Annotated in this window: 203 protein-coding genes, 6 tRNA genes and 2 pseudogenes (2 of these 211 only partly in view); 121 read left to right on the top strand and 90 right to left on the bottom strand. The window is 51.8% G+C overall.

Annotated elements, in window-relative coordinates; genetic code table 11:
- Both K1Y77_RS13580 and K1Y77_RS13575 read right to left on the bottom strand, forming a co-directional pair.
- A protein-coding gene (locus K1Y77_RS13580) for a sodium:solute symporter family protein (RefSeq protein ID WP_030074037.1) crosses the window boundary here: on the bottom strand, positions 1-1,534 show its 5' portion. The gene continues 248 nt to the left of window position 1, outside the view; the window shows 1,534 of its 1,782 coding nt (coding positions 1-1,534); its start codon is at positions 1,532-1,534; its stop codon lies off the left edge, out of view.
- A gap of 6 nt (positions 1,535-1,540) precedes the next feature.
- Positions 1,541-1,801: a DUF4212 domain-containing protein gene (locus tag K1Y77_RS13575; protein WP_030074036.1), complete on the bottom strand. Its 261-nt coding sequence runs from the start codon at positions 1,799-1,801 to the stop codon at positions 1,541-1,543.
- Between the two features lie 616 nt (positions 1,802-2,417).
- On the opposite strand from K1Y77_RS13575, the gene K1Y77_RS13570 reads away from it, so the two are divergent.
- The 3 genes from K1Y77_RS13570 to ttcA all read left to right on the top strand — a co-directional run bounded on the left by K1Y77_RS13570 (position 2,418) and on the right by ttcA (position 5,923).
- The gene (locus K1Y77_RS13570) at positions 2,418-4,235 is read left to right on the top strand and encodes a putative nucleotidyltransferase substrate binding domain-containing protein (RefSeq protein ID WP_030074035.1); all 1,818 of its coding nucleotides are present in this window, start codon (positions 2,418-2,420) and stop codon (positions 4,233-4,235) included.
- Positions 4,236-4,240: 5 nt separating this feature from the next.
- The gene (locus K1Y77_RS13565; protein ID WP_264431484.1) at positions 4,241-4,888 is read left to right on the top strand and encodes a 3'-5' exonuclease family protein; all 648 of its coding nucleotides are present in this window, start codon (positions 4,241-4,243) and stop codon (positions 4,886-4,888) included.
- 66 nt (positions 4,889-4,954) lie between these two features.
- The gene (gene ttcA / locus K1Y77_RS13560) at positions 4,955-5,923 is read left to right on the top strand and encodes a tRNA 2-thiocytidine(32) synthetase TtcA (protein WP_264429010.1); all 969 of its coding nucleotides are present in this window, start codon (positions 4,955-4,957) and stop codon (positions 5,921-5,923) included.
- On the opposite strand, the gene fnr is transcribed toward ttcA, so the two are convergent.
- The 11 genes from fnr to ccoN all read right to left on the bottom strand — a co-directional run bounded on the left by fnr (position 5,920) and on the right by ccoN (position 17,074).
- Complete coding sequence (gene fnr / locus K1Y77_RS13555) at positions 5,920-6,672, bottom strand: fumarate/nitrate reduction transcriptional regulator Fnr (RefSeq protein ID WP_030074029.1); 753 nt, start codon at positions 6,670-6,672, stop codon at positions 5,920-5,922. The two genes, ttcA and fnr, sit on opposite strands and share 4 nt — an antisense overlap.
- A gap of 58 nt (positions 6,673-6,730) precedes the next feature.
- Complete coding sequence (gene hemN, locus K1Y77_RS13550) at positions 6,731-8,173, bottom strand: oxygen-independent coproporphyrinogen III oxidase (RefSeq protein ID WP_264429008.1); 1,443 nt, start codon at positions 8,171-8,173, stop codon at positions 6,731-6,733.
- Between the two features lie 126 nt (positions 8,174-8,299).
- Entirely contained in the window at positions 8,300-8,995 is a 696-nt protein-coding gene (locus tag K1Y77_RS13545) for a sulfite exporter TauE/SafE family protein (protein ID WP_030074025.1), read from the bottom strand.
- A complete protein-coding gene (ccoS, locus tag K1Y77_RS13540) occupies positions 8,992-9,213 on the bottom strand; it encodes a cbb3-type cytochrome oxidase assembly protein CcoS (protein ID WP_030074024.1) in 222 nt (73 codons plus the stop codon). Before ccoS ends, K1Y77_RS13545 begins: the two co-directional genes overlap by 4 nt.
- The gene (locus K1Y77_RS13535) at positions 9,210-11,687 is read right to left on the bottom strand and encodes a heavy metal translocating P-type ATPase (protein WP_264429004.1); all 2,478 of its coding nucleotides are present in this window, start codon (positions 11,685-11,687) and stop codon (positions 9,210-9,212) included. Before K1Y77_RS13535 ends, ccoS begins: the two co-directional genes overlap by 4 nt.
- Positions 11,684-12,208, bottom strand: a complete 525-nt coding sequence (locus tag K1Y77_RS13530) for a FixH family protein (RefSeq protein WP_030074020.1) — start codon at positions 12,206-12,208, stop codon at positions 11,684-11,686. The genes K1Y77_RS13535 and K1Y77_RS13530 overlap by 4 nt, the downstream gene beginning before the upstream one ends.
- Before the next feature lie 7 nt (positions 12,209-12,215).
- Positions 12,216-13,649, bottom strand: a complete 1,434-nt coding sequence (gene ccoG, locus K1Y77_RS13525) for a cytochrome c oxidase accessory protein CcoG (protein WP_030074018.1) — start codon at positions 13,647-13,649, stop codon at positions 12,216-12,218.
- A 215-nt stretch (positions 13,650-13,864) separates the two neighbouring features.
- Positions 13,865-14,794: a cytochrome-c oxidase, cbb3-type subunit III gene (ccoP, locus tag K1Y77_RS13520; RefSeq protein WP_030074016.1), complete on the bottom strand. Its 930-nt coding sequence runs from the start codon at positions 14,792-14,794 to the stop codon at positions 13,865-13,867.
- Positions 14,791-15,015, bottom strand: coding sequence for a CcoQ/FixQ family Cbb3-type cytochrome c oxidase assembly chaperone (locus K1Y77_RS13515; protein WP_030074015.1), 225 nt, complete (start codon positions 15,013-15,015; stop codon positions 14,791-14,793). The genes ccoP and K1Y77_RS13515 overlap by 4 nt, the downstream gene beginning before the upstream one ends.
- 3 nt (positions 15,016-15,018) lie before the next feature.
- Complete coding sequence (gene ccoO, locus K1Y77_RS13510) at positions 15,019-15,627, bottom strand: cytochrome-c oxidase, cbb3-type subunit II (RefSeq protein WP_030074012.1); 609 nt, start codon at positions 15,625-15,627, stop codon at positions 15,019-15,021.
- Positions 15,628-15,646: 19 nt separating this feature from the next.
- Entirely contained in the window at positions 15,647-17,074 is a 1,428-nt protein-coding gene (ccoN, locus tag K1Y77_RS13505; protein WP_030074010.1) for a cytochrome-c oxidase, cbb3-type subunit I, read from the bottom strand.
- Between the two features lie 177 nt (positions 17,075-17,251).
- On the opposite strand from ccoN, the gene K1Y77_RS13500 reads away from it, so the two are divergent.
- From K1Y77_RS13500 to K1Y77_RS13475, 6 genes are all read left to right on the top strand, one after another.
- Positions 17,252-18,010, top strand: coding sequence for an alpha/beta fold hydrolase (locus K1Y77_RS13500; RefSeq protein WP_264429001.1), 759 nt, complete (start codon positions 17,252-17,254; stop codon positions 18,008-18,010).
- A 92-nt stretch (positions 18,011-18,102) separates the two neighbouring features.
- Positions 18,103-18,178 (top strand) — tRNA-Val (locus tag K1Y77_RS13495).
- A 50-nt stretch (positions 18,179-18,228) separates the two neighbouring features.
- Positions 18,229-18,305, top strand: a tRNA-Asp gene (locus tag K1Y77_RS13490).
- A gap of 36 nt (positions 18,306-18,341) precedes the next feature.
- Positions 18,342-18,418 (top strand) — tRNA-Asp (locus K1Y77_RS13485).
- A gap of 52 nt (positions 18,419-18,470) precedes the next feature.
- Positions 18,471-18,546, top strand: a tRNA-Val gene (locus K1Y77_RS13480).
- 77 nt (positions 18,547-18,623) lie between these two features.
- A tRNA-Asp gene (locus tag K1Y77_RS13475) sits at positions 18,624-18,700 on the top strand.
- A gap of 191 nt (positions 18,701-18,891) precedes the next feature.
- Here K1Y77_RS13475 and K1Y77_RS13470 read toward each other — a convergent pair.
- From K1Y77_RS13470 to K1Y77_RS13450, 5 genes are all read right to left on the bottom strand, one after another.
- Positions 18,892-19,293 carry a heme-binding protein gene (locus tag K1Y77_RS13470; RefSeq protein ID WP_264017657.1) on the bottom strand — a complete coding sequence of 134 codons (402 nt, stop codon included), beginning with the start codon at positions 19,291-19,293 and terminating at the stop codon, positions 18,892-18,894.
- An 86-nt stretch (positions 19,294-19,379) separates the two neighbouring features.
- Complete coding sequence (gene glcF / locus K1Y77_RS13465) at positions 19,380-20,612, bottom strand: glycolate oxidase subunit GlcF (protein ID WP_030074006.1); 1,233 nt, start codon at positions 20,610-20,612, stop codon at positions 19,380-19,382.
- 14 nt (positions 20,613-20,626) lie between these two features.
- Positions 20,627-21,727 carry a glycolate oxidase subunit GlcE gene (glcE, locus tag K1Y77_RS13460; protein ID WP_264428998.1) on the bottom strand — a complete coding sequence of 367 codons (1,101 nt, stop codon included), beginning with the start codon at positions 21,725-21,727 and terminating at the stop codon, positions 20,627-20,629.
- Positions 21,728-21,778: 51 nt separating this feature from the next.
- Complete coding sequence (gene glcD, locus K1Y77_RS13455; RefSeq protein WP_030074001.1) at positions 21,779-23,278, bottom strand: glycolate oxidase subunit GlcD; 1,500 nt, start codon at positions 23,276-23,278, stop codon at positions 21,779-21,781.
- Positions 23,279-23,500: 222 nt separating this feature from the next.
- The gene (locus K1Y77_RS13450) at positions 23,501-25,192 is read right to left on the bottom strand and encodes an L-lactate permease (protein WP_030073999.1); all 1,692 of its coding nucleotides are present in this window, start codon (positions 25,190-25,192) and stop codon (positions 23,501-23,503) included.
- Positions 25,193-25,669: 477 nt separating this feature from the next.
- On the opposite strand from K1Y77_RS13450, the gene K1Y77_RS13445 reads away from it, so the two are divergent.
- From K1Y77_RS13445 to K1Y77_RS13435, 3 genes are all read left to right on the top strand, one after another.
- Positions 25,670-26,362: a glutathione S-transferase family protein gene (locus K1Y77_RS13445; protein WP_264017661.1), complete on the top strand. Its 693-nt coding sequence runs from the start codon at positions 25,670-25,672 to the stop codon at positions 26,360-26,362.
- A gap of 93 nt (positions 26,363-26,455) precedes the next feature.
- Entirely contained in the window at positions 26,456-27,145 is a 690-nt protein-coding gene (locus K1Y77_RS13440; RefSeq protein WP_030073997.1) for a glutathione binding-like protein, read from the top strand.
- Between the two features lie 258 nt (positions 27,146-27,403).
- A complete protein-coding gene (locus K1Y77_RS13435; protein ID WP_030073995.1) occupies positions 27,404-27,760 on the top strand; it encodes a phasin family protein in 357 nt (118 codons plus the stop codon).
- 116 nt (positions 27,761-27,876) lie between these two features.
- Here K1Y77_RS13435 and uraD read toward each other — a convergent pair whose 3' ends face one another.
- The gene (gene uraD, locus K1Y77_RS13430) at positions 27,877-28,422 is read right to left on the bottom strand and encodes a 2-oxo-4-hydroxy-4-carboxy-5-ureidoimidazoline decarboxylase (RefSeq protein WP_030073993.1); all 546 of its coding nucleotides are present in this window, start codon (positions 28,420-28,422) and stop codon (positions 27,877-27,879) included.
- 125 nt (positions 28,423-28,547) lie between these two features.
- Here uraD and uraH point away from each other — a divergent pair, with 125 nt between their 5' ends.
- From uraH to K1Y77_RS13415, 3 genes are read left to right on the top strand one after another with little or no spacing between them, the layout of a single operon-like run.
- Positions 28,548-28,901, top strand: a complete 354-nt coding sequence (gene uraH, locus K1Y77_RS13425; RefSeq protein ID WP_030073991.1) for a hydroxyisourate hydrolase — start codon at positions 28,548-28,550, stop codon at positions 28,899-28,901.
- Positions 28,902-28,912: 11 nt separating this feature from the next.
- Entirely contained in the window at positions 28,913-30,112 is a 1,200-nt protein-coding gene (locus K1Y77_RS13420; protein WP_264428993.1) for a urate hydroxylase PuuD, read from the top strand.
- 24 nt (positions 30,113-30,136) lie between these two features.
- On the top strand, positions 30,137-30,853 hold the full coding sequence (locus tag K1Y77_RS13415) for a GntR family transcriptional regulator (protein WP_030073988.1): 717 nt from the start codon (positions 30,137-30,139) through the stop codon (positions 30,851-30,853).
- A 97-nt stretch (positions 30,854-30,950) separates the two neighbouring features.
- Here the strand turns inward: K1Y77_RS13415 and K1Y77_RS13410 are convergent, their stop codons facing one another.
- Both K1Y77_RS13410 and K1Y77_RS13405 read right to left on the bottom strand, forming a co-directional pair.
- Complete coding sequence (locus K1Y77_RS13410) at positions 30,951-32,321, bottom strand: NCS1 family transporter (RefSeq protein WP_030073986.1); 1,371 nt, start codon at positions 32,319-32,321, stop codon at positions 30,951-30,953.
- Between the two features lie 163 nt (positions 32,322-32,484).
- The gene (locus K1Y77_RS13405) at positions 32,485-33,240 is read right to left on the bottom strand and encodes an aspartate/glutamate racemase family protein (RefSeq protein WP_030073985.1); all 756 of its coding nucleotides are present in this window, start codon (positions 33,238-33,240) and stop codon (positions 32,485-32,487) included.
- 294 nt (positions 33,241-33,534) lie between these two features.
- On the opposite strand from K1Y77_RS13405, the gene puuE reads away from it, so the two are divergent.
- The 8 genes from puuE to K1Y77_RS13365 all read left to right on the top strand — a co-directional run bounded on the left by puuE (position 33,535) and on the right by K1Y77_RS13365 (position 40,724).
- Positions 33,535-34,482, top strand: a complete 948-nt coding sequence (gene puuE, locus K1Y77_RS13400) for an allantoinase PuuE (RefSeq protein ID WP_264428991.1) — start codon at positions 33,535-33,537, stop codon at positions 34,480-34,482.
- 11 nt (positions 34,483-34,493) lie between these two features.
- Entirely contained in the window at positions 34,494-35,318 is an 825-nt protein-coding gene (locus tag K1Y77_RS13395; protein WP_264017666.1) for a bifunctional allantoicase/(S)-ureidoglycine aminohydrolase, read from the top strand.
- Positions 35,319-35,430: 112 nt separating this feature from the next.
- Positions 35,431-35,919, top strand: a complete 489-nt coding sequence (locus K1Y77_RS13390; protein WP_264428989.1) for an ureidoglycolate lyase — start codon at positions 35,431-35,433, stop codon at positions 35,917-35,919.
- A 90-nt stretch (positions 35,920-36,009) separates the two neighbouring features.
- On the top strand, positions 36,010-37,494 hold the full coding sequence (pyk, locus tag K1Y77_RS13385) for a pyruvate kinase (protein ID WP_264428988.1): 1,485 nt from the start codon (positions 36,010-36,012) through the stop codon (positions 37,492-37,494).
- On the top strand, positions 37,495-38,265 hold the full coding sequence (modA, locus tag K1Y77_RS13380) for a molybdate ABC transporter substrate-binding protein (RefSeq protein WP_232222393.1): 771 nt from the start codon (positions 37,495-37,497) through the stop codon (positions 38,263-38,265).
- Positions 38,265-38,933: a molybdate ABC transporter permease subunit gene (gene modB, locus K1Y77_RS13375; protein ID WP_030073975.1), complete on the top strand. Its 669-nt coding sequence runs from the start codon at positions 38,265-38,267 to the stop codon at positions 38,931-38,933. The genes modA and modB overlap by 1 nt, the downstream gene beginning before the upstream one ends.
- Positions 38,926-40,086: an ABC transporter ATP-binding protein gene (locus K1Y77_RS13370; protein WP_156963072.1), complete on the top strand. Its 1,161-nt coding sequence runs from the start codon at positions 38,926-38,928 to the stop codon at positions 40,084-40,086. The genes modB and K1Y77_RS13370 overlap by 8 nt, the downstream gene beginning before the upstream one ends.
- Before the next feature lie 113 nt (positions 40,087-40,199).
- Positions 40,200-40,724, top strand: coding sequence for a DUF192 domain-containing protein (locus tag K1Y77_RS13365; RefSeq protein ID WP_264428983.1), 525 nt, complete (start codon positions 40,200-40,202; stop codon positions 40,722-40,724).
- Positions 40,725-40,768: 44 nt separating this feature from the next.
- Here K1Y77_RS13365 and K1Y77_RS13360 read toward each other — a convergent pair whose 3' ends face one another.
- On the bottom strand, positions 40,769-41,635 hold the full coding sequence (locus tag K1Y77_RS13360; protein WP_264428981.1) for a DMT family transporter: 867 nt from the start codon (positions 41,633-41,635) through the stop codon (positions 40,769-40,771).
- A 255-nt stretch (positions 41,636-41,890) separates the two neighbouring features.
- Here K1Y77_RS13360 and K1Y77_RS13355 point away from each other — a divergent pair, with 255 nt between their 5' ends.
- From K1Y77_RS13355 to K1Y77_RS13305, 11 genes are all read left to right on the top strand, one after another.
- Entirely contained in the window at positions 41,891-42,901 is a 1,011-nt protein-coding gene (locus K1Y77_RS13355) for a DctP family TRAP transporter solute-binding subunit (RefSeq protein ID WP_264017670.1), read from the top strand.
- Between the two features lie 72 nt (positions 42,902-42,973).
- Complete coding sequence (locus tag K1Y77_RS13350; RefSeq protein ID WP_030073965.1) at positions 42,974-43,453, top strand: TRAP transporter small permease; 480 nt, start codon at positions 42,974-42,976, stop codon at positions 43,451-43,453.
- Positions 43,443-44,744: a TRAP transporter large permease gene (locus K1Y77_RS13345; RefSeq protein ID WP_030073964.1), complete on the top strand. Its 1,302-nt coding sequence runs from the start codon at positions 43,443-43,445 to the stop codon at positions 44,742-44,744. Before K1Y77_RS13350 ends, K1Y77_RS13345 begins: the two co-directional genes overlap by 11 nt.
- Positions 44,745-45,170: 426 nt before the next feature.
- Entirely contained in the window at positions 45,171-46,151 is a 981-nt protein-coding gene (locus K1Y77_RS13340; protein WP_030073961.1) for a TAXI family TRAP transporter solute-binding subunit, read from the top strand.
- Positions 46,152-46,283: 132 nt separating this feature from the next.
- The gene (locus K1Y77_RS13335) at positions 46,284-48,887 is read left to right on the top strand and encodes a TRAP transporter permease (protein WP_030073959.1); all 2,604 of its coding nucleotides are present in this window, start codon (positions 46,284-46,286) and stop codon (positions 48,885-48,887) included.
- A gap of 11 nt (positions 48,888-48,898) precedes the next feature.
- Positions 48,899-49,327: a universal stress protein gene (locus K1Y77_RS13330; RefSeq protein ID WP_030073958.1), complete on the top strand. Its 429-nt coding sequence runs from the start codon at positions 48,899-48,901 to the stop codon at positions 49,325-49,327.
- Between the two features lie 323 nt (positions 49,328-49,650).
- Positions 49,651-50,469 carry a DUF2189 domain-containing protein gene (locus tag K1Y77_RS13325; protein WP_030073956.1) on the top strand — a complete coding sequence of 273 codons (819 nt, stop codon included), beginning with the start codon at positions 49,651-49,653 and terminating at the stop codon, positions 50,467-50,469.
- 246 nt (positions 50,470-50,715) lie between these two features.
- The gene (locus K1Y77_RS13320) at positions 50,716-51,216 is read left to right on the top strand and encodes a molybdopterin-dependent oxidoreductase (protein WP_035536788.1); all 501 of its coding nucleotides are present in this window, start codon (positions 50,716-50,718) and stop codon (positions 51,214-51,216) included.
- Positions 51,206-53,458 carry an ATP-binding protein gene (locus tag K1Y77_RS13315; RefSeq protein ID WP_264428977.1) on the top strand — a complete coding sequence of 751 codons (2,253 nt, stop codon included), beginning with the start codon at positions 51,206-51,208 and terminating at the stop codon, positions 53,456-53,458. The genes K1Y77_RS13320 and K1Y77_RS13315 overlap by 11 nt, the downstream gene beginning before the upstream one ends.
- The gene (gene nosP, locus K1Y77_RS13310) at positions 53,439-54,599 is read left to right on the top strand and encodes a nitric oxide-sensing protein NosP (protein ID WP_030073950.1); all 1,161 of its coding nucleotides are present in this window, start codon (positions 53,439-53,441) and stop codon (positions 54,597-54,599) included. Before K1Y77_RS13315 ends, nosP begins: the two co-directional genes overlap by 20 nt.
- Positions 54,571-55,983 (top strand): hybrid sensor histidine kinase/response regulator, encoded by a 1,413-nt coding sequence (locus K1Y77_RS13305; RefSeq protein ID WP_030073948.1) that lies wholly within the window; start codon positions 54,571-54,573, stop codon positions 55,981-55,983. Before nosP ends, K1Y77_RS13305 begins: the two co-directional genes overlap by 29 nt.
- Positions 55,984-55,997: 14 nt before the next feature.
- Here K1Y77_RS13305 and K1Y77_RS13300 read toward each other — a convergent pair whose 3' ends face one another.
- Complete coding sequence (locus K1Y77_RS13300; RefSeq protein ID WP_264428975.1) at positions 55,998-56,684, bottom strand: response regulator transcription factor; 687 nt, start codon at positions 56,682-56,684, stop codon at positions 55,998-56,000.
- Between the two features lie 119 nt (positions 56,685-56,803).
- Here K1Y77_RS13300 and exaC point away from each other — a divergent pair, with 119 nt between their 5' ends.
- Both exaC and adhP read left to right on the top strand, forming a co-directional pair.
- The gene (gene exaC / locus K1Y77_RS13295; protein ID WP_030073945.1) at positions 56,804-58,324 is read left to right on the top strand and encodes an acetaldehyde dehydrogenase ExaC; all 1,521 of its coding nucleotides are present in this window, start codon (positions 56,804-56,806) and stop codon (positions 58,322-58,324) included.
- 121 nt (positions 58,325-58,445) lie between these two features.
- Positions 58,446-59,474, top strand: a complete 1,029-nt coding sequence (gene adhP, locus K1Y77_RS13290) for an alcohol dehydrogenase AdhP (RefSeq protein WP_264017672.1) — start codon at positions 58,446-58,448, stop codon at positions 59,472-59,474.
- 81 nt (positions 59,475-59,555) lie between these two features.
- Here the strand turns inward: adhP and betT are convergent, their stop codons facing one another.
- A complete protein-coding gene (gene betT / locus K1Y77_RS13285; protein WP_030073944.1) occupies positions 59,556-61,607 on the bottom strand; it encodes a choline BCCT transporter BetT in 2,052 nt (683 codons plus the stop codon).
- A gap of 204 nt (positions 61,608-61,811) precedes the next feature.
- Positions 61,812-62,240 carry a hypothetical protein gene (locus tag K1Y77_RS13280; RefSeq protein ID WP_264428974.1) on the bottom strand — a complete coding sequence of 143 codons (429 nt, stop codon included), beginning with the start codon at positions 62,238-62,240 and terminating at the stop codon, positions 61,812-61,814.
- A gap of 254 nt (positions 62,241-62,494) precedes the next feature.
- Between K1Y77_RS13280 and K1Y77_RS13275 the strand changes: the two genes are divergently transcribed.
- On the top strand, positions 62,495-63,427 hold the full coding sequence (locus K1Y77_RS13275; RefSeq protein ID WP_030073940.1) for an alpha/beta hydrolase: 933 nt from the start codon (positions 62,495-62,497) through the stop codon (positions 63,425-63,427).
- Between the two features lie 5 nt (positions 63,428-63,432).
- On the opposite strand, the gene K1Y77_RS13270 is transcribed toward K1Y77_RS13275, so the two are convergent.
- From K1Y77_RS13270 to K1Y77_RS13255, 4 genes are read right to left on the bottom strand one after another with little or no spacing between them, the layout of a single operon-like run.
- Entirely contained in the window at positions 63,433-64,152 is a 720-nt protein-coding gene (locus K1Y77_RS13270) for a response regulator (protein ID WP_264017673.1), read from the bottom strand.
- Positions 64,153-64,168: 16 nt separating this feature from the next.
- Positions 64,169-65,593 carry an ATP-binding protein gene (locus K1Y77_RS13265; protein ID WP_264017674.1) on the bottom strand — a complete coding sequence of 475 codons (1,425 nt, stop codon included), beginning with the start codon at positions 65,591-65,593 and terminating at the stop codon, positions 64,169-64,171.
- Positions 65,593-68,691 (bottom strand): efflux RND transporter permease subunit, encoded by a 3,099-nt coding sequence (locus K1Y77_RS13260; RefSeq protein WP_264428973.1) that lies wholly within the window; start codon positions 68,689-68,691, stop codon positions 65,593-65,595. The genes K1Y77_RS13265 and K1Y77_RS13260 overlap by 1 nt, the downstream gene beginning before the upstream one ends.
- The gene (locus K1Y77_RS13255; RefSeq protein WP_264017675.1) at positions 68,688-69,890 is read right to left on the bottom strand and encodes an efflux RND transporter periplasmic adaptor subunit; all 1,203 of its coding nucleotides are present in this window, start codon (positions 69,888-69,890) and stop codon (positions 68,688-68,690) included. The genes K1Y77_RS13260 and K1Y77_RS13255 overlap by 4 nt, the downstream gene beginning before the upstream one ends.
- Positions 69,891-70,108: 218 nt before the next feature.
- Here K1Y77_RS13255 and K1Y77_RS13250 point away from each other — a divergent pair, with 218 nt between their 5' ends.
- The gene (locus K1Y77_RS13250) at positions 70,109-70,717 is read left to right on the top strand and encodes a TetR/AcrR family transcriptional regulator (RefSeq protein ID WP_030073931.1); all 609 of its coding nucleotides are present in this window, start codon (positions 70,109-70,111) and stop codon (positions 70,715-70,717) included.
- On the opposite strand, the gene K1Y77_RS13245 is transcribed toward K1Y77_RS13250, so the two are convergent.
- Complete coding sequence (locus tag K1Y77_RS13245) at positions 70,714-71,517, bottom strand: helix-turn-helix domain-containing protein (protein WP_264017676.1); 804 nt, start codon at positions 71,515-71,517, stop codon at positions 70,714-70,716. The two genes, K1Y77_RS13250 and K1Y77_RS13245, sit on opposite strands and share 4 nt — an antisense overlap.
- 176 nt (positions 71,518-71,693) lie before the next feature.
- Between K1Y77_RS13245 and K1Y77_RS13240 the strand changes: the two genes are divergently transcribed.
- The 3 genes from K1Y77_RS13240 (at position 71,694) to K1Y77_RS13230 (ending at position 76,656) form a co-directional block, all read left to right on the top strand.
- Complete coding sequence (locus tag K1Y77_RS13240; protein WP_264428970.1) at positions 71,694-73,877, top strand: OsmC domain/YcaO domain-containing protein; 2,184 nt, start codon at positions 71,694-71,696, stop codon at positions 73,875-73,877.
- Between the two features lie 259 nt (positions 73,878-74,136).
- Complete coding sequence (locus K1Y77_RS13235; protein ID WP_264428969.1) at positions 74,137-75,600, top strand: alanine/glycine:cation symporter family protein; 1,464 nt, start codon at positions 74,137-74,139, stop codon at positions 75,598-75,600.
- 39 nt (positions 75,601-75,639) lie between these two features.
- On the top strand, positions 75,640-76,656 hold the full coding sequence (locus tag K1Y77_RS13230; protein WP_264428967.1) for an asparaginase domain-containing protein: 1,017 nt from the start codon (positions 75,640-75,642) through the stop codon (positions 76,654-76,656).
- On the opposite strand, the gene K1Y77_RS13225 is transcribed toward K1Y77_RS13230, so the two are convergent.
- The 6 genes from K1Y77_RS13225 to K1Y77_RS13200 all read right to left on the bottom strand — a co-directional run bounded on the left by K1Y77_RS13225 (position 76,653) and on the right by K1Y77_RS13200 (position 83,114).
- Positions 76,653-77,525 carry a DMT family transporter gene (locus K1Y77_RS13225; protein WP_264428966.1) on the bottom strand — a complete coding sequence of 291 codons (873 nt, stop codon included), beginning with the start codon at positions 77,523-77,525 and terminating at the stop codon, positions 76,653-76,655. The genes K1Y77_RS13230 and K1Y77_RS13225 overlap by 4 nt on opposite strands.
- A 282-nt stretch (positions 77,526-77,807) precedes the next feature.
- Positions 77,808-79,040 carry a DUF3422 domain-containing protein gene (locus K1Y77_RS13220; protein ID WP_264428965.1) on the bottom strand — a complete coding sequence of 411 codons (1,233 nt, stop codon included), beginning with the start codon at positions 79,038-79,040 and terminating at the stop codon, positions 77,808-77,810.
- Positions 79,041-79,111: 71 nt separating this feature from the next.
- Positions 79,112-80,341, bottom strand: coding sequence for a nucleoside recognition domain-containing protein (locus tag K1Y77_RS13215; protein WP_264428963.1), 1,230 nt, complete (start codon positions 80,339-80,341; stop codon positions 79,112-79,114).
- Positions 80,342-80,425: 84 nt separating this feature from the next.
- A complete protein-coding gene (locus tag K1Y77_RS13210) occupies positions 80,426-81,358 on the bottom strand; it encodes a lysine exporter LysO family protein (RefSeq protein WP_030073919.1) in 933 nt (310 codons plus the stop codon).
- Positions 81,359-82,090 carry a hypothetical protein gene (locus K1Y77_RS13205; protein WP_264428962.1) on the bottom strand — a complete coding sequence of 244 codons (732 nt, stop codon included), beginning with the start codon at positions 82,088-82,090 and terminating at the stop codon, positions 81,359-81,361. It lies immediately after the preceding gene.
- Between the two features lie 88 nt (positions 82,091-82,178).
- Positions 82,179-83,114 (bottom strand): 2-hydroxyacid dehydrogenase, encoded by a 936-nt coding sequence (locus tag K1Y77_RS13200; protein WP_264428961.1) that lies wholly within the window; start codon positions 83,112-83,114, stop codon positions 82,179-82,181.
- A gap of 225 nt (positions 83,115-83,339) precedes the next feature.
- Here K1Y77_RS13200 and doeA point away from each other — a divergent pair, with 225 nt between their 5' ends.
- The 10 genes from doeA (at position 83,340) to K1Y77_RS13150 (ending at position 93,766) form a co-directional block, all read left to right on the top strand.
- Positions 83,340-84,539, top strand: a complete 1,200-nt coding sequence (gene doeA, locus K1Y77_RS13195; protein ID WP_030073913.1) for an ectoine hydrolase DoeA — start codon at positions 83,340-83,342, stop codon at positions 84,537-84,539.
- Positions 84,540-84,566: 27 nt separating this feature from the next.
- A complete protein-coding gene (doeB, locus tag K1Y77_RS13190; protein WP_264428959.1) occupies positions 84,567-85,598 on the top strand; it encodes a N(2)-acetyl-L-2,4-diaminobutanoate deacetylase DoeB in 1,032 nt (343 codons plus the stop codon).
- 8 nt (positions 85,599-85,606) lie between these two features.
- Complete coding sequence (locus K1Y77_RS13185; protein ID WP_030073909.1) at positions 85,607-86,083, top strand: Lrp/AsnC family transcriptional regulator; 477 nt, start codon at positions 85,607-85,609, stop codon at positions 86,081-86,083.
- Between the two features lie 260 nt (positions 86,084-86,343).
- Positions 86,344-87,840 carry an NAD-dependent succinate-semialdehyde dehydrogenase gene (locus K1Y77_RS13180; protein WP_264017684.1) on the top strand — a complete coding sequence of 499 codons (1,497 nt, stop codon included), beginning with the start codon at positions 86,344-86,346 and terminating at the stop codon, positions 87,838-87,840.
- Positions 87,841-88,010: 170 nt separating this feature from the next.
- Positions 88,011-89,444, top strand: coding sequence for an aspartate aminotransferase family protein (locus K1Y77_RS13175; RefSeq protein WP_264428956.1), 1,434 nt, complete (start codon positions 88,011-88,013; stop codon positions 89,442-89,444).
- A 131-nt stretch (positions 89,445-89,575) separates the two neighbouring features.
- Entirely contained in the window at positions 89,576-90,253 is a 678-nt protein-coding gene (locus tag K1Y77_RS13170) for a haloacid dehalogenase type II (protein WP_030073903.1), read from the top strand.
- A 61-nt stretch (positions 90,254-90,314) separates the two neighbouring features.
- Entirely contained in the window at positions 90,315-90,662 is a 348-nt protein-coding gene (locus tag K1Y77_RS13165) for a putative quinol monooxygenase (RefSeq protein ID WP_030073901.1), read from the top strand.
- Between the two features lie 57 nt (positions 90,663-90,719).
- Entirely contained in the window at positions 90,720-91,187 is a 468-nt protein-coding gene (locus K1Y77_RS13160; RefSeq protein ID WP_030073899.1) for an S-ribosylhomocysteine lyase, read from the top strand.
- Between the two features lie 145 nt (positions 91,188-91,332).
- Positions 91,333-91,944 carry a LysE family translocator gene (locus tag K1Y77_RS13155; protein WP_030073898.1) on the top strand — a complete coding sequence of 204 codons (612 nt, stop codon included), beginning with the start codon at positions 91,333-91,335 and terminating at the stop codon, positions 91,942-91,944.
- A 178-nt stretch (positions 91,945-92,122) separates the two neighbouring features.
- Complete coding sequence (locus K1Y77_RS13150) at positions 92,123-93,766, top strand: class I SAM-dependent methyltransferase (protein WP_264428951.1); 1,644 nt, start codon at positions 92,123-92,125, stop codon at positions 93,764-93,766.
- Between the two features lie 79 nt (positions 93,767-93,845).
- On the opposite strand, the gene K1Y77_RS13145 is transcribed toward K1Y77_RS13150, so the two are convergent.
- Both K1Y77_RS13145 and K1Y77_RS13140 read right to left on the bottom strand, forming a co-directional pair.
- Positions 93,846-94,553: an inorganic diphosphatase gene (locus tag K1Y77_RS13145; protein ID WP_264428949.1), complete on the bottom strand. Its 708-nt coding sequence runs from the start codon at positions 94,551-94,553 to the stop codon at positions 93,846-93,848.
- 75 nt (positions 94,554-94,628) lie between these two features.
- Entirely contained in the window at positions 94,629-95,288 is a 660-nt protein-coding gene (locus K1Y77_RS13140; RefSeq protein WP_264428947.1) for a DUF1826 domain-containing protein, read from the bottom strand.
- A gap of 218 nt (positions 95,289-95,506) precedes the next feature.
- Here K1Y77_RS13140 and dksA point away from each other — a divergent pair, with 218 nt between their 5' ends.
- The 5 genes from dksA (at position 95,507) to K1Y77_RS13115 (ending at position 99,776) form a co-directional block, all read left to right on the top strand.
- Positions 95,507-95,878, top strand: a complete 372-nt coding sequence (gene dksA, locus K1Y77_RS13135) for an RNA polymerase-binding protein DksA (RefSeq protein ID WP_264431482.1) — start codon at positions 95,507-95,509, stop codon at positions 95,876-95,878.
- Complete coding sequence (locus K1Y77_RS13130) at positions 95,878-96,987, top strand: CobW family GTP-binding protein (protein ID WP_264428945.1); 1,110 nt, start codon at positions 95,878-95,880, stop codon at positions 96,985-96,987. Before dksA ends, K1Y77_RS13130 begins: the two co-directional genes overlap by 1 nt.
- Positions 96,984-97,868, top strand: a complete 885-nt coding sequence (gene folE2 / locus K1Y77_RS13125) for a GTP cyclohydrolase FolE2 (protein ID WP_030073886.1) — start codon at positions 96,984-96,986, stop codon at positions 97,866-97,868. The genes K1Y77_RS13130 and folE2 overlap by 4 nt, the downstream gene beginning before the upstream one ends.
- A 117-nt stretch (positions 97,869-97,985) precedes the next feature.
- Positions 97,986-99,023: a CNNM domain-containing protein gene (locus K1Y77_RS13120; protein WP_030073885.1), complete on the top strand. Its 1,038-nt coding sequence runs from the start codon at positions 97,986-97,988 to the stop codon at positions 99,021-99,023.
- Positions 99,024-99,125: 102 nt separating this feature from the next.
- On the top strand, positions 99,126-99,776 hold the full coding sequence (locus tag K1Y77_RS13115) for a peroxiredoxin (RefSeq protein ID WP_120386430.1): 651 nt from the start codon (positions 99,126-99,128) through the stop codon (positions 99,774-99,776).
- A gap of 80 nt (positions 99,777-99,856) precedes the next feature.
- On the opposite strand, the gene K1Y77_RS13110 is transcribed toward K1Y77_RS13115, so the two are convergent.
- Both K1Y77_RS13110 and K1Y77_RS13105 read right to left on the bottom strand, forming a co-directional pair.
- Complete coding sequence (locus K1Y77_RS13110) at positions 99,857-101,125, bottom strand: methyl-accepting chemotaxis protein (protein ID WP_264428941.1); 1,269 nt, start codon at positions 101,123-101,125, stop codon at positions 99,857-99,859.
- Between the two features lie 243 nt (positions 101,126-101,368).
- A complete protein-coding gene (locus K1Y77_RS13105) occupies positions 101,369-102,382 on the bottom strand; it encodes an isocitrate dehydrogenase (protein ID WP_030073879.1) in 1,014 nt (337 codons plus the stop codon).
- A 544-nt stretch (positions 102,383-102,926) separates the two neighbouring features.
- Here K1Y77_RS13105 and K1Y77_RS13100 point away from each other — a divergent pair.
- Both K1Y77_RS13100 and K1Y77_RS13095 read left to right on the top strand, forming a co-directional pair.
- On the top strand, positions 102,927-104,417 hold the full coding sequence (locus tag K1Y77_RS13100) for a SulP family inorganic anion transporter (RefSeq protein WP_030073877.1): 1,491 nt from the start codon (positions 102,927-102,929) through the stop codon (positions 104,415-104,417).
- 19 nt (positions 104,418-104,436) lie between these two features.
- Positions 104,437-105,294, top strand: coding sequence for a universal stress protein (locus tag K1Y77_RS13095; RefSeq protein ID WP_264428938.1), 858 nt, complete (start codon positions 104,437-104,439; stop codon positions 105,292-105,294).
- A gap of 50 nt (positions 105,295-105,344) precedes the next feature.
- Here K1Y77_RS13095 and K1Y77_RS13090 read toward each other — a convergent pair whose 3' ends face one another.
- From K1Y77_RS13090 to crcB (K1Y77_RS13080), 3 genes are read right to left on the bottom strand one after another with little or no spacing between them, the layout of a single operon-like run.
- Positions 105,345-106,319: an arsenic resistance protein gene (locus K1Y77_RS13090; RefSeq protein ID WP_264428936.1), complete on the bottom strand. Its 975-nt coding sequence runs from the start codon at positions 106,317-106,319 to the stop codon at positions 105,345-105,347.
- Between the two features lie 13 nt (positions 106,320-106,332).
- Complete coding sequence (gene crcB, locus K1Y77_RS13085) at positions 106,333-106,719, bottom strand: fluoride efflux transporter CrcB (protein ID WP_030073872.1); 387 nt, start codon at positions 106,717-106,719, stop codon at positions 106,333-106,335.
- On the bottom strand, positions 106,716-107,099 hold the full coding sequence (gene crcB, locus K1Y77_RS13080) for a fluoride efflux transporter CrcB (RefSeq protein ID WP_030073870.1): 384 nt from the start codon (positions 107,097-107,099) through the stop codon (positions 106,716-106,718). Before crcB (K1Y77_RS13080) ends, crcB (K1Y77_RS13085) begins: the two co-directional genes overlap by 4 nt.
- A gap of 169 nt (positions 107,100-107,268) precedes the next feature.
- Between crcB (K1Y77_RS13080) and K1Y77_RS13075 the strand changes: the two genes are divergently transcribed.
- Positions 107,269-108,123, top strand: a complete 855-nt coding sequence (locus K1Y77_RS13075; protein ID WP_030073864.1) for a universal stress protein — start codon at positions 107,269-107,271, stop codon at positions 108,121-108,123.
- A gap of 18 nt (positions 108,124-108,141) precedes the next feature.
- Entirely contained in the window at positions 108,142-108,483 is a 342-nt protein-coding gene (locus K1Y77_RS13070; RefSeq protein WP_030073863.1) for a TraR/DksA family transcriptional regulator, read from the top strand.
- A 4-nt stretch (positions 108,484-108,487) separates the two neighbouring features.
- On the opposite strand, the gene K1Y77_RS13065 is transcribed toward K1Y77_RS13070, so the two are convergent.
- Positions 108,488-110,173: a 2-isopropylmalate synthase gene (locus K1Y77_RS13065; protein WP_030073862.1), complete on the bottom strand. Its 1,686-nt coding sequence runs from the start codon at positions 110,171-110,173 to the stop codon at positions 108,488-108,490.
- 217 nt (positions 110,174-110,390) lie between these two features.
- On the opposite strand from K1Y77_RS13065, the gene K1Y77_RS13060 reads away from it, so the two are divergent.
- Positions 110,391-110,876 carry an Lrp/AsnC family transcriptional regulator gene (locus tag K1Y77_RS13060; RefSeq protein ID WP_264017693.1) on the top strand — a complete coding sequence of 162 codons (486 nt, stop codon included), beginning with the start codon at positions 110,391-110,393 and terminating at the stop codon, positions 110,874-110,876.
- A 71-nt stretch (positions 110,877-110,947) separates the two neighbouring features.
- Positions 110,948-111,307 carry a RidA family protein gene (locus K1Y77_RS13055; protein WP_030073858.1) on the top strand — a complete coding sequence of 120 codons (360 nt, stop codon included), beginning with the start codon at positions 110,948-110,950 and terminating at the stop codon, positions 111,305-111,307.
- Positions 111,308-111,339: 32 nt separating this feature from the next.
- Here the strand turns inward: K1Y77_RS13055 and K1Y77_RS13050 are convergent, their stop codons facing one another.
- The 4 genes from K1Y77_RS13050 to K1Y77_RS13035 all read right to left on the bottom strand — a co-directional run bounded on the left by K1Y77_RS13050 (position 111,340) and on the right by K1Y77_RS13035 (position 118,025).
- On the bottom strand, positions 111,340-112,203 hold the full coding sequence (locus K1Y77_RS13050; protein ID WP_030073856.1) for a MurR/RpiR family transcriptional regulator: 864 nt from the start codon (positions 112,201-112,203) through the stop codon (positions 111,340-111,342).
- Positions 112,193-113,962, bottom strand: a complete 1,770-nt coding sequence (locus K1Y77_RS13045; protein WP_264428931.1) for an EAL domain-containing response regulator — start codon at positions 113,960-113,962, stop codon at positions 112,193-112,195. Before K1Y77_RS13045 ends, K1Y77_RS13050 begins: the two co-directional genes overlap by 11 nt.
- Positions 113,959-116,577, bottom strand: a complete 2,619-nt coding sequence (locus K1Y77_RS13040) for an ATP-binding protein (protein WP_264428929.1) — start codon at positions 116,575-116,577, stop codon at positions 113,959-113,961. Before K1Y77_RS13040 ends, K1Y77_RS13045 begins: the two co-directional genes overlap by 4 nt.
- A 95-nt stretch (positions 116,578-116,672) precedes the next feature.
- Entirely contained in the window at positions 116,673-118,025 is a 1,353-nt protein-coding gene (locus tag K1Y77_RS13035) for an aldehyde dehydrogenase family protein (RefSeq protein WP_030073849.1), read from the bottom strand.
- 161 nt (positions 118,026-118,186) lie between these two features.
- Between K1Y77_RS13035 and K1Y77_RS13030 the strand changes: the two genes are divergently transcribed.
- The 12 genes from K1Y77_RS13030 (at position 118,187) to lpxL (ending at position 128,882) form a co-directional block, all read left to right on the top strand.
- Positions 118,187-119,335: a GNAT family N-acetyltransferase gene (locus K1Y77_RS13030; protein WP_030073847.1), complete on the top strand. Its 1,149-nt coding sequence runs from the start codon at positions 118,187-118,189 to the stop codon at positions 119,333-119,335.
- A gap of 103 nt (positions 119,336-119,438) precedes the next feature.
- Positions 119,439-119,792 carry a cell division protein FtsB gene (gene ftsB, locus K1Y77_RS13025; RefSeq protein ID WP_030073845.1) on the top strand — a complete coding sequence of 118 codons (354 nt, stop codon included), beginning with the start codon at positions 119,439-119,441 and terminating at the stop codon, positions 119,790-119,792.
- Positions 119,789-120,541 carry a 2-C-methyl-D-erythritol 4-phosphate cytidylyltransferase gene (ispD, locus tag K1Y77_RS13020; RefSeq protein WP_264017697.1) on the top strand — a complete coding sequence of 251 codons (753 nt, stop codon included), beginning with the start codon at positions 119,789-119,791 and terminating at the stop codon, positions 120,539-120,541. Before ftsB ends, ispD begins: the two co-directional genes overlap by 4 nt.
- A complete protein-coding gene (gene ispF, locus K1Y77_RS13015) occupies positions 120,541-121,029 on the top strand; it encodes a 2-C-methyl-D-erythritol 2,4-cyclodiphosphate synthase (protein WP_030073841.1) in 489 nt (162 codons plus the stop codon). The genes ispD and ispF overlap by 1 nt, the downstream gene beginning before the upstream one ends.
- Positions 121,022-122,062 carry a tRNA pseudouridine(13) synthase TruD gene (gene truD / locus K1Y77_RS13010; protein WP_264428925.1) on the top strand — a complete coding sequence of 347 codons (1,041 nt, stop codon included), beginning with the start codon at positions 121,022-121,024 and terminating at the stop codon, positions 122,060-122,062. The genes ispF and truD overlap by 8 nt, the downstream gene beginning before the upstream one ends.
- Before the next feature lie 50 nt (positions 122,063-122,112).
- Positions 122,113-122,859: a 5'/3'-nucleotidase SurE gene (gene surE / locus K1Y77_RS13005; RefSeq protein ID WP_030073837.1), complete on the top strand. Its 747-nt coding sequence runs from the start codon at positions 122,113-122,115 to the stop codon at positions 122,857-122,859.
- A complete protein-coding gene (locus K1Y77_RS13000; RefSeq protein WP_030073835.1) occupies positions 122,846-123,523 on the top strand; it encodes a protein-L-isoaspartate(D-aspartate) O-methyltransferase in 678 nt (225 codons plus the stop codon). The genes surE and K1Y77_RS13000 overlap by 14 nt, the downstream gene beginning before the upstream one ends.
- Positions 123,520-124,491: a DUF368 domain-containing protein gene (locus K1Y77_RS12995; protein ID WP_264428922.1), complete on the top strand. Its 972-nt coding sequence runs from the start codon at positions 123,520-123,522 to the stop codon at positions 124,489-124,491. Before K1Y77_RS13000 ends, K1Y77_RS12995 begins: the two co-directional genes overlap by 4 nt.
- A 7-nt stretch (positions 124,492-124,498) precedes the next feature.
- Entirely contained in the window at positions 124,499-125,605 is a 1,107-nt protein-coding gene (locus tag K1Y77_RS12990; RefSeq protein ID WP_030073832.1) for a peptidoglycan DD-metalloendopeptidase family protein, read from the top strand.
- A gap of 154 nt (positions 125,606-125,759) precedes the next feature.
- The gene (gene rpoS, locus K1Y77_RS12985; RefSeq protein WP_030073830.1) at positions 125,760-126,734 is read left to right on the top strand and encodes an RNA polymerase sigma factor RpoS; all 975 of its coding nucleotides are present in this window, start codon (positions 125,760-125,762) and stop codon (positions 126,732-126,734) included.
- Positions 126,735-126,854: 120 nt separating this feature from the next.
- The gene (gene alr, locus K1Y77_RS12980) at positions 126,855-127,955 is read left to right on the top strand and encodes an alanine racemase (RefSeq protein ID WP_030073829.1); all 1,101 of its coding nucleotides are present in this window, start codon (positions 126,855-126,857) and stop codon (positions 127,953-127,955) included.
- A 12-nt stretch (positions 127,956-127,967) separates the two neighbouring features.
- Positions 127,968-128,882 (top strand): LpxL/LpxP family Kdo(2)-lipid IV(A) lauroyl/palmitoleoyl acyltransferase, encoded by a 915-nt coding sequence (gene lpxL, locus K1Y77_RS12975; protein ID WP_264428919.1) that lies wholly within the window; start codon positions 127,968-127,970, stop codon positions 128,880-128,882.
- A 73-nt stretch (positions 128,883-128,955) separates the two neighbouring features.
- Here the strand turns inward: lpxL and speD are convergent, their stop codons facing one another.
- From speD to K1Y77_RS12955, 4 genes are all read right to left on the bottom strand, one after another.
- The gene (gene speD / locus K1Y77_RS12970; protein WP_030073826.1) at positions 128,956-129,750 is read right to left on the bottom strand and encodes an adenosylmethionine decarboxylase; all 795 of its coding nucleotides are present in this window, start codon (positions 129,748-129,750) and stop codon (positions 128,956-128,958) included.
- 234 nt (positions 129,751-129,984) lie between these two features.
- On the bottom strand, positions 129,985-130,404 hold the full coding sequence (locus tag K1Y77_RS12965) for an OsmC family protein (RefSeq protein ID WP_030073824.1): 420 nt from the start codon (positions 130,402-130,404) through the stop codon (positions 129,985-129,987).
- Positions 130,405-130,486: 82 nt separating this feature from the next.
- Entirely contained in the window at positions 130,487-131,152 is a 666-nt protein-coding gene (gene murU / locus K1Y77_RS12960; RefSeq protein WP_264428916.1) for an N-acetylmuramate alpha-1-phosphate uridylyltransferase MurU, read from the bottom strand.
- Entirely contained in the window at positions 131,149-132,159 is a 1,011-nt protein-coding gene (locus tag K1Y77_RS12955) for an aminoglycoside phosphotransferase family protein (RefSeq protein WP_264017703.1), read from the bottom strand. Before K1Y77_RS12955 ends, murU begins: the two co-directional genes overlap by 4 nt.
- 70 nt (positions 132,160-132,229) lie before the next feature.
- On the opposite strand from K1Y77_RS12955, the gene K1Y77_RS12950 reads away from it, so the two are divergent.
- Genes K1Y77_RS12950 through K1Y77_RS12920 form a run of 7 tightly spaced genes read left to right on the top strand, consistent with a single transcriptional unit; the run spans position 132,230 to position 140,094 of the window.
- Positions 132,230-134,677 (top strand): LPS-assembly protein LptD, encoded by a 2,448-nt coding sequence (locus K1Y77_RS12950; RefSeq protein ID WP_264428914.1) that lies wholly within the window; start codon positions 132,230-132,232, stop codon positions 134,675-134,677.
- A 39-nt stretch (positions 134,678-134,716) separates the two neighbouring features.
- Positions 134,717-135,754 carry a peptidylprolyl isomerase gene (locus tag K1Y77_RS12945; protein WP_264428912.1) on the top strand — a complete coding sequence of 346 codons (1,038 nt, stop codon included), beginning with the start codon at positions 134,717-134,719 and terminating at the stop codon, positions 135,752-135,754.
- Positions 135,755-135,779: 25 nt separating this feature from the next.
- Positions 135,780-136,832, top strand: coding sequence for a 4-hydroxythreonine-4-phosphate dehydrogenase PdxA (pdxA, locus tag K1Y77_RS12940; protein ID WP_264428910.1), 1,053 nt, complete (start codon positions 135,780-135,782; stop codon positions 136,830-136,832).
- A 26-nt stretch (positions 136,833-136,858) separates the two neighbouring features.
- Complete coding sequence (rsmA, locus tag K1Y77_RS12935; protein WP_264017707.1) at positions 136,859-137,689, top strand: 16S rRNA (adenine(1518)-N(6)/adenine(1519)-N(6))-dimethyltransferase RsmA; 831 nt, start codon at positions 136,859-136,861, stop codon at positions 137,687-137,689.
- Positions 137,686-138,063, top strand: a complete 378-nt coding sequence (gene apaG / locus K1Y77_RS12930) for a Co2+/Mg2+ efflux protein ApaG (protein WP_030073811.1) — start codon at positions 137,686-137,688, stop codon at positions 138,061-138,063. The genes rsmA and apaG overlap by 4 nt, the downstream gene beginning before the upstream one ends.
- Positions 138,064-138,085: 22 nt before the next feature.
- Positions 138,086-138,901, top strand: a complete 816-nt coding sequence (locus tag K1Y77_RS12925; protein WP_264428907.1) for a symmetrical bis(5'-nucleosyl)-tetraphosphatase — start codon at positions 138,086-138,088, stop codon at positions 138,899-138,901.
- Between the two features lie 47 nt (positions 138,902-138,948).
- A complete protein-coding gene (locus tag K1Y77_RS12920) occupies positions 138,949-140,094 on the top strand; it encodes a polynucleotide adenylyltransferase (protein WP_264428906.1) in 1,146 nt (381 codons plus the stop codon).
- A 20-nt stretch (positions 140,095-140,114) separates the two neighbouring features.
- Here K1Y77_RS12920 and folK read toward each other — a convergent pair whose 3' ends face one another.
- Together folK and folB are read right to left on the bottom strand one after the other, a co-directional pair.
- Entirely contained in the window at positions 140,115-140,660 is a 546-nt protein-coding gene (gene folK, locus K1Y77_RS12915; RefSeq protein WP_264017710.1) for a 2-amino-4-hydroxy-6-hydroxymethyldihydropteridine diphosphokinase, read from the bottom strand.
- Positions 140,657-141,013 (bottom strand): dihydroneopterin aldolase, encoded by a 357-nt coding sequence (gene folB, locus K1Y77_RS12910; protein WP_030073800.1) that lies wholly within the window; start codon positions 141,011-141,013, stop codon positions 140,657-140,659. Before folB ends, folK begins: the two co-directional genes overlap by 4 nt.
- A gap of 105 nt (positions 141,014-141,118) precedes the next feature.
- On the opposite strand from folB, the gene plsY reads away from it, so the two are divergent.
- Positions 141,119-141,688: a glycerol-3-phosphate 1-O-acyltransferase PlsY gene (gene plsY / locus K1Y77_RS12905; RefSeq protein WP_264019227.1), complete on the top strand. Its 570-nt coding sequence runs from the start codon at positions 141,119-141,121 to the stop codon at positions 141,686-141,688.
- An 18-nt stretch (positions 141,689-141,706) separates the two neighbouring features.
- Here the strand turns inward: plsY and tsaD are convergent, their stop codons facing one another.
- A complete protein-coding gene (gene tsaD / locus K1Y77_RS12900) occupies positions 141,707-142,747 on the bottom strand; it encodes a tRNA (adenosine(37)-N6)-threonylcarbamoyltransferase complex transferase subunit TsaD (RefSeq protein ID WP_264428905.1) in 1,041 nt (346 codons plus the stop codon).
- A 218-nt stretch (positions 142,748-142,965) separates the two neighbouring features.
- Between tsaD and rpsU the strand changes: the two genes are divergently transcribed.
- From rpsU to rpoD, 3 genes are all read left to right on the top strand, one after another.
- Entirely contained in the window at positions 142,966-143,181 is a 216-nt protein-coding gene (gene rpsU / locus K1Y77_RS12895; RefSeq protein ID WP_007113641.1) for a 30S ribosomal protein S21, read from the top strand.
- A 177-nt stretch (positions 143,182-143,358) separates the two neighbouring features.
- Complete coding sequence (gene dnaG / locus K1Y77_RS12890) at positions 143,359-145,278, top strand: DNA primase (RefSeq protein ID WP_030073791.1); 1,920 nt, start codon at positions 143,359-143,361, stop codon at positions 145,276-145,278.
- Between the two features lie 280 nt (positions 145,279-145,558).
- Complete coding sequence (gene rpoD, locus K1Y77_RS12885; RefSeq protein ID WP_030073790.1) at positions 145,559-147,415, top strand: RNA polymerase sigma factor RpoD; 1,857 nt, start codon at positions 145,559-145,561, stop codon at positions 147,413-147,415.
- Positions 147,416-147,522: 107 nt separating this feature from the next.
- Here rpoD and K1Y77_RS12880 read toward each other — a convergent pair whose 3' ends face one another.
- Entirely contained in the window at positions 147,523-149,094 is a 1,572-nt protein-coding gene (locus K1Y77_RS12880) for an AbgT family transporter (RefSeq protein WP_264428897.1), read from the bottom strand.
- 188 nt (positions 149,095-149,282) lie between these two features.
- On the bottom strand, positions 149,283-149,933 hold the full coding sequence (locus K1Y77_RS12875; protein WP_030073788.1) for a hypothetical protein: 651 nt from the start codon (positions 149,931-149,933) through the stop codon (positions 149,283-149,285).
- Between the two features lie 198 nt (positions 149,934-150,131).
- Between K1Y77_RS12875 and K1Y77_RS12870 the strand changes: the two genes are divergently transcribed.
- A complete protein-coding gene (locus K1Y77_RS12870; RefSeq protein ID WP_030073786.1) occupies positions 150,132-151,499 on the top strand; it encodes an L-serine ammonia-lyase in 1,368 nt (455 codons plus the stop codon).
- Here the strand turns inward: K1Y77_RS12870 and K1Y77_RS12865 are convergent.
- Positions 151,496-152,392: a LysR family transcriptional regulator gene (locus K1Y77_RS12865; protein WP_030073783.1), complete on the bottom strand. Its 897-nt coding sequence runs from the start codon at positions 152,390-152,392 to the stop codon at positions 151,496-151,498. The two genes, K1Y77_RS12870 and K1Y77_RS12865, sit on opposite strands and share 4 nt — an antisense overlap.
- Before the next feature lie 129 nt (positions 152,393-152,521).
- On the opposite strand from K1Y77_RS12865, the gene K1Y77_RS12860 reads away from it, so the two are divergent.
- The 4 genes from K1Y77_RS12860 (at position 152,522) to mtgA (ending at position 156,337) form a co-directional block, all read left to right on the top strand.
- Entirely contained in the window at positions 152,522-153,505 is a 984-nt protein-coding gene (locus K1Y77_RS12860; protein ID WP_264428893.1) for an MBL fold metallo-hydrolase, read from the top strand.
- Between the two features lie 65 nt (positions 153,506-153,570).
- Positions 153,571-154,680 carry an S-(hydroxymethyl)glutathione dehydrogenase/class III alcohol dehydrogenase gene (locus K1Y77_RS12855; RefSeq protein WP_030073780.1) on the top strand — a complete coding sequence of 370 codons (1,110 nt, stop codon included), beginning with the start codon at positions 153,571-153,573 and terminating at the stop codon, positions 154,678-154,680.
- Positions 154,681-154,755: 75 nt separating this feature from the next.
- Positions 154,756-155,610 (top strand): S-formylglutathione hydrolase, encoded by an 855-nt coding sequence (gene fghA, locus K1Y77_RS12850; RefSeq protein ID WP_030073778.1) that lies wholly within the window; start codon positions 154,756-154,758, stop codon positions 155,608-155,610.
- A 10-nt stretch (positions 155,611-155,620) separates the two neighbouring features.
- On the top strand, positions 155,621-156,337 hold the full coding sequence (gene mtgA, locus K1Y77_RS12845; protein ID WP_030073777.1) for a monofunctional biosynthetic peptidoglycan transglycosylase: 717 nt from the start codon (positions 155,621-155,623) through the stop codon (positions 156,335-156,337).
- Positions 156,338-156,341: 4 nt separating this feature from the next.
- Here mtgA and K1Y77_RS12840 read toward each other — a convergent pair whose 3' ends face one another.
- A complete protein-coding gene (locus tag K1Y77_RS12840; RefSeq protein WP_264017717.1) occupies positions 156,342-157,286 on the bottom strand; it encodes a DMT family transporter in 945 nt (314 codons plus the stop codon).
- Positions 157,287-157,431: 145 nt separating this feature from the next.
- On the opposite strand from K1Y77_RS12840, the gene K1Y77_RS12835 reads away from it, so the two are divergent.
- From K1Y77_RS12835 to K1Y77_RS12825, 3 genes are all read left to right on the top strand, one after another.
- Entirely contained in the window at positions 157,432-157,821 is a 390-nt protein-coding gene (locus K1Y77_RS12835) for a DUF4168 domain-containing protein (protein WP_030073772.1), read from the top strand.
- Positions 157,822-158,042: 221 nt separating this feature from the next.
- Positions 158,043-159,953, top strand: coding sequence for a DUF294 nucleotidyltransferase-like domain-containing protein (locus tag K1Y77_RS12830; protein WP_030073770.1), 1,911 nt, complete (start codon positions 158,043-158,045; stop codon positions 159,951-159,953).
- Between the two features lies 1 nt (position 159,954).
- Positions 159,955-160,680 carry a 3'-5' exonuclease gene (locus K1Y77_RS12825; protein WP_030073767.1) on the top strand — a complete coding sequence of 242 codons (726 nt, stop codon included), beginning with the start codon at positions 159,955-159,957 and terminating at the stop codon, positions 160,678-160,680.
- 99 nt (positions 160,681-160,779) lie between these two features.
- Here K1Y77_RS12825 and K1Y77_RS12820 read toward each other — a convergent pair whose 3' ends face one another.
- From K1Y77_RS12820 to K1Y77_RS12800, 5 genes are all read right to left on the bottom strand, one after another.
- Positions 160,780-162,420: a BCCT family transporter gene (locus tag K1Y77_RS12820; protein WP_030073765.1), complete on the bottom strand. Its 1,641-nt coding sequence runs from the start codon at positions 162,418-162,420 to the stop codon at positions 160,780-160,782.
- 51 nt (positions 162,421-162,471) lie between these two features.
- Complete coding sequence (locus K1Y77_RS12815; protein WP_030073764.1) at positions 162,472-162,894, bottom strand: universal stress protein; 423 nt, start codon at positions 162,892-162,894, stop codon at positions 162,472-162,474.
- Between the two features lie 181 nt (positions 162,895-163,075).
- Complete coding sequence (locus K1Y77_RS12810; protein ID WP_030073763.1) at positions 163,076-163,948, bottom strand: glycine betaine ABC transporter substrate-binding protein; 873 nt, start codon at positions 163,946-163,948, stop codon at positions 163,076-163,078.
- A gap of 237 nt (positions 163,949-164,185) precedes the next feature.
- The gene (locus tag K1Y77_RS12805; RefSeq protein WP_030073762.1) at positions 164,186-165,022 is read right to left on the bottom strand and encodes an ABC transporter permease; all 837 of its coding nucleotides are present in this window, start codon (positions 165,020-165,022) and stop codon (positions 164,186-164,188) included.
- Positions 165,022-166,224, bottom strand: coding sequence for a quaternary amine ABC transporter ATP-binding protein (locus K1Y77_RS12800; RefSeq protein WP_264428887.1), 1,203 nt, complete (start codon positions 166,222-166,224; stop codon positions 165,022-165,024). Before K1Y77_RS12800 ends, K1Y77_RS12805 begins: the two co-directional genes overlap by 1 nt.
- Positions 166,225-166,683: 459 nt before the next feature.
- Between K1Y77_RS12800 and K1Y77_RS12795 the strand changes: the two genes are divergently transcribed.
- On the top strand, positions 166,684-167,133 hold the full coding sequence (locus K1Y77_RS12795; RefSeq protein WP_264017722.1) for a hypothetical protein: 450 nt from the start codon (positions 166,684-166,686) through the stop codon (positions 167,131-167,133).
- A 270-nt stretch (positions 167,134-167,403) separates the two neighbouring features.
- A complete protein-coding gene (locus tag K1Y77_RS12790) occupies positions 167,404-167,607 on the top strand; it encodes a hypothetical protein (protein WP_035536739.1) in 204 nt (67 codons plus the stop codon).
- A 62-nt stretch (positions 167,608-167,669) separates the two neighbouring features.
- Here the strand turns inward: K1Y77_RS12790 and K1Y77_RS12785 are convergent, their stop codons facing one another.
- From K1Y77_RS12785 to K1Y77_RS12765, 5 genes are all read right to left on the bottom strand, one after another.
- Positions 167,670-169,070 (bottom strand): sigma-54-dependent transcriptional regulator, encoded by a 1,401-nt coding sequence (locus K1Y77_RS12785; protein ID WP_264017723.1) that lies wholly within the window; start codon positions 169,068-169,070, stop codon positions 167,670-167,672.
- Positions 169,071-169,081: 11 nt separating this feature from the next.
- Complete coding sequence (locus K1Y77_RS12780; protein WP_030073755.1) at positions 169,082-170,527, bottom strand: sensor histidine kinase; 1,446 nt, start codon at positions 170,525-170,527, stop codon at positions 169,082-169,084.
- Between the two features lie 98 nt (positions 170,528-170,625).
- Entirely contained in the window at positions 170,626-171,810 is a 1,185-nt protein-coding gene (locus K1Y77_RS12775; RefSeq protein ID WP_264428883.1) for a PQQ-dependent sugar dehydrogenase, read from the bottom strand.
- A 117-nt stretch (positions 171,811-171,927) separates the two neighbouring features.
- Positions 171,928-172,803 (bottom strand): AEC family transporter, encoded by an 876-nt coding sequence (locus K1Y77_RS12770; RefSeq protein WP_264428881.1) that lies wholly within the window; start codon positions 172,801-172,803, stop codon positions 171,928-171,930.
- Positions 172,804-172,872: 69 nt separating this feature from the next.
- Positions 172,873-173,796 (bottom strand): LysR family transcriptional regulator, encoded by a 924-nt coding sequence (locus tag K1Y77_RS12765; RefSeq protein ID WP_264428880.1) that lies wholly within the window; start codon positions 173,794-173,796, stop codon positions 172,873-172,875.
- A 190-nt stretch (positions 173,797-173,986) separates the two neighbouring features.
- On the opposite strand from K1Y77_RS12765, the gene K1Y77_RS12760 reads away from it, so the two are divergent.
- Complete coding sequence (locus K1Y77_RS12760) at positions 173,987-175,945, top strand: ligand-gated channel protein (protein WP_030073747.1); 1,959 nt, start codon at positions 173,987-173,989, stop codon at positions 175,943-175,945.
- 77 nt (positions 175,946-176,022) lie between these two features.
- Here K1Y77_RS12760 and K1Y77_RS12755 read toward each other — a convergent pair whose 3' ends face one another.
- The 3 genes from K1Y77_RS12755 to K1Y77_RS12745 form a co-directional block, all read right to left on the bottom strand.
- Positions 176,023-179,178 (bottom strand): efflux RND transporter permease subunit, encoded by a 3,156-nt coding sequence (locus tag K1Y77_RS12755; protein WP_264428876.1) that lies wholly within the window; start codon positions 179,176-179,178, stop codon positions 176,023-176,025.
- Positions 179,178-180,278 carry an efflux RND transporter periplasmic adaptor subunit gene (locus K1Y77_RS12750; protein ID WP_030073739.1) on the bottom strand — a complete coding sequence of 367 codons (1,101 nt, stop codon included), beginning with the start codon at positions 180,276-180,278 and terminating at the stop codon, positions 179,178-179,180. The genes K1Y77_RS12755 and K1Y77_RS12750 overlap by 1 nt, the downstream gene beginning before the upstream one ends.
- A 218-nt stretch (positions 180,279-180,496) precedes the next feature.
- Positions 180,497-182,629, bottom strand: coding sequence for a TonB-dependent receptor domain-containing protein (locus K1Y77_RS12745; RefSeq protein ID WP_264428874.1), 2,133 nt, complete (start codon positions 182,627-182,629; stop codon positions 180,497-180,499).
- Positions 182,630-182,913: 284 nt separating this feature from the next.
- On the opposite strand from K1Y77_RS12745, the gene K1Y77_RS12740 reads away from it, so the two are divergent.
- From K1Y77_RS12740 to K1Y77_RS12720, 6 genes and pseudogenes are all read left to right on the top strand, one after another.
- A complete protein-coding gene (locus tag K1Y77_RS12740) occupies positions 182,914-183,870 on the top strand; it encodes an ABC transporter substrate-binding protein (protein ID WP_264428872.1) in 957 nt (318 codons plus the stop codon).
- A gap of 68 nt (positions 183,871-183,938) precedes the next feature.
- Positions 183,939-184,907 (top strand): FecCD family ABC transporter permease, encoded by a 969-nt coding sequence (locus K1Y77_RS12735; protein ID WP_030073734.1) that lies wholly within the window; start codon positions 183,939-183,941, stop codon positions 184,905-184,907.
- Positions 184,908-184,966: 59 nt separating this feature from the next.
- Positions 184,967-186,118 carry a FecCD family ABC transporter permease gene (locus tag K1Y77_RS12730; RefSeq protein ID WP_264428870.1) on the top strand — a complete coding sequence of 384 codons (1,152 nt, stop codon included), beginning with the start codon at positions 184,967-184,969 and terminating at the stop codon, positions 186,116-186,118.
- 49 nt (positions 186,119-186,167) lie between these two features.
- Positions 186,168-186,266, top strand: a pseudogene (locus K1Y77_RS17405) (hypothetical protein); the annotation flags it as partial.
- Positions 186,238-186,999, top strand: coding sequence for an ABC transporter ATP-binding protein (locus K1Y77_RS12725; RefSeq protein ID WP_232222399.1), 762 nt, complete (start codon positions 186,238-186,240; stop codon positions 186,997-186,999). The pseudogene K1Y77_RS17405 and the gene K1Y77_RS12725, both read left to right, overlap by 29 nt.
- A 74-nt stretch (positions 187,000-187,073) precedes the next feature.
- A complete protein-coding gene (locus K1Y77_RS12720; protein WP_264428868.1) occupies positions 187,074-188,909 on the top strand; it encodes an ABC transporter ATP-binding protein in 1,836 nt (611 codons plus the stop codon).
- A 22-nt stretch (positions 188,910-188,931) separates the two neighbouring features.
- On the opposite strand, the gene K1Y77_RS12715 is transcribed toward K1Y77_RS12720, so the two are convergent.
- On the bottom strand, positions 188,932-189,507 hold the full coding sequence (locus tag K1Y77_RS12715; RefSeq protein ID WP_264428866.1) for a hypothetical protein: 576 nt from the start codon (positions 189,505-189,507) through the stop codon (positions 188,932-188,934).
- Between the two features lie 142 nt (positions 189,508-189,649).
- Here K1Y77_RS12715 and K1Y77_RS12710 point away from each other — a divergent pair.
- Positions 189,650-189,726 (top strand) — tRNA-Ile (locus tag K1Y77_RS12710).
- Between the two features lie 78 nt (positions 189,727-189,804).
- Here K1Y77_RS12710 and K1Y77_RS12705 read toward each other — a convergent pair.
- The 3 genes and pseudogenes from K1Y77_RS12705 to K1Y77_RS12700 form a co-directional block, all read right to left on the bottom strand.
- Complete coding sequence (locus tag K1Y77_RS12705; protein WP_432613059.1) at positions 189,805-190,329, bottom strand: tyrosine-type recombinase/integrase; 525 nt, start codon at positions 190,327-190,329, stop codon at positions 189,805-189,807.
- Between the two features lie 6 nt (positions 190,330-190,335).
- Positions 190,336-190,536: pseudogene (locus K1Y77_RS17430) on the bottom strand (phage integrase); the annotation flags it as partial.
- Positions 190,537-190,611: 75 nt separating this feature from the next.
- Complete coding sequence (locus tag K1Y77_RS12700; protein ID WP_232222390.1) at positions 190,612-190,962, bottom strand: DUF411 domain-containing protein; 351 nt, start codon at positions 190,960-190,962, stop codon at positions 190,612-190,614.
- 105 nt (positions 190,963-191,067) lie between these two features.
- Between K1Y77_RS12700 and K1Y77_RS12695 the strand changes: the two genes are divergently transcribed.
- Both K1Y77_RS12695 and K1Y77_RS12690 read left to right on the top strand, forming a co-directional pair.
- A complete protein-coding gene (locus tag K1Y77_RS12695; protein WP_264428861.1) occupies positions 191,068-191,310 on the top strand; it encodes a hypothetical protein in 243 nt (80 codons plus the stop codon).
- Between the two features lie 60 nt (positions 191,311-191,370).
- Positions 191,371-191,685 (top strand): hypothetical protein, encoded by a 315-nt coding sequence (locus K1Y77_RS12690; RefSeq protein ID WP_030073662.1) that lies wholly within the window; start codon positions 191,371-191,373, stop codon positions 191,683-191,685.
- Between the two features lie 193 nt (positions 191,686-191,878).
- Here the strand turns inward: K1Y77_RS12690 and K1Y77_RS12685 are convergent, their stop codons facing one another.
- On the bottom strand, positions 191,879-192,178 hold the full coding sequence (locus tag K1Y77_RS12685; protein ID WP_264431479.1) for a hypothetical protein: 300 nt from the start codon (positions 192,176-192,178) through the stop codon (positions 191,879-191,881).
- A 58-nt stretch (positions 192,179-192,236) separates the two neighbouring features.
- Between K1Y77_RS12685 and K1Y77_RS12680 the strand changes: the two genes are divergently transcribed.
- Positions 192,237-192,386: a hypothetical protein gene (locus K1Y77_RS12680; protein WP_156963068.1), complete on the top strand. Its 150-nt coding sequence runs from the start codon at positions 192,237-192,239 to the stop codon at positions 192,384-192,386.
- A gap of 345 nt (positions 192,387-192,731) precedes the next feature.
- Here the strand turns inward: K1Y77_RS12680 and K1Y77_RS12675 are convergent, their stop codons facing one another.
- Positions 192,732-193,235: an opioid growth factor receptor-related protein gene (locus K1Y77_RS12675; RefSeq protein WP_264428858.1), complete on the bottom strand. Its 504-nt coding sequence runs from the start codon at positions 193,233-193,235 to the stop codon at positions 192,732-192,734.
- Positions 193,228-193,749, bottom strand: coding sequence for a gamma-glutamylcyclotransferase family protein (locus K1Y77_RS12670; RefSeq protein WP_035536730.1), 522 nt, complete (start codon positions 193,747-193,749; stop codon positions 193,228-193,230). The genes K1Y77_RS12675 and K1Y77_RS12670 overlap by 8 nt, the downstream gene beginning before the upstream one ends.
- Positions 193,750-194,810: 1,061 nt before the next feature.
- On the opposite strand from K1Y77_RS12670, the gene K1Y77_RS12665 reads away from it, so the two are divergent.
- Positions 194,811-195,317, top strand: a complete 507-nt coding sequence (locus tag K1Y77_RS12665) for a peptidase associated/transthyretin-like domain-containing protein (RefSeq protein WP_264428856.1) — start codon at positions 194,811-194,813, stop codon at positions 195,315-195,317.
- Between the two features lie 159 nt (positions 195,318-195,476).
- Here K1Y77_RS12665 and K1Y77_RS12660 read toward each other — a convergent pair whose 3' ends face one another.
- Positions 195,477-196,187, bottom strand: coding sequence for a Crp/Fnr family transcriptional regulator (locus K1Y77_RS12660; protein ID WP_030073649.1), 711 nt, complete (start codon positions 196,185-196,187; stop codon positions 195,477-195,479).
- A gap of 199 nt (positions 196,188-196,386) precedes the next feature.
- Positions 196,387-197,106, bottom strand: coding sequence for a Crp/Fnr family transcriptional regulator (locus tag K1Y77_RS12655; protein ID WP_030073648.1), 720 nt, complete (start codon positions 197,104-197,106; stop codon positions 196,387-196,389).
- A gap of 455 nt (positions 197,107-197,561) precedes the next feature.
- Between K1Y77_RS12655 and K1Y77_RS12650 the strand changes: the two genes are divergently transcribed.
- Positions 197,562-198,911, top strand: a complete 1,350-nt coding sequence (locus K1Y77_RS12650; protein WP_264428853.1) for a serine hydrolase domain-containing protein — start codon at positions 197,562-197,564, stop codon at positions 198,909-198,911.
- Here K1Y77_RS12650 and K1Y77_RS12645 read toward each other — a convergent pair.
- From K1Y77_RS12645 to K1Y77_RS12635, 3 genes are read right to left on the bottom strand one after another with little or no spacing between them, the layout of a single operon-like run.
- Positions 198,908-199,240 carry an AzlD domain-containing protein gene (locus K1Y77_RS12645; protein WP_264428852.1) on the bottom strand — a complete coding sequence of 111 codons (333 nt, stop codon included), beginning with the start codon at positions 199,238-199,240 and terminating at the stop codon, positions 198,908-198,910. The two genes, K1Y77_RS12650 and K1Y77_RS12645, sit on opposite strands and share 4 nt — an antisense overlap.
- Positions 199,237-199,956 (bottom strand): AzlC family ABC transporter permease, encoded by a 720-nt coding sequence (locus tag K1Y77_RS12640; RefSeq protein WP_264428850.1) that lies wholly within the window; start codon positions 199,954-199,956, stop codon positions 199,237-199,239. Before K1Y77_RS12640 ends, K1Y77_RS12645 begins: the two co-directional genes overlap by 4 nt.
- Positions 199,953-200,483, bottom strand: a complete 531-nt coding sequence (locus K1Y77_RS12635) for an XRE family transcriptional regulator (RefSeq protein WP_264428848.1) — start codon at positions 200,481-200,483, stop codon at positions 199,953-199,955. The genes K1Y77_RS12640 and K1Y77_RS12635 overlap by 4 nt, the downstream gene beginning before the upstream one ends.
- A gap of 278 nt (positions 200,484-200,761) precedes the next feature.
- On the opposite strand from K1Y77_RS12635, the gene K1Y77_RS12630 reads away from it, so the two are divergent.
- On the top strand, positions 200,762-201,091 hold the full coding sequence (locus K1Y77_RS12630; RefSeq protein WP_264428846.1) for a hypothetical protein: 330 nt from the start codon (positions 200,762-200,764) through the stop codon (positions 201,089-201,091).
- A 93-nt stretch (positions 201,092-201,184) separates the two neighbouring features.
- Here the strand turns inward: K1Y77_RS12630 and K1Y77_RS12625 are convergent, their stop codons facing one another.
- The 3 genes from K1Y77_RS12625 to K1Y77_RS12615 form a co-directional block, all read right to left on the bottom strand.
- Positions 201,185-201,511, bottom strand: coding sequence for a hypothetical protein (locus tag K1Y77_RS12625; protein WP_264428845.1), 327 nt, complete (start codon positions 201,509-201,511; stop codon positions 201,185-201,187).
- Positions 201,512-201,809: 298 nt separating this feature from the next.
- Positions 201,810-210,719: a GH36-type glycosyl hydrolase domain-containing protein gene (locus K1Y77_RS12620; protein WP_264428842.1), complete on the bottom strand. Its 8,910-nt coding sequence runs from the start codon at positions 210,717-210,719 to the stop codon at positions 201,810-201,812.
- A gap of 137 nt (positions 210,720-210,856) precedes the next feature.
- Positions 210,857-211,465, bottom strand: coding sequence for a CDP-alcohol phosphatidyltransferase family protein (locus tag K1Y77_RS12615; protein WP_030073636.1), 609 nt, complete (start codon positions 211,463-211,465; stop codon positions 210,857-210,859).
- A 267-nt stretch (positions 211,466-211,732) separates the two neighbouring features.
- On the opposite strand from K1Y77_RS12615, the gene K1Y77_RS12610 reads away from it, so the two are divergent.
- The 5 genes from K1Y77_RS12610 to K1Y77_RS12590 all read left to right on the top strand — a co-directional run bounded on the left by K1Y77_RS12610 (position 211,733) and on the right by K1Y77_RS12590 (position 219,067).
- The gene (locus K1Y77_RS12610; protein WP_406567286.1) at positions 211,733-213,373 is read left to right on the top strand and encodes a DASS family sodium-coupled anion symporter; all 1,641 of its coding nucleotides are present in this window, start codon (positions 211,733-211,735) and stop codon (positions 213,371-213,373) included.
- A 118-nt stretch (positions 213,374-213,491) separates the two neighbouring features.
- Positions 213,492-214,637, top strand: coding sequence for an exonuclease SbcCD subunit D (locus tag K1Y77_RS12605; protein ID WP_264428837.1), 1,146 nt, complete (start codon positions 213,492-213,494; stop codon positions 214,635-214,637).
- Positions 214,634-217,699, top strand: coding sequence for an AAA family ATPase (locus tag K1Y77_RS12600; RefSeq protein ID WP_264428836.1), 3,066 nt, complete (start codon positions 214,634-214,636; stop codon positions 217,697-217,699). The genes K1Y77_RS12605 and K1Y77_RS12600 overlap by 4 nt, the downstream gene beginning before the upstream one ends.
- Positions 217,700-217,805: 106 nt before the next feature.
- Positions 217,806-218,579 (top strand): tellurite resistance TerB family protein, encoded by a 774-nt coding sequence (locus K1Y77_RS12595; RefSeq protein ID WP_264428834.1) that lies wholly within the window; start codon positions 217,806-217,808, stop codon positions 218,577-218,579.
- Entirely contained in the window at positions 218,579-219,067 is a 489-nt protein-coding gene (locus K1Y77_RS12590) for a phosphatidylglycerophosphatase A family protein (RefSeq protein WP_030073627.1), read from the top strand. The genes K1Y77_RS12595 and K1Y77_RS12590 overlap by 1 nt, the downstream gene beginning before the upstream one ends.
- 124 nt (positions 219,068-219,191) lie before the next feature.
- Here the strand turns inward: K1Y77_RS12590 and K1Y77_RS12585 are convergent, their stop codons facing one another.
- The 3 genes from K1Y77_RS12585 to K1Y77_RS12575 all read right to left on the bottom strand — a co-directional run bounded on the left by K1Y77_RS12585 (position 219,192) and on the right by K1Y77_RS12575 (position 222,461).
- A complete protein-coding gene (locus K1Y77_RS12585; RefSeq protein ID WP_264428831.1) occupies positions 219,192-220,574 on the bottom strand; it encodes an NAD-dependent succinate-semialdehyde dehydrogenase in 1,383 nt (460 codons plus the stop codon).
- Between the two features lie 198 nt (positions 220,575-220,772).
- Complete coding sequence (msrA, locus tag K1Y77_RS12580; RefSeq protein ID WP_198023736.1) at positions 220,773-221,357, bottom strand: peptide-methionine (S)-S-oxide reductase MsrA; 585 nt, start codon at positions 221,355-221,357, stop codon at positions 220,773-220,775.
- A gap of 201 nt (positions 221,358-221,558) precedes the next feature.
- Positions 221,559-222,461: a LysR family transcriptional regulator gene (locus K1Y77_RS12575; RefSeq protein ID WP_264428829.1), complete on the bottom strand. Its 903-nt coding sequence runs from the start codon at positions 222,459-222,461 to the stop codon at positions 221,559-221,561.
- A gap of 137 nt (positions 222,462-222,598) precedes the next feature.
- On the opposite strand from K1Y77_RS12575, the gene K1Y77_RS12570 reads away from it, so the two are divergent.
- The 7 genes from K1Y77_RS12570 to K1Y77_RS12540 all read left to right on the top strand — a co-directional run.
- Positions 222,599-224,110: a CoA-acylating methylmalonate-semialdehyde dehydrogenase gene (locus K1Y77_RS12570; protein ID WP_264428827.1), complete on the top strand. Its 1,512-nt coding sequence runs from the start codon at positions 222,599-222,601 to the stop codon at positions 224,108-224,110.
- A 26-nt stretch (positions 224,111-224,136) separates the two neighbouring features.
- On the top strand, positions 224,137-225,804 hold the full coding sequence (locus K1Y77_RS12565; protein WP_264428825.1) for a GMC family oxidoreductase: 1,668 nt from the start codon (positions 224,137-224,139) through the stop codon (positions 225,802-225,804).
- A gap of 190 nt (positions 225,805-225,994) precedes the next feature.
- Complete coding sequence (locus K1Y77_RS12560) at positions 225,995-226,198, top strand: cold-shock protein (protein WP_009101184.1); 204 nt, start codon at positions 225,995-225,997, stop codon at positions 226,196-226,198.
- Between the two features lie 271 nt (positions 226,199-226,469).
- Positions 226,470-228,239 carry an SLC13 family permease gene (locus K1Y77_RS12555; RefSeq protein WP_264428814.1) on the top strand — a complete coding sequence of 590 codons (1,770 nt, stop codon included), beginning with the start codon at positions 226,470-226,472 and terminating at the stop codon, positions 228,237-228,239.
- Positions 228,240-228,312: 73 nt separating this feature from the next.
- Positions 228,313-228,978: an alpha/beta hydrolase gene (locus K1Y77_RS12550; RefSeq protein WP_030073614.1), complete on the top strand. Its 666-nt coding sequence runs from the start codon at positions 228,313-228,315 to the stop codon at positions 228,976-228,978.
- A 46-nt stretch (positions 228,979-229,024) separates the two neighbouring features.
- Complete coding sequence (locus K1Y77_RS12545; RefSeq protein WP_030073612.1) at positions 229,025-229,705, top strand: hydrogenase subunit MbhD domain-containing protein; 681 nt, start codon at positions 229,025-229,027, stop codon at positions 229,703-229,705.
- Positions 229,702-230,686, top strand: partial view of a complex I subunit 5 family protein gene (locus tag K1Y77_RS12540; protein ID WP_030073610.1) — the 5' portion only. The gene runs 506 nt beyond the window's last position; the window shows 985 of its 1,491 coding nt (coding positions 1-985); the start codon lies at positions 229,702-229,704; its stop codon lies off the right edge, out of view. Before K1Y77_RS12545 ends, K1Y77_RS12540 begins: the two co-directional genes overlap by 4 nt.

Raw genomic sequence — 230,686 nt, 5'->3', positions numbered from 1 at the left:
AGATTAAGCCTGCCAGCATGCCGGCAATTGCGCCTTTGCTGTTCATGCGCTTAGAGAAGATACCCATCATTAGCGCTGGGAACAGCGATGCACCGGCGATACCAAAGGCAAGAGCTACGGTCTGTGCTGCGAACCCTGGCGGATTAAGCCCAAGATAGGTAGCCAGAAGAATGGCGCCACCCATAGAGATACGTGCTGCCAGCATTTCCCCTTTCTCAGAGATCTTCGGATTGATCATTGTTTTGATCAAGTCATGGCTAATAGCCGATGAAATTGCCAAGAGCAGACCCGCAGCGGTTGAGAGTGCCGCTGCGATACCACCGGCAGCGATAAGACCAATAACCCAGCCTGGCAAATTAGCGATTTCAGGGTTAGCCAGAACGAGAATGTCATTGTTTACCGTTAGCTCGTTACCTTCCCAGCCACGATCAGAGAAATCGACAGCATCGTTGTACATCTGGATGCGGCCATCGTTATTGAGGTCGTTGAAGGTGATAAGCCCGGTTTCTTCCCACGTGCGCACCCACTCCGGACGATCTTCATAGAGAATCGGATTGTTGGCTGCTTCTTCGTAGTTTTCCACCTGCCCCGCCATTTCTGGAAACACCGTGGTCGCCAAGTTCAGGCGTGCCATGGAACCAACCGCAGGCGCGGTAAGGTAAAGCAGTGCAATGAACACCAGTGCCCAGCCAGCGGACCAACGTGCATCAGCAACTTTAGGTACGGTGAAGAAACGAATAATAACGTGTGGCAGACCTGCTGTACCCACCATCAGCGAGAGTGTGAACAACACCATATTGAGCTTATTGTCGACGTCAGCGGTATAGTCGCGGAAGCCAAGCGCATTAACTACTTCGTCTAGCTTCGTCAGTAGCGGAATGCCGGATTCAGTATGCGTACTGAACATACCAAACATCGGAATCGGGTTGCCAGTAAGCTGCATGGCAATAAACACCGCCGGAATGGTGTAAGCAATGATAAGTACTACGTACTGGGCAACCTGTGTATAGGTGATGCCCTTCATACCACCGAAAACGGCGTATAGGAAAACAATCAATGCTGCGATCCAGATGCCCCAGGTGTTGCTCACTTCCAAGAAGCGTGAGAAAGCAACGCCTGCACCGGTCATTTGACCGATAACGTAGGTCACAGAAGCAACAATCAAGCACACAATCGCGACGAAGCGCGCTGTGTTGCTGTAAAAGCGGTCACCGATAAAGTCAGGCACCGTAAACTTGCCAAACTTGCGTAGGTAAGGCGCTAGCAACATTGCCAAGATAACATAGCCGCCGGTCCAACCCATTAGGAAAGAAGAGTTAGCATATCCACCGGATGCTAGCAGGCCCGCCATGGAAATAAACGATGCAGCTGACATCCAGTCGGCGGCCGTTGCCATACCGTTCGTGATAGGGTGAACGCCGCCACCAGCGACATAGAAATCTTTGGTCGATCCCGCTCGCGCCCATATCGCAATCCCGATATAGAGCGCAAATGAAGCGCCAACAAATAGTAAGTTAATTGCAAACTGGCTCATGCTGACTTACTCCCCAAGACCGAATTTTTCGTCAAGCTTGTTCATTTTCCAGGCATAGAAAAAGATCAGCACGATAAAAGTGAGGATGGAGCCCTGCTGAGCAAACCAGAAGCCCAAGTCAGTCCCGCCAACGGGAATACCAGCTAGCAGGGGGCGGAAAAGAATAGCGCATCCGTAGGAAACAAATGCCCAAACGGCTAGACATCCGAATATTAGTCGAACGTTGGCTTTCCAGTATTCAGCAGCATTAGCTTTGTCATCTGCCATTGTGTTGCTCTCCAGTTGTGATTTTTAGGGTTGGAAAGTGAACTCAGGATAGCGTGTGATCCATCAGGGTAATCCGTCATAGAAAAACGCTTTTTTAGTTATCTGTGATGAATTAGCACGGTTAAGCGCATTACCTTGTTGATTAAGCGGTAGTGCCTATTATGGCATTGATTACGGTTGTGTAGTGAATCGGTAAGCATCGTGCGAATAACGCATGATTACCCTGTGTGGCTCGTTGTTAATAGTGGGCAATAATTGCAAAAAATAAATCCCAGACTTTGGTATCAATGAGCTTCTTTGAAACATTATGACGTTTGATGTGGTAAATAACGACTTGTTTTTGAAGTTTTTTTATATTTTTTTAGCGTTTTTTGTCTTGTGATAGGACGATGGTCTATGGGTTAGTCAAAAGCAATGTTTGCTACTTTTAATAAACGTCAGAGTTAATTGGCCAAGCTTAATTAAGAGAGTCACTACTTTGGTCGATAAGCTAACGTCGTTTCGACGTTAGCTCTATAGCTAAAAGTATAATGTGAAAGGGTCAAATGAAACTTTCAAGCAAATAACCGTATTTTAAAACATCTTTATTCTTCATCACGATTAAGTGGGGTCATTTATGATTGACGTTGATCTTTCCCAGCTCCCTTTTACATTAATCGATGATGAAGGGCGTGACCACGTTCGTCGAGGTATGGACATCGCCTATTTTGACCGCAATGAAATTATCATTGAGATGGGGCAAACGGGTGAGTCAGTGTTTTTAATTCATAAAGGTGAAGTTGCTGAAATTGATCCCACCCTGCCTGCATCTAGTGCACGGATTGGGCATTACACGTCAGGTGATTTGTTCGGTGCCATTAGTATTCTGAATGGCAAGAGTCGGTACCGTTTCCAAGCTGAGCAGGAGTGCTTGTGTTATGTGATGCCAAAAGCGCTGTTTATAAAGCTTTGCCGTCATCATCCTGACTTTGAAAGCTTCTTTAAACAGTCATTATCACACAAGGCGCGGCTGTTGACCGAGAAGCGAGCGGAAGGCGGTGTGACGATGGCGGGCTTCATGCTGGCAAAAGTTAGTGAATGCATGCGTGAGCCACTGATTATGGATGCTTCTACCGATATTGCTAGCGCAGTGGGGCAACTCAACGATAGCCATGCCGACAGTCTACTGGTCAATACTCAAGGTAAGTTTGGCATCGTTACAAAAACTGATTTGCTCAATGGTATTGTGCTCGACAATTATGATCACACTTCTTCCGTCGAAAAGGTGGCCCATTTTTCACTGGTAACTGTTACGCCGAACCAGTACCTATTTGAAGCACTTGTATTGATGACACGTCATAAGGTGACGCGTGTAGTAGTCATGGAACAGGATGCCTTAAAAGGGGTGGTGGAACTGACAGATGTACTTAGTTATTTTTCTAGCCGTAGCTATGTGGTTAGTCTACAGGTGGAGCAGGCTAATAGTTTGGAAGCATTGGCAGCTGCTAGCCAACGCACGCCTGAACTGGTCAATGCACTGATGGCTCAGGGGGTCAAGCTGCGTTTTGCCATGGATCTATTGGCTGCATTGAACGGCCGAATCATGAGCAAAGCATGGTCATTTATCATTCCTGAGCAGTACCACGCCCAAAGCTGTTTGATGGTCATGGGAAGTGAGGGCCGCGGTGAGCAGATCCTCAAAACAGATCAAGATAATGGCCTTATTTTAGCTGATGATAGTCACTGGCCTTCGCTTGCCGAAGATATGAATGCGCTGACTCAAACGTTAATTCAGCTCGGTTATCCTCCATGCCCCGGTAATATTATGGTGTCTAATCCTGAGTGGGTTGGCACGGTGTCGCAGTGGAAAAGCAACATTGCCAAATGGGTGAGTGCAAGAGATGGCGATAGTCTAATGAAGTTAGCAATTTTGTTGGACGCTCATGGTGTTGCAGGAGATCCGAAATTGCTAAACAGTGTGCGTACAGCGTTATTTGAACGCTGCTCGCGTGATGAGTTATTGCTGTCATATTTTGCTCGTGCAGCTCTGCGTTTTTCTACGCCGCTTACCTTATTCGGTTCCTTAAAGAAGCCCCAGCATGGCATTGATATCAAAAAAGGCGGCATCTTCCCGATTGTCCACGGGGTGCGCACAATGGCCCTTGAGCGACGAATTAACGCTACGTCCACCCTAGACCGCTTGGACGCTCTAGCAGAAGATGGTCGTCTTGATCGCCGTTTTGCTGATGACCTGGGCGAAGCGTTGGCACTGTTCACTGAATTACGTTTAAAGCAGCAGTTGCAAACAGCAGAAGCGTCGAATCAGCAGCGTAGTAACCGTGTAGTGGTGCAAGAACTTTCATCCCTTGAACGTGACCTATTGCGTGAGGCGCTGCATATCGTGAAAGATTTTAAACAGCGGCTTTCCCATCGTTATCATTTGGAGTATTCGTGAGCGGAATGCGCTTGTTAGACCGGCATATGTCACTATTTAGTGGCTCGCTACGTACATTAATGCAGCGTGAAAGCGACCGTAGACGCTGGGCAGACTCTTCCTACGCTTGGCTTTTTCAGCCCTACATGGGGGAGGAGATGGTAGCGCTTGCTTGTCAGGTTAGCCCAGGCCAATCGCCCGTGGTTAGTGTAGCTGCGGTTATCTTTAGCCCGGGTAGAGTGCATACCAGCCAAGCTTGGGTGGCAACCTTGGCAGATGAGCGAAGCAACAGCGCTACGCTGCGGCGACACCAGCAGCTGTATGCGACTGACAAAGTGCTCATGCCTAACGCCGAGCATCTTGGGGCGTTGGCTGAATTTATTGGTAATCGGCCGCTAATTGGTTGGCAGTTAGAGCACTCGTTGGAACATCTAAACCATCTGTTCAAAGTAGGGATAGGATTTGGTTTGCCTAACGCCCAGGTCGATGTTGGAAAGCTGCACTATCGCCAGTTACGCCGGCTACATCCTCAGAGTGAGATGCGTAGTCAGATTGCAGAAGCATTAGCTTGCTGGCAAATGCCAGTTTTCCAATGGATCGGCGTATTGGGGGATGCAACGGCGAGTGCTCTTTTGTATCTACGTTTGCAACGTGAGGCAGCTCGGCACGTTTAGCGTATTATTCCTATTAACGTTGAATTAGCCCGTTTATGTTGGGTGCAGGGAACGAGTATTGTTAGAATGCCCGCTGCTTCTTCTACCATCGGCAGTGCCCACATTATGCTATCACCTGATTATTTTGATCCCGCAGCGTCTGAAAATACTTCTGCAGACAAGTGTTCTGTTGATCACCTTCAGGCGCAGTCCGACCATCACGATGCTAAGCAGAAGCGTGAATTCAATAAGCTGCAAAAGCGCTTACGGCGAGAAGTCGGCAATGCCATTATTGACTATCAGATGATTGGTGAAGGTGACAAGGTGATGGTGTGCCTGTCTGGTGGCAAAGATAGCTATACGATGCTGGAAATACTGCTCAACCTACAGCGAAATGCACCGGTTAACTTCTCTTTGGTCGCTGTCAATATGGATCAAAAGCAGCCAGATTTTCCAGAGCATGTGCTGCCCCAGTATTTGGATAAATTGGGTGTTGAGTACCACATTCTAGAGCGTGATACGTATTCAGTGGTGAAAGAGAAAACCCCAGAGGGCAAAACGACCTGTGCGCTTTGTTCTCGATTAAGGCGTGGTTCACTTTATGGTTTTGCTGAAGAGATTGGTGCGACAAAAATTGCGTTAGGGCATCATCGTGAAGACATTTTGGAAACACTGTTTCTAAATATGTTCTTTGGAGGCACTTTAAAAGCAATGCCACCTAAGCTTTTGTCAGATGATGGCAAAAATATTGTCATTCGACCCCTTGCCTACTGCAAAGAGGCTGATATTGTGGAATTTTCCAGGCTAATGGAATTCCCCATTATTCCTTGTAACTTGTGTGGCTCTCAGCCCAATCTTCAGCGACAAATTGTAAAAGATATGTTGGCCGAATGGGATAAAAAGCACCCAGGGCGTCTAGAAAGCATGTTCAAAGCGGTGACCAATGTGGCGCCTTCACAGCTAGCAGATCGCCAGCTGTTTGACTTTACAGGGCTAGAAGCCAAGCAGGCGGCGCTGATGGAGCGCCGTATTCAAACGCTTAGCGTTGAGTCTTAGCGTAGAGCAGTCGGCTGCTCTTCTTCTTCAGCCAGTGTAATAAGACGCTGCATATCTAAAATATTAACCTCGCGCCCCGAAACTGCGACCACTTCTTGCTGTTGAAAGCGACTAAGAATTCGGCTGACCGTTTCTACCGCTAAGCCTAAGTAATTACCAATGTCTGCGCGGGACATAGAAAGCCTGAAGCTGTAAGGCGAGTACCCGCGCCGGCGAAAACGGTCTGAAAGCGTGACTAAAAAGCTGGCCAAGCGCTGATCGGCAGTTTTGCGTGATAACAAGCGCATCATGCGCCGATCGTCTCGCAGCTCTTTACTCATACTGCGATATAGCTGTCCACGCAGTTCCGGAAGTTCTTCAGAAAGTAGATCCAAACGATCAAACGGAATTTCGCACACTGTGGTAGTTTCCAGGGCAATCACGCTACCGGGGTAGTGCTCTTCATCGATGCCGTCCAATCCGACCAGTTCACTGGGCAGGTAGAAATTTGTCAGTTGATCGTTGCCATTACCTTCGCTGGTCACCTGTTTTAGACTGCCTGAGCGAACGGCATACACACTGGTAAAACGGTCGCCCTGACGAAACAGTGGCTCGCCTTTTTTGAGTGGTGCACGGCGACGGATGATCGCATCAAACTGGCTCATGTCTTCAAGTTCTAATGCGAGCGGTAGACACAGTGAGCTTAAGCTACAAGTTTGGCAGCGTGCTTCTTGCAACAGTGAGCGTCGTTGGCTGACGGGGTGTGGCATATCATTCTCCCTTTCTCGTTAGCCATGATAGGCCCTGGGGCAAGACGTCTCAAGAAGCTTACACAATCTTTGAGTAGCGTTGGGTCGACTGATCCGCGAGGCGAGCATCAAAGGCCATTGCTAGATGGCGAATCAACAGCCGACCAATAGGGGTGGCGCTAATCATTTGCTGATGAAAAGTGACTAATCCATCTTGTTCAGCGTTACGCAGCTGTTCAAGAGCAGTGGAAAAATAGTCGCTAGCATCAATGTTCCAACGCTTTCCTATGGCTGCTAAATCAATGCACATATCGCACATTAGCCGCTCAATGACGTCTCTGCGTATTAGGTCGTCCTTATTTAACCTTAATCCTTTGACGGTTGCCAGCCTACCTTGATCTAAAGATGTTTCGTATTGATCAAGCTGAGTCGGATTTTGTGCGTAAACATCGTCAATCCGTGAAATGGCGGAGACGCCTAATCCAACTAAATCGCACTGTGCATGGCTAGAGTAACCCTGAAAATTGCGCTGCAAGGTTCCGTTGCGCTGAGCAATTGCAAGACTATCATCTGGGCGCGCAAAGTGATCCATCCCGATATGCACATAGCCTGCGTTAGTTAGCATCTCAATGGTGGTATGCAATATTGCCAGCTTCTCGTCAGCGTTGGGGAGGTCTGCTTCATTGATACGTCGCTGAGGGGCAAAACGGGTGGGCATATGGGCATAGTTAAATACTGACAGGCGGGCAGGATTTAATTCGATAATCTGGCCCAGTGTTTCAGCAAAGCTTTTTTCCGTTTGAAAGGGCAGCCCATAGATTAAATCAAGATTGAGCGAGCGAAAGCCAAGGCGGTGCGCTTCTTCCATGAGTGTTTCAGTAAGCACCCGGGGCTGCACACGGTTAATCGCTTTTTGTACCTGCGGGTTTAAATCCTGTACGCCCAGGCTTAAGCGGTTAAAGCCAAGCGACTGCAAATGGCGCAGGGTAAAGACGTCTGCTTCGCGGGGATCAATTTCAATCGCGTAATCGCGGTCCGCTGAACCAGATAAACCAAAACGGGCGTCGAGGCGATCAATCAGGTCTCCCATTTGTGCTAAAGAAAGAAACGTGGGAGTACCACCGCCCCAATGCAACTGCTGAACTGGGCGCGATGTGTCTAAATGGCGTGCAGTCAGCACCATCTCTCGATCTAGCCGGGATAGGTAAGGCTCGGCAAGAGCGGTATTCTTCGTTGCAATCTTATTGCATGCACAGTAGAAGCAAATTTTTCGACAAAACGGTACATGTACATACAGGGAAAGCGGTCGGCGGCTTGCATTACTGCGTTCTAACGCCTGGGTAAAGTCAGCGGTGCCAAACTGCTCATGAAACGCAAGCGCCGTCGGGTAGGAGGTGTAACGCGGGCCACTTTTGTCGTAACGCCACAGTAGCGCTTCATTCCAGGCAGTTGCGCTAGGTACTTCAGTGGGTGTTGATGAGAACGATGTTGATGAGAAGGCAGCAGTAGCATGGGCTGACATGATGAACGCTCCAAAGTGAAAAGTAAGCGATGTAATCAAATTGAGCGATGTCGCTCAGCTGTTGATCCTTATGCTAGTGCAGTGGCACTTTGAAAGCGTTGAGCTATATCAAGCTATGGGGGCTGCTTAATGCGCAGTGTAAGGTGCTAGAGACCACAGCTGCCAAAGTGCAAAGCCAATGATTGACAGTGCGGCAATGCTGCGAGTGGCAGGGTGACGAATTAAATGGCTCAGCTGCTGTGCTGCTAGGCCGGTTGCCAGCAAGGCAGGTAGGGTGCCGAGGCCAAAAGCCCCCATTAGAAGAGCACCGTCGATTGGGTCTGCAATGGCTAGGCTCCAAGCTAGCATTGAATAAACTAAACCGCAGGGTAACCAGCCCCAAAGTGCGCCAAGGGCGAAGGCTTGAGGAAGATGCACAACCGGCATCAGGCGTCTTCCCACCGGTTCTATATAACGCCAAAGATATCGTCCGACTGCCTCTACTTTTAGTAGTCCTTTCCACCAGTTAGCGATATAGAGCGCCATTAAGATCAGCATTACTGCGGCGAATGCCTGGAGCGCAATACGTGCGTTTGGTGAAAGAGAGATCAGTGTGCCAAGTGCCGCTACACTAGCGCCTGCCACCATATAGCTGAGAATGCGTCCCGCGTTATAGCTAATCAGTAGCCCACCCATGCGGGCTGGGTGCCGCATGCTAGGTGGTACGGCAAACGTGAGTGCGCTCATAATGCCGCCGCACATGCCGATACAGTGAGCGCCACCCATTAAGCCAAAGACAAACGCAGCGAGTAGTGGCGGTAAATCAAACCCCGTGGGATTCATACGGGTGGCTCTTGATTGTCTTGAGAAGAAGACACGTTTTTTTTACGCTCGGCGCGTTGTTCGGGGGGCAGGTCATTCTCATCATCGTCAAACAGGATACGGTGGGCGGGACCTTCGAGGTCGTCAAACTGGTCATGCTTAACGGCCCAGAAAAACGCCCACACCGCGAGGCCCAGCAAAATCAGTGAAAGTGGAATCAATAAATATAAGATTGTCATACACTCACCGGTGTGGATAGGCCAGCCTGAGTAACAGAAGGTGTGCGCCAGCGCGTGAGACGTAATGCGTTACCTACCACCACCAAGGAACTTAGTGACATGCCAATTGCGGCCAGCCAAGGGGGAATTAACCCCATCGCTGCCAAGGGCAAAGCCGAAAAATTGTAGCAAACCGACCACATCATGTTTTGACGCATAATGCGACGCGTGGCGCAGGCAATATCAATGGCTTCAAAAATACGTATTAGACGTGGACTCAGTAATATCGCGTCGGCTCGTGTGCGGGCAAGGTCTGTGGCGCCGTTCATAGCAATGGCGACGTCAGCGCCAGCCAATACCGGTACATCATTGATACCGTCACCGATCATCACGACCCGTTCACCATTGGCTTGCAGCTCACGTAACCGTTCAAGCTTGCCTTCAGGCGATTTACCAGCGTGCCAAGTGGTGATGTTGAGCTGCTCTGCCAAACTCTCTACCGCTTCTTGCGTGTCGCCGGAGAGCAGCTCCACTTCAAGCCCGCGGGCTTGAAGGGCAGCAACGGTTTGGGCCGCATCTTCTCGAATGCCATCGTGCAGTTTAAACCAAGCGCGTGGCGTATTATCTTCACTGAGTAGCAACCACTGACCAAATCCTGGTGGAGCCAGGGCGGCTGTCGTGGCAAAGTCTGGTTTGCCTAAGCGCCATGTTGCGCCGTTCAACGTGCCTTCAAGGCCGCTTCCGGTCACGCTTTTAACGTTGCGTGCTTGCAGGGTGGCATCCCGAAACGGTCGAAACGCCCTGGCAATGGGGTGCTCTGAATGCGCCTCTAGCGCCGCGGCAATAGCCTGCGCATGCTCCTCACTGAGTGGGGTATGGTGGTGGGTGAGAGGCTGTTGGGTAATAGGTTGAGTTTGAGTCAGTTGCATTTCGCCGCGAGTCAATGTGCCGGTCTTATCAAAAATAACCCGCGTGACGTTGGAGAGTGATTCAATCGCGTCGGCACGGGTAATCAGTACGCCTCGCTGGCGCAGCTGGCCATGTCCTGCTGTTAGTGCCGTGGGGGTTGCCAGTGCAAGTGCGCAAGGACAAGTCACTACCAATACGGAAAGCAGTACCCATAACATACGGGAGGGGTCGATAAACCACCACGCGACGGTGACACAGGCGGTAACGATCAGTAGTCGTAGTACAAACAGGTGAGCCATCCGCGCCGCCATTTGGGCAAGGCGTGGGCGGCTGGCAAAGGCGCGATCCGTTAAGTCAACGATGTTAGCAACCCTGGCGCTGTTGCCTGCATGGGTAACCCGCATGACGAGTGGGTTTTCCATGTTTTGGCTCCCACCCACCACGCATTCGCCTACTCGACGGGTCACTGGTAAGTACTCGCCAGTGAGCATCGACTCGTCGAGGCTGGACTCGCCATCTTCGATAATGCCATCAGCCGGCACGCCGTGGCCGGGTTTAATTAGCACTCGGTCGCCTTCCGTGAGTTCGCTGGCAGGCAGGATGCGTTCGCTACCATCCTGCTCTAAGCGAATGGCAGACACAGGTAAAACACCGCTCAACGCATTACCGCTATGGCCGCTGCGCCGTCTGGCCCGGCCTTCCACGTAGCGGCCAAACAGCAAGAAAAAGGTAAACATGGCCACTGAGTCAAAATAGACCTCGCCAACGTTAAACAGTACCGCGTAACTACTTGCCAAATAAGCACCGCCAATGGCTAATGAAACGGGCACATCCATGCCAAGCACACCTGTTTTCAGGTCGCGTAATGCGTTACGGAAAAAAGGCTGCGCTGAGAAAAATACCACGGGCGTTGCGAGAGCAAATGATAGCCAGTGAAACAGAGCGTAAAAGTCTTCGCTAAGCTCACCTGGCCCCGATACATAAATGGGAATAGAGAACATCATGACTTGCATCATGCCTACGGCGGCAACAATTAGGCGACGCACATTCATGCGTTCTTCATGTTGCAAGCGCATTTGGGCTTGGTCAGGCTCGTAGGGCTGCGCATCGTAACCAATGGCCGCTAGTTCAGCGAATAATTGAGAAAGGTTAATAACCTCTGGGTCCCAGCTAACGCGAAGGCGGTGATGGGTTAGGTTAACGGCGCTTGATGTGACCCCTTCTAGTGCGTTCAATCGGTGTTCGATGAGCCAAGCGCAGGCTGCACAGGTGATACCGTCTATCGCCAGTGTGGCCCTTACTTCTCCTTCATCTCCTTCGGGGTGAACAAACTGCGCTTGTAAACCAGGGTCGTCAAATACTGACCAAGTTTCTGCCTTGGCAGCTTGGCGCTCATCAGGGCGCTCGGGCATTTCGGTGCGATAGCGATAGTAGCTTTCCAAACCACCATCGACGATGGCATGAGCGACGGCTTCGCAACCGGGGCAGCACAGTGGTTGGGGGGTGTCGTCAATATTAATACGCCACGGTGCCCCATCGGGCACCGTGTTACCGCAGTGATAGCAGCTAAGGGGGGTCTTGATCATTCGTTCTCCGAGCGTCCACCCGGTAGTAGTGCAATAGTATTTTCATCAGGGAAGCGTGCTTCGCCGATTAGTCGCCAGTCAGCGTCGCCGCCTTGCTCTGGCTGTAGCTGTAGATACCAGCGATAGCGTAGATTGTCTGGGCCTTGGGTGATATAGCGCCCGTCGCGGACATGCTCTAGAACAAACGACTGATCGCGGTCATCTTCAGTGGGAAAGATCAGATCGAGGTAGAGCTTGTCTGGACGAGCATCGCCAGCAAGATCAACAACGATATCACTGGTCAGCGGATCAATGCGTAGCTCGGCGCTTAAATTTAATGCCCGTGCTTGCTCTTGTTTTGCGAGCACCACGTTAATTGCTTTGCCGTGTTCGTAATAATCTTCTTGTACCACCATACCGTCGTAGCTTTTGATCGACAAAACTGCAAAGGTCGTGCTGACAACAATGGATGAAAACAGTAGGCCTAATAAAAACCATGGCCAAAACTGCTTATACCAGGGTGTAATCGGTGAATCTGACATAACGCATTTATCTCCTGGCATTACCTAAGAAGCGAGCTTCACGCTCCTGACGGATTTGCTCATCTTGCACTGCTTGAAGCGCAAAAGTAATGGGGTGGCTAGGCTGGTTTAAGTCTTGAGGGTTCGCAAGTACGGTCACAACCTGAATGCGCGACTCGCCTGCAGGCACGCTAATCGACGTATGATCCAGGGTTAAGCTAGGCAGACCTGACACGCTGATCTGATAGGTATGCGGTTCGTTATCCAGGTTACGTACTGTGATGCTATAAACATTGCTGATCTGGCCTTCGCGAGTCATTTGATACAGCTGAGTGCGCTCGCGTTCGGCATCGAAGCTAAGCGGAATGCGGTCATTAACTGCCCATGCAAATGCTGCCACCATGATAATCAGCGCGACAAAGTAGCCCAATAGCCGAGGGCGCAAAATATGGCTTTTTTTACCTTCTAGCGCATTCTCTGTTGTGTAACGAATAAGGCCCTTAGGATAGCCCATTTTATCCATGACGCTATCGCAGGCATCAATGCAAGCCGCACAGGTAATGCACTCATATTGCAGCCCGTCGCGAATATCGATACCCGTTGGGCAGACTTGAACACATAGTTCGCAGTCAATGCAGTCGCCAAAGCCAGCTTCTCTTGCCTGGGTGTGGCTAAGCGATTTTTTACGTCGGCCTCTTGGTTCACCGCGTGCCTCGTCATACGACACAATTAATGTATCGCGATCAAACATGACGGATTGGAAGCGAGCGTAGGGGCACATATAAATGCACACCTGTTCGCGTAGCCAGCCAGCATTTAAGTAGGTGAATACTAAAAAGAAGCCAACCCAAAAATAGGACCAGCCATGGGCTTCTAGCGTCGGTAATTCCATTACTAGCGTTCGAATGGGGGTGAAATAGCCCACAAAAGTGACGCCAGTGGCCAGGGCTATCAATAACCAAGCGGTATGTTTGGCCCCTTTTCGCCATATTTTATCAGCAGTCATGGGCTGCTTATCGAGCTTAATACGTTGGTTTCTAGAGCCTTCTATACGATGCTCAAGCCAAATAAACAAAAAGGTCCAGACGCTTTGAGGGCAGGTGTAGCCGCACCAAACGCGCCCAGCAAAAACCGTGATAAAAAACAGCCCAAAGGCACAGATAATAAGTAGCCAGGAAAGTAGGACGAACTCTTGCGGATAAAAGGTGGCAGCAAAAATATGGAATTCACGGCCTGGTAGGTCAAACCAAACCGCCGGTCGATCACCCCAGTTTAGCCAAGGGAGCAGAAAAAAGCCGAGCATGAGCGCCCAGTTAGCGCTGCGTCTAACTTTTTGAAATAAACCTTTAATTTCGCGCACATAGATATGACGGCGCTTAGCATACATATCCTGAGTTGTGCTCTCTCCAGGGGTATGGTGCCCCACAGACGGTGTAATATCTTGGCTAGGTATTTTTTCCATGGCGATGATCACAGCTCAATAAGGCAGGAGTGGGCGGCAACATAGATATCGTGGCGTTAAGACCCGTAACGTTAGAGATAACGCAACTGTATGCCGTGTCGCTAAATCATAGTGTAACGGATAGAGAAGTTGTCTGGATGAGCGATAGATGAAGAAAGGGTGCGGTATGAAACCGCACCCTGTCATGCACCAATGTCTATACCGCTAACGAAAGGCTAGTCGTTGAAGCGTAAACTGTAGACATAGGCTGCGACCAAGTGAACGCGTTCTTCACCAATGTAAGCCGCTTGCGCTGGCATATGGCCATTACGACCATTACGCAGCGTTTGACGGACAGAGTCGGCAACGCTTTGGCCTGGTGCCTGATAAAGCCAAATGTCATTTGTCAGATTGGGCGCGCCTAATGCGATGTTACCCGTTCCGCTTGGTGTATGGCATGCCGCACAAGCCGCAAGGAACGTACTTTCACCGCTAGCCGCACGCTCTGCATCATGCTCCAGATCAGAGAGCGAGAGCACGTACTGAGTGAGGTTTTCAATATTATTCTCACCAAGCTGCTGCCAAGCAGGCATTAACCCATTACGACCGTTGTTTAGCGTCATCATGATGTTTTCTGGTTCGCCACCATAGAGCCAATCATCATCGGTCAGATTTGGGAAGCCGTAGCCCCCTTGGGCGTTCGAGCCGTGGCATACCGCACAGTTGTTCAAGTAAACACGCTCTGCTACCCGCATTGCTTCAGCGTCTCTAGCCAGTTCAGGAATAGGTACTTCCTGGTACTGGGCAAAAATCGGCGTGAAACGCTCTTCAGCATCAGCGACTTCTTCTTCCCACTGACTTTCTTGAGACCAGCCCAAAACGCCGGCGTAGTTACCCAAGCCTGGGTAAAGCACTAGATAACCCAGGGCAAAAATAACGGTGAGTACAAACAGTTGAAACCACCACCGAGGTAATGCGTTGTCGTACTCTTCAATTCCATCAGCGGCATGGCCAGTGGTTTCGACATTACCATCAGCATCCGGCGTTTTATCGGTTCGGCGGTTGGCAAATAGAATCCAAACGCTTAATGCGATAGTGCCTAGCGTGATGACAATAATCCAGGCGCTCCAGAAGCTGGATAGGGAGTCACCCCATAAATTATTCATGTATTTTTATCTCCCCTGTCGTGGCGGGAATCCACTTCGTGTTTAGTCGAAGCATGCTTATCACGGGTCGGTTGCTTATCATCATCTTCATCGGCGAAGGGCAGGTTAGCCGCTTCTTCGAAGTCTGGTTTGCGTCGCTTTGAGTAGGCCCATATAAAAATGCCAATAAAAGCGACGATCAAAAACAGCGTGATAAGACCGCGGAAAGTTCCCGTATCCATAGCTTAACGAGTGCCCTCGAGCACGGTTCCTAGCTGCTGCAGATAGGCCACCAGTGCAGTGATTTCCTGGGTGCCGCGAACGTCTTCTGTCGCAGTGGCGATATCTTCATCGTCATAGGGCACCCCTAGCTGTTGTAGGGTGCGCATTTTTGCCGGTGTAGATTCGCCATCCAGAGTGTTTTCAAATAGCCAAGGATAAGCAGGCATGACCGACTCAGGTACCACATCGCGGGGGTTATACATGTGCGCGCGGTGCCAGTCATCACTATAACGTCCTCCCACGCGAGCAAGGTCAGGCCCGGTGCGCTTAGAACCCCATAGGAAGTTATGCTCATAAACTTGCTCGCCGGCTACGTTATAGTGGCCATAGCGTTCAGTTTCTGCGCGGAAGGGGCGAACCATTTGTGAGTGGCAGCCTACGCAACCTTCACGGCGATAAATGTCACGTCCTTCCAACTCCAGTGCGCTTAAGGGGCGTAGCCCCTCAACTGGCTCTGTTGTTTGCTTTTGAAAGAACAGCGGCACCACTTCGGCCAAGCCGCCAAAGCTGATCGCAACCAGGATCAACACGGCGAGCAGGCCAACGTTCTTTTCGACAATCTCGTGTTTCATTGGTCTCAACTTCCCCGGTTTAAGCGGCCTGTGGCGCTGAATAGCTGCTAATCGTTTCGCGACGCTTGACGGTCATGTAAACGTTGTATGCCATGATTAGCATGCCGACAACCCAGAACAGGCCGCCTATGAGGCGAACAAAGTAGCCTGGGCCGCTAGCTTCGACAGACTCAACGAAGGTATACATTAATGTGCCGTCAGCGTTGATTGCGCGCCACATTAAGCCCTGCATAATGCCATTAACCCACATAGCGGCGATGTACAGCACAGTGCCAATAGTAGCTAGCCAGAAATGCACGGCAATTAAGTTGACCGAGTGCATTTCAGTACGCCCAAATAAGCGCGGGATCAGGTGGTACATAGACCCGATCGTAATCATGGCTACCCAGCCAAGTGCACCCGAGTGTACGTGACCAATGGTCCAGTCGGTATAATGCGATAGCGCGTTGACGGTCTTGATCGCCATCATCGGACCTTCGAAGGTCGACATGCCGTAGAACGAAAGTGCGACAACCAAGAAACGCAGGGTAGGATCGGTGCGAAGCTTATGCCAAGCCCCGGATAGCGTCATCATGCCGTTAATCATGCCGCCCCAGGAAGGTGCCAGAAGAATGATAGACATGATCATACCTAGCGACTGCGCCCAGTTAGGCAGCGCTGTGTAGTGCAGGTGGTGAGGGCCAGCCCACATGTAAATCATGATTAACGCCCAGAAGTGGACGATAGAAAGACGGTAGGAGTAGATCGGGCGTTCGGCCTGTTTTGGCACGAAGTAATACATCATACCCAGGAAGCCTGCCGTCAGGAAGAAACCGACCGCGTTATGGCCGTACCACCACTGCACCATGGCATCGACTGCACCCGCATAAATCGAGGTGGAGTACATGGGGGTGACCGGAATCGCCGCATTGTTAACGATATGCAGTACTGCAACGGTTAAAATAAACGCTGCAAAGAACCAGTTCGCCACATAGATGTGTGACGTGGTGCGCTTTTTAATCGTCATCAAGAAAACAATCGCGTAACTGATCCACACGACCGCAATCAAAATGTTGATAGGCCATTCGAGTTCAGCGTACTCCTTTGTCGTGGTGTAGCCCAATGGTAGGGACACCACAGCAGAAAGGATAACCGCTTGCCATCCCCAGAAGGTAAACGCTGCAAGCTTGTCAGAGAACAGACGTGTCTGACAGGTACGCTGTACGACGTAATATGACGTCGCAAATAGTGCCGATCCGCCGAAAGCAAAGATAACGGCGTTAGTATGTAACGGACGAAGACGTCCAAAGCTTGTCCAAGGTAAGCCAAGATTCAGTTGCGGCCAAACTAGCTGGGAGGCAAGGATGACGCCTAACGTCATGCCTACAATGCCCCACACAACGGTCATGATCGCGAACTGCCGAACTACCTTGTAGTTGTAGGTCGGGTGTTCCAGTGCTGTGCTCATTTCATGTTCCCATCGAACGCGGTTAGGGGGTAACCCGTAGCATTTTGCATTAGCATTTTGCACGGGTGCGACCACTCGCTTGATGATGCAGGTCAAGATCCGTTCTAGATTCTATCGCAGCCGCGCCCTAAGCTGAACACGCCAATAGAAGTAACGCTGAATTATTAGGAGTTAAACGTGTCGTATTACGCGGATTCTGGTTTTGTCGATATATCCCCAGAGGCGTTGAATAATGCGTTAGCTAAGCCTACCGTGCAGCGGTTTATGGTGGCTGGACACGGCCCGCTGACTGTTTTGGGTATGCCTAAGGTTGGCCGAATACTGTTTGCTCATGGTGCCGGAGCGGGTCATTGCTCTGCGTTTATGCGGCAATTTGCCGCGACACTGGCAAGGCAAGGAATCCAGGTCTTAGCAATTGATTTTCCTTACATGCAGCAAATTAACGAGCAGGGCAAGCGTCGTCCGCCACCACCCATTCAGCAAACAGTAGCTCACTTCACTGCATGGGCCACACTGCTCGCGCCTTTAAGCGATCAGCCGTTATGGGTAGGCGGTAAATCGATGGGAGGACGTGTTGCGACACTATTTGCCAGTGAAATGGTAGGTCATCAGGTGCATTGCCAAGGTGTTATTGTTGCAGGCTATCCTTTTCATCCGCCTAAAAAACCAGATAAACGTCGTTTAGAGCACTTTCCTGCTATTGGTTGCCCAGTACAGATTTTACAAGGTGAACGGGACCCCTTTGGCAACGTTGGCGATGTTTCAGACTACAGCTTGCCCAATAATATTAACGTTGTTTGGCTGGCGGATGGGGATCATGACTTTAAGCCCAGACGTATTTCTGGGTTAAATCAGCAGGTTTTGATTGACGAAGCAGCCCTACTTGCGGCATCCTTCGTCCGCGCTCATCAAGCAGGTGTTGCAGAACTTGTGTAGTAAAGCCATTACGCTGGTTTAAATCAAAAATTTAAATGCATCGTATTGACAAATTACTAAGCTTCTGTAGAATGCAGCGCCACGTGACCAGCGGGTGGTTAGCTCAGTTGGGAGAGCACCAGCCTTACAAGCTGGGGGTCACTGGTTCGAACCCAGTACCACCCACCATTTAATTGGTCGTTTGGGAACGTGAAACAGTAGTAGCTGATGCATTAAGTGGACCGGTAGTTCAGTTGGTTAGAATGCCGGCCTGTCACGCCGGAGGTCGCGAGTTCGAGTCTCGTCCGGTCCGCCATCATCAATTATCGCTGTGCATAAGTTATCGCTATTCGGACCGGTAGTTCAGTCGGTTAGAATGCCGGCCTGTCACGCCGGAGGTCGCGAGTTCGAGTCTCGTCCGGTCCGCCACGATAGCTTACATTAGTTGTGCCATTGCTAAGCATAAAGCTTGCAGTGCCTTGGGTGGTTAGCTCAGTTGGGAGAGCACCAGCCTTACAAGCTGGGGGTCACTGGTTCGAACCCAGTACCACCCACCATTTGGTTTAATATTTTAAGCGCCTCTGAACCGCTTATAGATAGCTAACTTAATGGTAGATAAGAAGTCACTTAACGTGGACCGGTAGTTCAGTCGGTTAGAATGCCGGCCTGTCACGCCGGAGGTCGCGAGTTCGAGTCTCGTCCGGTCCGCCATTTAAGTGTTTATTGTTATAGATTTGTTGATGTAAAAAAGTAATCGACTTGCTGTGTCAGTCGAACGAATTCAAAAAACCCAGATCATTGATCTGGGTTTTTTATTGCGTATAAGTTAGGAACTATAAATTAGTTCCCATAAATTAGCACCTTTAGCCCATTACGTGCAGCCATTAGGCTGCACGGTAGCATCAAGCTATAACGCTTACACCTGCTTTGGCGATCTGTACATCCTGATCCGGTTTTACGCCTGAAATACCGACAGCACCTACGACGTTGCCATCTACGATGATAGGAACGCCACCTGATAATAGGCCTTGTAGTGGAGCAGACAAAAATGCAGTACGGCCGCCGTTAATCATCTCTTCAAAAACTTGTGTTTCTTTACGACCTAACGCTGCACTGCGTGCTTTTTGGGTCGCTACCTCTGCACTGAACGGCGCAGCATTATCTAAACGACGTAGGGCAAGTAAGTGTCCTCCATCATCTGTTACGGCAATGGTGACTGGCCATCCGTTGTTATCGGCTTCTTTTTGAGCAGCATCTAGCACTTGAATAACGTCGGTTTGGCCGAGAACAGCTTTGGTTTGCATCAATCTTTCCTTTTTATCAAGGGGAGTAAAATGCCGCGCCAGTGTTGCTTGTAAAAGCGTATTAGCGCGGCAAAGTGAATTAGTGTTTATACCAGAGCGGCATCAACCACTTCTACCCAGTGCCTTACCGGGGTGCGATTGGCGCTAGCTAGATGGGTTTGGCAGCCAATATTGGCAGTAACGATAACCTCAGGATTACTCGCTTCAAGCGCATCGAGCTTATTGTTGCGTAGCTGGGTAGCAAGTTCTGGTTGAGTCACCGAATAGGTGCCTGCTGAGCCACAACATAAATGGGCGTCTTTCACTGGTGTTAGCGAAAAGCCCAGCTTGCTTAGCACGCCTTCAACTGCACCATTGAGCTTCTGGGCGTGTTGTAGCGTACACGGGCAGTGAAACGCGAGACGTTGATGCTCTTTAAGCTGTAGCTTCTCTACTGGCTCATCACGCAGGATTTCCACAATATCTTTTGCTAGCGCACTTACTTTTTGCGCTTTCTCTGCATAGGCTGGGTCGTCTTTGAGCATGTCACCATACTCTTTAACAAAGGCACCGCAGCCACTGGCCGTTTGAACAATGGCTTCAGCTCCTTGTTCAATCTGTGGCCACCAAGCATCGATATTAGCCCGCATACGGGCACGGCCATCATCCTGGGCATTCAAGTGGAAATCAATGGCTCCACAGCAGCCTGCTTCGCTGATAGGCGTTACGCTAATGCCAAGCCGATCTAAAAGTCGAGCGGTCGCTGCATTGGTATTCGGAGATAGGCCTGGTTGAACGCACCCTTCTAATATTAACACCTTACGAGGATGGCGCTGGCTATCCGGACGTTGGCCTGCATCTACTGGTGCTGGCGGCATTTTGCTACGCAGTTTGCCAGGCACCAGGGGTTTGAAGGTTTGCCCTAATGTCAGAAGTGCTTTGAAGCGCTTAGGGTCCACCAGCATTTTACGTAGCGCATAGCGTTGGGCGCGTTCAGCCATTGGGCGAGGTACCCGGCGATCAATTTCTGCACGGCCGATATCTAAAAGTTTGTGATACTCCACGCCCGATGGGCAGGTAGTTTCACAGTTGCGGCAGGAAAGGCAGCGGTCTAAATGTAGACGCGTTTCTTCAGTGACCTGGTCATCGTCATCGCGGCTCTCCAGTAACTCTTTCATTAAATAGATGCGCCCACGAGGGCCGTCACGCTCGTCGCCCAATAGCTGATAGGTGGGGCAGGTGGCATTACAGAAGCCGCAGTGAACGCAGGTGCGTAGAATACGCTCAGCCTCCTGAATATGCGGTTTTTGGCGGTCAGCATCGGTAAAGTGCGTCTGCATGTCAGCTCTCCTGATTAAAACGCCGCATAAAGACGACCTGGGTTGAAAATGCCGTAGGCATCCAGCTCGGCCTTCAGATTGCGATGATACTTTTCAACTACAGGGTTGAGCGGAGTAAACGGCGATTCTGCTCCGCCTTGAGCGAAAGGAGTGAAACAGGTGGCATGGCCACCGGCTTGCTCGCAAGCCGCGCGCAATGTGTCAGCCGTCATATGAGTTTTTACCCATCGTTGGCTGCCGCCCCAGTCATAAAAAAGATCGCTTTGAGGAATTTCTAGGGCGAGTGGTGGCGTATTGGGGGGGAGTGATAAACGCCACAATGCCTGCCCCTCATTCAGCTTAAAGAAGGCGTGTTGGTGGTCACGCAATTGCTGCCAGAAGTCGTTAGAAAGTGACTCACCGCCCAGGCGCTCTTTGGTCGCGTTAACTGAGCTTGCACCGCCTTCCAGGCGAATAAATAGCTCGCCTGCGTGCCATCCTGCGGCGGTAATAGGCAGGGGCTGTCGTCCTAATTCGGCGAGTTTGGCCAGCGCTTCTTCAAGGCCCATGCTAAGGCGCAGGCTGTGGTTGGCGGTGGGGATAGGCAGTACTTTAAAGGAAATATCAGCCAGTACACCTAGGGTGCCCTGAGCGCCAGCCATCAAGCGTGACAGGTCGTAACCCGCAACGTTTTTCATGACTTCGCCGCCAAAACGCAGCAGTTTACCTTCCTGGGTGATCACCCGTGTGCCTAAAACAAAGTCCCTTGCGGCGCCAGCCCATGGGCGGCGTGGGCCAGACATGCCGGTGGCAACAGCGCCGCCGATGGTGCTGGCATCGCTAAATGCGGGTGGCTCAAAGGCCAGCATTTGATTTTTTTCAGCCAGTGCAGCGTTGAGTTCGCTTAAACGCGTACCAGCACGAACAGTAACCACAAGTTCTACCGGGTCATAAGAGACAATACCGCTATGGGCCGCCATGTTGAGGGCGTTGCCTTCTACCGGTCGGCCATAAAAAGCGCGAGTGTCGCCACCTACTATGCGCAGTGGTGTGCGGTCGGCATAGGCGCTGCGCACCTGTTCACACAGGTTGGCAGCGATATCTCGGTCGGCAGCATGTATCGCTAGTTCAGTCATGGTCATTCCTAATAATTATACTTCCTAGTGGTTAGTCGACTAGGAGTGGCATCAGAAGCGTGGTAGTTCCGGATGCGGTAGCTCGTTGTTGTGCACGTGCATGGCTCCAAACTCGGCACAGCGCGCCAGGGTGGGAATGTTTTTCCCTGGGTTGAGAAGGCGCTGTGGGTCAAAAGCGGCTTTCAATGCATGGAATACCGTTAATTCGTCGGAGTGAAATTGACTGCACATCTGATTGATTTTTTCGCGGCCAACGCCGTGTTCGCCAGTAATAGAGCCACCCGCCGCCACGCATAGCTCTAGAATTTTTCCGCCTACATCTTCGGCGAGCGTCAACTGACCCTCTTTGTTGGCATCAAATAGAATCAGCGGATGCATATTGCCGTCACCGGCGTGGAAAACGTTGGCAATCGCTAACCCACTCTCTTCCGACAGGGCCGCAATGCCCTTGAGTACTCGGGGGAGCTCGCGACGTGGAATCGTGCCATCCATGCAGTAGTAGTCAGGCGACATGCGGCCCACGGCGGGGAACGCATTTTTTCTCCCTGCCCAAAACTTGGCACGCTCGGCCTCATCGCGCGCCTGCTGAATATCGGTTGCACCGGCTTTTTCTAAGACTCGGCGAACGGTTTGGCAATCATCATCCACGTCGGCTTCAACGCCATCTAGTTCACACAGAAGAATAGCTTCTGCTTCAACGGGGTAGCCTGCCTTGATGAAATCTTCTGCGGCCTTGATGGCAAGTTTATCCATCATTTCTAGCCCGCCAGGAATTATCCCAGCAGCAATAATATCGCCAACCGCACGGCCCGCTTTTTCTACATCATCAAAACTGGCCATCAGTACTTTGGCAGTTTCAGGTTTTGGCAGCAGTTTTACGGTGATCTCCGTGACCACGCCCAGCATGCCTTCAGAGCCGTTCATCAGCGCAAGAAGATCAAAGCCAGGTGCATCTAGTGCTTCGGACCCTAGCGTCATGCGCTCACCTTCAATCGTCATTACATCAACGCGCATTACGTTATGGACCGTGAGCCCGTACTTTAGACAGTGCACGCCGCCCGCATTTTCAGCCACATTGCCGCCAATAGAACAAGCGATTTGTGAAGAAGGGTCGGGTGCGTAATAGAGCCCATAAGGCGCGGCAGCCTCAGAGATCGCTAAGTTGCGCACGCCAGGCTGCACACGTGCGGTGCGGGCATCTGGGTCAACATTAATGATGGTGTTGAAGCGTGACATGACGAGCAGCACGCCCCGCTCAAGTGGTAGGGCACCGCCGGAAAGTCCTGTGCCTGCACCACGGGTAACCACAGGAACACCTAACGCATGGCAGCGCTTTAAAAGGCCTTCTACCTGTTCCAGCGTTTCGGGTAATGCAACCAACATTGGCAGGATTCGATAAGCGGCAAGGCCATCACATTCAAAGGGGTGTAAATCCTCTTCCCTGTGAAGCAGTGTTAAGGAGGGCACTGCATTTTGCAGATCCTCTAATACGTCTGCTTTATCGCGGTATATGAATTCGCCGTCGAGGCGTTCATCGAAATGAATATTCATGTTAGCTCCTGTGGATGAGGAGGGCAGGAAGGTATCTAATCACTTTATGGAAAAGCTTTCCATAAATAACTAAAGCGGCACTAGAAAACTTTTTCATACTGTGAAAAGGCTAGACATGCTGGCGTGGTTTAGATGGCTGAGCATTGAAAACGTTCTTACGGCTGCTGGGTAGCCCTAAGGCTACCCAGCGTAGAGTGCTTAATAATGACTAACGCTTCACCGTCACATTAATGGGTCGGTAATGCCAATCACATAAAAAGCGATTAACGCAATGATTCCAGTAAAGATTAGATAGTAGATGGTGGGAATAATTGTTTTACGAATCGTTGTACCTTCACGGCCTAGTAGACCTACTGTTGCTGATGCGGCGACAACGTTATGAATCGCAATCATATTACCCGCTGCTGCACCGACTGCTTGCAGCGCTACCATCATTGCGGTAGATAGGCCGAGCGTTTCGGCAACGCTAAACTGGAATTCCGCTAGCATCAGGTTAGAAACGGTATTTGAACCGGCAATAAAGGCGCCCATCGCACCAACGGCTGGCGCAAAGAAGGGATAGATACCGCCAACACTGCTCGCTACCGCTTGGGCCATCATGACGGGCATTGACACAAGGTCAGCGCCATTAACACCAGAGTTAATCAGGATACGCACCATCGGAACGGTGAAGATTAAGACAAAGCCGGCACCAAAGATGGTTTTAGTCGATTCAGAGACAGCCGCACTGATTTTCTGCGGGTTCATGCTGTGCAGGAAGTAAGTGACGATGACCACTGCAACGATAATGCCGCCCGGCAGATAAAGTGGTTGCACACCACCGCTGATACCCGCCTCACCCAGAATATTGGTCCAGCTCAGGCTGACAGAGGTCAGTGCGGACTTCAGCGGCTCAATAATACGTGACGCGACCAAGAAGACTGCAAGTAGAACGTAAGGAATCCAGCCTTTTAGCGTTGACATTGGCGCTTTGCCAGCAACGTCATCCAGTTTGATTTGTAGGTTACCAATCCACTCATCGGGCCATGACGTTGATTCAGGGAAGTCCCAGGTGTCTTTCGGCAATAGGAAGCCTTTACGCGCGGCAGGTACAACGATTGCCAGACCGACCATGGCGCCAATCATTGATGGGAATTCAGGGCCTAAGAAAACACCTACCAGCATGTATGGCACAACGAACGAAATACCGGTGAAGATGGCAAAAGGCGCAATAGATAGACCTTCTTTCCAGGAGCGGTTAGCACCAAAGAAGCGCACCATAATCAACACCAGAATCAACGGCATTAAAATGCCCACGATGCCGTGAGTGATGGCGACAGAGCTGGTGACCTGCTGGAAAAACACATCCCACGTAGAACCGTTTGCTTCTAATTGTGCAGTGATGCCTGCACGGTCCAGCCCGCTACCAACGCCAACAACAACCGGCGTGCCGACGGCACCAAAAGAAACGGGTGTGGACTGAATCATCATGCCGACAACAACCGCAGCCAGCGCAGGGAAACCGAGTGCCACCATCAATGGCGCAGCAACCGCGGCTGGGGTGCCGAAACCAGACGCACCTTCAATAAAGCAGCCAAACAACCAAGCAACAATTAGCGCCTGAACGCGACGGTCAGGGCTGATGCCTGAAAAACCGTTACGAATCGCAGTGATGCCACCAGAATGTTTGAGCGTGTTCAGCAGTAAGATAGCGCCAAAAATAATCCATAAAAGGCCTGCTGTTTGGATCAAACCTTGAATAGTAGACGCGGCAACGCGGCTAAACGACATATCCCAAGCGGTTAGACCAATGATGGCTGCCGTCAGGAAAACAATCGGCATCGCTATTTTTGCGGGTATTTTAAAACCAATGAGCAAAATACCGGCAAGCAACAGCGGCAGAAATGCCAGAAGTGCAAGTGTAGTTTCATTCATGTGAGGAATGGCCCCTTGTTATTGATTTGGTGTGCTCGGCAGATGCCAGCGGTTTGTGGCAATGCTGGTCGGGTCAGTGCGAAAGATACGGTTAGGTAGAAAAAATGGCTATATTGGATAATTGGTAAGACCAATTATGAGGAGCTATCCGTATAGGCTTTGAACCACTTTTTTAATTTTAACGATTTGTTTTTATTTGCTTTTAAATCTCCTCAATGTAGTGAGGCTGGCATCAAGTTATTAGACTAATAGACAGTACAGTTTCCATCCAAGTAAGCGGTGCAGAGCCAGCAACGTTTGCGAAATCCTTTCCTTGATAAAGACCATTTGCCTGCTGATGGAGGACGATCAGCCTGGGCAAAGCCACTTGCGTCCTTGATGGCTTGCGCCCATTGTTGTTGATTGGAGCTTCCGTTGTGACAATTTTGCTTAAACAACTTTTTAACTACTCTCTTCAACAACAAGGAGACCGCTACCGTGGCAATAACCCTTTATGATTTATGTGGGCGCGATGAGCGCTTACGTTTTTCACCCTACTGCTGGCGCGTGCGTATGGCACTGGCACACAAAGGGCTGGAATATACGACGGTCCCTTGGCGTTTTCGTGAAAAAGAGGCGCTTGCCTTTGCAGATTACGACAAAGTGCCGGTATTAACCGATGGCGACACTGTGGTCACCGATAGCTTTGACATCTTGCGTTACTTAGATGAAGCCTACCCTGCGAACCCCGTGTTGGGAGAAGGAGTGAGTTATCAGCGTGTGCACTTTTTTAAGCTCTATGTTGAGCGTAGCGTTACACCGGCACTTTTTCGAACAGTGGCATTAGATTTATTGGAGGCCATCCATCCTGACGATCGTGCTTATTTCAGAGAGACCCGTGAAGCCCGTTTTGGTATGCGATTAGAAGAGGTTAACAATCCAGAGCAAGGGAGAGCTCAGCTAAAGCAGCTATTAGCCCCAGTGCGTGATCAGTTGCGAGCAAGTCCGTTTCTGGATGGTGAAGCCCCTAGCGGAGCGGATTACCTGTTATTCGGTAGCATGATGTGGGCGTATACCGTGTCCCTTGAGCTATTAGTTGATGCGAATGATCCGGTGGATGAATGGTTTAAGCGTATGCTGGAGGTGCACGACGCGGTCGCGGGTAAGGCCGTCACTATTCGTGATTTATAATGTGTCAGGCGGCAGCGTTGCCGCCTGTATCAATCGTATGTACTAGTAAAACCACGCAAGCGGCTTACGCCGCCTGTGTGAGAGGAGATGGCAATGATTGACCTGTATTACTGGACAACTCCCAATGGCCACAAAATCTCCATCATGCTTGAAGAAGCTAAGCTTCTTTATCGGGTAAAACCTATTAACATTGGGCGTGGGGAGCAGTTTGATCCCGAATTCTTAACCATTTCGCCTAATAACCGTATTCCCGCCATTGTTGATCATGCGCCTAAAGATGGCGGCCAACCCCTAGCGCTCTTTGAGTCGGGCGCTATTTTAGAATACTTGGCTGATAAGTGTGGCCAGTTTCTACCCTCAGAAGGGCGTGAGCGCTATGTCGTGTTGCAGTGGCTTCATTGGCAAATGGGTGGGCTTGGGCCGATGGCAGGCCAAAACCATCATTTTTGCCAATATGCTCCACAGAAAATTGAATACGCTATCGAACGTTATGTTCGTGAGACGCATCGCTTGTATAGCGTGTTAGATCAGCGTTTATCCCAGCAGCACTACGTAGGGGGTGACTGTTACTCCATTGCTGATATGGCGATTTATCCCTGGATTGTGCCATGGGATAAGCAGCGACAAACGCTGGAGGAGTTTTCTGATTTAGAGCGATGGTTTAATGAAGTGGCGCAACGTCCTGCTGTTCGAAAAGCTTATTCTTTGATCGAAGACGTCAACCCGCAGGGAGGCGGAGAAATGGATGAACAAGCGCGTAAATACTTGTTTGGCAATCGTTAAGTCGTCGCTGCCAAAAAAGCAGGATATTTATATTAATGATCTGACGCAAGATTATGAAAAAATCATGTTGCGCTGCACAAAAAGCGCTGCTAGCTTTGTTGTTATTAAGACAGTAGTTACTGAAAGTAGTAGTTACTAAGGTTAGTAGTTACTAAAGACAGTAGCTAATAAAGGCAGTTGTTAGTAAAGGCAACCGCCTGACCATCGACCGCTCATCGATGCGAGTCGAATCGCTAGCTCACTCAAGGGGATTATGTGATGAACAAGGCCGCAGAGAAAACCAGTCAGCAGTTTGAGTCTGTTATTTCAGCACCCATGCGCTCTTATACGCTGGCAGCGCTTGATTATTATCAACAGATTGTTAGTGCGCAAATGGATGCAGCGCGCGCTTATTCCGATATGACCATTGCACAGGCACGCACATGGTTAGACGTGAAAGATGCCGATAGCTTTAAAAAAGCCATGGAAAGTCAGCAGAAAGCTGCAACTGACCTCATGGAGCGCATGAAGGGAGACTCTGAGAAAGTCACTTCTATCAGCCAAAGCTTTATGCAAGAAAGCCAAAAAATGGCAGAAGAAACCACTAAGAAAGCAGTGGAAAGTACAAAGCAGTAATACACCATGCTTTAGATAAGCGTTTGAAAGAAAAAGATTGAACGCTATCAGTTGGTAGATAAATGCCGCGCTGGAAATTAGGTGCGGCATTTTTGTATCTACTTAGATTATGCCAATTACAACAGCTGCTGTTCGGCCCGCCCGTTCAGCCGAAAGCGAGCGATACGGATAATCTGTTCAATGGCGGTTTTTCTCTCCTCAGCAAGATCGTTATTTAGGCGTTTTTCAAACGCGTACAAAATAGCGTGACGATCAAGCCCCTTCACGGCAATCACAAAGGGGAAGCCAAACTTTTCTTTATAAGCTGCGTTTAGCTGTTCGAAGCGCGCAAACTCCTCTGGCGTACATTGATCTAACCCGGCACCAGCTTGCTCGCGGGTAGAATCTTGAGTTAGCTCACCCGATATTGCCGCTTTGCCTGCTAAGTCAGGGTGTGCCTGAATAACAGCAATTTGCTGCTCAGGTGTTGCCTGCTGAAGCATAAGGCCCATGAGATCAGCCAGCGCGTCCGGTGCGTCATGCGCACTGTTTAACCCTTCCTTCCAGGCGGCTTCCGCTACCCAAGGAGAGTGTTCATACACATCACCATAATGGTGGGTAAAGGTTTCCAAGCTGCATGTGCTAGGGGCGGGTGAAAGCGTGAGTGGTGTTGAGTTAGGCACAAAATCTCTCCAGTGTGTTTAATAATGGAAATACTGTATACAATAAATGGTATCAACGGTACTCTTTGACCACTAGGTTAAGTCGAACAACTACTATCAACAACCGCGATTATTAAGGAGTGGCTATGGGACGGTTAACTACCCACGTACTCGATACCGCCAAAGGGCAGCCCGGTCAGGGGATCACGATTGAGGTGTATCGCTTGTCAGGGAACACACGTGAACACCTAGGCAGCGTTACCACCAACAGTGACGGTCGTTGTGATGGGCCTATCTTAGAGGGTGATGCCCTTACAGTAGGTGAGTATGAGCTGGTTTTTCACGCGGGTGACTACTTGCGCGCTCAGGGCATAGCTTCTCAAGAGCCGCGCTTTCTAGATGTTATTCCTTTACGTTTTGGCGTTGCGGATGCCAGCCAGCATTACCATGTACCACTGTTGCTGTCCCCCTATAGCTACTCTACCTACCGCGGTAGTTGAGGGGGGCGGTTATGCAAACCTATCTTATTGATTTCGCAAATTTATTGTTACGCTGGTTGCATGTTATTGCGGCTATCGCCTGGATCGGTGAGTCGATCTATTTTGTCATGTTGGATAATGGTCTAAGAACGCCGAAAGCAGCCGAAGATCGTGAAAAAGGCGTATTTGGAGAGATGTGGGCGGTACATGGCGGTGGTTTCTACCATAATCAAAAGTATGCTACCGCACCCGCTAAACTGCCGAACGACCTTCATTGGTCGTTCTGGAAAGCCTATACCACGTGGCTATCAGGCTTTGCTTTGTTCGTTATTCTTTATATGGCAAACCCAGGTTTCTACCTAGTTAACCCCAACAGTAGCTGGGCGTGGGCGGCTAGTATGACTGGCTGGCAGGCCAATCTACTGGCATTGGCTTTCTTGCTTGGTGGTTGGGTGGTTTATAACGAACTTTGTAAGCGCATAAGTCCTAACATGGACCGCGATGGTCTTCTCAGCGTTGCCGTTGCGGTGATGATGATAGTGGTCGCCTATTTAAGCACTCAGATGTTCGCAGGGCGCGCTGCCTTCTTGTTAACTGGGGCGGTGATGGCAACAGCCATGTCGGCTAACGTTTTTTTCTGGATTATTCCTGGTCAGCGCCGCATGGTGAAAGCCATGAAGGCTGGCGAAACGCCTAATCCGCTAGATGGTAAGCGTGGCAAGCAGCGTTCGGTGCATAACACTTACTTTACGCTGCCAGTCGTTCTGCTGATGGTGAGTAATCACTACTCGTTCATCTACTCCCATGAGCTTTCCTGGGTAGTGATGGTGCTGTTTATTTTTGCTGGCGCGCTGATTAGGCAGTTCTTTGTATTAATGCATGCTGGAAAGACGCAACCCGCCTATCCTGCCGTTGGGATAGGGCTTATTCTATTAGCATTTTGGGTGGCCGCGCCTAGCCCTGGTGCAGGTAATGCGAGTATCTCAGGTGCGCCCAGCCAAGCCCAGATTTCAGGGTTAATTGATCAGCATTGTACTCAATGCCATGCTCGTCAACCTGAACATGCCGGTTTTTCAGCGCCGCCCGCAGGTTATGCGTTTGATAGCTGGGAAGATATTCTTGGACATCAAACGCAAATTCAGCAAGTTGTCGCGAGTCGCTATATGCCTCTTGGTAATATCACCAACATGAGCGACGACGAGCGCGATATCATTGCCGCGTGGGAGGAGTGATTAAAGTCATAGACAGGAGATCCTATGAGTGATGCGCAGGCGGCGTTAAAGCAAAGACCCTCGGAAAAAGAAGGTGAGGAGCGCCACGAGTCGATCTATCGCGCGGTTAGCGACGCTATTGTCGAACAGCGGCTAAAGCCAGGCGCTCGGCTGCGTGAAGATGCTTTGTCAGAAGTTTTTGGCATTAGCCGTACCGGCATCCGCAAGATCTTGCAACGCTTAGCGTTAGAGCAGCTGGTCACGCTTACGCCGCGGCGCGGTGCTAGCGTGACGCGCCCCACTGCAGACGAAGCAAAAGATGTGTTTGATGCACGTCAGATGATTGAGTGTGGGCTAATGCCTGATGTGGCAAGGCGGATCGGAGAGAAAGAGGCCGCCGAACTGCGTGAAATGGCTCGCCAGGAGCGTCAAGCGCTACGCAATGGTCAACAAAGCGTCGCTATTCGCCTGTCGGCTGACTTTCACGTGCGCCTTGCCCAGCTTTCGGGTAATGCAACGCTTGCTGAGTTTGTTGAGCGTCTATGCTCACGCTCGTCGTTGATTCTGGCGGTTTACGGCCATCGCGGTCACTTAGGCTGTGAATCCCATGATCACGATGACTTGATCGGCTATTTGGAAGCGGGCAACGGCGAACGAGCGAAAGCATTTATGAGCCGCCATCTTAAAGCGATTGAAGCATCACTTTCGATGGTCGAAGAAGAAGAGAACGTACCAGATCTACAGCAGATTTTTGGTGGTTAAGTTGCTTCGTAAAGTTAAAAAATGCCCAGACAATATTGTCTGGGCATTGGGATAGCATCACCTCAGGAGCAGTCACAGCAGGGGCGTTGCGGCCCTATTACTGGGTAAACCGCTGGCAGGCAGGCCAATGCTTCATCAGTAGGTAATAGGTCAGCCCAGCAGGAATAAGGCTGGCGTACCAAGAGATCGAAGAGAAGGTTAGTGCGGCCACAATACCAACTACTGTTGCGATTAGGGCAGCTTTGTTGACACCTTGATAAGGGCCAGAAGGGTCGTACAGCTTGCTAATGTCTAGCGTACGGCGGCGTATGATGTAGTAATCCACGACCAGAATGGCAAAGATAGGGCCAAGAAAGGCCGAGTATGTTTGTACGAAGAGCTGCAGGCCAGCGGCGGACTCAGGCTGAACCAGCTTCCAAGGGAAAGTGGCGAAGGCTAGCAAGCCAACAATAACGGTGGCTACCGGAAACTTAAGTTTAAATACGTCCATTAATACGTAGGTGGGTGGCACTACGTTGTTAAGGACGTTGGTAGTGACTTGGGCAAAGGCAATAAAAAGCAGCGTGGTCATCAGCAATGGCGTGTTATCAACCGCATTGGCAAATACTTGAATGGGGTCAGCCGTGCCCGTCGCTTCTGACACCATATAGCCAATCAAGCCCATGAACAGCGTGCAGGGCAGAATCGACATGGCGTAGATAGTGGTTAACACGCTCTGTTTCGTGCCTTTCTTATGTTCTCGCGAATAGTCGCTGACATTAAGCATCATGGTGCTATAGATGCCCAGGAATAGCATAGTGGCACTCCAGAACGGCAAGCCCCAAGAGCCTTCCATAGTCAAAATGCTAGCCGACAGCTCATCGCCATAGCGTTGCACCGTGGCGTAGAACATGTACATCAGTGAAAGCAAAATAAAGACGCTGCCGATATTCTCAAGCCATTTAATGCCTTGAAAGCCCAACACTGACAAACCAATTTGCAAAAACTGGAAGGTAATAAAGTAGAAAATGAGGTTGTCGAAGCCAAATAAAGTGGCTGAGACCATATTCAATGCGCCAGCGCCAATCCAGCTTTGAAAGCCATACCACACCACGGCAGGCACGGCCCTTACTAGGCCAGGAATGCGGGTGCCGGTAAAGCCAAAAGCGCTACGTGCCTGCACCATAAAGGGAATGCCGTATTTGTAGCCCGCTGCACCGTTAATGGCCAGTGCGATGCCAATCACAAAACAGCCAATGGCAATAGCCAACGTGGCTTGCAGTAGGTTTAAGGTGCCAACCACACTTGAACCCATGGCGAAGGTGCCAATAGAGACACACCCGCCAAACCAAGCTAAAAAGTAGGATGTTCGTCCCATAATTCGCGTGCTTTGCGGTGCAAGGCTTTCAGCGCCTATAGCTTTCTCAGCTATGGCGGTGTTCGCAATGGGGGCTTCTTCTGACGTAAGAGCAGGGTTAGAGTTGCTCATGTTTCCGTCCTCGCAAGATTATCGATGTTATTGGTAGCCTGGGCGCGTTGTGTGCCCAAGAAGTGCTTGCGGCGTAGCGTGCTGACGAAACGGCTGTTTCTTAATGGTTATGTTGTTAGTTATTGAGCTATTTATTAGTGCATGGTCAGTGGTTAAGTGGTTATCACCTTGAGGTAGGAAGTTGCAGGTCAGATAGCGCGGCAAACTTGCCGGTAAACGATTTCGGGCGCGGATAGTCCAGATCGCCGTGTTTACTGGTATGAAGGCCCAGGCTAACCAGCGATTCCGCCAGCTTTAACGCGGCGCTAACACCCTCGACGACAGGCAGCCCTACTTCACGGCTAATGTCGGCCGTTAGGTTCGCCATTCCACCGCACCCCAAGACAATGGCGCCAATACCATCCTCATCACGAGCACGGCAACACTCTTCGACAATGCGGGTAAAGGCTGCGTCTGGGTGGTGTTCAAGATCAAGAACAGGAATTTCTGCAGCGCGGATGCGGCGGCAGTGGTGGCGAAAGCCGTACTGTTCCAGCAAGTGTTCGGCAATAATGCCGGTGCGTCCTAATGTCGTCACAATAGAGAAGCGAGTGCTTACCAGCGTGGCTAAGTGGAAGGCAGCTTCTGCAATGCCGATGACCGGGGCGCGGGTTAACTCTCGGGCTGCGAGTAAACCAGGATCGCCAAAGCAGGCCACTACATAAGCATCGATGCCGCCTTCACGTTCTCCTTTAAGAACTTCTTCGGCTACGCCTACCGCGCTAATCGCCTCGTCAAAATGGCTCTCAATGGACACTGGCCCTGCATCGGGCTGGGTGGTGGTAATGGTGGTTGATGCTGCTGCCTGACGCAGGGCGGACTGATGGATGGCAGCAGTCATAGAAGCCGTCGTGTTGGGATTAATAATGCGTATGTGCACGTTAGTCATCCTTCAGGTAAACAATTTTATATATCTTGTATACGAAAATAGGGGTGTTTCGCGTAGACCGCAAGCTCTTTTATATGGCATAAAACAAAGTGTTAATTTGACCAACTGTTCAGCTTTCAACTGCTTAGCGCTGTGTAAGCGCTAAAATGTAAGTAGAGTCAGCTAATTAACGTGCAGCTGGATTGAAGTGATTACCAAATGCCGCTATCTTGTATACAATTATTTTTGTATTGCGATATTGTTAATATTAATAAAATGCGCTGCATCCATGAAAGGAGCTGCTGAATGTCGACTTCATCTGATCAACTCTTAAGTACCTACCCGCGTGACTTAGCAGGCTATGGCCGTATCCCTCCTCAGGCTAATTGGCCAGGCAAGGCAAAAATTGCTGTTCAGTTTGTGTTGAATTATGAAGAGGGCGGGGAGAACTGCGTTCTTCACGGTGACGCAGGGTCAGAGCAATTTCTGTCTGAGATCATTGGCGCGGCCAGCTATCCAGACCGGCACCTAAGTATGGAGTCGATCTATGAATATGGCTCTAGGGCAGGCGTATGGCGGATTCTGCGCGAGTTCGAAAAGCGTGATTTGCCACTGACGGTATTTGGGGTAGCCATGGCGCTAGAGCGTAACCCCGACGTCGCTCAGGCATTTAAAGAGCTGGGGCACGAAATTGCCTGCCATGGCTATCGCTGGATCCACTATCAAGAAGTTCCTGAGCATGTAGAGCGAGAACACCTGCAAAAAGCCATGGACATTTTCCAGCGTCTTTATGGTGAAAAACCGCAAGGCTGGTACACCGGGCGCGATAGCCCGAACACGCGACGGCTGATTCTAGATGAGGGCGGTTTTCTCTACGACAGTGACTACTATGGTGACGACTTGCCGTTTTGGACCTCTGTGACAGACAGCCAAGGCAGTGAGCATAATCACCTGATCGTGCCCTATACCCTAGATACCAACGACATGCGCTTTGCCGCTCCTCAAGGCTTTAATACCGCGGATCACTTCTTTACCTATCTGCGTGATGCCTTTGATGTGTTGTATGCCGAGGGAGATGAGTCGCCCAAAATGCTCTCGATTGGCATGCACTGTCGGTTGCTAGGCCGTCCTGGGCGCTTGCGCGCGCTGCAGCGCTTTTTAGACCATATCGAAGCCCATGATCGCGTATGGGTAGCACGTCGTGTGGATATCGCTCGCCACTGGGCTGAGCAGCATCCCGCTCCAACTCGCTGAAAGGCAATATAATGAATAAATCTCCTTACTACGCCCCTACAGGGGGGCACCCGCCGCAAACACAGCTAACCGCTGATCGTGCCGTATTCACTGAAGCGTATGCGTTGATTCCTAAAGGCGTGATGCGCGATATCGTCACCAGCAACTTGCCTTTCTGGGAAGGCACGCGGCTATGGGTGCTGGCACGCCCGCTTTCTGGCTTTGCTGAAACGTTCTCTCAATACATCATGGAAGTTCAGCCTGAAGGCGGCAGTGACAAGCCGGAGTTAGACCCCCAGGCCGAAGGCGTGCTGTTCATTGTAGAAGGCGAGTTAACACTCACATTGGCAGGCGAGCGCCACACCATGCGCCCCGGTGGCTATGCATTTATTCCCCCTGGCAGCCACTGGCAGGTGCGCAACGAATCGTCTGCGCCCGTGCGTTTTCACTGGATTCGCAAGGCCTATGAGTTTGTGGAAGGGTTGGACGTACCGAAGGCCTTTGTCACCAATGAGCAAGACATCGCCCCCAATGAAATGCCGGGCACAGAGGGTCGCTGGGCAACCACGCGCTTTGTCGACCCTGGCGATGTGCGCCACGATATGCACGTCAATATCGTGACTTTCCAGCCAGGTGGCGTGATTCCTTTCGATGAAACTCACGTGATGGAGCACGGGCTTTATGTGTTGGAAGGTAAAGCGGTGTATCACCTTAACCAGCAATGGGTTGAGGTAGAGGCTGGCGACTTTATGTGGCTTCGCGCATTTTGCCCTCAGGCGTGTTATGCCGGCGGCCCGGGGCCATTCCGTTACTTACTGTACAAAGACGTCAACCGCCACGCCGCACTCAAGTTCTAGTGCTTGTTCTTCAGTGCTTGTTCTCCAGTACTTGTTCTCCAGTACTTAGACTATGACGTTGGCTGCTTCGCTGCATTTCCCCCAGCGAAGCAGGTTATTTTAGGATGTTATAATGATTAAACTGATAGCTGAACCGCTAACAGCGGAGGCGTTTGCGCCTTTTGGCGATGTGTTGGATGCCCGCACGTCAGCGTCGTTTCCCATCAATGCTGGTCGTACCCAGCGACACCACAACCTGGCAACCGTAGAGACGCTGGGTGAAAACGCCCATACGCTGATCAATATTTTTGTCAGCCAGCCAGTTACGCTGCCGTTGGAATTAACCTTTTTAGAGCGTCATCCCCAAGGTAGCCAAGCTTTTATGCCGTTGCATCAAGAGCGCTTTATTGTGGTAGTCGCTCCCCCTGGCGATATCATTGATAAGGCGGACGTCCGCGCCTTTGTCACAGACGGCCGCCAGGGCGTTAACTACCGGGCCGGCACCTGGCACGCGATACAGTCGGTGCTTGAGCGTGAAGGCGAGTTTTTAGTGGTAGACCGTGGTGGCGATGGCAACAACTGTGATGAATTCCCTATCGCGATCTGCATAACCTTGGCATAAATCATTTCACGGTGTTGCATCGCTGTCATACTGGACGCGTTACACTGATTTATTAGTGTCATTAACTATAATTTAAATGGTTGGATTCTTATGAACGCACTGCACTTCTCGTCGATCCGTCGTACTAAAATTGTCGCCACCCTTGGTCCCGCCAGCGATCGGGAAGGTGTCTTAGAAGCCATGCTTGCGGCGGGCGTTGATGTGGTGCGTTTGAACTTCTCTCATGGTAGCGCAGATGATCACCGTCGACGTTTAGTGCGTGTGCGGGAGATCGCTGCTCAGTTAGGCCGCAGCGTCGCGGCATTGGGTGATCTTCAAGGCCCTAAAATTCGTATTGCGCGTTTTAAAGAAGGCGCTGTGGTACTTAAAGAGGGTCAGCCGTTTATTCTTGATATGGCGCTTGATGGCGATGCTGGCGATGTGCACCAGGTGGGCTGTGATTACAAAACGTTGGCGCAGGATGTCACGGCCGGAGATCGCTTGTTGCTAGACGATGGCCGTGTAGTGTTGGACGTTACCCGGGTAGATGGCCAGCATGTGCATACCCAAGTAGTGGTTGGCGGTAAGCTCTCCAACCATAAAGGCATTAATAAGCAAGGCGGTGGGCTATCTGCTCCTGCCTTAACAGAAAAAGATAAAGACGATCTAAAAACCGCTGTGGATATTGGCGTCGATTATCTAGCTATTTCGTTTCCCCGTCATGCTGAAGATATGCGAGAAGCGCGCCGCTTACTTGGTGAAGCAGGTAAAGATATTGGCTTGGTGGCAAAGGTAGAGCGCGCCGAAGCGGTGGCGGATGAGGCGACTCTTGACGGTATTATCGAAGCGTCTGAAGCGGTCATGGTGGCGCGGGGTGACTTAGGGGTTGAGATTGGAGATGCTAAACTGGTGGGCGTGCAAAAGCGCATGATCAAGCGCGCGCGCTCGCTTAACCGCGCTGTGATTACCGCCACGCAAATGATGGAAAGTATGATTTCAGCGCCGCTGCCCACCCGCGCCGAGGTCTTCGACGTTGCTAATGCGGTGCTGGATGGCAGCGACGCGGTGATGCTTTCCGCCGAAACCGCTGCGGGCGACTACCCAGTGGAAACCGTAGAAGCAATGGCTCGGGTATGCTTAGGTGCTGAGCGAGAAAAAACTGCCCAGGAATCAGGCCACCGTATTCATGAAGGTTTCTCTCAGCCAGATGAGACCATTGCGCTTTCAGCCATGTACGCCGCCAATCATATGCAAGGGGTCACGGCGATTGCCTGTATGACTTCCTCAGGTTACACGCCGTTGATTGCTTCACGTATCCGCTCAGGTCTGCCCATTGTTGGGCTTGCCCATAACCCTATCGCCCAGCGTCGTATGGCGCTATATCGCGGTGTTGTGTCACTTCCGTTTGATACCTCAGAAATGGGCGCTACGGAGCTGAATGATGAAGCACTAACGTTGCTGGTTAAGCAGGGCGTCGCTAAACTTGGTGACTATGTCATCCTGACCCGAGGCGATCATATGAATGCTCATGGCGGTACCAATACCATGAAGGTGATGTTGATTAACGATCAGCACGTTGAACAAGCACAGCGCTAGATGATGCGAGCGCTGCTGTTGATATGTTTGTTACTGGTTACTGCGCCTGCATTTGCAGGCGCACCTATTATTGCTGCAGCCTCTAACCTGCAGTTTGCATTAGAAGAGGCGGCTGAGCGTTTTACTCAGCAAACGGGGCATGTTCTGCGCCTCAATTTCGGTTCCTCCGGAAATTTTCGTCGCCAAATAGCTCAAGGGGCTCCTTTTGAGCTATTTCTTTCGGCGGATGAAGTATTTGTGCAGGCGCTTTATCAACAAGGCCATGTTGATAATGAGGGCGTTATTTACGCTCGCGGTCGGCTGGCATGGGCGCAGCCTAAAGGAAAGTATCCCCTCCCTGATAAGCAGACACCGCTTGCGGGGGTGCATGAGGCAATTGCTGCACATGACGCCGGACAGCGTCAGCGAATAGCCATTGCCAGCCCTGAGCACGCTCCTTATGGCGTAGCTGCCCAAGAGGTACTGCAAAGCGCTGACCTATGGGAAGCCAGTGAGCCGCTGCGCATTCAAGGAGAAAATGTGTCTCAAACGCTGCAGTTTGCCCTTTCTGATGATGCCCGTGGAGGCTTAGTTGCCTACTCGCTGGTGCTTGCGCCAGCACTTAGCGAACGCAGTGAGTTTGTATTAATTCCTGAAACATGGCACACGCCGTTGCGTCAACGCATGGTGTTAACTCCCCAGGCGGGCGAGGTTGCGCAAGCATTTTATGCGTGGCTGCAGGAAGCAGACGCGTTGGCTATTTTTCAGCAATATGGCTTTAGTACCGAATAATGGATTGGACGGCGCTCTCAGTATCGCTGCGCTTAGCAGGTTTAACCTGCCTTTTCTTACTCCCCGTAGGAATATGGTTGGGCCGCACGCTAGCAACAGCAAAGTTTCGTGGCAAAGGGCTATGTGAAGCACTAATCGCGCTGCCGCTAGTGTTGCCGCCCACCGTGCTTGGCTTTTATTTGCTACAGCAGTTTGGTCGTGATGCGCCTTTAGGCGGCGTTTGGGCCTCGCTGACAGGAGGTGGGCTCAACTTTACTTTTAGCGGTATCTTGTTAGCCTCATTAATCGCTAATTTACCTTTTGCGATTCAACCGATTCAGCGCGCCTTTGAGAACGTGCCAACTAACCTGCGAGAAGCTGCTTGGTGCAGCGGGCTGAGTCCTTGGCAGACACTGGTACGCATTGAGCTACCGCTGGTGTGGCCGGGCATTCTCTCTGCAGCTGCCTTAACGTTTGCCCATACGTTGGGGGAGTTCGGGGTGATTTTAATGGTTGGCGGCGCGATTGATGGGGAAACCCGCACGCTGGCGATTGCCATTTATGATCGAGTACAGGCGTTTGATGAACAAGGTGCTGCGCGCATGTCGGCACTGCTGTTGTTCGTGTCGTTAACAACCCTTGGTTTAGTTTACGGGTTGGCTGGTAGGCGAAGGTGGGTGCGTGGCTGACATAATCACAGGCAATGGACTGACGGTGGTGGCCAAGCAGTGCGGGCCGATCCCGCTGGATGCGTCGTTTAGCTGCCCGGCAGGCCAGCTGTTAGCGCTGGTAGGCCCTTCTGGCAGTGGCAAAACCACGCTATTGCGTACCATCGCTGGTTTGTACCAGCCTGAAAAGGGTCTTGTGGCGTGTGCGGGTAACGTGTGGTTGGCAACTGAGCGAGGCTACTCCCTTACCCCCCAGCAGCGCAAAATCGGCATGGTGTTTCAAGATTATGCCCTGTTCCCCCACCTCAGCGCGTTAGAGAATGTCCAGCTTGCCATGGGGCATCTGCCCCAGGCTCAACGCCAGCTCCGTGCAAAACAGTGGCTTGCCAATGTGCGCTTGGAAGGCCTGGAAAAACGCTTTCCTAGCCAGCTTTCTGGCGGGCAGCGCCAACGGGTGGCGCTTGCGCGCGCTTTGGCCCGTGAGCCGCAGGCACTGCTGTTAGACGAACCTTTTTCAGCCGTTGATCAGGTGACCCGCCGCCGGCTCCAGCGCGAGCTGGCACTGCTGCGCCAGCAGATCTCTATCCCGATTATTCTGGTGACCCACGATTTAGAAGAAGCCGCTGCGCTGGCAGATCAAATTTGCGTGTTACATAACGGCGTGAGTTTGCAGCAAGGAAGCCCCGAAGCACTGTTTCGGCGGCCAGCTTCGCCGTTGGTGGCAAGGTTGTTAGATCGTCACAATATTTTCGAAGGGCAGGTGGTCAGCAGCAACGGCCAGCGTCGACTGCAGTGGGGAAAGTACTGTTTAGAAGTTGCCGGAGGTCTCGACGATTTGCCGCTTGGGGAAAGCGTCACCTGGTACCTACCGCCTTCTGATATTGTGTTACATCGTCGTGATCGACCTTCACAGGGTGAGCGTGAAAATCCTGTGGCCGCAACAGTGGATGAGATGGTAGTACTTGGTGGTATGACGTCGATCTCGCTGCGTGTTTCTCATGGCGATAGGCTACGTTTTGATATTGCTACTCATGCTGCTAGACGCAACCAGTTAGCGTTGGGAGAGCAGGTACATGTGTCGCTTCTGGCGAAAGGCGTTTATCTTATGTCAGGCTCGGAGGAGGCTGTGGCTAACGCGTTGAATAGCGTATCGTCACTGAATAGCGAGTATTGATATCACCCATTAGATGAAATAGCACTTAGAAAAATAGCACTTAGAAAAATAGCACTTAGAAAAATGGCACTTATAAGAAATAGCACGTCTCCTAATAACAAAAGGAACCCGTCATGATCCTTTCTCGTCGTCAACTGCTTAAAACGTCGTTGGGTGTTTCGCTAGCGGCGAGCGTGCCGATGTCGCTGTTAAACGTTTGGGCAGCCGAAGCGCAAGCCACGACGCTGCCGCTGGCGATCCACAGCCAAGACGGCCCCCATCGATTAGACGTTGAAGTGGCGGAGACCGCCTCCCAGCGACAGCGTGGCTTAATGGAACGTGAGCACCTGCCAGAAGCGCGTGGCATGCTGTTTCGGTTTGAAAGTGAGCAGCCCGCAGGCAATGCCTTCTGGATGTACCGTACGTTAATTCCGTTAGATATTGCTTATATTGATGGTGAAGGCCGCATTGTGGCGATTAACACCATGCAGCCCTGTACATCCGATACGCCCCGCGAATGCCCCTCTTATCCAGCTGGCGCGTCTTATCATGCGGCGCTCGAGGTTAATGCTGGCTACTTCGCCGAGCGCGGTATTCAGGTGGGTGACTGCGTATCTGTTCCCGCTCTGGCCGGGTTTTGTCGCCCTGATGCATCGTAAGCAGTAGAAGCAGCCAATAGAAACAGTTCGCTGATGCCGGTGTATTACACAGGTTTGGCCGGCCGGCGTTGGCCAACATTGAGTACGATCAGCGCGATACCGGCCACCACGAGTCCTCCGCCCAATAGTTTGTGAATGCCTAAGCTGTCACCCATCAATAGCGCGCCCAAGCCCACTGCTAACACGGGTACTAGCAAGGTCATAGGCACTACGCGATTGACAGGGTGACGGCGCAATAAAGCATACCAAATACCGTATGCCACAATAGACGACATTACCGCGGTGTAGACTACTGCTCCCCACCCCCGCCAGCTTGCTTGCTGAATGGCCTGCCACTGGCCGGTTTCAAATAGCCACGACCCTAACGCCACTTGGGGGATCGCAAATAGCGCCACCCAGCCTGCCAATGCCAAAGGGGCAATGGGCGGGCCGCGCTTAATTAATAGTTGGGAAACGGCCCAACCAAAGGCACTTAACAACAGAATGGTCAGTGGCAGTGGTGAGGGTAGTGTTGGCCCACCAGCCAACACAATCACGCCAGAAAAAGAGAGTAACAGCCCCGCTATACGCTTTGCCCCCAGTTTTTCTTTAAGAAATACCACCGCCAGCAGTGTGGCAAAGGGGGTGCCCATCTGCACCAGCAGTGCGCCAGTGCCTGCTTCAGCTTGGCCCAACCCGATGAACAGCAGCGCAAAATGCAGGCTACCAAACGTGATGGAAAGCAAGAGTAAAAAAGGTAGCTGAGCACGAGCGACGGGGTAGAAAGGCACCAGTAGTGCAGCGACTAGCATAAAGCGTAGGGTCGTCATTAATAGCGGTGGTAGCTCTGCTACGCCGACTTTAATCACAATAATGTTCAGTGCCCAAATGGCGATAACCAACAGGCCTAGCATCAGATCGCGTAGTGGCACGTTAATGTCCGTAGGTAATATATAAAATATATAAAAAGTGGCTTTAGCATATCAGTAAGTGCTACTGCAGCGTAATGGCTCAGTATTCAACTACCCAACGTTGAGTATTGAGGCTAATGATTGGCTTCCCTTAAGTTCATGAGTGCCTACAATGTAGCGTTGCTCGTATGACAGCTTGTTTAGCAACATAGCGGAGTACGGTGGGTAAATAAACGCGCTCGCTGACTACTAACTGATAAAAAAGGATCGACAATAATGACGCTGACACGCTCTATAGCTCGTTTAACGGTAGGTTTGGCTGGTGTTGCCCTGCTATCTGCTGCTTTTTCTGCGCAAGCACGTGAGCTCTCGGTTTCCACTGTTTTGTCTGACGCTTTCCCATGGGGGCAGGCGGCGGAAAAGTGGGCGGAGCTAGTGGAAGAACGCAGTGGCGGTGAACTAACGCTGCGAGTTTACCCAAACTCCCAGTTAGTATCGGGAGATCAAACCCGGGAGTTTTCCGCCATGCGTTCTGGGCTTATTGATGCCGCGGTAGGCTCGACCATCAACTGGTCACCCCAGGTGCCTGAACTTAACTTATTCTCGTTGCCATTTTTTATTCCCGATGAGGCGGCTGTCGATGCGGTTACCGGTGGGGAAGCGGGTGAATTGGTCTTTGAAGCGATTGAGTCGCGCGGTGTGATGCCATTGGCCTGGGGCGAAAATGGCTTCCGCCAGGTCTCGAACTCTCGTGGAGCGATCAGCCAGCCAGCGGATTTAGATGGCCTGAAAATTCGCGTTGTAGGTTCACCGCTGTTCCAGGATACCTTCTCTGCCCTTGGTGCCGACCCAACGCAGATGAGCTGGACAGATGCTCAGCCGGCGTTAACGACTGGCGCAGTTGATGGACAAGAAAATCCGCTTTCAGTATTTGATGTTGCGCGTATCGATCAGGTAGGGCAAGTACATTTAACGCTCTGGAATTATATGAATGATCCGCTGATTTTTGCGGTAAACCAGCAGGTATGGCAATCGCTGAACGAAGAACAGCAAGCGCTGTTGCGTGAAACGGCAATTGAAGCGGGTGAATGGGAAATTGCTATGACGCGCGAGGAAGAAAGCGAGCGCCTAGCGGCCATTCAAGAACGCGGCGTGACCGTTACTGAATTGACTGATGAGCAGTACCAAGCTTTTGTTGACGCTACACAATCTGTATATGAAAAATGGACGCCACGTATTGGAGAAGACGTGGTTAACGCGGCTCAGTCGGCGATCGACGCGCGTTAATGACGCCCATAGAGTTTTAACTACTTTAACTACCGGCCTTCAAGGCCGGTAGCTTTTCGTTGTGAGGCTGCCATGAAAGGCTTTCCCGATGCACGCCCTGAACGCTGGCTGGGCGCGCTGTCTCTTATTATTATTTCGTTGATTAGCTTGGGAAATGTGGTTACGCGTTATTTAACAGGCGGCTCCTTTTCGTTTACTGAAGAGTTTTCTGTTTTTTTACTAGTGGTGCTTACGTTTGCGGGGGCATCGGTGGCGATTAGACGAAACCGTCATATCCGTATCGGATTTTTAGAGCGTGCCCTACCTGCGCGTTGGCGTAGTGCATTGATTTTATTTCAGGCGTTGTGTGGGCTGACTGTATTGGGGTTGGTGACTTGGTACGGCGGGAAATTGGCCTGGCAAGAGTATCAGTGGGAATCGTTATCGCCTGGATTAGGGTTGCCCCAGTGGTGGTACCTAGTATGGCTGCCGATATTGTCAGCTGCCATGCTATGGCGTCTCGTTCAGCAAACCCATGACCGATTAAAGGGAGGGCTGAATAATGACGCCTGATGTGTGGATGATTCTTGCCTTCGCTGGGTTTTTAATAGCAGGTGTGCCAGTCGCTTTTTCACTTGCGTTGGCTGGTTCGGTGGGTATTGTGGCTGGGCTTTCGCCCGATATGCTGGCAACGTTGGGTACCAATACCTACAACAGCATTGCCAAGTACCCCTTAATCGCGATACCGCTATTTATATTGACCGGTCTGATTTTTGAGCGTTCGGGCGTGGCGCTACGTTTGGTACGTTTTGCCCAAGCGCTGATAGGGCCTCGCCATGGCGGCCTGGCACTGGTTGCGGTGCTGGTGTGTATGATAATGGGAGGTATGAGCGGATCCGGCCCAGCGGATGCGGCGGCAGTGGCCATGGTAATGCTGCCAAGCATGACAAAAGCGGGTTATCCAAAGCCATTTTCCGCAACTCTCATCGCAGCCTCTGCATCCACTGCTATCTTAATTCCTCCTTCCGTGGCGTTGATTCTTTACTCGATTGTAGTGCCTGGTGTCGATCTGCGCGCTTTGTTTGCTGCAGGACTTTTTCCCGGCATTTTGGCAGGGCTAGCGCTGCTGGTGCCTGCGATGATTGTCGCTAAACGTTATGGCTGGGAGGGGACGCCGATAGCTGGCTCTGAAACCTTAACCGTTCGTACAACGTTCAGGCAGGCGTTGCCCGCCTTGTTTGCTCCCGTGCTCATTTTAGGAGGCCTGCGTTCAGGTCTATTTACCCCGACCGAAGCTGCCGTAGTCGCGGTTGCCTATGGCACCCTTGTGGGGCTGTTGCTAACAAAGGAGCTTTCGTTACGTGACCTGTGGGAGTTGTTGGGAGAGGCGGCAATTATTTCTGGTGTGGTGATGTTGATTATCGCCCTAGCGGGTATTTTTGCCTGGGCCGGCACAATGTTGGGTACTTTCCGCCATTTGGCAGAGTGGATTATTGGCTTAACGGACAATGGTATTTTGCTTTTGGTACTTGTCATGCTAGCGGTATTGGTCGCCGGCATGCTGCTTGACGCTATCTCTATCTATCTCATCATGATGCCGGTGCTGATTCCCGTCATGCAACACTTTGAGTGGAACCCAGTTTGGTTCGGCATTCTGCTAGCTATGAATATTGCTATTGGGCAATTTACCCCGCCGGTGGCAGTCAATTTGATGGTCACCACAGAGGTTGCCAAAATTCGTTTGGAAGAGACGCTCTGCTGGGCATTACTGTTTGTTGTAGCGATGGGGTGTGCACTAGCTTTAGTGGCTATTTTTCCGAGCATTGCCCTGTGGTTACCGACAGTGCTTGGTTATAACATCTGATATACGCGTAAGTAATTCTATCTTTTAGAACGTCGCCGTTGCCTGATTCGCTATACCCCATGCGAATACGGCATGGTAATTAACGGTAACTAAACGTTATGGGTAGGTAATCTAATTGCATTGGCTGAGTTGTTTTAATCGTCAATGTAACATTTTGTGTGCGTTGTTTTAAGTAGAAAGTTTGTCTGCGAAACAGTGAAACTTAATGACAAGCACTCGGATGTGTCGGGGATATACCAGCAATGACATGCTGCGTATTTCGCCAAGTAGGTTTTTTTTCGCTAAAGTAGTAACAGTCGACATAACTTGTCGGCGAGATAACAGATTGTCTTGAAAACGTTTTGGAAGAAAACACCTGAGGGAATCGTTCAGCAGGTGAACTCAAAGCGCATAACGCTCACAACATCAAGATAAAGAGGTATGTTTATGAAACGCCATGTATTTTCTACGGCGGCCTTTTCCGGCGCGTTGATTGCCGCGGCAAGCTTTGCCTCTCCGGCAGTAGCGCAAGATCGTTACATCACGATTGGCACCGGTGGTCAAACGGGCGTTTACTACGTGGTAGGCCAGTCGGTCTGCCGCATGGTGAACCGCGGTAGTGATGAGCACAACATTCGCTGTAACGCACCGTCTACCGGTGGCTCAGTTGCAAACGTAAACGGTATGAAGAGCGGTGAACTGGATATGGGCGTTGTCCAGTCTGATGTTCAATACCGCGCGTATAACGGCGAAGCTAACTTTGAAGAAGACGGTGCTTGGGAAGATATGCGCGCTGTCTTTACTATGCATGGCGAACCGCTGACCGTTGTTGCCCGTGCCAATTCCGGTATTGAGAACATCAGCGATTTCCCTGGCAAGCGCGTCAATATCGGTAACCCTGGTTCTGGTCAGCGTAATACCATGGATGTTGTCATGGATGCGTTTGGTTGGGACGAAGACACTTTCGCACTGGCTTCTCAGTTAGATGCTGCTGAACAGGCTGCCGCGCTGTCTGACAACAACATTGATGCCATGGTGTATGTCGTTGGGCACCCTAATGGGTCTATCCAGGAAGCAACCACGACTATCGATGCACGCATAGTGTCGGTGACGGGTGACGAGATTGACGGCCTGATTGAAGAGTATCCTTACTACACTCGCTCTGTTATTCCGGGCGGTCTGTACCGTGGTAACGATGAAGATGTGGAAACCTTTGGTGTAGCGGCAACGTTTGTATCTTCTACTGCCGTTGATGAAGATGTTATTTATGAAACTGTCAAAGCGGTTTTTGAAAACTTTGACCGCTTCAAGCGTCTGCACCCCGCGTTTGAAAACCTCAACGAAGAAGACATGATTTCAGACGGCCTGACCGCACCACTGCATGACGGCGCAGCACGTTACTACCGTGAGCGTGGCTGGATCGAGTAAGGCTATAAAGGGCGCTATTAGCACAAGGTAAATAGTGTCAGTTTTGATTTGCAAAGCGCGGGCATCCTGGGTGTCCGCGTTTCTTGTTGAAAGCGCTGATTGTCAGCGCTGACCATTAGGCAGGGCAAGCGTATGCGTGATGACAAAAAACCTTCGGCAGTTGCTGATAGTGACCTGGAGGATATGGTCGCATCGAGCGACACTGGGGCCAGAAAGCCCCTTGGCGTACCCGGTAAGCTGCTCGTCAGTATTGCAGCCATCTGGTCGCTCTTTCAGCTGTGGATTGCGTCGCCAGTTCCTTACATGGTGGGGTTTGGCGTATTTAGTGCCACAGAAGCACGCTCAATTCATTTGGCGTTTGCGCTGTTTTTAGCGTTTATGGCGTACCCAGCGTTTAAGCGTTCGCCTCGGGACCGAATTCCTCTTGCTGACTGGGTATTAGCGGCAGTCGCAACATTCTGTGGCGCCTATCTGTTTATTTTTTACTCGGACTTGGCTCAGCGGCCAGGGCTGCCCATCACCCAGGATATCGTTGTTGGTATTATTGGCATTTTGATGCTGCTGGAAGCCACGCGGCGTGCCCTGGGGCCACCGTTGATGATCGTGGCGGCTATTTTTATTATTTATTCGCTGTTTGGGCCGTACATGCCAGGCATCTTGGCGCACCGTGGTGTCAGCCTGGGGGGGTTAATCAACCACCAGTGGCTGGGAACGCAAGGGGTATTTGGTATTGCCCTTGGTGTATCAACGAGTTTTGTTTTCCTCTTTGTACTGTTTGGCGCGTTACTAGATAAAGCGGGAGCAGGTAACTACTTCATCAAAGTGGCATTTTCAATGCTTGGCCACTTTAAAGGCGGCCCTGCAAAGGCAGCGGTTGTTGCTTCCGGTATGACCGGTTTGATCTCGGGGTCGTCGATTGCCAACACGGTAACGACAGGCACATTTACGATTCCGATGATGAAGCGAGTCGGCTTTAGTGCAGAAAAGGCGGGTGCCGTTGAGGTGTCTTCTTCGGTGAATGGCCAAATTATGCCACCTGTCATGGGCGCCGCAGCGTTTCTTATGGTGGAATATGTTGGTATTTCTTATGTAGAAGTCATTAAGCATGCCTTCTTACCGGCTCTTATCTCTTATATTGCGCTGATTTATATTGTTCACCTTGAAGCGCTTAAAGCCAATATGAAAGGGCTACCCTCAAGTAACCCTGCTCGCCCGTTATTAAATAAAGTGATTGGTTTTTTGACCGGTCTACTGTTATTGATGGGACTTTCGATTGCTGTTTACTATGGCCTTGGCTGGTTAAAGCCCGTTTTGGGTGATGCAACGCCGTGGGTTGTTTCTATAGGCTTAGCTGTTATTTATATTGGGCTGCTGAAAATAAGCTCTCATTATCCCGAGCTTGAGATGGATGATCCCAATTCTGAGTTTGTGGAGCTGCCGCAAACACGGCCAACCGTTATGGTGGGGTTACACTATATTCTTCCGGTCGTCGTGTTGGTGTGGTGTTTGATGGTAGAGCGCCTTTCACCAGGTCTTTCGGCTTTCTGGGCGACCGTGTTTATGATTTTTATCATGGTGACCCAGCGGCCTGTTATTGCCATCTTCCGTGGCCGTAGCCAAATGGCGGCTGATATTAAAGAAGGCTTCAAAGATTTATGGGATGGGTTGGTAACCGGCGCGCGCAATATGATCGGTATCGGTATTGCCACGGCGACAGCAGGAATTGTAGTAGGTGCAGTATCGCAAACAGGCGTAGGACTTGTATTGGCCGACGTAGTGGAAATTCTCTCAGGGGGTAACCTGATGATGATTCTGCTGCTGACGGCGCTACTGAGTTTGATTCTTGGGATGGGACTACCAACTACCGCTAACTACATTGTTGTTTCAGCACTGATGGCTCCTGTCATTGTGCTGCTGGGCCAGCAAAATGGCCTGATTGTTCCCCTTATTGCTGTGCATCTGTTTGTCTTTTACTTCGGCATTATGGCTGACGTGACACCACCTGTGGGGTTGGCATCGTTTGCGGCGGCTGCGGTGTCCGGTGGGGATCCGTTGCGCACTGGTTTCCAGGCGTTTTACTACAGCTTGCGCACAGCAGCACTGCCGTTCCTGTTCATTTTTAACACGGATTTGTTATTAATCGATGTCACGGTGATGCAGGGGATAGTGGTGTTTATTGTTGCCACGGCAGCAATGCTGATTTTTGCAGCAGGCACCCAAGGTTATATGGTCACTCGTAATCGGTGGTATGAGTCGTTACTGTTGTTATTGATTGCCTTCACGCTGTTCCGCCCTGGTTTTTGGATGGATAAAATCCATGACCCCTACGAATCGGTGCCGCCTGCGCAGTTTACAGAAGCCCTAGATCGTGTGGATGACGGTAGTAATTTACGTGTTCAGATCGCTGGTGAAGATGATTTCGGCTCGCCAATGACTACCTATATTCTGGTGCCTGTACCGCGTGGCGAAAATGGCGAAGAGCGATTGGCCAATCTTGGTTTAGAGCTCTATGTTGATGGCGATCAGACGCTAGTCGACTTTGTTGAGTTTGGTAGCCAAGCGGCTGATCTAGGCTTCGATTTTGATCAGGAAATTCTTGAGGTTCTCGCACCGGTAGATCGCTGGACCAAAGAATGGATGTGGCTACCTGCACTTGGGGTCTTCGGCTTAGTAGTACTTATGCAGCGTCGTCGGCGTCGTCAAGAGATAGAAAATGAGACGGCCGCTACTGTCTAATGGAGGTTGCTATGTATCATAAAGTGCTACTACCGGTTGATTTGAACGAGGAGGCGTCTTGGAAAAAGGCGCTGCCCACGGCCATTACACTGTGCCAAACCTTCGGAGCTTCACTCCACGTGGTTACAGTGCTTCCGGAGTTTACGATGCCCATGGTCGGCGCGTACTTTCCAAAGAACTTTTCTGAAAAAGCCCATGCCGCGTTGAAAGAAGCGCAGCATAAGTTTATTCAGGAACATGTGCCTGAGGGAATTAAGACTCAGAGTGTGATTGTCGACGGATCTCCCTGGGAAGCCATCATTAAGGTGGGTAAAAAGCTAGATATCGACCTGATCGTGATGGCATCACACACCAAGCGAAAATTTGTCGACTACGTGCTAGGTCCCAACGCGGAACATGTGGTTCATCATGCCAAAGTATCAGTAATGATTGTGCGCTGATTTTTCAGTAAAGATTGGTTGATAAGCGAACTCCAGGCCATTTGGCCTGGAGTTTTTGCTTGTGGGGTATATCAACGTTGGCTAACGCATCGAATAAATTGGCGGTAAGAGCATGAAAGCAGGATTTTTTGTACGCGATGTCGTTAGGTGGCCCTAGCCTGCCAATGCTCAGCTACATTAAATAGACGTTAAGCCATTAACTCAGGGTTAACGAACTCATGCATGTGGCTACTTTTTCAGGGTGATAGGTACGTTGTGCTTCTCTTCTGAATTGAGTTTGAAAAGTCACCTCTGTAGTGGGGGTCAATCTAAGGAGTCATGCCATGAATGCAGCTACAACAAAAACGCACGACCGAGCAGATACGGCTAACGTGAAAATTACGATTAATAAGGTGGGAATGGATCGGCCGCGGGCATGGCTTGCCGCGGGGTTTGAAGATTTTCGTCGTGCAACGGCCATCAGTTTGACCTACGGCATGTTTTGGGTGGGTTTAAGCATCGCCATTACCGCGGGCGCAATAACACTCGGCTATTGGTACTGGTTGTTACCCATGATCGCGGGATTTATGTTTGTGGGGCCGCTGGTAGCGGTAGGTTCTTATGGTATTAGTCTCGCTCTTGAGCGAGGAAGGGTTCCTAATCTTGGAGATGCGTTCGGTAGTTGGCGTCCTCACGCAGGTCAGCTAGCAATGATGGGCGTGATGATGATGATTTTCTTTCTCGCCTGGATTCGTCTTGCAACGCTGCTGTTCGCGCTATTCTTTGGGTTTGAGGTACCTAACCCTGCAACCCTTTACACCTCTTTGCTTACTACGCCTGAAGGCTTAGGTATGATTGCTGTAGGGTCAGTAGCAGGCGGTATTCTCGCTTTCGGCGCGTTTGCGATTAGTTCAGTGGCTATCCCAACATTAATGGATCAAGACCTTACGTTTATGGAAGGAATCGAAGCTAGCGTACGTTGTATTGCCAAAAACTTCCGTCCTATGCTGTTGTGGGCTGCTATTCTGACTGGATGCGTACTGGTTGGTGTGATGACCTTTTACATTGGCTTGGCACTAATACTACCTGTACTAGGCCATGCAAGCTGGCATGCCTATGAAGATTTAGTTCGTATTGAGACAGTCGAAAACCTCAAGACCTGACTCAAGATCTGACTTAATACCTGATATGACCACTGGTAATCGGTATAAAAACATTGAGTTTCAAACGCTAGTCGTTAAGTAAAATAGTAGTTAACCTGACCCGGTAAAAGAGATAGCGTAATCTGTACGCTATCTCTTTTTTATTACGAGCCCTGCCTGTCCAGAAGGTTACCCAGAGGTAGGCCATAATGCTGGCCCTTGTGTTGTGAGGTAAAGGTTTTGAAAGCGTTTTTATTTGCGTGGATTATGCTGGCATTCAGCGCTGCCCAAGCGGGTCAAGTGGAAGAGGGGGCAGGGACGCTAACTGCGCCAGAAGGGCCTGTTATTCTGACAATTAAGGGAAACATTGAGCAGTTTAATACGGCACAGGAGGCGCGTTTTGACCGCGCTATGTTACAAGCCTTGCCACAACACTCTTTTGAAACAGGCACACCCTGGACAGAAGGCAGCAGTGCTTACAGTGGGCCGCTAATGCGCACGCTATTAGAGCACGTTGGTCTTTCTGGAGATAACACCGAAAACAGTGTTCATGTCTCCGCCTTAAATGGGTACGAAGCACAAATCCCGATCAGTGATTTTTATGAGTATGACGTGATTTTGGCAGTAGAGCGTGAAGGTAAAAGTATCCCAATCCGTGAGTATGGGCCTCTTTGGGTGCTCTATCCCTTCAGTCAAGATAAAGCACTACTGAGTGAAAAAATGCGTTTTAGAGCGGTTTGGCAAGTTATGCAGATAAATGTCCGTTAGCCGATCTATAGCACGGGCCCCCCGGCTGTTGCGTTATCCACGGCGCTTTAAAGTGGTTGCCATGATTACCGTCCTGCTATTCGCGGCAGCCTTGGTAGTGGCTGCCTTAGCGGCTTGGCGTCAAGATAATTTGACGCAAAGTTTGAGAGAGGATACAGCCTGGGTTGTCTATAAACTTGACCGAGACGCCGTTCAACTATTCAATCACCTGCTTGCCTCTACCCGAGGGCCCCTTTCACCTGCCGATCAAGATGAGCTCAACCTGCGTTTCGAGCTGCTTTATAGTCGTATGACGTTGTTACAAGAGGGCGAAGTAAGCCTGTTATTAGAAAACATTAGCATGGCGAACTCGCTATTAGCACAAATACAGCAGCAGCTAGAAACGCTAGATCCAATGTTTGAACCCCACGCGTCACTTCCTCAACTGCCGGTTGCTGAACTAGAGACGGAACTACTGGCACTCACTCGGTTAACAGAGCGGTTTGTGATCGCGATTAATGGTTTTTTAGCCGAGTCTGCGACGCAAGAGCGCGCTTTATTAAGTGTGTTATATAAGCTTCTAATGTCGCTACTGGTGGGGATGAGTTTCGCTGTACTGCTAGTAATTGTGTTTCTTGTGCGTGAAATGAGAGAAAGCGCTGCTGCTCGGCGTGAGCAAGAGCAACTGAGCCGCCAACTTGAAGTCACTGCCACGCAGGCACAAGCTGCGAATCATGCTAAATCTGACTTTTTAGCGATGGTTAGCCATGAAATTCGCACGCCGCTCAACGGCGTTATTGGTATGAGTGAATTGTTGCGTGAACCAGCTAGTCTTGCGCAAGTGGAAGACTATGCCCGTACGATTCATGACAGCGCCAATCAGCTGCTGGCGATGATCAATGAAATTCTAGATTTTTCAAAGATCGAAGCGGGGCACCTAACACTTGAAACTTCGCCGACCGCTCTTAAACCACTCGTCGATAGTGTCATCTCACTCTTTGCGCCTCGTGCTAAAGCAAAAGGCCTGCAGTTAACGTTAGTTATTGATCCTTTGGTGCCTGCCTGGGTAATGATTGATGCTAGCCGGCTGCGTCAGATTTTGCTTAACCTCATTGCTAACGCCATTAAATTTACTGACCACGGAGAGGTCAATATACATATTTATTCCACCGTCAATTACCTGTCATTTGAGATTTGTGACACTGGTTGCGGCTTGAGTGAGGAGCAGCAAGCATCACTATTTGAACCTTTCCAGCAAGCGGACGAGTCAGTGGCTCGCCGATTCGGCGGGACTGGGCTAGGGCTAGCGATTTGTAAACGTTTGAGCGAAGCCATGCAGGGGCGCTTAGGAGTACGAAGTATACCAGGGCAGGGCAGCACATTTTGGTGTGAGCTGCCCCTTGTAGAAGCTAGCCCCGTATCTGCGCCGTTGCCGTCCGAACCGATGCTGGATTTTGCGGGTACTTCCTTACTGTTGGTAGAAGATAATGCGGTCAATCGTAAAGTCGCGACTGGGCTACTGGCGCGTCTCGGGTGCGATGTAGTCTGTGCTGAAAATGGTCAAGATGCCCTGGAAATGGTGCAGGCTCAGCAAGTGCACCTCATCTTTATGGATATCCAACTGCCGGATATCGATGGTATCACTGTGACTAAGCGTCTTCGCTCTCAAGGCGGGTGGTTGGCTAACGTACCCATTGTGGCCATGACCGCTGGTGGCATAGACGATGTTCGCCAGCGCTGTTTGGCAGCAGGAATGAGCGACTACATTACTAAACCGTTGTCCTTACTCGCCCTTAGCAATGTGCTATCACTGCAGCTCTTTACGGTTTCGCGTCCCTACGCATTGCCAGCCTTGCCTTCATATCAGGATCAGCATGAATCACAGCCCTTACTTAACCGTGAAACACTCGATACGTTGACTGTGTCGTTGGGGACTGAAAGGATCGATCAACTCATCATGCTATATCACCAGCAAGTGAGTGATTACTCTGCGCAGCTGGCTGCCTACCTGGGAAGTGCCGCCTTGCTAACAACAGAGCAAGCCAAGCAAGTGGCGCGCTTAGCCCACCAGTTGCGCGGTGAATCGCTTGGCGTAGGGGCGGAACGCTTGGCCGCCGAGGCAAAACGGCTAGAAATACTCGTTAGTAACACTACTGCTTCATCGCAGGATTTGACTGAAAGCCTGAGCCTACTGAGACAAACCGCTTCGCGAACCCATGCAGCGTTGGAGAAATGGCGCCGTGATGACAGCACCGAAGAATAGCGGTATTGAGACCGCCGCAAGTAACCAGCTAAACCCCTCCCAAGCCGCCCACGAACTTGGTCAACAGCTAGTTCATGAGCACTTGGGGTTTGTACTGTTTTTTTGTAGTGCTGAGTATCCGTTAGAGGAACTAGCCGCTGCCCTTGATGGTGTGTTTGATAAAGTGCCGATGAGTGGCTGCACAACAGCTGGCGAAATTACACCGCAAGGCTACGATCGAGGATCAGTGGTTGCGATAGGTTTTGATAGTCGCTTATTTGCGATTGAAACTGCGTTAATCGATGACCTTGATCACTTTGACCTTAGCCGGGCACAACCCCTCATCGATACCTTGCTGGAGCGATGTCGTCTGCAGGCGGTCGCGCCAGTGAATGAGCATAGCTTTGCACTGACGTTGTTAGATGGTTTGTCCAGTCGTGAAGAACAGGTATTAGCAACCTTAGATGCTGCTCTTGGCCGTATTCCCAGCTTTGGCGGCTCAGCCGGTGATGATAACCATCTTACCCATACCCATGTTTATGCGAATGGGCAGTTTCATACCCGCGCCGCCGTGGTGGTAATGCTTAACACGCGACTACCGTTTGAGGTGTTTTCTACCCACCATCTTGAACCGCTTGCCCATAAGTTGGTGGTAACAGAAGCTGACCGAGATCAGCGGCGAGTGTTAGAGCTGAACGGTTTGCCTGCTGCGGAAGTGTACGCAGCGCTAGTAGAGTGTTCTGTTGATGCACTATCGCCATCCATTTTTGCTCAGCACCCGCTAGCGGTTTGTATTGGCGGACAACATTATATCCGTTCAATACAACGCGTGAATGAAGACGCCAGTCTCACCTTCTACTGTGCGGTAGAAACGGGCATTGTGCTAACGGCGATGCAGCCTGCGCCGCTACTCTCCGATTTAGACGCAATGTTAAAGCGTATGCAGCAGCGCCTAGGGGCAACTCCTGCGATTATAGGCTGTGACTGCTTCTTACGACGTATGGCGCTTGAGTCCCTGCAACAGCTAGATCAGGCATCCGCACTGCTTCGGCAGGCACGGGTGGTTGGGTTTAATACCTACGGTGAACAGCACCATGGCATGCATGTGAATCAAACGTTTACGGGGGTGGCTTTTGGCGCTCTTCCAACTAGCGGCGAATAGCGAAATAGCGGCGGATAACGCCGCACTACGCGAGGAAAACCGCCGTTTGCGTAAGGTATGCCAAGCGCTAATGGAGCGTGTGGAGTCGGGCGCCAGCCCCAACAGCGCCCCCTATGCAGCGTTTGAGCGTTCGGTGTTGCTGGCAGAGCAAGTGCGTGAACGCACCGACGCACTCCACCGCACTCTAGACGAACTCAGCCAAGTGAATGCGCGGCTGCTGGCAGCTAATGCCGAAGCTGAGGCAGCTAATCTCTCTAAAACCAAGTTTTTGGCAGCGGTTAGCCATGATCTGCTACAGCCGTTAAACGCTGCGCGATTATTTGCCAGTGCATTAGAAACCCATGCGTTGCCGGATGACTCCCAAGCCTTGGTGGGTCACATAGGGCGTTCGTTAAAAGATGTCGAAGGGCTTTTAGGCACCCTGGTAGATATTTCCCGTTTAGATGCAGGTGTGCTTCACGCAGACAAAGCACCTTTTGCCGTAAGTACACTGCTAGATGCCTTAGCAGAAGAGTACCGGCAGGTGGCCACCGTTCGTGGACTGACGCTTCACTACGTGCCGTCGAGCGTGGTGGTCGAGTCTGATCTAGCGCTGCTGGCGCGTGTCGTGCGCAATTTTCTCAGCAATGCTGTGCGCTACACTGAGCAGGGCCACATACTGCTGGGCTGTCGACGACGCGCCAATGGTCTTGAAATTATGGTAGGCGATACTGGGCCGGGTATACCGGAGCCACAGCGCCAGGCGATTTTTCTGGAGTTCCGCCGCGCCAACCAATCTCCTAGCAATCACAGCCGTGGGCTTGGGCTAGGGCTAGCGATCGTAGACCGAATTAGCACGATGTTAGAGCACCCTGTTTCTCTTATCTCGCAGCTTGGGCATGGCTCTCTATTTTCTGTGCTGGTTCCTTTTTCTGTGTCAGTAACTCATGCAGCCTCAAGCGCAGGCTCATCCTCCGCTGTGTATGCTCAAAAAGCGCTGCCGATGTCTGAAGCTTGGCAGCAGGATCCCTTGCAAGGCTGTGTCATATGGGTGATTGATGATGATCCCGCAATTATAGAAGGGATGCAGGCGCTGCTGGGCAGTTGGGGGTGTCGGGTGAGGGCGGCGGCGACAGTGAGTGCATTAGAAGCGGCGAGTGACGGTGAGCATCCGGCCGTACTGTTGGTGGACTACCATCTGGGCGATCATCGTGAAAATGGAATCGATCTGGCAGCACGGTTGCGTCGTCGCTACCCAGGGTTAGCCACCGTGGTCATCACTGCCAATCATGAAGCTGCTTTGAAGCGGGCCACCCGTGAAGCAGGTATGCACTGTTTGTTAAAACCGCTTAAGCCACTGCGCTTAAAGATGCTGTTAGGAACGCTCTTAGAGAGCCACATTTAACAAGACGTTGATGGCTAGTTGGTGGAAGTGCGTTTGGCAAGATAAGCCCCGAGCTCTTCTTCACCAGCAATCACGATAGCGTGCACTCGACTGGTTGCGCCTAGTTTGCGCAAAACCGCTGAGACATGGGTTTTTACCGTGGTTTCAGCAATAAGCAGCTCGCGAGCAATCTGCTTATTCGACATTCCTTGAGTCATGCAGCTCAATACATCTAACTGCTTGTCGGTTAAGCGTATAAGGCGTTCACGAGGCGGCTCCGATGAAGAAGATGCCAGCGCTGATGACTCCATGCGAGGGGGTGGCTGGCGCATAATATCCGCAGGCAGATAGAGTTGCCCCTGCAGGATTTGGTTGAGTGCTGCTAACAGCTGCTCTCGAGGGGTTGATTTTGGAATATAGCCCACGGCACCTTGAGTGATCGCATCTAACACCAGTTGCCGCTCCTGATGCGCCGAGACAATAGCGACAGGAAGCCATGGAAACCTTTCGCGAAGTATTGTCAGCCCTTCTAGCCCATCGGCATCGGGCAAGCTTAAATCAAGTAACAGCAGGTCAAGCTCATCGTGGTTATCTATCGTGTGAATAGCTGCCGCTAAGCTGTCTGACTCCAACAGTTGGGCACTTGTTAATCCAGCGCTAATCACCGCGTGCAGTGCATCGCGAAACAGTGGATGGTCATCTGCCACTAACAACGAGTACATGGCGTCTCCTACCAAGGGATGAGGGTGAGTCCTGCCATCGGGCTATATCGTAATTGGCGCGTGTAGACAACACTGGATAGGCACCTTATTTAATAATCATAATACTCAGGAGCTTTACCATGATCTACGCCAACCCAGGTGATGCTGGTTCCGTTGTGTCCTTTGAAAAACGCTTTGGCAACTATATTGGCGGTGAGTTTGTTCCCCCGGTCAACGGTCAATACTTTGATAATATCAGTCCTGTTAACGGCCAAGTATTCTGTGAAATTCCCCGCTCTAGCGCTGAAGACATTGAGAAAGCGCTGGATGCAGCTCACAAAGCAGCACCTGCCTGGGGTAAAACCTCCGTTCAAGAACGCAGTAATATCCTACTTAAGATTGCCGATCGTCTCGAGCAAAACCTTGAAATGCTTGCTGTCGCAGAAACCTGGGATAACGGCAAAGCGGTTCGTGAAACTCTGAATGCAGATATCCCGCTTGCCGTTGACCACTTCCGTTACTTTGCTGGCTGCCTGCGTTCACAAGAGGGTACGGCTGCGGATATCGATGCCAACACAGTGGCTTATCACTTCCATGAGCCGCTGGGCGTTGTTGGTCAGATTATTCCTTGGAACTTCCCGATTTTAATGGCGGCTTGGAAACTTGGCCCTGCACTGGCCGCTGGTAACTGCGTCATATTGAAGCCAGCTGAGCAAACGCCCGCTTCCATTTTAAAAGTGATGGAAGTCATTGGCGACCTGCTGCCTCCGGGCGTTTTGAACGTCGTTAATGGGTTTGGCGCAGAAGCTGGCCAAGCGCTTGCCACCAGCAAGCGTATTGCCAAAATTGCTTTTACCGGCTCAACGCCGGTTGGTTCGCATATTCTTAAATGTGCCGCAGAAAATATTATCCCCTCGACAGTAGAGCTGGGCGGTAAGTCGCCCAATATCTATTTTGCCGACATCATGAACGCTGAGCCGACGTTTATTGATAAAGCCGTCGAAGGTTTAGTGCTGGCATTCTTCAACCAAGGCGAAGTATGTACCTGTCCTTCTCGTGCGTTGATTCAAGAGAGCATGTACGACGAGTTTATGGCCAAGGTGGTTGAGCGCACTAAGACAATCAAGCGTGGCAATCCGCTAGATACCGACGTGCAAGTAGGTGCTCAGGCGTCTCAAGAGCAGTTCGACAAAATCATGTCATACATGGATATCGCCCGTGACGAAGGTGCCGAGTTCCTGGCAGGCGGTGATAAAGAGAGCCTGGATGACAGCATCAACGGCGGTTACTACATCCAGCCAACCCTGCTAAAAGGCGACAACAAGATGCGCGTCTTTCAGGAGGAGATCTTTGGTCCTGTGGTCGCTGTTACCACCTTCAAAGATGAAGAAGAAGCGCTGGCCATTGCCAACGATACCGAGTTCGGTCTGGGTGCAGGCGTATGGAGCCGTGATATCAACGTCGCCTTCCGTATGGGGCGTGGTATTCAAGCAGGTCGCGTATGGACTAACTGCTACCACCAGTACCCTGCCCATGCTGCGTTTGGTGGCTATAAGAAATCAGGTGTAGGACGCGAAACCCATAAAGTGGCGCTTGAGCACTATCAGCAAACCAAAAACCTGCTGGTCAGCTATGATATTAATCCACTAGGCTTCTTCTAGTAGCCAGCTTTGCAATGAAATCGCCCGGCCACTGCCGGGCGTTTTGCTACTCCCCTGACACTTACTGTAACGATAAGAGCAACCACAAGTTGCCACATCGACAACCATCAGGAGTCGCATCATGGATAACACAATGCGGGCGGCAGTCGTACGTGAGTTCGGCCAGCCGCTAACGATAGAAGAAGTAAGTGTGCCTCGTCCCAAACGGGGAGAGGTGCTGATGAAAGTAGCGGCCTCTGGCGTTTGCCACACTGATTTACATGCAGCACACGGCGATTGGCCGGTGAAACCATCGCCGCCCTTTATTCCAGGCCATGAGGGGGTAGGGCATATCGTGGCGGTCGGTGAAGGCGTCTCTCATGTGAAAGAGGGCGATCGTATCGGCGTGCCTTGGCTCTATTCTGCCTGTGGCTACTGTGAACACTGTTTAGGTGGCTGGGAAACCCTGTGTGAGTCTCAGCAAAATACCGGTTATTCAGTCAACGGCGGATTTGCTGACTATACCTTGGCGGATGCGGGCTATGTGGGTCGCCTGCCGGACGCCGTTGATTTCATTGAAATAGCTCCGGTGCTTTGTGCGGGCGTAACGGTTTATAAAGGCTTGAAAATGACCGACACTCGCCCCGGCCAGTGGGTGGTTATTTCAGGCGTCGGCGGCCTGGGACATATGGCGGTACAGTACGCGAAAGCGATGGGGCTCAACGTCGCTGCTGTTGATATTGACGACGGTAAATTAGCCCTCGCCGAACGGCTAGGCGCCACGGTGACCGTTAACGCGATGAAAACCGACCCAGCGGCGTATCTGAAGAAAACCATTGGTGGTGCCCATGGGGCACTGGTTACCGCGGTATCGCCGAAGGCATTTGATCAAGCGCAAAACATGCTGCGTCGTGGCGGCACGTTGGTGCTCAATGGTTTACCACCGGGGGATTTCCCGCTGCCAATTTTTAGCACGGTGCTTAACGGTATTACTATTCGTGGCTCTATTGTGGGTACGCGCAGTGACCTTCAAGAAGCGCTGGATTTTGCTGCCGAAGGCAAAGTCAAAGCGACCGTGGCGACCGACACATTAGATAATATCAACGACGTTTTCCAACGTATGATCGACGGCAAGATAGAAGGCCGTATTGTGCTTGATATGGTGGGCTGATGTAGCGTGAACAGCTCTTGTTTATTGCACGCTAACAAAAACCCCGACCAGATGGTCGGGGTTTTGATTGAGGTATTCGGATCATTGCATCTGGGAATCTCCCGGCGGTTCGCCGATGGTACCTGGCATTGCTTGTACGTGGCCCATTTGTTGACCCGCCAGAGTAAGGAAGTGTAGGTGGCGCTCGTACTCTGCCACGAGATCACCAATCACTTGCCCACGGGTATAGCCGTTCAGATCTTTATCTTGGCCGCCCTCAGCTAAATACACGTCCAAACGAACATAGAAGTCGTCATCCGCAGGTATAAAGCTTGGTGTGCGCATACGGTGCGGGCATACCTGATAGACAAAGCTAGTGGCGTCGCCCAGGTCAACCTGCAGCGTCAGATTTGGAAGCGACTCGCCATCAAGATGTTCTTCGGTAACGTTGGCGGTTTGACCACGGCTCTCAAGCTCCTGGGCAAATTGCGTCATTGCTGGGCGAATAGAGTGCTGAATGGTTGCCGCGGCACCCGCACGGTTGGAGGTGTCCAGCGCGCGATCTAAACGTTCACGCCAGTCGCCACCTGGGGCACTACCAGCAATCATACGGCGTGCGTCGGCCTTGCTGCCTTCCAGTTTCAGGGCTTTATACATTCCCACCATCACCGCGAAAATCACCAATGAGAAGGGCAGAGCGGTAATTACCACGGCGCTTTGCAGAGCGTTTAAGCCGCCAGCCATTAACAGGGCAATGGTGATCAAGCCAATTACTGCCGACCAGAAAATACGCAGACGTATCGGGGCGTCATGGTTAACGTCACTCAAAATAGACGTGAAGTTGGCCAGTACCAGCGCACCAGAGTCTGCAGAGGTAATAAAGAACACAATTCCTAATACTGTCACTACTGCTGCTGTAATGCCTACATAAGGGTAGTACTCAAGCAGGGTATAAAGTGTAGTTTGCGGGGTGTTGAGCGCCTGTTCACCTAGCTCGGCTACGCCTTGGTTAGCGACTAGCTCAATGCCGCTATTACCAAAAATAGACATCCACACCATCATAAAGGCCAGTGGTATAAACAACGCCCCAGCGACAAATTCGCGGATAGTACGGCCACGGGAAATACGCGCTAAGAAAAGACCGACAAACGGCGTCCAAGCAATCCACCAGCCCCAGAAGAAGATCGTCCACCACATCTTCCACTCTTGGGCGCCTTCATCGGCAAATGCGTAGGTATCAAAGCTGGCACCTACAAAGCCAGAAAGGTAATCACCAGCGTTATTGACAACTTTATCAAGTAGTACCAGCGTGTCGCCGGAAAACAGTACAAATAGCATCAGGCCGAGCGCCAATAGCATATTGAACTCGGATAAGCGGCGAATGCCTTTTTCTACGCCTGTCACCACAGAGATAGTCGCCAGGATGACAACCATCGCAATTAATATAACTTGCACGGTTAGGGACTCAGGCACATCGAACATATAATTCAGCCCGTAGTTAAGCTGGATAACCCCGATACCGAGACTGGTAGCGATACCAAACACAGTTGAAATGACGGCCGTGATATCAACTGCATTACCAATAGGGCCGTGAATACGTTTACCCAGCAGCGGATAAAGCGCACTGCGGATCGCCAGCGGTAAGCGGTGACGATAGCTAAAATAGGCCAGCGCCATACCCATCAACACGTACAGCCCCCAACCGGAAAGCCCCCAGTGCAGATAGGTTTGAACGACGGCCTGGCGCATAGCTTCTTGGCTTTCAGGCGTTAGATCAGGCGGCGCTAAATAGTGGGCAACCGGCTCGGCAACGCTGAAGAACAGCAGGTCAATACCGATACCTGCAGCAAACAGCATAGCTGACCACGATAATAGCGAAAACTCAGGTCGTGAGTGATCTGGGCCAAGGCGAATGCTGCCAAAGCGCGACATGCCAATCATCACGACAAAGACTAGATAAGCCACAATCGCCAGCATGTAGTACCAGCCGAACGTTTTGCTTACCCAAGCAAGACCGGCATCGAAAAAAGTGCCGGCCTGCTCGGTAAATAGCATCGTCAATACTAAAAAGATAAGAATACCCGCCACACTCCCGTGGAAAACCACAGGATTGAGTCGGTCGCGTGAGGGGAGGTTGGGGTTGTCTTTCGCCATGGAGGCGGACTCCTGTTGTTAAGACAAGGATTAAAAACAGCGTTATTTTTGAATGAACGTTCAAATAAAATACGTGGTTTAAGAGCTTACTTCAAGTCGATGGGGAGCTTTCAGCCCATCGTTAAAAGCGTTGTTCAGGAGTATAGAAACAAAAATGCCCGGCTAGGCCGGGCGTTAAAGCAAGGTTTGACGTTTAATAAACGCTTATTCTGCTGTGTCTTCCTCAGCAGCTTCGCCGTAGTGTCCGCGACGTTCATGGTCGCGCTTGCCATGACCGCCTTCACTATGGCGTCGCTCGTCATGTTTGTCAGCATGCATCTCGCGCATGGCATCGCGCAGCGCTTGTTGCTCTTCTTCGGTTAGGATCTCGGCCACCTTGGCTTGGTGCTCTTCGCGCAGCGACAGCATGGCATCACGATGTTCAGCATGTGCTTCGTTTAAGGCAGTTTGTTGCTCTTCACTTAAACCGGCGCGCTGATAAACGTCTTGACGGCGCTCTTCCATGCGCTCCTGCATCGCTTCGCGGTCAATATCTGCACTGTTGTGGTGACCAGCATTGGCGCTGAAGGCTAAAGGCATAAGGGCAACGGCAAGTAGTGCAGGCGCAAATAATTGGCGTAATGATATGTTCATAGCAAACCTCGAAACATTCTAAAAATGGTAAGTTGTCGATATCAGTATCTAAGGGCTTGGTGTAAAACGTTTGCACAAAGTGTGCAACAACCGTGATCTTATCTTAGCTTACGCGGTCACAATCGTTTGGGCGGGGGCTTACGGTTTTCAAAACACGTATCGAAAAGACATGTTGAAACGTTGCGTCAAAGAAACGTGTTAAATAAACGTGTTGAGGAAGCGTCGTATTGAGGGGGCATATTAAGGAGTTCTAAATGCCAGATTTACGTCTTATGCGTCGATATCTGAGCCTAAGCGCGCTGGCTCTTTTGATGAGCGGCTGCGGTGCAACGCATCAAGCCAGCCGGGGTCTACCTGCCATTGAGCAGGGGATGCTGAATACGCCGCAAACCTTTACTCGACTACCCACCCAGCATTATACACCTGATGGTTGGGCGCAAACATTGAGCGCCCAGGTGCTGTTACCAAACACTTCAGCGACAGAGCGTCGACCAGCGGCACTCATTGTACATGGCGGTGGCTGGCGCAACCGTGGTCCTGACGACATGGAGGCGATTGCTGAGCAGTTAGCCGCGCAGGGGTATGTGACAGTGAATATTGAGCACCGCTTTGCTCCCGAGTACCGATTCCCTGAACAGCTATATGATTTACAGCAGGCGATGAGCTGGCTTCATAGTAACGCTGAGCGTTGGCAAGTGGATACTGACCGCATCGTGGGCGTTGGTTTTTCATCCGGTGCGCATTTAATAAGCCTGCTTGCCTTAGCTGGCAATGAAGGCCCGCTGGGCGAACCTTATGGCGGCGAGCACGCAACGCTAGCAGCGGTGCTAGTTGGCGGTCTACCCAGCGACCTACTGAAGTTTGATGATGGTCGTTTGGTGGTCGACTTTATTGGCGGCACCCGCGCCGAAAAACCAGAGGCCTATGCGTTGGCTTCACCTGCGCGGCAAATCACACTCCAGGCACCACCGTTTTTTCTGTTTCATGGCAGCTGGGATCAGTTAGTGCCCGTTGATCACGCGACTGACTTCTATCAAGCACTCCAGGCCCAGGGCACCGAAAGCGAGCTGTACTTACAGCGTGGCTATGGTCATTTTGCCAGCTTCCTGCTTCGTGATAGCGCGATCGAAGCCGGTATCGCCTTCTTGAATCGTCAGGTTCAGCCGCAGGTCGTTGATAGCAAATAGACGGATTATCCTTCTGGCTGATATTTGTAACCAACGCCGTAAACGGAGCGAATAATCTCTAGTTCGGGGAGTGCTTCATGGATTTTTTTGCGTAGCTTCTTAATATGGCTGTCCACGGTACGTTCCGAGACAATGCGGTTATCCCGATACATGTGATCCATTAGCTGTTCGCGACTGAAGATACGTCCCGGGGACTGCATCATGACGCGCAACAGTTGGAACTCTACGGCGGTGAGGCCAAGGTCGTGCCCATTGGCGAGCGCCTGCCAGCCCTCTTCATCGAGTGTCACCGGTGCTTGCGGGGTGGTGGCTGAAGCGTCATCGACTTGCGCAGCGGCTTGACTGCGGCGTAATACCGCTTTTACGCGGGCAACCACTTCGCGGGGGCTGAAAGGTTTGCATACATAGTCGTCTGCACCTAGCTCTAAGCCTAGTAAACGATCAACTTCCTCGACTTTTGCAGTCACCATAATAATGGGAACGCTAGGCCAGTGTTGACGGATTTCTCGACATAGCGTTAGTCCATCCTTACCAGGCAGCATCACATCTAGCAGTATGAGTGCCGGAAGCTGCTGGGTTAGCCAGGGTATAACATCGTTGCCGTTGGCAATAATGGTCGGGGTGAAATTATTGTTTTCCAGGTAGTCTGCCATTAGCCGGGCGATTTTAGGTTCATCCTCAACAATGAGCAGTGAGGCGTCTTGGGGTGAACTATTCTCAGACATAGTCAGCTCGCTTAGGTTAAGAGGCAATAAATAGCGGGAAGCGCAGCGTCCATTTCAGACCGCCTAGCTCAGAAACGCCAGGCGAAAGCGTGCCGCCATGGGCATTGACTAACGCGCTAGCAATTGAGAGCCCCAGCCCGCTGCCGCCACTTGCGCGGTTACGTGAGCCCTCCACGCGGTACAGGCGTTCAGTTAAGCGTGAAAGCTCGCATTCAGGCACGCCTGGGGAGCTGTCTTCCCAAATAATAACGGCATGGTTAGCTTCGCAGATTAACGAAACCCGTAGCGCTCCTGGTGGCTGCGTATAGGCGCAGCTGTTATCCAGCAGATTGCTCCATAATTGACGCAAACGCTGGGCATCCCCTTGTATCATGATGTCGGGGGTAAGCTGGCATGACAAGGTCAGGCCGCTCTCTTCTAGCCAGCGGTCAGCATCGGATAAACGGCCTTTTAAGCTTTCGCTGAGATTCATTGGCGCTAGCTGAATATCCAATGCGCCTGCATCGCTTTGGGAAAGCAGTCTCAGGTCAGTGACTAACCGTTCCAGTTGAGCGACTTCTTGAGCCAGTGAGCTAAGATTTTCCTGGTTTAGCGGACGAATCCCGTCCTGCATCGCTTCGATTTCGCCGCGCAGCACTGCTAACGGGGTACGTAGCTCGTGGGCAGTATCAGATACCCATCGTGCTCTGGCGTCGCGGCTAGCTTCTAAGGTGGCTGCTAGCACGTTAAAGTCGCGTGCCAAACTGGAAAGTTCATCCCGGCCGCGTTCTGGTAACCGAGTGTGATAATCACCTTCGGTTAAACGTAGCGTTGCCCCTGCTAATGCTCGGGTACGTCGGCCTAGCCACCAGGAAAGCCCTCCTGCCAGTAACAGCGATGCCAACCCGAGAGAAACAACAATAAGCACTAAATTGCGCTGCTGGCGCTCTAGAAAACGGCTTTCCATGCGCTCCATCATATCTTGTGGAGGACGAAACCCAAGTTCTCCAATCGCTTCATTGTTTCCGCTTGAGGTCACGTCGCTATAAAGGGTGAGCCATCGCCAACCGTTTGAGCCGCGTGCGGTTTCAGCAGGTGGGATGACGAAGCGGCCATCGCTATTGCGTAACGCGAAGTCTTGGGTCTCGCCGAGAGGAGAAGGGCGATCACGGTGTTCCTGGCCAAGCTCAAAGCGCACAATATAGGGCCAGCGTTCTGGCGATTGCTCCAACCATTGCCAACTACCCTGAGTTTCCCAGCGAGTAATTAGCCCATCCGCCAGCAGCATAGCGCGCCGCTCTTGGGCTTGATTTAGATATTCTAAAAAGCCGCGATCAATACTGTAAGTCACTGCTAAAAACACGCTCGCTGCAATGGCTACGTTAACGCTTAAAATAGCCACAAAAAGCTTTAGACCCAGTTGGGAGGGGCGCCACTGGCGTAGTGAAGCGAGCAGTTTCATTAGCTGACTCCCTCATGGCTTGGTTGGGGTGGTTTGCTGAGCCGTTCACGCAGGTTTTCTAACCCCAGGTAGAGGCAGGGCACTACCAGTAACAAGATAACCGTGGCGAATAGCATGCCAAACCCTAGTGAAATAGCCATGGGTATCATAAAGCGCGCTTGGCGAGAGGTTTCTAGAATCATTGGTGCCAAGCCTAAAAACGTGGTGAGGGTCGTCATCATAATCGGCCGTAGGCGGCGGGTCGCCGCGGCGACGATCGCTTCGCGGGCATCCATGCCCTCACGACGCTTACGGTTAGCATAGTCAATCAGTACCAGGGCATCGTTAATCACCACGCCGGAAAGTGCCAGCATACCGAGTAAGCTGATAATCGATAATCCGAACCCCATCAACATATGGCCTGCGACGGCACCGACAATACCAAACGGAATAGCCGCCAGTACTAGAAGTGGCTGAAGGTAGCTACGGAAAGGGATGGCTAACAATGCATACAGCGCGGCCAGCATTAGCCACATGGCGTTGCGCAACGTGGCTAAATTGTCGGCGGTATCTTGCTGTCGTCCGCCCATACTCACTTCAAGCCCTGTCCAGGTATTGCTAAGAGTGGGGAAAACATCTTCTTGCAGTGTGGCGAGCACTTGATTAATCGCTTGGTCACCCTCGGAGTCAGCGGTAACCGTAATTATCCGACGACCATCGATTCGCTGAAGGCTACTAGAGGCCTGGCTTAACGTAATATCGGCTACGCGAGACAACGGGACGCTTAGGCCGTCAGGCGTCTGGATCGGCAGTCGATAAAGCTCATTGAGGCTGTCACGATCTTGCTCAGGCAGGCGTACCTCTACGCTGACTTCTCGGCGGCCGATAAACTGCTCTATGGCAGTAGCTCCCTGTAGCGTGCCGCGTAGCGCCTGGGCAAGTTCGTTCCCGGTTAGCCCTAACGCGCGCCCTTCGGCAGACAGGCGCATTTCAAGCTGCGGTTTGCCGTCACCCAGACCGCTATCGATATCGGTTAACCCATATTCAGCCAGCTGTTCCGCCAGCTGCGCAGCGGCTGCTTCTAACACTTGGGTGTTGGGGTGGGATAAACGCAGGCTCAGCGCTGCACCACTACCGGGGCCTCCGAAATCTGACTCAAAGCGCACGGATTGCGCGCCGACTAAATCGCCCGTTAAGTCACGCCATTCTCGTGCAATGCGCGATGGTGGCCAGTCATCCAGGCTTTCACTGGCGATGTCTAAACGCACCGTTAGGCTCTCGCCATCCAAGCGGCTTCGGGTACTGCTAAAGCTGAGGGTTGCCTCGCGTTCGCTTAGTTGCTCGGCGGCATCCAGCAGTTGTTGGCTCAATTCACGGCTAACGCTAATGTTGCTGCCAATCGGCAGGGTAACGCTGGCCTGAACTTGGTCTGATTCCACTCTGGGCATGAGTGAAAAGCCAAGTCGACCACTCATTGCCCAGGCAAGTGCGACACATAGTAAGGCGATGCCTAGCGATACCGTTAGTAAACGCTGGTTAAGCGCCCGCTGTAAGAATGGTTCAAACTGTTGATAAGTAAAGTGATGCAGGCCCTTTTGCATACGTAAACGAACGGCTTCAATGGGGCGCTGCCATACGGGTGTTTTGCGGGGCTTACGGGCGTGGGCGAGGTGGGCAGGCAGTATAAACAGTGCTTCCACCAGGGAAATAATAAATACCGTGATAACAACCACTGGCACGGTGGCAAAAATAAGCCCTAAAAAGCCGGGTAAAAACAGCAACGGTAGGAACGCAACAATATTAGACAGAATCGCAAAGGTAAGCGGTGTGGCGATTTCTTGGGCACCCTTTACCGCGGCATCGCGAAGGGAATAGCCCTGCTCCCGGTAGCTGTAAATATTCTCACCGACCATAATGGCATCGTCTACGACAATGCCAAGGGCGATAATAAAGGCGAACATCGACATCATATTAAGTGAGACGCCAATCCAAGGCAGAAATAGCATTGCGCCCAAAAATGCCGTCGGGATGCCCAGCGTTACCCAGAAGGCCAATCGTGCCTCAAGAAATAGTGCCATGAGAATTAGCACCAGTGCCAAGCCCATCCAGGCGTTTTTTAGCAGCAGGTTCAGGCGGTCTTCGTAAATTTCTGAGCTATCTCTGGAAACATCCAGGCGCACCCCATTGGGTAGGTTGGCGCGCAGCCGCTCCAGCTCACCGTAAACCGCTTGGGAAATACTGGTCGGCGTCTGATCGCCAATCTGATAGATATCCACCGATAAGCCTGGCTCGCCGTTATAGAACTCTTCACGGTCGGTTTCAGCAAACCCTTCTCTTACGCGAGCGATATCGCCCAGCACAACGGGAGAGCCTTGGGTGGTGGTGAGAATGGGGAGTGCGGCAAACTCATCCGCACTGTTGCGGCGGCCCTGGTAGCGAATTAACCACTCACCTTCGGCGGTCGTAAGCTGGCCACTCGCGAGATCAAGCGCTTCTTCGGCAATTCGGCTGGCAAGTTGTTGATGGTCTAACCCAAAGCGCTCAATGGCTTCTTCATCCAAAAGCACCTGGATTTCACGTTCCCGATTGCCGGAGAGCTCTGCACGGGAGATGCCGCTGGTGGCCTGTAATTCTGCGCGCACATCCTCGGCGGCGTCATGCAGTGCGGCTAAGCCCACGGAGCCATACACCTGCAAGCTCACCACGCTGCGAGAGCGGCCAGCCAGGGTAAAGCGCGGTGGGTCTGCTGCGTTAGGCAAGGTGGTGATAGCATTCACAGCCTGCTGGATATCCTGATAGGCCCGCATTACATCAACGCCGTCGATCAGCGTGGCGCTGACCACGCCGCTACCTTCACCAGCGCTGGCGGTTAATTCATCGATGCCTTCCACATCAGCAATGGCAGCTTCAACCGGTAGCAGCAAACTTTGCTCAACATCTTCCGGCGTGGCGCCAGGATAGCTGATGCTAACTTGGATGATTTCCGTTTCAAATTCCGGGAAAACCTCTTTTTTAATGGCCAGAGATGCCATTAAACCGCCGACGATAAACAGCACCATCATCAGGTTAGGGGCAACGCCATGGTCGACCATCCAGGCAAGCGGGCCACGGCGAATCATGGGCTGTCCTCATCACTGGCTGGGGTGTCTCCCCGCTGACGAATACGGACTTGCTGGCCTTCACGAGGCTGAGCCAAACCAGCAATTACCACGCGCTGTCCGGGCACTAAACCGCTGCGTACCAGTGCCGTTTCCTGACCGCGATAGGCCAGGGTGACTTGGGTGCTGCGTAAGCGATCTTCATCATCTACCCACCATACCTGCTCGCCTGGGCGCAATGCTGCAGAGGGCAGGGCGATGAGCGGCTCTTGGGTTGTGCTATGAAAGGTAACGCGTAGCACATCGCCAAGGCGCAGCGCGGGACCATCGTGCTCAAGTGATAATGGGTCATTCACGGCAATCAAAAGCTGCGCCTGTAAGCCATTCTCTTCTAGGTTGGGCAGAATAGAAATTAAGTTGCCTTCTCGGCTTGCGCCTTCCAGCCAGCCTTGGCTGGTAAGCGTGACGCGGCTGCCGGGTGTTAGCCAGCCCAAGATATCTCCCGGCAACGAAGCGCGGACCCAAAACTGCTCGACACCAACCAAACTGAGTACTTCAGTGCCCTGGCTTAACAAGCTTCCTGCACCAACCAAGCGCTCTTGCACCATCGCTCGCCAAGGGGCAGCTAGCGTGGCACGTTCAAGATTAAGCGCCGCTTGGTCGCGGACTACCCGTGCTTGCGTTAGTTGAGCTTGAGCTTGGCGTAGCTGTGGTTCACGTAGTACTAGGGCGCGGCGCTCGGCGCTAAGTTGGCGGCCAAAAGATTCATACTCACTTCGGGCGCGCTGTTGCTCCGCTTGTTCTAGCGCTAACTGCGCCTGAGCGTTGGCCAACTGCGCTTCAGCATCTTCGAGAATGAGGCGTAAATCAGCCTGATCGATATACGCAACCGGCGCTCCTTGTTCGACGACCTGTCCTGGGAGTACGCCCTCCCCAAAGCGTTCTAGCTGGCCGGCAACTCGGCTGGCAAGCATAGTGGATTTTTCTGCTTCTACTCGTCCAAAGCCATTAAGTATGGGTGCTTGCAGCCGCTCTTCCGCCGTAATGACATCCACTAGGGGTGGTGCGGCGGGCGGTGGCGGCCGTCGCTCAACGCGGGGTGGCTGGCTGATAATCCACCAAGCCAAGGCTAAACCGCAGGCGAAGACCAGTAGCGCTGCCAAGGCACCGAAACCGATACGGCCTTGTTGAGAGGGTGCGTAAGAGTGGGAGGAGGTCATTACCGCGCGGCATCCGTTGGCTAAGGGCGAAAATTCCAGAGAAAATGGCGTATCATGCTAGCATCACCGATACGCAAGCAATGATTAGGTAAGCAATGTGCAAATAGCGTGCAACCCATTAAGCATCGCTGCAGCGTGCTGTCTAACCGCTGACGGGCCTAACAATACCTGTCATTATTATTTTGCAAAGCACTAAATTCACTGGTTAATGTGACGTCATGAAAAACACCGCCACTCGCGATAAGTTAATTGAAACCGGTGCCGAACTGATTGCCCAGCAGGGCTACAATGCGACGGGTATTAATGCCGTCTTAAAAACCTGCGGTGTGCCTAAAGGATCGTTTTACCACTACTTTTCCAGCAAAGAAGATTTTGGGCTGGCGGTGATAGAGCGATTTGCTAGCGAGTACGATGAAAGTTTGGCAACACTGCTTGAAGACGTTTCGTTGCCGCCGTTAGAGCGGCTACGGCGTTACTTCGCCACAGGGCGTGAGCACATGTTGGGCTGCGACCACACCACTGGCTGCTTGATTGGTAACCTTGGCCAGGAGCTTTCTGGCCAAAGCGACACCTTCCGTGATGCCCTTAATCTAGTGTTCCAGCGCTGGGAACAACGTTTTGTCGTCTGTCTGAAAGATGCGCAAAATCAGAACGATATTGATAAGGCGATTGTTCCAGAAGCCCTTGCCAGTTTTATATTATCCGGGTGGGAAGGCGCCATACTGCGCGCTAAAACGCTTAAGTCAGTCGTTCCAATGGAGCACTTTGAGTCGATTCTCTTTGCCCATGTACTGACACCATCGCCGTCCTGCGAAGTACACTGCTAGTGACGTGCTCGAAAATGGTGCTCTCCGCTAGCCACATCATTGCACACGGCTGCCAGCAGCGACTCATCTAGCGACGGGTCGTCAAGTGACAGCAGGCCGCATTGAGCTAGCGCAGACCGCAAGCTTATCTGTTCATCTAAGCGCTGGTATACCACTCGCACACAACAGGGCATCCGCTCACTGTTATCTGCCACGCCCATTTTTAGCCCGGTTAAACGCGTTACTTGGCTTTGAAAGCTGGGAAACAGAATAGTTTGGGTAATTTCATGACCATTGAGTGTTTCGTGGTCAACTAAAAATAGTCGGTCTGCAAGTTTAACAGCGGTGCCTACGTAGCGGTTATGGCAAGGACGCGTGTCTGGCGCAACGTGCATTCTTTCTGTGCGCTGGTACACCACGCCTCCTTCTCTGGCTTCTAAACACACCAGCGTGCGCATCAAATGCCCAGGGCGCGACATCGAGTGATAAAGCTCGAAGTAGCGACCCAGATAACGTTCCATGCCTTCACTACCCCGCTGAATGAGCGCATTGGGCCAGGGTAGCGTGCTAGGTGAGGCATCCGCATTGAGCTGGCCTGTTTGCACCAGCGCTCGGAAATCGTGGTGGGGTAGGGCGATATCTTCGGGCGTTACTCCAAAAAAGTGGCAAATACGCTGTAGCGCGGCGTGGCTTGGATAATAACGCCCGCTAAGGTAGCGGTTAAACTGGGCACGGTTGATGGATAAGCGGCGGCAAACATCCGCAATGGATGGGTAGTAGCTGCACAGTAGGCGTAAGTTAGCCACAAAATCATCATGCATGGGGGCGGTTTCAACGTTCTCAGAAAGCGGCGGTGCGGCTAATGTGACGCTTTGGGCCTGTCAGTGCAATGCTTCCCAAGACGAAGCGGGTGAAAAACTGGATAATGGGCGGCAATCCGCCTATCGGCTTATGATGTTAATAGCCGAGGCACACTCATTGCTCCGGATGCCCGTTCATGGAAATTAAAGTCAATTACCTCGATAACCTCCGCTTAGAGGCCAAGTTCGACGATTTCACCGTTATCTCCGATCAGCCGATTCGCTATAAAGGCGATGGCTCGGCTCCCGGTCCGTTCGACTACTTCTTGGCATCATCGGCGATGTGTGCCGCCTACTTTGTTAAGGTCTACTGCAACGCTCGGGATATTCCTACCGAGAATATTCGCCTATCCCAGAACAACATCGTCGACCCGGAAGATCGTTATAAGCAGATTTTCAAAATCCAGGTTGAGCTGCCTGAAGATATTTCTGAAAAAGATCGCCAGGGCATTCTGCGCTCTATCGACCGCTGCACGGTAAAGAAGGTTGTTCAAACCGGCCCCGACTTTCAGATCGAGACGGTAGAAAACATCGATGAGGACGCCCAGGCACTGCTGATGGGCGCGCCGGAGGGCAGTGCTACTTATATCCCAGGCAAAGACCTGCCATTAGAACAAACTATCGCTAATATGAGCGCGATGCTGGCTGATCTAGGCATGAAAATCGAGATCGCCTCCTGGCGGAATATCGTGCCCCACGTCTGGTCGCTGCATATTCGCGATGCAGCTTCGCCAATGTGTTTTACCAACGGCAAAGGGGCGACCAAAGAGAGCGCGCTGTGCTCCGCACTGGGCGAGTTTATCGAGCGCTTAAGCTGTAACTTCTTCTATAACGATCAGTACTTCGGTGAAGAAATTGCCAATAGCGACTTTGTTCACTATCCCAATGAAAAGTGGTTTCAGCCGGGGCCGAACGATGAACTTCCCGCTGAAATTCTCGATGAACACTGTCGCGATATTTACAACCCCGAAGGTGAGCTGTGTGGCTCACATCTGATCGATACCAACTCTGGCCGTGAAGATCGCGGCATTGTATCGCTACCGTTTGTGCGTCAGTCCGATGGCAAAACGGTCTATTTTCCCTCCAACCTAATTGAAAACCTGTTCCTAAGTAACGGCATGAGTGCGGGCAACACCCTGGTGGAAGCCCAGGTGCAGTGCCTGTCGGAAATCTTCGAACGGGCGGTCAAGCGTGAAATCCTCGAGCAGGAGTTAACCCTGCCGGATGTGCCCCAAGCGGTGCTGGCAAACTACCCGAATATCGTAGAAGGCATTAACGCCTTGGAAGCCCAGGGTTTCCCCGTGTTGGTAAAAGATGCCTCTATGGGGGGGCAGTTCCCGGTTATGTGCGTCACCTTGATGAACCCACGTACCGGCGGCGTGTTTGCTTCGTTTGGCGCGCACCCAAGCTTTGAAGTGGCGCTGGAGCGCAGCTTGACGGAGCTGTTGCAAGGCCGCAGTTTTGAAGGGCTAAACGATCTTCCGCTACCAACATTTAACTCGCAAACCGTTTCTGAACCCAACAACTTCGTTGAGCACTTTATTGACTCTTTTGGCGTGGTTTCCTGGCGCTTCTTTAGTGCCAAGCCCGATTTTGAGTTCAGCGAATGGGATTTCTCTGGCAGCAATGAGGAAGAGGCCGAGACGCTATTTGGCATTTTTGAAGATCTAGGGGCTGAAGTGTACATGGCCGTACACGAAGACCTGGGCGCGCCGGTGTGCCGAATTTTGGTGCCAGGTTACTCAGAGGTGTACCCCATTGAAGACTTGATTTGGGATAACACCAATAAAGCGTTGGACTACCGCGAAGATATTCTCAATCTGCACCGTTTGGATGACGACCAACTTACCGATCTGGTCGAACGGCTGGAAGAGAGCCAGATGGATGACCACGCCGATATCATCACGTTGATTGGTATCGAGTTTGATGAGAACACCGTGTGGGGGCAACTAACGATCCTAGAGCTGAAGCTACTGGTTTACCTTGCGCTGCAACGCCATGAAGAGGCGCTGGACTGCGTGCAGATGTTCCTGCAGTACAACGACAACACCGTTGAGCGTGGCCTGTTCTATCAGGCGGTAAACGCGGTGTTAGAGATTACGCTGGATGATGAGCTGGAGCTCAACGATTACCTGCCTAATTTCCGGCGCATGTTTGGTGAAGCGACCATGGCAGCGGTCGTGGGGTCGGTGAGTGGTGAAGTGCGCTTCCATGGCTTAACGCCGACTAACATGCAGCTAGAAGGTTTGGAACGCCACCAGCGCTTGATCGAAAGCTATAAAAAGCTTCACGCGGCGCGGGCGGCTAAAGCGGTTAAGTAAAAAGCGAGCCTCTAGTTGGCCGTGTCCACAGAGGTAGAATCGCACGGTGCGCAGCCTGAAAAGGCGCGCACCGTTTTTTTATGTGATGCACTGTGGTGCAGCAAATGGCGCAGTTAGTGCATACAACTGCATCGCTGCGCCAAATTTAATTCTTTCCTATGCTTGGTAAAACGTTCTCCGCGGCGCGGTTTTAAGAAGCGCGACATAAAACGACGCGAATTCCAACATAACGCTAATACAAGAACGCGGAGAACATCACATGCTTGATATGCTCAATGAGCTCCTTTGGGGAAAGGTACTGCTAGTGCTGCTAGTAGGCGTTGGCATCGGTTTTACCGTTGCTTCCCGCTTTGTGCAGTTTCGTTATTTTGGCCAAATGTTTCGCATACTGGGGTCAGGTCAGGCCTTTAAGCGTAATAAACATGGCCACTTAAGTTCTTTTCAGGCGCTTGTTCTGTCCGTGGCGGGTCGCGTGGGCGGCGGTAATATTGCCGGCGTGGCGGTCGCAATTACGTTAGGTGGTCCAGGGGCTATTTTCTGGATGTGGCTGGTGGGCTTGATGGGGATGGCGACTAGCTTTTTAGAGTGCACCCTGGCGCAGACCTACAAAGAAGCGGAAGGCGATGGCACGTATCGCGGTGGCCCGGCGTACTACATCGTTAAAGGGTTAGGCAAACAGTGGCGCTGGCTGGCGGCGTTTTACTCGGTGCTATTGCTGCTAACCTTTGGCTTTGCCTTTACTGCACTGCAATCCTATGCGGTAGCGACCTCGTTTGGTGACGCCTTCGGTGTGCCGGTGCTTTACAGTGGTATTGCCCTGGCCATGCTGGTAGGGCTGATTATTTTTGGTGGTATCAAACGTATCGCGCGCATCTCGGAGTATTTGGTGCCCTTTATGGCGGTCAGCTATATCGCCATTGCGCTGCTGGTTATTGCCATGAACATTGGTGAAATCCCCAGCGTTATTGCGCTAATTGTAAAAAGTGCTTTTGGCCTTGAGCCGGTGGTGGGTGGCGGTATTGGTGCGGCCATTATGATGGGCTTAAAGCGAGGCCTGTTTTCTAACGAAGCGGGTCTGGGCAGTGCGCCCAATGTGGCGGCGGTAGCCTACGTACCGCACCCAGCCAACCAAGGTATTGTGCAGGCGTTTTCGGTGTTTATCGATACCGTGATTATCTGCTCGGCCACGGCGTTTTTGATTCTGCTCAGCGGTGTGTACGACCCGGCCGCAGGCGCTGGTGTTGAAGGCATCGCCCTCACTCAGGCGGCGCTTGCCGACCATGTAGGCGAATGGGGTCGCACCTTTGTTAGTCTCGCGCTGCTGCTGTTTGCGTTCAGTACTATTTTGTACAACTACTACCTGGGCGAGAACAGCCTCAACTTCTTTAGCCGCGACAACCAGAATCTGTTTAATGCTTTCCGAATCGCCATTGTGTTGCTGGTGTGCTGGGGGGCGACCACTGATCTTGGCACTGTGTTCGGCTTTGCCGATGTCACTATGGGCCTGCTGGCAGTGGTCAACCTCGTGGCGCTGATTCTGCTGTTCAAGTGCGGCCTACGCATCCTTAACGATTACGATAGTCAGCGTCGTCAGGGCATCAAACAGCCGATTTTCGATGCCAATCAACACCCAGATCTTGAGCTAGATCCGAAAGCCTGGGAGCTGGAGCCTGAAGAGGCCGAAGCGTTAAAGCAGCGTCTGGAAAGCGCGCCCGCTAAGTAAGCCCTCGCATGCACGAACGCTATTAGATAAGGAGAGACTATGCCCCGCGTACTCATGCTCTACACCGGCGGTACCATTGGTATGCAGCCATCGCCACATGGGTATGTGCCTTGCGCGGGGCTGGCCGAGCGTTTAACCGCGCACTTAGCGCTGAGCAACGCCGACAGGCTGCCATCGTTTGATGTGCTAGAAATGCGGCCTCTGATTGATAGCGCCGAGCTAATGCCCGACGCCTGGAACCGTTTAGTGGCCCAGTTAGAAAGCCACTGGCAAGCATACGATGGATTTGTGGTGCTACACGGTACCGATACTATGGCGTATAGCGCCGCCGCGCTGTCGTTTATGCTTGGCGCACTCAACAAGCCGGTGATTTTCACCGGCGCCCAAATTCCTTTGGGGGAGCTTCGTAGCGATGCGCTGAATAATCTCGTTAGCGCACTGCAATTGGTGCTCCACCCCGCAACACCTTGTGAAGTAAGTCTGGTTTTTCATGACCGACTCCTGCGCGGTAATCGTGCGCGCAAGGTGCGCACTCAGGGCTTAGATGCCTTTGACTCTCCTAATTTCCCCTGGCTTGCCGAGCTTGGCATCGGTATGACATTTCCACAGCCCTCTGCGCTACTGAGCGGACTGCCTAACTTTGCGCCCATCGAGGTGGATGATGAGGCGGTAGCCATCTTGCCACTTCATCCTGGCATGTCGCTGCGCCGCGCCAAGTTGCTGCTGGCCGATGAACGCCTAAAAGGCTTGATTCTGCATAGCTACGGCGTGGGCAACCCGCCTAGTTTTGAAGGCGAGCTGTTAAAGGCGTTAACGGCTGCAAATGAACGAGGGGTCGCACTACTCAATGTGACGCAGTGTTCCCAAGGGGAGGTCGTGCAGGGAGCCTACGCCACCGGCGCGGCGCTGAACCAAGCCGGTGTGATTGCGGGAGGTGACATCACGCTAGAAGCCGCCGTTGCGAAACTGACGGTGCTATTAGGTCGTGGAATAAGCGGCCCTGCACTGCGCAAGGCACTTGGCGGCTCACTACGAGGCGAGTGTAACGCCCCTTAGCGACGGTTAGAGGATACGCTGAGAGCCGTTACAGTCACTAATATTAACCCCATACCGATCATTTGAGTCACACCAAGAGTCTCTCCCAAAACGGCAACACCAAACAGTGTTGCTGTGACCGGCTCTACCATGGCAATCATGGAAGCGAGGGCGGGCGCCGTATGTTTAATACCCTTGATATACAGTAGAAACGACAGGCCAGCACCCAGAATACTTAGTGCCACAAATAGTGGTAAATCTGGAGAGCCTAAAACGCTGGTAACTTGGTCGGTTTCGGCGGGTAGAATTAAAGCAATAGCCAGTACGCTAAAGGCAATCGAAAGGATAGCCTGCGGGCTGCCATGTGGCGCAGCATATTTAAAGCCAAAAATGAACAGGGCGTAAGAAAGCCCCGCGAGTAGTCCCATGGTCACACCAAGTAGAGATATGCTGCTCGCACTAATCTCATATAGCTTAGTGAGTAGCACGACGCCAAGCATCACTAAAAAGATGGCTATCCATTTTGCAGCAGTCGATTTTTCAAGCTTGAGAGCAAAGGAAATGAGATAAACGAAGATGGGAGCGCAGTACATCAAGGTGGCGGCGACAGCAACGTTAGCATGCTCAATACTGATAAAATAGAACGTAAAATTACCAGCTACTCCAAGACCAGCAATGATTGACCAGAACCAAAGCTGACTATTTTTCAGACCGCTGTGCTGTTGTTGAAACAGTAGCCAGATAAGCGCGAAGAGGAGACCTACGAACCCTCGATAAAACGATACAACGGAAGGATCCCAACCGTCTTCTAAAAGAACACCAGCAATTCCTCCGGAAACACCCCAAAAAAAGGCAGCTAGTACGATAAAGATAATATTTGCGCTTACCATTCTTTAACCTTTCATCCTTGAAAACGTCAAACATAATTTGTAGCAATAGGCGCTTAGTCATCCTGACATCTGCCTGCTGAGTACCCCTGTGATACTTAGTTAGCGAAGGTAGTAGTACTTGATCAAACAGAAACAACTCTCCTTACAAAAACGATTTTGGCACGCTTCCAGGCCACTAAGACATAACATAGTTTATAGTTGGCGAGATGGCAGCGGCTGATAACCAATACACGCCTGACGATCACCTCATCAGGCGTATAGGTAGCCAAAATTAATCTTCGGCTAGTGCTTTTTCACCTTCCAAATTCGCCAGATTAGGATAGCTATAATGAGTGCGCTCAGTGGTGCGATGATGGAGGCGGCCACATTAGGTTCGATATCGACACTTAGAGCGCTTAAGCTCTCTAGCCCTAATTTCATCAAGCTGAAAATGTAGTAGCTGATGACGATGATCGAGAGGCCTTCAACGGCTTTTTGGATTTTGAGTTGGCTGCTAGCGCGGGCATCTAAACTCTGCAAAATTTTGTAGTTTTGCCTCTCGATTTCAACCTGGGTGCGGGTACGTAACAAGTCGTTTAAGCGTGTGGCACTAGTGGCTAGGGTTTCCACCCGACGGTTCATGGCATCGCAGTAACGCACCGCCGGCTCAAAACGGCGCAAAATAAACGTGCCAAGCCGAGGATAATTACCTAGTCGCTCTTCGCGCAGTTCATCAATGCGTGCCAACACAAGGTTGGCATAGGCATCGGTGGCGCTAAATCGCTGGCGTGTTTGTACAGCGCAGCGCTCAAGTTTCGCTGAGAGTAGCGTTAGGGCGTTGAGCAATGGCTCGGCAGGTGAGGTGTGCTGTTCGGCGTGCTGATGAGAGAGCGCTGATAGCTCCATTTCGTAGTGCTGCAACTCACGACTGAGCGCTTTGGCTTCCGGGAGCGCCAGCATCGCCATCATACGATAGGTTTCAATATCAAATAAGCGTCTTGCCATTCTGCCTAGTCGATAGCTATCTAGACTATCGTTAACCAGCAGTAGACGGTTTCTTTGTTGATCATCGAGGTTGAAATCGCTCCACACCGTGGCGTCACCGCCGCCTACCTGAGAGCCCGCTGGCTGATCTAACCCATAGGCGTCCACACTGCCTGCCCAGCGATGGGCAGTTTCCACGCGCAATACGCTGGCGCTGATGATTTGCTCGGCAAACTCCGCTAGCACACGGGCTAAAAAAGTAGGTGGTGTTGGCCATAGGCGAGGGTTGCTGTTGTTATCGTGCTTAATGGTCAGCGTAAAAAACTCGGTGTGCCGCTCCCATTTGATTAAGCAGCCCTGGCAACTGACTATTTGTTGCACCTGATCGGGTGTGATCGTGATGTCTGTTACTTCCGCTAGGCGGTTAAGCAACGTAGTAACGTTATCGCCTTCAAGCGTAAAGGCGTAATGATGAAGGCAAGCAGGCCCCTCAAAATAGAGGGGCGGCCTCGCGTGTAGCTCGTTATGTAATGCTGCGTGTTGAGCATGCATGAAGCAAATTACCTGATCTATTGTTGTTACGAGTGTTGTTACGAGTGTTGTAAATTAGCTACCAAGCTGCGTTAGCCAAAGAACCAGTAGCAGACAGCAATGGCGGTGATAATGCCAGCGGCATCTGCGATCAGCGCGCAGCCAAGCCCATGACGAATACGGGTGACGCCAATCGCACCGAAATAGACTGCTAACACGTAAAAGGTTGTTTCGGTGCTGCCTTGCAGAGTAGCGGCTAGCAGACCAGGAAAACTATCGACCCCGAACGTGTTCATGGTTTCGATCATCATGGCCCGCGAGCCGCTACCAGAAAGGGGTTTTACAAAGGCGGTAGGCAGCGCATCCACAAAACGAGTGTCCCAACCAGCCCCTTTCACCAACCAGCGGATGCCACTTAGCCCTGCATCTAGAACGCCGCTGGCGCGTAGTACGCCAACCGCCACCAGCATGGCAATAAGATACGGCAGTAAGGTGACCGTAAAGCTTACGCCTTCTTTTGCGCCTTCGATAAAGGCGTCATATACCCTCACCCCCCGCAGTGCGCCGACCACTAAAAACATCATTACAATAGAGAACAGCGTCAGGTTACCTACCAGTGTTGAAGCTGCCGCCAGTGCTTGGGCCGACATCCCCGCCAACGTGGTGATTAATAGCCCTAGCGCCAGGGCCGCAGCAACTAAATAGGCCAACACCACGGGTTGCCAAAGTTTTAAGCGCTGCATCAGCGACACGGCTAGAAGTCCAGCCAAACTAGAGGCGCTGGTGGCCAACAAAATCGGCAGAAAAACCAGGGTGGGTTCAGCCGCGCCTTGTTGGGCACGATAAATGAAGATCGTGACGGGTAGCAGCGTCAGTGATGACGTGTTGAGCACTAAAAAAAGAATTTGTGCGTTGCTAGCGGTATCGCGGCTCGGGTTGAGACTTTGCAGCGATTGCATGGCTTTAATACCAATCGGTGTGGCAGCGTTATCTAAGCCGAGAATGTTAGCTGCAAAGTTCATGCTAATTAGCCCCATGGCAGGGTGATTCCGGGGCACTTCTGGCATTAGGCGAGAGAAAAGCGGATCAAGTACGCGGCCTAGTAGGCGAATCATGCCCGCTTTTTCAGCAATCGAAAGAAAGCCTAGCCAAAGAGTCATCGTGCCTAGCAGCACTAAAATAATATCCACGCTGACCCGCGCCATATCGAACAGTGACTGCACTAGGCGCGCAAAAACCTCGCTATCGCCACCGATTAACCACTGCCACAAAGACGCCGCAAACGCAGCAATAAAAAAACTTAACCAAATTCCGTTTAGCATGGCATGCAGGCATCCTGAGCAGTGAACGAAAAGCGTTTTAAACAGAGAACGCTGTTTATCCTACCCAATGAAAGCCTGCTATCGCTAACCTGAAAGCGAAAGAAAAAATAGAATCAGGGGGGGAGACAGCAAAGACAGGATAAATCCACTGACTACCGCAATCGGAACGCAGGCAACACCACCGTGCTGTTGAATCACCGGTAAGGTGAAATCCATAGAGGTTGCGCCGCCATAGCCAATGGCCAGTGCTGTGTGGCGATGAATAACGAGAGGAATCAGGATAAATGCCAACAGTTCGCGGGTCAGGTCATTGAAAAATGCCACACCGCCCATTAATGGGCCAAGTTGGTCGCCAATCAAAATAGCCGAAAGCGAATACCAGCCAAAACCTGATGCCATGGCTAAGCCTTCGTTCCAACTAAGCGAAAGAAGCGGGGCGGCTAGTAAGCCCGCCAGCAGTGAGCTCAACGCCAGAGTGATCGCGATGGCAAGCCCCAAGCGGTTCAGTAAAATTTGTTTAAGCGGCATGCCGGAATTGCGTAGCTGACAGCCGATCAGTACTAGCAATACGTATAGTACCCACTCTGCTAACCAGTCGGCGGTAGTAAACAGCACGTCACCGATAATCGGGCCGAGCAGTAGCCCAACCAGCACGCCCCCTGCCACCACGCCCACCAGCATTAATGAACCCTGCATAGCGGCGAGTTTGCTGGTGGGGGCGTTTTTCACGACAGGTGAGCTTCCGGCTTTAAGTGCCACGCGACGGGATAACCACCAGAGTGCCCCAAGGTTGAACAGCGTAGTAATGCTGAACAGTAGCAACGCGTTTCCGCCTAGCCTTGAAAGCTGGCTGCCTAGGTTTTCAAGCCCAGCGAGGCTTATCCCCATAAATAGTAGGATTAAATAAACCGAGCCACTAACGGCTCGGTTGATGAGACTGAGTAAGCGGGGAGAGCGAACGCGTACTAGGTAGCCCAGGAAAAGGGGCAATAAAACAATCAGTAAGCCAGAAAGCATTTAAGGAGCGCTATCCCCAGCAGGGTTGAAGTGAGTGAGGGTAAGAGAGGTCTGTCGGCGTCCCTCTTTTTGGTATTCTGCCGTAAGAATCAGGCCTGGCCAATCTGGGTGGAAGTTTATTTGTAGATGCCGGTCTGGTTTTTCTTTATCAATCAGCGTGACGCGCGTTGTTTCGAATTCACCTGCAGGGACGCTAATAGTAGTGGAACCGTTAACAGTTTGCTGATCGACATAGTACTGAAAGTGTTCATCACGCCCACGGTGATCAACAAACTCGATATCGCAAGGGGCACTTTCTGTGCAGCCTTCGCGCCCCGCCCGTCGGGAAAGATCAAAGAGCGCAGTTTGGCGATCAAGCGAACTAATATCGCTTTCGTTGAGTTGGTAACTGTCACCGACTCCCAGCAGTGAATAGCTGCTGTTATAAAGCAACGAATGAGTGGTGGCATCGTCTATTGAAAAGCGGCTGCGCTCTTCACCACGGGCAACGGCGACCGCAAAATTCATACTGCTTAGCCAGTGCTGTCCTTCATTACTTAAGGTGTGAGTTATCGTCGCGCTTGGCCATCCGCGTATTTCTAAGCGATATTGAGCCTGAAAAGGGTGAGGCGTCTGAAGAGTTTGCTCATCAGGTGTATCTGCTGCCGCTAAGCTGCACAGGGTAAGTATGCAGGCGCCTAATATTGCGCTTGCATACGTACGCTGCCTGTTGCCAAGTGTGACATGACGCAAAGGCCCTTCCTCCCTGTGACGTGTTCTCCTAAGAGCCTTTAGCAAGCGCTTGGTTCCCTGTGCAGTATAGCGTGCACTTGCCTAAGCGTCAGTAACCCGCTTCTGGGCTGACCGTTGCCAGCGATTCGCCCGCCTCAAATGCCTTGATATACGACACCACTTGATCAATGGCGTCATTTAGCGGTGTAGGCGCAGCCATATGAGGCGTGATGATAACACTGGGGTGCTGCCATAGAGGGTGATTGGCAGGCAAAGGCTCTTCGCAAAAAACGTCGAGCAACGCACCGCACAGGTGTCCGGGATGCTTGGCATCGCCTAGCGCGTCAAGTAACGCCTGCTCATCAATTAAGCTGCCACGACCCGGATTAATCACGCTGGCGCCTTTAGGCAATTTCGCTAGCTGTTCAGCGTTTAGAATGCCTTTAGTAGCAGCGGTGTCAGGCAAAATAGTGACCACGCTTTGCACCTGTCGAAGCAGCTCATCGAGCCCTTGTTCTCCATGCAAGCAGCGCACGCCGTCAATCTGTTTAGGCGAGCGGCTCCAGCCGACGACAGGAAAGCCTGCCTGCGAAAGGGAAGTCGCCACAAAACTGCCAATGGCACCAAGACCTAAAACACCCACAGGCCACTGAGCTTTTTCAGGCACAGCGTGGGGCTGCCAACTGGCGCGCTGTTGTTGGGAAGCGTAGCGGTCCATACTACGGTAGAAGTGCAGTACACCGTATAGCACGTAATCTGCCATAAGTTCGCCCATGCCCGCATCGCGCAGTTTCACGATTGGGACGTCGCTTGGTAAACCTGGGGTTTTCAGCAAGTAATCGACACCGGCACCCAGGTTGATAATGCCTTTTAGTTGGATTTGCTCGTTAAGTAAATGAGCCGGTGCTTTCCAAACCGCGAGATAGTCTGCGTTTTGGCGCTCATTCTCAGGGGCATCACTGGTAAGTACGGTTGCCTGTGGCAAGGCCTCAGCAAGGGCGGTTTGCCACTGGGCCGCATCGTCGATATGTACAACTATTTTCATTTTTCCTCCTCACAGCAGATTAACTATGGTTACGCTACCACGGTGCGTCACAATTTTTGTCATAAAGGCTTTGACCGGCAACCAAGGGTCGGTGCTAGTATCGCCCTAAGACGACATTGGCGGGCCTACTGCGGCGGTGGCCAGGTCGATCCTGTGGCCCAGCGTAACTAACTTATAAAAAGTGAAGGCGCTGGTTCTTAGTGATCTTTGATGGCGAGTTGCCCGATGACTGAGGTTTCCCTGCCTTTCACGCGTAAAGAGTATGCTAATCGCTTGTGGAAGGTGCGTGCAGAAATGGCTGTCCGTGGAATTGACGTATTGATCGTCAGTGACCCTTCCAACATGGCATGGCTAACCGGCTATGACGGCTGGTCTTTTTATGTGCATCAGTGTGTACTTGTGGGGCTTGAAGGTGAGCCTGTATGGTTTGGTCGCCGTATGGATGCTAACGGCGCTCTGCGAACCTGCTGGATAGACCCCGACAATATCACCTACTATCCAGACTACTATGTCCAAAATCCAGACATGCATCCGATGGAATATTTGGCCCAGTCGATAATGCCCGACCGTGGCTGGCATACCGGCGTGGTGGGCATGGAGATGGACAACTACTACTTCTCTGCTAAAGCCTACCAAAGCCTTTTGCGTGAGCTTCCCCATGCGCGCTTTATGGATGCCAACGCTCTCGTAAACTGGTGCCGAGCGATTAAGTCGCCTCAAGAAATCGCCTACATGCGCGTGGCGGCAAAAATTGTTGAAGGCATGCATACGCGCATTTTGGAAGTCATTGAACCTGGGCTGCCAAAAAGTAAGCTGGTCTCGGAAATTTACCGCGTCGGCATCGAAGGGTTTATTGACGAGAACGGTAAGGTGTTTGGTGGTGACTATCCTGCCATTGTGCCTATGCTGCCCACTGGAAAAGATGCCGCAGCGCCACACTTAACCTGGGATGACACGCCATTTCGCAAAGGCGAAGGCACGTTTTTCGAAATTGCCGGTGTGTTCAAACGCTACCACGCACCGATGTCGCGCACCGTCTTTCTAGGTACGCCCCCGGCAGACTTCATTCGTGCTGAATCTGCTTTGCTGGAAGGCATCGAGAGTGGACTTGCCGTGGCTAAGCCGGGTAATCGTACGGCGGATATTGCCATGGCGCTGGGCGCGGCGATGGATAAGTACGGTTTTGACCGTGGTGGCGCACGCTGTGGCTATCCTATCGGTATTTCATACCCGCCGGACTGGGGCGAGCGCACAATGAGCTTACGTCCGTCAGACGACACTATTCTTCAACCAGGCATGACGTTTCACTTCATGCCTGGCCTCTGGGTAGAAGATTGGGGGCTAGAAATTACCGAAAGCATTCTGATTACTGAAAATGGCTGTGAAACCCTGGCTAATTTTCCGCGCCAGCTGTTTGTTAAGTAGCTGTCTATACAATACAAGGGACATACGATGACGCTTCAACCGAACCAACTGCGGCCAAGCCCTATTTCTGCCACCGTTGATTTCGACGCCGACGGCATTCAACACGGCTTTTTAAAACTGCCGATTTCGACCGATGAGTCTGCCTGGGGCGCGGTGATGATTCCTATCACCGTAGTGAAAAATGGGGAAGGCCCCACGGCGCTACTAACTGGCGGTAATCATGGTGATGAATACGAAGGCATTACCTCGCTGCTTAAACTATCTTCCACGTTGAAAGCTGAAGAGGTGAGTGGCCGAGTAATTATTGTGCCGTGTATGAATACCCCCGCAGTTATGGCGGGCAAGCGCACGTCGCCAATGGATAAAGGCAATCTGAACCGTAGTTTTCCCGGTGATCCTAACGGTACCGTAACATCGCAAATTGCTGATTATTTTACCCGTGTATTGGTGCCCATGAGCGATGTCGTGCTCGATCTGCACTCTGGCGGGCGTACCCTGGATATTCTGCCGTTTGGCGCCTCCCATGTGTTAGACAACAAGGCTCAACAGCAGGCGGCGCTAGAGGGTGCCAAAGCATTCGGTGCCCCCTACGCCATGGTGATGTTCGAGCTAGACGCAGAAAAGCTATTCGATACTGCCTGTGAGCGTCAGGGCAAAGTGTTTGTGGCTACCGAACTTGGCGGCGGCGGCACGTCTACTCCCCAAAGTATTGCGATTGCAGAGCGTGGCGTACGCAACTTTTTAATTCATTACGGACTGGTGGAAGGCACCATCACTATGCCTGCAGGCGGGCAGATGTACCTCGATATGCCGGATGCCAGCTGCTACGTGCAAAGCCAGCACTCTGGGGTGTTAGAGCTGTTGGTGGCGCTGGGTGATGAAGTGAAAAATGGTCAAACCATTGCCTATGTGTACGACATGACCCGCAGCGGTACCGCGCCAGTGGCTTATAAAGCGGAACGCGACGGTATTTTAATGGCTCGCCGAGCGCCATCGTTAATCAATATGGGGGACACCTTAGCGGTGATTGCCGATGTTGTTGAACGCCTGGAGGCGTAACATCCGGCATGATGAAACTAGACCGTTATGACCTAAAGATCCTTGATATTCTCGCGCGGGATGGCCGGATAACCAAGTCGAAGCTCGCCGAAGCGATTAATCTCTCGGTTAGCCCCTGCTGGGAGCGGGTGAAACGGCTGGAAAATGCCGGGGTGATTGAGGGCTACACTGCGCGCATCAATGCCGAGGTATTGGTGCCGCGCAACCCTGTTTGGGTGCAGATTGAACTCAAACAGCACAACGCTGAAAGTTTTTCCCGCTTTGAAGCCTTGGTCATGCAGACGCCAGAAGTAACTGAGTGTGTGGCAGTAGGGGGCGGCGTCGATTACTTAGTTAAGTTTGAAGCCCGCACCATTGATAGCTATCAGCGCTTAATCGACAAATGGCTGGTATCTGATGCGGGTATTGAGCGCTACTTTACCTACATCGTTACGAAAACAGTTAAGCATGAACCTATCGGTGTGGACTGCAGCACGTCGCTGTAGTGGTTTGTCGTTGCCGCGGTTTGTCGCTGCCGTGATTTAAAGGACCGCCCCGAAAAAACACCCTTCAAAATAGACTTTCACAAAAAAAGTGCCGGAATTCTCCGGCGCTTTCAAAAACACTTCGTGCGCTAACTCCCTTAACCTACACACACTGAATCAGTTCAGTTTTCAGCTGAGCTGATGACCTATCGTTTTATGCGCAACGGCTTGCTGGCCATGCTTGGCTTCACCGTAAATGGCTGCAACCTGGGGAGGTGCCCATGACCCTACTATCGACGACGCTTGTTAAACGCCTGGAAGATCCGCGCCTGTTCCGGCAGTACGCCTACATCGACGGGAAATGGACGCATGGCGATGCTGGCCGTGAAGAAGCCGTCTACGACCCCGCGACGAACGAAGTCATTGGGCACATTCCGCTGCTGGAAGCCGAACAAATTACCGCTGCAGTTGATGCGGCCGAAGCCGCTTTTGTTCACTGGCGCGCCTTGCGTGCTGACGAACGCTGCGAGAGGCTGCTGGCATGGTACGACTTGATTCAAGCGAACCGTGAAGATCTAGCGACCATCATGACGTTGGAGCAGGGTAAGCCGCTGCCAGATGCTCGTGGTGAAGTCGAATACGGTGCCAGTTTCGTGCGCTGGTTCGCTGAAGAAGGTAAACGCACCTACGGCGAAACCATTCCCAGCCATATCCCCAACGCCTCACTTGGCACCATTAAGGAGCCGGTCGGTATTGCGGCGATGATTACGCCGTGGAACTTCCCGCTGGCCATGATTACCCGCAAGGCCGCAGCGGCATTGGCGGCTGGCTGCCCGGTAATCATTAAGCCTGCCAATGAAACGCCATTTTCAGCGCTGGCGCTGGCGGAGCTTGCCGAGCGGGCAGGTATTCCAGACGGTATTTTTAACGTCGTGTTGGGTGATCCTGCCGAGGTCTCGAAAATTTTGTGCAGCGAGCCGCGTATTCGCGCGCTTTCGTTCACTGGTTCCACCCGTGTTGGCCGATTGTTAATCGAACAGAGCGCAAACACGGTTAAACGCCTATCGCTGGAACTAGGTGGCAACGCGCCGTTTATCGTGGGGCCTGATATGGACCCTAAAGAGGCCGCTTATGCCGCAGTCTCGGCGAAATTCCAGACGGCAGGACAAGATTGCTTGGCAGCCAACCGTATTCTGGTACACGAATCTATCCACGATGAATTCGTTGAGCAATTTACTGAGCGCATGGCGGCACTGACTGTGGGTAACGGCCTGCATGGGGAAGTTGACCTTGGCCCGCTTATCCACCGTCAGGCTGTCGAAAAAGCGGCATCGATTGTCGATGATGCGATTTCCAAAGGCGCCACGATGATTGCAGGCGATCAAAGCCAAGCGCCGGGTGATAACTTCTTTATGCCGGTGCTGTTAACCAACGTGACGCCGCAGATGAAAGTATGGCGTGAAGAAAACTTTGCACCTGTGGCCGGTATTACCGCTTATAGTAGCGACGACGACGTCATTGAGATGGCCAACGACACTGAGTATGGCTTAGCAGCTTATATCTACACCCACGATATTCGCCGCATTTGGAAGCTAATGCGTGCGCTTGAGTATGGCATGGTCAGCGTCAACTCAGTGAAAATGACTGGACCACCAGTGCCTTTTGGTGGCGTGAAACAGTCCGGCCTGGGCCGTGAAGGCGGCGCTACGGGTATCGATGAGTATTTAGAAACAAAGTATTACTGCCTAGGGGCGCTAGGTTCCGTCTCGGGAAGCTAACCGTCGCGCGCTAAAACGCTCTCCCATAACCGCAACTTAGTAATGCTAGAGCGCTTGTGAGAGGTTGGCTCCGCCGGGCGAAAGGTTCGCTAGGTGCGCAAATTATGAGTCACCAATGATAAAACACCCTCTCCAACCAATGGGGAGGTTTACTGTATAGAGAGAACGTTATGAGCTTGCATCAGGATCTGATCGAACGCGACCGTAAAGTCACTTTTCACGCCTCAACCCACCTTCGCGACTTCGCCCATGGTGATTTACCAGGCCGTGTTATTATCGGCGGCAAGGGTATTAATATCGTCGACAAAGATGGTCGTGAGTTTATCGATGGCTTTGCGGGTCTTTACTGCGTCAATATCGGCTATGGCCGCACTGAAGTAGCCGAAGCGATCTATAAGCAAGCGCTAGAACTTTCTTATTACCATACTTATGTGGGCCACTCGAACGAGCCGCAGATTGAGCTTTCTGAGCGCATTCTGAAAATTGCCGGTATGAACATGTCTAAGGTTTACTACGGCATGTCAGGGTCTGACGCTAACGAAACCCAGCTCAAAATTGTGCGCTACTACAACAACGTGCTGGGTCGCCCGCAGAAGAAAAAAGTGATCTCGCGTATGCGTGGTTATCACGGTTCCGGCATCGCTTCCGGCTCGCTCACCGGTTTGAAAGCGTTCCACGACCACTTTGATCTGCCGATTGACACCATTCGCCATACCGAAGCACCGCATTACTATCTGCGCGCGGCAGAACAGCACGGCATGACCGAGCGTGAATTTTCTGGCTACTGTGCCGATAAGCTGGAAGCGATGATTCTGGAAGAAGGCCCCGACACCGTGGCGGCCTTTATTGGTGAGCCGGTACTGGGTACCGGTGGTATCGTGCCGCCGCCAGAAGGCTATTGGGATGCCATTCAAGCGGTACTGAATAAGTACGATGTACTATTGATCGCTGACGAAGTCGTATGTGGCTTTGGCCGTACCGGTTCAGACTTTGGTAGCCACCACTACAACATGAAGCCTGACTTGGTCACCATTGCTAAAGGGCTAACTAGCGCCTACCAGCCGCTTTCTGGCGTGATTGTTGGCGACAAAGTATGGAAGGTACTGGAGCAGGGAACCGGCGAATTTGGTCCCATCGGTCATGGTTGGACCTATTCAGGTCACGCACTGGGCTGTGCCGCAGGCCTTGCTAACCTGGATATTATCGAGCGCGAAAATCTAGTAGGTAACTCTGCCGAAACTGGCGGTTACTTCCAGCAGCAGCTCAAGGCCACCTTTGAGGGTCATCCGTTACTGGGCGACGTACGCGGTGTTGGCCTAATGGCCGCGCTAGAGTTCTCTCCAGACGCCAAACAGCGCCTGCATTTCGACCCAGCACTTAAAGTTGGCCCGCGTGTCGCAGCAGCAGCAATGGAAGAGAATCTGATTGCCCGTGCCATGCCGCAAGGCGATATTCTGGGCTTTGCGCCACCGCTGACTATTAACCGCTCTGAAGTTGACGAAATGATTGGTCGTGCCAAGCGTGCCATTGATCGCGTGACTGATGAGTTGGTGCGTTCTGGCGATCTTAAAACCGGTCAGCAAGAAGCCGCTTTTACAATTTAATAACGCGTATTGCTAGCCAAACGCCGCTGCCCGATGCAGCGGCGTTTTTGTTTTTTAAGAGGGCAGCTATGCTAGAGAAATAAAACCACCTATCGCCAATGATTGTCTTATCCACCACGCCAGGAGCTGTCATGCAACCAGTACTCGCCTTTGATGTATACGGCACGCTTATTGATACCCAAGGGGTATCGGTAGAGTTGGAACGCCGCCTTAGTGATGCCACCAAAGCAGCAGAGTTTGCTAAGCGTTGGCGGGAAAAACAGCTGGAATATAGCTTTCGTCATGGGTTGATGGGGGCTTATGTGCCGTTTTCGGAATGCACGCGGGAGGCATTAGTATTCACCGACCGCGCGCTGCAAACGGGCCTATCAGATAACGACCAAGACCACTTAATGGCCGTCTATGCTGAGTTGCCTGCATTTCCCGATGTGATCCCCGCGCTTGACCAGCTCCGTGATGCGGGTATTCGCTGCGTGGCGTTTTCTAACGGCACTCAAGAAGCCGTCACTAAGCTACTTACGCGCGCGGGCGTGGAAAGCCATATGGATGACGTGGTCAGTGTTGATGATGTTAAACGCTTCAAGCCGGACCCCGCCGTATATGCTTATTTACGCACCCGCTTAGAAGCACGCCCAGAACACACCTGGCTGATTTCCAGCAACCCGTTTGATGTCATTGGGGCAACCCATGCTGGCTTGCGCAGCGCCTGGGTGCGCCGTCACTCTGACGCTCCGTTTGACCCCTGGGGAGGTGAACCGGATATGACGGTAACTGATTTAGAAGCGCTGGCGGACCGAATGAGTCGTTAGGTTGTGAACCCGCATCGACAGGCCGCATAATGATGCCCACTCAACCGCTTAGGATATAACCATGTCAGAAAAAATTTACTGTATCGCCAGCTTTAAGCCCAAGGCCGGAAAAGAAGAAGCGGTATTTAAGGCACTGCAAGCTTTAGAACCTAACACCCATCGCGAAGATGCCTGTATTCACTACACCGTCACGCGGCAGATTGATAACCCGTTTGCCCAAGGCACCAGCTATCCAATTGTATTTCACGAAATTTGGGCCAGCCGTGAAGAGTTTGAGGCCCATTGCCAGCGTAAAGAGATTCAAGATTTTTTCGCTAAGCACGTTGAGTCCCCTGAGGGCGACATTGAAGATGCAAACGTGTGTGTCTATACCGACGAGCCGTGGAACTTTGACGCTCCTAAGGTGTAAAAAGCACTAGCGGTTGTTTAGACGACGCAAGCGATATACCAAGATGACGGAGCCAATATGACCGAAAAGAAAATGAACGTCGAAAGCTTTAACCTGGACCATACCAAGGTAAAAGCGCCTTACGTACGTTTGGCTGATATTAAAGAAGGCCAACATGGCGACCGCATTCATAAGTATGATTTGCGCATTTGCCAGCCTAATAAAGGGCACATGGAGATGCCGGCACTGCACTCCTTAGAGCACTTGATGGCTGAGATGTCGCGTAATCACACCGACAAGGTGGTTGACATTAGCCCGATGGGCTGCCAAACCGGTTTTTATATCGCAATGATCAACCACGATGATTATGACGATGTGTTAAGTATCATCGAGAAGACGCTAAATGATGTGCTAACCGCAACGGAAGTACCCGCCTGTAATGAAATGCAGTGCGGCTGGGCCGCCAGTCACAGCCTGGAAGGTGCCCAAGAGCTTGCTAAAGACCTGCTGGCTAAGCGCAGTGAATGGAACCAAGTATTTGCGTAAACGTTAGATGCCAGCGCGCGACTTGTTCGTCCAACGCCTCCTTTTTGGAGGCGTTTTAGTATTAGTCTATTAACTGGTGGAAAACGCTGAGTGGCAGTGACATGCTGGCAGCTCAAGCGTACTTACCAGTGGGTGGTGCATTAACATGTTATTCGATACATGGTTGCTATATTTCATTGCCTGCATAGGCTTGTCGCTTTCACCAGGGCCGAACGGCCTGCTGGCGCTTACCCACGGGGCGCTGCATGGCAGCCGAAAAACACTGTTCACTATCGCCGGGGGCGCTACAGGATTTATCTTGATCATCGCCCTGTGTTTGTTTGGTATTGGGGCGCTGGTTAAGTCGTCTGTGGTGTGGCTAACCGTGCTGAAATGGGTCGGCGGAGCCTACCTTGTATGGCTGGGTATTCAGGTATGGCGTTCACCGCCTATCAGTGGGGAAGTTGATGTGAATGCCAGTTGGAAGAGTGGCTGGCATCTATACCGCCAAGGCGCACTGTCATCCATCACTAACCCAAAAGTGCTGCTGTTTTTCAGCGCATTTTTACCTCAGTTTATTGATCCGCAACGTAGCTTGATCCTGCAGTTTTTCGTACTGGCAGGCACCTTTGTGATCATTGAATGCTTAGTTGAAGGCTTGCTTGCCAATATGGCTAACCGCATTCGTCATTGGTTGAAGCGTGTTGGCCGTGGTTTCAACCGCACCTGTGGAGGTATTTTTGTCGCTATTGGCGCGGCACTACCACTGCGGGCTTAACACTAACCCTGGGTGCTTTTGTCTGGAGATAGATGCGGCAACGTTATCGATAAACGGTACTTAAACGGCATAAGTAAACCAAATGCACGACAAATCACATCGTTCGTATATTCTGAGCCATGCGTGCTAAGCAGTAGAAGGGTACGCCTTTCGCACAGTAACGACTATGGTAACGAATATGACAAAAGACCTCGTTTCCCTGTTGAAGCAGAGCTACGACAGCGTACCCTACGAATCTCATCCCTTTCCGCAAACAGCACCAGAGCATCTTCATGCACTGGCTTTTCTATTCGGCCTTGACGCGCCAGACCCAGCAACGGCAAGGGTGCTAGAAATCGGCTGCTCTGCTGGGGAGAATATTTTCCCTTATGCCGCTCGTAACCCCCAGGCTCAGGTGGTGGGTATCGACCTTTCCGACGTGCAGATTAACCATGGCAAAGCGCGGCTAAATGAGATTGGGTTAGCCAATGTGCGTCTACAAGCCGTTAATATTGAAGAGATAGGTAAGGCTGAGCAGCCTTATGATTATATTATTTGTCACGGCGTGTTTAGCTGGGTGCCCACATCAGTACAGCAGGCTATTTTACGAGTTTGCTCTGAAAACTTGAGCGAAAGCGGTATTGCCTATATCAGCTACAACACGTACCCAGGTTGGAAAACCAAGGAGATCATCCGTGATGCCATGCTGTTGCGGGGTGCTGAGCGCGTCACGCCGGAAGAAAAACTCTCCTACGCTATGGGCATGGTGGATTTTCTTCAGCAGGTCAGCCTGGATAATAGCGTTTTACGGAAAGTGCTGGATGAAAATGCCGACCACATCCGCCAAGGTAAAGCCAGCTACCTGCTCCACGAGTTCCTAGAGCCCTGTAACCAGCCGATGTATTTCAAGGACTTTATGGCGCTGGCAGGTGAGTATGGACTGGGGTATCTGGCAGAAGCTGAGCCCAACACTATGTTCCTAAGCAATTATGCCTCCTCTATTGCCGAACCATTAAGTAAAGAAGTTACCCATCAAGAGCAGCTAGAGCAGTACCTTGATTTTGTGCGTAATCGTGCCTTCCGGCAGACCCTGCTAGTGCATAAATCTCAACAGGCAAAAATTCGCTATGCACTGGATGCTGAGCGCTTGCAGAAATTCTACGTTGCTGGCGTCTTCTTTGATCATCAGATTACCAGTGATACGCGTCAGCCTAAAACTTACACGGATTGGCGGGGCGGTGAGGTCATACCGGGCAGTGCCCTAGAATATGCATTTATGGAAGCACTCTCGAAAGTCTACCCTGCTACCCTTAACGTAGACCAGCTGACCGCCGCGCTTATTGCCAGCGGCCAGCTTTCTACTGGGCAGGATGCCCGAGCGCTCGCTTTAGCGTTTCTGGAAACCTATGTGATTCGTGGTCACGTACGCATACGCACACACGTGGCTAGCCAAATGGCGACAGTAAATGCAGAGGCAGAAGCTGATCCCGCAACAGTTAAGTGGCAGTGGCACAGTGGGGTCATTCGCCATGGTAATGGCTGGGCAACTTCGCCCTGGCATGAAATGGTGGCACTTTCCCCGCTTGCTATGGTTCTGGCCAAGTTACTGGAAACCCCAGTGTCTTTTGAACAACTGAAAACAGCCACCTCAGTGGCACTAGAAAAAGGCGAGATCAGCCTGCTACAAGATGGCAAACCGAGCCATCTCACCAAAGACTCCAAAGGCCCCGCATCTACTCACTACCTGCAGGCAGCCCTCGAGAGCATGCTAAGAACGTATCAACGTCATGGTGTTTTGGCCGCAATAAATGCAAGTAACAGGGCTAATGAGCACAATGTATAAATAGGAAAACGTCACTGCTCTATTGGTTAGAGCAGTGACGGTTAAACGACGTAAATTTTGGCGGTCTTATTCGATAAGTTTATTGTGGGGCTGAAAAATTCTCAGCCGCTGCTTCTAGTACGGTTAATGCAGATTCGGCGTCTTCAAACCCTAGACCTTCCATGCCACCATCAGGGCCTTTGTAATTCGCAAACCAGATATCAACGATCTGGCTAACGCCAGGAAACTCACTATCGAGTTGCTGCATACTTTCGATATGGGCAAACGGTGAATCCTGGGTAAGCACTGCCACCAGTTTGTCGTCTTGCTCGCCGTCGTCTAACATTTTTAAAACGCCAATAACACGTACATCAACGACTTCACCGCGCGGTAATGCTTGGCCTAATACGATGACATCTAGTGGGTCACCGTCACCGCCTAGTTCTTTGGGCAGGGCAGTACCAGGAATGGCGCCATAATTGCCGGGATAACCCAAGTAATTTACAACGCGCGGCTCGCCGTCTTTATACTCCCAATAAACCGCGTTTGGGTCTTCTTTGCTAACTTCCCATTTGGCAGATGTGCCTGTTGGTATCTCGATAATGGCGTTAGCAAAACCATTGCTATTAATGGCATCCATCGCCATTAAATCGTCATCACCTACAATGGTGAAATCATCTTTTAGGGTCATTGCTGAGGAATAGGGCGTTGTTTCAGAAAAGGCTAGGTTGCCTAATGACTCAGCAAACGCCGTGGTTGTTAACATCGAGAGACTTATGACACCTGCAAGCAGTAGTTTGTTATGCATGACCATTCCCATGAGCGATTTAATTTATTAAACCTTATCAGGGGGGAATGACGGATTAGTGACAAGTTCAAGGCGTTAAGCGGGATCAATGGTTAGCAGTAGCCGCTTTTGACCTGCCTCCAAAGAGGGGCTGCGGTGTACTAAACCGTGTTCTTCACAGCCTACCCAGCCACTGCCTTTTATTAACGCGATGTCACCAGCCTGCAAACGCTGAATGGCAGTTGGGTCGTTGATAATCTCTGGGCGATCAGATGTTGGTGCACCTAGCCCGGCGCGGTTAATGGCACTTTCAGGTAACCATTCACTGCCTGGGCCAACATAGGTGGTTACTAAGCGTACCGACAAGTTGTCGCAGTGAAAGCGTGGGCACATCGCCGCCGTTAGTAAGCGTAAACGAATGCCCACAGTGTCGGTATCAAACAGGAATGCGATAGCTTCAGCAATGATGGTTATATCATCAACCAGTGCATCACCCGCTGACGGCTCTGGGAGCTTTCGGCGCAAGTCATTTTTAAAGTCATCTTTAGGGCTGCCAAGCCATGCGTACTGCCAGTCTCGCGATGTCTGGCTCTGTGCGTTTGCGCTTAGCGCCACATCGGCGGGCAGAGCGCGGTGCAGAATAGCGATGTTAATCTGTTCTTCAAATATACGCGGAAGTACGCTGATGTCGGTATCCAGTGCGGCTTGTTGTGGTAGCACCCAAGATGCAGCTTGATGGGAGTCTGGGGTAGGCATTTAGATCTCCTGTTACGTTTGGCAGTGCATTAGCATTGAGAAAGGTTAGGTCGCAGAGCTTTATTTGTTATGTTATAACGTTTTTATCAATAGGAGGCCATACATTGCAACCCGATATCACTCAGTCAATAACTGCCAGAACAGACAATGGCGCTGAATTCATAGATGCAAAAAAAGCTGAGGAGGCTTTGCTGTTGACCTCATCAGCAGACGACTACATGAATGCCGCACAGCTTGCGTTTTTCCGTCAGCGGCTTTTGAATGAACGTGCGGAGCTTGAGGCGCATTTAAAAGAGGTGAAAACGGCTATCGCCTCCCATGAGAGAGATAGCGACGAGGCTGATCAGGCCTCGTTTGAGGAGGAGCTACGGTTGTCACTTCGCCAAGCAGATCGCGAAAGTCGGTTGGTCAATAATATTAATGCAGCTTTACAGCGTATCGAAAATGGTGAATACGGCTTCTGTGAAGAAACTGGCGAGCCCATTGGTATTCCACGCCTACTTTTTCGTCCAACGGCAAAACTTTGCATTGAAGCGAAGGAGCGCCAAGAGCGTAAAGAGCACCATTTCCGAAAGGCACGGGGGGAGTGATGCAATTCTCCATGCTGACACCAGTTAATGTACTGACCGGCTTTTTAGGGAGCGGTAAGACAACATTACTTAATCGCTGGGTACACCAAGCGTCAATGCAAAACACGCTGATCGTGATTAATGAGTTTGGTGATATTGGTCTTGATCATCAGTTGATTACGCAAAGCGATGAGCAAGCAGTGGTGGAGATGAGCAGTGGCTGTTTGTGTTGCACATTGAGAGGAGACTTGAGCCGCACACTACAGCAGGCTATTGATTCGCTGTTGGCCGCAGGTAAACCAGCACCTTCCCGTGTTGTTATTGAAACCACAGGACTTGCCGATCCCGCACCCATTTTACAGCTGTTAATGACCGATCACTGGCTTGCTCACCGTTTTCAGTTGGATAGCGTGGTGTGCTGTGTCGATGCTGCGAACGGTGAGGCAACGTTGCAAGCGCATCGTGAGTCACAGCGCCAGATAGCGATAGCTGACCGATTACTCATCACCAAAACTGACTTAGTTGACGAAGGCCGCCTAGCACCACTGGCTAACCAACTGGCGTCCATTAACCCGGCAGCAGAGCAGTGGCAGGTGGTGAACGGTAACCTTTCACCCAAGTTATTGGTAGGCGCAGGGCTCTTTCGTCGGGATTCTCAACGTTACCAGGTAGACCAGTGGCTTAAGTCGGCACGTTACAGCGTTATCCATGCTGAAGATGTCAATCACGAGAGGAGTCGTCATGGGGACAATAGTGCTGCATTTGTACAGCCCACTAGCCAGCCAACGCTGACTCGCCATGGTGAAAATATCAATGCGTTTTGTTTTTGTGTGGAGGCGCTAATTACCCCGGACGCTTTGGAAAATTGGCTGGATCTATTGATGTCGTTGATGGGTGCAAAAATGCTACGTATCAAAGCGATTGTACACCTTACCGATCGTGATGAGCCGCTCGCGCTGCACGGCGTCCAGCACATTTTCCATCCGCCGACGCCCCTGCCGATGCAGTGTGTTAATGACCGCATTTCTCGGTTTGTCTTCATTACTCAAAATGTCGCGCCTGCCACTGTGGCGCAGCTTTATCGTTTTTTCACACCCTTTAACTCATCAACTAACGAGGCAATGCAATGATGGCTTTTACGTTACCCGATATTGCCCAACAACCTTCACGTTTGCCGGGCACGCTTTCCTGGGTTGGTATGGAAGGCATTGCGTTGCCAGTACAGCTGGCGGGGAGCCAAGTGAACGCCAATGTGTCAGCTGGTGTTAGCCTTGAGGAAACCTGTGCTCGTGGTATCCACATGTCACGGCTGTATACCGCATTGGATGCATTAGAACACCAGCCACTAACGCCTACGTTACTTCATCGTGTTCTTGCGGCCTTTTTAGAGAGTCACCAAGCATTATCAGAAAACGCTTACCTAACGTTCAGTGGGGAGGTATTACTTAAACGTGACGCGCTCATCAGCCCTTTGTCAGGTTGGAAAGGCTATCCGTTTACACTGCGCAGCCAGCTCACACCATCAGGTTTCAAGGTAGAGTTAGACGTAGCCGTTGGTTACTCCTCAACATGCCCCTGTTCCGCTGCATTAGCGCGGCAGCTAATTCAGCAAGCGTTTGCGGAAGATTTTGAAGAGATACCGTTAACCAAACAGGCCGTACTTGCGTGGTTGGGAAGTGAAGAGGGTGTTCTCGCGACGCCGCATAGCCAGCGCAGCGTCGCCCACTGTTCCATACGGCTGGCAGGAAACGATGGCATACCGCTTGCCGAACTTATTGAGCGTATTGAGAGTGCTCTAGGGACAGCGTTACAGACAGCCGTTAAACGTATCGATGAGCAGGCATTTGCCCTCGCCAATGGCCAGAATCTTATGTTCTGTGAAGATGCAGCCAAACGTCTGGATGCTGCACTTAGAAAGATGGCTGATATTTCTGGGTACCAGCTAAAAGTAGTTCACGCAGAAAGTTTGCATGCCCACGATGCGGTGGCGAGAAGCGAGTGGCAGTGGTGAGAAATGCTCACGAGAAATGATGTTAGCAGGCTGTCTGAAAATAAAGATGTGTTTACACATTGACACCAAGCATTCATGGCCTTATATACGACGCATCATCCATCACTATGAGCTCCCATGTTCCTTCTCATCACGATTGCTACTCTTTCAATCGCGTTCTCCTTTCTGTGCTCTATCCTTGAAGCAGCGCTGCTGTCTATTACGCCAAGCTATATTGCCAAGCAAAAAGAAGATAATCCCAAGCTTCATGCGGCGCTGACGAAGCTAAAAACCAATATTGATCGGCCGTTGGCCGCGATCTTAACCCTTAACACCATTGCGCATACTGTCGGTGCAACGGCAGTAGGGGCGCAGGCTGCGGTCGTGTTTGGCGAAGCATCTATTGCCATTGTGTCTGCCGTTATGACCATGCTGATTTTAATTCTTTCCGAAATCATACCCAAAACGATTGGTGCTACCTATTGGCGAGGCTTATCACCCGTGTTACCACGGTTACTGAACCCAATGATCATTGGGTTGCTGCCGTTTATCTGGATGTCCGAACAGATTACGCGCCGTTTAGGAAAGTCAGAGCATGATGTTGACTTGCGCGATGAAATTAAAGTGCTGGCGCGGGTAGGTTTGGAAGAGAAAGTATTAGATGCGGACGAATCGCGCACTATTATTAACATGCTGAATTTGCATGAAATTGCGGTCAATAAAGCGATGACGCCCCGTACTGTCTGTGAAACGGTATTGCCTAACATGACGGTTAAGGAGTTTGACGAGCAGTATGGCAAAATGCCATTCACCCGTTTTCCTGTAATGGATAACGGCGAGCAGGCATTTGGTTATGTGCATAAGGCCGATATGTATCACGCTGATGACGCCAAAACCATGCGCGAGCTGATGCATCCGATTGGTAGTGTCGACGTATCGAACAATGTCGAGCAGGTGTTTACATCAATGTTGAAGGACCATTTACACATGCGGGTGGTCTATGATGAACACGGCACTTTTGTGGGTCTTATTACACTGGAAGACATTATTGAGACGATATTAGGACAAGATATTGTCGATGAAACCGATAGTGTGGCGAACTTGCGCCATTATGCAAAACAGCGCTGGGTAAAACGCATTAAGCGGGAAGAGAAAGACGACAAACCGCTTGATTGACCACAGCGAATACTTCATTGCTATAGCGCGAAACGTTCTATAGTGAAGGTGTTGAAAGTCATATAAGGTATTAAGGTCACTTGACCCTAATAAGGAGGAACGATGTCATTACGTATCAATGCGGTAGTGCCTGATTTCGAAGCAGAAACTAGCCAAGGTCCGATTCGTTTTCACGACTGGATCGGCGATAGCTGGGCGATCCTCTTTTCTCACCCTAAAGATTTCACGCCGGTCTGCACCACAGAATTCGGTGCAGTGGCAACACTGGCCCCCGAATGGGAAAAACGGGGCACCAAAGTCATTGGTGTCTCTGTGGATGGCGTTGAAGATCACAAACGCTGGGCAAGCGATATCGAGCAAGTTTGCGGCAATACGGTTGGCTTCCCCATTATTGCCGATGAAGGCTTAAAGGTTTCCAAACTGTTCGATATGCTGCCAGAAGATGCTTATCTGCCAGATGGCCGCACCCCGGCTGATAGCGCTACTGTTCGCTCGGTGTTCATTATCGGGCCGGATAAGCAGTTGAAGCTATCGATGACTTACCCCATGACGGTAGGCCGTAATTTCGCAGAAATCCTGCGCGCGCTAGATGCTCTGCAAGCCACGGCAAAACATGGCGTTGCAACGCCCGCTGACTGGACAGTGGGTCAAGACGTTATTATTCCGCCAAGCGTGTCCGATGAAGATGCCAAGCAGAAGTTTGGTGAATTCGACGCCGTTCTGCCGTACCTGCGTAAAACGAAGTTACGCTAACATATTAGCTTATTAGCGCGTGTTTCCCCGCTAGCTGCTTTTTAGCCGCGCTGGCGGGGAAACTTATGGACAAGCTTGGCTTACATTGGATCTAAAGAAAGTTGCTCGATAGAGTGTGAAACGCTTTTTGCGCCTTGCAAGATCTCACTGACAATAGACTCTATTTCTTTAATGCTAGTCTGGCTGGTTTTGCCTTGCTGGACGACTTGCTGCATTGCTTGAGTAGTGCGAGCTACCAGTGCGTTATTCTCTTTAAGTATCCGAGTGATCTCACTAACCGCTTCGCTGGAACCTTTTGCTAACTGACGCACTTCATTCGCCACAACCGCAAATCCTCGCCCTTGTTCGCCTGCTCTTGCTGCCTCTACTGCTGCATTTAACGAAAGCAAATTTGTTTGGCTGGCAATTTTCGCGATGGATGCGGTAATGCTATTAATTTGCTCGGCCTGTTTATTGAGCGCATTGATAAGCTGTTGTGCTTCATTAAGTGCATGAGCGGCATGTTGTGATTCGGAAAGCACGGTTTGTAAATGCGTCAATCCATCTTGAGCAATCCGTTCGGTTTGGCTAGAGGATGTTTGGGCACTGCTGACCGTGGCTTTAGCCGCCTCAGATACCAACATTGCTTGAGTAATATCGGTGGCGAATTTAACTACTTTAACGACGTTACCTTCCTCATCAAAGATTGGATTATAAGTTGCTTCCAGCCACACGGTGTCGCCCTTCGCGTTATGGCGCAAAAACTTACCTTGTTTGTACTCTCCTTCGCTTAAACACTTCCAAAAATCGGGATGTTCACGATAAAAGCTATCATCGCAAAACATGCGGTGATGCTCGCCGCGAAGAGTGTGCAGTGGATATCCCATTGCATGTTCAAAATTGGTATTGGCATCCAAGATATAGCCGTCAGTTGTGAACTCAATCACTGCCATTGAGTGATTTAGAGCTTGAAGGATGGAGCGTTCACCGGCGGCGTTTTGGTGCTTTTGAGTAACGTCGTTGGCGACTTTGAAAATCTTTACAACCTTACCGCGACGGTTCTTAATCGGTACATAAGTCGCTTCAAGCCAAACTTCTTCGCCGAGTGCGTTCACGCGCCGAAAGCGGCCCTGTTGGCTTTCGCCAGCTGCCAAGGATGTCCAAAACGCCATATATTGATGAGTAGATGTTTCCTCAGGCAAACAAAAAATACGATGGTGTTTACCTTTAATGTCAGATAGAGAGTAGCCCATCATGGTTAGAAATGGCTCACTAGCTTCTTGGATAATGCCTTCAGATGAAAAATAGATACAGGCGGTATGGTGAGAAAGAGCGCTACGTAAGGCGTTAGAAGTGAGATATTCGAGCATTATTAGTCCCTTAAGCCAGCCTATTGTCATCTGTTAATAAATGAATAATAAACCAAGGATTAATAAAAGGCACTTTTTTGTAATGGTTTTGTATAGCGATTTGAGTCGATAAAAAGGAAGGCTGTGTAACTATTTAGGGTGAAAGATGAGAGAGGCAGGCTAAAGTATCCATCACCGCGGCGAATGCTGCGATGATGGATAGGGCTCTATAGTGTTGACTGAGAGGAAATGAGCAGGAGGGAATTAGGCAGCTACTTGTTCAACCAGCGCCTGGGCAAAGGTATCGGTGGTGCCAGTACCGCCCATATCGGGTGTCACCATATCGCGGCGTGTTTCCAGCACCGCGCGAATTCCGTGACGAATAGCGTCGCCTTTTTCGTTCATGCCCAAGTGGTCGAGCATTTGGGCCGCTGCTAGCAGTAGGGCGCAAGGGTTGGCGATTTTTTGTCCGGCAATATCCGGTGCCGAGCCGTGAACTGCTTCAAAAATAGCGGCTTTTTCGCCGATGTTAGCTCCGGGTGCCAGACCTAACCCGCCAACTAGCCCTGCACAGAGGTCGGAAAGAATATCGCCAAACAAGTTGGTAGTGACAACCACATCAAACTGGTGGGGGTTCATCACCAGCTGCATGCAGGCGTTATCCACAATCATTTCCTGGAATTCGATTTCTGGATACTCTTTGGCGACTTCCCGCGCGACATCCAAAAATAGTCCAGAGCTGGTTTTAATGATGTTAGCTTTATGTACAGCGGTGACTTTCTTACGACCGTTATTTTTTGCTAGTTCAAACGCATAGCGCACAATACGTTCGGAACCCTGGCGAGTCACTTTGATAACTGAGATGCCGGTGTTGCCATCGTCAATCATCTCTTGGCCATCAGAGAGGTAAGCACCTTCGGTGTTTTCCCGCACTGTAATCATATCGATATCGTTGTAACGCGAACGCGTACCGGGGAAGCTAATCGCTGGGCGCACGTTGGCGTACAAGTCAAAGTGACGACGCAGCTGCACGTTGATGGAGGAGAAACCTTTGCCAATGGGGGTGGTCAGCGGGCCTTTCAGGGCAATACCGTACTTCTCGATGGTATCAAGCGATTCTTGAGGAATCAGCGTTCCGTGCTTTTCAAGCGCCGCCAAGCCAGCATCGATAAACTCATAATTCAGGCCGCACTCCAGCGCATCAAGCACGCGCAGGGTTGCATCCATAATTTCGGGGCCGATACCGTCGCCTTTAATCACCGCAATTGACTGGCTCATCATCTATTTCTCCTCTTTGGCGGGCATATTCGGCACGTGCATATATGTGCCGCTTCAACACAAAACGTTGGCAATTGTCATCGTTTCTGGTGGCGCAATGGTACGCCACAATCACGTGATAGGTCACCCTGCCTAAGTAGCGGTGACGGCGCATCCGCGTGTGTCAGAACGTGGGCTACTGAGAATAACGTGAGATGCAATGCGGCTATGATGCTGTTAGAATGCTGCGCCTTGTCGCACCTTGCTTATTGCAACCGTACAGAATGTTACTAATGACTGCATTTACCCACATCTTTTCTGGGCTGATGACTCCGCCCTAGCTTCCTGCCTTTCTTAAGGTAATGGCTGCGCATTCATAGCGCTGTCATTGCTTTGTGGTACTTAAAATTAGCCGTGCTCCTTTCATGCAGTACGTGACTTTTTCAGTATCAAACGCCAGCTTATCTTCACAATAAAAAGTGCTACATCCTCAGCGTGCCAATGTTTGGCGGCGTTGTCTGCCTGCTTTTGGCTAGTCATAAACCCATAACCGTGGACCCTTCGCATGTACGAAAAGTTTAAACAATCTTGGCTCTCTAACCTCAAGGGCGACACCCTTGCGGGAATAGTCGTGGCGCTTGCGCTGATTCCTGAAGCCATTGCATTTTCGATAATTGCGGGTGTTGATCCAAAAGTAGGACTTTACGCCTCATTTTGTATCGCAGTAGTGATTGCCTTTACCGGTGGTCGTCCAGGTATGATTTCAGCAGCTACCGGCGCCATGGCGCTGCTGATGGTTACTTTAGTGCGCGAACATGGCCTTGAGTACCTACTGGCGGCCACGCTATTGACTGGGGTATTACAGATTATCGCAGGCTACTTAAAACTTGCAGAGCTGATGCGTTTTGTGTCCCGTTCGGTGGTCACTGGATTCGTGAATGCCCTAGCGATATTGATCTTCATGGCGCAACTGCCTGAGTTAACCAATGTAACGTGGCATGTGTATGCCATGACGGTAGCAGGCTTAGGTATTATCTATCTCTTCCCGTACTTGCCTGCGATTGGAAAGTCGATCCCTTCTCCCCTGGTATGCATTGTGGTGCTTACCGGGGTGTATATGGTAAGTGGCATGGATATACGCACGGTAGGTGATATGGGTGAATTGCCCGATACACTGCCAATGTTTTTATGGCCTGACGTGCCACTTAATTTAGAAACACTGATGATTATCTTTCCCTACGCCATCATGCTGGCGGTGGTGGGCCTTCTTGAATCTATGATGACAGCCACCATTGTTGATGACTTAACGGATACACCCAGCGATAAAAATCGTGAGTGTAAAGGCCAGGGTATCGCTAATATCGGATCGGGTTTGCTGGGCGGTATGGCAGGCTGTGCAATGATTGGTCAGTCAGTCATCAACATAAAATCCGGTGGCAGGACTCGGCTCTCAACGCTCATCGCTGGTGTTGTTCTGTTGTTGATGGTGGTCTTCCTTGCTGATTGGGTCTCGCAGATTCCCATGGCAGCGTTGGTAGCGGTGATGATTATGGTATCGATAGGCACCTTTAGCTGGGAGTCGATTCGTGACCTGAAAAAGCACCCAATGAGCACCAACGTTGTGATGGTGGCTACCGTTGCCGTCACAGTAGGTACGCACAACTTGGCGATTGGTGTGTTTGTCGGTGTGTTGCTGGCGGCGATGTTCTTTGCTAACAAAGTCGGCAATATCATGTATATCGGCTCGAAAGAAGTAGAGCCTGGTAAAGAGCGTGAATACCAAGTGGTTGGCCAAGTGTTCTTTGCCTCTTCTGAGCGTTTTATTGCTGCCTTCGATTTTAAAGAGAGCATCGATAAGGTCACCATCAACCTTTCCCGCGCCCACTTCTGGGATATTACCGCTGTTCAAGCTCTGGATCGCGTGGTGATTAAGTTCCGCCGTGAAGGTACCGAGGTAGAGCTGGTGGGCTTGAGCGAAGCCAGTGCCACCGTGGTAGATCGCTACGCGGTACACAACGACCCTGAAGCTGTTGAAAAGCTAATGGGCGGCCACTAACTACCGCAAGGAGAGCGATATGACTGAACACGTACTCGCCGCGATTGACGGCTCCCAATATGCAGAAAGCGTATGCGATTACGCCGCTTGGGCAAGCTTGGCATTAAACGCGCCGCTTAGTTTTGTGCATGTGGTGGATAATCATTCTGACGTGCCAGAAGAACAAAATTTGTCGGGTAACTTACGGTTTGGTGCCCGCGAGCGCTTGATGAAAGAACTTTCTGAGCTTGATGAGCAGCGCGCTAAGATAAACCGTCAGCAAGGCAAGCTTATGCTGGAAGCTGCCAAGGCACGAGCAGTAGAAGGTGGAGTCGTTGATCCCATTGTTCGCCAGCTTAACGGCACGCTGGTTGAAACCTTGGTAGAGCTAGAGAAAGACATACGTTTGTTGGTGGTAGGCAAGCGTGGCGAAACGGCTCACCATGCCAGCGGCCACCTAGGTTCTAACCTTGAGCGCGTGGTGCGTGAAATGCACCGCCCAATTCTCATGGTGCCTAAAGCCTTTAAGCAGCCGGAAAAGGTACTGATTGCGTTTGACGGTAGCAAAACTGCCCGTAAAGGGGTCGAGATGCTGGCGCGCTCGCCTTTATTCGCGGGTACCGAATGTCATGTGCTAATTGTGGGTGCTGACACTGCAGAGCATCGCAGTGAGCTTGAATGGGCGTTGAGTACGCTGCTCGATGCAGGTCACCAAGCCGAGGGAGCCATCCGTTCCGGTGAGGTAGACGACGCTTTGCAAGCGTACGAGAAGGAGCATGCTATTGACCTGCTAGTGATGGGCGCTTACGGCCATTCGCGTATCCGTCACTTGCTGGTGGGGAGCACCACAACAGCGATGCTACGTGGCAGCCGAATTCCGGTACTGATATTACGTTAATCAATACGCACACTTTAACGCCGGTCACCACGCAAAGGGGCCGGCGTTTTTTATAGGCGGCTCGGAATTAGCCTGCTTGGCACCCAGCGTATAAACGCCACCATGCCAAATAGCTCTACTAGCGATTGAAAAACAATCACTACCACCGCGGCTTGCCAGCCATTGGGTAGGGTGAGTGCGATGGGTAACATGACAAACGAATTGCGGGTCCCGAAACTAAAGACAAGTGTTCGGACGCTGGTGGCAGGAAGCTTAAATAGCCTGCCCAGCATTTTGCCTAAAACTGCTTCCACTACTAAATAGCCTACAAAAATAAGCACTACTTGCATCAGTACGTGAGAAAGCGCTAGTACGCTATTCACCTGTGTTGCAGCAATGACCAATACGACCAATGCCAGCAGCGGCACTGGCAAGTAGCCAAGCTGGTCGGTGGCTCGCTCAACCGCGTGATAGCGCTGGGCGGTAAGCTCTGTTAGCCATGCCAAGCCTAAGGGCAGCAGGATCACTCCCGTAAAAGCGCTGAAAAGGCCGGCAGACAACGTTAACTGAAACCACTCGCCGCCTAAAAATAGCCATAGATAAGCGGGTAACGCGACCATTTGCATGATCAGCAGCACTGGCGTTGCCGCAACAGCGCGGGCGGCATCGCCTTTGCCTAAGTGCGTGAAGGTAATAAACCAGTCTGTGCAGGGCATCAGCAGCACTAGCAAAACACCCGCCATCACCGGTGGATGAAGCGGTAGCCCCAGTACTAAAAGGCTTAGCACCAAGGCCCCTAGTAGCGCAGGGATGATGATAAAGTTGCCAATCAGCAGTGCTGCCATAAAGCGTTTATCGGTAACGCTTTGCTTGATATGTAATAGCGGTATTTGAGTAAAGGTGGCGTAGAGCAGTATACCGAGTAGCGGCCATAACAGCTGTTCAAGTGATGACGCTAGTAAGGGAGCTACCAGACCCAACGTAAGCCCTAAGCAGATAAACCCTAGGTAAAGCCAAGACTGCTGTCGCTCTAACTGCTCGCGCATAAAATACCTACGGCTATAAACGAGAAAGCGCTATACGTTCTCCTAGCCAGGCCGCCAGTAACCAAAGCGGTAGGCTGATGAGTATATAAAGCAGCGCTAGCCCAGAAAGTCCTTGCTGAATAAGGTGCAAGGTTTCCAGGCTAAAGAGTGAAAACGTGGTAAAGCCGCCACAAAAACCGGCGACTAACAGCGGCTGCCAGTGCGCAAGCTTGCCCTTAGGAAAACGTGAGGCGGTAGCGGCAACCCATCCGATGACTCCAGAGCCCAGTACGTTAACCAGCAGCGTACCCCAGGGGAAATAGCCGCCAAGCGCTGCCAAAGACACGAGAGATACCCCGTAGCGAAGTGCACTGCCAATCCCGCTGCCAATACCGACTGCCAAATAGGCTTGCCAACTCATAGCAGCTCCTTAGCTAGTAGCCAGCCTAGCGTGACCATCACCATGCCGAGCAGTAAGGTGGCGGCAATATTCAAGGCGGCACGCAGCGCTTGGCCGCTTTGCCACAGTTCAATAGTTTGTAAGCTAAATGATGAAACGGTGGTGTAGCCACCTAACAAGCCTGCGATAGCAAATAGCCACAGTGGCTGTGTGGTTGGCACGCCGTAGTATCCGAGTAGCCCGCCCGCTATAAACGCACCGCTGGCATTCACCAGTAAGGTGCCCCAAGGAAAGGTGTTACCCAGCAGGTAGGCCATAAGGCTAGAAACAGCATAGCGACTCATGCCGCCCAACGCGCCGCCTAGGGCTACCAGTAGCATGCTCGCGATACCATGCTCCATCGTGACTCCTTTAACTGGCCGCGTTAATAGGCCGTTAAGTGTACCACTCACCCTATAACGATAGGGATGAACACAAAGAGTGCGTTAAGGTGTCGCTGGTCAATAAGTTCGTGTAAAAAAGAATGAGAATAATAAAAATCTTAACGCACCCGCTCAAGGAGTCGTTTTTATGTCTGATCGCGTGTTTGCCGCTATTGATGGATCTCAGTATTCAGAAAGCATCTGTGATTATGCTGTTTGGGCTGCCAAGGCACTTGATGCGCCATTAAGCTTTATTCATACCTTGGATAACCACCCTCAGGTGACAGAGCCTGATCTAACCGGGAATTTAGGCTTAGGGACCCGAGAGCATTTGCTAGAAAAGCTATCTGATATTGAAGAGCAGCGTGCGAAAGTTGCCCGTGAGCAGGGGCGTTATATGCTCGATGCGGCAAAAGCACGCGCAATGGAAGCCGGTATTGCTGATCCACTCTGCCTCCAGCGCAACGGTACGTTGGTAGAGACTTTGGTTGAGAACGAAAAAGAGATGCGTTTATTGGTATTAGGCAAGCGTGGCGAAACCGCGCATCAAGCTAGTGGCCATCTAGGCTCGAATCTTGAACGTGTCGTGCGCGAGATGCATCGCCCTCTATTGATGGTGCCTAAGCAGTTTACGCAGCCGAAAAACGTGATGATGGCGTTTGATGGGAGCAAAACAGCTCGCAAAGGCGTTGAAATGCTAGCCAAAAGCCCGCTTTTTGAAGGTGCTGCCTGCCATGTCGTGATCGTGGGCGCTGAGACTGCAGAAAACCGGTCACAGCTTGAGTGGGCAATTGATGTCCTTGAGTCTTCTGGTCACCAAGCTGAAGGGGTAATTCGCGCTGGTGAAATAGAAGAAACGTTGCGCGCTTATAAGCAAGAGCACGGTATCGATTTGTTGGTCATGGGTGCCTATGGTCATTCGCGTATTCGTCATTTGCTGGTTGGCAGCACGACGACCGCCATGTTGCGCAATGCCCATTTGCCGGTGCTGATTCTGCGCTGAAGTCATTAGGAGAGGCAGATGAATCACCCTGAGGTAGACATAGCCGCGATACGCCAAAAGCTGTTGGCCCTAGAGGTTTCTTTGCGAGAAGAAAGCATTGAAAGCGCGTCTTCAAGAGAGACGGTGGAGCTTGATCAAACGACGGTAGGGCGGTTGTCACGTATGGATGCGCTGCAGGGTCAAGCCATGGCAAAGGCAGAGGAGCAGCGCCGTCAAATATCGCTTAAGCGTATTAGCGGCGCCTTGCAGCGTATTGAACAACAGAACTTTGGCGAGTGCATTGAGTGTGGCGAATGGATTGGTGCCAAACGCCTCACCTGGGACCCGTTAGTGCTGAAATGTATCAAGTGTGCCGAATAAGCGGTTATGCCTCGATGGCGGCGTTTTCCTGCTGATGCTGTTTGGTGGCCTGCACCATATTAATGCCTGACAGCAGCGCTTTCAGCGATGCGCTAACGGTGTCACTATCTTCGGCCACGGCGCAAAGACGTTGTCCATCAATATTCAGCTGAACAAAGGCAATCGCGTTGGCTTCGCTGTCGCCGCCGAGTGAATGCTCACTGTAGTCAATAATTGCTACATTGCTGCCTGAGTGTTTTTTCCAAGCATCGGTGAACGATGACATGGCACCGTTGCCCGTTCCTGACAAGCGCAGTGTTTCAGCGCCTTCCCACAGGGTGATTTCAATACCTTCGTCCTGACCTTTAGAGAGCCGGTAATCGGCTAATGCCAGCGGTGCATTCTGAGTGAAGTTATCGAACATCACTTGGCGAATAATCTCGCTGGAAAGCTCGCTGTTGCGGCGCTCGCTCTCTTGCTGCACGTAAGGGGCAAGTGCCAGCATCATCCAACGCGGTAAATTAATGCCGTAGTCTCGCTCCAACAAAAAGGCCATACCGCCTTTCCCAGACTGACTATTCACACGGATAACGGCTTGATAATCACGCCCAATATCATGCGGATCAATGGGTAAATAAGCCACTTGCCACGGCTCGTCAGGCTTTTGATGCTTGAGTGATTTGCGAATAGCATCCTGGTGGCTGCCGGAAAACGCGGTATACACCATCTCGCCGACCCAAGGGTGGCGTGGATGAATGGTGATACCGGTACACTCATGCACCACTTGGACAATTTCGTCTGGGTTGGAAAGGTCCAACTCAGGGTCAATGCCCTGGCTATAGAGGTTCATCGCCAGGGTGACGATATCCATATTGCCGGTGCGCTCGCCGTTACCCAGTAGGGTGCCTTCAACGCGGTCGGCACCTGCCAGCAACGCAAGCTCTGCCGAAGCGACAGCGCCACCACGGTCGTTATGGGTATGCACCGAAATAATTACGCTGTCGCGACGGCTAATGTGCTGGCAAAAGTAGTCAATCTGGTCAGCATGATGATGCGGCCCTGCAACTTCTACCGTGGTGGGCAAGTTGAGGATGCATTTGTTGTCTGGCGTTGGTTGCCAAACATCCATCACCGCCTCGCAAATGGCCAATGAGAAATCAATTTCAGTGCTAGAGAAGCTTTCCGGCGAGTACTGGAAGCGCCAGTCAACGCCTGGGTATTGGGCAGCATAGGTCTTCACCCAGGTAGCGCCCTGTACGGCAATATCGGTAATGCCGTCGCGATCCATCTCGAATACACGCTCGCGTTGGATAGTGGAGGTGGAGTTATAAAGGTGAATAATGGCGCGTTTGACGCCCACCAGCGAGGCAAAGGTTTTCTCGATTAAATGTTCGCGGCACTGAACAAGTACTGCAATAGTGACATCGTCTGGAATTTGGTCTTCTTCAATTAGCCAACGTACAAAATCGTAGTCTGGCTGGCTAGCCGATGGGAAGCCTACCATCACTTCTTTGATACCCACCTTAATAATCTGGTGCCAAAAGCGCTGCTTTTGCTCAACTGTCATCGGCTCTAATAGCGCTTGGTTGCCATCGCGTAGGTCTTCACTTACCCAAATGGGCGCTTGCGTTAGGTCACGGTCCGGCCATTGGCGGTTGAATGCAGGAACGCGAGGAGCAGGGCGATATTTGCGATGATCAAAAGCAGACATGGTGAGTTTCCTGAAGGCGGTGAATTATTTAGGCGGCCGCTTGTGGCGTAAGCCGCGTTAACCGGTGCCCGGGTAAGACACCTGATAGGGGCTGCTTGTGACAGTCATTACAGTCTACGTGATAGAAGGCGAAAGGTTATTGCGAAAATATGGTTTTTACGCCAATAATTGGCAGTAAATATTGGTTATTTGATTTTTATTGGTAGGAGATGCTGTCATGCCTGTTGTGCCGCTTGAGCTTGATCGTTTTGATCGCCATATTCTAAATGTGTTACAGCAGGAAGGGCGGATTAGTAATCAGGAGCTAGCCGAGCGCATCGGGTTGTCTCCTTCGCCCTGTTTGCGCCGAGTACGTGCGCTAGAGGAGCACGGGCTAATTACCCAATACCGGGCTGAGGTTGATGCGCGCCAGTTGGGCTATCAACTGATGGTGTTGCTGCATATTTCAATGGATCAACATACTCCCGAACGCTTCGATAACTTCGAGCGTCACATCCGTAAAATTCCCAACGTGATTGAGTGTTTAATTATTACCGGTCAGGCGGCGGATTTTCAGCTCAAGATACTGGTTCGTGATATGGATGACTATCAGCATCTTTTACTGCATGTGATTAACCGTATCGAAGGGGTGACGGGCGCTCATACGAGTTTTGTTTTGCGACGAGTCTTCGAGCATCGCCCTGTGCCCACTGAGCGCGTTTGATGAAGAAGGCATAGGCAACTAGTCTGCGGCGGTTTACACTGCTTTTTTTGTCTTATCTAGGAGATTGAACCATGACAATTCAGCGCCATGATACAAAAGCTCGTATGAGCCGTGCTGTTATTCATCAAGGTGTGGCTTATTTGTGTGGTCAGGTAGCGGGGCCCGAGGCTCGCCATGACGGCATTAAAGCGCAAACAGAAAGTATGCTGGCACGGGTAGATGCACTGCTAAAAGAGATTGGTTCTAGCCGTGAGCAGCTGTTAAGCGCGACAATCTACCTTAAAGATGGCAATGATTTTGCCGCAATGAACGAGGTGTGGGATGCCTGGGTGCCCGAAGGTTATGCACCGGCACGCACCTGTGTCTGCGCGCCGCTACCTGCCGATGAGTTAAAAGTGGAAATTACGGTTACTACCGCTGTTAGCAGTTAAGTTGCCCGCATTAGTGATTGATGGTTTACAGGTTACTTACCCGTCTTTTCCACTGGAAAGCGGGTATCGCGAAGACTGTCTTTGATTTTCTTCAGGTGTGGCAGAAAATCTTCGCCGCGCCTTAAGGTAACGCCGGTAGCTAAGGCATCAATCAGCGTTAATTGAATCATCCGCGAGGTCATGGGCATATAGTGGTCGGTGTCCTCGGGGGTGGCGACTTCGAGCGTCGCGGTACACTCCAAGGATAGAGGAGAATGAGGAGCGGTAATCCCCAGCACGACGGCGCCAGCTTCACGAGCAACGCGTGCAATATCGACCAATTCTTTAGTGCGGCCTGTGTACGAGATAATCACTACCACATCTCCTGTATGGCAGGCAGCGGCCACCATACGCTGCATCAGCACATCCACATAAGCAACCACGGGCAAGTTAAAACGGAAGAACTTGTGCTGGGCATCCTGGGCGACTGCGCCAGAGGCACCTAAACCAAAAAAGTGAATCTGTTTTGCTTGAGTAAGGTAGTCAACCATGCGCTCCACGGCGGCCATGTCGACCTCACGTTGGGCTTCGTCTAGGGCGGCAATCGTCGCGCCGAAAATCTTGTGAGTGTACTGTGTTGCCGTATCTCCAGGCTCTACAGCCCGTGTGACATAAGGCGTTCCGCCCGCCAAGCTTTGGGCAAGTTTAATTTTGAAATCTGGGTAGCCCTTGGCACCGAAATTGCGACAGAACCGGTTGACCGTGGGCTCACTGACGCTGGCCGCTTGGGCAAGGCTTGCGATGCTTAGGCTGGTGGCTACCGCCGGGTCCTCCAGGATGACATTGGCAACTTTGCGTTCAGAGCGATTGAGTTCTTCTAAGCGTTCGCGTAAGCGGTCAAGCAGGTCATGCGCCATCAGCAGCCTCCATGGCAATATTTTTTTGAGCGTTGGGTGCCCATTCTGTACACCAGGTAAAAAAAGCGTCGGCGGTTAGCGGGCGAGCATAGTAATACCCTTGCGCCGCTTCACAGCCAATAGAACGTAAGTAGTCCGCCTGGGCAGATGTTTCAATGCCTTCTGCTACCACATCGCACCCAACCGCATGGGCAAGCTGGGTAATCGTTAAGGCTAAATGACGATCCACCGCGTCATCTTCTAGGTCCATAACGAAGGCGCGGTCTATTTTTAGCGTGGAGAAAGGCAATGTCTTAACATAAGCAAGCGAAGAGTGCCCCGTACCAAAATCGTCAATGGCTACGGCAATATCTGCCTCAGCAAGCTGAGCCAGCTGCGTACGGGCGTTTTGCATATCGCTTAATAAACCTGATTCTGTGACTTCCAAGGCGAAAAAGGGGGCTGGGATCTCATGCTCTGCCAGTTTAGAAAGCAACGTTTGAGCGAAGTCTTTTCGCGCCAATTGGCGGGCTGCAACGTTCACCGCAATATGGAAGTGATCATCCAGCAAGCCTTTTAGCCGCCATTCGACGATATGCTGCATTGCTTTCTCAAGCACCCACTCACCAATAGAAAGGATATCACCACTTGCTTCCGCAAGGGGAATAAAGTCCGCTGGTGAAATATGGCCTAGCTCCGGATGGTGCCAGCGCAGCAGGGCTTCGGCTCCAATGACGCACTGCGTTGTCAGTGAAACTTTAGGTTGGAAAGCCAGCGACATCTCACCACGTTCGGTTGCACCACGAATCGCTTGCTGAAGGTTTAGACGGTGACGCTGTTGGGCTTCTAAGGTTTCGTTATAACATTGAATACGTAGCGTGCCGCTTTGTGGTAGCGCTAAGGCAGCCATATGGACAAGGCGCTCAATTTCAAAATGGGCATCTGCCCAGCTAATACCAATCCGCGCATTTAAAGGCAGAAGCAGACCACCCAGTGCCTGATCTTGATCGAAACAACTCAATAGTTGTGCCGCAGACTGCCTTAATGTTTCAAGATCAGCGTGATCAGTAATCACTAATAATTCGCTACCACCCCATAAGCCTAGTTGGCACTGCTCGCTGAGCTTGGCTGACAACTGACTGCTAATATGCATCATTAATTTATCAGCGACACCGTAACCATGTAGCTTAATCACATCGTCTAGGTGATCCAGGACAATAAAAAGTAGCCCCGTTCCCGTTCCTCGCAATGCTGCTTCGCGGAGCATTTGGGTGAGCGCGCGACGATTAGCTAATTGGGTAATAGGGTCGGTACGAGACTGACGATTCAGCTCTTTGGTGCGCTTTGCCACCATGCGTTCTAGCGTGTCTGCCTGTTGATTGCGAACCTGATAACGGTGTTCAACGTTCAATGTAATGCGAATGCGCTGCAGCACTTCGTCATGTTGGAACGGTTTTGTGACGAAGTCGCGCACGCCCATGCTGAGTGAACGGTGTCGGGTTTCATCATCAATCTGTGCGGTGAGAATAATAATTGGCGGGGTATTATGCCCAAACTCTGTTTGCAGCTGATTAATAACCGTATACCCATCCAGGTAAGGCATTCGTATATCCAGCAGAATCAGGTCAGGTAACGTTTGCTGGCAATGTGTTAGTACTTCGCGTGGGTCGTTTAGGCCATGGGCATTTTCAAAACCATGCTCATCCAACAGGTCTAATAACAGGTTGACATTAATGGAATTATCATCCACCACAAGGATGTGTTTGTGGTTCAGGCTCATGGCTGCGCTCTTGGGGGTGCAGTAGTGATGAATCGATTAAGTGAGGCCGTTAGTTTATCAATATCGATAGGTTTCGTCAGATAGTCAGCAAACCCTGCTGCTAGTCCATGTTGTAAGTCACGTTCCATCGCGTTGGCAGATAACGCAATTACATTTATATGTTTTAGCGCCGAATCGTTTTGAATAATATCTAATGCTTGAAACCCATTCATGCCCGGTAGGTGGATATCCATTAGAACAAGATTAGGGGGTGAGTGGCGCATGATATCTAAACCAAGTTCGGCGCTTGCGACAACCTGCAGTTTTATCGAGTGAAAGTCGTCTATGATATCTTCCATAAGCCGCTGGTTGGCGGGATTATCTTCGATATATAGCAGAGTGAAGAAAGGTTGGGCGTTACTGGCAGTGTCCATGGCGCTAGAAAGAGAGGTCTGTTCGTGTTCGCTAGGTTGTTCTTCGGCAATGGGCAGCGTAAACCAAAAAGTAGAGCCCTTATCCGGCTGGCTATCAACACCAAGGCTTCCCTTCATCCGCTCTACCAGTTCGCGCGTAATGGCCAAGCCAATGCCAGTGCCTTCAATGCCTCCATACTCGGCATCTAACCGGTTAAAGGGTTCAAAAAGCTCATGCTGACGCTCTGGCGCAATGCCATGCCCTGAGTCGATAACGCTAACCTTTAGTTCGGACCCAACCGGCTCGATATTAACGTGAATAGTGCCGTTTGCTCGGTTGTATTTAATTGCGTTGGAAAGCAGGTTGAGCAGTACTTGTTTTACCCGTGTGTAATCTGCTAACACCATGCAGGCTGGCGACACTGAATGACGCGTTAGCGTAATATTTGCTGCATCGATGTTCGCCTCTAGCGTGGTACAGGCATCGTCTAATACGTTTTCAATTAACATGGGTTCTAGCGAAAGAGTTATGTAACCCGCTTCGATCTTTGCTAAATCCAGCACTTCATTAATTAGGCTTAACAGGTGCTGTCCACTCTTCTCGATTTGCCCTACTTGGCGCTGCTGCTTTTCACTCAGTGGATCACGGCGACCTTTTGCGAGCAGCTGAGCAAAGCCGATAATGGCGTTAAGCGGTGTACGCAATTCGTGACTCATTGAAGACAGAAATTCACTTTTTGCCTTATTGGCTTGCTCTGCCTGATCTCTAGCGGTTGCCAAATCACAGGTAACTTGTTCGCGCTCGGCCATTTGGCGATAAAGGTTAATGAGCAGTGCACATGTATCGGTAAACGGTTGAAGCCAGTCTAAAAGCGCTTGGTTTAAGGGCTGTTTACTGTTTGCAATGGCAAACATGCCAATGAGGTTATCACCACTGAAAATAGGTACGCCCAAATAATTGCCTAAACGTGGGTGTCCTGGTGGGAAACCACCGCGCTTCGTATGGCGATAAACGTCGTCAGTCATAATGACATCGCCGTGGGCGAATACCCTTCCTAACAGTGAGTTAGGGTTGGTGAGCGTCATATCACCGCTACGTAGGCGCTCCATTAGGTGCCTGGAATCATCGCTCCATGAAAGATCTGTGATGGCGTGTATCTTAAGTGCGTTAGTCGTATCAGTAGGTAACACTTCTCCAATGAGCGCATAATCGCTATCGGTAAGGTCGCGCAGCGCTTCCATTAAGAATGTCCATAGCTGCTCAACCGACATGAGTGCTTGGTAATCTGTAATACCTTGATGAAGTACTTTTAGCAGGCTTTGTTCTTTATTGATTTGTTGGGTGGCATTATAAACCTCGGTTAGATTAGTTAAAATGCCCAGGAATTCAGCAACATTTCCTTGCTCATTATGGATGGCGTTGACAGCAAGATGAACGGGAATTAAATGGCCGTCTTTATGAAGTGCTTCCACTTCTCTGCCTCGACCAATCACCTTTGGCTCGCTGCCTGCTAAAAAATTGGCAAGAAAACTGTCGTGATGTGCGCTGATTGTTTCAGGCGTAAACATCGCGACATTGTTACCAACCACTTCGTGCTGCTGATAACCCAGCATCGTAAGTGCGAAAGGATTAATGCTTAACACATGGCCAGAACGGTCGATACGCACGATACCCGTGGCACTTTCGTTAAATAGCGCTTCATAACGGCGCGTGGTTTGAGCCAAGGCTCTGCGTATTTGATGCTGACGCAGCAGCTCTTCCACTTGTCCCGCGATGCTTTTTAAAATGCCTCGGTCGTGTTGACTAAACGAACGCGGCTGACGATCGATTAAACAGAGTGTGCCTACTGATAGGCCATCCGCCAGTTGCAGCGGCTGGCCAGCATAAAAACGAACGTGTGGCGTCCCAGTGACGAGCAGATTGTCAGCAAAGCGTGGATCATCAAGCGTATTTTCAACAACGAGCATGTCGTTAAGTGCAATAGCATGTGCACACAGCGAAATATCTCGGCACATTTCACTGGCAGACAGTCCTTGCTGGGACTTAAACCATAGGCGTTTTGTATCAACGAGTGATATTAGTGCAATAGGTACATCAAATAAGTCACAGACAAACTGGGTAATACGGTCAAACGCTTCGTCAGCAGGGGTGTCAAGCACCTGTAAAGCATGCAATGCCGCTAAACGCTGGTGTTCATTCTCAGGAAAGTCTGCGGCTTGCATTGTGTGTCCTAGAAGATAAGTCGTTCAAAAATAGAGTGCCCAAGAGACAATCAAACATTAAATATTAATAATTATCGGTCATTTTTGAACAAGCTTTAACTAATCCTCAGTAATTTTAATAGCCAACGTTTATAGGGTGGCCTTATGAGTGAGCTTGAAGCCCGTTTTGATTGATAAAAAATGCTTCTTAAATGACTGAAACGCTCGAAGCCGTGGCGACCGTGATACGCCCCTATGCCGCTGTCTCCAACGCCACCAAAAGGTAGCGAAGGAACCGCGTGGTGAAGCAACGTTTCATTGAATACCAGTGCGCCAGAGCGGGTTGAGAGACGTAATGTGGTTTGCAGCAATTTATCGTTGGTAAAAGCATACAGCGCTAGTGGATGTGGTCGGGCATTCACAAAGGCAATTGCGTCATCGATGCTTTTAACGCTGATCAGCGGTAGAGCACGGCCAAAAATTTCCTCACGCATCAGTTCAAGGTTTTGTGTTGGGTCAATGACCAGCGCGGGAGCATGGGGTCCGCTATCAATAATGCGACAGCCGTGATCTCTCGCTTGCGCTATCAGCCGTTCGCTACGCTGTTGATGATGAGGGCTGACGAACCCTGTGGCCTCTTTATCGGTTGGGCGCTGCTGCTCGATGGCTCGACTAAGCGCTTGGATAAGTGTTTCAAGGTGGCGGCTTTCCACCAATACATAGTCCGGCGCTATGCAGGTCTGCCCAGCGTTCATTCCCTTGCCAAAAATAATTGAGGCAGCGGCGCGGTCTAGATCAGCGTCGCTCGCCACAATAGCAGGTGATTTGCCACCCAGCTCTAGAGTTACCGGGGTTAACTGTTCGGCAGCGGCAAGCGCAACCTGACGGCCCACCGCCGTTGATCCGGTGAAAATTAGATGATCAAAAGGCAGGGCACTAAACGCTTTGGCGATGTCTGGACCGCCTTCAACAACGCACAACTCTTCGTCAGTAAAATATTGCGGTACCAGCTTTGCCAAAAGAGCGCTGGTATTGGGAGCGTACTCGCTGGGCTTGATCATGACGCTATTGCCTGCTGCGACAGCATCAATAGCCGGCATCAATGCTAAGCTCCACGGGTAGTTCCAAGGCGACATAATGCCGACCACACCAAGCGGCTGAGGTGTAATACGTGCACGGGCAGGCCACAAGCGCCACGGCATAGTAGCCGCACAGGGACGCATCCAGTGCCAGAGGTGCCGCCGTGCATGACCAATGGCTTGTAACACTGCACTAATTTCTGCCAGACGTATTTCCGTTTCGCTACGTTTGCCGAAGTCAGCTTGAATGGCGTGAATGATGTCCCGCTGGTGATGTTTTGTCATTTGTGCAAGACGTTCTAAACGCTTTCTACGCATGCTTAAAGTGGCAAAAGTGCGGTTAGCCGCATGACGCTGAGCGTGCAACAGGCGCGTTAAGTCGCGTTTCATGGCTGCTCCTTTAGTCAACTCTTAATAACAATAGACGGTTGTCGTGACTACTTGAATACCGTACTCCGCACAGAAATGACAGCATCAACAAACGCACTGAGCGTCTCGTTAGTGGTAAGGTCATGTACTAATATTTCTAACGATACGCCTTGGGAGGCATCATGCTTTCGCACTCACTGTCATGCATTATGCTACCCGCCATCGACGCTGTGGACGCCGCCCAGTGGGATGCGCTGGTCAGCGGTGAACAACCTTTTTTACGTCATGCATTTTTACAGGCGTTAGAGCGTAGTGGTGCTGTCTGTCGCGCGACCGGGTGGGAGCCTTGCCACCTTTGCGTATGGCAAGATAATCGTTTGGTGGGGGCGTTGCCCATGTATCGCAAACACCACTCTTATGGTGAGTATGTGTTTGATTGGGGATGGGCCGATGCGCTGGAGCGTGCAGGCGGCCACTATTATCCTAAAGCACTGAGCGCTATTCCGTTTACCCCGGTTCCTGGCACGCGCACTTTAATTGCTGATGATGTTAATGCCGAAAATGTTCGCGGATTATTAGCAGCGACGTGGCAAGCGCATTGTGAAGAGCAAGCGTTGTCGAGTTGGCATTTGCTGTTTGCGCAGGATGACGAAGTGGCTGCCTGGCAGCGGCAGTTTCCAGCGTTAATTGCGCGAGAGGGCGTTCAGTTTCAATGGCGAGATCGTGGATTTGGCGATTTCGATGGTTTTTTGGCGAGCCTTACGTCGAAACGCCGCAAAATGATTAAGCGCGAACGGCGCTTGGTTGCCGAGCAAGGCTTTACGTTACGGCGCTTAGAGGGCAAGGCAATTACTCAAGAAGCCATGGCGCACTTCTTTCGCTGCTACACGATCACATATCACGAGCGGGGCCGCCCGCCTTACTTGAATGAGGCTTTTTTTGAGCGGTTACGCCATATGATGCCTGAGGCACTTGTGTTGGTTCAGGCGCTATTAAATGGTCAGCCCGTTGCCGCCGCACTCTATTTTCGTGGCGAGCATACTTTGTACGGCCGCTATTGGGGGAGCGAAGTGGTTGCTGACTGTCTCCATTTTGAAGCTTGCTATTACCAAGGAATTGAATTTTGTCTAGAAAACGGGCTCTCTTTATTCGACCCCGGAACCCAGGGTGAACACAAGCTGGTGCGTGGCTTTGCCCCTCAACGGGTACGTTCGCTGCACTACCTTGTACACCCTGGCTTGGCAGCAGGCGTTGCTCAATTCTGCCATGAAGAGGGTGCCCATATTAGCGCCTATCGTGAGGCCGCGAACGATGCATTACCGTTTAAATGAAATCCGGTTAGGTGAAAAATCAGTTAGGTAAGGCGTAACTCGCTGGAAATAGCCCTTAATGGCATAATGCGCTTCGTTTAGGCCTAAACAAAGGAAGGCGGTGATGCATAAATGGCTTACGGTTGCGCTGCTTGCGATATTGGGGTTTCTCCAATACCAGCTCTGGTTAGGTAACGGTGGCTGGGAAGATTTACAGCTGGTTGAAGAGCGCGTTGCCGTTCAAGAAGCTGCCAATGTGCCCATGCGAGAGCGTAACGCGCGGTTAGCAGCTGAAGTCACCGATCTGAAAACCGGCCTAGACGCTGTTGAAGAGCGTGCCCGAAGCGATATGGGTATGGTGCGTAGCGATGAACAGTTTTTTTGGGTGCCTGGTGTGGCGATTGAAGCCGAACTCGTAGGGATTAATGCGGGGCTAGTTACTCAACCAGGTTTGCCCAGTGAAGGTGCTGACGAATGAGTCACCCGCTGTGGTTAATCGTACCCGCCGCCGGGCAAGGCAAGCGAATGGGAGCCGATAAGCCGAAGCAGTATCTGCCGCTGGGTGAAAAGCCGATCCTGGCGCATACGCTTAGTCGGCTGCACCGTGCTTTTCCCGCTGCGCATCTTGTGCTGTGTCTGGACAGTGATGATCGCTGGTTCAACCCTGAATGGGTGCCATTTGCCCAGTGGCAGCGAGTGACCGGTGGTGCTGAGCGGATGGATAGCGTCTTAAATGCGCTGCACGCTATAAACGCGCAAGAAGACGATATGGTGATGGTGCATGATGTTGCGCGTCCCTGCGTGACATCGTCTGATTTGCTGACGCTGTATCACGCTGCCCAGCAGCACCCTAGTGGCGCACTTCTGGCGATGCCGGTGGCTGATACCATGAAACGAGCCAATGCCGAGCAGTTAAGTGCTGCCACTGAGTCTCGTGATCGGCTATGGCATGCGCTAACGCCTCAAAGCTTTCGCTACGCGCTTTTGCGTCGTGCTCTTGAACATGCCGTCACTGGTCAGTGTGTTGTTACCGATGAAGCCTCCGCTGTTGAGGCGCTAGGGCATGCACCCAGGCTGATTAGTGGACGTCGCGATAATCTTAAAGTCACCCATCCTGATGACCTTGCCCTTGCTGCTGCTATTATGGCGTCGCAAGTCGCTCAAGCCTCTGATTCTGCTCAATCCTCTGAATCTGCCCAATTTTCTGAATCTAAAAGGAGTTGTTAATGCGAATTGGCCACGGATTTGATGTGCACCGATTTGGCGTTGGCGACCATTTGATGATTGGTGGCATTAAGCTGCCTTTTGAACATGGTTTTGTTGCCCACTCGGATGGCGATGTGTTACTGCATGCTATCAGTGACGCACTGCTGGGTGCCTGTGCACTCGGTGATATAGGGCGGCACTTCCCCGATACCGACCCAACATGGGCTGGTGCAGATAGCCGCCATTTACTTCGCCATGTGGTTCAGCTGGTGCATGCACAAGGCTTCTGCGTGGTTAATCTAGATGCCACGTTAATGGCACAGGCACCTAAAATGGCGCCGCATATTGATACGATGCGCGCGGTCATTGCTGAAGATTTAGGTATTCGCCTTGGTCAGGTCAATGTTAAAGCCACGACAACCGAACGGCTCGGGTTTACCGGACGGGGGGAAGGTATTGCCGCTGAGGCAGTGGTGTTGCTGGAGCACCAAGAGGCGCTGAATGGTTAATTTACCCGCTTGGCAGCGCTGCTTAGATGCTGAATTCGGTGCTCCTAAACCGGGCCATTATCGCGCTCAGCCAGAAGATTTTGTGGTTGACGAGCAACTGAATTTTACGCCTGAAAATCAGGGTGAGCACCTGTGGTTACGGCTTGAAAAGCGCCATCAAACCACGTTAGATGTGGTGAAAAGCGTCAGCCGTCTTTGTGGTGTCACACCCCGAGATGTGGGTTACTCCGGGATGAAGGACCGAGTCGCAGTGACCCGGCAGTGGTTAAGCGTACATCTTCCAGGGCGCGAGGCACCTAGCGACTTGGGTGACTCATTAGCGGCATTGGGGATTAAGGTGTTGGCCCAGGCAAGACATCCCCGAAAGTTGAAGCGCGGTGTCCATCGCACTAATCACTTCACGTTGCGCCTTAGCGGTGAAGCGCTTCAAAGCCAGCATTTTTTTGACCGCTGGGAGGCGCTTTGTCGCCAAGGGGTGCCTAACTATTTTGGACCTCAGCGTTTTGGGCCTGAAGGCCGCAATTTACAGCGTGCAGAAGCACTTTTAGCGAAAGGCTGGCGCAAGCGCGATGACCGCCAAGGAATGATGCTTTCCACGGCTCGTAGTTTCTTGTTTAACGAGTTGTTAAGCAACCGTCTGGCGGATGGGACATGGTGCCAGCCTCTAGCGGGCGATATGCTCATGCTGGATGGCTCGCACAGTGTTTTTACCGTTGATGCCGTGGAGGACGACTTAATAAGACGTGCCGCTGCGCTTGATATCCATCCGACCGGTGCTCTGTGGGGCGCAGGGGAACTTGCTGAATATCAGGTGGCAGACTATGAAAAGCGGCTGCTAACATGCCATCCGATGCTGTGCGAGGGGTTAGTGAAAAGTGGCGTTAAGCGTTCCCATCGAGCGCTACGAGTAAGGTTAATTTCGCCTAGTATCGAGACATTGCCCAATGCCGTGCTACTCTCGTTTGCCTTGCCACGAGGGAGCTTTGCGACCGCCGTGGTCAGTGAGTTAATCGCGCATCCGGATTTTGCTTAACGCGCCCCATATATACTTATCTTAATGCGGCATCTTTAAAGGAGACACGAATGCGGCGACTGCTGCTTTCCAATGACGATGGTGTCCACGCGCCAGGGTTGCGGGCACTGCATGATGCGCTTGTTGCCCATGCGAATTTACGCGTGGTAGCGCCTGATCGAGATCGCAGTGGCGCCAGTAACTCGCTGACGCTTTCCCGTCCGCTCTCTTTAACAGCGCTGGATAACGGCTTTTATAGCGTAGATGGTACGCCAGCAGACTGTGTTTATCTGGGCGTGAACGGTGTCTGGGATGAGCGTCCTGACTTGGTGATTTCAGGAATTAACCACGGTAGTAACCTTGGCGATGATGTGCTCTATTCAGGCACGGTAGCCGCTGCTATGGAAGGGCGCAACTTGGGCATGACCGCCATAGCAATGTCGCTATGTGGTGATCGTTACTTTGCGACGGCTGCCAAGGTAGCTGCTAGCTTAATCGGAGCTGCCGATCAGCTGTCGTTGCCACCTCGTACCCTTCTGAACGTTAACGTGCCGGATGTGCCGTGGGAAGAGATTAAAGGCGTTAAAGTGACTCGCTTAGGCTATCGTGGGCCAGCAGAGAAACCGGTGCCTGTTAAAGACCCACGCGGACGCACGCGTTTCTGGATAGCTCCGGTCGCCGCTAACGCTGATGATGGCGAGGATACCGACTTTTCTGCTATCGAAGCAGGTTATATATCGATTACTCCGTTACAAACAGATCTAACGCGCCATCCCGCGCGTAGTGACGTGCAGGACTGGTTGGATGCTTTTGCCTGAGCTTTCGCCTAGCGAGCTGCGCGGTAGAGGGATGACCTCTCAACGCACTCGAAATCGCATGGTAAAGCGGCTTGAGCAGCAAGGCATTCAAGATGCGCGAGTGCTCAATGTTATGGCGGGTGAGCCAAGGCACTTGTTCGTCGATGAAGCGTTGGCCCATCGCGCGTATGAAGACACCTCGTTACCTATTGGCTTTGGGCAGACATTATCGCAACCTCTGACAGTTGCGCGAATGACAGAGCTTGTGGTGCGGGCGGGGCCTAGGCGTGTGCTGGAAGTGGGCACTGGCTCGGGTTATCAAACACTAATTCTATCCAGGCTAGTGCCTACGCTCTATTCGGTTGAACGCATTCACGCTTTGCACCAGCGAGCCGCAGAACGTCTTTGGCGGCTTGATGCGCCAGCAACGCTGGCAGTGGCGGATGGTGGTGAAGGGTGGCCAGAAGTTGCGCCCTTTGATGTGATTTTGTTAACTGCCTGCGCCCAAACGCTGCCAGAAGCACTATTGGAGCAGCTTAGCCATGATGGTGTGCTGATTGCACCGCTAGAAGAGCCTGATGGCAGTCAATGGCTTACCCAAATAAAACGCATTGGCAGTGCCTTTGAAAAGCGTCGGCTTGAACCCGTGCGTTTTGTACCCCTATTGCAAGGAGTGGTGGATTGAAGCGTCGATTTGTAGAACTGTTTTTAAAAGGCGCAGGAATGGGGGCGGCCGATGCGGTGCCCGGTGTTTCAGGCGGAACGATCGCGTTTATTACCGGTATTTATGAAGAGTTTATTCATACTATCAAGCAGTTTGGCCCCAGCGCTTTTGTTGCTTGGCGGCAAGGCGGCTGGCTGGCGTTAGCTCAGCACCTGAATATAACCTTTATCGTGCCATTGTTGCTGGGCGTTGCCGTGAGCCTTTTCAGCGTTGCGCATTTAGCGCTTTGGCTAATGGAGGCTCACCCGCTGCTAATTGAAGGGTTTTTCTTTGGCTTGGTAGCTGCGTCAGGGTTTGTCGTTGCCCAGGCAGGTGGGCGTTGGAAGTTTTGGTATCTATTACCGCTGGTGGTAGGGCTATTACTGGCTAAATCGCTGCCAGGCATGATGCCGTTAGTGTTACTTATCGGTAATGAAGCGGTGGTAGTTATGGTTGCCGGTGCGATTGCTATTAGCGCGATGCTGCTTCCGGGAGTGTCCGGTAGTTTTCTGCTGCTGACGATGGGGCTTTATGGCACTATTTTAGGGGCTATTCTAAGTTTTGATATTGGCATTATTATGCTGTTCGGTATGGGATGTATTGTTGGCCTCGCGCTATTTTCGCGATTGTTATCATGGTTATTACGCCGTCACCATGATGCCACTATGCAGCTTTTACTAGGGTTTATTATTGGCTCGCTGCCAGTATTGTGGCCTTGGAAAGAGCTGTTGCGTTACCAGCTTGGCCCTGATGGACAAATGATTCCGTTAGCTCATCGTTATCTGTTACCTAGTGATTATGCGGTACTGTCTGGAGGCTCTGCTCAGTCGGTAGGCGTTGTGGCACTGATGATGGTTGGCGCACTATTGGTAGTGTTATTAAACCGTCGCGCAGCTCACTATGCCGAGCATAGGTCAATAGGAAACGCGCGCGACGTTGAAAAGGAGTAGGGTTTTCATGCGTAAGGTCTTCATGATGTCAGTTTTGGCACTCGCCGTCAGCGGTTGTGCCAATCAGCAGCACAACACGCCTCAGGTGCGTGATTTAAGTGAAGCGCGCCGCGCGGTAGCAGACTCGCCTCAGTATACCGTTAAAGCAGGTGATACCCTCTATGGCATCGCATGGCAGCACAATCTTGATTACCGCGAGTTAGCGCAAATCAATAATATCGATGCGCCCTATCAGATATTTCCAGGCCAAACTATCGCGCTACGTGAAGGAGTGGAGGCACCAAGCAATCAGTCAGCAGGTGCTGCTACTTCAGAACGTCGTGTCTCGGGTGCTGTGGCAACGGGGCTAAACCCTCAAACCACCTCCGTCGCCAGTGACGATCAACAGTTAGACTGGTTGCTGCCTGATGAAAGTGCAATTGAGCGGAACCAACGGTTAACGGCTGAGCGAGCAGAGCGTGCTGAACAAGTATCAGTGGCCGCCGCGCAGCAAGTGGCCGACAGCGCAAGCACCGCTAACAGTGCAAGCACGTCCAATCGCGATGCTACGCCTACAGGTGAAGCATCTGAAGAGGCTCAGCCTGAACCCACCAAAGAAACCGAGCCAACATCTGAACCTGTACAAGAGCCTGAGCAAAAACCTGAGGCAGAGACCACAGCAACAGCGCCGCCTGTTGAGTCTGCAGAGCCGAGCCAACCTGCACGCGTTGATCGTTCCTCGCGTACGTTTACGCCGGTCGAAAATATTAACTGGCAATGGCCAACGGCAGGTCAAGTGACTGGAGAGTTTGGCCAGGGTGGCTCCATTACGGCTGGGATTGATATCGCTGGCCAAAAGGGGCAACCTGTTAAGGCGGCGGGTCCAGGCATCGTGGTCTATGCAGGTAGTGGTGTACGAGGATATGGCAACTTAATACTGCTTAAACACAACGATCAGTACTTAAGTGCTTATGCGCATAATGATAGTCTAAATGTTAAAGAAAACGATGTGGTTGAAGCGGGAGAAGTGATTGCCTCAATGGGTGATAGTGATGCAGACAGCGTCAAATTACACTTTGAGGTGCGTCGCGATGGGCAGCCTCAAAACCCCTTGGACTATCTGCCGTCTCGCTAACCACTACTAAGCAATTCTGTTGGTTGGATTGTTTGGAGTACCCGACTAGCTGGAGTAGGGCGTCATATAACAATAAATGGTGCAAGCGCACAGGGAGTGCGGCCACCTTTACTTTTCTTAATGGCGGTTAGGCGAAATAACGGGGGATACTACCATGAGTATGCTGGAGAAGGATCTACAGGAGGTTGACCTGGACGCTGTTGAAGAGGCTCTGGATGGTGCCGATGAAGAGGTCACTGCGGAGGAGGATGCTTTTGAAAAAGCGTTAGGCCGTGATGAGCGTCAATCGACTCAAAGCTTGGATGCGACACAAATCTACCTTAATGAAATTGGTTTTTCGCCATTATTAACGCCGGAAGAAGAAGTCTATTATGGCCGTTTAGCGCGTAAAGGCGATCCACTTGGCCGCTCAAGGATGATCGAGTCTAACCTGCGTTTGGTAGTGAAAATTGCCAGACGCTATTTAAACCGCGGGCTGACGCTGCTTGATCTGATTGAAGAGGGAAACCTCGGGTTAATTCGAGCCGTCGAAAAGTTTGATCCTGAACGGGGGTTCCGCTTTTCTACTTATGCCACGTGGTGGATTCGGCAAACTATAGAGCGCGCTTTGATGAATCAGACGCGTACCATACGTCTACCCATACACGTGGTTAAAGAGCTGAATATTTATCTGCGTGCAGCGCGTGAGCTAACCCAAAAGCTTGATCATGAAGCAACGGCAGAAGAGATTGCCGATCATCTCGACAAGCCAGTAGAAACGGTTAAGAAGATGCTCGGGCTCAATGAGCGCGTCTCGTCAGTTGATTACCCTATGGGGGGGGAAAGTGATAAGCCGTTAATCGACACCTTAACTGACGACGAAGTGCTAGGCCCGGAAGCATGTCTAGTTGATGGTGATGTACGCGAGCACGTAGACCACTGGCTGGATGAGCTTAGTGAGAAGCAGCGCGAAGTGGTAGTTCGCCGCTTTGGATTACGAGGCCATGAAGCCGCCACGTTAGAGGAAGTTGGCGCTGAAATTGGTCTAACACGCGAGCGCGTCCGGCAAATTCAAGTAGAGGCGCTAAAGAAGCTGCGTCGCTCTTTGGAAAAGCAGGGCCTGTCCCTCAACGCTATTTTCGAGAGCTAAACGCGGTAAGCTATTGCGCCACACCGACTATAACGCACCGAGTTCATTGCTCGGTGCGTTATTTTTGACGCCCTTTGGTTGATCACCTGTTAACTATTGACTGTGTAAGTGAGAAACGTGATGCGCCCCCTGGTGGCCCATATTGATTTAGACGCACTGCGTCATAACTATCAGCTAGCGTGCCGCTGCGCGCCCCAAAGTCGCTCGGTAGCCGTTATTAAAGCGGATGCTTATGGTCATGGTGCGCTTGAATGCGCGCGCGCCCTAGAAGCCGATGTGCCCGCATTTGCTGTCGCGTGTATAGAAGAAGCGATCAGCCTGCGTAAAGGGGGGATTAAAAAACCCATTGTATTGCTTGAAGGTATTTTTACCGCTGACGAGCTGAAGCTGGTTGATCAATACAGTTTCTGGATCAGCGTCCACAGTGAGTGGCAGGTGGCTGCTTTACTCGCTTTTTCTCCCCAGCAGCCGATTCCCGTATGGATGAAAGTCGATTCTGGTATGCATCGTCTAGGGTTCTCTCTAGAGGAAGCGCCTAACGTTTGGCGGCGGTTAGTGAATGCGCCACAGGTGACAGCGCTACATTTGATGAGCCACTTTGCTACCGCAGATGCCCGTGAGGGAAGTTACTTCAATCGGCAAATGGCAGCTTTAACGAGTTTGGCAAAAGCGCTCGATGCGCCTCTATGCTTGGCCAATTCACCCGCGACACTGGCATGGCCTGTTGCTCATGGTGATTGGAATCGTCCCGGTGTCATGTTGTATGGCAGTGACCCACTAGAAGAAGCCAATGAGCTTACCGGCCAGCTGCGTCCAGTCATGAGTTTACGTTCTGAGATTATTGCACTTCGTGAGCTTGAGGAGGGTGAACCTGTTGGCTACGGAGGTCGCTGGTGCGCGCCACGGCGTTCTAAAATTGCCGTAGTGGCCGCTGGTTATGGCGATGGCTATGATCGTCACGCCATAGATGGCACCCCGGTGTTAGTTAACGGCCAGCGCTGTACAATTGCCGGTAAGGTCTCAATGGATATGCTAACCGTCGATGTTACCGATGTGCCTGGGGCTGACATTGGTAGCGAGGTCGTGCTGTGGGGAGCCGCCAGCAACGGTACTGTATTGCCTATCGATGAAGTCGCACGTTACTGCGATACCATCAGCTATACCCTGTTAACAGGCGTACTGCCAAGAGCGCCGCGGCGCTATTACGGGGCCTTCGCTTAAACGGTTATCAGAATGTCTAAAACCTCTTATCCACAGTCGTTTGCACACCCGCGCTATTGGTCAACCTGGCTGGCGATAGGCGCGATGCATGTCGTTGCCTGGTTGCCCTGGCGCTTTAAGTTGTGGGTGGGAAAAATAATCGGTTTGCTTGCATGGCGTTTTATTAAGCGTCGGCGGCATATCACCGAGATAAATATTGCACTCTGCTTTCCTGAAAAAAGTGCTGATGAGCAGCGTCACTTAGTAAAACAAGTGTTTATAGCTAATGGGATGGGGCTGGTAGAAACTGCTACGGGCTGGTGTCGTGATGCGGAGGGATTGCGTCATCGTGTGGCCTATCATGGCCAGGAACACTTAGCCCGAGCAAAAGCGCAGGGTAAAGGTGTGTTGGTGGTGGGAATACATTTCTCAACGCTGGATTTAGGCGGCGCGCTGCACTCGCTATTTTTCTCAGCCGATGCGGTGTATCGACCCCATAACAATCCCCTGTTCGAGCGCTTCATGACCCGCGCCCGTTCGCGTATTTTTGGTCAGGCTATCGACCGCCATGATTTGCGTGGCGTTGTACGCAGGATCAAAGCAGGCCACATTGTGTGGTACTCCCCGGACCAAGATTTTGGCCGTAACGTTAGCGTGTTCGCACCGCTATTTGGTCAGCAAGCAGCCACTATTAAACTGACTGCAAAAATCGCTCGCATGACAGGTGCGCCAGTGGTGCCGCTAATGTTTCACCGTAATCCCGATAATCAGACGTATACCATCACCTGCTTGCCCGCGCTTGATAACTTCCCAAGTGGGGATGAGGTGGCCGATGCCACGCGGGTTAATGAATTTATCGAGCAGGCCATACGCAAACATCCTGAGCAGTACTTATGGTTGCATCGGCGCTTTAAGACCCGCCCGGAAGGCGAGCCAAGCGTTTACTAGCGGCGGATGATTAACAAAAAAAGCCGTTCTGCGAACTCGCAGAACGGCTTTTCATTAGTTTGAAAAAAAGGTGCTAGTCCAGATTTCGAGAGTAGAAAATCTCGAGCATCTCTTTACGCAGCCTGCTTTCAATATCTCGTGCTTCTTCAAACGTAATGTCGCGGCGCGATGTGCCGAACAAGTAGTTATCAAGTTCGAAGTCTTTCAGTAACATTTTGGTGTGGAACATGTTTTCTTGATACACGTTTACATCGATCATCTGATAGGCGTGCTTGGTATCTTCTGCCAAGTAATCCTGAATCGAGGTAATGTCGTGATCAATAAACAGCTTTTTACCATCGACATCACGGGTAAAGCCGCGAACTCGATAATCCATGGTGACAATGTCAGAGTCGAAACTGTGAATTAGGTAGTTCAGCGCTTTCAACGGGCTGATATGGCCACAGGTAGATACGTCAATATCCAATCGAAAGGTGCTAATGCCATTGTCGGGGTGCGACTCAGGATAGCTGTGTACTGTCACGTGGCTTTTATCAAGATGCGCCACAACTGTTTCAGGCAGTGGGCCTGGGCCTGGTTCCGTTTGCTCTGGATTTGCTTCATCCAGCTCGTGTTCAGCAATCAGAATGGTGACACTGGCCCCGTGGGGTTCGTAATCTTGACGAGCAATATTAAGCACATGAGCGCCGATAATATTGGTGACGTCTTTTAAAATCTGCGTCAAACGTTCGGCGTTGTAGAGCTCATCGATATAGTCGATATAAGCCGCACGCTGCTCTTCGGTCTTGGCATAACAGATGTCGTAAATGTTAAAGCTCAACGAGCTAGTCAGGTTATTAAACCCGTGGAGTCGGAGATTATCTGACACGTCCGAACCTCCCTATGGCAGATGAAGACACCCCGACGAGCCAGCGCCGGAACCGATAAAAACTTGTCACCGTGATGCTGGGGTCGCTTTTTGCAAAGCGGCCGTCTGCTACGCAGTAGGGGTAAAAACAAGCGAGCATATTATGCCCGCCAAGCGCATGGTATGCATCCAGCCGCGCTATTTTTTTTAATACATATGTCGTTGATACATGAGAAAGATGACGCTTTGAGTCGCTCAAGCTTCGACAATCTCAAAAGAGTGGGTTATTTCGACGCCGCCTTTTACCAGCATGATGGACGCGCTGCAGTACTTTTCTGCAGATAGCTCAACTGCCCGCTGTACTTGCTTCTCTTTTAAGCTACGGCCAGTCACCACAAAATGCACGTGGATGTTGGTAAATACGGCAGGCACATCATCAGCACGTTCGGCGTTAAGCTCTGCAACACAGTCGGTGACATCAGCGCGAGCTTTATCAAGAATATTCAAGACATCAAAGGCAGTACAACTACCCATACCCATCAGTAGCATTTCCATTGGGCGGGGACCGGTATTGCGGCCACCAAGATCAGGTGGGCCGTCGATCACGACACTGTGCCCGCTACCTGATTCCGCAACAAATTGGCGGCCGTCTGTCCATTTTACCCGTGCTTTCACGTTGCTCTCCTCATCTAGGCGACGAAAGGTAAGTTGCGCAGCATAACATTTCTAGCGTTAGGCGCACGGCTCATCGTCTGCGTTACTGCGCTGCTAAAAGATAATGCTCAAGGTCGTTCAGGCGCTCAGGCGTGCCTACGTCCACCCAGTGGCCTGAAAAGTGCTCGCCGCTAACCAGGTTGCTTGTCATCGCATGCTTTAGTAGCGGTGCCAGGGCAAATTCCCCAGGCGGCTGGTCGGCTAAAAGATCTGGATGTAGCAGGCTAATACCCGCGAAGGTAAGACGCGTGTGGCTTGCTGGCGCAACGCGACCATTAATGAGGCCAAAATCACCACTAGGGTGATGAGAAGGGTTATCGACCAGCACTAGATGGGCCAAGTCGTTACCCTTTAGTCGTGATGCTGGTGGCGTGTAATCGCACCAGACATCCCCATTGACCAGTAGAAACGGGGCTTCGCCCAGCAGGGGCAGCGCTTTTTGAATACCGCCGCCGGTTTCTAGAGGGGTCTTTTCAAGGCTCCAGTGAATCCGTAGCTGAAAGGCGCTTCCATCGCCTAGTGCGGCCATGATCTGCTCTGCCCGATAGCTCACGTTGATGACCACCTCGTCAATACCAGCACGCTTTAGCCGTTCGAGGTGATGCACAATAAGTGGCTTACCAGCTACCGGTAGTAGTGGTTTTGGGCAGTGGTCAGTAAGTGGCCGCATTCGCTTGCCAAGGCCTGCGGCTAAAATCATCGCTTTCATAACGTATTTTCCGCTAAACGTTGGGCAATGGCGGGACGCAGTGTGCCGCTTACCCATTCAGCAAACTCGCTGTGCTGGGGGAGCGCGGTTAGGCTATCTTCTAAATGCGCCAAAAAATGCGGCAGACGTGATAAATAGCCTTGTTTTGCATCGCGAAGCGTTAAGCGGCAAAAAATTCCCAGCACTTTTAGCGAGCGTTGAGCGGCCATCGCTTGGCATTGGGTAAGAAATTCATCATTGCTGACATGGCGAGAGAGACGCCCATCTTGACGCGCTTGGCGATAAAAAGCGTCGACGAACTGCATAAACTGCGCCTGAGAAAAACGGCAGTAGCGTCCGCGTAGTAAGGAAATAACGTCGTAACTGATTGGCCCAGCCACCGCGTCTTGAAAGTCAATCATGTAAAGCTGCTGGTCATGCACCATGATATTCATCGCATCGTAATCGCGATGTACGCTGACGACGGGTTGATCGAGCGCTTGCTTAACGAGGTGTCCACGCAGCGCACTCCAGCTGTCTGGCGTTGGTAGCGACAGCCAATTGTTTAAACACCACTCAGGAAAAAGGTCGAGCTCTCGATTCAGCAGCGTCGCATCATAAGGCGGCAACACTGCAGGGTTGGCGTGGTTTTGTAACTTGGCAATCAAAGCCAGCGCATCGAAATGGCTGTTTTGAATGCGCGCTTCATCAGTGAATAGCGTCTGTAACGGCGTATCTCCAAGGTCATCAAGCAGCAAAAAACCCGCGTCGAGATCGGCGGCGTAAATATGCGGCACGGGCAGTTTTGCCGCGTACCAGCGTTTTCCGATAGCGACGAACGGCGTTGAGTCTTCCTGGTTGGGGGGGGCATCCATTACTATGCGAGTGCTGCCACAGGGCAGTGTCAGCCGGAAATATCGCCGGAAACTTGCGTCACCGCCCGCTGGAGAAAGGCGGATAGCGGCGCTATTTAGGCCATTTTGTTCAGCCGCCCACTGGGTGAGGGCGTCAATCCGAGAAGAGGACATGCAAGCTCCTTGCTGGTCGGGCATCATGCGGGCTGTATAATACCGATTATGGATGCCAAGGATAACGAACATGGGCAAGCGAATCTCGCGTACCGTACCGGTTGCGCACACGCTGTTGGGCAGTTTGCTCGCTGGCGCCTCATTTTCAGTGGTGGCGCAAGGTCAGACGCTACCTGCCGAGGCGCTGGACTGGCAGGCCTGGAGTCAAGACGAAGCACCGCACCAGCTGTGTCGAGGGCGTTATGTGATGCCAGACTACCGCTTGCCAGCGGAAGATAACCCCGAAACGTTGTCGGTTGAGACGCAAGAAGTTGATTACGCGGCAGATGGTGAGGCGTTGTTGCGCGGTGATGTTGTGCTGCGCCGTGGCAATACTGAGCTACAGGCGGCACAGATGTATCTGCCCGCAGACCGTCAGCGAGTCGACGCCGAGGGTAATCTGGCCATACGTGATGGCCAGGCACTGGTGCGTGGCGAACAAGCGACACTAATGCTCAATAACGACCAAGCGTCGTTGCGCAATAGCCACTATGTGCTTTATGCGCAACACTTGAGGGGGCAGGCCAGTCAGTTAGAGCAAACCGGTGATGGGGAGTATCGCCTGCGAAACGCGTCATTCACGACCTGTGATCCAGACACTAATAGCTGGCAGCTCGTTAGCAGCGATATAAAATTAAACCAAGAAGAAGGCTTTGGCACCGCGCGTCACGCACGGCTTGAAGTAAAAGATGTACCGATTTTTTATTGGCCCTGGCTGCGTTTCCCTATTGACGACCGCCGCCATACAGGCCTGCTATCGCCTTCCGTCAGTTTTTCCAATGACGGGTTTGATTATGCTCAGCCCTTTTATTGGAATATAGCGCCGAATCATGATGCTACTATTACGCCGCGTTGGATGTCGGATCGTGGCTTATTGCTCAATGGTGAGTACCGCTACCTGCTTGAAGAGAGCCAAGGAACGGTGGAAGGTGGGTATATCAGTAGCGATGATGGCAGTAACAACGGTGATAACCGCTTTGAGGGCGATGACCGTTGGTATATTGATGCCCAGCACGCAGGTAGCCTGACCCCGCGCAGTAATTATCAATTACGCTATGGTGCCGCAAGCGACGGGCGCTATTTTGATGATTTTGGTGATGAGTTTGGCAATAGTGAACGCGTAAGTATGGAGCGTTTGGCACAGGTAGATTATCGCGGTGAGCGTTGGCAGCTAAATGCACGCGCTCAAGGCTTCCAGCGTTTAGAAGATCCCTTAAGTGACTCCGATAAGCCTTTTTATCGTTTGCCAAGCCTGACAGCCAATTCTGATTGGCAGCTGGGCAGTGGCTTTTATACCCAGTGGCGTTCTAACGCGACTTATTTTTGGCGTGATGTTGATGAGCGTCGCGTGCCTGAGCGTGAAGCTGCCATTGGTACGCGTCTGCATCTTACGCCAGCAATTGGCTGGCGCTTTGAGCAGCCCTGGGGGTACATCGAGCCGCGTACCGAGCTATGGCACACTGCCTATGAGCTAGATTATGGCGATCGTGTCACTGACCGAGGTACGTCTCCCAGTCGCAGTGCGGCGGTCACATCAATCGATAGTGGCCTTGTGTTTGAACGTGAACTGGAACTACGCGGCCGTGATTATCGGCAAACCCTTGAACCGCGTTTGAACTATGCTTACGTGCCGCGCACTAACCAAACGCAGTTACCTGATTTTGATAGCCGTGAACGAGCCTTCTCATGGGCCCAGTTATGGTCGCCTCATCGTTTTTCAGGTGCTGACCGTTTAGGTGACCTGAATCGTGTGTCGTTAGGCGTAGAGTCACGTTTTATTGAAGATGCTTCTGGGCAAGATCGGTTAACCCTTGGTGTCGGGCAAAGCATTTATCTATCTGACCGTCGTATTGATAGCGACGGTGACCCAGATACATTACCTGCTCGTCCGGAAGATAGTGCAAACGTGAATCCGCTGAGCCGTTATCAGGCCACGCGGGACCGCTCTCCAGTGGTAACTCGTCTCGATTGGCAGATTAATGATCGGTGGAGTGCAGGTTATGAGTGGTTATACGACGACCAGCGTGAGCAGACTGAACGCTCTAGCGTTGATGCCCGTTATCGTCATCCCGCTGGTCACGTAGTGAACCTTGGTTACCGTTGGGAGATCGAAGGTTTTGATCCAGGTGTTGTGCCAGGCGATGACGGCTTTAGAGATTACAGTCGAGAAGAGTGGGACCTGTCACTTGCTTGGAAAGCCAGCCCGAGGATTGATTTGATTGGTCGCTACCTGCACGATCAAACCAACGACCGTGCGCTCGAGCAGCTGGCCGGCGTGCAGTGGAATGACTGCTGCTATGGTTTACAGCTGGTCTGGCGTGAATGGGTAGACGATAACGACACCGCCCGTATAGGCGATGACTTTAACGACCGCGGGCTATTTGTACGTTTTGTATTCCGTGGCCTTGGTGGCGTTGGCCAACAGGCTGACGGCTACTTTGAACAAGCCATTCCTGGCTACCGCCCTACGCCCCTGTAACGATGTCGTTAAATGGTGGCTGACTGAAAGAGAATTTTTATGACTACCAGAAAGACCCTGCTGACCTGTGCCTTAAAAAAGCGGGCAAAGCTGCTCTCTGCTGGCGGCATGGTGGTGCTCTGCCTTGGAGCAGGTGCTGCACTTGTACCGCTATCGGTTTACGCACAAAATTTTGAATCGACCCAGCGGCAAATGCTGGATAGTGTTGTGGCTGTCGTTAATGATGGCGTCATTATGCGTAGTGAGCTTGATGACCGTATCGCCCAGGTAGAGCAGCAGGCGCAAAGCCAGGGCGGTAACTTACCGCCACGCAGCCAGCTGGCTCAGCAGGTGCTGGAGCGTATGGTGATGGACGAAATTCAGCTTCAGATGGCCCGTGAAGCTAATTTTAGCGTGGATGACACGGAGCTTAACCGCCAGCTGCGTACCATCGCAGAGTCTAACGGCATGACGCTTGACGAATTTGCTGATGCCGTAGAAGCGGACGGCATGACCCTGGCTGACGTGCGAGAAGAAGTCCGCCGAGAAATGCTGATGCGCCAAGTGCAGCAGCGCCAAATTAGTCAGCGTGTCAACGTGTCTGATCGTGACGTTGATCGCTTCTTGAGTCAGCAGCCGTCTCAGCAAGGACAAGCGTTTATTGAAGAAACGCGTGCCCGCCACGTCTTAGTAGAGCTAACGCCAACGCGCAATGAAAACCAAGCCCGTGCTCGCGCCGAACAAGCTCGACAGCGTTTACAGCAGGGGGCAGACTTTTCATCCGTGGCCCGCGAGTTTAGTGACGACCGCGGCAGTGCGATGAATGGCGGTGAACTGGGTTGGGTACGCCCCGGCCAAACCGTTCCTGCCTTCGAAGAAGCCATGGGGTCATTGAATACTAATCAGCTGTCTGAGCCAGTGCGTTCCCAGTTTGGCTACCACGTCATTGAAGTGCTAGAGCGTCGCCGTCAAGACGTAACGGAAGAGAGCCGTCGTGAACAGGTTCGCCAAGCCATTTTCCAGCGTCGTGCTAACGAAGAACTGCAGACGTGGCAGCGTGAAATGCGGGAACAGGCGTTCGTTGATATTCGCCTCTAACGAGCAATCACCATGAGCCAACGCAATGAGCAATAGTGCTGCACCGCTGCTAATTACTACCGGCGAACCCGCAGGCATCGGGCCAGAGATTACGCTGATGTTGGCCGCCAATGGCCAATTGAATAACACCGTAGCGATTGGCGACATCCAGTTGCTAAATCAGCGCGCGGCACTGCTCGGGCTTCAGCTCGATGTGGTAGAAGCAGCCCCTGGAAGCGAAGAGGTGTCTTCACCCGGGCGATTGGTCGTATGGCCCGCCGCACTTCGCGAGCCAGCGCTTCCAGGCTTGCTTAATCCTGCCAATGCAGGCTATGTGCTAGAAACGTTGCAAATTGCTGTAGACGCCTGCCAACAGGGCCATGCAGCAGCAATGGTTACTGCGCCGCTTCATAAAGGTGTGATTATTGAAGGTGGCTTCCCCAACTTCACTGGTCATACTGAATGGCTGCGCGATGCGTGTGGGGTTGATGAGGTCGTGATGTTGTTAGCCACTGATCAAGCACTTCACGCCCAGTCCAGCCACTGGCAGGGTAGTGGTGATCTGCGCGTGGCGCTGGTGACTACGCATCTGCCGCTGCGTGAGGTGGCAGACGCGGTTACCTACGATAAAATCACCCGTGTTAGCCGTCTGCTTGCGGCTGATTTGAAAAGCCAGTTTGGTATTGCCAGCCCGCGTATTGCTGTGTGTGGGCTAAACCCTCATGCCGGTGAAGATGGCCATTTAGGGCATGAAGAGCACGATGTTATTATTCCTGCGTTGAAAGCGCTGCGTGCTGAAGGCCTAGATGTTCAAGGCCCGTTTCCGGCCGATACGCTTTTTACACCGCGTCATTTGGTGGGTATTGATGCAGTACTGGCGATGTATCATGACCAAGGGCTAGCGGTGTTAAAATACGCAGGCTTTGGTCAAGCGGCGAATATTACGCTTGGCCTACCGTTGGTACGAACCTCCGTTGACCATGGCACCGCGCTTAGTTTAGCTGGCCGCGGAATTGCCGACCCCAATAGCTTAGGTGTGGCCCTTGCGCTAGCAAAGCAACTTGCTGCACGGCGCGCCAATGCCTCCATTGCTTTATGAATCAACCCTCCAAGGAACACTGTTAGATGTCTCAAGTGCCTCAGCAGCACCGTGCTCGTAAACGCTTTGGTCAAAACTTTCTGCGTGACCTCGGCATCATTTCGCGTATTGTCCGTGCTATTGGACCTCGCGAAGGCGACCGACTCGTCGAAATTGGCCCAGGACAAGGCGCGCTTACTGCTCCGTTGTTAGAGGCGACAGGAAAGCTTGAAGTCATTGAGCTAGACCGTGATTTGATTCCTGGTTTGAGGGTGCAGTTTTTTAACTACCCTGACTTTGTGATTCATGAAGGTGATGCACTGAAGTTTGATTTCACTGCGCTAAAAGGGGATGGCCCAGCGCTGCGAGTGGTCGGTAACCTGCCTTACAATATCTCGACACCGCTTATTGTGCATTTATTGACCATGGGTAATGCGATTGCCGATATGCACTTTATGCTGCAAAAAGAGGTCGTTGAGCGCTTGGCCGCTGAGCCAGGCAGCACTGATTGGGGGCGGCTGTCAGTGATGGCGCAGTATTACTGCCATGTTGACCAGCTGTTTATCGTGCCACCAGAAGCCTTCGTTCCTAGGCCGAAAGTTGACTCCGCCATTGTTAGGCTGACGCCTCATGAAAGCTTGCCCCAAACGGCAGATGACCCAGCGCTGCTGTTTGAGCTGGTCAAGTTAGCGTTTGGTCAGCGGCGCAAAACACTACGTAATAACTTAAAAGGTAGAGTGAGCGCAGAAACATTAGAGGCGTTAGGCATTGATCCCGCACGGCGTCCGCAAACCCTGTCGGTTGCTGAGTACGTAACTATCGCTAATCAAGTGGCGGCGGACGAAGCGCTTAGTAACAAAGGGAGTGACGACGCGTGAGTGCTTTAGCCATTGAGGTTAGCATTGCGCCTGAGTACCGGGTGGCAGAGTCAAACGACAGTGAGTCGCGTTTTGTGTTTAGTTATACCGTAACGGTGCATAACCAAAGCCCTCATAGCGTGCAGCTCATGGCGCGCTACTGGAAAATTACCCAAGGTAACGGCGATAGCCAAGAGGTACGTGGCAAAGGGGTGGTGGGCCAGCAACCGTTAATTGGCCCAGGACAGCGTTTTCGCTACACCAGTCGAGCTATTCTGCAAACGCCGGTAGGTGTTATGGAAGGTGCTTATACGTTGCTCAATACCTACACCCAGCGGGCCTTTGATGTGCCCATTGCACCTTTTAGGCTAGCGGTGCCGCGTCAGCTTCATTGACCATTCTCTAAAAGGGGTAGCCATGAGCACTTATGTCATTGGTGATCTGCACGGCTGTCATGCTGAGTTTGTCAGCTTGCTAGAGCAGCTTGGCTTTAATCCTGCAAACGACACACTCTGGCTGGTTGGCGACTTAGTCAATCGCGGCCCTGGGTCGCTTGCCTGTTTGAAGGAAGTGCAGGCGTTAGGCGGTGCTGCCCGCTGCGTGCTGGGTAATCACGATTTTCATCTGCTGGTGGTGGCGCGCGGTGGCGGAAAGCTGAAAAAAAACGACACCCTCAGCGATATTCTTGCAGCACCGCAGCGCGAACAGGTGCTGGACTGGCTGCAAAGCCAACCATTGGCAATTTATGAAAATAATACACTGATGACCCATGCGGGCGTGTTGCCCACGTGGCGCGCAGAGCAGGCGATATCGTTTAGCCAAGAAGTTCAGGCGGTTTTGCTCAGTGAGCGTTCAGGCGAGTTTTTAACGCAACTATTTGGTAATCAGCCTGACCAGTTCCGTGACGACCTGGAAGGGATGGATCGTATGCGCTGTCTCGTTAATGTTTTTACCCGTATGCGCTTTATCAATAGCGACGGCAAGCTGGACTTTGCTGCTAAGGAAGGCTTGGAAAGTGCTCCCGACGGATTTGCTCCCTGGTTTCAGTACCCAAGGGCGGATACGCTACAGCTGCTGTTCGGACACTGGGCCGCATTAGAGGGCCGTACCCCGAATGCCGCGATTCATGTTGAGGCGCTGGACACGGGTTGCGTGTGGGGTGGGTCGTTAACCGCTCTCAATCTGGAGTCGGGTGAGCGCATCAGCGTACCTAGCCGTCGGCCTAGACATTAAAATACGAGACATTAAAACACGAGACATTGAAAAAAAGGGCGATAGCCGTGTTTCAGGTGGATGCGAAAACCAAAGGGCTCGACGTTTATCGTGTTGGCGGGGCAGTGCGCGATGCGCTGTTAGGCTGGCCGGTAGTTGATAATGATTGGGTCGTCGTCGGTGCCACGCCAGACGTTATGCAGCAGCGGGGTTTTAAACCAGTGGGGCGCGATTTTCCGGTCTTTCTGCATCCTGATACCGCCGAAGAGTATGCGCTCGCACGAACTGAAAGAAAGTCTGGCCACGGCTATGGCGGTTTCGAAGTACACGCAAGCCCTGATGTAACCCTGGAAGAAGACCTTTCAAGACGTGATTTAACCATCAACGCAATTGCGCAGCGCTTTGATGGCGAGTTGACCGATCCCTTTAACGGTCAGCGGGATATTGAGCAGCGCCTGTTGCGCCACGTGTCCCCAGCGTTTAGTGAAGACCCCTTACGGGTATTGCGCACGGCACGCTTTCTTGCCCGTTACGCACACTTAGGGTTTACCATTGCGCCTGAAACCCTAGCGCTAATGCGAGAGGTGAGCCGTAGTGGAGAGCTTATCCACCTTGCTGCTGAGCGAGTGTGGGTGGAAACTGAAAAAGCGCTGGGCGAACCTACCCCCGATTGTTATTTCATTGCTCTGAACGATTGCGAGGCGCTGGTAACTTGGTGGCCAGAGCTGGCGGATGAGGTGGTACTGAAAAGTGCGCTTGAAGCAATGGCGCTGGAGGCAGCCGAGCAAGTGGCAATCGACAGCTCTCTTCCACTAGCTCACTGGCGCTACGCGTTGATGGTATCGGTATTGAGTGATTCACAGCGTGATGAGCTGGCGGTAAGGTTGCGGCTACCCAATGCGGTGTCACAACTTGCCCGCCATGTAGCGCTTAGTATGCATGTATTGTCCGAGCCATTAAGCGACGAACGCGTTCTGCATTGGCTAGAGCGTTTGGATGGCTGGCGTAAGCCCACGCAGGTTAATGCGCAGTTACAGCTCATCAAGCGTTTAGCTAAAGAGGCGGTTGAACCGCTGAGCCGAGCGTGGCATGCCGCACAAAGCGTAGACCCACAAGCACTATTGCAAGAGGGTTATCGCGGAGCAGCCTTAGGTCAGGCGCTACGTGCACGCCGACAGCAGGTAGTGGCGAACGCGATTTTGGAGATGCGCTAAGCGTTAACTGTGAACTCTGGTTAGCGAACAGATGCCTTCTTTGGCGCGGGGTCTGCCTGGGAAACCCAGCGGCCACGCCATTGAAAATCGATGGCCCATAAGCGTTGGCTGCCCATATCGAAGCGTTGCCATAGTGTAGCGTAAGGCAGGCCACAGAGGGGGTGACGTTGATTGGGTAGCAGTTCGGCTAAGGGCTGTAGGACGAAGGCGTTGTGCGTGATCTCTTCTCGGGGTAGGGTGACATTATCAATGGTGGCGCACACGTCTCCCACCGTAAGTAGGTCAATATCTAATGCCCGTGAGCTGCACTTAACCATGTCGGGTGTACGACCATGGGCGATTTCAAGCTGTTTAGACCACGCTTGAAGCTCACCCACCGTCCAGTCGCTATCAAACGCAACTACAAGGTTATAAAAGTTGCGATTATCATTAAAACCCACCGGCTCGCTTTCAAAAACACGCGATATTTGCAGGGTGCCAAAGGTATCTTCAAGCGCGTCTAGGCACAGGCGAATATGAGTGTCAGGATCGATATTGCTGCCTAAACTGAGAGTAACCAAGCTCATGGAAGCGTGCCACGGGTAATTTCAAGACCCACGCTAGCGGCTTGTGGAACTGCCCCTGGTTTGCGTACGGTAAGGCGCAGCCAGGTAATGGAGAACTCCTGCTGTAAGCACTCAGCCAGGCGTTCTGCAAAGGTCTCGACGAGAGCAAATTGGTGCTCGTCAGCAAAGCGCTGGATTCGCTGGCAAATGGCTGCATAATCAAGTGTTAAGCTCAAGTCATCTGTAGCGGCAGCGGGACGTATGTCCGTTGCGAGCGATAAGTCCAAGCTTAAAGACTGAACAATGGTGCGCTCCCAGTCGTACACACCGATGACGGTATCTACTGCCAGCGCTTCGATCAAAATGCGATCCACAGGTTTTCCCCTAGCGTCAACAAGCGGGCGATTGTACTTGAGGATAGCGCGAAACGACAGCTGAGTACGGTCTAACGCTGGGTAGGAGCCAAGGTGGTGAGCGGAATGATATGGATCGTGGTGGGCTACTTAAGCGGAAGCTGGTTAGCGGCGCTGAGCGTATGTCGGTTGGCAGGCGTGCCTGATCCGCGCTATCAAGGTTCATGTAACCCTGGGTTTTCGAACGTGCTGCGCCTTTACGGGCCGCGCTTAGCAGTCACCACGCTATTGCTAGATGCATTAAAAGGGGCACCTGCAGTGCTGGCAGCCAAATGGCTGGGGCTACCTGTTTGGCTACAGGGGGCAGTAGGATTAGCCGTTCTCCTGGGTCATAGCTATCCTCTTTGGCATAGGTTTCGCGGTGGTAAGTCGGTTGCCAGTGCGTTTGGCGTGCTACTGATCTTGGTGCCCAGCGTGGCGCTGCTTAGTGCCATATGCTGGATGCTGCTTGCTTGGCGGCTGCGAATGGCTGCGGCAGCATCGCTTATTAGTGCATTTGTTGCGCCGCTGGCCTGCGTCTGGCTAGCACCCGACTACGTTATGGTCGTGAGTGGTTTCAGTCTATTGGTGCTCGCGCGGCATGGATTGAATATTCGTCGCCTGCGTCGAGGAGAAGAGCCGCATTTACGCGGCTAGTAGGGGCCGCTATAGAAGTTAGGTGGGCGTTAAGGTGTCCAGCGGCCAACGCGGCGTCGCCTTCATAACGCCGTTATCATCATGCTCTCCCGCCGCTAGGCGTTGGGCGCCGACATAAGCGATCATTGCGCCGTTGTCGGTGCAAAAGCGCCCGCGAGGGTAATAAGACCGCGCGTTACGTTTCTCTGTTTCGACCGCTAGGCGCTCACGCAGGCGTTGGTTAGCACTGACGCCACCTGCGACCACCAAGCGCTTTAAACCGGTTTGGTCCAATGCGCGTCGGCATTTGATAACCAGGGTGTCCACGACAGCTTCTTCAAAGGCTCTCGCCACGTCGGCTTTGGCTTGGGTGTCTAGTTCTCCAGCTGCTTCCAATTGGCGAATAGCGGTCAGCGTATGAGTTTTTAAGCCGGAAAAACTGAAGTCTAGGCCAGGGCGGTCGGTCATTGGCCGTGGAAAGCGGAAACGTTTTGGGTCGCCTTGCTCAGCAAGTTTAGCCACGTGAGGGCCGCCGGGGTAGGCAAGCCCAAGCATTTTGGCTGCTTTGTCGAAGGCTTCACCCGCTGCATCATCAACCGATTCGCCGAGTAGCTGATAGTGCCCAAGCGCCTGCACTTCGACAAGCTGGGTATGCCCGCCAGAGACAAGCAAGGCGACAAAGGGGAAGTCAGGGGCGTCATCTTCCAGCATAGGGGCTAACAGGTGGCCTTCCATGTGGTGTACGCCAAGTACCGGGATGTCCAGGGCGCGTGCCATGCCGTGCGCTGTGCTGGCGCCAACCATTAGTGCGCCCACTAACCCCGGGCCTGCGGTGTAGGCAATGCCGTCTAGATCGTTACGCGTCAGCTTTGCGTCGTGCAATACTTGCTCAATCAGCGGTAACAGCTTGCGCGTATGGTCGCGAGAGGCAAGTTCAGGCACCACGCCACCATACTCGGCATGCATGGCAATTTGACTATATAGCGCGTCGGCAAGCAGGCCGCTGCCTCCAGTGTGCGAAGTATCATAAATCGCGACGCCCGTTTCATCGCAAGATGTTTCAATGCCCAGTACGCGCATAGCTGAAGAACTCGTTGTCAGTTGAAAATCGTAGGTAAAAACAGTGCTGGAAACCAGGACACTAGTTTAGCATTCTCATGCTTGAAGCGCGTAAGCATTTGCAAAGATCATCAACCACGACTAGACTACTGTGCGCTGTAAAACTGGGTCGTATACTGTGTCTTTATCAGTGTACGAACTATCCGAACTCAAGACTCCTTAAGGTAGGTGAGTGCTTAATGCCTTCTGTAAAAGTACGTGATAACGAGCCGTTTGACGTCGCCCTGCGTCGCTTCAAGCGTTCTTGCGAAAAAGCCGGTGTTCTTTCTGAAGTACGCCGCCGCGAGCACTATGAGAAGCCGACTGCTGAGCGTAAGCGCAAAGCGGCAGCTGCCGTAAAACGCCACGCCAAGAAGATTCAGCGTGAGCAAAAGCGTTTCGAACGGCTCTATTGATCCGTACCCGAGGGGGCCGGAGCAGTTAGCTGGTCGTCTCAAGAGGGATGTCAAGCGGCCGCCACTAGGTGGCCGTTTGTTTTTGTTTTGATTCATCGCTGTTTATGGTGATCTGGCAACATGCCTGATGACCTTAGGCAGGTGATCTAGCGCTTTGCGCGAGGATGCCCGCAGTTCATGGCAGGCCAAATTCCACAACGTTTCATTGATGACCTTTTAGGCCGTGTAGATGTGGTCGAGGTGGTTGGTGAGCGTGTGCAGCTTAAAAAGGCCGGGCGTAACTATTCTGGGCTATGTCCTTTCCATCAAGAGAAAACTCCGTCATTTACGGTCAGCGCTGATAAACAGTTTTATCACTGCTTTGGGTGTGGTGCCCACGGTAATGCGCTACGCTTTCTAATGGAATACGACAAACTACCCTTTCCCGATGCGGTTGGGCAGTTGGCTAGCCGTTTAGGGTTAGAGGTTCCTCGTGAGGGTGCCGATGATCCGCGCGCTCAGCAGCGCGAAAAAAAGCGCAAAGAGGGCGTTAACCTTCTTGAACTTGCTGCCAGTTTTTACCGAGAACGGCTAAAAATGCAGGAGGGGCAGGGAGCGCAGCGCTATCTGCAAGGCCGTGGGTTATCGCAGGACGTCGTTAGTACCTATGGTATTGGTTATGCGCCCGGTGGATGGGAGGCCCTAAAACAGCACTTGAGCGCACGGGGTATTGGTGAGCCTGTCCAAGTAGAGTATGGCTTGCTTATTCACCGTGAAGACACAGGGCGGACGTATGACCGCTTTCGTGATCGTGTGATGTTTCCCATTCGGGACTTAAGGGGTCGAACCATTGCGTTTGGCGGTCGGGTAATGGGCGATGACCAGCCTAAATACTTGAACTCGCCAGAAACGCCTGTCTTTCACAAGGGGCGTGAGTTGTATGGGCTGTATGAGGCTCGCCAAGCCTCAAGCAAGCTTGAACAGCTTGTTATTGTGGAAGGCTATATGGATGTCGTCGCGCTAGCGCAGTTCGGCATCAATAACGCAGTTGCTACCCTGGGTACGGCAACGACAGAAGACCACCTAAGCCGACTGTTTCGTTTGGTCAGCCGTGTGGTGTTTTGCTTTGACGGCGACCGTGCAGGACGCCAAGCCGCCAGCCGTGCCTTAGAAACAGCATTGCCGCAGATGATTGACGGTCGTGAAGCGCGCTTCCTGTTTCTGCCAGAAGGTGATGACCCGGATACGTTGGTGCGTCGTGAAGGTAGTGAGGCGTTCCAAAATCGCGTTACCTGCGCGATGCCGCTGTCTGAGTTTCTCTTTGAGCAGGCAGCGCAGGGGCGTGACTTGAATACCGTGGAAGGGCGAGAGCGGTTTGCAAGTCAGGTGCTTGAGGCATTGAACAAAGTGCCTGAAGGAATGCTCAAATCGTTACTGTTAGAGGCATTGGCTAAGCGCAGTGGATTGGCGCAATCGCAGCTAAAAAACCTACTTGATAAGCGTGCGGCTGTCAGTGCACAAAAAGAGGCGCAGAAGGCGTCTTCGCAGGAGGCCGTGTACTGGGAGCAGGTCGAGTCGCCTGACATGATGCCATTTGAGCATCATGAGGGACCGTTGGTCAGCGCCAAACCTAAACCTTCAGGCTCCAGTAAGAAAAAGTCACCACAAAGGCAGGCACTGCAGCATCGCCCGCAAGTGCTTTCGACCGTGGCACGGATTGTACAGCTACTGTTGAATGAGCCTAGCTTAGTGGCAGCACTACCGGATTCCTTGGACTGGTTGCCAGAGAGTGAAGAAACACCGCTATGTCGCGACTTGATTGAGTTGCTACGTGCCGGGCGTTATCGCAGCCCGCAGGTGGTGTTGGCACATTTTCAGGGTAGCTATGAAGGGCAGGTATTAGCTGAGTTGGCGTCACGAGAGCTGCTGATTCCCAAGGGAACTCGAGAAGCCGAACTGACAGGATTGGTTGAGCATTTAGTGGAAGTTCAGCGCAAGCGCTCACCACAGGAAGAGTACCAAGCGTTGCTGGATTTAGAGCGTTCTGGGCAAAAGCTAGATAAAGCGCAGCGGCAACGTTTGGCAAGCTTGGTAATGGAACTTGTTAAACGACATTAAGCAGGGACTAAGGCGTTTGTCTCTGCATGATCAGAGCTAATGACCAGGGCTAATGATCAGAGTTTTAGGCGCTAGGGTTGAATTTCCCTAACGTTGGCACCACATAAAGGGTCAGTCGCCAGGCGCTGACCTAACCGAACAACCTAACACACCTGAATGACCGCGCAAATACGTTTCGCTGGAAAAATTCCTGCTATTTACGCTATACTGTTCGGCTTGTTGAGTTTAATCGATTCAGCGCCCCAGGTGTTTCATTCTTCTTCGTCGAGATAGGGTTTCTATGGCTGGAAATGCGCAGCAGCAGTCACGTCTGAAGGAGTTGATCGCGCGCGGCAAGGAACAGGGCTACCTGACCTATGCCGAGGTCAACGACCATCTACCCGAGGATATCGCCGACCCGGATCAAGTGGAAGACATCATTGGCATGATTAACGACATGGGTATCAGTGTCGTTGAAGAAGCGCCAGATGAAGACACTTTGATGATGTCGGATCACTCCACGGACGAGTCCGCTGCGGAAGAGGCCGTCGCGGCACTCGCCGCCGTGGAAAGCGACGTAGGTCGCACTACCGACCCTGTGCGCATGTATATGCGCGAAATGGGCACGGTTGAACTTCTAACCCGCGAAGGTGAGATCGAAATCGCCAAGCGGATAGAAGAAGGCACACGGGAAGTGATGTCGGCGCTGGCCTATTTGCCTGGCGCGGTTGCCTCTATCCTGGATGCTTATGATGCCACACAGGACGAAGAAGCGCCTGGCCGCTTATCTGACCTGTTCTCTGGTTTTATCGACCCGGACGAAGGGATTCCAGGCGTTGCAGAAGCCGAAGTGCCTGAGCCCGAAGTGGAAACCGAGCTGAGCGATGATGATGATCTCGACAGCGACGGTGACGACGAGGACGAGGACAGCACTGCCAGCGAAGGTGGACCTGATCCGGAAGAAGCGAAAGCTCGCTTCGAGCAAATCCGTGAACAGAACGCCGCTGTCGAAGCTGCGCTCGCGAAATACGGTCGTGGCAGTGCTGAGCTTAAAAATGAGCAAGCGCGCTTAGCCGAGCTATTTTCGCCTATTAAGCTGGTGCCGAAGCATTTTGAGCGACTAGTCGGTCAGGTACGTATTAGCGTTGAGCAGGTGCGTGCCCAAGAAAAAGCGGTCATGCAGCTGTGCGTGAAGAAAGCTAAAGTACCACGTAAGACGTTCATTAAGTCGTTCCCTGGGTACGAGTCTAATCCAAAATGGTTGGACACCTTCCAGGAGGCGCAGCCTAAGTATGCTGACCGCCTTGAGCCACTGCGCGCCGATATTGCTCGCTCACAGCGCAAAATTGCCTTTGAAGAGGACATGGTGCAGCTCACCGTGGCTGACCTCAAAGAAGTTAACCGCAAGCTCTCTATCGGCGAGGCGAAAGCGCGTCGTGCTAAGAAAGAGATGGTTGAGGCTAACCTGCGTTTGGTAATTTCGATTGCTAAGAAATATACCAACCGTGGCCTGCAGTTCTTGGATCTGATTCAGGAAGGCAATATTGGCCTAATGAAAGCGGTGGATAAGTTCGAATATCGCCGTGGTTACAAGTTTTCGACCTATGCCACGTGGTGGATTCGTCAGGCGATTACGCGCTCTATCGCTGACCAGGCGCGTACCATCCGGATTCCGGTACACATGATTGAGACGATCAATAAGCTCAATCGCGTTTCTCGCCAGATGCTGCAGGAAATGGGCCGCGAGCCAACGCCGGAAGAGTTGGGCGAACGTCTGGAAATGCCGGAAGACAAAGTGCGCAAGGTGTTGAAAATTGCCAAAGAGCCGATCTCTATGGAGACGCCGATTGGTGACGACGATGATTCACACCTAGGTGACTTTATCGAAGATGGCACGATGTTGCTGCCGATTGATATGGCGACTGGCGAAGGCTTGATCGAAGCGACGCGTAACGTCCTTGGTGGCTTAACCGCTCGTGAAGCGAAAGTGCTTCGCATGCGTTTCGGTATTGATATGAATACCGACCACACGTTAGAAGAAGTGGGTAAGCAGTTTGACGTAACCCGCGAGCGGATTCGTCAGATCGAAGCGAAGGCGCTGCGCAAGCTACGTCATCCAAGTCGTTCTGAACCGCTGCGCTCGTTCCTCGACGAGTAGGTAGACCAGAGGCACAAGCTTAGCCGCCTTTGGGTTTGCTGATAAAAAACCCGCCGTTCTATGAACGGCGGGTTTTTGCGTTATGCTGCGTTATACGATGAAAATGCTTATAGCGTGTAATGCGTGGCTGACCCCGGACCAACAGGCAAGCCAAAAACGAATACCCAAATAAAGAACAGCAGGCTCCAGCCAATCAGCATAAATAGCGTGTAAGGCAGCATAAGTGCTACCAGCGTACCAATGCCCATATCTTTCCGATAGCGGGTTGCTACCGCCAGAATCAAACCAAAGTAGCTCATCATTGGCGTAATCAGGTTGGTCACGGAGTCGCCGATACGGTAAGCCGCCTGAATCACTTCAGGGGCATAGCCCATCAGCATTAGCATCGGTACAAAGATAGGAGCCGTTACTGCCCACTGAGCAGAGGCGCTGCCTAGGGACAGGTTGACGAACGCACACATAATAATAAATAGCGCGAATAGGCCTGGCCCACGCAGCCCCAGGGACTGCAGCAGATCAGCGCCAGCAACGGCCGTCACGGTGCCAAAGTTGCTCCAGTTAAACAACGCCACAAACTGCGCCGCAAAAAAGACCAACACGATATACAGGCCAAGACTGCTCATGCTTTTTGCCATGGCATCGACAATATCGCGATCGTTTTGCATGGTGCCTGCCAAGCGGCCATAAACAAACCCCAATACAGTGAACGACACCGCGACAATCACTACAATGCCACGCAAAAAGGGCGAGCCGCTAATCAACCCTGTGTCGGGGTTACGCAATATGCCGTTTTCAGGTACGACCATGACAGCGATTAGAGCGACTAACGCTAGTGTTGCAAGCCCTGTCCCTTTTAAGGCGCGCTTTTCTGATGTTGATAGTCCTTCCATGCGCTGGTTTTCAATATCGTTATCAGCGTAGGCAGAATCGAACTTACCAAGCTTGGGTTCTACAATGCGCTCGGTAACAAAGCCACCAATAAGCGTGACAAAGAACGTGCTGGCGAACATAAAGAACCAGTTTGCCTCGGCGCCTACAATGTAAGTAGGGTCGAGAAGGCGCGCTGCTTCCTGAGTAATGCCTGACAGTAATGGGTCAACGGTACCAATCAGTAGGTTAGCGCTGTAGCCTCCAGAAACGCCGCAGAACGCAGCAGCAAGGCCCGCTAATGGGTGCCGCCCTAATGAGTGGAAGATCATGGCCGCTAAAGGAATCAACACCACATAGCCAAGCTCAGCTGCCATGTTCGACATGATGCCAGCAAACACTACGGCATAGGTGACAATGCGCGGCGAGCGGTTAAGTACTAGCGCGCGCATGCTGGCTGAAAGCAGGCCGGAGTGTTCTGCAACGCCGACCCCCAGCATGGCCACCAATACCGTGCCCAGCGGCGCGAAGCTAGTGAAGTTGGTTACCATCTCTGTGACTAAACGGCGCAGGCCTTCTGCATTAAGCAGTGAATTAACCGCTATCCATTCACCCTCGTTAGCAGGGCGAGGGTCGGCAACAGATACCCCTAACGCACCGGCGATGCCGCTGGCGACTACTACCAGCACGCATAAGATAGCGAATAGGGTAACAGGATGTGGAAGCAGGTTGCCCAGCCACTCAACGCTATCAAGAAAGCGAGTAAACGCACCTCGCTTTAGGTTTTCTTCGCGATTTTGTGAGTTTGTCATAAGGTTTGTGTCGTCAGTAGGTTGTTTTTCAGCAAAAATGCCCATGAGTCTGACGGACGACACTACGTTGAAGCCAACAGGGTCGCAAATGGCTTTGTGTATAACGAGATGTAAAAAATGAAATGCCGCCTACGCAGAGCGTAAGGCGGCGATAGCGAAGAGTGGCTAGCAAGAAGTTAAGAGGAGAGTTAGCGAGCGTTTTGGCGCGCCTTGTAAATACGCCGTGTAATCAACAAAAGCTCGATCATGGCAAATAGAATCAAGCTGTAGCCCAAAAGCTCGATGGCTTCCTCTGCAACATCCTTAAATTCGCGGATATAGTTGTCCTGCATGACGGCTCGCCAAAAATCTTGGCGACCATAAAGACGAGAAAAAATGTAGGTAACCAATACGCCAGCAGTAAAAAGCCCAAACGCAAACGTGTTGCTATAATGTGAAAACTCTTCAATAAATCGGCGACGCTGCACGACGACCCACACCAGGCTGGGTATCACAATTAACGATACCAGTACTTTCCAGGTGTGTTCCGCAACGTAGTAATCTAAAAAGTAATCCTGTTCGCGTACCAGCGAAGAAGCCACAAATGCCAGCAGCAAAAGGGTGACAGTAGGCCACACTTTAAGTACTTGGCGCACATAAATTAATAAGCCACAACAACTGGCCAATATCAGGGTTTGGGCAAACTCCGTAAAGCCTAGTTCGGTATAGCGTACGTCAGGTAAATAGAGCGCTTCAAAATAACCGCCCTGGGCAATGCCAGCGATAAAAAATACATAAAGCGTTGCACGCAGAAGCGCATAACCAAAGCTAATGGGCCACTGCGGTGGGGTGGAGGGCATACCAACATCCTTATCGGAGAAATGACGTTATAAGAGAGATGCTCAAAAGCATGTATAGAAGAATATTCATTATATCGTCACCCTTCTATGCTCGCACGTCGAACTTAAGGTCGACCGCTCGACTAACAATAGGATAAAGCTGCACAGTAACGTAGCGATCAGGACATCAACCACTACCGTTGAGGGGCGGAAAATACAATGGCGATAAGCGTTTTTGATCTCTTTAGAATTGGGATTGGCCCATCAAGCTCTCATACCGTTGGGCCGATGCGTGCAGCTCGGGATTTTAGCCAGTCGGTTACTTCACCGTCGCTGACGCGTATGGTGATTAGGCTCCACGGCTCATTAGCTTCTACCGGCATCGGCCATGGTACTGACGGTGCCATCATCATGGGCTTGATGGGAGAAATGCCAGAGTCAATTGATCCAGATACTATTGCCGAGCGACTGCGCGCACTGGATGAGGGCGCTCTGTTAACGCTACCCAATGGTCAAGCGCTAACGTTTGATCGTGCCCATGATATTGAATGGGACGAACATTGTTTACCCTTTCATCCGAATGCCATGATGTTAACGGCCTATCAGCACGATAAGGTTATTGCGACAAATACCTATTATTCCCTTGGTGGTGGCTTTTATGTCGACCAAGCCTGTGCCGATCAGGGAGGGTTAGACGAAGACAAAACGGCACTACCTTACCCATTTGAAACGGCAAATGAACTGTTAGCGCTTTGCCAAACAAATGGGCTGCGTATCAGTGAGCTAATGTTTGAAAACGAAAAAGCATGGCGCAGTGAAGGGGTGATTCGCACAGAGCTACTGACGATCTGGGAAGCCATGCGTACCAGTATTGAAAATGGCTTAAAAGCGACGGGGCACTTGCCCGGAGGGTTGAACGTTCGGCGGCGTGCCCATGGGCTTCACCAACAGCTGCTTTCACCTCCGCCGAACCAACGCTTAATCGTATCGAGCTTTACGGTGATGGATTGGGTTAATTTGTTTGCGCTGGCAGTGAATGAAGAGAACGCCGCAGGTAAACGCATGGTGACTGCACCAACGAACGGCGCCGCTGGTATTGTGCCTGCTGTATTGGCGTACTATTTAAAATTTGAGCCAAATGCCTGTGACGATGACGTAGTAACTTTTTTGCTGGCGGCGGGTGCTATGGGTATTTTGTGTAAAAAGAACGCGTCGATCTCCGGTGCTGAGGTTGGCTGTCAGGGGGAAGTCGGCTCAGCTTGCGCTATGGCCGCAGCGGGACTTGCTGAAGTGCTGGGTGGCTCGCCTAAGCAGGTGGAAAACGCTGCTGAAATTGGCTTAGAGCATAATCTTGGCCTTACTTGCGACCCTGTAGCGGGGTTGGTGCAAGTGCCGTGTATTGAGCGAAACGCTATTGCCTCGGTGAAGGCAATCAATGCTGCACGTATGGCGATGCATGGTGATGGTGAGCATTTTGTATCATTGGACAAAGTGATTCGCACCATGCGTGATACTGGCCGGGATATGCAAGATAAATACAAAGAAACGTCAAAGGGCGGCTTGGCTGTTAATGCCGTTGAGTGTTAAACGGGCGGGTAGGGTGGCAGCGTGGCGCTAATATTGGCCACTAAGTAATCAACGAGCTGGCGGATTTTGGGCGATAGATGCCGGTGGCGGGGGTAGACCGCCCATACTGCGGTGTCGTTGTGTTGGAAAGGCTCTAAAACGGACACCAGCTCACCGCTGGCAAGGTAGGGGGCGACGTAGTAATCCGGCAGCTGGGCCAGCCCTAGCCCTTTCAGCGCGGCATCAAGCAGCGCGGGGCCAGAATTGCCGCTCCAACAGCCTTCCAGTTTAACTTCGCGGCGCTGCCCATTGACCTCAAATAACCAGTTGGGGCGTGACCCCATCAAGCAGCGGTGCTGGCCAAGTTCCGATAACGTGTGTGGTCTAGGGGCTTGGCGAAAGTAAGCCCGCGATCCCACCACATACTCACGTCGTTCGCATAGCCTTCGCGCAATCAGGCTTGAGTCTTTAAGCACCCCCATGCGAATGGCAATATCGTAGCCCTCTTCAATAATCTCTACAGGGCGATTGGTGAAGTGCATATGCACCTCAAGCTGTGGGTGCAGGCACTGGAAATCATTGACGAGTGGCGCGATATAGCGCTCGCCGAACGTTGTCGCAGAAGTCAGCTTCAGCAGCCCACGCGGATTCGCTTGAAGTTCGCTGATAGCTTGCTCGGCATCGCGAAGGCCATCAAAGAGATGACGACAATGCTCAACGTAGATTGCCCCAGCATCGGTTAAACGAATTTGCCGTGTGGTGCGATACAAAAGCTGAACGCCCAGCTGATTTTCCAGTTGGCTCACTAAGCGACTGATATGCGATGTCGATACTTTTAAGTGGCGTGCGGCGGCCGAGAAGGTACCCAGCCTGACCACCTCGACAAATGCCTCGATACGATCCCAGCGTTGCACGAATTACCCTTAGTTAATCTCTAATTGTTGCTCAGTGACAATAATCTTGTGAGTGTATCCCGCTTTATCCCACTCGCCTAGCTGGCCTACACTGCAATCAACTTTGATGCCTTACGGAGTGCTTTGCTTATGTCGATGAACTCTTCACGCTGGACTCGCCGCGGGTTGGCTATTGCTATCGGTGCAGGCTGGGTTGCGGCAGCTCAGGCCGAGTTACCTGCTCAGCAGCTAGAGCAAGCGCCAGGCTGGTTCCGGATGATGGTAGGCGAATATGAAGTCACTGCACTTTACGATGGTCATACCACTCTAGATACATCGCTGCTAAAAGGCATGGAGCAAGACGATATTCTTCGCCATCTTGATGCTCTCTTTATTGATGCTGACAGTGGTATGCAGACAGCCGTGAATGCTTTTTTAATTCACACTGGTGAAAATCTGGTTCTGGTCGACGCTGGCTCGGCCGCTTGCTTTGGCCCCACATTAGGCCAAGTAGAGCAGAACTTGCGCGCGTCTGGTTATACGCCAGAGGACGTTGATACCGTCCTGATGACACACTTACACCCCGATCACGTGTGTGGGTTAGTCGACGATAACGGCGATGCTATTTATACCAATGCGGAACTGCGCGCTAGCCAGGATGATGCGGATTTTTGGCTGGATGAAGAGCGTACCCAAGCGTTGCCAGAAGCCGATCGTGCCTTTTTTATTATGGCCCAAGAAGCCGTTGCCCCTTATCAAGATGCCGATCGTTTTAACCCTTTTACGCCCGGTGATGAACTATTGATGGGAGTCGTGGCGCAAGATACCCACGGCCACACCGCTGGACACGCAAGTTTTATGCTTAACAGCGATGATGACGCCATGCTGGTATGGGGCGACGTCGTCCACAGCTACGGCGTTCAGTTTGCCGACCCCAGCGTAGCGATTGAGTTTGATACTGATCCTGAACAAGCCATTCGTACCCGTGAAACAGTGCTGGAAAGTGCCGCAGAAGATAAGCACTGGGTCGCCGGTGCGCATATGCCGTTCCCTGGTATTGGTCATGTCGTCAAAGGTGAAGATGGCTATCGCTGGGTGCCCATTGAGTTTGGCCCGGTCACTACCGACGAATAGCACTACGCAAATCTCAACGAAGGCGCCTGCTGCAAGGCGCACTCAGTTAATTGTTAGGAGTTTTTATGAAATCACGCGCCGCTGTAGCACTCGAAGCGGGTAAACCGCTTGAATTAGTTGAGATCGATGTGGAAGGCCCTAAAGCGGGTGAAGTGCTGGTTAAGATGGCTGCGACTAGCGTATGCCACACCGATGCTTATACCCTTTCTGGCGCTGACCCCGAAGGTAATTTCCCTGCAGTATTGGGTCACGAAGGTGCTGGCGTGGTACAAGAAGTGGGCGAGGGAGTGACCAGTGTTAAGCCGGGTGATCATGTGATCCCGCTGTACACTGCAGAGTGCGGAAAATGTAAATTCTGCCTATCCGGAAAAACTAATCTGTGTGGCAGCGTGCGCGCTACTCAAGGTAAAGGTGTGATGCCTGATGGTACCTCGCGCTTTTCACTAGAGGGCAAAATGCTCCATCACTATATGGGCACGTCGACCTTTAGTGAGTACACCGTACTGCCAGAAGTGTCGCTGGCGGTGGTCTCCAAAGAAGCACCCATGGATAAAATTTGTCTGTTGGGTTGTGGTGTAACTACCGGTATTGGTGCAGTACTGAATACGGCAAAGGTAGAGCCAGGTTCGACGGTTGCGGTTTTTGGCTTGGGCGCGATTGGTTTAGCGGTCATCCAGGGGGCGGTGATGGCAAAGGCCTCTAAGATTATTGCCATCGATGTAAACCCCGATAAATTTGCATTGGCTAAACAGTTTGGCGCGACTGACTTCGTCAACCCGAAAGAGTACAGCGACCCGATTCAGCAAGTCATTGTCGATATGACCGATGGCGGTGTCGATTACTCTTTCGAGTGTATCGGTAATGTTAATGTAATGCGCTCGGCCCTTGAGTGCTGCCATAAAGGCTGGGGCGAGTCGATTATTATTGGTGTAGCGGGCGCTGGCGAAGAGATCTCCACGCGCCCCTTCCAGCTGGTCACCGGGCGTGTTTGGAAAGGCTCTGCGTTTGGCGGTGTTAAAGGCCGCAGTGAGTTACCGGGATACGTCGAGCGCTATATGAATGGCGAGCTGAATATTGACGACTTTATTACTCACGACATGCCGTTTGAGAAAATTAATGAAGCCTTCGATTTGCTTCACGCAGGGAAGAGCATTCGTACCGTACTGCATTACTGAGTATTATTGGTTATAGAGTAAAGGAGCGCGGTAGGGGAAACCCGCCGCGTTTTCATCTTTTCAAGGAGCTTGCCCATGAGCATGAGCGAAACTTTAGAACTAGTGTCTGCCAACCGTAGTTTTGGTGGCTGGCACAAGCGCTACCGCCACTACTCCCGGGCGCTGGACTGCGACATGGTATTTGCGGTTTACCTGCCACCTCAGGCAGAGAATGAGCGCGTACCGCTGCTTTGGTGGTTGTCAGGTTTAACCTGTAACGATGAAAACTTTATGCAGAAAGCTGGCGCGCATCGCATCGCTGCTGAGCTAGGAGTGGCGATTGTTTGCCCCGATACCAGCCCTCGTGGTACTGAGCTGCCCGGTGAACATGAAAGTTATGATCTAGGGTCAGGTGCAGGCTTTTATGTAAATGCCACGCAAGCTCCTTGGAAGTCTAACTACCGCATGTACGACTATGTGATAGAAGAGTTGCCTTCGGTAGTACGTCAGCACTTCCCGGTGAACGGGCGCGAGTCGATCAGTGGTCACTCCATGGGCGGCCACGGTGCGCTAATCCTGGCGTTGCGTCACCCAGGCCGGTTCCGTTCGGTATCCGCTTTTGCGCCGATTGTTAACCCCATGAACTGCCCCTGGGGACAAAAAGCGTTCACTAGTTATTTAGGCGATGACCAATCCCGTTGGCGTCAGTATGATGCCTGCGAGCTAGTGGCGAATGGCGCCTCGCGACAGCGGCTGTTTATCGACCAGGGCGAGGCCGACCAGTTCTTGGATGAACAATTGATGCCGGAGCGTTTGGAAGCGGTGTGTGAAGAACATGATCACCCACTGACACTTCGTCGCCAGCCAGGCTACGACCATAGCTACTTCTTTATCGCTTCGTTTATCGAGGAACATTTACGCTATCATGCAGACCACCTCATGAAGCGCTAAGGATATCGAAATGCTCAATCGCGCGTTGCGCCGTTCTCTTGGTTTGATATGGCGTCTTATCTGGCGTGGCGCGCTAGTTTTTATTGTCCTCTCGATTGCACTGGTGATGCTGTTCCGATTTGTGCCGCCCCCCGGCTCAATGGTGATGGTAGAGCGTAAAGTACAAAGCTGGATCAACAGTGAACCTATCGATATACAACGCCAATGGAGAAGCTGGGATAGTCTATCCAGCAATGCCAAGCTGGCAGTGATTGCGGCTGAAGACCAGCGTTTCCCCGAGCACAGAGGGTTTGATTTAGTGGAAATGCGTCGTGCTTGGGAAGCTAGCCGAGATGGAGCACGTTTACGTGGTGCGAGTACGTTAAGCCAGCAAACGGCCAAAAATGTGTTTTTATGGAGCGGTCGAAGCTGGGCGCGTAAAGGGCTAGAGGCGTGGTTTACGCTGCTGATAGAAGTCTTGTGGGACAAGCAACGTATACTGGAAGTGTATTTGAACGTTGCGGAGTGGGACACCGGTGTTTTTGGTTTGGAAGCTGCAGCTGATCACTATTTTGGTGCGTCTGGAAGTGCTTTGACCGAACGGCAAGCAAGCCTACTAGCGGCTATTCTTCCTAGCCCGCGTACCCGCAGCGCCTCACGGCCAGACGCTCAGGTCGAGCGCCGTAGCCAGTGGATTCGACAGCAGATGCGTAATTTAGGTGGTGTCCGTTATTTAGAGCGCCTGTAACGCGTCAGGTTTTCTCTTTTAGTTTTCGCTCTTTTGGTTTTCGTACCACCATCACGACCCCTGCGATAGCAATAGCCATGCCTACTAGCCCAAGCAGGGGTAAACGCTCATCAAACAGCCACCACGCCTGTAGCGCGGTAACCGGTGGCACCAGGTAAAATAAGCTGGCCACTCGCGATGCTTCCCCCTTTTTGATTAACGCCATTAACAGCAGAATGGCGGAAATAGAGAGCACCAGTACCAGCCAGCCTAGTGTGAGCACAAACGTTAGGCTCCATTCAATCTGGCGAGTTTCAAACAGCAGTGCCCCACTCCCCAGCAGTATCCCCGCCGCGATATATTGAATCGCTGCCCCTGAAAGAAGTGGCATCGTTGTACAGTAGCGTTTTTGGTAAAGCGTACCTAATGAGATGCCTAGCAAGGCAGCGGTAACACTAACTAAGGCGCCAAGGCCAAATCCCGAAAACAGCGAGGTGCCGAACTCTAGCTTGCTGCCTAACACAAGACAGATGCCCACAAGGCCAAGCAGTAGCCCCAACCATTGGCGGGGTGTTAAACGCTCACCCAATAATGGGCCAGCAAAGGCAGCGGTTAGCAATGGTTGCAGGCCAACCAAAAGCGCCGCTAAACCGGCAGGCATACCTAAATAAATCCCGTAAAACACCCCACCTAAATAAGTGCCGTGTACCAACAGCCCTGAAACACCTATATGTAGCCAAAGCACGGGTGATGACGGCCATGCAATGCGCATTAGCCACGTCAATGGAATCAGCAACATAAGAGTGAGCACGAATCGAACAAACAAAAAGGTAAATGGTTCTGCGTAGGGCAGGCCAAATTTTGCGCCAATAAACCCTGTGCTCCAGAGTAAAACAAATAGTCCAGGCATGGCTGTAAGGCTTAAAGAGGCCATATTGATATTTTCTAAGTTATTGATACTTTTAGACATAGTTCCTCATTATAGGCGCTCTCTGTGCGCTTAATTGTTACATTGCGTTCTTTTTGTTACTAACTTTTACATGAAAATTTGAACCTGTAGCTGAACAGCGCGTCATACGAAGCACATTCATAACGCATCAATGAGGTTTCTTACTATGCAACGTATGACTGCTTTGTTCTCTGCTGCTCTTCTCGCTACAGGTCTACTGGCTGGTACCGCGCATGCGCAGCAAACTCAAGACCCGGCTCAAGATCCAATGGCTACCCAGCAAGCACCAGCCCAGGATTTTTCTGATGAGCAGTTACAGCAGTTTGCCGATGCTTCTCAAGAAATCGCCGTGATCTCTCAAGAGTACACACAGCGTCTGCAGGAAGCAGAAGATGAATCCACTCAACAGGAAGTTCGCGCTGAAGCTAACGACCGTATGATCGAAGTCGTTGAAGATAGCGGTTTAGATGTTGATACCTTTAACGCCATTGGTCAGTCAATTCAGCAAGACCCTGAAATGATGCAGCGTGTTCAGGAAATGGCTAACCAGTCATAAGTTTAGTCAATGTTATGGCAATCAGGTTTTTATAGTGAGTTCTCCTTGAACATAAAAATCTAGCTAACATAACGTGTTTGATCCAATGTAAACCCAGCGTTCTGCGCTGGGTTTTTTTGCTTTTGTTACCACCCATTGATGGCCTGAGGGTTTACGGTTCACGCTATCCAAGACAAACTTCATCTATTGTTAATGCTGTCGCGCCAAGTGCAGGAGATCGCATGGATGTTGAGCTATTAGAAATACGTCAGCATATGGGGCAGTATCCCCCGTTTGATGGTTTATCGGATGCGTTGCTAGACGCCATTGCTGAGCACGTTCAAGTACGCTACTACAAAACGGGGAGCGATATATTAAAGTTTGACGATACGCTTACAGAGTTATGCTATATCCGCAGTGGCGCGGTAGAAGTCTACCGCCGTCAGGGCGAGCTTTATAACCGTCTGGGAGAAGGGGATATCTTCGGCCATTTTAGCCTGCTGCGAAACCATAAAGTGCGGTTACCCGCGAAGGCGATCGAAGATACGCTAATTTATTTTATACCTAATGACGTCTTCCAGCGGCTTTGCGAAGAAGACGATGACTTTGCTGACTTCGTTGAACTTGAACGCCCTCGCTTAGAAACCGCTGCAGAGCAGCAAAAAAAGTCCAATGACATGATGGTCACTAGGATACGCAAATTGGTAACGCGCTATCCCGTGATGGTTGAGTCAACAATCACTGTCCAGCAAGCGGCTCAACAGGTGAGCGACGCTCAGGCATCTGCGGTGCTGGTGATTAATGAGGGCAGTAATAATCCTCGTTACAGCTTTCAAGATAGCGAAGGCAAAACCTGGCAAATGTGCGGCATTCTGACGGATAGCGATTTTCGCACTCGGGTGGTGGCAGAAGGTTTATCAGCTCAAACGGCGATTGGCGACGTCATCTCTGAGCGGCTAATCACCATTCAATCAGATGCATCGGTTTATGAGGCCATGCTGACGATGCTACGTAACAATGTTCACCACTTACCCGTGCTTTATCGCCAGCGACCGGTAGGGGTTGTTCACCTTTCTGATATTATTCGCTACGAAACGCAAAGTGGGTTGTATCTGGTAAGTAATATTTTCAACCAGTCCAGCGCCCAGGGGTTAGCGAGACTCGCTCCAGATGTACGTGCTGCTTTCGTAAGAATGGTGCAAGAAGGTGCTAATTCACAAATGGTGGGGAGTGCCTTATCGACCATTGGGCGTAGTTTTACCCGACGTTTGTTAGAGCTTGCTGAAGAAACGCTGGGTCCACCGCCAGTACCTTACTGCTTCATGGTCAATGGCTCCATGGCGCGCAATGAGCAAAGTATCGTCACTGATCAGGATAACGCGCTGATCTTATCAGATGATTTTAATCCTGAGGAACATGACGACTACTTTCATGCGTTAGCCGCCTTTGTAAGCGATGGCTTAGATGCCTGTGGATATACTTACTGCAAAGGCGATGTGATGGCGACTAACCGCCAGTGGCGTCAGCCGTTACATGTTTGGAAGCGCTATTTTCAAGACTGGATGGCCAATCCAACCCCTGAAAGGCTGCTGCATAGTTCGATCTTCTTTGATTTAGACAGCATTTATGGCGAAGACCATTTTGTCGAAGCGCTGCAAGACTTGATAGCCCACACTGCTCCACAGTCGCCGCTGTTTTTGGCAGCCATGGCCCGCAATGCGCTAAATCGAACGCCGCCGCTAGGGTTCTTCCGTACCTTTGTGATGGAAAAAGATGGAAAACATAACAACTCCATTAACTTAAAACGGCGCGGTACTGCCCCCATGGTCGATCTTATTCGAATTCATGCGTTGGCCTGTGGCTCAAAAGCGCAGAACTCGTTTCAGCGCTTAAACGATATTAGCAATACCCAGCTATTGGCAACCGGTGTTAGTGACAAGCTCAGCTACGCGTTTGAGTTTTTATGCATGTCACGAATTCGCCACCAAATGATTGATCTCCAAGAAGACCGCACGCCCGATAACAATATCGAGCCGGAGAATGTTGACGATAGCGAGCGCCATACGCTGAAAGATGCCTTTCAAGTACTCAGTAATGCGCAAAAATTCCTGAAATTCCGCTATCCCTTACCTGCCCAACGGCAGGGGCGATAATATGCATGGAATCCGGCTTCGTCAAAAAGTGGTTCAAGCTAACTGGTTAGATTATATGGCTGAGCGTGCTGAGTTATCTAACAATAGTGCGCTAAAGCAATTTTATGCGACGCCGCTGCCCAGCCCGGATACCCCTATCTCTCAGGTACCGATGGTGGCGTTGGATATGGAAACCACAGGCCTGGATGAGCGGCGACATGCGATTGTTAGCATAGGGGTAGTACCTTTTACATTGGACCGCATCCCACTAGCTCAGCGTCGTTATTGGGTATTGAAGCCGCCACGGCCGTTAGATGAAGCGTCTATTGCCTATCATCATATTACCCACTCCGAAATTGCCAGTGCGCCTGACCTAGACGACGTGCTAGATGATTTATTAGCGGTGCTAGCTGGTCGCGTGGTGGTGGTTCATTTTCGCAATATCGAGCGCCCGTTTCTTGATGCTGCCGTGAAAGCACGACGGGGAGAAGGGCTGCTGTTCCCGATGATTGACACCATGTCGTTGGAGGCGCGCATGCATAGACAAACGCTGTGGGCACGCTTTCGACGTTGGTTAGGGCAGCCGCCAGTATCGATTCGTTTAAATGCCAGCCGTGAACGCTACTCTTTGCCAGCTTATCAAGGTCATCATGCGTTGGTGGATGCACTTGCGACAGCAGAGTTACTACAAGCTCAAGTTAGTTATCACTACACGAAAGAAACACCCTTGAGTGATATTTGGGTTTGAGTAAGTGTCGTTTGAGCCTAAATAGTAGGGCGGTGCATAACGCAAACGGGCAGCCAAATGGCTGCCCGTTTGCGATTTAGTACAAGTATTAACGATTTACTATACCGCTTTAGGCTCGCTCATTAGACCCTTGATAATGGCATAACATGCCACCAGCAAAATAATGGTAAATGGGAAGCCGGTAGACACCGCCATGGTTTGCAGCGCGGTTAAACCACCGCCCAATAGCAACGCAATAGCGATAGCCCCTTCTATAATGGCCCAGAAGACACGCTGTGGCTTAGGCGCATCTACTTTGCCGCCTGCGGTGATGGAGTCAATAACCAACGAGCCGGAGTCAGAAGAGGTCACAAAGAAAATAATGACCAGCAGAATTGCCACAAACGAGGTAATTTGTGACAGCGGCAATTGTTCAAGCATCACAAACAGCTGTAAATCGACGCCTGCATCACGCACGGCCTCAATGCCTTGGCTAACGTACTGATCAATAGCGGTGCCGCCAAAGGTGGTCATCCAGAGTACCGATACAATGGATGGCACCAACAGTACCGAAATTAAGAACTCGCGTACGGTACGGCCGCGGGAAACCCGTGCGATAAACATACCGACGTACGGAGACCAGGAAATCCACCATGCCCAGTAGAAGGCTGTCCAACCTTGACTAAAGTTCGCATCTTCACGGCCAAATGGATTTGAGAGCGCAGGGAGGTGAACAACATAGTTAAGCAAGTTTTCAAAGAAACCTGTGGCTATGAGCAGCGTTGGACCAACGGCAATCACGAAGAAGAGTAGCAGCGCTGCCATCGCGATATTGATTTTCGACAGCAGCTGAACGCCCTTATCCACACCCGCTAAAATAGAGCCGATGGCAATAATTGTGATACCGATGATCAGCAGGATCATGGTGATATCGCTTTCCGGTGCGCCGAACAGGTAGGACAACCCTGCGGCTGCCTGGGTGGCCCCTAAGCCAAGCGATGTAGCCAAACCAAACAGCGTGGCGAAGACCGCGAGAATATCGATCAGATGGCCTGGCCATCCCCACACGCGTTCGCCCAGGAGGGGATAAAACACCGAACGCATAGAGAGGGGAAGGCCTTTATTAAACGAAAACAGGGCAAGGGACAGTGCCACTACCGCGTAAATTGCCCAGGGGTGAAGCCCCCAATGAAAGATAGTCGCTGCCATACCTAGCGCCGCGGCACCGGCTGCATCACCCTCAGCGCCCGCTAAGGGTGCCCAGCTTCCACCGTCAAAAGACGTTCCAAAGTGGGTCAACGGCTCATTAACGCCGAAGAACATTAGGCCAATGCCCATACCTGCGGCAAAAAGCATTGAAAACCAGCCCACATAGGTAAAGTCTGGTTTAGCATCAGCGCCGCCTATGCGAATTTTACCCAGTGGCGAAATAATTAACCCAAGGCACAAGATAACGAAAATATTGGCAGCAAGAATAAAGAACCACGCCAGATTGCCGGTCAAGAAGCTAAAAATAGCATCGTAAACGGGAGCAATGGTGTCCTGTAAAGCGAGTGTTAGAATGACAAACAGGAGGATGACGATCGATGAAATCGTGAAAACCTTGCCATGCAAGTCAAGGTTAACTCCCATTGTACTTGTGGTGATATTGTCTTGACCGATCACATAATCAGTGTCGATAAGATTTGCCGGCCCCTCTGGGGCTGGAATACCCTCTGAGGCTGGTTCATCGGGTGATAGATTTTGCGGTTTTTTATCCACAAAGCTGCTCCCTTAATTATCGAAATTGTAAGCGTTACAACGCAATGTTCTTTATTGCGGCAACCGAATGAGAAAAACGGAGGCACCCGTATGCGTGGCAACCTTGCCACCATGAGACGGCATAATGGCATCTAGGTGACGTGGTAAATGCGTAGCCATCATGACTAAATCTGCCCCTACCTCATCAATTGCTTTCACCAGCAGCGAATCAACGTTAGCAATGGGGTCGGTTGAGCTATACACCTTGATGCTAACGGGCTGGCCATGAACGCTGTGCCGTTCTTGGGCGAAAGCCTCAAGCTTTTGCTCATACTCTTGGGGTGTGCGGGCGATGCTGGTTGGCGTATTAGCCGTGACGCCGACATAGGTGATATGCGAGTCATATTGTTTGGCAAGGTCAGCAACAACGCGTAACGAGGGTTCAAGAGTTTCTAGGTGGGCAAGGTCTACAGGCACCATAATGTTGTTAAACATGGCAAGCTCCTAGAGTGGCCTATCTGGGTGCTCGATACGGCGTAGTTACTACACTGAATTTCGAGCATCTGATGACACTGGACACATCAATAGAGTGAATGGCTGTAGCCGCTGAACCGGTGTTTTCAAACTCTCCAGTTCAGCGGCTTATGACACTATACCTTGTACAGTTTAGGTACTATTAGGAATTGAGCCACGTTTCTACAACATCTTGGTTATCTTCTACCCACTGTTTAGCATTCTCGTAGGGGTCGCTGTTATCTTCCTGATTCATCAGCATGACCTCACCCATCTGTTCGGGTGTCCACTCAAAGGCATCAAGAATGGCGTAGGCTTCTGGCATGTCATCTTTTAAGCCTTGGCGTACCACGGTGTGAATCTGCTCGGCACCGCCATACACTTCTTCTGGGTCTTCAAGATATTTCAGGTCGAAACGAGCAAACATCCAGTGCGGTGTCCAGCCAGTCACCACGACATCTTCTTCATTGTTAATTGCGCTTGAAAGCGCTGCGGTCATGGTAGCACCGCTACCGCTACGCAGACGCAGTCCGAGATCATAGGTATCCACAACCTCTTCGGTAAGCGCCATTAGGCCTGCACCGGGGTCAATACCGATGATCTCGCCGTTAAAGCTGTCGGCGTTATCGTTTAGGTCAGCGATAGAATCAACGTCGGTATAAGACGGCACAACTAGACCTAGCTTGGTGCCATCCAGATTCATGCCGAGATCTTCAACGTTACTTCCTACACGCTCCATGTAGTCAGCGTGGGTAGTCGGCAGCCAAGCGGCAACAATGGCATCTGCATCCCCTGTTGAAAGTGCCTGGAACATGGCGGCGGCCGAAAGTGATGTTAGCTCAACCTCAAACCCTGCTTGTTCGAGTACGGCTGCCATGACATTGGTAGAAGCCACTTCAGACGACCACTCAACGTAGGCAAGGTTGATCGTGCCCTGATCCTGGGCATAAGCCAAACTGCCGGCAGTCATGCCAGTACCAGCAATTAGGGCTAATGAGGCGAGGCGGATGCGGTGATTTAACGTACGAGTTTTCATACTTGTGCTCCTTGGTAAAAGTAGTGGCTTTTATCTCTTCTCTATCGTTGTCTCTATTACAACAGACAATTCACAATAGACAGCGAGTAAGTGCCACGACTGTAATAAACAAGCTAACAAGCGCTGCTTAATTATAAATTTAGATCACACCATTAGCATGCGGATGCCAGCAGAGTGAATCAAGTAGACTGGTCAACGCAGTATTTTTGATAGCTGCGAGCCCCGTCTTAACTAGGCTTATTGCGAACGACGCGTTTTCCGTAGCGATTGCGTTAAACGGTCAAGTAGCATGGCTAGTATGACAACAGCGATTCCAGCTTCGAAACCATCGCCGGGACGCAGTCGCTGAATTGCACGCCACACCTCGCTCCCCAGGCCATCCGCGCCGATCATGGCGGCGATAACCACCATCGAAAGTGCCAACATAATAGTCTGGTTAATCCCTGCCATTACTGTCGGTAGTGATAGCGGAAGTTGTACCTTGAATAATTTTTGACTGCGTGTTGCGCCATAGGCATCAGCGGCCTCAATAAGCTCAACCGGGACCTGACGAATGCCAAGCGTTGTAAAGCGAATAGCAGGCGGCATCGAGAAAATTACGGTCGCAAAAATGGCGGAGACAGAGCCAATACCGAAAAATGGAATGGCGGGTATCAGGTACACAAATGCAGGCATGGTCTGCATGAAATCCAGTATGGGCATGATCAGGCGGTAAAGCCGATTTGATAGGGCTGCCGCAATGCCTACTGGCAATGCGATAACCACGGCCACCAGGGTGGCGAAGACCACCAGCGTGAGGGTCTCTATCATCGGGTTCCAGAGCCCTAGGTTCCAAATTAAGGCTAACCCAGCCACTGCACCAAGTGCTAAGCGGACACCCGCTAACTTCAAACAAAGTAGTGCGATCAAGCCAAGTAGCGCCCATTCAGGTAGCCACATCAAGCTGTCGTTTAATACATCAATGCCCGTTTGGGTAAAGCGAGAGATGCCCCGCGTTACAGACGAGTACTCGCTTGTTAACCAGGTTAAGCCGCTCTCAATCCAATCGCCAAGAGGAATGCTTGGAATATCCATTACTGTTCTCCTGCCCGTGCTAATTCATCCAGTACCGCACCCTTCACAACAACGCCAAGTAACCGCTGCTGATCATCAACAACGGCGATGGGGAAGCTTTTATCGCTAAACATAGCGAACAGATTGTGCAGGGGTTCCTCGGGAGGGACTTTGCGGAAGTCTTGAGTCAGGTGATCAGTAATCGTTTCTGACTTGGCATCAATCGCTCTGCTTGCCGATTCAGCCTCTAACAAGCCGATTAGGCGGCGATCACGGTCAGTGACGTATATTGAATCAATACTATGGTCGCGCATCCGATGTAGAGCCGTACGCGGGCCATCGCTTTCTCGAGCAGTAGAGCGCACTGGGCGCATAGCACTTTCGGCGGTGAGTACCCTCGAACGATCGACGCCTTCAATAAAGCGGCGTACATAGTCATCGGCTGGTTGGGTTAATATTTCTTCCGGGGTGCCGATTTGTACGACTTCGCCATCTTTTAGAAGTACGATACGGTCACCAATATTGAGCGCTTCATCCAAGTCGTGGGTAATGAAGACGGTGGTTTTCTGCATTTTAGATTGCAGTTGCAGCAGCTCTTGCTGCATATCTTTGCGGATTAGAGGGTCAAGCGCTGAAAATGCTTCGTCCATCAATAGTACGGTGGAGTCATTCGCTAGCGCGCGGGCCAGACCGACACGCTGCTGCATACCACCAGAAAGCTGGTTAGGGTAAGCCTCTTCCCAACCATCTAACCCTACTTGTGTTAGCGCGTTTTGGGCAATGTGCTTACGTTCCGCTTTATCTACGCCGCGAATTTCAAGTCCGAATTCAGCGTTTTGACGCACTGTGCGGTGAGGAAATAGCGCGAAGTTTTGAAACACCATAGAAAAATGACGGCGACGACACTCCAGTAACGCCTTTTCGCCCAGCGTGGGAATATTTTCACCATCAATCACTATCTCGCCTTCGGTGGTATCAATCAGGCGATTTAAACAACGAATCAACGTTGACTTGCCAGAACCTGATAGCCCCATGATGACGAGCAGTTCGCCCTCATAGACATCGAAAGAGATATTGGAAAGGCCTAGCGTTTGACCCGTTTTTTCAAGGATTTCAGGGCGTTTTAAGCCTTGGTCGCGGAGCTCAAGGGCTTTTTTTGGCTGCTTACCAAATACCTTGCTTAAGCCGCGTACCTGAATTTTGACAGGGCGTGTCTCGTCCATCAGCGATGCCTATTGCGTGAATGAGCAGCCTTGTGTCGTTGCTCAGTTCGCTTCCTAGTGACCAGATGGCTTTCCCTGCAAACAGCGACACAAAACGGTTCATAATTGAAATTTAAGTTTGGGTTCGGTTATTTATTAATATTTATTATACATAAGTAGACAAGGTGTGTCACAACGCCTCCTGTGCTAGGCGTCCAATGTCGTCACATGTGCCAGTTTGAACCCACGTCCGTTCACTGCTTGTTAATGATTGGAGGGTTTTCTTTTTTATTTAAATTTATGATTTTTAACAATAATTGTTTTTTATCTGAGTGTAGGCATAGGTTATGCAAGATTATAAGTAACGTAATGATTTTATTTTTAAACTGTCTTTGTCACTGAACCTTTTTTTGGTCGACAGCTTTATGATTGACAGTTTTTACGATTGACAGCTTTTATGTTGGAAGGGAGGTAAGTCGTATGGATAAGCACGCTAAACAAGTTACTAAACGCCCACGTGTACTTACACTATGCATGTTAGCGGCCACCGTAAGCACGCTTGCGCTCGCCGGTTGTGGCAATGGTGACGACGACATGCCGCCTGCAGAACAGCCAGAAACCATGGAGCAGGATGCCACTTCTTCAACGGATCAAGTGTCGTCTGGTGATGACAATACGGCCATGGATACCACCTCAGATCCTATGATGAACGATGATCCTGACGTGGCAGAAGACTCCGCTATGAATGAAGACCCTGGATTAAGCGATGATGCAGCGGCTTCACAAGAACCGATGCCAGAAGCAGAAGCAAATGTTGGAGAAGAAGATCCTGAAGAGAACCCAGGCTTTGGTGAAGGTACTGAACCAATGCCAACCACGGATGAAGATGACACGGATGAGAATGACGACGAGATGAATAGCGGTCAGTAATCGTTAACGCTCCCTACGATGGTAAATCGACCCAGCTGTCTGTTCCCTGCGGCTGCTCCACCCGATTTATCATCTTTTTCCCCCGCGCCCGCGGGGGTTTTTTTTATTTTATGGCAACAATACCAGCGCCAACAACTGGCTTTGCAGAGTTTGTAGAGCGGGTCTTCCCACCCATGCTTTTTTGGCAACCTAGCAAATAGTCACTAAGGTTAAGAGGCGGTGGGTGTAAAAAGCGCCTTTGCAATTAATCAATCAAGGAAGGAGAACGACATGATGTCACTGAAACCTACTGTACGATTATTAGCGTTACTGCTGAGTGTATTGCTGGTTGCTGGTGTGCTATCCGGTTGTGGCAATGATTCACCCCCTAACGCCGATGCAGAGCAAGAGATAGAAGAGCCGATGGGCACGGGGCCGATGGCTAATGATGGAACCACGCCTGAAGAAACGCCAGGAGAGGGCGTTACCGAATAATCTGGCGTCTTATAGAAAGCTGAACCGGTCACTTTGGTGTGTGACCGGTTTATCCTATTACGTTAATCCTCGTTATCTTCCAAACGCCGATAGAGCGTTCGTCGAGCAATACCCAGCACTTCAGCAGTACGCCGCTTATTGCCGCCAGTAGCTTCTAGCACTTTGCGAATATAGCGCTTCTCTACTTCTTCCAAGCTTGGCCAACGCGCTGGTGCAGGCGCTGGCACCTGGGTGCCGGGCAACACCTCGCCACTAAGGGTCGGCGTTATTTCCGAGCCGTTATGTTGGCTGGCCTGCTCGCGTAGCCGTTCTGGCAAATCGTTGTGCTGCAATACACCCTCTTCGCTCAGGGTTACGGCACGCATAATGGCATTTTCTAACTCGCGCACGTTACCAGGATAGGGGTAGTTCAACAGGCTGTTCAGCGCTTCAGGTTCAATTTGTTCAATTTGTTTATTTTGCGCTTCGGCATGTTTGTCAATTAATGCAAACACGAGATGTTCTATATCGGTGCCCCGTTCGCGCAGCGGAGGGATGCGTAGCGAGAATGTTTCAAGTCGATAGAACAAGTCACTTCGGAAGTTTTCCTGCTCGATCTCTTTTTCAAGATTTCGGTGAGTCGCTGCAATAATACGCACATCAACCGGTTCTTCGCGCTCGCCGCCAACCGGACGCACGGTTTTTTCTTGTAATGCGCGCAGCAATTTAGCCTGAAGATTAACGGGCATTTCGCCAATCTCATCCAAGAAAAGGCTGCCGCCCTTGGCACTATGAAACAGACCTCTGCGCGCTTCGTTGGCCCCAGTGAACGCTCCTTTTACATGGCCAAAAAACTCGCTTTCCATTAGATCAGCAGGAATGCTGGCACAGTTCACGGGCACAAAAGGTGCATCATGGCGTTTGCTCTCTTGATGGATAGCACGGGCCAATAGCTCTTTACCGGTACCGCTTTCGCCCAGAATCAAAATAGGCGCATCGCTTTTAGCCAGCCGAGAAGCATCATGAAACAGGGATTGCATGCTTGGGCTTTTGCCAACAATGCCGTGGAAGTGGCTCAATTCAGTATCGTGGGAAAGCGATAAGCGCTGGCGCTCTAAGACGCGAAAGACCGCTTCGCGAATTGCATCTAGATCTAATGGTTTGGTTAGAAAATCATCGGCGCCCAGTTTTAGCGCCTCGACAGCTTGGTCAATGGTGCCAAACGCAGTGATGACAATAATACCCAGCTCGCTGCCACTTTGGCGAAGCTGCTGAAGTAACTGAATGCCGGTCATTCCAGGAAGACGAACATCCGTAATCATCATTGCAACAGGGGTATGGCTAAGTAGCGCCAAGGCATCTTCTGCGCTGGGCACGCCTAGCGTATCGTAGCCCGCGTCGTTAAGTTCTTCTTCCAATAACTCACGTATAGCGGCGTCATCTTCCACCACCAATAAAGGTAAAAGGTGTTCCTGATGGGTCACAAACGTTTTCCTCAAGCGGATGCGGTTTCACTAAGGGGGAGCGTAATTTCAAATCCAGCGCCGCCAAGGCCGCTATTAAATACGCCAATCGTCCCGCCGTGGTCGTTAATAATGCGATGCACCATGGAGAGCCCTAAGCCACTGCCTTGGCCCACCGGTTTAGTTGTAAAAAAAGGGTCAAATACTTGTTGATGTTGTGATGCTGGAATGCCAGGCCCATCATCTTCTACCCACAGCGTTAACTCTTCCCCGTATTGTTTGGCACTAAGACGTACGTGGCCTACGTTTGGCGCTTGCGCTGCGTTACGCAATAAATTGGTGAGCACTTGCACAATTTGCTGACCATTGACTAATAAGTGGGGGGGAGGGGAAGGAAGGTCAATATCTAAACGGATATTTCGTGGCTCCAGCTCCTCTTCCACGAGTTCACTTGCACTCAGAATAAGCTGATCGAGGGCTTGCGTGCCTTTCTCTACGTTATGTTGTCGCCCCAGCTCCATTAACTGGCGGACAATTTGGACAATGCGTTCGACTTCGCCACGAATACGACTAAGGCGTGCGCGTTCGTCGTCGCCAATAACATTCCGACGGGCTAAACGCTGAGCTTGGCCATTGATGACGGTTAACGGTGCGCCAATCTCATGGGCCACACCAGCTGCCAAAACACCCAGTTCGGCCAGCTTTTTAGATTTGCGCAAGCGCTTTTCAAGTTCGATTTCGCGCTGCCGGCGAGCATCTATGTCGCGATCTTTATCTGCCATGGCATCCAGCATGCCGTTCAACCCTGATGCTAAGCGGCGATACTCTGTCGGGCCATCGACCGTAGCCCGCTGGCTACGGTCGCCATCTTCTACTAGTAACATCACGTGCAATAGGCGGTTAAGTGGCCGCTCAATATAGTGCCGAAAGCCCCACCAAATGCTAAATACAATACCGGCCGCTCCGATCACAAACACCAACACCGCCACAATGCTGATAAAGCCCGTATAGTTTTCAATGCCGGTATTAAGTCGGTTTACCTGCAGGACGCCTTGCACCGTGCCGTCTTGCGCCCGTAGCGGAATCAATGCTGAGTAGTACGTCCAACCTTCTTGCTGGCGGTAATTGCTGTAGAGGTCATCTTGTTCGATAACCTGCTGAATTTCACTCGGTGTGAACAGATCTTTGCCCAAGCCCAGCCCATAAACTTCACGGCCTTGGGTGTCGAACACATAAGCACCATAGATACGATGAAATGAAAAAGCGGATTGCAGTGCTTCTTCTAACGGCGTGTCGCTATCACGAGCGACGGCATAGCTCAGCGATGTGCTCAGTGCCCGTGTGATAATTTCAACTTCAGTCTGCAGCTTGGAACGCACATTATCTTCCAGCGACTTGATGGCCACCAGGCTAAATACCACTAAAACGACAAAGAGCGGCACGATGACCGTCAAAATAATTAAATTACGAAGTCGCATTATGCATCCGTGTGAATAACAGCCGGTCATCAGTGAACAGCATAAACAGTGTATGTAGGCAGTATAAAGAGTAGCGCTTCAGATAACGTTAGTGTGGGTTAATTAACCACCTTTAAACGATAAAGGCTGCCCTGATCACCATCGGTTAGCAAATAAATGGCGTCGTTAGGGCCCTGGCGAACATCGCGAATGCGGCCAATTTGGCCGTCAAGAATGACCTCTTCATCCACAACACGGCCGTTTTCCAGTTGCAGGCGTAACAAGGTCTCGCTGGCTAAACCACCGGCTAATAGCTGCCCCTGCCAGTCACCAAACGCGTTGCTGGTGACTTCAGTCAGGCCTGAAGGTGCAAAGCGACCCTCAAAGCGGTAAACCGGGTCCACCATGCCAGGCATTGATTCGACTCCGATCGGCTCATTAGTCCGATAATCATTACCTAAACTAACTTCCGGCCAGCCATAATTGCTGCCCGCTTCGATGTGATTAAGTTCATCACCTGTGCGCGGGCCATGTTCGCTCGCCCAGGGCTCACCATTGCTAAGCACCGTCATGCCTTGAATGTTGCGGTTGCCCATGGAATAAATCTCATCCCGGGTACTATCATCGTCCACAAAAGGATTATCGTCAGGGACGCCGCCTGTATCTGTTAAGCGCAGTGTTGACCCTGCATGATCATCGCTTGCCTGGGCACGGGCCGGGGTAACGCCGCGGTCGCCAATGCTCATTAATAGCGTACCGTCTGTTAGCCATGCCAAACGAGAGCCGTAATGGCGTCCGGGGGAAGAGGCGCGGTCCTGTTCAAAAAGGTGTTCGACCTCACCCAATGAATCACCCTGCCACTTCACCCGTGATAGCGCTGAACGGCTGTTATTGCCGTCGGGTTTGCTCCAGGTGAAATAAATCCAGTCGTGTTCTCCCTCCCCAAAAGCCGGGTGAAGAGTAATATCGAGAAGCCCACCTTGTCCCTGGTGGCTGACCGTGGGTAATCCGTTAAGCGCCTGTTGATTTCCGTCTTGATCCACCAGCGTAAGCTGTCCACGGCGTTCGCTGACCAAAAAACGACCGTCAGGCAAAAAAGCGACTGCCCAAGGGCTGCTCAACCCCTTTGCCACGCGTTCAAGCGAAAAAGTTACCTGTTCGGTTTCCATTGCCTCGTACACCATGTCTGCCTGGACATTACTAAGCGTGCCTGTCAGCACTAGCCCACTAATAGCGGTCAGACACCAGCGGTAAGAGAGAGTCGTTAACGCTGCCTGGCGGTCTTGTGTTTGTGGTTGGCGCATTAGCGTTACTCCTGCGGTGATAGCGGGTGATGGTCATGTTCAAGTCTAGCAGTGACTGCTTAACCTGGACGGGGTTCCCTCCCTTTATTGCCATATCAGAATGTTATAGCCAAATCGCTACATCAAAAAAGCCAGCAAAATTGGTAAATATACCAGGGCAAGCAGCGTAGAGCAGAAAACCAAGCTGGCGACATAGGCGGGTTCGCGCTGAGCACGCTGGGCAAATAAGTAGTTAAATACCGCCACAGGCATACACATTTGTAGTACCAAAATGCTTTGGGCCAACGGTGGAAGACCTATCCAACCAGCAATCAACCATGCCGCTGCAGCGGCAAGAGGAATACGCACTAGGCTGAATCCAAGGCCCGAGCGTAAGCTTTTTACCTGAATACTGGCGAGTGAAACACCCAGTGTGATGAGCATGAGCGGTACCGTAAATCCAGACATCAGATCTACCGTATTGTCTAACCAAGCAGGCAATGAGGTATCGGTTAACAGCAGTGCCATCGAAATTAAAATGGCATACACCGTGGGTGTTTTAAGCAACGTCTTAATCGGATTTCCGTTGCTATTGAGCACCGCCCCTAACGTAAACTGAAACAGCGATACCGTCACCATCACCGTAATGCCATAGGCAAATCCAGCGCTGCCAAACGCATACAGCACAACGGGTAGCCCCATATTGCCGGTGTTGGGATACATCATTGGTGCCAGTAATACACGCCAACTGCGGCGCAATAGTTTGGCCACCACAAAACTCGCCGCGCCCATAGAGAGAATCACCAGGGCCGTTGCAAGCATCATTTGCCCAAAGCTACTGGCATCGATAGTAGCCCCAGACAGTGAGGTAAGCACAAGCGCAGGTGTACCAATGTTAAATACTAAGCGGGTAATAAAATCGACCGGGTAGGGATGCCCTAAGCGGACCCATAAATATCCCAGTCCAGCGCCAGCGAGTACTGGCGCCATCACGGCAAAAAGTTCGGCGAGCATTCCCATTCCTTGACGATTATTAGCGGCTCATTGTCGTTAATTAGGCCGCTAACTGGCAAGGTGAATTGGTTAATTGGCGTTAACTATGGAGTGATGGGTTTGCCAAGCAGCGGGAACCTGTTCACGTAAAAATGTTAGCAGCGCATTAACCCGCCGTGAGTGATGACCGTAAGCATACAACATGGTGATTGGTAGTGGGGCGGGTTCCCAGCCAGGTAAACAACTGACTAAATCGCCAGGATGATGCTGCTCGCGTTTTTCGACCATCCAATGGGGCAGTAGCCCAATGCCTTGACCATAAGCAATGGCATCAATTTGAAGCACCGTTAAATCGACTCGCAGCCGCGAGCGGGGCGCATGAAAGAGAAAGTCATCGTGATGGGTATGGTGTAACAGTAGGCCGCTAGAAGCGCTATCGAGTAAATCAATCCACGCGTGTTCTTCTAGCTCGCTTGGGTGCTGAGGGTAACCAGCGTTGGCAAGATAGCTGGGGTTGGCATAAAGGCCACGGGTCAAGTGCCCCAAGCGCTCCTGATTAAGACCGCATTCATGTGCTGCCCCTAGCCATATGTGCACACTGTTACTGTGCATTTTAGTTGGGGGTGTTTCGCGGGTATGAAGGGTTAATTCTACTTTAGGGTGGCGGGTTAAAAACGCATCCACAACGCCTGCCATCCAACCTCGTGCCAACGCCCCATGTACTTCCAGGGTTACTTTTCCGCTGATTTCCTCGCGCAGTTCTGCCAATGCTTCATGACTGTGGGCTGCCAATGCCAGCAGTTCTGTGCAGTAGTGATGAAACAGCAAGCCTGCCTCAGTAGGAATCAGCCGATTGGCTTGCCGCCTGAGCAGCGGCTGGCCCAATCGTGTTTCTAGCTGGCTAATACGGCGGCTCAGCGTCGATTTAGCAAGCCCTAGTTTTTGTGCGCTGCGCGTTAGGCTACCGGTGGTCATCACATCGGCAAAGGCGGCAAGTTCATCAAAATCGTACATGGTCGGGGCCACTAGGCAACAATCGAAGCGCTATTGTGACATCTAACGATGGTAATGCAAATAATTGGCATTTGTGTTCCGCTTGGTTGAACGTGCTGTGCAACCTATTTGTGCAAAGATTATGCAAAAATAATAATGCTAACGATTCGCATTTGACTGCAAGAGCTCTTTCACATTAAGGAACCCAATTATGTCCACTCGTTTGCGTCGCGCGTTATTGTCCAGCGCCATCTCTTCGTTGGCCTGTAGTGCCCTATGGGCTCAAGAAACGCCTCGGCTAGATGATGTTGTGGTGACCGCTTCAGGTTTTGAACAGCAAATTACCAGTGCGCCTGCATCTATCAGCGTTATTTCTCGGGAAGAGCTTGAGCGTGGCCACTATCAAAATATCACCGACGCCCTGCGTGACGTGCCGGGTGTGGTTGTTACCGGTGGTGGCGCAGGTGACCGTGGCAATGATATTTCACTTCGTGGTATGCCCTCCCAGTACACCTTGATTTTGGTGGATGGACGTCCGCAAAATTCTCGGGAATCACGCCCGAACGGTAGCGCGGGGTTTGAACAAGACTGGCTTCCGCCGCTACAAGCGATTGAGCGTATTGAGGTGGTGCGTGGGCCAATGTCGACACTTTACGGCTCAGATGCTATCGGTGGGGTAATCAACGTGATCACCCGCAAGGTGGCTGATGAATGGCACGGCAATGTGCAGCTCGACACCGTGCTTCAAGAAAACAGCGCTTCTGGAGACAGCCGCCAAGCAAATTTCTACCTAAGCGGGCCGTTAGTGGGTGAGCGATTAGGTCTACAGCTTTTCGGGCGTGCCTCTGAGCGGGATGAAGATGATATTTTGAACGGCTACGAAGAAAAAAGCCTGCAAAGTCTAACCGCGCGGCTGAACTTCGCGGCGAACGATAATCACGACTTCACTGCTGAAGCTGGCATTACCGAACAGGATCGCTACTCACGGGTAGGGCGCTCTGGCGCTGCTGAGGGTTGCAAAGGTGGTTGCACCGACAGTATCGGCGAATACACCAACACTCACGTTGCCGTTACCCACAGTGGCCGCTTTGACTGGGGCACCAGCGAAACCTTTGTGCAGCGTGAGCGTAGCGACAACAAATCCCGCGATATCGAAATTACCAACACTACCGCTAAAGCCAGCGCGGTGATTCCACTAGGCACGCACTTAGTGACTGTTGGAGCGAGCTACGAAGAGGAGTCGCTGAGCGATACCACCACCAACAAGATATCTGACCGGACTGAAATCGACAGTAGCCAGCGGGCGCTGTTTGTAGAAGATGAATGGATGCTGACGGACACTTGGGCATTGACTGGCGGTTTGCGCGTTGATGACGATGATAACTATGGCAGTCACGTTAGTCCGCGTCTTTACAGCGTTTGGAATATAACGCCTGATTGGACGCTTAAAGGCGGCGTTTCAACCGGTTATCGTTCGCCAAACCTGCGTGAAATCACCCCCGATTGGGGGCAGATCAGCCGCGGTGGTAATATTTACGGTAATCCAGACCTTAAACCTGAAACGTCGCTTAACAAAGAGATTGCGTTGCTCTACGCCAACGAGGCAGGTTTAAACGGCAGTTTGACGCTGTTCCACAATGACTTTGAAGATAAAATTACTCGTATTGCTTGTCCTATCGATATCTGTACCGATGGCCGTAATGATTTTGGCAGCGACCCTACTTATCGCGTCAACGTGGATGAGGCGATTACACAAGGGGTAGAAGCCAGTCTGGCAGCGCCGCTGACAGATGCAGTAGCGCTAACGGCCAGCTATACCTTCACTGACTCTGAACAAAAAAGTGGTCAATATGCAGGCGAGCCTTTAACGAAGCTACCGCGTCATCAGGTTTCAGCGACGCTTGATTGGCAGGTTAATTCGCGATTCAGTCAATGGACAAAAGTCAGTTATCGTGGTGAAGAGAGCCAGCCCACTACCGGCCCATCCAGCCGCTCTGTGGTGGCACCTTCCTACACCTTTGTTGATGCAGGAGTGGGTTACAAGCTCAACGATAGCACCACGGTAAACGCCGGTATTTATAATATGTTTGATGAACGTATTACTTATGAAGAGTACGGCTATGTGGACGATGGCCGCCGTGTATGGTTAGGACTCAACGTGGCGTTTTAGTACTTGTTTAGCCTTTTTATTAAACGTTGCGGCCACCTGATCAGGTGGCCGCATGTTTAAGTGGCCCAAGCGTTTATTTAAGGGTGTTGGCTTCGGCCAGGCTGGGTATGTCGTTGGGTAAGCGTCAGTACGCTTATCATTAAAGCAGGCAGGAACGTCACCGTCACGATGGAGGCCCCCAACAAGCCAAATAAGACAATCGCCCCCACGCCACGGTAAAGCTCGGTGCCTTCACCGGGTAAAAATACCAGCGGCGAAAGCCCGCACAGGGTGGTCAGCGTGGTAATCGCAATTGGTCGCAAGCGGGTTTGTACCGCCTGAGACACGGCTTCCTGAACGGATAGCTGCTTATCGTGTAGCCGTCGGCGTGCTTGGTCGACCACCAGGATAGGGTTATTCACCACGGTTCCCATTAAGATCAAAAAGCCCAGCATAGTAATCATATCGAAGGGCTGACTTAGTGGAGCGATGCCAATGAGTGGCAGCAGGCTGCCTACTGCGTTCATAGCTGCCAGACCCATAATGCCACCCACCACGCCCAAAGGGATGGAGGTAAGGATCAGCAGCGGGTACCCCCAGTGAGAGAAAATCGCTACCAGTAGCAAATAGACAATCACAATGGCAATCAAGAAGTTGCCCATTAGCGCGTCTCGCGTGGCATTCAACTGATCACTCGCTCCTGAAATCGAAATATCCACCGCCGAGGGTAGTTCCCCCTCACGGCGTAGACGCTCCAGCATTCTCTCGGCCTGCTCAACCCCTGCTTCTAGGGCGATACTGGGTGGTGGTATGACATTCAGGGTCACCGTGCGGCTACTATCGACCCGGCGAATAACGCTGGTGTCCATGGTTTCATCAATGCTGGCGACGGCAGAGAGCGGCAACGTCGCGCCGCTAGGAGTATGAAGCAGAAGGTTGGGTAGTTGGTCCAGAGGTAGCGACAGCTGGGGGCCATAAAGATAAATATCGATCTTTTCGTCATCGAGAAAGAAATCATCCACATAGGCACCTTCGGTGAGTGCAGCGACTGAAAACCCGACGTCTTCTGCCGCTAAGCCAAGCGCTGACGCCTGCGCCCAATCTGGGCGAATTTGTATTAGCGGCTGATCCAGCGATAGCGATGAGGGTTGGCTCTGAATACGCGGATTGCCAAACTCATTGCGGGCTTCTCGATAGAGGTTATTGGCGGCTTCATAAACAGTCGCCAAATCTGGTCCGGCGATATCCAGGTTGATACTCCGCGTACCGCCATCGTTACTTGAAATAATCGAGCCTTTTGAGGCAAACGCGCGCATTCCTGGAAAGCGTTCGTAGTAGTTGGTAAGTGCGTCCATTAACGCTTCGATGTTACCTGGGTCAGCTGCTTCCGCGACGATAAATAGCCGAGTAGGAGCGACTCGCATATTCATATAAGCCAGCGGTGGCACCTCAGTGTCGCCCGCTAAAAAAGCCGCTGGGTCAGCGTCTACATGGGGTAAAAAGTAATCCTCTACTTGCGCAGCGATTCCCGCCATTTCCTGCAGGCTATAGCCAGGCGGGGGACTCATCACCGCAAAGGTTTTAGGTTCCTCACCTTCGGGTAAGTACTCGGCGGGTGGCGTGAGGACAACGATAGTCCAACCGCTGATCACTACCGTGATGACCAGGATCGCTCCGCGGCGAAAAGGGGTGGCGATTATTCGCTCAAGCCGTTCCCCAGCCCACGAAGGGCGTGAGGCCGCAGAGCTATCCTCATGCTCGTTGCGCATCGAAAAATTAAAGCGCGAACATAGTGACGGCACTAGGGTAACTGCCACCAGCATTGAGGCAAAAATAGCGGCGGAAACGGCAATGGCCACATCAGAGTACAGTTGCCCAGCTTCTTCTTCGATAAACAGAATCGGCAGGAACACCAAAATGGTGGTGGCTGTCGATGCCAGCGTCGCGGGCCAGACTTCCTGCACGCCACGTAACGCCGATTCGATGCGGTCGAGCCCTAAACGGCGGTAGCGCTCAATATTTTCCAACACCACAATGCTGTTATCGACGCTCATGCCAATGGCAAAGGCAATGCCTGCCATGGAAATCACGTTGATCGTGCGCCCCGTTAGCATCAGCCCTAAAAAAGCAGCAATGGTGCAAAAGGGGATGCCAATAACGCCAATAAAGGTGGCGCGAGCAGAGCGCAAAAACAGGTACATCACCAACGTTGCAAAGGCCGCCCCAAGTAGCAGGTTGCTCCATACATTACTGACCGAGGCTTCCACGTAGCGCACGTCATCGGCAGTCAGCACCATTTCCATTCCCGCCGGACGCAGAATGCTGTCGTTAATGGCCGCTATTTCTTCTTCAATGGCGTATTTGATATCGATGACGTTTGCACCGCTTTCCCGCCGAAGATCCATACCAATGCCTGGCTGGCCGTTATAAAACGATAGCTGGCTTAAGCGAGACTGCCCCTGGCGAACCTCGGCAACGTCGGCAAGCCGCACGATGCTATCGCCTTGGCGAGAGACAACCAACTGCGCCAAGGCCTCCGCGTCATCAAAGCGGCCCAGCGTGCGTATCAGATAGCGGCGTTTACCGGCTTCTAATTCGCCCCCTGAAATATCCCGGTTACGCTGGGTGATGGCATCGCGTAATTCGGTAAGTGAGACCCCGCGCTGAGCCAGCGCTCCAGGGTCGACCAAAACTTGTAGCTGCCGCTGAGCGCCGCCATTTACGCCGACTTCCGACACGCCTTCGACGCCTTCCATGCGAGGCCGAACGCGGTCGTCGATAAAGTCGCTCATCAATTGGATATCTAACGCCTTAGGGTTACCGGGTAGCGTACCCACATGAAAACGCAAAAATGCGTCTGTCGAGAAAGCGGCAGAAACAATGCGTGGCTGGTCCACATTGGTGGGATAGGACGATACTTGGCTAAGCGCGTTATTGACTTGAATCAGTGCGGCAGTCATATCCACGCTAAACGGGAATTCAAGCTCAATTTCAGCGCTGCCACTTTCGGCGATGGCCGTCATGCGGGTAAGGTTCGGCACATTGCGCAAGTACTGCTCTTGCTCAATGAGGATCTCTTTTTCGATATCCTGGGGTGTCGCTCCCGCCCAGCGCGTCTCGACCGTAATGGTGCGGGCTTCAATGTCGGGAATCATCTGAACGGGAATGCGCAGCGTGGCGGCAATGCCTAGCAGCAGGAAAATCAGCGCGATAACCGTGACCAGCGTTTGCTGGCGCAGTAGGGCTGCAAACATTACTCGCTCCCCGCCGCGTCATTCTCAACAGCGATATTCTCTACGCTGACCCCTTCGACCAGCGATTCATTGCCACGAACGACGACCTGCTCATCACCGGAGAGACCCTCGACAACTTCCACACGGTCGGCAAAATTAATGCCTAACTGCACACGCTGTTCAGTAACCTGATACGTGTTGTTTTCGTTAGGCGTGGCGACCCATACGGTGACTCGCCCATCTGGGTAGCGGCTTAACGCATCGCGGGGAACCGTCAGCCCATCGCTACCGGTTGAGGCCCGCAGCACAGCATCCACTGCATTACCTGGATACAGTGCAGCTGCTTCAGGCACATGGGCGCGTAATAGGAACGTGCGGGCGCTGGTGTCACTGATCGGCACCATCGTGGCGATAGTGCTCTCGTAGGTGTGTTGACCCACGCGCAGGCTGATAAACGCTTCGTCTTGAAGGGCGGCATAAAAGATTTCGGGTACTTGGAAGTCAGCGCGCAGTTCATCAAGATTAACGAGGCGCGCAACGCTATCCCCTGGCGTGACCCACTCGCCAAGATTAACGCTGCGAGCGCTGACGACACCATTAAAAGGGGCGTTGATTTCATGGCGAGCCAGTAGGGCGCTTAAACGCGCTTGTTCTGCTGTTAAACGCGAGCGTGCGGCGCGGGCCACATTAACGGCGCTGCGCCGAGCGCTAGCTTCAGTCGCCGCGATGTTGCGCCCCACACCCACCGATTCTGCTTCCTGTAGTAATCGTTCGGCCTCTGCCAGAGTGGCCTGGGCCTCCTGTTCTGCGGCGACCGCTGCTGCTAGGTCAAAACGAGCCAAGTCGTCATCTAACGCGATTAACGTGTCTCCCTTAGCAACATGGTCGCCAGGATTAACCGCTACCTGAATAATAAGCCCTGCCACGGATGCTGAGAGCAGGGCATCTTCCAGGGAGTTCACTGTGCCAACCAGCTTTGTTTCGGTATAAATTGGCTCGCGGTTTACAGGGGCTAGTTCGACCCTGGGGGCTGATTGCGCGAAGGAAGCGCTAGAGAGTATTAGGCCGCCGAGCAACAGTAGCACCAAGGCGAGATAGCGGACGAGCGGGTACGCGGTCATAACAGACAGTTTCCTAATAAACATCGAATTCGCTGTTAAGCGGGCGTGGAAGTTGGTTAATAGTACCTAAGCTTTACGCTTACGAGAGATTAACTTAATGAATTGCCAGCATAGAGGTTGGCTACCGCCCAACTTTACGGCGTAAAAAAGCCCTGGCACATGGCCAGGGCAGCAAGGTTTCATTGAAACAGTAAACAGAAACTTCTAGCTAGCAGCGTTTAGAACTCGTAGCGTGCAGATAGCCACAATCGACGTCCTTCTTCACTATTGGCATACACATTGCCAAAGCTAGTGCCGTCACCGTAAGCGCGATAATCAACAAAATCTTTATCGAACACGTTATAAATGGTGGCACTGACGTTAAATTGTTCGGTAAATGCGTAGCTGCCGCCTAAGTGGAACAGTGAATAGGCTTTGAAGTCGCCTAGGTCGTCGAACGAGGGCGCTCCCCTAACGCTTTCACGGTTACGGTAACGCTCGCTGCGATACTCAGCGGAAAGCCACGTGTCCAGCTGAGGCGTGGCTTGCCAGCGCAGCGTAGCATTGAATGCATGCTCTGGCGTGTCGGTCAGTGGCTCGCCACGATTGTTACCGCTTTTCTGTTCACTATCGGTGTAGGTGTAGTTGGCCGATAAACGCCAATCTGGTGTGAACTGATAGCTAGTAGCAAGCTCGACACCTTGGGTGACGGCCTCATCAATATTGATGTCTTGGCTATAAACACCGTCAGGCACGAGCGGATCGTTCTCAACAACAATGTCGTTGCCGCTGGCTATTTTGTCGTCAAACTCGTTATAGAACAGTGTGGCGCTAGCGGTGAAGCCTGTCTGGCTGTCGTAATGAGCACTAATTTCGCTGCTGGTACTGGTTTCTGGCTCTAGGTCTGGGTTACCAATCGTCAGTATGGTGCCCTGACCCGTGACGCCATTAATACCCGCATGCAACGCATTCAGCGTGGGCGTTTTGTAACCTCGGCTGACGCCACCTTTTAGTGTCCAGTTTGGAGTGGTATTCCACACCAAATAGCTACGTGGGCTGAACTGGCTGCCAAAAGCGTCGTGGTGATCGTAGCGGCCGCCAAGCGTTAGCGCCAAATCGTCACGTATCAACCACTCATCTTCTGCGAAGAGCGACCAGGTGGTTTGCTCAAAGGTTTCATTTGCCAAACCATCGTCGAGTTCGGCGTCCCACCATTGCAAGCCCACCGTGGTCATGTGGTCGCCTAGTGGCATGACATACTTGCTGTCTAACACAGTATTGGTGGTTTCTAGTTCGCGAGGCGCGCCGCCCACGATGCCCGGGAAGCCGTCATAGGCAACGCCATTTTCACCAGGAATAGTGCGGCCTTTGGTTTCTGTGAGGTTGCGCATTAAGCTAGTTTCAAGCGTACCTGATGCAAAGCGGCCTGTGTGGCCAATAGCAACTTGCTGACGCTCAAAACGCAGCTCGTCAGCGTAGCCATTCGCGACACCAGGTGCCGGCTCACAGCTACGGGAGCGGCCATCCAATGTGCCGAGCTGGCATTTGTCATTGTTATAGCGCTGTCGGTTAACTTCGCCATCTACCCAAAGATCATGGTCTGAATTGGGCGTCCAAGTTAGCTTACCACCCAGGTTATAGACATCGCCTTCTACCGGGCTGGGGCCACGCTGGCTAACCTCAATGGGATTGCCGTTGCCGTCAGTGTAAGTAAGTTCTGATGCGTCCCGCTCATATAAACGACCGCGTACCTGAATGCCAAGCGTGTCTTGAATAAGCGGTCCGCTGGTATAAAGATTGATTTCGCGGCGGTCACCGAAATCACGATCTTCATTAAATGTATTTTCAATACCTACAGAACCAACCCACTCGCGGTCTACTCGGCGAGTAATAATGTTGATTACTCCGCCCATGGCGTCAGAGCCATATAGCGTCGACATTGGGCCACGAATCACTTCGATACGTTCAATGCTAGAAACAGGTGGGAAGAAGCTGGTAGACGTTTCGCCAAACCCATTAGGTGTGACGCTGCCAGCTGCGTTCTGCCGACGGCCGTCAATAAGAATCAACGTATAGTCGCTAGGCATCCCGCGAATGCTGATATTGCTGCCACCGGTTTTGCCGACTGCTCCACCAACATCAACACCTTCTACATCACGTAACGCATCAGCCACGCTGGTAATGCGCTTGCGCTCCAGTTCCTCACGAGAAACAACGGAAATACTGGCAGGAGCATCAACCAGTGCCTGCTCAAAACCGCTGGCAGAAACAACAATATTGTCCAGTTGTTCTGCTTCTTGGGCTAAGGCCGCGGTGGCGGAGACGCTAAGAGCGACGGCGCTGGCTAAGGCGGTGCGAGTAAAGCGTGGCATGGTGATCCCCTGAGATGAAACTTATTTGCTAATGAAAATGGTTATCAAGCGAGATGGTGATTCTAAAAAGAAAAGTTCCCATATGCGAGTTTGTTTCATCGAACGCTGTGTTGCTAACTATCGAACACGCGTTTAGGGGCATAAGCAGCATAGTGATAGACGTTGTTAGAAAACGAATTCAACGCGAGTTGCAGCATCTGGAACGTGCGATTCGTTGGAATAGTAATGCAAGTGCTTTTGAGAATCGTTATTATCATGGCTATAAATTCTCAGGAGCGTCACTTATGGATTACTCGTCACTACGCAAGGGATTGATGGGGATTGTAGTAAGCGGACTGTTGTTAGGTGGATCGTTAGTGAGTGGAACATTGGCAAGCGTTGCTCACGCACGCACGCTGGATACTGCTTACGGAGACGTTGAGGTTAGCGATGCACCACAGCGTGTTGTTACTTTATATGAAGGCGCGCTGGATGCCGCCCTGGCGGCAGGCGTTACCCCCGTTGGCGCAGTCACCACCCGCGGTGGCGATAATGTTGCTGAGTACGTGGAAGCTCACTTCAGTGGCGAGCGTCCTGAGATTGTCGGCGTGGTACGTGAAATCAATATTGAAGCCGTACTGGCTCAGCAGCCCGATTTAATTCTGGCGGCTGCTCAGCTACCAGAACCGCAGTATCGTTTACTTTCTCGCATCGCTCCCACTGTGGTGCCGCATGCTCAGCCGTTAGCGCCCGATAGTTGGGAAGCGGAAGCGCGGCTTTATGGCCAGGCGCTCAATCGTGAAGCGGAAATCGAAGATGCCATTTCAGCCGTTGATCACCGTATTAGCGAATTAGCCGCCGCGATTGATGATGCTAACGCAGGTGGTACTGCAGTGCTGGCGCGCTGGATGCCCAATGGCCCGATGGTGATGTCCAAAGCGCTGATCGCCACTGGGCTATTAGCGAAAGTGGGGTTAGAGGTCCAGGATGCCGGTCTGGTCGATGAAGGGCACCCCCATAGCGATATACTCAGTCTTGAAAATCTTTCCCAAGTGGACGGCGATTGGCTGTTCTTAGCGACGCTTAACGCCGATGGCCAAGCGGCCTTAGATGCCGCCAAGCAAAGCGCCGCCTTCACCCGTTTGGACGTAGTTAAACAAGACCAGGTCGTACCGGTGAATGGCCAGCTGTGGAGCAGTGCTAATGGCCCTTTAGCCGCTCAAGCTATTTTGGATGATATTGAGAACGCATTGTTGCCGTGAAAGATGCCGTGACATCACTACCTAGCGCAGTGAGCAGCGCCAGTCGGCGCTATGCTCCCCGTACATGGATGCTTATTCTGCTCACCGCCCTTGTGGCGGTGAGCGTCGTTAGTTTGCTGATTGGAGCGGGTGAGGTGGGGCCGCAGCGAGTGCTGGGGTTGCTGCTTAGCGCAAGCGACAGCGAAGCGCAGTTTATTGTTTGGGAGCTGCGCACTCCGCGCACCTTGATTGGCATTGTTGTTGGTATTGCGTTGGGCGTTGCCGGTGCGCTGCTACAAGCCATTTCCCGCAACCCACTCGCCGAACCTGGTTTGCTAGGGGTAAGCGCCGGGGCAGCCTTTGCGGTAGCACTGGCACTGGTGCTAGGGGCTAGCGCTGCCACGCTGCGTATTTCGGTTGCCCAGTTAGGGGCGTTGGTGGGCTGTATTTGTGTTCTCAGCGTGGCGCGTTTTCGCGGTGTGGGGAATGACCCCGTGCGCTTGGTGCTAGCAGGGGCGGCGTTTTCTGGGCTGTTAGGTTCGCTCACCTCATTAATGCTGCTGTATGACCAGCGCGCTGCCGATGAGATTCGTTTTTGGGTGGTAGGCAGCCTGGCGGGAAGACGGTTGGATGATCTTGTGGCGGTGCTGCCGAGTTTACTGGTTGCTGCCATCGCGGTGGTTATTATGGCGCGGCCACTGGCGGCGCTGGCGCTCGGTGAACGAGCGGCGAGTGGCTTGGGGCATCACCCCACACTGATCCGCTGGGTAGCCGTAGGCTGCGTGGCCTTGCTGGTGGGCGCAGCGACTGCCATTGCCGGGCCGATTGCCTTTGTAGGGCTGGTGGTGCCATTTGTAGCGCGCGCGTTTGCAGGGCCCGATATTCGCCGCACGTTGTGGTTTTGCCTGCCAATAGGCCCCCTGGTTGTACTCACGGCTGATATTATCTCGCGTGTTGTCGTCGCTCCTTCCGAGCTGCCATTGGGTGTGCTCACCGCGCTATGTGGCGCGCCGGTATTGATAGCGGTGGTGCGTGCTAAACGGTTACCCATGCTATGACGCTTTTTTTAACACCCTGCCGATCAGGCATCGTGGTGTCATTTTGGTGATGTGTTGATATGAAAATAATGGCGAATCATTCGTCTTTAACGGGCGTTGCCACCCGCCGAAGCCATGCTGTTACAAACCATGCTGTTCCAAACCATGCCGCGGAACATGCCGATAGCGTACTAGCGCCAGAGGGCTACTGGCATATCGCGCTGCCCCGTTGGGGCTATAGTTTTTTGCTCGAAAAGCGCGCGCTAGCCGTCAATATGGGTTTGTTGGTTGCGCTGCTGGCAGCGTGCTTGCTTTATCTAAGCTTAGGTAGCGTGCCGCTGGCACCAAGCGCGGTTATTCCTGCCGTGTTAGGTAAGGGCGATATGATGACGGCCTTTATGGTTCAGGAGCTGCGTCTGCCGCGTTTAATCGCTGCTTGCTTTACCGGAGCGGCGTTCGCACTTTCAGGCATTTTGATGCAAACCCTGGCACGCAATCGCCTAGCCACGCCCGGTATTATCGGAATTGATAATGGTGCGACGGCGTTTGCAGTGGCTTCTATTGTGGGCATGGGCGTGTCGATTGCACCGCCAGCGATGGCCTTGGCTGGGGCGACGACCGCCGCCGTGCTTACCTTTGGCCTCGCGGCAGGCAGTGGCACGCAGGGGTATCGATTTATTGTCGCGGGCATTGGCGTGGGGGCAATGTTTGGTGCTGTCACTCAATTAATGCTGGCACGGGTAGCGATTGACACCGCCAATGCCGCCTACCCATGGACGGTAGGATCACTCAATGCCCGGCCAGGCGGTGCTGTGCAATTGTTGGGTATTGGCTTGGCATTGGGGATTATTGCCGCCTTGGCGTTGGCGCGTTCACTGACGCTACTGCGCTTTAACGACGCCACTGCCAGCGGTCTCGGAGTTCGTGTCAAAGCCCGCAGGCTACAGATCCTGATGCTATCTGTCGTGCTTACCGCTTTTGCTGTTGCCGTAGCGGGGCCGGTGGGCATGGTCGCGCTGATTGGCCCTGAAATTGCCCGCTCGCTTTCCAGCGCCCGCCAGGTGCCCATACTAGCCGCCACGCTGGCGGGAGCACTGGTGATGGTGCTGGCCGACCTTGCTGGGCGCACTCTCTTGGCACCGATTGAAATTCCCGTGGGCATTGTCACGGCGGTGGTAGGCGGGCCCTGGCTGCTATGGATATTAATGCGCCCACAACGGAGCCGCCCATGAACAACTCGTCTCTTTCGCCAGAACTTATTTCAGCAGAACATATTTCACCAGAACTTATTTCCCCCGAGCATGTTTCACCAGAGCATGTTTCACCAATGCTTGCCACCAATGCGCTGTGCATGAGCTATGGCCAGCGCCGAGTGATTGAAGACCTGGGCGTTAGCCTGCCCAGCGGGCAGGTTACTGCCATTGTTGGCCCTAACGGCTGCGGTAAATCAACGCTACTTTCTGGCCTTGCTCGTTTGCACAAACCAGACAGCGGTGCGGTACTGCTGGATAGTCAGGATATTCAACGCCTGCCTGCGCGTCAGTTAGCCACCCAGTTAGCACTGTTGCCCCAGGAGGCGGTGGCTCCAGAAGGGCTAACCGTCACTGAATTGATTCGCTTTGGCCGCCAGCCCCACCAAGGCTGGCTGCGTCAATGGTCGGCGGAAGACCAGCGCGTGGTGCAATACGCGCTCGATGCTGCTGGTTTGGAAGACCTCGCCGACCGGCCGTTAGAAGCGCTTTCCGGAGGGCAACGCCAGCGCGCCTGGATCGCGATGACTATTGCCCAGCAAACGCCGCTACTGCTATTAGATGAGCCGACCTCTGCGCTAGACTTAGGCCACCAGATTGAAGTGTTTGAGTTAGTGCGCCACTTAGCTTGCCATGGCCGCACGGTCGTAATGGTATTGCATGACCTCGCCAGTGCCTGCCGTTATTCAGACAACCTGATTGCCATGCGCGATGGCCAGATTATTGCTCAGGGGGCGCCCGCTGAGGTGGTGACGCCTGAGTTGGTACGCGAGCTTTACCAGGTAGATTGCACGCTGCTGCTTGACCCGGATACCGGCAGCCCCTTGCTGGCTAACGTGCGTCGCGTGGCTCAGTCGGCATAAGTGCCACTCAGTAACTTCAGCCCATAGTTCTCGTTCTCTCTCTATTCTCTCAATAACTTCTAAAAGGAACCGATGTGGCTTCTTCACCACCTCACGCTCAAGCGACGTCTTCAAACCAAAGCTTTCAAGCGCTCGTGCGGCTGCTGCGCTATGCCAAAGGGTATCGGCGGCGGATTGCTGCGGCCACCGCCTGCTCCATTATTAATAAGCTATTTGATATCGCTCCGGAAATTCTGATCGGTGTGGCGATTGACGTAGTGGTGAACCAGGAAAACAGCTTTGTAGCGCGGCTGGGGTTTGAAACGCCCCATCAACAAATCACCATTCTGGCGGTGCTGACGTTCTTTATCTGGGCGGGGGAGTCGCTGTTCGAGTACCTGTTCCAAATTCTCTGGCGCAACCTTGCCCAGCGGCTACAGGCGGATATGCGCCAGGACACCTACGAGCATGCCCAGCGATTGGACATGGCATTTTTTGAATCAAAAAGCTCCGGTCAGCTCGTTGCCACCATGAACGACGACGTGAACCAGCTGGAGCGTTTCCTGGACGGCGGTGCCAATGCGCTGATTCAAGTGGGCGTGACCGTAGTAGCGGTGGGTGCGGTGTTCTTTGTGCTGTCGCCGCTTATCGCTTTATTGGCGTTTACCCCAATTCCACTGATCATTTGGGGTGCCTTCTTCTTCCAACGTAAAGCTGGGCCGCTGTACAGCGATGTGCGTGAAAAAGTTGGTGACCTTGCCAGCCGCCTTTCTAATAATCTAAGCGGCATTGCCACTATCAAAAGCTTTACCAGTGAAACACGGGAAGCCGAGCGCCTGCGTGATGCCAGCGAAGCCTATTTAGAAGCCAACCGCCGGGCGATAAAGGTCAGCTCCGCGTTTATACCTGTGATCCGTATGGCGATTTTGGCGGGCTTTCTCGCCACCTTTACCGTCGGCGGCATGATGGCGCTGAACGGCAGCCTGAATGTAGGTGCTTATGGCGTGCTGGTTTTCCTTACCCAGCGTTTGCTGTGGCCGCTCACCGGCCTTGCCCAAGTGATTGATCTGTTCGAGCGCGCAATGGCCAGCACCAAGCGTATTCTTGACCTATTGGAAGTGCCAATTACGGTTAAAGATGAGAGTACAACGCCTCTTACTGCGCCCGTGAAAGGCGAAGTGTGCTTCGAAGCCGTGAGCTTCCACTATGCCGCGAGCCAGGTGGGGGTGAGTGGCGTTGATCTCCACGTGCCTGCAGGCAACACCCTAGCGCTGGTAGGTGCTACCGGTTCCGGCAAATCGACCCTGATCAAATTGCTGCTGCGCTTTTACGACCCTGCCAGCGGTCGCGTACTGGTCGATGGTCAGCCGATCACGGAGGTCAGCATGCACTCGCTGCGCCAAGCGATAGGGTTGGTGAGCCAGGATGTGTACCTGTTTGAAGGCAGCATTCGCGACAACATTGCTTACGGCAAACCCGATGCCTCGGAGGCCGAGATTATTGACGCCGCCAAAACCGCCGAAGCCTGGAGCTTTATTGAAACGCTGCCCCAAGGGTTGGAAACCCCGGTTGGCGAGCGAGGGGTATTACTCTCTGGCGGACAACGTCAGCGGCTTTCGCTGGCCAGGGCGCTGCTTAAAGATCCGCCGATTCTAGTGCTGGATGAAGCCACTAGCGCGGTGGATAACGAAACTGAAGCTGCTATTCAGCGTTCGCTAAAACGCATCGCCCATGGCCGCACGGTGATTATGATTGCCCACCGGCTTTCGACCATTGTGCATGCCGATGAAATCGTGGTGATTGAGAAAGGCCAAGTGGCTGAACGCGGCAACCACGCAAGTCTGCTGGCGGCTGATGGCCACTATGCTGCCCAGTGGCGAGTACAAACCGGCGCTGCCCTGGCAGGAGATGTGGAGACACTCAGCCACTGAAAGGAGAGGGATTGACAGCGTACTAGCGGTTCACCAGAAGCGCATTCAAGGTGACCGGTACATGCTCGTCAATCTCCTGATAGCCCAGCAACGACAGCACGGTTCGCACCGTGCTGTTAGCCATCAGCGCGCGGCCATCCATCGCCATCGGTTCAGCATGGGTAACACGCACCTCGTTCAGCCCTTCACGGGTAAAGCGCAGCGGTACCGCTTCTTCCTGGTTGATCAAATCGGTTTGCACCCGAAAGCTAAGCGTTTCCACCATGGATTCACCAATGTCTAAGCCATCCAACCGCTCGGGTGGCATTTGCGCAACCAGCGTGACCAGCGTGGTATTGGCCAGTAACCCCACCCACGGCGGCAAATCACCAAAGCGAGTCAGCAAATCCGTTTGGCTCAAGCGCAACGGCAGGCGCAGGGTGCCATCGGCAGAAAGATCGCCCTGCAAATTATTCACCTGATGGTGATGGGTTTGTGGGGCGTTGCCATCTAATTGGGTAATAGACGCTTGTACCCGCGACTGACCAGGATCTAGCTGCCAATCCGCATGTACCGGCACCGCCAACAATAGCGGGATAAGAGCAATCAAAGCTTTCACAGCGCGTCTCCGCAGTAGGAACTCACTACCAGACCCCATACTTTTCAATAAGTGCCCCTAAAAAATTGCTGCTATTGCCACAAGATAGCGCTACAGGGGGTAGCCTCGCCCGAACACATTCGCTATTATATGCACGCTTTGCGGGCCTATAGCTCAGTTGGTTAGAGCAGGGGACTCATAATCCCTTGGTCGTAGGTTCAAGTCCTACTGGGCCCACCATTAAATCAAAGACTTACCCTCCTAAGTGCCTTCCCCCGCTGTACCTTTTTTTGCCAGTGTCTACAAACTGTCTACAGTCTAAAATTTTGGCCCGTACGTGACGGCTTCCGTCAGGTGGTCAGGGGCTACATGTGCATAACGCATGGTCATTTGAATCGATTGATGACCGAGTATTTTTTGTAGTGTTAATAAGTTGCCGCCGTTCATTATGAAGTGACTTGCGAACGTGTGTCGTAGGACGTGGGTTCGCTGTCCTTTAGGAAGGGTAATACCTGCGTTATTAATAGCATTGGTAAACGCTTGGTAGGCATCGCGGGGGAAAAGCCATCCGATCTGCGGCCCGTGAGCTTTAAGGCGTTGGTAAAGTTCGTCAGAGAGAGGCACCGAACGACTTCGGCCATTTTTGGTGTCGACATAGGTAACACGGCCATCCCTAACCAATTCAGCGCGCAGAAATTGGACTTCACTCCATCGGGCTCCAGTAGCCAGGCATAAAGTAGCTATTAGCGTGACGTGCTTGTTACGCGACTGCTCTAGCTGCTCAAATAGGGCTTTGATCTGTTCATGGGTAAGGTAGCTTAGTTCGCGTTCTGGTAGCCGTATGGCTTTGATCGAGGCAAAGGGGTTGTCACCATGCCATTCCCCTAGCTGTATGAGTACGTTAAAAACAGCGCGAAGATAAGCTATATCGTGGTTAACGGTATTGGGTGAAAGCCCTTGTTCTAGCCGTGACTGTCGAAATTTAGCAACGCTAGCCGGACGGATCGTATAGGCATAAGGATTATCCATGAGGCCTACTAGCTGATGGAGCTTAGATAGACGTGATTAACGCCGCTTCTCAACTATTGGAAGCGGCATTTCTTGCTAGTGGGGTTCTAGTTTCGATCAGAGGGTCATGAAGTGCGCGGCCTCTCCGTTGCGGAACTGATAGACATCCCAGTCACCCTGTTTGGGCCCCGGCATGCCGGGGGTGCCGATAGGCATGCCAGCTAGGCCGATGCCACGGGTGTCCGGGCGTTCCTCAAAGAGCTTCTCCACTGCTTCGAAGGGTACGTGCCCTTCGATGGCGTAGTCGCCCATTTGGAGGGTGTGGCAGGAGCCGAGATCATAAGGCAGGCCGATGCTCTGTTTGATCTTGCCCACTTCAATATTGTCGACGATCTTCACCGTTACCCCGCGATCCTCAAGTTGTCGAGCGTATTCGTCACAGCAGCCACATTGTGGGTTCTTAAACATGGTCGCTTCGACGGGCAAGGCGGCCTGAGCGGTGCACAGTGCCCAGCAGTAGGGTGGCGGAGAGCAGGAGAGTAGGGCCAAGACGGTTCATGAGCGGGCCTCCGGATGGTTACGGGACGTGCGAGAGGAAGAGAAGAGGTACTTGGCAAGGGCGGCGATGCCGAGGCCGAGCAAGCTGAGCATGGCAACGGGCATGATCCAGGCCAGCCAGGGCAGGTTGCCTATCAGGGCAGTGCAGTGTGCAATCATGGTCATACCTCCTCAGTGGCCAACCCAGGTCACGCCGTTGGGACCCTGGCCAGTGTCATGGCGGTTGATAACGGCGCCAGCCTCCAGGTCGATGACTGAGAGGCTGTTACCTCCGGCATTGGTGACGTAAGCGAATCGGCCCTCCAAGTCGCTGACCACATGGGCTGGATGGCTGCCCACCTCGATACTGGCCACGGGGCTGCCGGTTGGATCATTGGCTGGGTAGAGCTTGAGCCTGCCGGTGGCATCACCGTGGGCATGCTCGCCACCGTGGCCATGGTCGTTGGATTTCGCTTCGCCAACGGCCATCAGGTAACGGCCGGAAGCGCTGACCTGGACATTGTGGGGCGCAATGCCGATGGATTGGTTAGTGGCATCACCATTCGTCAAATTGAGGTGTGTGAGGGAGGCACCATGCTCGTTGGCGGTGACGACGACTCCCGCGGGCAGGGCGCTGGCGAGCGTCGGGGTTGAGGATAGGGCCAGTCCAGCGGCCATGAGCCAGCCGAGGAGCCGTTGCTTCCCGTTGAGCGAAAATGGGGAAGGCAGGGATGCTTGGCGCGCTATTGCGAGCGATGAGAAACGTATAGACATGTTTAACTCCTGATGAACGTAATGTTGGACGCGAGAGTGTGTCGCGAACCGATGGCAGATCGTCTACGTTCGATCAGGTTCTGGGAGGGCGTCTGGGGGTAAGCGGAAACTGTGGGGATAACGCCATGGCCGGTGAGTTAGCTAGGCGTTCCGGGCCAAGCACGAGCAATCGCGTCTGGCTCATGGCGGTGGTGCAGGTGACGCAGGATGAGGCGTTATGGTCATGCTCTACGCTTTGGCTGTCACCTGAACGGCCGTCAACCGAGTGGCCATTATCCAACATCCACTCGGCAGTGGCACCGCAATCGACTTGATGGTTCTCCATGGCGCCGTGACTCGACATCGTGACTATCGCCAACAGCAGTGCGAGCAGGAGGGTCAGCCAGCGACCTCCTGTGCGTTGCGTGGGTTATGTCTGAGTGAGTCGATACATGATGAACTCTCCTAAGTCAGGCTTTCAGCTTGCCTTATTAGTGGCCGTCGCTTCATTGATCCAGGACAGCTTTTCTTGCGAGTTGGATGATGAGAGGCGGGGGGCAGTGCTGCTGGTCGATGCTTTTTTTGTTACCAGTTGCTCTTAAAGGAATACGGCAGATCGATTCCCACATCCTGAGATTGCTTTTGGTCCGCTCAGAATAGGTGCATGACATGGAAGCTTTTGCGGCGGTTATGTTTTTATATTGATGAGTAAGTAAGCGATGATTGCAGTTTTTCAAAAATGCTCATTTGGAAACCTCCCCCCTTCAATTCATAACAGCCCAAACGTTGCCAGGCCAAGCCCTTTAGCACGAAGATTGCTTCTATGGCTGATTTTGTAGGCTTCAATGGCGAATAGCTGGGGAACAATACTGCCTTCTATGTAGGCGATTTTTGCATTATTTCTTGTTCAATAGAGTGTTGGTAGTAGGAACAGATGGAAAGCTGTTTTAAATGGCGTTTCGCCAAAACTGGATTGACGTTTCCGATACCACACCATGACGAGTGCCATTATCGATAACGGCGTGCTGCAACGCGCTTGCAATATTTGGCTGGTGACATAGCGCTAACGACCGAATGATGCGGGTGATACGCAGGTGATTGTGGCCACCGGCTTTTAACCAATTATACGTCTGAATTGACAAGGTGGGCTGAGCGGTTATGACGCTATCGTCACGCTGAAGTCCATAGAAGGCTAGCATCACATCAAGCGAGCGCTGCTGGTGTTGGCGTAAACGCGCTTCATGCTCAAACGCTGCTTGTATCTTAGGAGTTAATAGCGGCGCAAAGCCATTAAAACGGCCTGCTTCAGGAATTGGAAATAGCCACTGTATATAGTCGTGGGTATGTTCTAACCAGAATGAAGAAAGTGCCCAGATATCGTCAAGATGGCGCCCTTTATGGTCGTGACCCTCCCCATAATAAAACGCGAGTAAGCGTGCATCATTATCCATGATGCCCCCTGATTAACGGCTCATCGAGCTCGTGTAGGGCCATTTCAAGTGCGTGGCGTTCGTTATCGGGGTCTTGGTGGGCTTCTATGCGCTCAAGTGCACGAATATAAGCTGCTGGCAGGCCATGCTCACACGCACCGGCCAATACATGATGCTTGTACCAGCTATAAGGTCGCATACCGATAGCGCTCGTTTTGCCAACATACGCTTGCACTTCAAACTGCCCTTCGCCAGTGAGGTCTGTCACCGTTAGCCAGGTTTCATCGTAGGCAACGTTAAGTCCTTCATAGCGGTCTAATGTCAATTTGTGGTGAGAAGCTACTTCCCAAATTACGCCATACACGGCTGATTGCTCTGATGCTGGCACGATATCACATTTGCCTGAACCGTCCCCGCCACGCTGGTGAAAAGCAAGGCGATAGGAGGGCAGCAGGGCAGTAGTCACAAAGCGTGCCGGAATGCGGGCTGCTAAGCGCTTGGTAGACATGTTAGAGCCGTATGCAAAGCAGAGCATGGCTATCTCCTTAAAGTGACTTAGCCGTGTTATGAACGGGCAGTGCGCCTCCTGCTGTTTCAGGCATATACAACAAATCAGCAGAGCTCTTTTTCAGCACTAGGGTGGTCATTCGACCAGGGTTACGTGGAATCAGCTGAAGAAGCGTCATATGGCGAAAGAGCTGATCGCAAGTATATGACACGGTGATGCCAACCCTAGCAGTCATGATGAAAGTTAATATAGTTTAACGTGCCTCACAAAACTTAGCGACTCTCTTGGACACGGCACTGTTTCTACGGCTATTAAATAAGCGCGGCGATGCCATAGTGTGGCACTACATGGATTGGGTTGAACATCTGTGCTGTCGCACTCGAATTTTTGATGGGCTGCCGGTGTTAGCATCAAAAATGGCTTAAAAAGCCCACGAGAGAGTATTTTTCTCAATAAGTCCGGTTCGCCTACGTTTATTGTCGCTTTGCTTGATTAAGCTAATACTAATGATTTAGTTAAGTGTTGGTAAGATAGACTTTTTCTTTTGCCAGTATAATGATATCCTCACTATTATTAGTAAGCGCTCACATGCTTAGCATGTTGGATATAATAAGACACGAAATGTCGAAGCTTTCGTTCGCTCTCCTTACAACGCTTTTTGCCCCGCCTTTAGTTGAAATAAGGACACTGAAAGTCTTTACCTCTAGAAAGATCATGAGCGGTATCGACCATTGTAATAATGAGGTTGTGTTAAAAGATGCCATGAGCTTTGTACTGTAACTATTAGGCCAGAGCCTGTGTGGCCAACATATTACGGATGGGTGTGGGAACACATAGACGAGAGAAGTAAGTGAAAAGTTATTTTATTCCCACTGGATAACTAAAGCATTAAAAACTTACTTTACAGATTACTATAAACCCACGATGGGTTCCGCTAGGGCAAGAATAATACTCAAGTGGTTTGAGAACGTTATTGAGAATAAAGAATTTGGCATAACGCCAGATGCGCGGCCATGGTGTCCGCGTAATAGAAAAGTGGCAGAAGCCGCTAAGAAGAACATGAATCAAAAGGGATCATTGTAATGAAAATGCTTAAGATGACTGCTGCTATTGCCACCGTATCGTTGATGACAGGGTGCGCCACTATTGTAGGCGAAAAGGAGCAAAGCATCACGATCAACAGCAGTCCGAGCAATGCAAATGTGATAATTACGGATGAGCGCAGTATGCAAGTGCATTCCGGAAATACACCAACAACAGTGCAGTTGCGTAAATCGGATGGAAGCTATTTCGGCGGTAAAACATATACCGTTGAGATTGCCAAAGAGGGTTATGAAAGCCGCACAATGATGATTAACTCCAGCCCCAATGGTTGGTATATCGGCGGAAACATAATTTTCGGTGGTCTAATTGGTTGGTTAATTGTCGACCCTCTTACTGGCGCAATGTACAACCTTACGCCTGATACTCTCAATGCATCGCTAGGTGAAGGCGTAGCTACCACTACCGATGGCGACTCTGAAATCACGTTGGTACTGATTGAAGATGTACCTACTCACATGCTGGATGAGATGCAGTACTTGGGTAAAATTTAAGTAGCCGTACCTTGGCAACATTGCAGTAGAGGAAGCATCGCCTTAGGGCGGTGCTTTCGCTTATCTCCCTGGGTATGAAAAGCGTCGCCAGTTCAAATAAGGGCGACGAGGTGAGTTAGTTTATTAGCAGGGCCAGGGCGTAGACTGGTCAGCGTTTCCCTAGCGCATCAACATCCTAGTATAAAGTGCGCAGTCATCGGTATAGCATTTGCAGGCGGCTTTGATTAAGCCTGAGCGATCAATGATGATAATTTCACCACGGTGATAACGGATAAGGCCGCGTGTTTGCAGCGCAATGGCCGCGAGCGTAATACCAGCTCGGCGTACGCCTAGCATCATGGCTAAAAACTCGTGGGTCAGCTGCAGGCTATCCGACTTGGCGCGATCTTGGGTCATTAAAAGCCAGCGGGCGAGGCGCTCTTCAATTCGATGAAAATGAATACAGGCCGCTGAGTTAGCCAGTTGGCTGATAACCACGTAGAGGTATCGTTTTAGCCGCTGGTGCAATACAGGTGCGTTTAGCAGCAGCTGTTGAAAGCTGGCCGCGTTAATGCGCAGAGCTAGCCCTTCACCTTGGATTAATGCGAGCAACGGTGTTTCTGCGATACCGAGCACCAGTGAAATGCCTAGCATGCCCTCACGTCCTGCCATCGAGACTTCCAGCCGGCTGTCCATCGTCAGAATAACAATCTGTGAAATGAAGCTATCGATGGGGAAGTAGACATGGGTGATGGTATCGGTGGGCTGGAACAGCACTTCTCCAAATGAGAGCTGTACGGTGTCGCAGATGGCCATCAACGCATCCCGCTCAGCGGTAGGTAGCTCAGCTAGTAATTGATTGGCATCGGTAGCGTGAAAAACAGATGTCATGTGCCTCTCCGGTTATTAGAAAAACCTGGCAAACGGCACAATGAGGGGGGTAATCATTTCGATGTCGGCTGCAGATAGGCCATCATTTATCAACAACGGACTACCTACATATTACCATTAGGTTAATCAAGCGTCGGCACGCTAGCGTACACAAGGCGCTGCTGTTTTTTGTAATACGTTAGTGGCTGCGCCTAATTGTTCACATAACGTTATGGTGGTTAAGCAGGCGGTCGTACTCGTCTTTGACGACCGAATAGCACTCACATACACGCTCTTCAAGGCCTTGCCGATCCAACACATTAATATGCCCACGGTGATAAGCGATCAGGCCAGCCCTTTGCAGTTTACCTGCTGCTTCGGTAACCCCCTCACGACGAACGCCCAGCATGTTGGCAATTAATTCCTGTGTCATGATCAGTTCATTGCCCCACAGCCGGTCTAGGCTGAGTAGTAGCCAGCGGCATAGCTGCTGATCAAGATTATGGTGGCGATTGCAAACCGCCGTTTGAGCCATTTGTGTTAGCAGGGCTTGGGTATAGCGTAACAGCAGTCGCTGCATGGTTCCTGCGCGGTAGAACTCGTTTTTGAGCAGCTGGCCCTTTAGACGTAACGCCTTTCCAGCACTCTGCACAATCGCTCGGCTGGGCGTGGTCTCACCGCCCATAAATAGCGACACGCCCACGACTCCTTCATAGCCGACAACGGCGATTTCCGTTGAGGCACCGTTCTCCATTACGCATAGCAACGAGACGATGGAGTCCAGCGGAAAGTAGACATGATTCATGTGCTGTCCTGATTCACATAGTGACTGCCCCAAGGTAAGCGCCACCTCCTCAAAGTGGGGCATTAGGCGTCTTAGTTCTTCCTCTGGTAATAAGCCAAGCAATGCATTTTTCTGAAAAACATGCGGTTCAAGCATTGAATACCCCCGATTATTCCTAGCTGTCACGCAAGTGTTGATTACGGTTGGTTATGTAAGGCTAGTGATAGGCACATGCCTCTCAAGTATAGAGGCTCAGGAGGCAATCTCTGTACGCTATCGCACATAGCGCTGTTTAAGCCGATGGGTGCGACATAAATACAGTCAGCTATCACTATTTCTTCGATAGTGTTCGCCAACGCACAGTAGGCGACTAATTTAACGCCTACTATCAGTATCAGTGGGGCAAAGGAGTTGCTTAAACAGGACGTTGCACTGCGCGCTGCAAGGAAAGCAGCGCCAATTTATTGTTTATCTAGCACCACAATCCCAGCTAACGGCTGGGGTTGTGGTGTTCGCATGTCCGCCATGCTGTTAAGCAAACGGCGTTTCTATCTATACTGGGTGCATCGCCTGTTTAATTGGGTGTTAAACAGCTAACCAAGGAGTCGGTGATGCCACCTCTACGCTGCCACGTTACCTCTGTATTCACGCTTATGCTTTCCGCTGTGTTCCTTAGTGGGGCAGCCTCTGTTAGCGCCCAGCAGGCCAGCACCGTGTTGTTAAGTGCTGAAGATTCTGACCCTAACCGCTTGGGATGGATGCAGGGCTTTCCGCCCGCCCCAGAGCGGGTGATTGGCCAGCCGGACTCTAACTACTTTAGCTTCCCCAAAATGCGCTGGACGGTGTGTCACTTCCGTGAGCTATTGCCTACTAAGCAGGTTAGTCGTGGTTTGGGCGCTCCGGTGCCGTTTAGCTATGCATTAGACGATGCAATCAATGATGTTACTTTTACGCCGATAGACGGCAGCGAACCTATGACATGGCAGGCATCGCTAAACGAAAACTACACCGATGGTCTGCTGATTCTTCATCAGGGGCAGGTGGTGTATGAGACCTATTCCGGCTGTTTGGATGAAGCGGGCAAGCATGGCGCAATGTCGGTTACTAAATCCATGACTGGGCTGCTAGGTGAAATTCTAGTGGCCGAAGGCGCACTGGATGAGCAGGCGCTGGTAGGCGATATTTTGCCAGAACTGGCCGACAGTGCTTTTGGTAGCGCCACCGTAAAACAGCTACTTGAGATGACCACGGGCCTTGCTTACAGCGAAGATTACAGCGACCCCAATGCTGAAATCTGGGCTTACAATGCAGCAGCAAGCCCACTACCTAAGCCAGACGATTACACCGGGCCGCGCACTTATTACGAATATTTAGCGACGGTAGAGCCGGAAGGTGAGCATGGGCAGGTATTTGGCTATAAAACAATCAACACCGATGCGCTGGGGTGGGTAATTGCGCGTACCGCGGGGGAGTCGGTGACATCGCTGCTTTCATCACGCATCTGGCAACGTATGGGGGCTGAACAGGATGGCTACTTTACCGTGGACTCTATCGGTACGCCGTTTGCGGGTGGCGGCTTAAGTGCAGGCCTGAGGGACATGGCCAGGATAGGACAGCTAGTGCTTAATGAAGGTGTGATGAATGGCGAGCGGCTATTTCCTGCAGCGGCCGTTGAGCGTATTCGTCAAGGGGGGGACAGACAGGCATTTGCCGCCGCGGGTTACCGCTATTTGCCGGGTGGCAGCTACCGAGGTATGTGGTGGTCGCTGCATAACGAACATGGTGCCTTTGCTGCGAGAGGCGTGCATGGGCAAACGATTTACATTGATCCCACCGCTGAGATGGTCATTGTGCGCTTTGCCTCGCACCCAGTGGCGGGCAATGCGGCGAACGACCCCACTTCACTGCCCGCGTATCAAGCCGTCGCGGAGTATTTGATGGAGCAATCAGCGACGCCTTAAAGCGTCGCAACGATCTCCACCAAGCCGAACACCGCAACACCTGCCGCCACGGGCCAGCCTAACGAGCGTAGCCGCCACCATACCAGTAACGTCACGGAAAGCCCGATGGCGGTGGCTAGCCATGAAATGGCGGTTGGGTTGACCGGCACAATGGAAACTCCCAGCACGGCGGCAATCATTAATGGCCCAAGAATGCCTAGCCACTGTGGCATGGTATTAATGCCTGTATCGCTTCCCAGACGGCGCTGCATCCATAAGAACGGCACCACGCGCATCAGTAGGGTACCAATAGCGCAAACCGCCACGGCTAGCCATAGTTCGAAGCTCATACTGGTCGCCTTTGGGTTTGCAGCTTGACGGTATAGAAGCATAGCGCGCCGCAAGCGGCAGCCAGCGGAATAGCCACGTTGCTCCACCCCGCGATGGTTAAGCCTAGCGCAGCCAGAATGGCGCACCCCATGGCGGCTGCCCAGCGTTGATTGGTGAAGCGGGGTGCCACCATGGTTAAGAATAGAGCAGGCAGTGCGAAAGGCATGATCTCCCCGAGTAGTGGCCAGCGGGCGGTAAAGGCCTCGCCCGCCGTGGCCCCCACCGTTGTACCCACAATCCATGCGCCCCATGCAAGCAGTGATGCGCCGACAAACCAGCTAAAGCGCTTTACGTCAGGCAGCTGTGGAAGCCGAGTCAAGGCCAAGGCAAACACTTGGTCGGTGAGGCCATGCATTAGCCATGGCCAGTGGCGGCTGCGCGGCAACAGCTCAGCAAGGTTGGGGCCATACACCACATGGCGCACGTTAATTAGTAGTGTCATTGCCACTACCAGCCATAGCGGCGCGCCGGTGGCGATCATGCCTACAAATAGAAACTGCGAAGCACCTGCATAAATCAGGGCGGATATAGCGGTGGCTTCCAAGGTGCTGAAGCCTGCTTGGCTAGCTACTAACCCAAACGACAGTGCCACTGGAATATAGCCGCCCAACAGCGGGATGGCTTCGCGCACGCCTTGCAGCGCGCTACGCCAAGGAGAATGGTTGACATGAGTCATGGTGCGACCCCTTGTTCACCGTAAGTAACGGTGAGTAGCAGGGTGGCCTCTTGGTCTTGGGTGCGGTAGCAGTGTGGCTGGTCGGCGGGAAACGTTTTGCTCTCTCCAGGCGTTAGCACGGTGGTGGCTCCCTCTGGACCTGCTTCTAGCCAGCCACTGATGAGCGTCAGCGTTTCTAGCGTGCCGAGTGTATGGGCTTCAGCGTGACGTAGGGTATGAGGGGCGCAGCGCATCCAATAAGCATCGACTTGTGGCGAGCCTTTGCCCTGATCAATCAGCTGCACCTGCACGCCATCTTCGCCAAGGGGAACGCTAATAGGCGCCACTAGCGTGCCAAACGGTGCATTAAGCTGAACGGCTAATCGCCAGAGAGTGTCCAGGGTGGGGTTGCCATTACCTTGCTCAAGACGACACAGGTTCGATTTGGCAATGCCAGCGGCGTTAGCTAAATAGGAGAGTGACCAGCCTTGCGCTTGACGCAAAGACTGCAAATGCTTGCCTAACGTGATTAATGAGTGCTTGTCCATACTGCTATCCCACTGTTCCTTTTATAGAACGTTCTATATAAAGAACAGTGGGATGTCAATTGTAGGGTGTTTCCACCATTGGGCAGAACGTTTCCACCATTGGTCAGGAAAGGCATCGTTACGCAGAACTCGACCATTGTAGTGATAAAAAATGTTAAGTGACGGCTCACTTAAATGAGTGTTTATCGATATACTGCGCCGGTGGCTAGGTTTTGCACTTAGCGACGACGTTGTGACCTGCTGTTTCTCTCAAAAGAAAAAAAATAAGGAACATATCAATGCGCATAAAAGTGTTATTGGCTGCACTGCTGATGCTGTGTAGCTCTTCGCTTGTCATGGCTGCTGACTATTACGTAGATATTACTAATCGTACGGGTTATACCCTTTACTATATGTACGTAAGCCCTGCAGACTCGAAAAACTGGGAAGAAGATGTACTCGGCAATGACGTTCTGATGGATGGTGACACACAACGGGTGACAATTACGGGTTATAACAGTCCTATCTTCGATATTCGTTTAGTCGATGAAGATGAGGACAGTTACACCTTTTGGAATGTAGACGTATCAACCCAGGATCTTGTGGTGACGTTGGATCATCTCGACTAAAAAAATCGAACGGCTTGCCGCCTTAGCAGCGTTCTCACTGGTAATGCTGAGGGATTAGGGCAAGCCGTTTTGTTTAGTACACGCCGCTATTGGTTATGCAATAGCAGGTAGTTGAGAAACTACATCGGCAGAGGAATGACGGCTTGTCACGCTAGAAGATAATGACTCGGTATTATCAGCACTAAATGTCACTAGATCGGTATAGGCCTGCTCGGTCAGACGAGTTACCTCTGGTGATGCTCCCCACTTCAGCAACATTTCATCGATATGACGTTCAGCTGTTTCAAACTGGCCGCAATGGCTAAGCAGTTTGGCGATGGTGTAATCGCATTCTGGGGTATCAAACATTTCTTCCCTGATCTCTTGAATGGCCAGTTGGAGGCCTTTTCGGGAAATATCGCTTAGCTGGTTAGGTTGCATGCCACGACTCCTTGTGAATGCTAATGGTTTCAAATGCTAACGTTTACAGATGCTAACGTTTACAAATGCTGTGCTGTATTAAACTCGACGCTCTTTTGTACGCCTCTTGTACCTTCACGAGGCTAATACACTGTTTCGAGAGATTCAATCGCAAACTAGAAATATTTCAAAAAATTAATTTGAACTAAAAACCCGCTTGCTTGCTAGGGGCGCGTAGAGTAATTGCTCCCCTAACGTATAAAGAAATAAATTCATAAAAGTTATACAAGAAATTAAATAATCAGTCATCGCATCGTCATTATGCAGGGGCGCATCGCCGGATAACTATCTCTAGTTGATGATGCTGACTATCTAGCGGCACCCTAATAGGCATGCCAACCCCTGTTTCTACTAAGTAAACGCCATCCAGTGTTGCAGTGAGGGCTTGGCTTGAGCTTGATAGGGTCTGGCTTGATAGCGTTTGGCTTAATAGATTCTGGCCTAACATCGCTGGAGAAGCTTGCGCGTTGATCACCTTAATATGATAGTGCGATTGGTCAAGGGTAATGTCAGCACTAAAATGCGGCCAGCTAGCTGGCAGGCATGGAAAAATTACCAGCCAGCTAGCTTCTCGGCGAATGCCTAAAATACCCTCTATACCGGCTTGATACATCCAACCGGCGGCGCCGGTGTACCATGTCCAGCCTCCTCGGCCCACATGGGGAGCCACAGAATACACATCAGCAGCCACCACATAAGGCTCAACGCGATAGCGGGTAGCCGCTTCCGTGGTGGTGGCATGGTTGATGGGGTTAAGCAGTGTAAATAGCTGATGTGCCTTGTCACCTTCACCCAGTTGGGTAAAGGCCAAAATTGCCCACATTGATGCATGGCTATACTGCCCACCATTTTCGCGCATACCTGGCGGGTAGCCGCTTATATAGCCGGGGTCCTGCTTAGGGTGATCAAAGGGAGGCCAAAAAAGCAGCGCTAACTGCGGGTCATGCAGAATGAGTTCGCGCTCCAGCGAGTGCATTGCGAGCGTCGACCGTTCAGGGTCGCTGGCGCCGGAAAGCACCGCCCATGATTGGGCGATGGAATCAATCTGGCATGCATCGCTTTGTTTGCTGCCTAGCCAAATGCCGTTGTCGTAAGTCGCTCGACGATACCACTGGCCATCCCAAGCGCTGTTTTCAATTGCTATGCGTAGCGCCTGAGCGTGTTGATGCCAACGAACGGCGCGTTGAGGTTCATCCGCGTGGCAGGCTTGGGCCTCGCGCTGTTCAGCAATTGGCGCAAAGTGATGAAGCGTTTTAAGCAGCAACCAGCCTAGCCATACACTTTCTCCCTTGCCCTCAGCACCCACCCGGTTCATGCCGTCATTCCAATCCCCGCCGCCTATCAGCGGCAAACCATGTTCACCCAGTTGCGAAAGGGTAATATCCAGACCGCGTGCGCAGTGTTCAAACAGTGGGGCGGCTTCCAGTGAGGTGGTTGGCTGGAAAAAGTGTTCGTGCTCATGCGATGACAACTGCGCGCCGTCTAAAAAGCTCACCGGCTCGTCAAGCACTGCTATGTCCTGGGTTGTTGCGAGATAACGCGCGCAGGCGTAGGCCAACCAAACCCGGTCGTCAGAGATACGCGTGCGCACGCCTTGTCCGGAATGGGGCAGCCACCAGTGTTGTACATCGCCTTCAGGGAATTGACGTGAAGCCGCCCGCAGTAAATGCTGGCGCGTTGTAGCAGCATTGCTAAACGTCAATGCCATGCAATCTTGCAACTGATCGCGGAAGCCATAGGCGCCGCTGGCTTGGTAAAACGCTGAGCGAGCCGTTAAACGACAGGCGATGGTCTGATACAGCAACCAGCCGTTTAACATGATGTCCATTGCCCGATCAGGTGTTTTGACCCGTATGGCATTGAGCTGCGTATTCCAATGGTCGTGAATGTTGGCAAGCTCAGCATCAATGTCAGCATCACGAAAACGGGCAATCAGCTCGGCAACTTCGTCATTGGAGCCACCCTGACCAAGCAGTACGATAATGTCGACGGTTTCTCCTGGGACGAGCGTCACGGGACGCTGAAGCGCAGCGCAGGGGTCTAGCCCGGCGCCTAACGTGCCAGAAAGCGGCGTTTTACACCGTAACCCAGCCGGTTCAGCTAAGTGTTTGCCGTAGCCGATAAACTCACTGCGATTGCCTGTCCATTGCGTAGGTTGCTCGCCAATATCGAGGAAAGCCACCCGGCCTGGGAAGGCGGCATTCCATGGGTTGGTAACTAACAACGCACCGCTTTCTGTTGCTTGCGATGTGATAAGAAAGGGGGCTGATGTGCTTCGCGACGTGCCCAAAACCCACTCTGCATAAGCAGTCACAGAGAGCTTGCGCGTCCTGTTTGAATGATTTGTTATTCTCAACCGCGAGATGCGCAACGGAGCATCTCGCGGCACGAAGTGCAGCAGCGATAAGCTAAGCCCATCAGTATGATGTTCAAATTGACTATAGCCATAACCATGGCGCGCAATGTAACGGCCTGAATCACGAATCGGGCTTGCCGTTGCCGTATAAAGCGCCAGTGATTCTTCATCCCGGACATAAATAACATCACCGTTTGGGTCAATAACGGGGTCATTACTCCATGGTGTCAGTTGGTTTTCTCGGCTGCTGTCTGCCCACAGATAGCCAGCGCCCTCTGCTGATACTTGAAACCCGAACTGGTGATGTGCAATGACATTAATCCAGGGCGCTGGTGTCGAGCTGCCCGCTTCTAGAATGATGACATACTCTCGTCCTTGCTTTGCAAACCCGCCCCAACCATTAAAAAGCTCAAGTGTAGGCCGCTTAAACTGGTGAGGATTGTGGGCCTTATCCATCAATTGTCTGGGGAGAGCACGTTTAGTAATGACAAGCGGAGGCTTCTCGGTGCTCTGTCGGGACAACATAATAGACAGCTGATCGGCAATTGATCCTCGGTGTGCTATCAGCGCCACGCGAGCAACCGATTGAAGCTGAGAGCATGACTGGGCGCTTGCTAGATCGGCTCTTAAGGCATAGACCGTTCCCTGGGCATCGCCACTGTGAAGTCGGGGTCTTGCCTGACTGCTGAGAATCGTGGCTTCAATGGCTTGCTGTAGATCTTGAATGTAAGAGGTTGCACGCTCATTGATGATGACGACATCGACTTCGAGACGTTTCATGCGCCAATACTCATGGGCACGAAGTAATTGATGCAATTGTGGCAAGTCATCAGTGGATTGAATCCGGAGCAATACGATGGGTAAATCGCCGGAGATCCCGTGTTGCCATAGCAGCGATTGTTGAGCTGCGCCGCTTTGAATCGCTTTCTGAGGTGCTCTAAAGCGTGCGTCTGGATAGAGCAGTGGGGCAGCTAACCGCTGAAAGTCAGCGGCCTCCTCTGGCTGAGTGCCCAAATGACGTAGTTGTACTTGTGCCTGAGTCCAAGCGAGCATTTTTGCTCGCTCAAAGGCGCTAACGTCATGATGTTTGTCAATTAAATCCATCAGCGCTTCACGTGAGTCGGCAACGACCGTCCAGTAAGCAATATGGGCGGCTTTGCCTGGCTTGATTCTCAGGCAGTAGCGTGATGCAAAAATGGGGTCAATGACACTCCCCACCGTACCTGATAAATGTTGGCCTTCAGCAAGTGCCGTTGCTGCGGAAATACGGTGGCCCCGGCCAATAAATTGCTCGCGGTCGGTCTCGTATTGGAAATCTCCAACGGTATCGCCTTCCACGACGGCGAACTGAGCTACCCACACTTGTGCTTCGCTGGGGTCCCGCCGTCGCCGAGTAGCCACAAGGGCATTAAATGCGGGGAGGTATTCAGTGACCACGAACATTTTGGCGAAGCTAGGGTGAGCATTGTCGGTACTCGGCGTGGTGAGTACTAATTCTGCATAAGTTGTAACATCAATATCGCAGGTTTGGCGTCCACTGTTGGCTAGTGTTAGCAAGCGTACTTCGCTGTTATCTTCCCCAGACACCAGGATGTCCAAGTGGCTTGAAATAGACTCGTGACGATGCACATAGCGGGCATAATCTTCAGCAAACAACACGTGGTTGTCGTCGTCATTAGCGCCGGTATGTGATTCCAGGGATTGTCCTGTTGCACTCCAAACGCTTGGGCGTCGCGTATCGCGGAGAAAAATAAAGCTTCCCCAGTGATCTCGAGTGGTATCTGGTTGCCAGCGAGTGATGGCAAGATTGTGCCATCGGCTGTAGCCGCCACCTGTTGCGGTCAACATGACAGAGTAGTTGCCGTTTGAGAGCAGGTGGGTCGCCGGAGGTCCGTTGGCGCAGGTTGAAAGTTTGCGCACGGTTTGTGCTTCGTTGATGGTTTGGCTAGCGGTTGATTTCACCTCTTCAGCACGGGGGTAAGCAATAGCCACATCCCTTGGAATCTGCTCTTGAAGTAATAGCTCGCTCGCCTGAATCATTGGTTCGCGGTGGAAGCGTTGTCGCATCTGCCCATGGTGAAGCGTATTAGCGATGGCAACGATGGTCATGCCTTGGTGGTGTGCCATGTAGCTGCGCACAATTACCAGCTTAACGTCTTTGGGGAGCCGTGAGCGGGTCAGGTCTAGCGCTTCGTAGTAGCCATAGCGTCCTAGCGCGCCCATTTCTGCAAGGCGGCGATAATTTTTGAAGGCCCCTTCTGGGTCGATCATTGCCGCCAACCCCGTTGCGTATGGCGCGACCACTAAATCGGCCGATAGACCACGCTTTAGCCCTAATCCAGGCACCCCAAAATTGGAATATTGATAAGTATGCTCTATGTCCCGTGCGTTATACCCTGACTCAGAAATACCCCAAGGAGCTGAAAACTGTGCGGCGTATGTTTCCTGGCGTTTAACTACTAGGCGGTTAGTTTGCTCCAATAGGCTGCCAGCGGGTGCGCGCATTATTAGCGAGGGCATCAGATATTCAAACATGGAGCCTGACCAGGAAATCATCGCCGCACCCTCTTTTAACGGGGTTGCGGCGCGCCCTAGTCGGAACCAGTGGCGAGTGGCTACATCGCCTTTGGCAATGGCGAACAGGCTGGCCAGCCGTGCCTCTGAAGCCAGCAGGTCATAGCAACTTGTGTCCAGGCTAACGTCGTCCAGCGAGAAGCCGATCGACAGTAACTGCCGCTCAGGGTTGAGAAGAAACGCAAAATCCATACTAAGGGCAAGCCGTCGGGCTTTACTGGCCAGTTGCTGTAGCCGCTCGCCATGCGCGCTGATGGAAATTGATGTTTTTCTGTGGTCAGCGTTATGCTGAGCCGCCGTTTTATGTAGGGCTGTCACCCAAAAAACCACATCTTCGCCATCATCCTTGCCCCTGTCTTTATTAACTATATCTTTATTAACTATATCTTTATTAACCCTATCTTTATTACCCCTATTTTTATTGTCATCTTCACTATTGCGGTCGTGATGGCCATTAAACAGGTCGCTGGCTATTTTAAGTGCTTGTTTTGTATGTTTTGTGAGGGCTTTCAAATCTAATGGAGACGTTTTATTTTCGCTTAATAGAGTGGCGACTTTCTCAAGCTGTTCAGTGAGCGGTTTAGTGGGCAGGGATTTTTCTATTGATTGAGAAGCGCGCTTAAGTTCTTCAAATTTAAGTTCTTCAAATTTAAGTGCTTCAAATGCCAGCGCTAATGTATCGGCTAGTGCTTGGCGAGGATCAGGTTGAAATGTTGTGTCTTGCCAGGTTTCCAAAGCATTGGCGAGGGTAATGAGGTGCCCAGCAAGGTTGCCGCTATCGACAGTAGATACATAGCGAGGGTTTAGCGGACGCAGGTCATCGATTGCATACCAGTTAAAGAAGTGACCACGATAGCGGGGCAGGGTATGCATGACGGCAAGCGTCGTTTCTATACGGCTTAGCGCGTTGAGATTACCGATCCAGCCGAAATCACGTGCCGCCAGTATCGACAGCAGGTAGAGGCCCATATTGGTCGGTGACGTTCGCTGGGCGACAACCGGCTGTGGCTCTTCCTGAAAATTATCCGGCGGCAGCAAATTGGTGGATGTAGTTACAAAAGTTTCAAAGTAGCGCCAGGTTCTGCGGGCAATTAGCCGAAGTTCACGGGCAGTTTCTTCTGCTATAAGAGGTTGGTACGCAATACTAGTCGTACTGCTTAGCCAAGTCGCTAGCGCAGGCGCTGCTGTCCATAGTAGTGCGATCGGCAAGACCATTAGCCAAACACTACTGTTAAACCATAACGCACTAAAGGCAACGGCTATGCCAAGTAACGTACCGGGCGCCATGTGCCGATAAAAACCCCAAACGGTCAGGTGTGGGCATTTCATCGTTTGGGCAGACGATGTCCACTCTAATAAATGACGGCGAGTTATAAAAACCCGTGTCAGCGTGCTAACAATGGCATCTAGCATCCGCCATGCTTGGTCAGGGAGAAATATCAGCTGCAGCAAAATTTGCTTCAATCCCAGCGTTAGTTCGTCCCGCCATTGTTGGAAGTGGTAACGGAGATTGACGCCTGCGCGCAGTGGAGCGAACGACGTTATTAACGACAGTAAGACCGGTATGCTAATGACCATAATAATCATTAAACTGCTGACAACGGCCATCATGACAGGCAGTTGCCAGCTCACCGCAAAGCAGGCTAACAGTAAGGGGGGGAGCAGCGATCGGCGTAGATTGCCGAGTATTTTCAAGCGCCCTGAAGGCGGTAACGAGGCTGTTAGTAGCCAAGGGAGTAGCTGCCAATCCCCTCGCACCCAGCGGTGTTGGCGTTTGGCCACCACATCATAACGGTCTGGAAAGTCTTCTATGACTTCAATATCTGATGCCAATCCCGCACGGGCAAAAATGCCCTCAAACATATCGTGGCTCAGCAGGCTGTTTTCAGCGATACGGCCCGCTAGTGAAGCTTCAAAGGCATCAATATTGTAAATACCTTTACCAGCAAACGAGCCATCACCCACTAAGTCTTGATAAAGATCTGAAATGGCGGCGGCATAAGGGTCAATGCCTCCTGGTGAAGAGCACAGCTGTTGATAGGTAGAGCCTCTTTCGCCTGTAGGCATCGATTGAGTGACGCGTGGTTGCAAAATTGCATAGCCTTCCACTACCCGCCTTTGCTGCGTATCAAATCGAGGATGATTTAACGGGTGGGCTATTTTGCCAACCAGCTTGCTCGCGGCTCCTCTTGGCAGGCGTGTGTCGGCGTCCAGCGTCAGAATATAGTGCACATTTCTTGGCAGGGAAGGTGGGGTTCTGAAGGTCGTGTCCGTCGCGCCACGTAACAGTTTATTGAGCTCATGAAGCTTGCCCCGTTTGCGCTCCCATCCCATCCAGCATTGTTCACCTGCGTTGTAGACGCGGTTGCGGTGTAGTAAGAAGAAGCGCTTTTCATGGCTGGAAGCACAGTAGCGTTTGTTTAATTCCTCAATGCGTTTTTCACAAATGCTCAACAGTGCCTCATCGGTGGCTAGTTCTGCCTGCTGTGCATCAACGCCATCGGTCAAAAGTGCATAGCTAATGGCACCGCCACCGCTACTTAGATGATGCACCTCAAGCCGATCAAGTTGCTCTTGTAAGTCGGCTTCATTGGTCAGTAGCGTTGGCATCGCCACCAGCGTGCGAAGAGAGGGGGGAACACCTTTGGAAAGATCTAGGCTAGGCAGTGGCTGTGCACCGATATTATAAATAACGAAACGATTGACGATAGACGTAGCGAACTCAATTGTGGGCAGGATGCCCAGGGCTGCTAATAACAATAACCAACGTGACGACACCTCGCCTGAATGCATTGATAACAGCAACCACCCGGCTAAGGCCATCAAAGCGACGGTAGTCGCTGTCAGCATTATGACGTAGCCATTGATGCCATTTTTCAACAGTAGCTGACGAAATCGCCGTTTCAATGGTGGGCGAAAGTTAAGGCGTTTTTCTAACCTATTCCTACCTGCCGCCACCAAAAAATAACCGGGGTCTTCAACTCTTGCTGTCTCGTGGACATCATCGGTAAGTGGCAGTGCTTCTCTTGATAGCGTTAGCGTATGCTCAACGATTTCTAACTCGGTATAGGCTGAGCCACGGGCGAGCTCTTCCACTGCAACGCGGTACTGATTGCGTGTTGAAAAATCGTACTGCGCAAAGCGACTGTGTTCGCGTAATTTTGCGTCTACCAAGCTGACACTTTCGAAAAGCTCAGCCCAATCGGTGCTGGAGATAAAACGCATACTAGTGATGATGTTGCGCACAGTAACGTTCGACGCCCCTTGGCACTGCTGGGTACTTTGCACGACATCATCGATAGATTCGCCCTGGCGATTAAGCTGCTCAAAAAGCCAGCAGGCGAGTGCATTGGTATGGGGGTTAACACCGCGTAAACGTTTGGCTAATTGAGCTATAAAAGGCGCCGACAGTGGTGTTTTCTGAGACGTAAAGGAGGAGAATGTATAACTAGCTGAGTCATTACTCGTTGAACAGTCATCTGTCGAAACGCTATTAACTGATTCGTTGTTAATTGACTCGTTGTTAATCGACTCGCTGTAAGGTGAATAACGATTGGAAGAGTCGTTGCTTATTGGTGAGTCATTTTCAGTAGCAAACCACTTAGCCGCTAGTGCGTCCGCTGCATCGCGCGCCGTTTGTTCAGTAATAATCTGGTCGGCAAGACGGCGTAGATTCTCGACTAATACAATACGAAGCGTTATCGCAACTGCCCATAATTCTCCAATCGTTAGTGGCTGAGTGCGTTGGTAAGATTTAATAAATGCACGTAAGTTAGAGAGTTCTATATTGCTATCGGTATGTGCAATAAAAGCCCATGCAATACCAAATACGCGTGGATAACCCGCAAAGGGGCCTTCTGCAAGCTTTGGTAACTGTCGGTAATAACCCGGTGGAAGGTCACCGCGAATTTCACGAATTTGTGCTTCGATGAGATGATAATTATCAAGTAACCAAGCGGCGGCGGGAACGACCTCTCGACCTTCTGCCAGCGTGACAGCGCAAGCGCGGTAAGCAGCAAGTAATACGCGGGCATTATCGTTTAGGCGGCGCGTTAACGACGCCACTTTGGGTGGGCTTGCTGTCACGACTTGCGCCAGTGCTAGACTACCCGCGTGCTGTTCGAGCCGTTCTGCACTAAACAATTCTTCACGTACTGGCGAGGATGAACGCCACAATGCCATAGAGGCATTGTGTTGGTGCACACGACGAAATAAGGGCGTCTGAAAAAAAAGAGTCACGGGTTACATCCTGATGAATGTGTACAGCACAGCTCATAAAACAATGCTTTTCTATCAGGACGATGTGCTTAATGTTCGCTGTTGTCGGTTCGATAACGCACATTGCATGCGTAACCGTTATAGGGTGATCTTAAGTGCTAGCGTAAGGTCCAATAGCCTCCCCATAGCCGCGTAATCGTTGTGATCAGACAAGCGGCTGCAAATAGACCCGCTAGCCATGGAAAATACTGAGGAAACAAGCAGAAAAGTACTAACGCAACAACGGTTTCTGTGCCTTCGGTCAACCCTTCTAAATAGTAAAACGCTTTTTGTGGAAAATTTGGCCGTTCGACATTGCGTGCTTTCGCCGCAATCGCAAAGGCTAAAAACGATGTTCCTGTACCGATAAAGGCGAATAGCAGTAACGCTGCTGCCAGCGCATTTTGCGCAGGGTTAGCCAGCGCGAATCCCAGCACTACTGCAGCATAAAAGACAAAGTCTAACCCGATATCAATAAACCCGCCCGCATCACTTTGTTGGCCGCTTAGCCGGGCAAGTGCGCCATCTAGTCCATCACCTAGGCGGTTAACTAAAATCGCTATCAGTGCCAAAACATAATATTCAAAGGCTAATAGCGGTAGCGCGCTCATTCCCACTAAAAAGGCCGTTAAGGTAACTTGGTCAGGGGTAATCTGCCTGTTGTTGAGATGCCGAGCCATAGTGGCAAGCGGTCGATGGGTAAGCGGCATAGTAAAACGGTCGAGCACGTTAGTACCTCCTTGGAAAGCGTCTCAAACCTACCGTGATGGGGCTGGAATGTCATGTAAGAATGAGCTAATAATTGCGACTAAAGTGGTTAGACTTTGGTTGTATTTTTTGCCAATTTACTGGACTAATCCTTGGCTGCAGTGAATAAAGTGCACCGAAAAAGCCAGCTAGGCTATTTTAAATACGCCATCGGGTTTTACTGTGTAAAAAGCCCTTTTGACCACCTGACTGCGAGCGGTACTTAGAGAATGCGCAGAACTGCCACGATGACACTCTGGGAGATGCTCTGGCACTCCCATGAACAAGTTAAAAATTTACTGATGTGCGCGTTGCCAGCGCCTGGCGCGGGGCGCTCAGCTTCCAACACTTCAGGCGAGCAGCAAGGAACCGGCGATAAGCCGCCAACGCCACCTGCTTATACAAAACCTCAAAAGGTTGGCCTGGTGCTGGGGCCAATGTTGTTTGCGTTTGTACTGCTGTTTTTCCACCCGGCAGACCTAAGCGTAGAAGGCCGTATGGTGCTTGCGACCACCTTGTGGGTGGCGGTTTGGTGGATTACTGAAGCTATTCCTATTCCGGTAACGTCGCTATTGCCGATTGTACTGCTACCAATTACCGGGGCCCTTGAAAGTAGTGCGGTAACGGCGGCTTACGGTAATCCTATTATTTTCCTTTTCCTTGGTGGTTTTATGATCGCCTTGGCGATGGAGAAGTGGGATCTGCATAAGCGCATTGCACTCACGATTATTTCGCTGCTAGGCACCAGTATTAACAGCATTGTGTTCGGCTTTATGGCGGCGACTGGCTTTTTGTCGATGTGGGTTTCCAATACGGCATCAGTCATGATGATGCTGCCTATCGGTACAGCAATTGTGTATCAGGTGACCCAAGAGCTAAACAAAAGTGAGGGTGATCATAGCGAAGAAATTGATAAATTCAGCAAGGCACTTATTTTCGGTGTTGGTTATGGTGGCACTATCGGGGGGGTGGGTACCTTGATAGGGACGCCTCCCAACATCATTTTGGCAGCCATTGTGAGTGAGTTGTTTGGTGTTGAAATCACCTTTGCCAGCTGGATGATGTTTGCTTTCCCCGTGGTGTTGGTGCTGCTGTTGATTGGCTGGCTGATGCTGACACGCATCATTTACCCGATTAAATTTAGCAATCTTCCCGGCGGCAAAGCACTTATTGCCAAGGAAAAAGAAGCGCTGGGGAAGATCACTTTCGAAGAGAAAGCCGTGTTGGCAGTTTTCCTGATGGCGGCGTTTTTCTGGATTACTCGCTCATTTTTATGGCAAGGCCAGCTGCTGACTATCCCAGGCATTAACGACACGATGATTGCCATTGTGGCGGCAATTGCGCTGTTCTTAATTCCCTCACCTAATAAAGGTGGCTGCCTGCTAGGGTGGGACATCGCCAAAGACGTGCCGTGGGGCATCCTATTGCTGTTTGGCGGTGGCTTAGCGATTGCTGCTGGTTTTAGCTCTTCTGGGTTGGCTGTATGGATCGGTGGCCAAATGAGCGTGCTGGAGGGCGTTAACTTCTTGCTGGTTATCTTGCTAGCCGCTGGAATGGTGCTGTTCTTGACCGAAATTACCTCCAATACAGCAACGGCCACGATGATTCTGCCGGTGCTAGCGTCGCTGGCGCTGGCATTGGATATTCATCCATTCGTGCTGATGGTGCCGGCAGCAATGGCAGCCAACTGCGCCTTCATGCTGCCGGTGGGCACGCCCCCCAACGCGATTATTTTTGCGACTGGAAAAATCAAAATTATTGAAATGGTACGCAACGGCTTCTGGTTAAATATTTTCGCGCTACTGCTAATCGTCGCGTCGGTTTATTTCTTATTGCCCCTGATGTGGGGAATTGATTTAACCACCTATCCGGACGCATTCCGCAACTAACTGCCAGCGACTACTGCTGCTCCAGCCCCGCCATGTGCGGGGCTTTTTGTGCTGGGTGACGGACAGTTTGGAATGCAGATTGCTATGATGGGGAATATTTTTTTGCATTGAGCCTGCCATGCGACTACTTCATACCGCCGATTGGCACCTGGGGCGGCTGTTTCACAACCTCTCGCTGTTGGAAGACCAGCGCCATGTCTTGAACCAGCTGCTGGAGATTGTCGACCGCGATGCGGTGGACGCGGTGCTGATTGCCGGTGATATTTATGACCGTTCGGTGCCGCCAGCCGCCGCTGTCACGCTATTAGATGAGATGCTTGGCGAGTTGTGTGAAAAGCGCCGTTTGCCGGTGATTATGATCTCTGGCAATCACGACGGTGCTGAGCGCCTTGGCTTCGGCGCGCGCCACCTGCGCCAAGCAGGGTTGCATATTTTGTCTGATCTATCCGCCTGCGACCGCCCTGTGTCGCTGTCGATTAATGGGGCGGAGGTGGATGTGTTCGGTATTCCCTACGCTGATCCAGAGTATGTGCGCAGTCAATTTTCGGTGGATGTTCGTGATTTTGACAGCGCTCACCGTTACTTAGTCGAGCGTATCAACACCCAGCGCCAAGCGAGTCGACCTACGGTGCTGATGAGCCACTGCTTTGTGGATGGCGGCAGTGCCAGCGATTCAGAGCGCCCGCTAACCTTGGGAGGCGCGGAAAGTGTTGCCTGGGAACCTATGCAGTCGTTTGACTATGTTGCTTTAGGCCACCTTCATGGGCCGCAGTATCGCGGCGGTGAGCATATTCGCTACAGCGGCTCGCTACTTAAATACAGCTTTTCAGAGGCTAACCAGCGCAAAGGCGTCACGCTGGTGGATATTGGTTCCGAGGGCGTGAGCCAGATCGAACACCGCCCGTTGACCCCGCGCCGAGAGGTACGCGTGCTGGAAGGCGAGCTGGCTGAGCTGCTAGCACAAGGCAGAACCGATACAGCCGATGACTATCTACTCGTTCGCTTGACCGACCGCCACGCGATACTTGACCCCATGGGCAAGCTGCGCGAGGTCTATCCCAACGTGCTGCATTTAGAGAAGCCCGGCATGTTGGAAGCGCGGGGGCGTCAGCAGTTAGATCGCGAACGGCTGCAGTTTAGCGCGCTGGATATGTTTAGCGATTTCTTTACCCAAACCAGCGGGGGCAACATGAGTGATGAGCAGGCCAGCGCCATGCGTGAACTAATCACCACCCTAAGCCGTGAGCAGGAGAGCCAGCCATGACGCCGTTAACGCTCACCATGCAGGCGTTTGGCCCCTTTGCAGGCAGTGAAACGATCGATTTTACTGCGTTGGGCAACAGCCCGCTGTTTCTGATTAATGGCCCTACGGGCGCAGGCAAAAGCTCGATACTAGATGCCATCTGTTTTGCGCTTTACGGTCAAACCACCGGTAATGACCGCGATGCCGGGCAAATGCGCTGCGACCAGGCCGCCGATACTTTGTTGACCGAGGTCAGCTTGGATTTTCGCCTGCGTGATAGTGCTTACCGGGTGCGCCGAGTTCCCCAGCAGGAGCGCCCCAAGGCCACTGGCGAAGGGGCTACCACACAAAGTGCTGAAGCCCAGCTGTGGCGGCTGACCCCAGAAGGTGAAGAGGATGAGTGCTTGGTGGCGCGTAAGGTTACCGATGCCAACAGCCAGCTGCACGCCTTAATAGGTCTGGATGCGAATCAATTTCGCCAAGTCATGGTGCTCCCCCAAGGGAAGTTTCGTGAACTACTGCTAGCAGAATCGAAAGACCGCGAGAAAATTTTTTCTCAGTTGTTTCAAACCCAGATTTTTCAGCGTATTGAAGAGCGCCTGCGTACCCAAGCGAATCAAATTGAGCGAGCGGTGAATGATCACCGCCAGCATATCAGTGGCATTTTGGCCGGTGGTGAGCTGGAAAGCGAAGCGGCATTAGCGCAAGAGTTAGCGGCGCTAACCCCGCAAGTAGAGCAAGCGCGTCAGCGTTTTGACACCGCTCAGCAGCAGCGCCGCTGCGCTGAACAGATGCTAGGCGAAGGCCAAGCACTTCAGCGCCAATTTGAAATCCGTGACAGCCTCGCCGCGGAGAAAGCGCGCCACCTTGAACAGCAAGCGCAAATAACCGCCTTTCAGAGCCGCTTGACCCAAAGTGACCACGCCCAAGCGCTGCGGCCTTACAGCACTGCGTTAGTCCAAGCGCAGCAGGCATTCACTGCCACTCAAGAACAGCAGCGACAGGCCGATGCCGCGCTTGCTGCCCAGCGTATCAGTACTGAACAAGCCCAGCATGCATTTGAGACGGCGCGCCAGCGTCAAACCGAACTTCCCGCGCTGCGTGAGCGCCATCGTCAGTTGGGCGAGTTTATCCACAAAGGCCAACAACTGAGTGAGCTGGAAGCGCGCTGGAAAACAGCCCAGGTCGCTTGGCAACACGCTGATGAGGCACTAAAGCGTGACGAAGCACAGTTAGACGGTATTCGCCAACAAGGCGAAGCGCTAGGCGCTGCTCTTGAGGAGTTACAGAACGAGTTTCAGCAGTTAGCCAGCGCCCCTGTAGAGCTGAGTCGCCATGAGAGCTTATTAACTCAGAGACAGGAGTTGGATGAGCTGATTCGGCAGGGGCGTGAACTCGACGCTCAACAACAGCAGGCAACACAGGCGCTTAAAGGTCGGCAAAGGGAAGCGGAGCAGGCCAAACGCCACACCACTGAGCAAGAGATGCGCTGGCACCAAGGGCAAGCCGCACTGTTAGCGCTCACCCTTGAAGATGAGGCACCTTGCCCGGTGTGCGGCAGCCTTGAGCACCCGGCCCCGGCGGTTAAACATGCTGATATTGTTACCCAAGATCAGGTGGAAACAGCGCGCTCAGCTGAGGAACGGGCCCGCCACGCATTACAAACCGCCGAGCGTCAGGTACACCAGTTAGCACAGCAGCTTAGCTACAACGCTGAGCAGACGCAGCGCCTTAGCCACCAGCTAGGCGCTTGGGCCAGCCAACCACAAGTTGAGCTGCAACAGGCCTGTGAACAATTACGCAGCCAGGTCGGGCGTCAAAAACATGTGCAGGGTGAGATTAACCGGCAAAACGCTGCTCGTGACGAGCGTCGCCGGGATTGGAGCGCGTTAGACAAACAGCTCAAAGCCCAGCGACCTCAGGTTGAAAAGGCCAAAGAGGAGGCGTTACGGCTAGATAGCCAGTGCGATCAGTTACGTCAATCACTGCCAGAAGATGTGCGTAACCCCTTAGTCATGCGCCAAACGCTTATTGAGCTGGACAACCAGATTAGTGAATTTGAAAAAAACTGGGAAAGCGCACAGCAAGCGCTTGCAGAGACCCAAACCCAGCAAGCGCGGGCAGAAGAGCAGCTGCGCAGCGCAAACCAACAGCTGGCGCGTAACCAGCAAGCGCTTGAACAGGCTCAGGCTGAGTGGCAAACGGCGTTACAGGCCAGTTCATTTGAAAGCGAAGCTGCTTTTCAGGCGGCTCAGCTAGAAGATAACCAACGCCAAGATCTGGCTCGCCAAGTAGAGGAGTATCAGCGCCGTTTGGCTGAGCTTGACGGCGCGCTACATAATTACCACGCCCAGCTGGCTGAAAAAACGCTGCCGGATATTGCTGCACTCACTGCTCAAACAAAAGCTGCTCAAGCAGAGGAGAATACTCAGCTAGAGGCATGGCGGTCGCTGGATGGGCGGTTAAAGACCTTGCAGGGTATTGGTCAAAAACTCACTGCTGCCCACACGGCCCAGGCCGAGCTTGAAGCCCAATACCGAGTATGGGGTACGTTAAGCGAAGTGGCTAACGGGCGCACCGGTAACCGCATTAGCTTGCAGCGTTTTGTGCTAGGAGTGCTGCTAGACGACGTACTGATCCAGGCGTCTGAACGGCTGGTGCGTATGAGCCGCGGGCGCTACCAGTTGGTGCGCCGTGAAGACCCATCTAAGGGCAATAAAGCGTCAGGATTAGAACTGGACGTGGCCGACACTTACACTGGAAAGAGCCGTTCAGTAGCGACGCTTTCCGGCGGCGAGTCGTTTATGGCGGCGTTGGCGTTGGCGCTGGGGCTTTCTGATGTGGTGCAGGCCTACGCCGGCGGTATTCAGTTGGATACGCTATTTATTGATGAAGGCTTTGGCAGCCTGGATCAGGATGCATTAGACCAAGCGATCGCCATGCTCAGTGAGTTACAAATGGGCGGGCGAATGATTGGGATCATCTCGCATGTCAGCGAACTCAAAGAGCAAATGTCTGTCCGTGTTGAAGTGCGTGCCAGCCGACTTGGTAGCTCGGTGGAAGTAAAGGGCGCGCTTCTTTAAATGCCTGGGGTGGCGTTAATTCATGCTGCGTTCATACAGCATGTTTTATAACGGAAGTTAATCGTCTAGCGAGCCCTAGAGATACTATCCACTTAGGAGTGCAAGGATGAACGCAAGCAAGATTTTACAACAGTTGATGAAGCAGGCCAGCGGTAGCAGAAGTAGTGGAAACAGTAGTGGAAACAGCGGAAACGGTATCGATGTTAAAGGCGTTATTGATGGGCTATCGCGCCAGCTAGGCGGTGGCAGCAGTAGCGCAAACCAAGGCTCGCGGCAAGGGGGCGGCTCTAGCGGTTTTGATATGAAGAGCCTATTAGGGGGTGGCGCAATGGGGCTGCTCGTTGGCTCTAAGCGTGGCCGTAGCATGGGCGGCAAAGCGCTCAAATACGGCGCGATTGCTGGGGTGGGTATGCTGGCCTGGAAAGCGTGGCAAAGCTCCCAGGAAGGAAAAAATGGTGCTGACGCGTCCAGCGCTGCTCAACATGCATCTGAGGGCGAGCGAGTAGAGGCGCTTAGCGGTGAGTATCAAGAGCGGCGTAGTCTCGAACTGTTGCAAGCAATGATTATGGCGGCGAGAGCCGACGGCCACATTGATGAACAAGAACAGGCGCTCATCACAGAGCAGATCGACGCGCTAGGTGCCGATCAGGAGATGCACCGCTGGGTCGAGCAGCAGCTCAACGCCCCACTGGATGCCCAGGCACTTGCCCGGGAAGCTGACTCCCCTCAAGCTGCCCGCGAGATGTACTTGATTAGTGTCGCGGTGACGGATGAGCAAAATCCCATGGAGCGCGCTTGGTTGGATCAATTGGCAAGTGCGCTAAATCTCTCGCCTGATATGGCCGCCGAGCTTGAACGCCAGGCGCAGCAGGCAGGTTAATGCTGGATACCATTAATTTTTGGCTAGCCACCGGCTTTGGGCTGGGGCTAGCGCCGATTGCGCCGGGTACGGTTGGTTCGCTGCTGGGCATTCCGTTAGCATGGTGGTTGTTAAGCCGACCGTTGGTGCAGCAGGGCGCTATCATGGCTGTTCTGCTGGTACTTGCTGTGCCGGTTTGCCACGTTGCTGCGTGGCATTATGCAGGACTAGATCATGGCAGCATTGTTGCTGATGAGTACTTGGCGTTCCCGCTAGTAGTGATTGGGCTACAGGCAGCACGACATCCGTTGGTGATGGCGCTGGCATTCGTTGTTTATCGTTTCTTTGATTCGCTGAAGCCGCCACCAATTCATTTGGCAGAGTATGTGCAGGGTGGCTTTGGCATTGTGTTAGACGATGTTATTGCCGCATTAGTGACGTGGGTAGTGATGGCACTAATACTGAAATTATGGCAGCGCCGAACCTCTGAACAACACTTAAGCTCGTAAAAATACCAGTAACAAAAAAAGCGCCGCTAGCTTGTTGAAAAGCTAGCGGCGCGCTCTTTTTACGGCTAATGATTCTGAGCGTTTACCGGCTTAGTCGCTAATGGTCATCGCTCTTTTACGATCATCACTCTTTAACGACAATGACCGACTTCACATTAACAAACTCCAGCATGCCGAAACCACCATGCTCACGCCCATAACCAGAATCTTTGACGCCGCCAAACGGCATTTCTGGGGTAGCAACGCCAAAGCCGTTGATAAATACCATGCCGGTATCAAAGTACTTGCTGGCAAGCTCGGTAGCGCGCTTCACATCTTTAGAGATGATGCCGCCGCCGAGGCCATAACGGCTGTCGTTGGCAATACGCATGGCGTCTTCATCGTCTTTAGCGCGAATCAGCGCTGCGACTGGCCCAAATAGCTCGTCATCGTAGGCGGGCTGGCCGGGTGTCACGTTATCCAGTACGGTTACCGGGTAAAATGCTCCTTTGCCGGATGGCTTTTCACCACCGCATAAGATTTTTGCACCTTTGCGAACACTCTCTTCCACTTGCTCATGAAGAGTATCGCGCAGATCGACACGGGCCATAGGACCAAGATCGCTATCTTCGTTAGTGGGGTCACCCGCTTTCAACGACTGCATACGTGCGACGTAACGTTCTTTAAATGTTTCGTAATTCTTTTCTGTGACTACAAAACGCTTGGCTGCAACGCAAGTCTGCCCGCCATTGTATACGCGTCCTTGAACGCAGGTCTTGATCGCCACGTCCATATCGGCGTCATCCAGCACTAGATAAGCGTCGTTTGAGCCCAGTTCCAATACCGTTTTTTTCAAGTGCTCGGCAGCTTTTGCCGCCACTTTACGACCAGCACCGTCACTACCCGTTAAAGTAACGCCACGAACTGCTTTGTGTGCAATCACCTCATCAGATACATCATGAGAAATAACAATCGTGCGGAAAACATTTTCCGGCAGGCCTGCCTCACGGTAAATTTTTTCGAGCAGTAGGCCGCTGCCAGTGACATTTTCAGCATGTTTCAGCAACACGCTATTACCCGCCATAATGTTGGCGATGGAGTAACGTACTACCTGATAAGCGGGGAAGTTCCACGGTTGTATGCCATAGATAACACCCATGGGAGAGTAAGTAACAATGCCACGCTCGCCGTTGCTGGGGTTGCGCTCTTCGTCAGCTAATGTAGTAGGGCCATGCGCTGCAGTGTAATCACAGATGCCCACGCAAAGGTCAACTTCCTGACGGGCTTGGCTAGGCAGCTTGCCCATCTCTTTTACCATTAGCTCGGCAAGCTCATCTTTATGGGCGTTAAGCGCCTCGCCAATGGCTTTAACCACTTTGGCACGATGGTCAAGAGGTTTAAGCCGCCAGTCAAGAAACGCTTCATGGCTTGCCTCGACAATCTGCTTGGCTTGGCTGGCATCCATCAGCGCATAAGTTTCAAGCGTTTCGCCGGTGGTTGGATTGACGGTTGTGATGCTGTTGCTCATAAGATCTCCTATCTTTTGATCAACGGGGCGTTAAGGCATAAACCAGTTTTTAGTCGACTGGTCTATTAATGCTGACTCTCCACTTTAGTAGAAAAATAACGCTTTGCCTAATTCAATGGTTAGCGACTTAACTAAAGCGTAATCATAGGGCAGTCCCGGACAAAAAACGTTCCGTTAGATGTGCATGCTGATAGTGTGCTACTGAAATGTTGGGCCGCCTGCTTCTTCACCCCATACTTCTTCCAGACGATCATCACGACCACAGCTCAGGCGATAAAACCGGTAGCGTAGTGGATTTTTTTCATAATAATCCTGGTGGTACTCTTCAGCTTCCCAAAACTCGCTGGCAGGAGCTATCTCAGTCGCGATAGTTTGGTCAAAGCGTGCTTCCATGTCAGCTTTAGAGGCTTCTGCTAGCTCTCGTTGTTCATCATTATGGTAAAAAATGGCTGAACGGTACTGGTCGCCGCTGTCACAAAACTGACGGTCTACGGCGAAGGGGTCGATATTTCGCCAGAAAATCTCCAGCAGCTGTTCATAGCTGATTTGGCTATCGTCATAGGCAATTTGCACCACCTCGACGTGACCAGTTCCACCGCGAGAAATCTGTTCATACGTAGGGTTTTCAAGCTCGCCACCCATATAGCCAGAGATGGTGGCGCTGACGCCGGGCTGCTTATCATAGGGCGGTTCCATGCACCAAAAGCAGCCGCCAGCAAAGGTGGCCGACGCATTAGATTGAGCGTGTAACGAGGTGCTTGTTAAACCTACCGCTACCACCATGCAAAAAGCAGGCACGTGCAAAAGCGGGCGAAACGGTTTGGAAAATGGCATTAGACGAGACATTTAGGGCGCTCCAGTTTAAGGCTTTCTAGTTAGGACTTTCTAGGAACATGGCTAATTAGCTGACTGAATAGTGATTCAATTTATTAACGTAGGTTCCTAATTTTTTATACGCGCTAGATTTTATTGTACATAATCTGTCTAATTTAAACGATTTTGCCAAACCGTATCCAACGTGTCGAGTGCCGCTTTTACGGTGGGTTCTGTGGCACGCTCTTTGCGCCAGATCAAGCTGAGTGCACAGGGCAGGCGAATACTATCCGCTATCGTCAAGCCGCTTTCCTGTCGTTCGGTCATTGCCAACGCATCCCGCGCTAGGCTAAGCCCGACACCGGCGCGGACTAGATCTAGCATACATACTTCTTGGTCTACTTGAGCGACCCGATTGGGCTTGGCTCCACTTGCTGCTAACGCGTGTTTAAGTAGTCGGTGGTGTACGGAATCCGTTGGTGTAACGATCCAAGGTAGGGCAGCCAGTACTTCCCAGCGGGTGTCTGCTAGCTTGGCTTCCCAGCCAGCTGGGGCGACGATGTGATAGTGAAAATGAGTCAACTCACGCCAAGCCAGTGCTGAGTTGTCAGTTCCTTCGCCTGGCATGGCGAGATAAAAGCCTACGTCTAATTCACCCTGCTCCACCTTTGCTAACACGCTACCGCTCATGCTGTGATGCAACTCGGTTTCAAGATGGGGCGCGCGAGCCATTAAGCGGCTGAGAAATTTACCTAGGCGAATAAATTCAGGGTCTACAATCGTGCCGATTTTCAGCTTTCCTCGCAGGGTGCTATGTAAAGCTCTGGCGCTTTGTTCAAAGGCAAGCGCACTGGCAAGGGCATTTTCTGCGGCGGGCAATAAGGCATAGCCATCGGCGGTTAGCGTTAACCCCTGTGGGCGACGGGTGAACAGAGTTAGCCCCAAATGCTGCTGAAGCTGCTTCAACTTTAGGCTTACTGCGGGCTGAGTAATACATAGCTGGTCAGCCGCTCGTGAAACGCTACCCGTACGTGCTACGGCGACAAATGCCCGTAGTGCTGAGTTCTCTTGCATAAGCGGCCACCTGCTACTGCTGTGTTATTAGTAAATCTTATATCTAGGTTAAAAATTACTCAATTGATTGCCATATCAAGGCGGTTAATCTATCCGCACTTACACCGTTATTTTAATTTGCTTATAAAGGTAACCAAATGACAACAACCACTATTAATCATTTTATTAACGGGCAGATCAACGAGGGTAGCTCAGGCCTTTCTCAACAGGTCTTTAACCCTGCTACCGGCGAGGTCAGCGGTCATGTGGTTTTGGCCAGCACCCAGGATGTAGACAGTGCCGTTAACGCTGCTCAAGCCGCATTTCCTGCTTGGGCAGATACCCCACCCATTCGTCGGGCGCGCGTGATGTTCCGTTTTCTGGAGCTGCTGAACGCCCATAAGGATGAGCTGGCCGAAGCGATCACCAAGGAGCACGGTAAGGTGTTTACCGATGCTCAGGGCGAAGTGGCGCGCGGGATTGATATTGTCGAGTTTGCCTGTGGCATTCCGCAATTGCTAAAAGGTGACTACACCGAGCAGGTTAGCACTGGGATTGATAACTGGACCATGCGCCAGCCGCTGGGTGTGGTCGCCGGTATCACGCCGTTCAACTTTCCGGTCATGGTGCCGATGTGGATGTTCCCGGTCGCGATCGCCACCGGTAATACCTTTATCCTCAAGCCCAGCCCGCTGGACCCTAGTGCCTCTTTGATGATTGCTGATCTGCTTAAGCAGGCAGGGCTACCGGATGGTGTTTTCAACGTGGTGCAGGGTGACAAGGACAGTGTTGAAGCGCTAATTGATCATCCGGACGTCAAGGCACTGTCGTTTGTCGGTTCCACCCCGATTGCCAACCTGATCTACGAGCGCGGCGCCAAACATGGCAAGCGCGTTCAGGCGTTGGGCGGGGCCAAGAATCATATGGTGGTGATGCCGGATGCCAACCTGGATAAAGCCGTGGATGCCTTGATTGGCGCTGCCTACGGCTCGGCAGGCGAGCGTTGCATGGCGATCAGCGTGGCGGTGCTGGTTGGCGATGTAGCCGATGGTGTCGTTGCTCAGCTGGCGGAGCGTGCCAAGGCGCTGAAAGTGAAGGACGGCATGCAGCTTGATGCGGAAATGGGCCCGATTGTCACCCGTCAGGCGCATGAGCGGATTACCGGTTACATCAATAAAGGCGTAGAAGAAGGCGCACACTTGGTGGTAGATGGTCGTGAATTTGATGTCGCGCAAACAGGCGAAGGCTGTGCCGATGGTTTCTGGATGGGCGGTACCCTGTTTGACCACGTCACCCCCGAGATGACTATCTATAAGGAAGAAATTTTCGGCCCCGTGCTGGTCTGCGTACGCGTGCCGGATATCGCCACGGCGATTCAGCTGATCAACGACCACGAGTTCGGCAATGGCGTCAGCTGCTTTACCGAAAGTGGCAACGTCGCCCGTGAATTTGGTCGCCGCATCCAGGTAGGTATGGTTGGCATCAACGTCCCCATTCCGGTTCCCATGGCCTGGCACGGTTTTGGCGGCTGGAAGCGCTCCCTGTTTGGCGATATGCATGCCTATGGGGAAGAGGGCGTACGTTTCTACACCAAGCAGAAATCCATCATGCAGCGCTGGTCAGACTCCATCGACGCGGGTGCTGAGTTCGTGATGCCGACGGCTAAGTAATGCCGCCAGGTGACGGGAGCACGTCCATGCCACACACTGCTAACAATAATTTCGACTACATTGTGATTGGTGCAGGCACCGCTGGGTGCCTGCTGGCCAATCGGCTAAGCGCTAACCCAAATAATAAGGTGCTGCTGATTGAAGCCGGCGGGCCGGATAATTACCACTGGATTCATATTCCCGTGGGCTATCTGTACTGCATCAACAACCCCCGCACGGACTGGCTGTTTCGTACCGAGCCCGACAAAGGGCTCAACGGTCGGTCATTAATCTACCCACGCGGCAAGACTCTAGGTGGCTGTTCAAGCATCAACGGTATGCTCTATCTACGTGGCCAAGCACGGGATTACGACCACTGGGCTGAGCTGACTGGAGATAACGCCTGGCGCTGGGATAACTGCCTACCGGATTTCATGCAGCATGAAGATCACCACCGGCTGGACGAGGGCGGTGACGGCGATGCTGATCATCGCCGCTACCATGGTCATGGTGGCGAATGGCGGATAGAAAAGCAGCGCTTAAGCTGGCAAGTATTGGACGATTTCGCCGAGGCGGCAGTGCAAGCGGGTATTCCACGCACTGATGATTTCAACCGCGGTGATAACGAAGGCGTCAATTACTTTGAGGTCAACCAGCGCAATGGTTGGCGCTGGAATACTTCTAAAGCGTTTCTGAGACCGATCAAGCAACGCACTAACCTAACGATCTGGCACTCTACCCACGTCAATCGTCTGCTATTTGAGCCGCAAGATGACCAACCGCGCTGCGTAGGCGCAGAGCTTCTCCGCGAGGGCAAAACGCTTAGTGTAGGGGCTAATAAAGAAGTCGTGTTGAGCGCGGGGGCTATTGGCTCGCCGCAGATACTACAACTTTCTGGGATTGGCGCGCCCGAGCTACTACATCAACACGGTATTGACGTAGTTTCAGCGCTACCGGGTGTGGGTGAAAACCTGCAGGATCACTTACAGATTCGCTCTGTCTATAAAGTGAAAGGGGCAAAAACGCTCAATACCATGGCCGGTACCCTGCTGGGTAAAGTCAAGATTGGTTTGGAGTACGTGTTTAAACGTACAGGCCCGATGAGTATGGCACCTTCACAGCTTTGCATTTTTACCCGCAGCTCGGATGAGTATCGGCACGCCAATATCGAATACCACGTGCAGCCATTAAGCCTGGATGCGTTTGGCCAGCCACTGCATGGGTTTCCTGCGATTACCGCCAGTGTGTGCAATCTCAACCCCACCAGCCGTGGCCGTGTGCAGATCAAAAGCCGCGATCCGCAAGCTGCCCCAGCCATCGAACCTAATTACCTGAGTACTGAGGAAGACCGCAAGGTGGCCGCAGACTCACTGCGGGTCACCCGGCGCATTGCCGAGCAGCAGGCCTTTGCAAAGTACCAGCCGGAAGAGTTCAAGCCAGGGCTTGAATACCAGAGTGACGACGATCTGGCCAAGCTGGCGGGGGATATCGGTACCACCATCTTTCACCCAGTGGGCACGGCAAAAATGGGCCGCGAAGATGACCCCATGGCGGTGGTGGATTCCAAACTGTGTGTTAGGGGAGTGACTGGTTTGCGGGTGGTAGATGCCAGCATCATGCCGACTATTACCAGTGGCAATACCAACTCTCCTACCTTGATGATCGCCGAAAAAGCAGCGGGGTGGATGATGGCAGCGGATCGGTCATCACCCTGACATTTTTTTTAACTATAGTATTGACGTGCGGCTAAGTTAAGCGCATGCTGGATGCAGTTGGTTAGCAAGTCGAACGTTGTCAGCAGTATCGAAACGCCCAAGCGTTTAGTCTGGTGAAAGTTTCTTGTTCTACCCACTGCAACTCGGGTATTACCCGGCTCTACATCAAGCTACATCGAGGATTTCGATCATGGCAACTGGTACCGTTAAGTGGTTTAACGACACTAAAGGCTTCGGCTTCATTTCTCCTGACGACAATGGCGACGACCTGTTCGCGCATTTCTCTGAAATTCAAGCTGATGGCTTCAAAACTCTGCAAGACGGCCAGAAGGTTTCCTTCGACGTCACTCAGGGTAAAAAAGGCCTTCAGGCTTCTAACATCAAAGTTCTTTAATTAGAAACGATGATGTTCGCTGTTAGCGCATAACGCTAATATGCTAAAAACCCCGCGAAAGCGGGGTTTTTTCGTTTCTGCTTAGTCAACATTCTCACACCTCACACCTCACACCTCACACCTCACACCTCACACCTCACACCTCACACCTCACACCTCACACCCCACACCTATATTCTTTTTTGTTATTAACGTGTTTCCAAAAATAACTTTTTAGAATATCGTCAAGGCGGCACAATGTTTCCAAGATTTTATGTTAGGGAGACAGGATATGTCGCTGGATGCTTGGATAGCCGTGGGAGTAGTGCTTACTATTTTCCCACTAATGACACTGTCTCGACTGGGGCCAGATATTATTTTGCTTGGTGCCGTCGTGGTGTTAATGACCTTGGGTGTCATTGACCCGCAGCAGGCGCTGGGCGGTTTTTCTAACAGCGGCTTGTTTACCGTAGCTTTCATGTACGTATTGGTGGCGAGTATTCGTGAAACCGGTGGTATCGACCTGATTATCCGCTATGTACTGGGTCGTCCTAACAGTGAGCGTGGTGCACTTGTTCGGCTTTTGTTACCTGTGGCTTCACTCAGCGGTTTTCTCAATAATACGCCAGTAGTGGCTACCTACATTCCGGCGGTGATGAGCTGGAGTCGACGGTTGAGGCTTTCTCCTCAACGGCTCTTAATGCCGCTCAGCTTTGCTTCCATTTTAGGCGGTACCATTACACTGTTTGGCACCAGTACTAACTTAGTGGTGCATGGTTTGTTAGTGGAGCGCTATCCTAACCTTGCTATGGGCTTATTTGACTTGGCCTGGGTAGGTGTTCCTGTTGCGCTGGTGGGCCTTGCTTATCTTATTTTCCTAGGGCCACACTTGTTGCCTTCGCGAGAGGGGATCTCAAAAGCATTTGCTAACCCTCGCGAGTTCACCATCGAAATGGAAGTAGATCCCGCAGGGGTGCTGGTTGACCGTACGGTGGAAGAGGCTGGATTGCGCCATCTTCAAGAGCTTTTTTTAGTTGAAATTGAGCGCGCTGGTAATGTGGTGAGTGTGGTGGGGCCAGGCGAGCAGCTAAAGGCAGGTGACCGACTCGTCTTTGTGGGCACCTCGGACGCCGCTGTAGAGCTACAGCAAATTCGTGGCCTGATCCCTTCTCGTGACGCGGCGTCGAGTTTGGAAAAAGAGTTCAAAGAGCGGCGCTTGGTTGAAGCAGTGGTATCGAACCAGTGCCAGTTTATTGGACAGCGTATTCGTGACGGGCGTTTTAGAACGTTGTATGGCGCTGCCGTATTGGCGATCTGCCGTGGCGGCGAGCGGGTGACTGGAAACTTAGGGCAAGTGCGTTTGCAGCCCGCTGACGTGCTGTTGTTAGAAGCGCGTCCACCGTTTATTGAGCGCCACCGACAATCGAAAGACTTTCTCTTAATCAGTGAGTTGAACGGCGCTGCGCGGCCCGTGCATGAAAAAGCTCCGTTGGCCTGGGCGATTTTGTTGGGGGCTGTACTGCTGGCGGCGCTAGGTGTCTTAAGTATGCTCAATGCGGCTATGTTAGGCGCGGCGCTAGCGTTGTTAACCGGTTGCTGTTCTGTAGACGCTGCTAAGCGTGGTTTGGATACACAAGTGTTGCTAACTATTGCAGCATCTTTCGGGGTAGGGGCTGCGCTGCAAACCTCCGGCGCGGCGGACTTCCTGGCAGGCAGTGTTCTGTCGTTGGTGGCGGGTAACCCTCTGTTGCTATTAATTGCCACGTATTGCGTCGTGGCAATGTTGACCGAATTGGTGACCAATAATGCTGCTGCGGTAATCATTTTTCCGGTGGTTATGGCTGCAGCAGAAAGCCTGGGGGTTAACCCGATGCCCTATGTGGTGGCGGTAATGTTTGCTGCTTCGGCTAGTTTTTTAACGCCGATTGGTTATCAAACGAACCTTATGGTGCATGGCCCTGGCGGCTATCGGGTCAGTGATTTTTTACGTGTTGGTGGTGGCTTGAACCTTTTGACGGGAATCATTGCCTTAACTCTTATTCCACTGGTTTGGCCGCTTTAAGCAGGCAAATGACTCGCCGAACGCGTCACTTTACGCTAGGGTGGCGCTTTTAACGTCAGCAAGGAAAGAGCCCATGACAGCCCCAGGCGAACTGATTATTGAACCGCAAAATGGTCAACCCGCCGATGCGTGCGTGTTTATTATTCACGGGTTGGGTGCCGATGGGCACGATTTCGAGCCGCTAGTACCAGCCCTTACACTCCCTGACTCAGCGCATGTGCGTTTTATTATGCCCCATGCGCCGCGCTTGCCGGTCACTATTAATGGCGGCATGGTGATGCCAGCGTGGTATGACATTCTTGCCATGGACTTAGGACGTCGGGTGGATGAAGCGCAGTTGAGAACGTCTGCTGAACGACTTCAGGCACTGATTGAAGAGCAGATTGATCAAGGGATCGACAGCCGCCGTATTATCGTCGCGGGTTTTTCCCAAGGCGGCGCAGTAGCTTATCAGGCGGCGCTTTCTTTCCCTCAGCCTCTTGGCGGACTGTTAGCTATGTCGACCTATTTTGCGACAGCCGATAGCATCGATTTAGCTGAAGCCAATCGTGATATACCTATCGAAGTACACCATGGGAATTTCGACCCCATCGTTCCTGAAACTCTGGGTCGCAATGGTGTCGAACGCTTAAAAGAAATGGGTTATACGGTTAATTATCGCCAGTATCCGATGGCGCATGCACTATGCCCGCAGCAGGTTAACGATATTGGCAAGTGGCTGAGCGAGCGTTTGGCTTAGCCGTACATTGGTTCCCTCAGCCGATGCAAGGAATTAGCGAAGGCTTATGATAGCGTCAATTGACTATCTAGAAAGCGGTATAGCGTTCTGCATAGTAGCCGCGTCGCTAGTCTGCCTGTTTGATCGTCACTTAAAACGGGCGAGCGGGCTATTTTTGCTCTTTGCGCTATTAATGAGTCTTTCCTGGTGGAAGCTTGGTGCACCTTGGTTGGCGTTGGCAGAGCTTGTATTAGGAGTTGTTCTGACCGGGGGGAGCTTTTTTTATGCATTGAGCGCATTCCCTGCCACTATCGAAAAGGGTTCGCATCATGACCGCTCCCGCCACCGTTGGTCTCATGGCGTGGTGCGCGCCCTATTGGCGCTAGCCTGGAGTGTGATGATAGGGGGTGCCATTCGGTTTTTATTGCCTGATATGGCGTATTCGCTGACTGAGCATCCGCTAATTATCGCCGCTGTGGTTATTGTGGCGACAGCTATGGGAGCGTTTACGCTACATAAACATATGCTGCGCCGTTTAATGGCCTTTAATGTTCTCGGGTCTGGTGTGTTTTTGCTGCTGGCGGGTATGGCGGGCACGGTGCCTGGAGCGCAGGCGCTTATCAGCGTGGGACTAATCATTGCCTGGCTAGGCACGTTGTTAGGTGTGCTGCTTATTCGGCAACTTGTGTTGTTAGAGGGTGTGTCTGCGCTAGCAAGTGACAGTGATGCTGCGAGGCATGCGCAATGATATGGCGTTTTGGCTTGTACGAAAGTACGTTTGAGCCGTTGTGGTATAGCCACTGGGCGCTGTTGATTATCTTGGTGTTGCCGATTTTTGCAGGGCTGTTAGGTGCGCTTTTTACACCGCGCCGTCTATTTCCCGTGATGCTTGCATGCCTGCCAATTTTATTGGCTGGCGCACTGTTGGTTGTCGATTACCTTCAAGTGGGCTTACTGCGCTGGCAGTGGCATGTTGCGGGCGTTGAGCTGTCACTGCGCTTTAATGGCTTGAGCGGTTTGATGTTAATGATCACTCAGTGGGTAGGGGTAGCGGCTGCCTTATACACACCGGGTCATTTGCAACTTACCAGCCCCGGCAAGCAAGCACGATGGCTGTGGGCACTGATGGGTGTGCTGATCAGTGCGCTATCGCTTATTTGGCTAGCAGTAGATTTATTAACCCTTTACGCTGCATTAGAGGCTATGGGGCTGGCTGCCGTAGGCATGTTGCTGCTATCAGGTAAGGCTAATGCGCTGAAAGCAGGCATGCGATATTTACTGTTAGCGTTGGTGGGGTCTCTTGCCTATTTACTTGGTGTGGCCTTACTACTTGGGAACTGGGGAGAGCTTGACCTTATAACTCTGGCTGACATTGTTGAGCCTGGCCCAGTGGCCTGGGTGGCTGCTGCATTGATGGGTGCAGGGTTGGCGCTGAAAGCAGCTCTCTTTCCGCTACACGGGTGGCTAACGCCTGTGCATGAAAATGCTTGGACGCCGGTGAGTGCATTGCATGCGGCGTTGGTGATTAAAGCCTCGTTGTTTATGTTGATCATGCTGTGGGGAATTTTACTTCCCGAAGCGCTGTTTGCCCCACGCTTTGTGGCATGGTTGGGCATGTTAGCGATTGTTTGGGGTGGGCTAATTGCGTGGCGTGCTGAATCGCTTAAAACCTTGGTAGCGTCTTCTACGGTAGGTCAGTTGGGCTACCTAATGGTGGCCTTTCCTTTAC

It is taken from the genome of Halomonas qaidamensis (assembly GCF_025917315.1).
Lineage (GTDB): Bacteria > Pseudomonadota > Gammaproteobacteria > Pseudomonadales > Halomonadaceae > Vreelandella > Vreelandella qaidamensis.
Note: the sequence above shows the minus strand (reverse complement) of the source record. Positions and strands in the feature narration are given on the sequence as shown.

Bases quoted from the DNA above. Each gene is read 5' to 3' on its own strand.
- K1Y77_RS12605 (WP_264428837.1), top strand. From the start codon at position 213,492: ATGCGACTACTTCATACCGCCGATTGGCACCTGGGGCGGCTGTTTCAC.
- glcF (WP_030074006.1), bottom strand. From the start codon at position 20,612: ATGCAGACGCACTTTACCGATGCTGACCGCCAAAAACCGCATATTCAG.
- K1Y77_RS12950 (WP_264428914.1), top strand. From the start codon at position 132,230: ATGGGCAAGCGAATCTCGCGTACCGTACCGGTTGCGCACACGCTGTTG.
- K1Y77_RS12840 (WP_264017717.1), bottom strand. From the start codon at position 157,286: ATGTCTAAAAGTATCAATAACTTAGAAAATATCAATATGGCCTCTTTA.
- K1Y77_RS13330 (WP_030073958.1), top strand. From the start codon at position 48,899: ATGTATCATAAAGTGCTACTACCGGTTGATTTGAACGAGGAGGCGTCT.
- K1Y77_RS13150 (WP_264428951.1), top strand. From the start codon at position 92,123: ATGACAAAAGACCTCGTTTCCCTGTTGAAGCAGAGCTACGACAGCGTA.
- K1Y77_RS13325 (WP_030073956.1), top strand. From the start codon at position 49,651: ATGAATGCAGCTACAACAAAAACGCACGACCGAGCAGATACGGCTAAC.
- K1Y77_RS13545 (WP_030074025.1), bottom strand. From the start codon at position 8,995: ATGAATCCCACGGGGTTTGATTTACCGCCACTACTCGCTGCGTTTGTC.
- K1Y77_RS13435 (WP_030073995.1), top strand. From the start codon at position 27,404: ATGAACAAGGCCGCAGAGAAAACCAGTCAGCAGTTTGAGTCTGTTATT.
- rsmA (WP_264017707.1), top strand. From the start codon at position 136,859: ATGTCTCAAGTGCCTCAGCAGCACCGTGCTCGTAAACGCTTTGGTCAA.
- murU (WP_264428916.1), bottom strand. From the start codon at position 131,152: ATGAAAGCGATGATTTTAGCCGCAGGCCTTGGCAAGCGAATGCGGCCA.
- K1Y77_RS13315 (WP_264428977.1), top strand. From the start codon at position 51,206: ATGTCCGTTAGCCGATCTATAGCACGGGCCCCCCGGCTGTTGCGTTAT.
- folK (WP_264017710.1), bottom strand. From the start codon at position 140,660: ATGAGCTTGGTTACTCTCAGTTTAGGCAGCAATATCGATCCTGACACT.
- K1Y77_RS13100 (WP_030073877.1), top strand. From the start codon at position 102,927: ATGTACGAAAAGTTTAAACAATCTTGGCTCTCTAACCTCAAGGGCGAC.
- truD (WP_264428925.1), top strand. From the start codon at position 121,022: ATGGTTAATTTACCCGCTTGGCAGCGCTGCTTAGATGCTGAATTCGGT.
- K1Y77_RS12795 (WP_264017722.1), top strand. From the start codon at position 166,684: ATGGATAAGCACGCTAAACAAGTTACTAAACGCCCACGTGTACTTACA.
- K1Y77_RS12805 (WP_030073762.1), bottom strand. From the start codon at position 165,022: ATGGATATTCCAAGCATTCCTCTTGGCGATTGGATTGAGAGCGGCTTA.
- K1Y77_RS12655 (WP_030073648.1), bottom strand. From the start codon at position 197,106: ATGCTTGAACCGCATGTTTTTCAGAAAAATGCATTGCTTGGCTTATTA.
- K1Y77_RS13345 (WP_030073964.1), top strand. From the start codon at position 43,443: ATGACGCCTGATGTGTGGATGATTCTTGCCTTCGCTGGGTTTTTAATA.
- K1Y77_RS12595 (WP_264428834.1), top strand. From the start codon at position 217,806: ATGAACGCAAGCAAGATTTTACAACAGTTGATGAAGCAGGCCAGCGGT.
- K1Y77_RS12880 (WP_264428897.1), bottom strand. From the start codon at position 149,094: ATGACAAACTCACAAAATCGCGAAGAAAACCTAAAGCGAGGTGCGTTT.
- K1Y77_RS13090 (WP_264428936.1), bottom strand. From the start codon at position 106,319: ATGCGCGAGCAGTTAGAGCGACAGCAGTCTTGGCTTTACCTAGGGTTT.
- K1Y77_RS12735 (WP_030073734.1), top strand. From the start codon at position 183,939: ATGCTTATTCTGCTCACCGCCCTTGTGGCGGTGAGCGTCGTTAGTTTG.
- K1Y77_RS13050 (WP_030073856.1), bottom strand. From the start codon at position 112,203: ATGGCGCATGACCTGCTTGACCGCTTACGCGAACGCTTAGAAGAACTC.
- K1Y77_RS13415 (WP_030073988.1), top strand. From the start codon at position 30,137: ATGAGTGATGCGCAGGCGGCGTTAAAGCAAAGACCCTCGGAAAAAGAA.
- folE2 (WP_030073886.1), top strand. From the start codon at position 96,984: ATGATGGCTTTTACGTTACCCGATATTGCCCAACAACCTTCACGTTTG.
- K1Y77_RS13575 (WP_030074036.1), bottom strand. From the start codon at position 1,801: ATGGCAGATGACAAAGCTAATGCTGCTGAATACTGGAAAGCCAACGTT.
- K1Y77_RS12645 (WP_264428852.1), bottom strand. From the start codon at position 199,240: ATGAGCTTCGAACTATGGCTAGCCGTGGCGGTTTGCGCTATTGGTACC.
- K1Y77_RS13115 (WP_120386430.1), top strand. From the start codon at position 99,126: ATGTCATTACGTATCAATGCGGTAGTGCCTGATTTCGAAGCAGAAACT.
- exaC (WP_030073945.1), top strand. From the start codon at position 56,804: ATGATCTACGCCAACCCAGGTGATGCTGGTTCCGTTGTGTCCTTTGAA.
- K1Y77_RS12550 (WP_030073614.1), top strand. From the start codon at position 228,313: ATGACAGCCCCAGGCGAACTGATTATTGAACCGCAAAATGGTCAACCC.
- rpsU (WP_007113641.1), top strand. From the start codon at position 142,966: ATGCCTTCTGTAAAAGTACGTGATAACGAGCCGTTTGACGTCGCCCTG.
- K1Y77_RS12590 (WP_030073627.1), top strand. From the start codon at position 218,579: ATGCTGGATACCATTAATTTTTGGCTAGCCACCGGCTTTGGGCTGGGG.
- K1Y77_RS12810 (WP_030073763.1), bottom strand. From the start codon at position 163,948: ATGAAAACTCGTACGTTAAATCACCGCATCCGCCTCGCCTCATTAGCC.
- crcB (WP_030073870.1), bottom strand. From the start codon at position 107,099: ATGGAGCATGGTATCGCGAGCATGCTACTGGTAGCCCTAGGCGGCGCG.
- K1Y77_RS12695 (WP_264428861.1), top strand. From the start codon at position 191,068: ATGGTTACGGGACGTGCGAGAGGAAGAGAAGAGGTACTTGGCAAGGGC.
- K1Y77_RS13365 (WP_264428983.1), top strand. From the start codon at position 40,200: ATGATCCTTTCTCGTCGTCAACTGCTTAAAACGTCGTTGGGTGTTTCG.
- pdxA (WP_264428910.1), top strand. From the start codon at position 135,780: ATGAGCAATAGTGCTGCACCGCTGCTAATTACTACCGGCGAACCCGCA.
- K1Y77_RS13110 (WP_264428941.1), bottom strand. From the start codon at position 101,125: ATGCTCGAATATCTCACTTCTAACGCCTTACGTAGCGCTCTTTCTCAC.
- K1Y77_RS13060 (WP_264017693.1), top strand. From the start codon at position 110,391: ATGCCTGTTGTGCCGCTTGAGCTTGATCGTTTTGATCGCCATATTCTA.
- ispF (WP_030073841.1), top strand. From the start codon at position 120,541: ATGCGAATTGGCCACGGATTTGATGTGCACCGATTTGGCGTTGGCGAC.
- K1Y77_RS12870 (WP_030073786.1), top strand. From the start codon at position 150,132: ATGGCGATAAGCGTTTTTGATCTCTTTAGAATTGGGATTGGCCCATCA.
- K1Y77_RS13245 (WP_264017676.1), bottom strand. From the start codon at position 71,517: ATGCATGATGATTTTGTGGCTAACTTACGCCTACTGTGCAGCTACTAC.
- alr (WP_030073829.1), top strand. From the start codon at position 126,855: ATGCGCCCCCTGGTGGCCCATATTGATTTAGACGCACTGCGTCATAAC.
- dksA (WP_264431482.1), top strand. From the start codon at position 95,507: ATGAATGCCGCACAGCTTGCGTTTTTCCGTCAGCGGCTTTTGAATGAA.
- K1Y77_RS12740 (WP_264428872.1), top strand. From the start codon at position 182,914: ATGGATTACTCGTCACTACGCAAGGGATTGATGGGGATTGTAGTAAGC.
- K1Y77_RS13180 (WP_264017684.1), top strand. From the start codon at position 86,344: ATGACCCTACTATCGACGACGCTTGTTAAACGCCTGGAAGATCCGCGC.
- K1Y77_RS13210 (WP_030073919.1), bottom strand. From the start codon at position 81,358: ATGCTTTCTGGCTTACTGATTGTTTTATTGCCCCTTTTCCTGGGCTAC.
- K1Y77_RS13420 (WP_264428993.1), top strand. From the start codon at position 28,913: ATGCAAACCTATCTTATTGATTTCGCAAATTTATTGTTACGCTGGTTG.
- K1Y77_RS12775 (WP_264428883.1), bottom strand. From the start codon at position 171,810: ATGCGCCAACCACAAACACAAGACCGCCAGGCAGCGTTAACGACTCTC.
- K1Y77_RS12815 (WP_030073764.1), bottom strand. From the start codon at position 162,894: ATGTTTAACAACATTATGGTGCCTGTAGACCTTGCCCACCTAGAAACT.
- glcE (WP_264428998.1), bottom strand. From the start codon at position 21,727: ATGACTGAACTAGCGATACATGCTGCCGACCGAGATATCGCTGCCAAC.
- K1Y77_RS12955 (WP_264017703.1), bottom strand. From the start codon at position 132,159: ATGTCCTCTTCTCGGATTGACGCCCTCACCCAGTGGGCGGCTGAACAA.
- K1Y77_RS13220 (WP_264428965.1), bottom strand. From the start codon at position 79,040: ATGCATGCTCAACACGCAGCATTACATAACGAGCTACACGCGAGGCCG.
- K1Y77_RS13065 (WP_030073862.1), bottom strand. From the start codon at position 110,173: ATGTCTGCTTTTGATCATCGCAAATATCGCCCTGCTCCTCGCGTTCCT.
- K1Y77_RS13350 (WP_030073965.1), top strand. From the start codon at position 42,974: ATGAAAGGCTTTCCCGATGCACGCCCTGAACGCTGGCTGGGCGCGCTG.
- K1Y77_RS12780 (WP_030073755.1), bottom strand. From the start codon at position 170,527: ATGCGACTTCGTAATTTAATTATTTTGACGGTCATCGTGCCGCTCTTT.
- tsaD (WP_264428905.1), bottom strand. From the start codon at position 142,747: ATGCGCGTACTGGGCATTGAAACATCTTGCGATGAAACGGGCGTCGCG.
- lpxL (WP_264428919.1), top strand. From the start codon at position 127,968: ATGTCTAAAACCTCTTATCCACAGTCGTTTGCACACCCGCGCTATTGG.
- doeA (WP_030073913.1), top strand. From the start codon at position 83,340: ATGACTGAGGTTTCCCTGCCTTTCACGCGTAAAGAGTATGCTAATCGC.
- K1Y77_RS12575 (WP_264428829.1), bottom strand. From the start codon at position 222,461: ATGCAAGAGAACTCAGCACTACGGGCATTTGTCGCCGTAGCACGTACG.
- K1Y77_RS12830 (WP_030073770.1), top strand. From the start codon at position 158,043: ATGGATGTTGAGCTATTAGAAATACGTCAGCATATGGGGCAGTATCCC.
- K1Y77_RS12835 (WP_030073772.1), top strand. From the start codon at position 157,432: ATGCAACGTATGACTGCTTTGTTCTCTGCTGCTCTTCTCGCTACAGGT.
- K1Y77_RS13270 (WP_264017673.1), bottom strand. From the start codon at position 64,152: ATGTCTGAGAATAGTTCACCCCAAGACGCCTCACTGCTCATTGTTGAG.
- K1Y77_RS12790 (WP_035536739.1), top strand. From the start codon at position 167,404: ATGATGTCACTGAAACCTACTGTACGATTATTAGCGTTACTGCTGAGT.
- surE (WP_030073837.1), top strand. From the start codon at position 122,113: ATGCGGCGACTGCTGCTTTCCAATGACGATGGTGTCCACGCGCCAGGG.
- K1Y77_RS12730 (WP_264428870.1), top strand. From the start codon at position 184,967: ATGAAAATAATGGCGAATCATTCGTCTTTAACGGGCGTTGCCACCCGC.
- puuE (WP_264428991.1), top strand. From the start codon at position 33,535: ATGTCGACTTCATCTGATCAACTCTTAAGTACCTACCCGCGTGACTTA.
- K1Y77_RS12650 (WP_264428853.1), top strand. From the start codon at position 197,562: ATGCCACCTCTACGCTGCCACGTTACCTCTGTATTCACGCTTATGCTT.
- K1Y77_RS12745 (WP_264428874.1), bottom strand. From the start codon at position 182,629: ATGCCACGCTTTACTCGCACCGCCTTAGCCAGCGCCGTCGCTCTTAGC.
- K1Y77_RS12700 (WP_232222390.1), bottom strand. From the start codon at position 190,962: ATGTTTAAGAACCCACAATGTGGCTGCTGTGACGAATACGCTCGACAA.
- K1Y77_RS13000 (WP_030073835.1), top strand. From the start codon at position 122,846: ATGCTTTTGCCTGAGCTTTCGCCTAGCGAGCTGCGCGGTAGAGGGATG.
- K1Y77_RS12625 (WP_264428845.1), bottom strand. From the start codon at position 201,511: ATGCAACCTAACCAGCTAAGCGATATTTCCCGAAAAGGCCTCCAACTG.
- crcB (WP_030073872.1), bottom strand. From the start codon at position 106,719: ATGAGTTGGCAAGCCTATTTGGCAGTCGGTATTGGCAGCGGGATTGGC.
- ftsB (WP_030073845.1), top strand. From the start codon at position 119,439: ATGCATAAATGGCTTACGGTTGCGCTGCTTGCGATATTGGGGTTTCTC.
- K1Y77_RS13160 (WP_030073899.1), top strand. From the start codon at position 90,720: ATGACCGAAAAGAAAATGAACGTCGAAAGCTTTAACCTGGACCATACC.
- K1Y77_RS12800 (WP_264428887.1), bottom strand. From the start codon at position 166,224: ATGGACGAGACACGCCCTGTCAAAATTCAGGTACGCGGCTTAAGCAAG.
- plsY (WP_264019227.1), top strand. From the start codon at position 141,119: ATGATATGGATCGTGGTGGGCTACTTAAGCGGAAGCTGGTTAGCGGCG.
- K1Y77_RS12680 (WP_156963068.1), top strand. From the start codon at position 192,237: ATGATGAACTCTCCTAAGTCAGGCTTTCAGCTTGCCTTATTAGTGGCC.
- K1Y77_RS13335 (WP_030073959.1), top strand. From the start codon at position 46,284: ATGCGTGATGACAAAAAACCTTCGGCAGTTGCTGATAGTGACCTGGAG.
- K1Y77_RS12600 (WP_264428836.1), top strand. From the start codon at position 214,634: ATGACGCCGTTAACGCTCACCATGCAGGCGTTTGGCCCCTTTGCAGGC.
- ccoO (WP_030074012.1), bottom strand. From the start codon at position 15,627: ATGAAACACGAGATTGTCGAAAAGAACGTTGGCCTGCTCGCCGTGTTG.
- K1Y77_RS13255 (WP_264017675.1), bottom strand. From the start codon at position 69,890: ATGACCTCCTCCCACTCTTACGCACCCTCTCAACAAGGCCGTATCGGT.
- K1Y77_RS13570 (WP_030074035.1), top strand. From the start codon at position 2,418: ATGATTGACGTTGATCTTTCCCAGCTCCCTTTTACATTAATCGATGAT.
- K1Y77_RS13440 (WP_030073997.1), top strand. From the start codon at position 26,456: ATGATTGACCTGTATTACTGGACAACTCCCAATGGCCACAAAATCTCC.
- K1Y77_RS13320 (WP_035536788.1), top strand. From the start codon at position 50,716: ATGCTGGCATTCAGCGCTGCCCAAGCGGGTCAAGTGGAAGAGGGGGCA.
- K1Y77_RS13300 (WP_264428975.1), bottom strand. From the start codon at position 56,684: ATGTACTCGTTGTTAGTGGCAGATGACCATCCACTGTTTCGCGATGCA.
- K1Y77_RS13230 (WP_264428967.1), top strand. From the start codon at position 75,640: ATGCCCCGCGTACTCATGCTCTACACCGGCGGTACCATTGGTATGCAG.
- K1Y77_RS12990 (WP_030073832.1), top strand. From the start codon at position 124,499: ATGCGTAAGGTCTTCATGATGTCAGTTTTGGCACTCGCCGTCAGCGGT.
- K1Y77_RS12675 (WP_264428858.1), bottom strand. From the start codon at position 193,235: ATGGATAATGATGCACGCTTACTCGCGTTTTATTATGGGGAGGGTCAC.
- K1Y77_RS13250 (WP_030073931.1), top strand. From the start codon at position 70,109: ATGAAAAACACCGCCACTCGCGATAAGTTAATTGAAACCGGTGCCGAA.
- K1Y77_RS13070 (WP_030073863.1), top strand. From the start codon at position 108,142: ATGAATCACCCTGAGGTAGACATAGCCGCGATACGCCAAAAGCTGTTG.
- K1Y77_RS13170 (WP_030073903.1), top strand. From the start codon at position 89,576: ATGCAACCAGTACTCGCCTTTGATGTATACGGCACGCTTATTGATACC.
- K1Y77_RS12765 (WP_264428880.1), bottom strand. From the start codon at position 173,796: ATGTACGATTTTGATGAACTTGCCGCCTTTGCCGATGTGATGACCACC.
- ccoG (WP_030074018.1), bottom strand. From the start codon at position 13,649: ATGGAAAAAATACCTAGCCAAGATATTACACCGTCTGTGGGGCACCAT.
- K1Y77_RS12925 (WP_264428907.1), top strand. From the start codon at position 138,086: ATGAGCACTTATGTCATTGGTGATCTGCACGGCTGTCATGCTGAGTTT.
- K1Y77_RS12760 (WP_030073747.1), top strand. From the start codon at position 173,987: ATGTCCACTCGTTTGCGTCGCGCGTTATTGTCCAGCGCCATCTCTTCG.
- K1Y77_RS12860 (WP_264428893.1), top strand. From the start codon at position 152,522: ATGTCGATGAACTCTTCACGCTGGACTCGCCGCGGGTTGGCTATTGCT.
- ttcA (WP_264429010.1), top strand. From the start codon at position 4,955: ATGCCCGCTGCTTCTTCTACCATCGGCAGTGCCCACATTATGCTATCA.
- K1Y77_RS13340 (WP_030073961.1), top strand. From the start codon at position 45,171: ATGAAACGCCATGTATTTTCTACGGCGGCCTTTTCCGGCGCGTTGATT.
- K1Y77_RS12630 (WP_264428846.1), top strand. From the start codon at position 200,762: ATGCGCATAAAAGTGTTATTGGCTGCACTGCTGATGCTGTGTAGCTCT.
- ccoP (WP_030074016.1), bottom strand. From the start codon at position 14,794: ATGAATAATTTATGGGGTGACTCCCTATCCAGCTTCTGGAGCGCCTGG.
- uraH (WP_030073991.1), top strand. From the start codon at position 28,548: ATGGGACGGTTAACTACCCACGTACTCGATACCGCCAAAGGGCAGCCC.
- K1Y77_RS12665 (WP_264428856.1), top strand. From the start codon at position 194,811: ATGCTTAAGATGACTGCTGCTATTGCCACCGTATCGTTGATGACAGGG.
- K1Y77_RS12610 (WP_406567286.1), top strand. From the start codon at position 211,733: ATGACACTCTGGGAGATGCTCTGGCACTCCCATGAACAAGTTAAAAAT.
- betT (WP_030073944.1), bottom strand. From the start codon at position 61,607: ATGGCGAAAGACAACCCCAACCTCCCCTCACGCGACCGACTCAATCCT.
- K1Y77_RS13265 (WP_264017674.1), bottom strand. From the start codon at position 65,593: ATGAAACTGCTCGCTTCACTACGCCAGTGGCGCCCCTCCCAACTGGGT.
- K1Y77_RS13240 (WP_264428970.1), top strand. From the start codon at position 71,694: ATGGAAATTAAAGTCAATTACCTCGATAACCTCCGCTTAGAGGCCAAG.
- K1Y77_RS13095 (WP_264428938.1), top strand. From the start codon at position 104,437: ATGACTGAACACGTACTCGCCGCGATTGACGGCTCCCAATATGCAGAA.
- hemN (WP_264429008.1), bottom strand. From the start codon at position 8,173: ATGTCAGCCCATGCTACTGCTGCCTTCTCATCAACATCGTTCTCATCA.
- K1Y77_RS13105 (WP_030073879.1), bottom strand. From the start codon at position 102,382: ATGAGCCAGTCAATTGCGGTGATTAAAGGCGACGGTATCGGCCCCGAA.
- K1Y77_RS13165 (WP_030073901.1), top strand. From the start codon at position 90,315: ATGTCAGAAAAAATTTACTGTATCGCCAGCTTTAAGCCCAAGGCCGGA.
- K1Y77_RS13130 (WP_264428945.1), top strand. From the start codon at position 95,878: ATGCAATTCTCCATGCTGACACCAGTTAATGTACTGACCGGCTTTTTA.
- pyk (WP_264428988.1), top strand. From the start codon at position 36,010: ATGAACGCACTGCACTTCTCGTCGATCCGTCGTACTAAAATTGTCGCC.
- K1Y77_RS13535 (WP_264429004.1), bottom strand. From the start codon at position 11,687: ATGATCAAGACCCCCCTTAGCTGCTATCACTGCGGTAACACGGTGCCC.
- fnr (WP_030074029.1), bottom strand. From the start codon at position 6,672: ATGCCACACCCCGTCAGCCAACGACGCTCACTGTTGCAAGAAGCACGC.
- K1Y77_RS12570 (WP_264428827.1), top strand. From the start codon at position 222,599: ATGACAACAACCACTATTAATCATTTTATTAACGGGCAGATCAACGAG.
- K1Y77_RS13470 (WP_264017657.1), bottom strand. From the start codon at position 19,293: ATGCAAACCAAAGCTGTTCTCGGCCAAACCGACGTTATTCAAGTGCTA.
- K1Y77_RS12585 (WP_264428831.1), bottom strand. From the start codon at position 220,574: ATGAGCAACAGCATCACAACCGTCAATCCAACCACCGGCGAAACGCTT.
- K1Y77_RS13155 (WP_030073898.1), top strand. From the start codon at position 91,333: ATGTTATTCGATACATGGTTGCTATATTTCATTGCCTGCATAGGCTTG.
- K1Y77_RS13040 (WP_264428929.1), bottom strand. From the start codon at position 116,577: ATGCAAGCCGCAGACTTTCCTGAGAATGAACACCAGCGTTTAGCGGCA.
- K1Y77_RS13450 (WP_030073999.1), bottom strand. From the start codon at position 25,192: ATGAATGAAACTACACTTGCACTTCTGGCATTTCTGCCGCTGTTGCTT.
- K1Y77_RS13145 (WP_264428949.1), bottom strand. From the start codon at position 94,553: ATGCATAACAAACTACTGCTTGCAGGTGTCATAAGTCTCTCGATGTTA.
- K1Y77_RS13395 (WP_264017666.1), top strand. From the start codon at position 34,494: ATGAATAAATCTCCTTACTACGCCCCTACAGGGGGGCACCCGCCGCAA.
- rpoD (WP_030073790.1), top strand. From the start codon at position 145,559: ATGGCTGGAAATGCGCAGCAGCAGTCACGTCTGAAGGAGTTGATCGCG.
- K1Y77_RS13565 (WP_264431484.1), top strand. From the start codon at position 4,241: ATGCGCTTGTTAGACCGGCATATGTCACTATTTAGTGGCTCGCTACGT.
- K1Y77_RS13185 (WP_030073909.1), top strand. From the start codon at position 85,607: ATGATGAAACTAGACCGTTATGACCTAAAGATCCTTGATATTCTCGCG.
- K1Y77_RS13075 (WP_030073864.1), top strand. From the start codon at position 107,269: ATGTCTGATCGCGTGTTTGCCGCTATTGATGGATCTCAGTATTCAGAA.
- modB (WP_030073975.1), top strand. From the start codon at position 38,265: ATGGATTGGACGGCGCTCTCAGTATCGCTGCGCTTAGCAGGTTTAACC.
- doeB (WP_264428959.1), top strand. From the start codon at position 84,567: ATGACGCTTCAACCGAACCAACTGCGGCCAAGCCCTATTTCTGCCACC.
- K1Y77_RS13235 (WP_264428969.1), top strand. From the start codon at position 74,137: ATGCTTGATATGCTCAATGAGCTCCTTTGGGGAAAGGTACTGCTAGTG.
- ccoN (WP_030074010.1), bottom strand. From the start codon at position 17,074: ATGAGCACAGCACTGGAACACCCGACCTACAACTACAAGGTAGTTCGG.
- K1Y77_RS13530 (WP_030074020.1), bottom strand. From the start codon at position 12,208: ATGTCAGATTCACCGATTACACCCTGGTATAAGCAGTTTTGGCCATGG.
- K1Y77_RS12770 (WP_264428881.1), bottom strand. From the start codon at position 172,803: ATGCTCGCCGAACTTTTTGCCGTGATGGCGCCAGTACTCGCTGGCGCT.
- K1Y77_RS12825 (WP_030073767.1), top strand. From the start codon at position 159,955: ATGCATGGAATCCGGCTTCGTCAAAAAGTGGTTCAAGCTAACTGGTTA.
- K1Y77_RS13030 (WP_030073847.1), top strand. From the start codon at position 118,187: ATGCTTTCGCACTCACTGTCATGCATTATGCTACCCGCCATCGACGCT.
- K1Y77_RS13055 (WP_030073858.1), top strand. From the start codon at position 110,948: ATGACAATTCAGCGCCATGATACAAAAGCTCGTATGAGCCGTGCTGTT.
- K1Y77_RS13390 (WP_264428989.1), top strand. From the start codon at position 35,431: ATGATTAAACTGATAGCTGAACCGCTAACAGCGGAGGCGTTTGCGCCT.
- K1Y77_RS12855 (WP_030073780.1), top strand. From the start codon at position 153,571: ATGAAATCACGCGCCGCTGTAGCACTCGAAGCGGGTAAACCGCTTGAA.
- modA (WP_232222393.1), top strand. From the start codon at position 37,495: ATGATGCGAGCGCTGCTGTTGATATGTTTGTTACTGGTTACTGCGCCT.
- K1Y77_RS13260 (WP_264428973.1), bottom strand. From the start codon at position 68,691: ATGATTCGCCGTGGCCCGCTTGCCTGGATGGTCGACCATGGCGTTGCC.
- ispD (WP_264017697.1), top strand. From the start codon at position 119,789: ATGAGTCACCCGCTGTGGTTAATCGTACCCGCCGCCGGGCAAGGCAAG.
- K1Y77_RS12635 (WP_264428848.1), bottom strand. From the start codon at position 200,483: ATGGACAAGCACTCATTAATCACGTTAGGCAAGCATTTGCAGTCTTTG.
- K1Y77_RS13225 (WP_264428966.1), bottom strand. From the start codon at position 77,525: ATGGTAAGCGCAAATATTATCTTTATCGTACTAGCTGCCTTTTTTTGG.
- K1Y77_RS13200 (WP_264428961.1), bottom strand. From the start codon at position 83,114: ATGAAAATAGTTGTACATATCGACGATGCGGCCCAGTGGCAAACCGCC.
- K1Y77_RS12555 (WP_264428814.1), top strand. From the start codon at position 226,470: ATGTCGCTGGATGCTTGGATAGCCGTGGGAGTAGTGCTTACTATTTTC.
- K1Y77_RS13410 (WP_030073986.1), bottom strand. From the start codon at position 32,321: ATGAGCAACTCTAACCCTGCTCTTACGTCAGAAGAAGCCCCCATTGCG.
- K1Y77_RS13215 (WP_264428963.1), bottom strand. From the start codon at position 80,341: ATGCTAAACGGAATTTGGTTAAGTTTTTTTATTGCTGCGTTTGCGGCG.
- K1Y77_RS13120 (WP_030073885.1), top strand. From the start codon at position 97,986: ATGTTCCTTCTCATCACGATTGCTACTCTTTCAATCGCGTTCTCCTTT.
- K1Y77_RS13175 (WP_264428956.1), top strand. From the start codon at position 88,011: ATGAGCTTGCATCAGGATCTGATCGAACGCGACCGTAAAGTCACTTTT.
- K1Y77_RS13280 (WP_264428974.1), bottom strand. From the start codon at position 62,240: ATGAACATATCATTACGCCAATTATTTGCGCCTGCACTACTTGCCGTT.
- dnaG (WP_030073791.1), top strand. From the start codon at position 143,359: ATGGCAGGCCAAATTCCACAACGTTTCATTGATGACCTTTTAGGCCGT.
- fghA (WP_030073778.1), top strand. From the start codon at position 154,756: ATGAGCATGAGCGAAACTTTAGAACTAGTGTCTGCCAACCGTAGTTTT.
- mtgA (WP_030073777.1), top strand. From the start codon at position 155,621: ATGCTCAATCGCGCGTTGCGCCGTTCTCTTGGTTTGATATGGCGTCTT.
- K1Y77_RS12670 (WP_035536730.1), bottom strand. From the start codon at position 193,749: ATGCTCTGCTTTGCATACGGCTCTAACATGTCTACCAAGCGCTTAGCA.
- K1Y77_RS13035 (WP_030073849.1), bottom strand. From the start codon at position 118,025: ATGAAACGCGACTTAACGCGCCTGTTGCACGCTCAGCGTCATGCGGCT.
- ccoS (WP_030074024.1), bottom strand. From the start codon at position 9,213: ATGACAATCTTATATTTATTGATTCCACTTTCACTGATTTTGCTGGGC.
- K1Y77_RS12545 (WP_030073612.1), top strand. From the start codon at position 229,025: ATGATAGCGTCAATTGACTATCTAGAAAGCGGTATAGCGTTCTGCATA.
- K1Y77_RS12640 (WP_264428850.1), bottom strand. From the start codon at position 199,956: ATGACTCATGTCAACCATTCTCCTTGGCGTAGCGCGCTGCAAGGCGTG.
- msrA (WP_198023736.1), bottom strand. From the start codon at position 221,357: ATGGTGGTAGCGGTAGGTTTAACAAGCACCTCGTTACACGCTCAATCT.
- adhP (WP_264017672.1), top strand. From the start codon at position 58,446: ATGGATAACACAATGCGGGCGGCAGTCGTACGTGAGTTCGGCCAGCCG.
- K1Y77_RS13275 (WP_030073940.1), top strand. From the start codon at position 62,495: ATGCCAGATTTACGTCTTATGCGTCGATATCTGAGCCTAAGCGCGCTG.
- K1Y77_RS12690 (WP_030073662.1), top strand. From the start codon at position 191,371: ATGGGCTGGATGGCTGCCCACCTCGATACTGGCCACGGGGCTGCCGGT.
- glcD (WP_030074001.1), bottom strand. From the start codon at position 23,278: ATGAATATTCATTTCGATGAACGCCTCGACGGCGAATTCATATACCGC.
- nosP (WP_030073950.1), top strand. From the start codon at position 53,439: ATGACAGCACCGAAGAATAGCGGTATTGAGACCGCCGCAAGTAACCAG.
- rpoS (WP_030073830.1), top strand. From the start codon at position 125,760: ATGAGTATGCTGGAGAAGGATCTACAGGAGGTTGACCTGGACGCTGTT.
- K1Y77_RS13355 (WP_264017670.1), top strand. From the start codon at position 41,891: ATGACGCTGACACGCTCTATAGCTCGTTTAACGGTAGGTTTGGCTGGT.
- K1Y77_RS12945 (WP_264428912.1), top strand. From the start codon at position 134,717: ATGACTACCAGAAAGACCCTGCTGACCTGTGCCTTAAAAAAGCGGGCA.
- K1Y77_RS12565 (WP_264428825.1), top strand. From the start codon at position 224,137: ATGCCACACACTGCTAACAATAATTTCGACTACATTGTGATTGGTGCA.
- K1Y77_RS12725 (WP_232222399.1), top strand. From the start codon at position 186,238: ATGAGCTATGGCCAGCGCCGAGTGATTGAAGACCTGGGCGTTAGCCTG.
- K1Y77_RS12560 (WP_009101184.1), top strand. From the start codon at position 225,995: ATGGCAACTGGTACCGTTAAGTGGTTTAACGACACTAAAGGCTTCGGC.
- K1Y77_RS12875 (WP_030073788.1), bottom strand. From the start codon at position 149,933: ATGCCCTCCACCCCACCGCAGTGGCCCATTAGCTTTGGTTATGCGCTT.
- K1Y77_RS12750 (WP_030073739.1), bottom strand. From the start codon at position 180,278: ATGACCGCGTACCCGCTCGTCCGCTATCTCGCCTTGGTGCTACTGTTG.
- K1Y77_RS13045 (WP_264428931.1), bottom strand. From the start codon at position 113,962: ATGAGCCTGAACCACAAACACATCCTTGTGGTGGATGATAATTCCATT.
- K1Y77_RS13515 (WP_030074015.1), bottom strand. From the start codon at position 15,015: ATGGATACGGGAACTTTCCGCGGTCTTATCACGCTGTTTTTGATCGTC.
- K1Y77_RS13140 (WP_264428947.1), bottom strand. From the start codon at position 95,288: ATGCCTACCCCAGACTCCCATCAAGCTGCATCTTGGGTGCTACCACAA.
- K1Y77_RS12660 (WP_030073649.1), bottom strand. From the start codon at position 196,187: ATGACATCTGTTTTTCACGCTACCGATGCCAATCAATTACTAGCTGAG.
- K1Y77_RS12755 (WP_264428876.1), bottom strand. From the start codon at position 179,178: ATGTTTGCAGCCCTACTGCGCCAGCAAACGCTGGTCACGGTTATCGCG.